The 228354-nt window shown below is 61.0% G+C and carries 216 protein-coding genes, 4 tRNA genes, 7 pseudogenes and 1 riboswitch (2 of these 228 only partly in view); of the genes and pseudogenes, 112 read left to right on the top strand and 115 right to left on the bottom strand.

The genetic code is table 11. The features are described from left to right. The 26 genes from RHE_RS08310 to RHE_RS08185 all read right to left on the bottom strand — a co-directional run. Positions 1-95, bottom strand: partial view of an ABC transporter ATP-binding protein gene (locus tag RHE_RS08310; RefSeq protein WP_011424942.1) — the beginning only. The gene continues 589 nt to the left of window position 1, outside the view; the window shows 95 of its 684 coding nt (coding positions 1-95); the start codon lies at positions 93-95; its stop codon lies beyond the left edge, outside the window. 14 nt (positions 96-109) lie between these two features. Beyond that, positions 110-1414, bottom strand: a complete 1305-nt coding sequence (locus RHE_RS08305; protein WP_042118244.1) for a lipoprotein-releasing ABC transporter permease subunit — start codon at positions 1412-1414, stop codon at positions 110-112. 15 nt (positions 1415-1429) lie between these two features. Next, on the bottom strand, positions 1430-2752 hold the full coding sequence (gene proS / locus RHE_RS08300; RefSeq protein ID WP_011424940.1) for a proline--tRNA ligase: 1323 nt from the start codon (positions 2750-2752) through the stop codon (positions 1430-1432). A 587-nt stretch (positions 2753-3339) separates the two neighbouring features. Then, a complete protein-coding gene (locus RHE_RS08295) occupies positions 3340-3615 on the bottom strand; it encodes a DUF1467 family protein (RefSeq protein WP_020921013.1) in 276 nt (91 codons plus the stop codon). A gap of 156 nt (positions 3616-3771) precedes the next feature. Then, entirely contained in the window at positions 3772-4176 is a 405-nt protein-coding gene (mce, locus tag RHE_RS08290; protein WP_011424938.1) for a methylmalonyl-CoA epimerase, read from the bottom strand. Positions 4177-4178: 2 nt separating this feature from the next. Next, positions 4179-5849 carry a ribonuclease J gene (locus tag RHE_RS08285; RefSeq protein ID WP_020921012.1) on the bottom strand — a complete coding sequence of 557 codons (1671 nt, stop codon included), beginning with the start codon at positions 5847-5849 and terminating at the stop codon, positions 4179-4181. A gap of 17 nt (positions 5850-5866) precedes the next feature. Next, a complete protein-coding gene (locus tag RHE_RS08280; RefSeq protein WP_011424936.1) occupies positions 5867-6631 on the bottom strand; it encodes a biotin--[acetyl-CoA-carboxylase] ligase in 765 nt (254 codons plus the stop codon). After that, the gene (gene nuoN, locus RHE_RS08275) at positions 6631-8076 is read right to left on the bottom strand and encodes an NADH-quinone oxidoreductase subunit NuoN (RefSeq protein ID WP_011424935.1); all 1446 of its coding nucleotides are present in this window, start codon (positions 8074-8076) and stop codon (positions 6631-6633) included. The genes RHE_RS08280 and nuoN overlap by 1 nt, the downstream gene beginning before the upstream one ends. An 18-nt stretch (positions 8077-8094) precedes the next feature. Next, a complete protein-coding gene (locus RHE_RS08270; protein ID WP_011424934.1) occupies positions 8095-9606 on the bottom strand; it encodes an NADH-quinone oxidoreductase subunit M in 1512 nt (503 codons plus the stop codon). Beyond that, complete coding sequence (gene nuoL, locus RHE_RS08265) at positions 9606-11606, bottom strand: NADH-quinone oxidoreductase subunit L (RefSeq protein ID WP_011424933.1); 2001 nt, start codon at positions 11604-11606, stop codon at positions 9606-9608. The genes RHE_RS08270 and nuoL overlap by 1 nt, the downstream gene beginning before the upstream one ends. Before the next feature lie 7 nt (positions 11607-11613). After that, the gene (gene nuoK / locus RHE_RS08260) at positions 11614-11922 is read right to left on the bottom strand and encodes an NADH-quinone oxidoreductase subunit NuoK (RefSeq protein ID WP_010066755.1); all 309 of its coding nucleotides are present in this window, start codon (positions 11920-11922) and stop codon (positions 11614-11616) included. Between the two features lie 23 nt (positions 11923-11945). Continuing rightward, positions 11946-12560, bottom strand: a complete 615-nt coding sequence (locus RHE_RS08255) for an NADH-quinone oxidoreductase subunit J (RefSeq protein WP_011424932.1) — start codon at positions 12558-12560, stop codon at positions 11946-11948. A 141-nt stretch (positions 12561-12701) separates the two neighbouring features. After that, on the bottom strand, positions 12702-13193 hold the full coding sequence (nuoI, locus tag RHE_RS08250; RefSeq protein WP_004680064.1) for an NADH-quinone oxidoreductase subunit NuoI: 492 nt from the start codon (positions 13191-13193) through the stop codon (positions 12702-12704). A gap of 40 nt (positions 13194-13233) precedes the next feature. Continuing rightward, positions 13234-14277 carry an NADH-quinone oxidoreductase subunit NuoH gene (gene nuoH, locus RHE_RS08245; protein ID WP_011424931.1) on the bottom strand — a complete coding sequence of 348 codons (1044 nt, stop codon included), beginning with the start codon at positions 14275-14277 and terminating at the stop codon, positions 13234-13236. A gap of 12 nt (positions 14278-14289) precedes the next feature. Continuing rightward, a complete protein-coding gene (nuoG, locus tag RHE_RS08240) occupies positions 14290-16371 on the bottom strand; it encodes an NADH-quinone oxidoreductase subunit NuoG (RefSeq protein ID WP_011424930.1) in 2082 nt (693 codons plus the stop codon). Positions 16372-16594: 223 nt separating this feature from the next. Beyond that, positions 16595-17296: a 5' DNA nuclease gene (locus RHE_RS08235; protein WP_011424929.1), complete on the bottom strand. Its 702-nt coding sequence runs from the start codon at positions 17294-17296 to the stop codon at positions 16595-16597. A 2-nt stretch (positions 17297-17298) separates the two neighbouring features. Beyond that, a complete protein-coding gene (nuoF, locus tag RHE_RS08230; RefSeq protein WP_011424928.1) occupies positions 17299-18603 on the bottom strand; it encodes an NADH-quinone oxidoreductase subunit NuoF in 1305 nt (434 codons plus the stop codon). 10 nt (positions 18604-18613) lie between these two features. Beyond that, complete coding sequence (locus RHE_RS08225) at positions 18614-19771, bottom strand: NADH-quinone oxidoreductase subunit E (protein WP_011424927.1); 1158 nt, start codon at positions 19769-19771, stop codon at positions 18614-18616. A gap of 16 nt (positions 19772-19787) precedes the next feature. Then, complete coding sequence (locus RHE_RS08220) at positions 19788-20060, bottom strand: hypothetical protein (protein ID WP_011424926.1); 273 nt, start codon at positions 20058-20060, stop codon at positions 19788-19790. Next, entirely contained in the window at positions 20060-21250 is a 1191-nt protein-coding gene (locus RHE_RS08215) for an NADH-quinone oxidoreductase subunit D (protein WP_011424925.1), read from the bottom strand. Before RHE_RS08215 ends, RHE_RS08220 begins: the two co-directional genes overlap by 1 nt. A 59-nt stretch (positions 21251-21309) precedes the next feature. After that, positions 21310-21696, bottom strand: a complete 387-nt coding sequence (locus RHE_RS08210) for a four helix bundle protein (protein WP_011424924.1) — start codon at positions 21694-21696, stop codon at positions 21310-21312. A gap of 46 nt (positions 21697-21742) precedes the next feature. Then, the gene (locus RHE_RS08205; protein ID WP_011424923.1) at positions 21743-22345 is read right to left on the bottom strand and encodes an NADH-quinone oxidoreductase subunit C; all 603 of its coding nucleotides are present in this window, start codon (positions 22343-22345) and stop codon (positions 21743-21745) included. A gap of 18 nt (positions 22346-22363) precedes the next feature. Beyond that, positions 22364-22948, bottom strand: coding sequence for a NuoB/complex I 20 kDa subunit family protein (locus RHE_RS08200; RefSeq protein WP_008521904.1), 585 nt, complete (start codon positions 22946-22948; stop codon positions 22364-22366). After that, complete coding sequence (locus RHE_RS08195; RefSeq protein WP_007626195.1) at positions 22939-23304, bottom strand: NADH-quinone oxidoreductase subunit A; 366 nt, start codon at positions 23302-23304, stop codon at positions 22939-22941. Before RHE_RS08195 ends, RHE_RS08200 begins: the two co-directional genes overlap by 10 nt. A 247-nt stretch (positions 23305-23551) precedes the next feature. Beyond that, a tRNA-Asp gene (locus tag RHE_RS08190) sits at positions 23552-23628 on the bottom strand. A gap of 51 nt (positions 23629-23679) precedes the next feature. Beyond that, positions 23680-23756 (bottom strand) — tRNA-Asp (locus RHE_RS08185). Positions 23757-24170: 414 nt separating this feature from the next. On the opposite strand from RHE_RS08185, the gene RHE_RS08180 reads away from it, so the two are divergent. Continuing rightward, a tRNA-Val gene (locus tag RHE_RS08180) sits at positions 24171-24246 on the top strand. Between the two features lie 283 nt (positions 24247-24529). Beyond that, the gene (locus tag RHE_RS34960; protein WP_041678617.1) at positions 24530-24742 is read left to right on the top strand and encodes a hypothetical protein; all 213 of its coding nucleotides are present in this window, start codon (positions 24530-24532) and stop codon (positions 24740-24742) included. Positions 24743-24799: 57 nt separating this feature from the next. Here the strand turns inward: RHE_RS34960 and RHE_RS08170 are convergent, their stop codons facing one another. Then, the gene (locus RHE_RS08170; protein WP_011424921.1) at positions 24800-25348 is read right to left on the bottom strand and encodes a glutathione peroxidase; all 549 of its coding nucleotides are present in this window, start codon (positions 25346-25348) and stop codon (positions 24800-24802) included. 128 nt (positions 25349-25476) lie between these two features. Continuing rightward, positions 25477-25839: a hypothetical protein gene (locus tag RHE_RS08165; RefSeq protein ID WP_011424920.1), complete on the bottom strand. Its 363-nt coding sequence runs from the start codon at positions 25837-25839 to the stop codon at positions 25477-25479. A gap of 165 nt (positions 25840-26004) precedes the next feature. Here RHE_RS08165 and RHE_RS08160 point away from each other — a divergent pair, with 165 nt between their 5' ends. Next, positions 26005-26610, top strand: coding sequence for a class I SAM-dependent methyltransferase (locus tag RHE_RS08160; RefSeq protein WP_010009373.1), 606 nt, complete (start codon positions 26005-26007; stop codon positions 26608-26610). Between the two features lie 5 nt (positions 26611-26615). On the opposite strand, the gene RHE_RS08155 is transcribed toward RHE_RS08160, so the two are convergent. Next, positions 26616-27017, bottom strand: coding sequence for a (R)-mandelonitrile lyase (locus tag RHE_RS08155; protein ID WP_020920998.1), 402 nt, complete (start codon positions 27015-27017; stop codon positions 26616-26618). Positions 27018-27162: 145 nt separating this feature from the next. Here RHE_RS08155 and RHE_RS08150 point away from each other — a divergent pair, with 145 nt between their 5' ends. Then, entirely contained in the window at positions 27163-28149 is a 987-nt protein-coding gene (locus RHE_RS08150) for an aldo/keto reductase (RefSeq protein WP_011424917.1), read from the top strand. 109 nt (positions 28150-28258) lie between these two features. Here RHE_RS08150 and RHE_RS08145 read toward each other — a convergent pair whose 3' ends face one another. From RHE_RS08145 to clpP, 6 genes and pseudogenes are all read right to left on the bottom strand, one after another. Continuing rightward, a complete protein-coding gene (locus RHE_RS08145; RefSeq protein WP_011424916.1) occupies positions 28259-30457 on the bottom strand; it encodes an esterase-like activity of phytase family protein in 2199 nt (732 codons plus the stop codon). Between the two features lie 93 nt (positions 30458-30550). Further along, positions 30551-31460: pseudogene (locus tag RHE_RS08140) on the bottom strand (DMT family transporter). Between the two features lie 82 nt (positions 31461-31542). After that, a riboswitch (FMN riboswitch) is annotated at positions 31543-31694 on the bottom strand. 117 nt (positions 31695-31811) lie between these two features. Continuing rightward, complete coding sequence (gene hupB, locus RHE_RS08130) at positions 31812-32087, bottom strand: DNA-binding protein HupB (RefSeq protein WP_003558438.1); 276 nt, start codon at positions 32085-32087, stop codon at positions 31812-31814. Between the two features lie 206 nt (positions 32088-32293). After that, the gene (gene lon, locus RHE_RS08125) at positions 32294-34711 is read right to left on the bottom strand and encodes an endopeptidase La (RefSeq protein ID WP_011424914.1); all 2418 of its coding nucleotides are present in this window, start codon (positions 34709-34711) and stop codon (positions 32294-32296) included. A 412-nt stretch (positions 34712-35123) separates the two neighbouring features. Further along, positions 35124-36401, bottom strand: coding sequence for an ATP-dependent Clp protease ATP-binding subunit ClpX (gene clpX / locus RHE_RS08120; protein WP_004680013.1), 1278 nt, complete (start codon positions 36399-36401; stop codon positions 35124-35126). Between the two features lie 300 nt (positions 36402-36701). Further along, entirely contained in the window at positions 36702-37331 is a 630-nt protein-coding gene (gene clpP, locus RHE_RS08115; protein ID WP_003573944.1) for an ATP-dependent Clp endopeptidase proteolytic subunit ClpP, read from the bottom strand. Between the two features lie 388 nt (positions 37332-37719). Here clpP and RHE_RS08110 point away from each other — a divergent pair, with 388 nt between their 5' ends. Together RHE_RS08110 and RHE_RS08105 are read left to right on the top strand one after the other, a co-directional pair. Continuing rightward, on the top strand, positions 37720-38973 hold the full coding sequence (locus tag RHE_RS08110) for a GGDEF domain-containing protein (RefSeq protein WP_041678859.1): 1254 nt from the start codon (positions 37720-37722) through the stop codon (positions 38971-38973). Between the two features lie 152 nt (positions 38974-39125). Then, positions 39126-40370 carry a cytochrome P450 gene (locus RHE_RS08105; protein WP_011424912.1) on the top strand — a complete coding sequence of 415 codons (1245 nt, stop codon included), beginning with the start codon at positions 39126-39128 and terminating at the stop codon, positions 40368-40370. 61 nt (positions 40371-40431) lie between these two features. Here RHE_RS08105 and RHE_RS08100 read toward each other — a convergent pair whose 3' ends face one another. The 7 genes from RHE_RS08100 to RHE_RS08070 all read right to left on the bottom strand — a co-directional run bounded on the left by RHE_RS08100 (position 40432) and on the right by RHE_RS08070 (position 45819). Then, positions 40432-42558 carry a bifunctional diguanylate cyclase/phosphodiesterase gene (locus RHE_RS08100; protein WP_011424911.1) on the bottom strand — a complete coding sequence of 709 codons (2127 nt, stop codon included), beginning with the start codon at positions 42556-42558 and terminating at the stop codon, positions 40432-40434. 217 nt (positions 42559-42775) lie between these two features. Further along, entirely contained in the window at positions 42776-43120 is a 345-nt protein-coding gene (locus RHE_RS08095) for a cupin domain-containing protein (RefSeq protein WP_042118237.1), read from the bottom strand. Between the two features lie 184 nt (positions 43121-43304). Further along, complete coding sequence (locus RHE_RS08090) at positions 43305-43616, bottom strand: DUF982 domain-containing protein (RefSeq protein WP_011424909.1); 312 nt, start codon at positions 43614-43616, stop codon at positions 43305-43307. 279 nt (positions 43617-43895) lie between these two features. Then, positions 43896-44273 carry a VOC family protein gene (locus tag RHE_RS08085; RefSeq protein ID WP_011424908.1) on the bottom strand — a complete coding sequence of 126 codons (378 nt, stop codon included), beginning with the start codon at positions 44271-44273 and terminating at the stop codon, positions 43896-43898. A gap of 92 nt (positions 44274-44365) precedes the next feature. Next, positions 44366-45037, bottom strand: a complete 672-nt coding sequence (locus RHE_RS08080; protein ID WP_244425782.1) for an AAA family ATPase — start codon at positions 45035-45037, stop codon at positions 44366-44368. A gap of 260 nt (positions 45038-45297) precedes the next feature. Further along, a complete protein-coding gene (locus RHE_RS08075) occupies positions 45298-45522 on the bottom strand; it encodes a hypothetical protein (RefSeq protein ID WP_042118231.1) in 225 nt (74 codons plus the stop codon). Positions 45523-45624: 102 nt separating this feature from the next. After that, positions 45625-45819 carry a hypothetical protein gene (locus RHE_RS08070; protein ID WP_011424906.1) on the bottom strand — a complete coding sequence of 65 codons (195 nt, stop codon included), beginning with the start codon at positions 45817-45819 and terminating at the stop codon, positions 45625-45627. A 633-nt stretch (positions 45820-46452) separates the two neighbouring features. Between RHE_RS08070 and RHE_RS08065 the strand changes: the two genes are divergently transcribed. Next, a complete protein-coding gene (locus RHE_RS08065; RefSeq protein WP_011424905.1) occupies positions 46453-46695 on the top strand; it encodes a BON domain-containing protein in 243 nt (80 codons plus the stop codon). Positions 46696-47477: 782 nt separating this feature from the next. On the opposite strand, the gene RHE_RS08055 is transcribed toward RHE_RS08065, so the two are convergent. Both RHE_RS08055 and RHE_RS08050 read right to left on the bottom strand, forming a co-directional pair. Continuing rightward, entirely contained in the window at positions 47478-48761 is a 1284-nt protein-coding gene (locus tag RHE_RS08055; RefSeq protein ID WP_011424904.1) for an O-acetylhomoserine aminocarboxypropyltransferase, read from the bottom strand. Positions 48762-48878: 117 nt separating this feature from the next. Further along, positions 48879-49307, bottom strand: a complete 429-nt coding sequence (locus RHE_RS08050) for a CoA-binding protein (protein ID WP_011424903.1) — start codon at positions 49305-49307, stop codon at positions 48879-48881. Between the two features lie 135 nt (positions 49308-49442). On the opposite strand from RHE_RS08050, the pseudogene RHE_RS08045 reads away from it, so the two are divergent. Together RHE_RS08045 and RHE_RS08040 are read left to right on the top strand one after the other, a co-directional pair. Beyond that, positions 49443-49740, top strand: a pseudogene (locus RHE_RS08045) (hypothetical protein). A 473-nt stretch (positions 49741-50213) separates the two neighbouring features. Further along, positions 50214-51050 carry an EamA family transporter gene (locus RHE_RS08040; protein WP_042119227.1) on the top strand — a complete coding sequence of 279 codons (837 nt, stop codon included), beginning with the start codon at positions 50214-50216 and terminating at the stop codon, positions 51048-51050. On the opposite strand, the gene RHE_RS08035 is transcribed toward RHE_RS08040, so the two are convergent. Further along, positions 51051-51878 (bottom strand): enoyl-CoA hydratase, encoded by an 828-nt coding sequence (locus RHE_RS08035; RefSeq protein WP_011424900.1) that lies wholly within the window; start codon positions 51876-51878, stop codon positions 51051-51053. Between the two features lie 81 nt (positions 51879-51959). Continuing rightward, complete coding sequence (locus RHE_RS08030) at positions 51960-52190, bottom strand: DUF1127 domain-containing protein (protein ID WP_020920981.1); 231 nt, start codon at positions 52188-52190, stop codon at positions 51960-51962. Positions 52191-52261: 71 nt separating this feature from the next. Here RHE_RS08030 and RHE_RS08025 point away from each other — a divergent pair, with 71 nt between their 5' ends. The 7 genes from RHE_RS08025 (at position 52262) to RHE_RS07995 (ending at position 58868) form a co-directional block, all read left to right on the top strand. Next, entirely contained in the window at positions 52262-53161 is a 900-nt protein-coding gene (locus RHE_RS08025; protein WP_011424899.1) for a LysR family transcriptional regulator, read from the top strand. A gap of 292 nt (positions 53162-53453) precedes the next feature. Continuing rightward, positions 53454-53918 (top strand): 50S ribosomal protein L13, encoded by a 465-nt coding sequence (rplM, locus tag RHE_RS08020; protein WP_011424898.1) that lies wholly within the window; start codon positions 53454-53456, stop codon positions 53916-53918. A gap of 2 nt (positions 53919-53920) precedes the next feature. After that, positions 53921-54388 (top strand): 30S ribosomal protein S9, encoded by a 468-nt coding sequence (gene rpsI / locus RHE_RS08015; RefSeq protein ID WP_011424897.1) that lies wholly within the window; start codon positions 53921-53923, stop codon positions 54386-54388. Between the two features lie 302 nt (positions 54389-54690). Next, positions 54691-55881, top strand: coding sequence for a CmlA/FloR family chloramphenicol efflux MFS transporter (gene cml, locus RHE_RS08010; RefSeq protein ID WP_011424896.1), 1191 nt, complete (start codon positions 54691-54693; stop codon positions 55879-55881). A gap of 234 nt (positions 55882-56115) precedes the next feature. Beyond that, positions 56116-57078: an agmatinase gene (gene speB, locus RHE_RS08005; protein WP_020920978.1), complete on the top strand. Its 963-nt coding sequence runs from the start codon at positions 56116-56118 to the stop codon at positions 57076-57078. A 61-nt stretch (positions 57079-57139) separates the two neighbouring features. After that, the gene (gene argC / locus RHE_RS08000) at positions 57140-58072 is read left to right on the top strand and encodes an N-acetyl-gamma-glutamyl-phosphate reductase (RefSeq protein WP_011424894.1); all 933 of its coding nucleotides are present in this window, start codon (positions 57140-57142) and stop codon (positions 58070-58072) included. Positions 58073-58076: 4 nt separating this feature from the next. Beyond that, positions 58077-58868 carry a sulfite exporter TauE/SafE family protein gene (locus RHE_RS07995; protein ID WP_011424893.1) on the top strand — a complete coding sequence of 264 codons (792 nt, stop codon included), beginning with the start codon at positions 58077-58079 and terminating at the stop codon, positions 58866-58868. 22 nt (positions 58869-58890) lie between these two features. On the opposite strand, the gene RHE_RS07990 is transcribed toward RHE_RS07995, so the two are convergent. After that, the gene (locus tag RHE_RS07990) at positions 58891-59994 is read right to left on the bottom strand and encodes a COX15/CtaA family protein (RefSeq protein ID WP_011424892.1); all 1104 of its coding nucleotides are present in this window, start codon (positions 59992-59994) and stop codon (positions 58891-58893) included. Between the two features lie 114 nt (positions 59995-60108). On the opposite strand from RHE_RS07990, the gene RHE_RS07985 reads away from it, so the two are divergent. Together RHE_RS07985 and RHE_RS07980 are read left to right on the top strand one after the other, a co-directional pair. Next, entirely contained in the window at positions 60109-60318 is a 210-nt protein-coding gene (locus RHE_RS07985; protein WP_011424891.1) for a DUF2842 domain-containing protein, read from the top strand. A 117-nt stretch (positions 60319-60435) separates the two neighbouring features. After that, positions 60436-61677, top strand: coding sequence for a GNAT family N-acetyltransferase (locus tag RHE_RS07980; RefSeq protein WP_042118226.1), 1242 nt, complete (start codon positions 60436-60438; stop codon positions 61675-61677). Positions 61678-61740: 63 nt separating this feature from the next. Here RHE_RS07980 and RHE_RS07975 read toward each other — a convergent pair whose 3' ends face one another. After that, positions 61741-63915, bottom strand: a complete 2175-nt coding sequence (locus RHE_RS07975) for a GumC family protein (RefSeq protein ID WP_011424889.1) — start codon at positions 63913-63915, stop codon at positions 61741-61743. A 189-nt stretch (positions 63916-64104) separates the two neighbouring features. Between RHE_RS07975 and RHE_RS07970 the strand changes: the two genes are divergently transcribed. The 4 genes from RHE_RS07970 to RHE_RS07955 are packed head-to-tail and all read left to right on the top strand — an operon-like array spanning position 64105 to position 68708. Continuing rightward, complete coding sequence (locus RHE_RS07970) at positions 64105-64680, top strand: polysaccharide biosynthesis/export family protein (RefSeq protein WP_010060356.1); 576 nt, start codon at positions 64105-64107, stop codon at positions 64678-64680. A gap of 3 nt (positions 64681-64683) precedes the next feature. Then, positions 64684-65859 carry a glycosyltransferase family 4 protein gene (locus RHE_RS07965; RefSeq protein ID WP_011424888.1) on the top strand — a complete coding sequence of 392 codons (1176 nt, stop codon included), beginning with the start codon at positions 64684-64686 and terminating at the stop codon, positions 65857-65859. Between the two features lie 45 nt (positions 65860-65904). Continuing rightward, entirely contained in the window at positions 65905-67467 is a 1563-nt protein-coding gene (locus RHE_RS07960; RefSeq protein WP_011424887.1) for an undecaprenyl-phosphate glucose phosphotransferase, read from the top strand. Further along, positions 67464-68708, top strand: coding sequence for an O-antigen ligase family protein (locus tag RHE_RS07955; protein ID WP_011424886.1), 1245 nt, complete (start codon positions 67464-67466; stop codon positions 68706-68708). Before RHE_RS07960 ends, RHE_RS07955 begins: the two co-directional genes overlap by 4 nt. Before the next feature lie 16 nt (positions 68709-68724). Here RHE_RS07955 and RHE_RS07950 read toward each other — a convergent pair whose 3' ends face one another. From RHE_RS07950 to RHE_RS07940, 3 genes are all read right to left on the bottom strand, one after another. Further along, positions 68725-69558, bottom strand: a complete 834-nt coding sequence (locus RHE_RS07950) for a carbohydrate ABC transporter permease (RefSeq protein WP_011424885.1) — start codon at positions 69556-69558, stop codon at positions 68725-68727. After that, positions 69558-70451 (bottom strand): carbohydrate ABC transporter permease, encoded by an 894-nt coding sequence (locus tag RHE_RS07945; protein WP_011424884.1) that lies wholly within the window; start codon positions 70449-70451, stop codon positions 69558-69560. Before RHE_RS07945 ends, RHE_RS07950 begins: the two co-directional genes overlap by 1 nt. Positions 70452-70576: 125 nt before the next feature. Further along, positions 70577-71914 (bottom strand): extracellular solute-binding protein, encoded by a 1338-nt coding sequence (locus tag RHE_RS07940; protein WP_011424883.1) that lies wholly within the window; start codon positions 71912-71914, stop codon positions 70577-70579. Positions 71915-72090: 176 nt separating this feature from the next. On the opposite strand from RHE_RS07940, the gene RHE_RS07935 reads away from it, so the two are divergent. Further along, positions 72091-72705, top strand: a complete 615-nt coding sequence (locus RHE_RS07935) for a GNAT family N-acetyltransferase (RefSeq protein ID WP_011424882.1) — start codon at positions 72091-72093, stop codon at positions 72703-72705. Between the two features lie 20 nt (positions 72706-72725). On the opposite strand, the gene RHE_RS07930 is transcribed toward RHE_RS07935, so the two are convergent. Next, positions 72726-74483 carry a glucosidase family protein gene (locus RHE_RS07930; protein ID WP_011424881.1) on the bottom strand — a complete coding sequence of 586 codons (1758 nt, stop codon included), beginning with the start codon at positions 74481-74483 and terminating at the stop codon, positions 72726-72728. Between the two features lie 359 nt (positions 74484-74842). Here RHE_RS07930 and RHE_RS07925 point away from each other — a divergent pair, with 359 nt between their 5' ends. Both RHE_RS07925 and RHE_RS07920 read left to right on the top strand, forming a co-directional pair. Further along, positions 74843-76024, top strand: a complete 1182-nt coding sequence (locus RHE_RS07925) for an ROK family transcriptional regulator (protein ID WP_011424880.1) — start codon at positions 74843-74845, stop codon at positions 76022-76024. Positions 76025-76094: 70 nt separating this feature from the next. Next, positions 76095-76388 (top strand): helix-turn-helix domain-containing protein, encoded by a 294-nt coding sequence (locus RHE_RS07920; protein ID WP_011424879.1) that lies wholly within the window; start codon positions 76095-76097, stop codon positions 76386-76388. 44 nt (positions 76389-76432) lie between these two features. Here RHE_RS07920 and RHE_RS07915 read toward each other — a convergent pair whose 3' ends face one another. Beyond that, positions 76433-76645 (bottom strand): hypothetical protein, encoded by a 213-nt coding sequence (locus RHE_RS07915; RefSeq protein ID WP_041678612.1) that lies wholly within the window; start codon positions 76643-76645, stop codon positions 76433-76435. A 188-nt stretch (positions 76646-76833) separates the two neighbouring features. On the opposite strand from RHE_RS07915, the pseudogene RHE_RS34955 reads away from it, so the two are divergent. Continuing rightward, positions 76834-76917: pseudogene (locus RHE_RS34955) on the top strand (DUF982 domain-containing protein); the annotation flags it as partial. A gap of 27 nt (positions 76918-76944) precedes the next feature. Here the strand turns inward: RHE_RS34955 and RHE_RS07910 are convergent. Further along, positions 76945-77162, bottom strand: a pseudogene (locus RHE_RS07910) (hypothetical protein). 563 nt (positions 77163-77725) lie between these two features. On the opposite strand from RHE_RS07910, the gene RHE_RS07900 reads away from it, so the two are divergent. Further along, positions 77726-78358, top strand: coding sequence for a class I SAM-dependent methyltransferase (locus RHE_RS07900; protein ID WP_011424877.1), 633 nt, complete (start codon positions 77726-77728; stop codon positions 78356-78358). A 921-nt stretch (positions 78359-79279) separates the two neighbouring features. On the opposite strand, the gene RHE_RS07895 is transcribed toward RHE_RS07900, so the two are convergent. The 9 genes and pseudogenes from RHE_RS07895 to bcsN (RHE_RS07850) form a co-directional block, all read right to left on the bottom strand. Further along, positions 79280-79356: transfer RNA gene (locus RHE_RS07895), tRNA-Pro, on the bottom strand. Positions 79357-79455: 99 nt separating this feature from the next. Then, complete coding sequence (locus RHE_RS07890) at positions 79456-80124, bottom strand: HAD family hydrolase (protein ID WP_011424875.1); 669 nt, start codon at positions 80122-80124, stop codon at positions 79456-79458. 77 nt (positions 80125-80201) lie between these two features. Continuing rightward, positions 80202-82553 (bottom strand): cellulose synthase, encoded by a 2352-nt coding sequence (locus RHE_RS07885; protein WP_042118219.1) that lies wholly within the window; start codon positions 82551-82553, stop codon positions 80202-80204. Next, positions 82550-83596, bottom strand: a complete 1047-nt coding sequence (locus tag RHE_RS07880; protein ID WP_011424873.1) for a glycosyl hydrolase family 8 — start codon at positions 83594-83596, stop codon at positions 82550-82552. The genes RHE_RS07885 and RHE_RS07880 overlap by 4 nt, the downstream gene beginning before the upstream one ends. Beyond that, entirely contained in the window at positions 83593-86025 is a 2433-nt protein-coding gene (locus tag RHE_RS07875) for a cellulose biosynthesis cyclic di-GMP-binding regulatory protein BcsB (protein WP_011424872.1), read from the bottom strand. The genes RHE_RS07880 and RHE_RS07875 overlap by 4 nt, the downstream gene beginning before the upstream one ends. Continuing rightward, the gene (gene bcsA, locus RHE_RS07870; RefSeq protein ID WP_020920965.1) at positions 86022-88214 is read right to left on the bottom strand and encodes a UDP-forming cellulose synthase catalytic subunit; all 2193 of its coding nucleotides are present in this window, start codon (positions 88212-88214) and stop codon (positions 86022-86024) included. Before bcsA ends, RHE_RS07875 begins: the two co-directional genes overlap by 4 nt. A 57-nt stretch (positions 88215-88271) precedes the next feature. After that, positions 88272-88694: pseudogene (gene bcsN, locus RHE_RS35060) on the bottom strand (cellulose biosynthesis protein BcsN); the annotation flags it as partial. A 6-nt stretch (positions 88695-88700) separates the two neighbouring features. Next, positions 88701-89649 (bottom strand): IS630-like element ISRel6 family transposase gene (locus tag RHE_RS32910; RefSeq protein ID WP_076612137.1). Its coding sequence is split into 2 segments (ribosomal slippage): positions 88701-89312 and positions 89314-89649, totalling 948 coding nucleotides; the frame shifts between segments, so codons are not numbered across the junction. 73 nt (positions 89650-89722) lie between these two features. After that, positions 89723-90301, bottom strand: a pseudogene (gene bcsN / locus RHE_RS07850) (cellulose biosynthesis protein BcsN); the annotation flags it as partial. Positions 90302-90619: 318 nt separating this feature from the next. Here bcsN (RHE_RS07850) and RHE_RS07845 point away from each other — a divergent pair. Further along, positions 90620-90934, top strand: coding sequence for a DUF1236 domain-containing protein (locus RHE_RS07845; protein WP_011424868.1), 315 nt, complete (start codon positions 90620-90622; stop codon positions 90932-90934). Positions 90935-90970: 36 nt separating this feature from the next. Here the strand turns inward: RHE_RS07845 and RHE_RS07840 are convergent, their stop codons facing one another. Continuing rightward, the gene (locus RHE_RS07840; RefSeq protein ID WP_011424867.1) at positions 90971-92617 is read right to left on the bottom strand and encodes an ATP-binding protein; all 1647 of its coding nucleotides are present in this window, start codon (positions 92615-92617) and stop codon (positions 90971-90973) included. A 271-nt stretch (positions 92618-92888) separates the two neighbouring features. Here RHE_RS07840 and RHE_RS07835 point away from each other — a divergent pair, with 271 nt between their 5' ends. Next, positions 92889-93236, top strand: coding sequence for a response regulator (locus tag RHE_RS07835; protein ID WP_011424866.1), 348 nt, complete (start codon positions 92889-92891; stop codon positions 93234-93236). A gap of 4 nt (positions 93237-93240) precedes the next feature. Here RHE_RS07835 and RHE_RS07830 read toward each other — a convergent pair whose 3' ends face one another. The 6 genes from RHE_RS07830 to RHE_RS07805 form a co-directional block, all read right to left on the bottom strand. Then, complete coding sequence (locus RHE_RS07830) at positions 93241-93783, bottom strand: MerR family transcriptional regulator (RefSeq protein ID WP_011424865.1); 543 nt, start codon at positions 93781-93783, stop codon at positions 93241-93243. Positions 93784-93933: 150 nt separating this feature from the next. Continuing rightward, positions 93934-94272 carry an integration host factor subunit alpha gene (locus RHE_RS07825; RefSeq protein WP_011424864.1) on the bottom strand — a complete coding sequence of 113 codons (339 nt, stop codon included), beginning with the start codon at positions 94270-94272 and terminating at the stop codon, positions 93934-93936. Between the two features lie 106 nt (positions 94273-94378). Next, complete coding sequence (locus RHE_RS07820; RefSeq protein ID WP_011424863.1) at positions 94379-95350, bottom strand: beta-ketoacyl-ACP synthase III; 972 nt, start codon at positions 95348-95350, stop codon at positions 94379-94381. A gap of 20 nt (positions 95351-95370) precedes the next feature. Further along, the gene (plsX, locus tag RHE_RS07815) at positions 95371-96417 is read right to left on the bottom strand and encodes a phosphate acyltransferase PlsX (RefSeq protein ID WP_020920961.1); all 1047 of its coding nucleotides are present in this window, start codon (positions 96415-96417) and stop codon (positions 95371-95373) included. A gap of 99 nt (positions 96418-96516) precedes the next feature. Further along, positions 96517-97071: a YceD family protein gene (locus RHE_RS07810; RefSeq protein WP_011424861.1), complete on the bottom strand. Its 555-nt coding sequence runs from the start codon at positions 97069-97071 to the stop codon at positions 96517-96519. Positions 97072-97082: 11 nt separating this feature from the next. Continuing rightward, the gene (locus tag RHE_RS07805; RefSeq protein ID WP_042119223.1) at positions 97083-97673 is read right to left on the bottom strand and encodes a ubiquinol-cytochrome C chaperone family protein; all 591 of its coding nucleotides are present in this window, start codon (positions 97671-97673) and stop codon (positions 97083-97085) included. A 187-nt stretch (positions 97674-97860) separates the two neighbouring features. Here RHE_RS07805 and RHE_RS07800 point away from each other — a divergent pair, with 187 nt between their 5' ends. Further along, positions 97861-98394, top strand: coding sequence for an outer membrane protein assembly factor BamE (locus RHE_RS07800; protein WP_020920958.1), 534 nt, complete (start codon positions 97861-97863; stop codon positions 98392-98394). 297 nt (positions 98395-98691) lie between these two features. Here the strand turns inward: RHE_RS07800 and RHE_RS07795 are convergent, their stop codons facing one another. From RHE_RS07795 to RHE_RS07785, 3 genes are all read right to left on the bottom strand, one after another. Then, positions 98692-100830: a sodium-translocating pyrophosphatase gene (locus tag RHE_RS07795; protein ID WP_011424858.1), complete on the bottom strand. Its 2139-nt coding sequence runs from the start codon at positions 100828-100830 to the stop codon at positions 98692-98694. A 196-nt stretch (positions 100831-101026) separates the two neighbouring features. Continuing rightward, positions 101027-101509, bottom strand: coding sequence for a transcription antitermination factor NusB (gene nusB / locus RHE_RS07790; protein ID WP_011424857.1), 483 nt, complete (start codon positions 101507-101509; stop codon positions 101027-101029). 3 nt (positions 101510-101512) lie between these two features. Continuing rightward, positions 101513-101968, bottom strand: coding sequence for a 6,7-dimethyl-8-ribityllumazine synthase (locus RHE_RS07785; RefSeq protein WP_011424856.1), 456 nt, complete (start codon positions 101966-101968; stop codon positions 101513-101515). A gap of 346 nt (positions 101969-102314) precedes the next feature. Between RHE_RS07785 and RHE_RS07780 the strand changes: the two genes are divergently transcribed. From RHE_RS07780 to RHE_RS33475, 8 genes are all read left to right on the top strand, one after another. Continuing rightward, on the top strand, positions 102315-102674 hold the full coding sequence (locus RHE_RS07780) for a hypothetical protein (RefSeq protein ID WP_011424855.1): 360 nt from the start codon (positions 102315-102317) through the stop codon (positions 102672-102674). Between the two features lie 177 nt (positions 102675-102851). Next, the gene (locus RHE_RS07770; RefSeq protein ID WP_011424854.1) at positions 102852-103355 is read left to right on the top strand and encodes a cupin domain-containing protein; all 504 of its coding nucleotides are present in this window, start codon (positions 102852-102854) and stop codon (positions 103353-103355) included. 24 nt (positions 103356-103379) lie between these two features. Next, the gene (locus RHE_RS07765) at positions 103380-103895 is read left to right on the top strand and encodes a GNAT family N-acetyltransferase (protein ID WP_011424853.1); all 516 of its coding nucleotides are present in this window, start codon (positions 103380-103382) and stop codon (positions 103893-103895) included. A gap of 292 nt (positions 103896-104187) precedes the next feature. Then, positions 104188-105084, top strand: a complete 897-nt coding sequence (locus tag RHE_RS07760; RefSeq protein ID WP_011424852.1) for a glycosyltransferase family 2 protein — start codon at positions 104188-104190, stop codon at positions 105082-105084. Between the two features lie 131 nt (positions 105085-105215). Continuing rightward, positions 105216-107564, top strand: a complete 2349-nt coding sequence (locus tag RHE_RS07755) for a glycosyltransferase (RefSeq protein ID WP_244425779.1) — start codon at positions 105216-105218, stop codon at positions 107562-107564. A gap of 164 nt (positions 107565-107728) precedes the next feature. After that, on the top strand, positions 107729-108922 hold the full coding sequence (locus RHE_RS07750; RefSeq protein ID WP_011424850.1) for an ATP-grasp domain-containing protein: 1194 nt from the start codon (positions 107729-107731) through the stop codon (positions 108920-108922). Beyond that, on the top strand, positions 108919-110133 hold the full coding sequence (locus RHE_RS07745; RefSeq protein ID WP_011424849.1) for a Gfo/Idh/MocA family protein: 1215 nt from the start codon (positions 108919-108921) through the stop codon (positions 110131-110133). The genes RHE_RS07750 and RHE_RS07745 overlap by 4 nt, the downstream gene beginning before the upstream one ends. Positions 110134-110169: 36 nt before the next feature. Further along, positions 110170-110331, top strand: a complete 162-nt coding sequence (locus RHE_RS33475) for a hypothetical protein (RefSeq protein ID WP_166486894.1) — start codon at positions 110170-110172, stop codon at positions 110329-110331. Positions 110332-110350: 19 nt separating this feature from the next. On the opposite strand, the gene RHE_RS07740 is transcribed toward RHE_RS33475, so the two are convergent. Beyond that, positions 110351-111460: a DegT/DnrJ/EryC1/StrS family aminotransferase gene (locus tag RHE_RS07740; protein WP_042118212.1), complete on the bottom strand. Its 1110-nt coding sequence runs from the start codon at positions 111458-111460 to the stop codon at positions 110351-110353. A gap of 186 nt (positions 111461-111646) precedes the next feature. On the opposite strand from RHE_RS07740, the gene RHE_RS07735 reads away from it, so the two are divergent. From RHE_RS07735 to rfbA, 5 genes are read left to right on the top strand one after another with little or no spacing between them, the layout of a single operon-like run. Further along, a complete protein-coding gene (locus tag RHE_RS07735) occupies positions 111647-113641 on the top strand; it encodes a CgeB family protein (protein ID WP_042118210.1) in 1995 nt (664 codons plus the stop codon). Further along, entirely contained in the window at positions 113631-114209 is a 579-nt protein-coding gene (gene rfbC / locus RHE_RS07730) for a dTDP-4-dehydrorhamnose 3,5-epimerase (RefSeq protein WP_011424846.1), read from the top strand. Before RHE_RS07735 ends, rfbC begins: the two co-directional genes overlap by 11 nt. A 6-nt stretch (positions 114210-114215) precedes the next feature. Next, on the top strand, positions 114216-115271 hold the full coding sequence (rfbB, locus tag RHE_RS07725; RefSeq protein WP_011424845.1) for a dTDP-glucose 4,6-dehydratase: 1056 nt from the start codon (positions 114216-114218) through the stop codon (positions 115269-115271). Between the two features lie 3 nt (positions 115272-115274). After that, the gene (rfbD, locus tag RHE_RS07720) at positions 115275-116162 is read left to right on the top strand and encodes a dTDP-4-dehydrorhamnose reductase (protein WP_011424844.1); all 888 of its coding nucleotides are present in this window, start codon (positions 115275-115277) and stop codon (positions 116160-116162) included. A 9-nt stretch (positions 116163-116171) separates the two neighbouring features. Further along, on the top strand, positions 116172-117041 hold the full coding sequence (gene rfbA / locus RHE_RS07715; RefSeq protein WP_011424843.1) for a glucose-1-phosphate thymidylyltransferase RfbA: 870 nt from the start codon (positions 116172-116174) through the stop codon (positions 117039-117041). Between the two features lie 118 nt (positions 117042-117159). Here the strand turns inward: rfbA and RHE_RS07710 are convergent, their stop codons facing one another. The 7 genes from RHE_RS07710 to RHE_RS07680 all read right to left on the bottom strand — a co-directional run bounded on the left by RHE_RS07710 (position 117160) and on the right by RHE_RS07680 (position 123904). Further along, positions 117160-117771: a riboflavin synthase gene (locus RHE_RS07710; RefSeq protein ID WP_011424842.1), complete on the bottom strand. Its 612-nt coding sequence runs from the start codon at positions 117769-117771 to the stop codon at positions 117160-117162. After that, complete coding sequence (ribD, locus tag RHE_RS07705; RefSeq protein ID WP_011424841.1) at positions 117771-119078, bottom strand: bifunctional diaminohydroxyphosphoribosylaminopyrimidine deaminase/5-amino-6-(5-phosphoribosylamino)uracil reductase RibD; 1308 nt, start codon at positions 119076-119078, stop codon at positions 117771-117773. The genes RHE_RS07710 and ribD overlap by 1 nt, the downstream gene beginning before the upstream one ends. 3 nt (positions 119079-119081) lie before the next feature. Further along, entirely contained in the window at positions 119082-119558 is a 477-nt protein-coding gene (gene nrdR, locus RHE_RS07700; RefSeq protein ID WP_003547190.1) for a transcriptional regulator NrdR, read from the bottom strand. A 9-nt stretch (positions 119559-119567) separates the two neighbouring features. Beyond that, positions 119568-120866 (bottom strand): serine hydroxymethyltransferase, encoded by a 1299-nt coding sequence (gene glyA, locus RHE_RS07695; RefSeq protein ID WP_011424840.1) that lies wholly within the window; start codon positions 120864-120866, stop codon positions 119568-119570. 218 nt (positions 120867-121084) lie between these two features. Then, positions 121085-122386, bottom strand: coding sequence for a L,D-transpeptidase family protein (locus RHE_RS07690; protein WP_011424839.1), 1302 nt, complete (start codon positions 122384-122386; stop codon positions 121085-121087). 435 nt (positions 122387-122821) lie between these two features. Then, positions 122822-123337 carry a transcriptional regulator LdtR gene (ldtR, locus tag RHE_RS07685; RefSeq protein ID WP_004673822.1) on the bottom strand — a complete coding sequence of 172 codons (516 nt, stop codon included), beginning with the start codon at positions 123335-123337 and terminating at the stop codon, positions 122822-122824. Positions 123338-123466: 129 nt separating this feature from the next. Then, entirely contained in the window at positions 123467-123904 is a 438-nt protein-coding gene (locus RHE_RS07680) for a DUF6163 family protein (RefSeq protein WP_041678856.1), read from the bottom strand. A 132-nt stretch (positions 123905-124036) separates the two neighbouring features. Between RHE_RS07680 and hemB the strand changes: the two genes are divergently transcribed. The 5 genes from hemB to RHE_RS34265 all read left to right on the top strand — a co-directional run bounded on the left by hemB (position 124037) and on the right by RHE_RS34265 (position 127617). After that, positions 124037-125050, top strand: coding sequence for a porphobilinogen synthase (gene hemB, locus RHE_RS07675; RefSeq protein WP_011424837.1), 1014 nt, complete (start codon positions 124037-124039; stop codon positions 125048-125050). Between the two features lie 74 nt (positions 125051-125124). Continuing rightward, entirely contained in the window at positions 125125-125583 is a 459-nt protein-coding gene (locus RHE_RS07670) for an RDD family protein (protein WP_011424836.1), read from the top strand. A 181-nt stretch (positions 125584-125764) separates the two neighbouring features. Further along, a complete protein-coding gene (locus tag RHE_RS07665; RefSeq protein WP_011424835.1) occupies positions 125765-126541 on the top strand; it encodes an arginyltransferase in 777 nt (258 codons plus the stop codon). After that, positions 126542-127429, top strand: coding sequence for a DMT family transporter (locus RHE_RS07660; RefSeq protein WP_042118206.1), 888 nt, complete (start codon positions 126542-126544; stop codon positions 127427-127429). It begins immediately after the preceding gene. Between the two features lie 50 nt (positions 127430-127479). Beyond that, positions 127480-127617, top strand: a complete 138-nt coding sequence (locus RHE_RS34265; protein ID WP_244425778.1) for a hypothetical protein — start codon at positions 127480-127482, stop codon at positions 127615-127617. A 101-nt stretch (positions 127618-127718) separates the two neighbouring features. On the opposite strand, the gene RHE_RS07650 is transcribed toward RHE_RS34265, so the two are convergent. Together RHE_RS07650 and parC are read right to left on the bottom strand one after the other, a co-directional pair. Further along, positions 127719-128177: an SRPBCC family protein gene (locus RHE_RS07650; RefSeq protein WP_020920940.1), complete on the bottom strand. Its 459-nt coding sequence runs from the start codon at positions 128175-128177 to the stop codon at positions 127719-127721. A 210-nt stretch (positions 128178-128387) separates the two neighbouring features. Continuing rightward, the gene (parC, locus tag RHE_RS07645; protein WP_011424832.1) at positions 128388-130643 is read right to left on the bottom strand and encodes a DNA topoisomerase IV subunit A; all 2256 of its coding nucleotides are present in this window, start codon (positions 130641-130643) and stop codon (positions 128388-128390) included. A 235-nt stretch (positions 130644-130878) separates the two neighbouring features. Here parC and RHE_RS07640 point away from each other — a divergent pair, with 235 nt between their 5' ends. Continuing rightward, the gene (locus RHE_RS07640; protein WP_011424831.1) at positions 130879-132066 is read left to right on the top strand and encodes a membrane protein; all 1188 of its coding nucleotides are present in this window, start codon (positions 130879-130881) and stop codon (positions 132064-132066) included. 141 nt (positions 132067-132207) lie between these two features. On the opposite strand, the gene aspS is transcribed toward RHE_RS07640, so the two are convergent. Next, positions 132208-133998 (bottom strand): aspartate--tRNA ligase, encoded by a 1791-nt coding sequence (gene aspS, locus RHE_RS07635; RefSeq protein ID WP_020920939.1) that lies wholly within the window; start codon positions 133996-133998, stop codon positions 132208-132210. A 255-nt stretch (positions 133999-134253) separates the two neighbouring features. Between aspS and RHE_RS07630 the strand changes: the two genes are divergently transcribed. The 4 genes from RHE_RS07630 to RHE_RS07615 all read left to right on the top strand — a co-directional run bounded on the left by RHE_RS07630 (position 134254) and on the right by RHE_RS07615 (position 139526). Beyond that, on the top strand, positions 134254-135645 hold the full coding sequence (locus RHE_RS07630; protein ID WP_011424829.1) for a multicopper oxidase family protein: 1392 nt from the start codon (positions 134254-134256) through the stop codon (positions 135643-135645). A gap of 129 nt (positions 135646-135774) precedes the next feature. Next, complete coding sequence (gene rnd, locus RHE_RS07625; RefSeq protein WP_011424828.1) at positions 135775-136920, top strand: ribonuclease D; 1146 nt, start codon at positions 135775-135777, stop codon at positions 136918-136920. 79 nt (positions 136921-136999) lie between these two features. Continuing rightward, on the top strand, positions 137000-138061 hold the full coding sequence (locus RHE_RS07620) for an adenylate/guanylate cyclase domain-containing protein (protein ID WP_011424827.1): 1062 nt from the start codon (positions 137000-137002) through the stop codon (positions 138059-138061). Between the two features lie 106 nt (positions 138062-138167). Then, positions 138168-139526, top strand: a complete 1359-nt coding sequence (locus tag RHE_RS07615; protein WP_011424826.1) for an esterase-like activity of phytase family protein — start codon at positions 138168-138170, stop codon at positions 139524-139526. Between the two features lie 251 nt (positions 139527-139777). Here the strand turns inward: RHE_RS07615 and ppx are convergent, their stop codons facing one another. From ppx to RHE_RS07595, 4 genes are all read right to left on the bottom strand, one after another. Then, complete coding sequence (gene ppx / locus RHE_RS07610; protein WP_011424825.1) at positions 139778-141298, bottom strand: exopolyphosphatase; 1521 nt, start codon at positions 141296-141298, stop codon at positions 139778-139780. Positions 141299-141309: 11 nt separating this feature from the next. Next, positions 141310-143514 (bottom strand): RNA degradosome polyphosphate kinase, encoded by a 2205-nt coding sequence (locus tag RHE_RS07605; protein WP_011424824.1) that lies wholly within the window; start codon positions 143512-143514, stop codon positions 141310-141312. A gap of 64 nt (positions 143515-143578) precedes the next feature. Beyond that, positions 143579-144292, bottom strand: a complete 714-nt coding sequence (gene hdaA, locus RHE_RS07600) for a DnaA regulatory inactivator HdaA (protein ID WP_011424823.1) — start codon at positions 144290-144292, stop codon at positions 143579-143581. Further along, entirely contained in the window at positions 144285-145409 is a 1125-nt protein-coding gene (locus RHE_RS07595; RefSeq protein WP_011424822.1) for an AI-2E family transporter, read from the bottom strand. The genes hdaA and RHE_RS07595 overlap by 8 nt, the downstream gene beginning before the upstream one ends. Before the next feature lie 243 nt (positions 145410-145652). Between RHE_RS07595 and purM the strand changes: the two genes are divergently transcribed. Next, on the top strand, positions 145653-146726 hold the full coding sequence (gene purM / locus RHE_RS07590; protein ID WP_011424821.1) for a phosphoribosylformylglycinamidine cyclo-ligase: 1074 nt from the start codon (positions 145653-145655) through the stop codon (positions 146724-146726). Further along, positions 146723-147394: a phosphoribosylglycinamide formyltransferase gene (gene purN, locus RHE_RS07585; RefSeq protein WP_011424820.1), complete on the top strand. Its 672-nt coding sequence runs from the start codon at positions 146723-146725 to the stop codon at positions 147392-147394. Before purM ends, purN begins: the two co-directional genes overlap by 4 nt. On the opposite strand, the gene RHE_RS07580 is transcribed toward purN, so the two are convergent. The 3 genes from RHE_RS07580 to RHE_RS07570 all read right to left on the bottom strand — a co-directional run bounded on the left by RHE_RS07580 (position 147391) and on the right by RHE_RS07570 (position 151496). Continuing rightward, positions 147391-148560: an alpha-D-ribose 1-methylphosphonate 5-triphosphate diphosphatase gene (locus RHE_RS07580; RefSeq protein ID WP_011424819.1), complete on the bottom strand. Its 1170-nt coding sequence runs from the start codon at positions 148558-148560 to the stop codon at positions 147391-147393. The genes purN and RHE_RS07580 overlap by 4 nt on opposite strands. Positions 148561-148704: 144 nt before the next feature. Beyond that, complete coding sequence (locus RHE_RS07575) at positions 148705-149295, bottom strand: NUDIX domain-containing protein (RefSeq protein WP_011424818.1); 591 nt, start codon at positions 149293-149295, stop codon at positions 148705-148707. Then, the gene (locus RHE_RS07570; RefSeq protein ID WP_042118203.1) at positions 149292-151496 is read right to left on the bottom strand and encodes a molybdopterin-containing oxidoreductase family protein; all 2205 of its coding nucleotides are present in this window, start codon (positions 151494-151496) and stop codon (positions 149292-149294) included. Before RHE_RS07570 ends, RHE_RS07575 begins: the two co-directional genes overlap by 4 nt. A gap of 16 nt (positions 151497-151512) precedes the next feature. Between RHE_RS07570 and RHE_RS07565 the strand changes: the two genes are divergently transcribed. Together RHE_RS07565 and RHE_RS07560 are read left to right on the top strand one after the other, a co-directional pair. Then, on the top strand, positions 151513-152382 hold the full coding sequence (locus RHE_RS07565; protein WP_011424816.1) for a 23S rRNA (adenine(2030)-N(6))-methyltransferase RlmJ: 870 nt from the start codon (positions 151513-151515) through the stop codon (positions 152380-152382). 56 nt (positions 152383-152438) lie between these two features. After that, the gene (locus RHE_RS07560; protein WP_011424815.1) at positions 152439-153035 is read left to right on the top strand and encodes a glutathione S-transferase; all 597 of its coding nucleotides are present in this window, start codon (positions 152439-152441) and stop codon (positions 153033-153035) included. Between the two features lie 83 nt (positions 153036-153118). Here RHE_RS07560 and RHE_RS07555 read toward each other — a convergent pair whose 3' ends face one another. Next, on the bottom strand, positions 153119-153754 hold the full coding sequence (locus tag RHE_RS07555; RefSeq protein ID WP_011424814.1) for an outer membrane protein: 636 nt from the start codon (positions 153752-153754) through the stop codon (positions 153119-153121). 364 nt (positions 153755-154118) lie between these two features. Between RHE_RS07555 and RHE_RS07550 the strand changes: the two genes are divergently transcribed. The 5 genes from RHE_RS07550 to RHE_RS07530 all read left to right on the top strand — a co-directional run bounded on the left by RHE_RS07550 (position 154119) and on the right by RHE_RS07530 (position 158647). Further along, positions 154119-154886, top strand: coding sequence for an SDR family oxidoreductase (locus RHE_RS07550; RefSeq protein ID WP_011424813.1), 768 nt, complete (start codon positions 154119-154121; stop codon positions 154884-154886). Continuing rightward, a complete protein-coding gene (gene uvrC / locus RHE_RS07545; protein WP_011424812.1) occupies positions 154883-156922 on the top strand; it encodes an excinuclease ABC subunit UvrC in 2040 nt (679 codons plus the stop codon). Before RHE_RS07550 ends, uvrC begins: the two co-directional genes overlap by 4 nt. Before the next feature lie 163 nt (positions 156923-157085). Then, positions 157086-157676, top strand: coding sequence for a CDP-diacylglycerol--glycerol-3-phosphate 3-phosphatidyltransferase (pgsA, locus tag RHE_RS07540; RefSeq protein WP_011424811.1), 591 nt, complete (start codon positions 157086-157088; stop codon positions 157674-157676). Continuing rightward, positions 157673-157927, top strand: a complete 255-nt coding sequence (moaD, locus tag RHE_RS07535) for a molybdopterin converting factor subunit 1 (RefSeq protein WP_011424810.1) — start codon at positions 157673-157675, stop codon at positions 157925-157927. The genes pgsA and moaD overlap by 4 nt, the downstream gene beginning before the upstream one ends. Positions 157928-158185: 258 nt before the next feature. Next, a complete protein-coding gene (locus RHE_RS07530) occupies positions 158186-158647 on the top strand; it encodes a molybdenum cofactor biosynthesis protein MoaE (protein ID WP_011424809.1) in 462 nt (153 codons plus the stop codon). A 1-nt stretch (position 158648) separates the two neighbouring features. Here RHE_RS07530 and RHE_RS07525 read toward each other — a convergent pair whose 3' ends face one another. Further along, positions 158649-159545, bottom strand: coding sequence for a branched-chain amino acid ABC transporter permease (locus RHE_RS07525; protein WP_011424808.1), 897 nt, complete (start codon positions 159543-159545; stop codon positions 158649-158651). A 64-nt stretch (positions 159546-159609) separates the two neighbouring features. Here RHE_RS07525 and RHE_RS07520 point away from each other — a divergent pair, with 64 nt between their 5' ends. Both RHE_RS07520 and RHE_RS07515 read left to right on the top strand, forming a co-directional pair. Next, positions 159610-160155 (top strand): CGNR zinc finger domain-containing protein, encoded by a 546-nt coding sequence (locus RHE_RS07520; RefSeq protein WP_011424807.1) that lies wholly within the window; start codon positions 159610-159612, stop codon positions 160153-160155. Then, the gene (locus RHE_RS07515; protein ID WP_011424806.1) at positions 160152-160655 is read left to right on the top strand and encodes a hypothetical protein; all 504 of its coding nucleotides are present in this window, start codon (positions 160152-160154) and stop codon (positions 160653-160655) included. The genes RHE_RS07520 and RHE_RS07515 overlap by 4 nt, the downstream gene beginning before the upstream one ends. A gap of 83 nt (positions 160656-160738) precedes the next feature. Here RHE_RS07515 and ndk read toward each other — a convergent pair whose 3' ends face one another. Together ndk and RHE_RS07505 are read right to left on the bottom strand one after the other, a co-directional pair. Then, positions 160739-161161 carry a nucleoside-diphosphate kinase gene (ndk, locus tag RHE_RS07510; protein ID WP_011424805.1) on the bottom strand — a complete coding sequence of 141 codons (423 nt, stop codon included), beginning with the start codon at positions 161159-161161 and terminating at the stop codon, positions 160739-160741. A gap of 81 nt (positions 161162-161242) precedes the next feature. Beyond that, complete coding sequence (locus RHE_RS07505) at positions 161243-161821, bottom strand: glutathione S-transferase family protein (RefSeq protein WP_086005017.1); 579 nt, start codon at positions 161819-161821, stop codon at positions 161243-161245. A gap of 175 nt (positions 161822-161996) precedes the next feature. Here RHE_RS07505 and RHE_RS07500 point away from each other — a divergent pair, with 175 nt between their 5' ends. The 13 genes and pseudogenes from RHE_RS07500 to RHE_RS07440 all read left to right on the top strand — a co-directional run bounded on the left by RHE_RS07500 (position 161997) and on the right by RHE_RS07440 (position 176542). Further along, complete coding sequence (locus RHE_RS07500; protein ID WP_011424803.1) at positions 161997-162506, top strand: DinB family protein; 510 nt, start codon at positions 161997-161999, stop codon at positions 162504-162506. A gap of 144 nt (positions 162507-162650) precedes the next feature. Further along, on the top strand, positions 162651-163697 hold the full coding sequence (locus RHE_RS07495) for a GGDEF domain-containing protein (protein ID WP_042118200.1): 1047 nt from the start codon (positions 162651-162653) through the stop codon (positions 163695-163697). A 120-nt stretch (positions 163698-163817) separates the two neighbouring features. After that, entirely contained in the window at positions 163818-165701 is a 1884-nt protein-coding gene (locus RHE_RS07490) for an ABC-F family ATP-binding cassette domain-containing protein (RefSeq protein ID WP_011424801.1), read from the top strand. Between the two features lie 129 nt (positions 165702-165830). Then, positions 165831-166675 (top strand): annotated as a pseudogene (locus RHE_RS07485) (polysaccharide deacetylase family protein). 159 nt (positions 166676-166834) lie between these two features. Further along, complete coding sequence (locus RHE_RS07480; protein WP_042118196.1) at positions 166835-167398, top strand: TetR/AcrR family transcriptional regulator; 564 nt, start codon at positions 166835-166837, stop codon at positions 167396-167398. A 107-nt stretch (positions 167399-167505) separates the two neighbouring features. Continuing rightward, complete coding sequence (locus RHE_RS07475) at positions 167506-168336, top strand: transporter substrate-binding domain-containing protein (protein ID WP_042118194.1); 831 nt, start codon at positions 167506-167508, stop codon at positions 168334-168336. A 24-nt stretch (positions 168337-168360) separates the two neighbouring features. Then, positions 168361-169107 carry an amino acid ABC transporter permease gene (locus tag RHE_RS07470; protein WP_011424797.1) on the top strand — a complete coding sequence of 249 codons (747 nt, stop codon included), beginning with the start codon at positions 168361-168363 and terminating at the stop codon, positions 169105-169107. Next, positions 169104-169895: an amino acid ABC transporter permease gene (locus RHE_RS07465; RefSeq protein ID WP_042118192.1), complete on the top strand. Its 792-nt coding sequence runs from the start codon at positions 169104-169106 to the stop codon at positions 169893-169895. The genes RHE_RS07470 and RHE_RS07465 overlap by 4 nt, the downstream gene beginning before the upstream one ends. Before the next feature lie 4 nt (positions 169896-169899). Continuing rightward, positions 169900-170697, top strand: a complete 798-nt coding sequence (locus RHE_RS07460) for an amino acid ABC transporter ATP-binding protein (RefSeq protein WP_011424795.1) — start codon at positions 169900-169902, stop codon at positions 170695-170697. Then, positions 170694-172052, top strand: a complete 1359-nt coding sequence (locus tag RHE_RS07455; protein WP_011424794.1) for an MmgE/PrpD family protein — start codon at positions 170694-170696, stop codon at positions 172050-172052. Before RHE_RS07460 ends, RHE_RS07455 begins: the two co-directional genes overlap by 4 nt. Positions 172053-172066: 14 nt before the next feature. Beyond that, positions 172067-173371 carry an LLM class flavin-dependent oxidoreductase gene (locus tag RHE_RS07450; RefSeq protein ID WP_011424793.1) on the top strand — a complete coding sequence of 435 codons (1305 nt, stop codon included), beginning with the start codon at positions 172067-172069 and terminating at the stop codon, positions 173369-173371. Between the two features lie 104 nt (positions 173372-173475). Continuing rightward, positions 173476-175518 carry a prolyl oligopeptidase family serine peptidase gene (locus tag RHE_RS07445; protein WP_011424792.1) on the top strand — a complete coding sequence of 681 codons (2043 nt, stop codon included), beginning with the start codon at positions 173476-173478 and terminating at the stop codon, positions 175516-175518. Between the two features lie 97 nt (positions 175519-175615). Beyond that, the gene (locus RHE_RS07440) at positions 175616-176542 is read left to right on the top strand and encodes a Gfo/Idh/MocA family protein (protein WP_011424791.1); all 927 of its coding nucleotides are present in this window, start codon (positions 175616-175618) and stop codon (positions 176540-176542) included. Between the two features lie 45 nt (positions 176543-176587). Here RHE_RS07440 and RHE_RS07435 read toward each other — a convergent pair whose 3' ends face one another. Both RHE_RS07435 and RHE_RS07430 read right to left on the bottom strand, forming a co-directional pair. Next, entirely contained in the window at positions 176588-177037 is a 450-nt protein-coding gene (locus tag RHE_RS07435) for a DNA polymerase III subunit chi (RefSeq protein WP_011424790.1), read from the bottom strand. Next, the gene (locus RHE_RS07430; RefSeq protein WP_011424789.1) at positions 177034-178527 is read right to left on the bottom strand and encodes a leucyl aminopeptidase; all 1494 of its coding nucleotides are present in this window, start codon (positions 178525-178527) and stop codon (positions 177034-177036) included. The genes RHE_RS07435 and RHE_RS07430 overlap by 4 nt, the downstream gene beginning before the upstream one ends. A gap of 143 nt (positions 178528-178670) precedes the next feature. On the opposite strand from RHE_RS07430, the gene lpxF reads away from it, so the two are divergent. The 7 genes from lpxF (at position 178671) to rsmA (ending at position 187131) form a co-directional block, all read left to right on the top strand. Then, positions 178671-179444 carry a lipid A 4'-phosphatase gene (gene lpxF, locus RHE_RS07425; RefSeq protein ID WP_011424788.1) on the top strand — a complete coding sequence of 258 codons (774 nt, stop codon included), beginning with the start codon at positions 178671-178673 and terminating at the stop codon, positions 179442-179444. 99 nt (positions 179445-179543) lie between these two features. Next, the gene (locus RHE_RS07420) at positions 179544-180725 is read left to right on the top strand and encodes an LptF/LptG family permease (protein ID WP_011424787.1); all 1182 of its coding nucleotides are present in this window, start codon (positions 179544-179546) and stop codon (positions 180723-180725) included. Beyond that, positions 180722-181810 (top strand): LPS export ABC transporter permease LptG, encoded by a 1089-nt coding sequence (gene lptG / locus RHE_RS07415; protein WP_011424786.1) that lies wholly within the window; start codon positions 180722-180724, stop codon positions 181808-181810. The genes RHE_RS07420 and lptG overlap by 4 nt, the downstream gene beginning before the upstream one ends. Further along, a complete protein-coding gene (locus tag RHE_RS07410) occupies positions 181810-184140 on the top strand; it encodes an LPS-assembly protein LptD (RefSeq protein WP_011424785.1) in 2331 nt (776 codons plus the stop codon). Before lptG ends, RHE_RS07410 begins: the two co-directional genes overlap by 1 nt. 184 nt (positions 184141-184324) lie before the next feature. Next, positions 184325-185269, top strand: coding sequence for a SurA N-terminal domain-containing protein (locus RHE_RS07405; RefSeq protein WP_011424784.1), 945 nt, complete (start codon positions 184325-184327; stop codon positions 185267-185269). Positions 185270-185275: 6 nt separating this feature from the next. Beyond that, positions 185276-186304, top strand: a complete 1029-nt coding sequence (pdxA, locus tag RHE_RS07400) for a 4-hydroxythreonine-4-phosphate dehydrogenase PdxA (RefSeq protein ID WP_011424783.1) — start codon at positions 185276-185278, stop codon at positions 186302-186304. Beyond that, positions 186304-187131, top strand: a complete 828-nt coding sequence (gene rsmA / locus RHE_RS07395) for a 16S rRNA (adenine(1518)-N(6)/adenine(1519)-N(6))-dimethyltransferase RsmA (protein WP_011424782.1) — start codon at positions 186304-186306, stop codon at positions 187129-187131. The genes pdxA and rsmA overlap by 1 nt, the downstream gene beginning before the upstream one ends. Here rsmA and gmk read toward each other — a convergent pair. The 7 genes from gmk to fabD form a co-directional block, all read right to left on the bottom strand. Next, positions 187128-187790 carry a guanylate kinase gene (gene gmk / locus RHE_RS07390; protein ID WP_011424781.1) on the bottom strand — a complete coding sequence of 221 codons (663 nt, stop codon included), beginning with the start codon at positions 187788-187790 and terminating at the stop codon, positions 187128-187130. The genes rsmA and gmk overlap by 4 nt on opposite strands. Positions 187791-187793: 3 nt before the next feature. Further along, entirely contained in the window at positions 187794-188681 is an 888-nt protein-coding gene (locus tag RHE_RS07385; RefSeq protein WP_011424780.1) for a YicC/YloC family endoribonuclease, read from the bottom strand. Positions 188682-188700: 19 nt separating this feature from the next. Then, positions 188701-189918, bottom strand: a complete 1218-nt coding sequence (gene mltG, locus RHE_RS07380) for an endolytic transglycosylase MltG (RefSeq protein ID WP_042119221.1) — start codon at positions 189916-189918, stop codon at positions 188701-188703. Positions 189919-190047: 129 nt separating this feature from the next. Then, entirely contained in the window at positions 190048-191310 is a 1263-nt protein-coding gene (gene fabF, locus RHE_RS07375; RefSeq protein ID WP_011424778.1) for a beta-ketoacyl-ACP synthase II, read from the bottom strand. Between the two features lie 93 nt (positions 191311-191403). Then, positions 191404-191640: an acyl carrier protein gene (locus RHE_RS07370; RefSeq protein ID WP_003547058.1), complete on the bottom strand. Its 237-nt coding sequence runs from the start codon at positions 191638-191640 to the stop codon at positions 191404-191406. Positions 191641-191926: 286 nt separating this feature from the next. Beyond that, positions 191927-192664: a 3-oxoacyl-[acyl-carrier-protein] reductase gene (fabG, locus tag RHE_RS07365; protein ID WP_011424777.1), complete on the bottom strand. Its 738-nt coding sequence runs from the start codon at positions 192662-192664 to the stop codon at positions 191927-191929. A gap of 29 nt (positions 192665-192693) precedes the next feature. Beyond that, positions 192694-193638 carry an ACP S-malonyltransferase gene (fabD, locus tag RHE_RS07360; protein ID WP_042119220.1) on the bottom strand — a complete coding sequence of 315 codons (945 nt, stop codon included), beginning with the start codon at positions 193636-193638 and terminating at the stop codon, positions 192694-192696. 210 nt (positions 193639-193848) lie between these two features. Between fabD and RHE_RS07355 the strand changes: the two genes are divergently transcribed. The 6 genes from RHE_RS07355 (at position 193849) to RHE_RS07330 (ending at position 199508) form a co-directional block, all read left to right on the top strand. Continuing rightward, entirely contained in the window at positions 193849-194892 is a 1044-nt protein-coding gene (locus RHE_RS07355) for an aldo/keto reductase (RefSeq protein WP_011424775.1), read from the top strand. Between the two features lie 303 nt (positions 194893-195195). Beyond that, the gene (gene rpsF, locus RHE_RS07350) at positions 195196-195654 is read left to right on the top strand and encodes a 30S ribosomal protein S6 (protein ID WP_011424774.1); all 459 of its coding nucleotides are present in this window, start codon (positions 195196-195198) and stop codon (positions 195652-195654) included. A 12-nt stretch (positions 195655-195666) separates the two neighbouring features. Continuing rightward, complete coding sequence (gene rpsR, locus RHE_RS07345) at positions 195667-195915, top strand: 30S ribosomal protein S18 (RefSeq protein WP_004680498.1); 249 nt, start codon at positions 195667-195669, stop codon at positions 195913-195915. Between the two features lie 156 nt (positions 195916-196071). Next, positions 196072-197058: a DUF2232 domain-containing protein gene (locus RHE_RS07340; protein ID WP_042118186.1), complete on the top strand. Its 987-nt coding sequence runs from the start codon at positions 196072-196074 to the stop codon at positions 197056-197058. A gap of 22 nt (positions 197059-197080) precedes the next feature. After that, positions 197081-197659 carry a 50S ribosomal protein L9 gene (gene rplI / locus RHE_RS07335; RefSeq protein WP_011424772.1) on the top strand — a complete coding sequence of 193 codons (579 nt, stop codon included), beginning with the start codon at positions 197081-197083 and terminating at the stop codon, positions 197657-197659. A gap of 352 nt (positions 197660-198011) precedes the next feature. Next, complete coding sequence (locus tag RHE_RS07330; RefSeq protein WP_011424771.1) at positions 198012-199508, top strand: replicative DNA helicase; 1497 nt, start codon at positions 198012-198014, stop codon at positions 199506-199508. Positions 199509-199532: 24 nt separating this feature from the next. On the opposite strand, the gene RHE_RS07325 is transcribed toward RHE_RS07330, so the two are convergent. From RHE_RS07325 to RHE_RS07315, 3 genes are all read right to left on the bottom strand, one after another. After that, positions 199533-199835: an AzlD family protein gene (locus RHE_RS07325; protein WP_011424770.1), complete on the bottom strand. Its 303-nt coding sequence runs from the start codon at positions 199833-199835 to the stop codon at positions 199533-199535. Beyond that, on the bottom strand, positions 199832-200551 hold the full coding sequence (locus RHE_RS07320) for an AzlC family ABC transporter permease (RefSeq protein ID WP_011424769.1): 720 nt from the start codon (positions 200549-200551) through the stop codon (positions 199832-199834). Before RHE_RS07320 ends, RHE_RS07325 begins: the two co-directional genes overlap by 4 nt. Positions 200552-200619: 68 nt before the next feature. Next, positions 200620-201441, bottom strand: coding sequence for an AraC family transcriptional regulator (locus RHE_RS07315; RefSeq protein ID WP_011424768.1), 822 nt, complete (start codon positions 201439-201441; stop codon positions 200620-200622). 187 nt (positions 201442-201628) lie between these two features. On the opposite strand from RHE_RS07315, the gene alr reads away from it, so the two are divergent. Beyond that, positions 201629-202792 carry an alanine racemase gene (alr, locus tag RHE_RS07310; protein ID WP_020920896.1) on the top strand — a complete coding sequence of 388 codons (1164 nt, stop codon included), beginning with the start codon at positions 201629-201631 and terminating at the stop codon, positions 202790-202792. Between the two features lie 9 nt (positions 202793-202801). Here alr and RHE_RS07305 read toward each other — a convergent pair whose 3' ends face one another. After that, positions 202802-203437, bottom strand: a complete 636-nt coding sequence (locus RHE_RS07305; protein ID WP_042119218.1) for a LysE family translocator — start codon at positions 203435-203437, stop codon at positions 202802-202804. A 166-nt stretch (positions 203438-203603) separates the two neighbouring features. On the opposite strand from RHE_RS07305, the gene radA reads away from it, so the two are divergent. The 4 genes from radA to RHE_RS07285 all read left to right on the top strand — a co-directional run bounded on the left by radA (position 203604) and on the right by RHE_RS07285 (position 208249). Continuing rightward, on the top strand, positions 203604-205004 hold the full coding sequence (gene radA, locus RHE_RS07300) for a DNA repair protein RadA (protein WP_011424765.1): 1401 nt from the start codon (positions 203604-203606) through the stop codon (positions 205002-205004). 90 nt (positions 205005-205094) lie between these two features. Further along, the gene (locus RHE_RS07295) at positions 205095-205712 is read left to right on the top strand and encodes a CvpA family protein (RefSeq protein WP_011424764.1); all 618 of its coding nucleotides are present in this window, start codon (positions 205095-205097) and stop codon (positions 205710-205712) included. Between the two features lie 227 nt (positions 205713-205939). Beyond that, entirely contained in the window at positions 205940-207430 is a 1491-nt protein-coding gene (gene purF, locus RHE_RS07290) for an amidophosphoribosyltransferase (RefSeq protein ID WP_011424763.1), read from the top strand. A 78-nt stretch (positions 207431-207508) separates the two neighbouring features. Next, on the top strand, positions 207509-208249 hold the full coding sequence (locus RHE_RS07285) for an SDR family NAD(P)-dependent oxidoreductase (RefSeq protein ID WP_011424762.1): 741 nt from the start codon (positions 207509-207511) through the stop codon (positions 208247-208249). Between the two features lie 9 nt (positions 208250-208258). Here RHE_RS07285 and RHE_RS07280 read toward each other — a convergent pair whose 3' ends face one another. After that, positions 208259-209008, bottom strand: a complete 750-nt coding sequence (locus RHE_RS07280; RefSeq protein ID WP_011424761.1) for a glycoside hydrolase family 25 protein — start codon at positions 209006-209008, stop codon at positions 208259-208261. A 322-nt stretch (positions 209009-209330) separates the two neighbouring features. On the opposite strand from RHE_RS07280, the gene cysS reads away from it, so the two are divergent. From cysS to rarD, 8 genes are all read left to right on the top strand, one after another. Further along, positions 209331-210707 carry a cysteine--tRNA ligase gene (gene cysS / locus RHE_RS07275; RefSeq protein ID WP_011424760.1) on the top strand — a complete coding sequence of 459 codons (1377 nt, stop codon included), beginning with the start codon at positions 209331-209333 and terminating at the stop codon, positions 210705-210707. Between the two features lie 247 nt (positions 210708-210954). After that, positions 210955-211323 (top strand): endonuclease domain-containing protein, encoded by a 369-nt coding sequence (locus RHE_RS07270; protein WP_020920892.1) that lies wholly within the window; start codon positions 210955-210957, stop codon positions 211321-211323. Beyond that, complete coding sequence (locus RHE_RS07265) at positions 211320-211799, top strand: GFA family protein (protein WP_011424758.1); 480 nt, start codon at positions 211320-211322, stop codon at positions 211797-211799. The genes RHE_RS07270 and RHE_RS07265 overlap by 4 nt, the downstream gene beginning before the upstream one ends. Further along, on the top strand, positions 211796-212290 hold the full coding sequence (locus RHE_RS07260) for a GFA family protein (RefSeq protein WP_041678605.1): 495 nt from the start codon (positions 211796-211798) through the stop codon (positions 212288-212290). The genes RHE_RS07265 and RHE_RS07260 overlap by 4 nt, the downstream gene beginning before the upstream one ends. Then, positions 212280-212756, top strand: coding sequence for a GFA family protein (locus tag RHE_RS07255; protein WP_011424756.1), 477 nt, complete (start codon positions 212280-212282; stop codon positions 212754-212756). The genes RHE_RS07260 and RHE_RS07255 overlap by 11 nt, the downstream gene beginning before the upstream one ends. Next, positions 212753-213715 carry a prolyl aminopeptidase gene (gene pip, locus RHE_RS07250; protein ID WP_011424755.1) on the top strand — a complete coding sequence of 321 codons (963 nt, stop codon included), beginning with the start codon at positions 212753-212755 and terminating at the stop codon, positions 213713-213715. Before RHE_RS07255 ends, pip begins: the two co-directional genes overlap by 4 nt. Positions 213716-213891: 176 nt before the next feature. After that, the gene (gene cimA, locus RHE_RS07245; RefSeq protein ID WP_011424754.1) at positions 213892-215505 is read left to right on the top strand and encodes a citramalate synthase; all 1614 of its coding nucleotides are present in this window, start codon (positions 213892-213894) and stop codon (positions 215503-215505) included. Between the two features lie 207 nt (positions 215506-215712). Then, entirely contained in the window at positions 215713-216627 is a 915-nt protein-coding gene (rarD, locus tag RHE_RS07240) for an EamA family transporter RarD (protein ID WP_011424753.1), read from the top strand. 15 nt (positions 216628-216642) lie between these two features. Here the strand turns inward: rarD and RHE_RS07235 are convergent, their stop codons facing one another. Next, positions 216643-217266: an LOG family protein gene (locus RHE_RS07235; RefSeq protein ID WP_011424752.1), complete on the bottom strand. Its 624-nt coding sequence runs from the start codon at positions 217264-217266 to the stop codon at positions 216643-216645. Positions 217267-217420: 154 nt separating this feature from the next. Between RHE_RS07235 and RHE_RS07230 the strand changes: the two genes are divergently transcribed. Further along, the gene (locus RHE_RS07230; RefSeq protein WP_042118181.1) at positions 217421-219475 is read left to right on the top strand and encodes a LysM peptidoglycan-binding domain-containing protein; all 2055 of its coding nucleotides are present in this window, start codon (positions 217421-217423) and stop codon (positions 219473-219475) included. 209 nt (positions 219476-219684) lie between these two features. Continuing rightward, positions 219685-221562, top strand: coding sequence for an ABCB family ABC transporter ATP-binding protein/permease (locus tag RHE_RS07225; RefSeq protein WP_011424750.1), 1878 nt, complete (start codon positions 219685-219687; stop codon positions 221560-221562). 226 nt (positions 221563-221788) lie between these two features. Here RHE_RS07225 and RHE_RS07220 read toward each other — a convergent pair whose 3' ends face one another. Genes RHE_RS07220 through RHE_RS07210 form a run of 3 tightly spaced genes read right to left on the bottom strand, consistent with a single transcriptional unit; the run spans position 221789 to position 223113 of the window. Beyond that, positions 221789-222397 carry an ATP-dependent Clp protease proteolytic subunit gene (locus tag RHE_RS07220; RefSeq protein ID WP_011424749.1) on the bottom strand — a complete coding sequence of 203 codons (609 nt, stop codon included), beginning with the start codon at positions 222395-222397 and terminating at the stop codon, positions 221789-221791. 45 nt (positions 222398-222442) lie between these two features. Beyond that, positions 222443-222802 carry an SRPBCC family protein gene (locus tag RHE_RS07215; protein WP_011424748.1) on the bottom strand — a complete coding sequence of 120 codons (360 nt, stop codon included), beginning with the start codon at positions 222800-222802 and terminating at the stop codon, positions 222443-222445. Next, positions 222799-223113 (bottom strand): ArsR/SmtB family transcription factor, encoded by a 315-nt coding sequence (locus tag RHE_RS07210; protein WP_011424747.1) that lies wholly within the window; start codon positions 223111-223113, stop codon positions 222799-222801. The genes RHE_RS07215 and RHE_RS07210 overlap by 4 nt, the downstream gene beginning before the upstream one ends. Positions 223114-223484: 371 nt before the next feature. Here RHE_RS07210 and RHE_RS07205 point away from each other — a divergent pair, with 371 nt between their 5' ends. The 3 genes from RHE_RS07205 (at position 223485) to RHE_RS33470 (ending at position 225513) form a co-directional block, all read left to right on the top strand. Beyond that, on the top strand, positions 223485-224183 hold the full coding sequence (locus RHE_RS07205) for a phosphatidylserine decarboxylase (RefSeq protein WP_011424746.1): 699 nt from the start codon (positions 223485-223487) through the stop codon (positions 224181-224183). A gap of 55 nt (positions 224184-224238) precedes the next feature. Further along, complete coding sequence (pssA, locus tag RHE_RS07200; protein ID WP_011424745.1) at positions 224239-225084, top strand: CDP-diacylglycerol--serine O-phosphatidyltransferase; 846 nt, start codon at positions 224239-224241, stop codon at positions 225082-225084. 282 nt (positions 225085-225366) lie between these two features. Continuing rightward, on the top strand, positions 225367-225513 hold the full coding sequence (locus tag RHE_RS33470; RefSeq protein ID WP_020920886.1) for a hypothetical protein: 147 nt from the start codon (positions 225367-225369) through the stop codon (positions 225511-225513). A gap of 152 nt (positions 225514-225665) precedes the next feature. Here RHE_RS33470 and RHE_RS07195 read toward each other — a convergent pair whose 3' ends face one another. Together RHE_RS07195 and RHE_RS07190 are read right to left on the bottom strand one after the other, a co-directional pair. Beyond that, on the bottom strand, positions 225666-226430 hold the full coding sequence (locus RHE_RS07195; protein ID WP_042118178.1) for an SOS response-associated peptidase: 765 nt from the start codon (positions 226428-226430) through the stop codon (positions 225666-225668). A 65-nt stretch (positions 226431-226495) separates the two neighbouring features. Continuing rightward, entirely contained in the window at positions 226496-226816 is a 321-nt protein-coding gene (locus tag RHE_RS07190) for a YnfA family protein (RefSeq protein ID WP_041678603.1), read from the bottom strand. 183 nt (positions 226817-226999) lie between these two features. Between RHE_RS07190 and RHE_RS07185 the strand changes: the two genes are divergently transcribed. The 4 genes from RHE_RS07185 to RHE_RS07170 all read left to right on the top strand — a co-directional run. Next, the gene (locus tag RHE_RS07185; protein ID WP_041678853.1) at positions 227000-227416 is read left to right on the top strand and encodes an NUDIX hydrolase; all 417 of its coding nucleotides are present in this window, start codon (positions 227000-227002) and stop codon (positions 227414-227416) included. A 58-nt stretch (positions 227417-227474) separates the two neighbouring features. Next, positions 227475-227891: a TIGR02301 family protein gene (locus RHE_RS07180; protein WP_011424741.1), complete on the top strand. Its 417-nt coding sequence runs from the start codon at positions 227475-227477 to the stop codon at positions 227889-227891. Between the two features lie 103 nt (positions 227892-227994). Then, positions 227995-228252, top strand: coding sequence for a hypothetical protein (locus RHE_RS07175; protein ID WP_020920882.1), 258 nt, complete (start codon positions 227995-227997; stop codon positions 228250-228252). Positions 228253-228268: 16 nt separating this feature from the next. Continuing rightward, positions 228269-228354 carry the start of a hypothetical protein gene (locus tag RHE_RS07170; protein ID WP_042118176.1) on the top strand. Its footprint extends 670 nt past the window's final position, so only the first 86 of its 756 coding nucleotides appear in the window; its start codon is at positions 228269-228271; its stop codon lies off the right edge, out of view.

Here is a 228354-nt window from a genome sequence, read left to right as displayed (position 1 = left end):
GAAAAATCTGCTCCCTTCAAGATCGTGAGCAGCGTATCACCCTGCCCGTAATGGCGCTCGACGCCGGTAAGCTTGAGGACGACGTTGCGATTCATGAATGGGGCATTCCTTATTCGTAGCGCAGGGCCTGCACCGGATCGAGCCTGGAGGCGCGCCATGCCGGGAAGATGGTGGCGATGAAGGAGAGGCTGAGCGCCATGACGACCACCGAGATCGTTTCGCTGATATCCATCTCGGCCGGCAGCTGGCTGAGGAAATAGACCTGGGGATTGAAAATCACGGTGCCGGAGATCCAAGAGAAGAACTGGCGGATGGATTCGATGTTGACGCAGACGACGACGCCGAGCAGCACGCCCGCAAGCGTGCCGACGATGCCGATCGCCGCTCCGGTCATGAAGAAGATGCGCATGATCGCACCGGCGCTGGCGCCCATGGTACGTAGGATGGCGATATCGCTGCCCTTGTCCTTCACCAGCATGATGAGGCCGGAGATGATGTTGAGGGCCGCGACAAGCACGATCAGCGTCAGGATCATGAACATGACGTTGCGCTCGACCTGGAGTGCGGAGAAGAAGGTCTGGTTGCGCTGGCGCCAGTCAGTCAGGTTGATCTGGCGGCCGGCCGCCTCTTCCACCTTCGGCCTCAGCGCGTCGATATCATCGGGATGATCGACGAAGAGCTCGATCGACTGCACCAGCCCGGCGGCATTGAAGTAGAGCTGCGCTTCCTCGAGCGGCATGAAGATGATCGACGAGTCATATTCCGACATGCCGATCTCGAACAGGCCGGAGATCTTGTAGGATTTGACTCGCGGATTGACGCCCATCGGTGTGATGTCGCCTTCCGGCGAGGTCAGGGTGATGAGGTCGCCGACGCGCAGACCCAACTGATCGGCCATGCGGGTGCCGATCAGCACGCCCTCGCCCGAGGCATAGCCCACCATGTCGCCGGATTTGATGTTGTCGGAGATTGTCTTGAGTTTGGTCAGGTCTTCGGCGCGGGCGCCGCGCACCAAAGCACCGGTGCTGCCGCCAGCCTGGGCCGAGGCAAGCACCTGGCCTTCCACCAAGGGCAGCGCCATCCTAACGCCCGGCACCGCCGCGAGTTTGGCGGTCAGTTCGGGATAATCGGTAAAGGGGCCGTCGACCGGCTGCACGATCATATGACCGTTGATGCCGAGGATGCGCGAGACGAGTTCGGTGCGAAAGCCGTTCATGACGGCCATGACGATGATCAGCGTCGCAACGCCCAGCATGATGCCGACGAAGGAGAAGCCGGCGATCACCGAAATGAAGGCCTCCTTGCGGCGGGCGCGCAAATAACGCCACGCCACGAGGCGCTCAAAGGTGGAAAATGGCTTGCCAGCCGGACCTAAGCCGGATTTTGAACTCCGGTCCACTGCTGCCTCTGCCATTTCGCCTCCGTTTCCTTAAGCCACGAACCTGTTGATCGCCGCTTCGATGGTCATCGTTTCACGGGCGCCGGTCTTGCGGTCCTTCACTTCGACCTCGCCGTTCGCGACCGCGCGCGGGCCGGCGATGATCTGGACAGGTACGCCGATCAGGTCGGCGGTGGCGAACTTCGTGCCGGCCCGGTCGTCGGTATCGTCGTAGAGCACATCCTTGCCGGCCTTTTTCAGCGCGGCATAGATCAGCTCACACGTATCGTCGCAGGCCTGATCGCCCACCTTCATGTTGATGACGACGACATCGAAGGGTGCGACCGATGCCGGCCAGATGATTCCGTTGTCATCATGCGAGGCTTCGATGATGGCGGGAACAAGGCGTGTCGGGCCGATACCGTAGGAACCCATGTGAACGAAGTGTTCCTTACCATCAGGCCCCTGCACTTTCGCGCCCATCGGCTCGGAATATTTCGTGCCAAAATAGAAGATGTGGCCGACCTCGATGCCGCGCGCCGAAAGGCGGTCGCCTTCGGGAACGGCGTTGAAGGCCGCCTCGTCGTGCATTTCCGAGGTCGCCGCATAGAGCGAGGTCCATTTGTCGAAGATCGCCTTCAGGCCTTCGACGCTGTCGAAATCGGTGTTTTCGCCGGGAATATCGAAACCAACGAAGTCCTTATGGCAGAAGACCTCGGATTCGCCGGTATCGGCGAGAATGATGAATTCATGGCTCAGATTGCCGCCGATCGGGCCGGTATCGGCACGCATCGGGATGGCGCGCAGGCCGAGCCGCTCGAAGGTTCTGAGATAGGCGGCGAACATCTTGTTGTAGGAATGCTCGGCCCCTTCGCGCGTCAGATCGAAGGAATAAGCGTCCTTCATCATGAACTCGCGCGAGCGCATGGTGCCGAAGCGCGGGCGGATCTCGTCACGGAACTTCAGCTGGATGTGATAGAGGTTAAGCGGCAGGTCCTTGTAGGACTTGACGGACGAACGGAAAATATCCGTCACCATCTCCTCGTTGGTGGGGCCGTAGAGCATCGGCCGGTCCTGACGGTCCTTGATGCGCAGCATCTCCTTGCCGTAGGCATCGTAGCGGCCGCTTTCCTGCCAGAGCTCTGCCGATTGCAGGGTCGGCATGGACAGCTCGATGGCGCCGGCTCGGTTCTGCTCCTCGCGGATAATGGCGTTGACCTTGTCGAGCACACGCTTGCCGAGCGGCAACCAGGAATAGATGCCCTGAGACTGCTGGCGGATCATGCCGGCGCGCAGCATTAACCGGTGGGAGACGATTTCCGCCTCCTTGGGGTTTTCCTTAAGGATGGGCATGAAGTAGCGAGACAGACGCATGGCGATTCCGAAGCAGTTGAGATCCCGCAGGCGAGCGGAATCGAAGATACATTGTGAATGTGGGAGCGTTCATAGCCGCTTCGCGGCGGGAAGGAAACCCGCAACTGCCGTCGGCCGCCTCGCGGACACGCATGTTCGCACGCGCAAAATGAAAGGGCGTGAAAAAGCGCGTATTTATAAGGACTTGAACGAAAATCTTGTCAACAGAAAAATTTTGCTGGTGTGTAGCAAAAATGCAAAAAAAGCTAATGACAAAGCCCAATGTTTGGGCTAGTTTTAGCTCACAAAACAGGCAAGGAAGTTAATTCTTGCCATTTCGCGGTCAAGTCTTGGGAGGATCAGATCTTAGGCGCGCTCGTCGCAGCCCCGGCAACGGTTACAGATCACGCGATACTTAAAACAAGGCTTTTAGCCTTGTTTTTTTTTGGTTTTTCGCCTTCTCCTCCCCTTCAAACTCCAGACCGCTTCCGTAAGGTGAGGCCCTCATTCCGTAAGGCGAGCTCTCTGACGCGCCAGCATGACGCCAATATGCGAACTGGATTTCATGATAATATTTGCATATGCTCAAAGTTTGAGCAAAAGCTATTTCAATAGAAGCTAGGCCCGAGTTGTGGAAGGGCGTCAAAGCCCCAGCCGAAATAAGTGTCGCAGACATACCAGATGCCATAGATCAGCGCCGAGATCAGCGTCGTCAGCGAAAAGACGAAGGCGGCACGAAAGCGGGTGGGTGCGCTTGGCACGGTGCCGAGCACGATATCGTCGTCTTCCGCCTGCGTGCGCAGGCCGATCGGTAGAACGGCGAACAGCGTCATCCACCAGATGATGAAGTAGACGGCGAATCCCTGAAGGAAGGTCTGGAGCATTATCTTTCCCGGTCGTGTCTTGCCGACAGAACGCGTGAAGCGCAGTGCCGCTTGGAGCTGGCGCACTTATACGGCGGAATAGCGTGCAACTCAAAGCGAAGAAACATTTCGCCGTCTTCGGGTCACTCTGCCGCAGCGAAAACGCGTCCGATTTCTCTAGGCCTGTTCGAGTTCGATCAGCGTACCGAAGAAATCCTTGGGGTGCAGAAAGATCACCGGCTTGCCATGCGCGCCGGTCTTCGGCTGGCCGTCGCCAAGGACCCGCGCGCCGGCGACGACCAGTCGGTCACGGGCGAGGATGATATCGTCCACCTCGTAACAGATATGATGCATGCCGCCGGACGGGTTCTTTTCGAGGAAGGCTGCGATCGGCGAGTCCTGCCCCAGCGGCTGCAGCAATTCGACCTTGGTGTTCGGCAATTCGACGAAGACGACGGTGACGCCGTGTTCCGGCAGAGGCTGCGGCTGCGACACGGCAGCGCCCAGCGTGTCGCGATAAGCGGCCGTCGCCGCTGCGAGATCGGGAACGGCGATGGCGATATGGTTCACTCGGCCGAGCATGGTCAGACCTTGGTGACGAAAGCGGTGACAACGGGCTTTTTGCCCCATGCGTGATTTGCCGCCGCGCGGATGGCACGGCGCACGGCCTCCTGCAGCATGTCGATATCCTTGCGGCGGGCGCGCGGAATGCTTTCGATGGCGCTGATCGCCGCATCGTAGAGCGTATCCTCCATCTCCTCGCCTTCGTCATCATAAACCGGCAGGCCGATGGAGACGAGATCGGGATCGCCGAGGATGTCATACCGCGCGTCGAGCACGACGTTGACCGCGACATGGCCGACATAGGAGAGTTTCTTGCGCTCGCCGATACCCATTTCGTCGAAGTCGCCGATCAGCAGGCCGTCCTTGTAGATGCGGCCATGCGGCGCTTCGCCTATCACCTCGACCGGACCTGGCGCCAGCCGCAGGATATCGCCGTTGCGCACCCGCGGCACGATTGCGATGCCAGACTGCTCGGCCAACTCCTTATGCGCCGTCAGATGCGTCGCCTCGCCATGCACCGGCACGACGATTTTCGGCCGGGTCCACTCATACATCCTCTGCAACTCGTTGCGGCGCGGATGGCCGGAAACGTGGACGAGCGCCTCGGTATCGGTGATGATATGCACGCCCTGCTCGACGAGGCCGTTCTTGATATCCTGGATCGCCTTCTCGTTGCCGGGAATGGCGCGCGAGGAAAAGACAACGATATCGCCTGCCGCAAAGGCCACGTTGCGCATCTCGTCGCGGGAGAGCTTGGCAAGGGCGGCCCGCGCCTCACCCTGGCTGCCGGTCAGGATGACCACGACCTTGTCGCGCGGGATATAACCGTACTCCTCTTCGGAAATGAAAGGTTTGACCCCTTCCATCAGGCCGATATCACTAGCGACATCGACGACGCGCTTCAGCGAGCTGCCGAGCAACAGCACTTCGCGGCCGGCCGCCTCGGCAGCCTCGGCGACGGTGCGGATACGCCCGACATTCGACGAGAAGGTGGTAATCGCTACCCGGCCCTCGGCATCCTCGATGATCTTGCGGAGGCTTTCCGACACATCCTTCTCGGAGGGCGAAACACCGTCGCGCAGGGCGTTGGTGGAATCGCACATCAGCGCCAGCACGCCCTCGTCACCAAGCTGGCGGAATCGTGTCTCATCGGTCAGAGGCCCGAGCGAAGGCTCGTGGTCGATCTTCCAGTCACCGGTATGGATGACGTTGCCGGCTGGCGTGCGGATCATCAGCGACATCGGCTCGGGAATCGAATGGTTGACGGCCACACCTTCGATGCTGAAGGGGCCGACATTGATCGTATCGCCTGCCTTGAACGGCGTCACCGGCACTTCGCCGATCGTCGCCTTCTCGAAGTTGCGTTTGGCTTCAAGCAAGCCCGATGTAAAGGCCGAGGCGAAAACCGGAACGTTGAGGCCCGGCCAGAGGTCGGCGAGTGCGCCGTAGTGGTCTTCATGGGCATGGGTGATGATGATCGCCTTGAGGTTCTTGCGCTCGCTGGCGAGGAAGCGGATATCGGGCAGCACGAGATCAACGCCCGGCAGGTCGGGGCCGGGAAAGGTGACCCCGCAATCGACCATGATCCACTGGCGATGCTCGGGCGGGCCGTAGCCATAGAGAGCGAGATTCATGCCGATCTCGCCAACGCCGCCCAGAGGCAGGAATACCAACTCGTCCTGTTTCGCCATAATTTTCGTTTTTTCCGCTATCCAAAAAACACATCACCGGCGGCAATGGGCACAATCCTGCCAGCGCCGGTATCGAGCATCAACAAGCCATTATCATCAATTCCGGCGAATTGGCCGGAAATCGATCGGTCCGGTAAATTCACCGTGATCTTTTCGCCGATGCCACAGGCGATGGTGCGCCAGCGCGCCGTGATCTCGGCAATGCCGCGGCCCTGGTCCCATTGATCGAGCACATCCGCCATCGCCGCGAAGAGATGGGCGAAGAGCTCGTCCGGCGAAGCCGCGCTTGCATGCTGACGCAGACAGGTGACGGGATAGAGCGGATTATCAGGCATGACCGAGACATTGATGCCGATGCCGACGATCAGCGCGTAGCGGCCGTCCGGCAATTGCTCGCCCTCGACGAGGATGCCGCAGGTCTTTTTCCGGCCGATGAGAATATCGTTCGGCCATTTGACCTCGAGCGGTTCGGCGCCCGGCGGCAGCACCTGGCGGATCGTCTGGTGCACGGCGACGGCAACCGCAAGCGGCAGCGAGCCGAGGCGCTCCATCGGCGCCGGGTCGATCAACAGAAGAGACGCGTAGAGATTGCCGCGTTCGGACACCCAGAGGCGGCCGCGGCGGCCGCGGCCGCCGGTCTGCCTCTCGGCCGTCACCCAGAGATTTCCGGGATCGCCCGCCCGCGCCCGGGCGAGGCATTCGCTGTTGGTGGATGATGTTTCCGACAGCGCCTCGTGCCTGAAATCGCCGAGCGATATCCGGCGCCGTCTGTCGGAAACCATCAGAAGAGCGTCGCGGCGGCAAGCTCTGCCGCGCCACCGATCGGGCCGCCGATCAGCACATAGGCGGTGACGAAGAGACCGGAGAGACCGAAGACCAGCCGTAGGGCGCTGGAGACACGGGCGAATTCGCCGGTCGCTTCATCGAACCACATCAGCTTGATGACGCGCAGATAATAATAGGCGCCGACGACCGAGGCGAGAACGCCGATGATGGCAAGCGCATAGAGCTTGGCTTCGATCGCGGCAACGAAGACGAAATACTTGGCGAAGAAACCGGCGAGCGGCGGAATGCCGGCGAGCGAGAACATCAGCGCCGTTAGTACCACGGCCATGAACGGGTTGGTCGCGGAAAGGCCGGCGAGATCATTGACGTCTTCGACAACGGTTCCATCCTTGCGGCGCATCGACATGATGATCGCGAAGGTGCCGAGCGTCATGATCATGTAAATGACCATGTAAAGCATGACGCCGGAAACACCGGTCTGGTTGCCGGCGGCAAGGCCGACCAGAGCATAGCCCATGTGGCCGATCGAGGAATAGGCCATCAGTCGCTTGATATTCTTCTGGCCGATCGCGGCAAAGGAGCCGAGCAGCATCGAGGCGATCGAGATGAAGACGACGACCTGCTGCCAATCGGCCAGAACCGGCTGGAAGGCGGTGATGACGATGCGGGTCAACATTGCCATGGCGGCAACCTTGGGGGCTGCGGCAAAGAAGGCGGTGACCGGCGTCGGCGCGCCTTCATAAACATCAGGCGTCCACATGTGGAAGGGAACGGCCGAGATCTTGAAGGCGATGCCGGCGAGGATGAAGACCAGGCCGAAGATGAGGCCGAGCGAGCGTGCACCTTCAACCGAAAGCGCCTGGGCGATTTCGGTGAAATGGGTATGGCCGGTGAAGCCGTAGACCAGCGACATGCCGTAGAGCAGCATGCCGGAGGACAGCGCGCCGAGGACGAAATATTTGAGGCCGGCTTCGGTCGACTTCAGGCTGTCGCGGTTGATCGCGGCGACGACATAAAGCGCCAGCGACTGCAGTTCCAGCGCGAGATAGAGAGAGATCAGGTCGTTGGCCGAGATCATCAGCAGAATGCCGAGGGTCGCCAGCACCAGCAGAACCGGGAACTCGAACTTGTCGAGCTGATTTTCGCGGGCATGCCCCATGGTCATGAACAGGGCGACCAGCGAACCGATGAGCGCCACCAGCTTCATGAAGCGGGAGAAGCCGTCGGCCATGTAGACGCCGCCGAAGGCGAGGCCTTCCGCCGGCACGAAGAGCAGCCACAGGCCGGATGCGAGCAGCAGGACGATGGCGAGGCCCGTGACGACAAGGCCCGACCGCTCGCCTGAGAAGACGCCGACCATCAACAGGACCAGGGCGCCGACCGCGAGGATGAGCTCCGGCGCGGAAAGATGCAGACTGAGGAGAATTGTTTCAGCGGTCATGTCCGATAAGTCCCGTCATCATTTCATAGACAGCGCAACGTTCTGCGCTGCGTGCACGGCGGCCGTGTAGTTGTTGACCAGCAGATCCACCGAGGCGGCCGTCGCATCGAAGACCGGAGCCGGATAAACGCCGAAGAAGATGGTCAGCGCAACCAGCGGATAGAGGATCAGCTGTTCGCGTCTGGAAAGGTCGAGCAGCGCCTTCAGCTTTTCCTTCTCCAGCGCGCCGAAGATCACCCGGCGGTAGAGCCAGAGCGCATAGGCGGCCGAGAGAATGACACCGGTGGCGGCAAAGAGCGCGACCCAGGTGTTGACCCGGAAGACGCCGATCAGAGTCAGGAATTCGCCGATGAAGCCAGACGTGCCGGGAAGCCCGACATTGGCCATGGTGAAGACCATCATCGCCACGGCATATTTCGGCATGTTGTTGACGAGGCCGCCATAGGCGTTGATCTCGCGGGTATGGGTACGGTCGTAGACGACGCCGACGCAGAGGAAGAGCGCGCCGGAGACGATGCCGTGCGAGAGCATCTGGAAGATCGAACCCTGGACGCCCTGCATGTTGGCGGCAAAGATGCCCATGGTAACGTAGCCCATATGCGCCACGGAGGAATAGGCGATCAGCTTCTTGATGTCATCCTGCATCATCGCCACCAGCGAGGTGTAGATGATGGCGATAACCGACATAGCGAAGACGAGCGGCGCGAAATAGTCGGAGGCGACCGGGAACATGCCGAGCGAGAAGCGGATGAGACCGTAGCCGCCGAGCTTCAGGAGCACGCCTGCCAGGATCACCGAGCCTGCCGTCGGCGCCTGAACGTGGGCGTCCGGAAGCCAGGTGTGGACCGGCCACATCGGCATCTTCACCGCGAAGGAGGCGAAGAAGGCAAGCCAGAGCCATGTCTGCAGCGCCGGCGGGAACTTGTAGGCGAGCAGCGCGGTGATATCGGTCGTGCCGGCCTGCCAGTACATCGCCATGATGGCGAGCAGCATCAGCACCGAGCCCAGCAGCGTATAGAGGAAGAACTTGTAACTCGCATAGACACGATCTCTTCCGCCCCAGACGCCGATGATCAGGAACATCGGGATGAGGCCTGCCTCGAAGAAGACGTAGAAGAGCACGATATCGAGCGAGACGAAGACGCCGACCATCATCGTTTCCAGGATGAGGAAGGCGATCATGTATTCCTTCAGGCGCTTCTCGATCGAGAGCCAGCTCGCCAGCACGCAGAAGGGCATGAGGAAGGTCGACAGGATGACGAACAGCATGGAGATGCCGTCGACGCCGACGTGGTAGCCGATGCCGGTGCCAAGCCAATCATGCTTTTCGAGCATCTGGAAGCCGGGATTGGCATTGTCGAAGCCGATCCAGATGAAGAGAGAGACGACGAAGGTGAAGACGGTGGTGATCAGCGAGATCCACAGCACGTTCCTCCGACCGCTTTCGCTGTCGCCATTCATCAAGAGCAGGAGCACCACGCCGACGAGCGGCAGGAAGGTGACCGTTGAAAGAATAGGCCAATCGGTCATCAGAAGGAACTCCCGAGCATCATCCAGGTAACGAGCGCCGCAATGCCGAGCAGCATGGCGAAGGCATAGTGATAGAGGTAACCGGTCTGCAGGCGGACGACGCGGTCGGTGACGGCGACGACGCGAGCCGCCACGCCGTTGGGGCCATAGGTATCGATGACGCCGACGTCACCCTTCTTCCACAGGAAGCGGCCGAGGGCGCGCGCCGTGCGGACGAACAGGAAGTCATAGAGTTCGTCGAAATACCACTTGTTGAGCAGGAAATGGTAGAGCACCCGGTGCTGCTTGGCGAGGACGCGCGGCGTCTGCGGCGAGCGGATATACATGTACCAGGCAATGACGAAGCCGATCAGCATTGCGATGAAGGGGCTCAAGCCAACCAGCGCCGGAACATGGTGGAACTCTTCGACGAGTTCATTCTCGGCGCCGGTGAAGAGCGCGCCCTTCCAGAACTCGGCGTATTCCTCGCCGTAGAACCGACCTTCGAAGAAGTAGCCGGCAAGCACCGCGCCGAGGGCAAGGAGATAGAGTGGCACCAGCATGACCTGCGGCGATTCATGCACATGGTGCATGACCTCATGCGAAGCGCGTGGCTTGCCGAAGAAGGTCATGAAGATCAGGCGCCAGGAATAGAAGCTCGTAAAGAGCGCGGCGATGACCAGCAGCGAGAAGGCAAAGCCTGCGACCGGCGAGTGCGATGCATAAGTCGCCTCAATGATCACGTCCTTGGAGAAGAAGCCGGCAAGGCCGAACGGCGTGAAGGGAATGCCGACACCGGTAATCGCCAGCGTGCCGATGATCATCAGGCCGCCTGTAACTTTAATATGCGGCCAAAGCCCGCCCATGTAGCGCATATCCTGCTCGCCATCGACGGCATGGATGACCGAGCCGGCGCAGAGGAAGAGCAGCGCCTTGAAGAAGGCGTGCGTGAAGAGATGGAAGATCGCTGCGCCATAGGCCCCTACCCCCAGCGCCACGAACATGTAGCCGAGCTGCGAGCAGGTGGAATAGGCGATGACGCGCTTGATGTCGTTCTGCACCAGGCCGACGGTTGCCGCGAAGAAAGCGGTGATCGCGCCGATCACGGTGACAACGGTCAGGGCGTCCGGCGACAATTCGAAGAGCGGCGACATGCGGGCGACGAGAAAGACGCCGGCGGTGACCATGGTGGCGGCATGGATGAGGGCCGAAACCGGGGTCGGGCCTTCCATGGCGTCCGGCAGCCAGGTGTGCAGCAGGAACTGGGCCGACTTGCCCATCGCGCCCATGAACAGCAACAGGCAGATGCCGGTCAGCGCATGCGCCTTGTCGAGCTGCATGCCGAACAGGTTGAGGATCACTTCGCTCGCCTCGCCGCCGCCTTCATGCGGGGCGAAATTCGATGCATTGGCGAAGATCGTATCGAGGTTGATCGAGCCGAACAGCACGAAGACGCCGGCTATGCCGAGCACGAAACCGAAGTCGCCGACGCGGTTGACGATGAAAGCCTTCATCGCCGCGGCCGTCGCCGAAGGCTTCTTGAACCAGAAGCCGATCAGTAGATAGGAGGCGAGACCGACGCCTTCCCAGCCGAAGAACATCTGGGCTAGGTTATCGGCCGTCACCAGCATCAGCATGGCGAAGGTGAAGAGCGACAGATAGGCAAAGAAGCGCGGGCGATGCGGATCGGTATGCATGTAGCCGATCGAATAGATATGCACCAGCGTCGAGACCGTGTTGACGACGATCAGCATGACTGAGGTGAGCGTATCCACGCGCAGCGACCAGGAGACGTCGATGCCGCCGGACTGGATCCAGCGCAGCACCTCGACCTTGATCGGCCCGCCTTCAAGATGGCCCATGCCGACGTTGAAGAAGACGATCCAGGAGAGGATGCCGGCGACGATCATCAGGCCGCTGGTGACATATTCCGAAGCCTTGGCGCCGATGGCGCGGCCGAAAAGGCCGGCGACGATCGCGCCGATCAAGGGAAGAAAGACAATAGCCTTATAGAGGAACATGAGCCACTCAGCCCTTCATCATATTGACGTCTTCGACCGCGATCGAGCCGCGGTTGCGGTAGAAGACAACGAGAATTGCAAGACCGATCGCCGCTTCGGCAGCCGCGACCGTCAGAATGAACAGCGCGAAGACCTGACCGACAATGTCGTTCAGGAAGTGAGAGAAGGCGACCATGTTGATGTTGACCGCAAGCAGGATCAGTTCGACCGACATCAGGATGACGATGACGTTCTTCCGGTTGAGGAAGATGCCGAAGACGCCGAGCGTGAAGAGGATGGCGCTGACCGTCAGGTAATGGGAAAGTCCGATGACCATGTTCTTTGTTCCTTGACCTGCCTTTAGACGCCCTGCCCGGGCTTGACCGACACCACCTCGACGGCGGTGGCGGGCGTGCGGGCAACCTGCCTTGAGATATTCTGCCGCTTGATGTTGGTGCGATGCCTCAGCGTCAGCACGATCGCGCCGATCATGGCGACCAGCAGCACCAAGCCGGCAATCTGGAAGAAATAGACGTAGTTGGTGTAAAGCACGTCGCCGAGAGCGGCCGTATTCGTACGCTCGCTGAGCGCCGGGATTGGCATGGCGACGGACTTGGCGATATCAGGCGAGATGACGCTGCCGCCGATCACGACGATCAGTTCGGCCGCCAGGATGATCCCGATCAATCCACCGATCGGCGCATATTCGAGAACGCCTGCCCTCAATTCGGTGAAGTCGATATCGAGCATCATCACCACGAAAAGGAAGAGGACGGCGACGGCGCCGACATAGACGACGAGCAGGATCATCGCCAGGAACTCGGCGCCAAGCAGCAGGAACAGACCGGCCGCGTTGAAGAACACCAGGATCAGAAACAGAACCGAGTGAACCGGGTTCTTCGCCCAGATGACCATGAACGCCGACGCCACTGCGACAAAGGCGAAAAGGTAGAAAAATAGAGCCTGCAGACCCATGTTGGTGCCTTTTTCATCTTCCCCCGGGCAGCCGGGAGTTTTCCCTGCCCGATGGAGCTTCGCGGCACTCGCCGGCAAAGCTCCTGTGCATATTGACCGCGACAGGAGCGAGCAGCTCCATCGCGGCATTTCAGATCTCAATCAGCGGTACGGCGAGTCGATCGCGATGTTGCGGGCGATTTCACGCTCCCACCGGTCTCCGTTATCGAGAAGGCGCGCCTTGTCGAAATAGAGCTCTTCGCGAGTTTCCGTGGCAAATTCGAAATTCGGACCCTCGACGATCGCGTCGACCGGGCAGGCTTCCTGGCAGAAGCCGCAATAGATGCACTTCACCATATCGATGTCATAGCGCACCGTGCGGCGTGTGCCGTCGTTGCGGCGCGGACCAGCCTCGATGGTGATCGCCTGGGCAGGACAGATCGCCTCGCAGAGCTTGCAGGCGATGCAGCGTTCCTCGCCATTCGGATAACGGCGCAGCGCATGTTCGCCGCGGAAGCGCGGGGAGACCGGACCCTTTTCGAAGGGGTAGTTGATCGTCGCCTTCTGGCGAAAGAAATAGCGCATCGACAGAAAGAACGCGCCGAAGAATTCTTTGAGGAACAGCGAGTTGATGGAGCTGGACAAGCTTGCCATCTTCAACCTCCAATTTTGCCGGAAACGAGAGCTGAGATCATTACGCCCATCCCATCAGTTTCAGCACGAATGCAACGATGATGACCATGGCGAGCGACAGCGGCAGGAAGACCTTCCAGCCGAGGCGCATGAGCTGGTCGTAGCGGTAGCGTGGGACGAAGGCCTTGACCATCGCGAACATGAAAAACACCAGGCAAGCCTTCAGGGTGAACCAGATGATGCCGGGAACCCAGTTGAGTATCCAGATATCGACCGGAGGAAGCCAGCCGCCGAGGAAGAGGATCGTGGTCAGCGCGCACATCAGGCAGACGGCCGCATATTCGCCGAGCATGAACATCATGTATGGCGAGGAGCCGTATTCGACCATGAAGCCGGCAACCAGTTCCGATTCGGCCTCCGGAAGGTCGAAGGGCGGACGGTTGGTCTCGGCCAGCGCCGAAATGAAGAAGACGATGAACATCGGGAAAAGCGACAGCCAGTGCCAGTCGAGGAACGACGCCGGCAGGCCGAGCACGGTTCCGAGGCCGGTATGCTGCGCATTGACGATATCGGTCAAGTTCAGCGAACCGACGCAGAGAAGCACGGTGACGATGACGAAGCCGATCGAGACTTCGTAGGACACCATCTGTGCTGCCGAGCGCAGCGCGCCGAGGAATGGATATTTCGAGTTCGAAGCCCAGCCGCCCATGATGATGCCGTAGACTTCGAGCGAGGAGATCGCAAAGATATAGAGGATGCCGACATTGATGTTGGCGATCACCCAGCCGTCGGCGAGCGGCACCACCGCCCAGGTCGACAGCGCCAGAAGCACGGTCACCAGCGGAGCGAGCAGGAACACCGCCTTGTTGGCGCCGGCCGGAATGATCGGCTCCTTGAAGACAAACTTCAGAAGGTCGGCGAAGGACTGGAACAGGCCGAAGGGACCGACGACGTTCGGACCGCGGCGCAGCTGCACGGCCGCCCAGATCTTGCGGTCGGCAAGCAGCACGTAAGCGATGAAGACGAGCAGGCAGACGAGAAGCAGCAGTGACTGCCCGATCATAATGATCGCCGGCAAGACATAGGTCGAAAAGAAAGAATCCATGGTCCCCTGCCCTTACTCTGCCGCGACTTTGAAGTTGTTGCGGGCCAATGCCGAGCACTCGGCCATGACAGCCGAGGCGCGCGCGATCGGGTTCGTCAAATAGAAGTCTTTGACCGGCGACGCAAACCCTGACTTGTTCATCTTGCCGGCTTTTTTCGCAACTGCGGCAATTTGGGCGCTATCGGTTTCGGCGATCTCGTCGATGGCGGCGAAATGCGGGAAAGCGGCATAGAGCCGGCCACGCAATTCACTCAGCGAATCGAAGGGAAGCTTCTTGCCGAGCACGTCGGAAAGGGCACGAATGATTGCCCAGTCCTCGCGGGCATCGCCCGGTGCAAAGCCTGCGCGGCTGCCCATCTGGACGCGGCCTTCGGTGTTGACCCAGGTGCCGGACTTTTCGGTATAGGCGGCGGCCGGCAGGATGACGTCGGCATGATGCGCGCCGTTATCGCCATGCGAACCGATATAGACAGTCAGCCCCGCCTTCTTCGCCGTGAAGTCGAGTTCATCGGCGCCGAGCAGGAAAAGCACGTCCATCGACGTCAGCATCTCGGCGGCATTGGCGCCCTTGGCACCGGGCACGAAACCGAGATCGAGGCCGCCGACGCGCGAGGCGGCGGTGTGAAGAACGGCGAAGCCGTTCCAGCCTTCGACAACAGCGCCGACCGAACCGGCGAGCTTGGCGGCACTGGCGAGAACGCCGGCGCCATCGCTGCGCGACAGCGCGCCCTGGCCAATGATGATCATCGGCTTGGCGGCGTTCTTCAGGACATCAGCGAAGGCGTGAGTGCCGTCGACCAGATCCTTCAGCGTGTCGGGACCGCCACCGAGATAGTCATAGCTGTAGCGCAGTTCGCCCGGCTCGCCGATGACGCCGATCGGGAACTTGCCGCGGCGCCAGCGCTTGCGGATGCGGGCATTCAGGATTGCCGCCTCGAAGCGCGGATTGGCGCCGATGATCAGCAGCGCGTCGGCTTGATCGATGCCTGCGATGGTCGGGTTGAAGAGGTAGCTTGCGCGGCCGAGCGACGGATCGAGTGCCGCCCCATCCTGGCGACAGTCGAGATTGGCCGATCCGAGCGACTTCACCAGTTCGGAAAGCGCATACATTTCCTCGACGGACGCGAGATCGCCGGCGATCGCGCCGATCTTGTCGCCCGAGGTGGAGCCGACGGCAGCCTTGATCGCGCCGAAGGCCTCGGCCCAGCTCGCCGGCTGCAGGCGGCCGTCGCGGCGGACATAGGGCCGGTCGAGGCGCTGGGTCTTCAGACCGTCCCAGATGAAGCGGCTCTTGTCGGAGATCCACTCTTCGTTGATCGCCTCATTGACGCGCGGCAGGATGCGCATGACTTCGCGGCCGCGGGTGTCGACGCGGATCGCCGAACCGACGGCATCCATGACGTCGATCGATTCAGTCTTGTTCAGCTCCCAGGGGCGCGCGGTGAAGGCGAAGGGCTTGGAGGTGAGCGCGCCGACCGGGCAAAGGTCGACGACGTTGCCCTGCAGTTCGGAGGTCATCGCCTGTTCGAGATAGGTGGTGATCTCAGCATCCTCGCCGCGGCCGATCAGACCGAGTTCGGAAATGCCGGCGACTTCGGTGGTGAAGCGGACGCAACGCGTGCAATGGATGCAGCGGTTCATTACCGTCTTGACGAGCGGGCCAATATACTTGTCCTCGACGGCGCGTTTGTCTTCCTGATAGCGCGAGGTGTCGATGCCGAAGGCCATCGCCTGGTCCTGCAGGTCGCATTCGCCACCCTGGTCGCAGATCGGGCAATCGAGCGGATGGTTGATCAGCAGGAATTCCATTACGCCTTCGCGGGCCTTCTTGACCATTGGCGTGTTGGTGAAGACCTCGGGCAGTTCGCCGTTCGGGCCGCCGCGGATGTCGCGAACGCTCATGGCGCAGGAAGCCTGCGGCTTCGGAGGGCCGCCCTTCACTTCGACAAGGCACATGCGGCAATTGCCGGCAACCGACAGACGCTCATGGAAGCAGAAGCGCGGAACCTCGGCCCCGGCATCTTCGCACGCCTGCAATAGCGTGAAATGATCCGGAACTTCGATCTCGTTGCCGTCAATCTTCAGTTTTGCCATCGTCGCTCAGTCCTGTTTCCCGTTTGCCTGATGACGGCAAACAAACTCGTTTTTGCAACATTCTCTTTGCCGAGCCGGATCTTTCGTCCTGCCGGCAGCCGATGTCGCCCAAATTTTCTGTCGCGCGTTCCAGACCCGGAACCCGCACCGGCATCTGCAGCGTGAGGCCCCGCCCGTCCGCCGATCTGCCCATGTTTCCGGCCGGTTTGCACGGCCGGACAGTTCATTTCCTTCTGCGACCCCGCCCGGCGAGAACCTTCGCCTGTCCGATCCAGTCATCGCGGGCGATGCGGCCGTTGAAACCGAGATCGGCGTCGAGCCGGGCGATGTCCTCGTCGGTCCAGGCGGCAATCTCGGCAAAGCTGCGAACGCCCCTTGCATTCAGCACCTGCTCCAGCTTCGGGCCGATGCCGGCGATCAGCTTGAGATCGTCGGCCTTTGCAGCCCGCGCAACCGGCTTTGCCTTCGCGACCGACCTTGCCTTGCTGGCCGGCTGCGGTTCGCTTGCCGGGATTGGCGCGCTCGCCGGTTTAACCACGGTCAGTCTCGGCCCTGCCTTCTTCTCGAGCTCGGATTTGTCGGCCGCGGGCTTGGTGAAAACCTTGACGGCCGGACGGATATTTTCCGGCCGTATTTCGACATCGGGCATCGGCTCGTCCGGCGGCGTGTCGTCGAGGGCGGCGGCAAGCTTGCCGGTCGTTTCCAGCGCGCTCTGGAAGGCCCCGAAAAAGGCGCCCGCCATCTGCGTCGAGAAACCGAAGCCGATCGCCGTTGCTGCGGCAAAGGCTGCGGCGGGATGCGCCATCAGCGGATGCACAGGCATCGCCCGTGCGTTTTCCAGCATCTCGGCGGCAAGACGGCCGAAGCCGGCCGCGATATCGGCGGTCTCTTCCTTCTTCCCACTTTTCGATGCCTTGTCCGTCATGATTATTCAGCCGCCTCCAGAACCGCGCCGTGGTCGAGCGCGCTTGCCGTATACTGGTCGATGCGCTTTTCGATCTCGGGGCGGAAGTTACGGATCAGACCCTGCACCGGCCATGCGGCGGCGTCGCCGAGCGCACAGATGGTGTGGCCTTCGATCTGCTTGGTCACCTGGAACAGCATGTCGATTTCGCGCTTCTGGGCATTGCCCTTGGCCATGCGTTCCATCAACCGCCACATCCAGCCCGTGCCCTCGCGGCAGGGCGTGCACTGGCCGCAGCTCTCATGCTTGAAGAAGGCGGAGATGCGGGCGATCGCCTTGATGACGTCGGTGGACTTGTCCATGACGATCGCGGCGGCCGTGCCAAAGGAAGAGCCGACGCCGCGCAGGCCGTCGAAATCCATCGGGCAGTCGATAATGTCCTTGGCCGGAACGATCGGGCAGGATGCGCCGCCCGGAATGACGGCGAGCAGATTGTCCCAGCCGCCGCGGATGCCGCCGGCATGGCGGTCGACCAGTTCGCGGAAGGTGATGCCCATTTCCTCTTCGACCGTGCACGGCCTGTTGACGTGGCCGGAGAGCATGAACAGCTTGGTGCCGACATTGTTCGGGCGGCCGATGGACGAGAACCAGCCGGCGCCGCGACGCAGGATCGTCGGCGCAACAGCGATCGATTCAACGTTATTGACCGTCGTCGGGCAGCCGTATAGGCCCATATTGGCCGGGAATGGCGGCTTCAGGCGCGGCTGGCCCTTCTTGCCTTCGAGGCTTTCGAGCAGCGCGGTCTCTTCGCCGCAGATATAGGCGCCGGCGCCGTGATGGACGAAGATGTCCATGTCCCAGCCGAGCTTGTTGTTCTTGCCGAGCAGACCATAGTCATAACATTCGTCGATTGCCGCCTGCAGCGCTTCGCGCTCGCGAATATACTCGCCGCGCACATAGATGTAGGCCGTATTGGCGCCCATGGCGAAACTGGCGACGACGCAGCCTTCGATCAGCGTATGCGGATCGTGGCGCATGATGTCGCGGTCCTTGCAGGTGCCGGGCTCGGACTCGTCGGCATTGACGACGAGGTAGTGCGGGCGGCCGTCGCTTTCCTTCGGCATGAAGGACCATTTGAGGCCGGTGGGGAAGCCGGCGCCGCCGCGGCCGCGAAGGCCCGACGCCTTCATCTCATTGATGATCCAGTCGCGGCCCTTTTCGAGGATCTGCTTGGTGCCGTCCCAGTGGCCGCGGCTCATCGCGCCCTTCAGAGACTTGTCCTTGAGGCCGTAGATGTTGGTAAAGATGCGGTCTTTATCTTGTAACATGCTTCACCTCTTACCGCGGCTTCTTGCCGAAGACCTTGATATATTCCGCTTCGCCGCCCTTGGCGAGCGCCTTGGCCTGCTTGACCCAGTCGTCGCGCTCAATGCGGCCGCGGAAGTTCAGGTAGCCGTCGACCCATTCGCGTTCGGCCTTCTTCCAGCTCGCGACCTGCGCGAAGGTGAAGATGCCGATTTCGTTCAGCGTCGCCTCGATCTTCGGGCCGACGCCGGAGATCATCTTCAGATCATCCGGCGCGGCGGGCTTTTCGATGCCGGACGGGCGATTCTTGTCCGTCAGGCTGGGCTTCGCCGCCGCGGCTTCGGCCTTGACGGCCGGGGCCGACTCGGCAGCCGCGGTGCCGGAAACCGGCTGTTCCTGAGCTGCCTTGGCGTTCTTCGCCGCAGCCTTCGGCGCCGTTGCCGGCGTCTTCAGGGCCGCATTGGTCTCGGCATCGGTGCTCTTCGGGCGGGCGGCCTCGGAGGGCGGAACCGGAGCGGCGTCAACCGGAGCCGATAGGCTTTCGGCATCAGCCTTCTTGGCGCGTGTCCTTGCCTTCGGCTCTTCCGTCGTCAGCGAGGTCGGGCCGCCTTCCGGTGCGGAGAATATCCGATCGATCTGGGTGCCCGGCTTGATGCTCGCGCCATTGCCGGCGGCGAAGGTATCGATGATCTCTTCGAGACGGGCGGGCGTCAGATCCTCATAGGTGTCCTTGCCGATCATCACCATCGGGGCGTTGACGCAAGCGCCAAGACATTCGACCTCTTCCCAGGAGAGCGTGCCTTCGGCATTGCGCTCGAAAGGATGGGAATGGATCTTGCTCTTGCAGACCGACATCAGCGCTTCCGAGCCGCGCAGCATGCAGGGTGTGGTGCCGCAGACCTGGACATGGGCGCGCGTGCCGACAGGATGCAGCTGGAACTGCGTATAGAAGGTCGCGACTTCGAGCACTCTGATATAGGCCATGTCAAGCATGTCGGCGATCTTTTCGATCGCCGCGCGCGTGACCCAGCCGTCCTGTTCCTGCGCCCGCATCAGCAGCGGAATGACCGCCGACTGCTGGCGGCCGGCGGGGTATTTCTGGATCGTCTTGTCCGCCCAGACCGCGTTTTCATCGCTGAAAGCGAATGCGGCAGGCTGAAATTGATCTTCGGCTAATCGACGAACGGACATTCTTCCTCACGCCTTGTCAGTTTAGGGTTCCACACCGCGAAGCGGTCAAAGACTGCATTTCGCAGGCATAGGCAGACTGGTCTTTCTGCATAAATACGACGAATTTGCTGCCGTTCGGAACGGCGGCCTTGATCTGATAGCCCTTGGACAAAAGCTCGCCCATGGACGCTTGCGCCGCCGGCGGCGTCACTTCCTTATGGCCCAACGGCGTGCCGAGGGTGTCGGCCTCCTGGGCCGAAACCCCGGATGCCGCAAGAAGAATTGCGACGGCCAGCGGCAGAAGCTGCATCAGCGGTCCACCTCGCCGAAGACGATATCGAGTGAGCCAAGCACAGCTGCGACGTCGGCAAGCTGGTGGCCGCGGCACATGAAGTCCATTGCCTGCAGATGGGCGTAACCCGGAGCGCGGATCTTGCAGCGATACGGCTTGTTCGAGCCATCGGAGACAAGATAGACGCCGAACTCGCCCTTCGGCGCCTCGACGGCGGTATAAACCTCGCCGGCAGGCACGTGGTAGCCTTCGGTGTAGAGCTTGAAATGGTGGATCAGCGCTTCCATCGAGCGCTTCATCTCACCTCGCTTCGGCGGCACGACCTTGCCGTCGATCGACGAGAAAGGACCGGTCCTGGCATCCGAGAGCAGGCGATTGACACACTGCTTCATGATGCGCACCGATTGGCGCATCTCGATCATGCGGATCAGGTAACGGTCGTAATTGTCACCGTTCTTGCCGATCGGGATGTCGAATTCGAGATCGGAATAACATTCGTAAGGCTGGGCGCGACGCAGGTCCCAGGCCGCGCCCGAACCGCGCACCATGACGCCGGAGAAGCCCCAGGCCCAGCAATCTTCCAGAGAGACGACGCCGATATCGACGTTGCGCTGCTTGAAGATACGGTTGCCGGTCAAAAGATCGTCGATGTCATCGAGCGCCTTCAGGAAGGGATCGCACCAGTCGCCGATGTCCTGCACAAGCTTTTCCGGCAGATCCTGGTGGACGCCGCCCGGACGGAAATAGGCGGCATGCATGCGCGAGCCGCTGGCGCGTTCATAGAACACCATCAGCTTTTCACGCTCTTCGAAGCCCCAGAGCGGCGGCGTCAGCGCACCGACGTCCATGGCCTGCGTCGTGACGTTCAAGAGATGCGAGAGGATGCGGCCGATCTCCGAATAGAGCACGCGGATCAGCTGGCCGCGGATCGGGATCTGGATGCCGAGCAGTTTTTCGACGGCCAGCGCGTAGGCATGCTCCTGGTTCATCGGCGCGACATAATCGAGGCGATCGAAATAGGGCACCGCCTGAAGATAGGTCTTGGTTTCGATCAGCTTCTCGGTGCCGCGGTGCAGGAGGCCGATATGCGGATCGACCCGCTCCACAATTTCGCCGTCAAGCTCCAGGACAAGACGAAGAACGCCATGCGCCGCCGGATGCTGCGGTCCGAAATTGATGTTGAAGTTGCGGACGTTATGTTCGGTCATTTGCAAGCGCTCCGCTATTGCAGGCATTAGCCAGTGGGCAATAGGCAATAGTGTCGTTTTCAGTTCTCACGTTCGTTCTGTCCATCCTGCAGGCGGCGAATGAGCGACCGCAGCATCTTTGCTACCTCGGTGATCAAGGAATGCGCCAACTGGGTCTGCGACACCGTGGTCATTCCGACTCGCGCCGAAAGTATCAGATGCGTTTCCAACTCCTTCAGGGACCCTTGAGCAATTTTCAAATGGTGCACATACGCACCTGTTGCCTCGCGTCCGTAACCTTCCGCTATGTTTGCCGCGATGGACGCCGCTGAACGTCTTACCTGGGAGGTGAGGCCATAAATTTCCTCTTTCGGAAATTCTTTGGTCAGGCCGTAACATTCAACCGCAAGATCCATTGAGCGCTGCCACACCGTAAGATCCTGATAGGAATTAATCGCCGTTGCCATTCTCCCTTATCACTACTGCCTGCTGGCTTCTGCCTAATCCCTAAAACTACTGCTTCGCCTTCTCATCGCCGGGCAGCACGTATTCGGTGCCTTCCCAGGGCGACATAAAATCGAAGTTGCGGAATTCCTGCTTCAGTTCGACCGGCTCGTACACGACACGTTTGGCCGCGTCGTCGTAGCGGACCTCGACGAAACCGGTCGTCGGAAAGTCCTTGCGCAGCGGGTGGCCTTCGAAGCCGTAGTCGGTCAGGATGCGGCGCAGGTCCGGGTGGCCGGTGAAGAGTACGCCGTACATGTCCCAGGTTTCGCGCTCGAACCAGTCGGCGCCTGGATAAACGGCGCAGGCGGAGGGAACCGGCGTATCCTCGTCCGTTGCGACCTTGACGCGGATGCGCAGGTTCTTCTTCGGCGACAGCAGGTGATAGACGACGTCGAAACGCAGCTCGCGCTGTGGCCAGTCGACACCGCAAATATCGATCATGTTGACGAAACCGCATTTGGCGTCGTCGCGCAGGAAGGTCAAAAGCGCGATCAGGTTTTCACCCGTCGCCGTCAGCGTCAGCTCGCCATACTTCAGCTGCGATGCGGCGATCAGGTTGCCGCGCGCTTCGCCAAGGTAAGACGCAAGCTCAGTCAGGGCTTCACTCATATGCCTTGTCCTTAACCCTTAGCGTTCGATCGTGCCGGTGCGCCGGATCTTCTTCTGCAGCAGAAGCACGCCGTAGAGCAGCGCCTCTGCCGTGGGGGGACAGCCCGGCACGTAGATGTCGATCGGCACGACGCGGTCGCAGCCGCGCACCACGGAATAGGAATAGTGGTAGTAGCCGCCTCCATTGGCGCAGGAGCCCATCGAGATGACATAACGCGGCTCAGGCATCTGGTCGTAAACCTTGCGCAGGGCGGGCGCCATCTTGTTGGTCAGCGTGCCGGCGACGATCATCACATCGGACTGGCGCGGTGAGGCGCGCGGCGCAAAACCGAAGCGCTCGACGTCGTAACGCGGCATCGACAGCTGCATCATTTCGACAGCGCAGCAGGCAAGACCGAAGGTCATCCACATCAGCGAGCCGGTGCGCGCCCAGTTGATCAGCTCGTCGGTCGAGGTGACGAGGAAACCCTTGTCGGCGAGCTCGTTGTTGATCTCGCCGAAGAATGCGTCATTGCTGCCGATCGGCTTGCCGGTCGAGGGATCGATGATCCCCTTCGGCTGCTGGGCGACGAGCGGCTGATTGCTCACAGGGGTCACTCCCATTCCAGGGCTCCCTTTTTCCATTCATAGATAAAGCCGATGGTCAGCACGAAGAGGAAGACCATCATGGACCAGAAGCCGAACCAGCCGATGGCGCCGAAGGAAACGGCCCAAGGGAAGAGGAAGGCGACCTCGAGGTCGAAGATGATGAAGAGGATCGACACGAGATAGAAGCGGATGTCGAACTTCATGCGGGCGTCGTCGAAGGCGTTGAAACCGCATTCGTAAGCCGAGAGCTTTTCCGAATCGGGCGCTTTGAAAGCCACGGCGAACGGCGCAATGAGCAGCGCCAGGCCGATGACAAGCGCAATGGCGATAAAGATAGCGATCGGAATATAGGAACTGAGCAGTTCAGTCATCATGTTCATCCTTGCTTGCCGGAGGCGCCAGGCGGCGCATTTGGGCAATTGCCCGGCAAGCGAACGTGCGTTGCAACAAGCCGTGGTTAGCGCAGCCGAAGCCCCGGCGCAAGACTTTTACAGAGGCAATTCGACGCGTCGCGCGCGGACATTATCAAGCAGATGCAACGATGTCGCGACAAATCCGCAGAAGTCGATTCAAGCTGCATGCCTGACCCCTGGAAACTGCATGGCTTTCGGAAGAGAATGGCGCGAGTGACGGGGCTCGAACCCGCGACCTCCGGCGTGACAGGCCGGCACTCTAACCGACTGAGCTACACCCGCGCATAGTGGACGGAAGAACCGGACGGCGGCGATCTGACGCCTGCTTTGAAATGGCGCGAGTGACGGGGCTCGAACCCGCGACCTCCGGCGTGACAGGCCGGCACTCTAACCGACTGAGCTACACCCGCACTTCATTTCAAGCAATCCGGATGCCTTCGCACCCTCACCAAAACGGCTGCCCGTTTCGATGAGCGGCTAACTACGGGGTTCGCCTTTTAGTGTCAAGCAGGTTTGGAGACAAAACCATGACAGTCGTTGAATTGTTTCGGCAACGACCATGCGGCGAGAATGAAAAGCCGGTGATTCCGTTTCCCGGAGGCTGCACCGACGCCCGATGGAAGCCGGCGGCACGGCCAAACCGTACAGGCAGGCGCTCTTCCCCTCCCCTTTATCCACAGCCTGGCCGCCCGGATCGACATTGCAAGGCGCCAGAGCGCCGCCAAAAAAATCAAAAAATCTTCACAAACACTCTTGCGGTTTTGCCGCGATCCGCATAGATCACGGCCACCAACGCAGCAGGCCGATACGGCTTCGCCAGCGATGGGCGATTAGCTCAGTTGGTAGAGCGCCTCGTTTACACCGAGGATGTCGGGAGTTCGAGTCTCTCATCGCCCACCATTTCTTCCTTTCAAGCGTTAAATACCAAAGTAATGCCACGGGCTCACAGACCGAGGCCCGGCCCTTTTCCATCACGATATTCAAGGCGGCATTCGTCATATGCCCGCTTAGCAAGGCGCCACCCCGGCAGCTGCCGTCTAAAGCCGTCACTCCATCAAAACGGAGTACTCTTGCCGCCAAACCACCTCCTATTAGGCGAATGGATGCGGGCCGGCCAAAGTGGGAGTATTCGTCGCCGGAAAGTCTCCGCGCTTGAAGGTCTCCCATGCCTGGAGGGTGTGCCATGAGGACTCTCAGCTCCGCATTGACGCTGTGCATCGCGATTGCCGTTGGGGCGCCGAGCGCCACATATGTCAGTCTGCCCGGATACGCATTCAAGACGAATCCGAACTGTCAGCGCCACGAACCAAAGACCAAATTCGACAGAAGATGCGACTGGCCGAGATTGGGCTTCAAGGACTTTACGCCGCCGCTGGTGACCGTGCTTGGGATCTGAGCCCAAGCAGCGTCTTTGCATATCATCGCGACCGGACGCGCCGGCAGTGGGAGGTGTTCATCCCTTCGCCAGTTCTCTGTCCACCGCTGAAACCAGCCGCGGATCATCCGCCGTCACATCAGGTGCGAATCGGGCGACGATTTCGCCGTCGCGGCCGATCAGGAACTTTTCGAAGTTCCAGAGGATGTCGTCCTCGTCGCCGCCTGATATGCCGTGGGCTTTCAGGCGTTCGCGCATCGGGCCGTCGCCGGTGGTCGTCACGCCCGATTTGGTCAGTTGCCGGTAGAGCGGGTGCTGGGCCTCGCCCTTGACCGAAATCTTCGAGAAGATCGGGAAGGTAACGTCGTAGGTGGAAGTGCAGAAATCGAGGATCTCGGCATCGGTGCCGGGTTCCTGGCCCTTGAAGTCGTTGGCGGGGAAAGCGGCGATGACGAAGCCGCGCTCGCGCTTTTCCCCATAGAGCTTTTCAAGCCCCTCATATTGCGGCGTGAGCCCGCATTTCGAGGCGACGTTGACGATCAGAAGCACCCTGCCCTTGTATTCGTTCAGCGTGGTTGGTCGACCATCCACCGTCTTGACCGGAATATCCAGCACATTGCCCGTCATAGGAACCTCCAATTGGCAAGGATCGTTCCGGGAGCTTAGCGATATCGCCGCCATTGTCATCAGGGTGAAGGATCAACCTCGACGTCAGTATCCCCGGCGTCGCCGTTTGGCGACACCGGGAAAGCCCGTCAGGCGGGCGAGGTTTCCCTTACGTCATCGAGCAGGAAATGCACGACGAGGTAATCCGTCTTGTAGTGGCGACCGCTGTCCGAGACGGATTCGACGCTGCCGCCATCTTTGGGATGCCAGCGATGATAATGGGGGTTGGTGGTGATGAGCGTGATGGCCTTGCCAGCGAAAGGTCCCTCGCCCAAGCGGAAGCGCATCTCGGCGAGTGGCCAGATTCGCTCGTAATCTTCCATGGCGATGCGCGCCTTCAGCGCTTTCCGGTGCAGCGGCTCGCCGGCGCCGGGCTCGGCGGACGATTCCAGCATCACTTCTTCAGCACCGGCAATGATGGCATTGAACTCTTCGGGCCACATCCGTCTCATGAAGTCGCTCCTCCCAGGGCTCTTTCGTCAGTTCGACAGGCGAAACTTAACGTTTTGTCTGAAAGAAGCAAATTCTTGTCATGCCGTTGTCATCCGCGTCGGCTGCTCCTACGTTCCCCTCGAACCGCATCAGGGCCGTCAGCCGCCCCAATCCCGAGATCAGAAATGAAGACACGTGAAGAAAGGCAGGCGCTCAGGGCCAGCATGCCGCGCACGCCGCTCAGCGCCCACCACATGGAAAATGCCCGGCTGCTGCCGGATCGCGGCGAGCTGCTCTACCGGATCCCGAACGGCGGGATCGGCGTCGAAGTGGGAGCAGCCTTCGGCGAATATACGGCGGAGATTCTGGAAAAGAACCGCCCGGCGCAGCTCTACCTCATCGATCCCTGGTCAATGGACCGCTACAGCTCCGGCCTCGATTCTATCCACACGCAGTTCGCGGCCGAGATCGCAGCCGGGCGGCTGCATCTGATGCAGGGCACCTCGCTCGAAAAGCTGGCCGAGTTCGAGGACGATTTTCTCGACTGGGCCTACATCGATACCGACCATTCCTTCGAGCTCACCTGGCAGGAGCTCCTGCTCTGCGAAAAGAAGGTGAAGCGGACGGGGCGCATTGCCGGTCACGATTTCTGCACCGGCAATACGGTCAAGCCGATCGTCTATGGGGTCGTCGAGGCGGTTACGAAATTCTGCAAGGATTATGGCTGGCAATTCGAATTCCTGACGGTCGAATCGCACGCGCATTTTTCCTATTGCCTGAAGCGGCTCTGATCCGCTCACGCCTTGCCGGCATATTGTTCGTCACTGACATGCTCCATCCAGTCGACATGGCTGCCGTCCAACGCTTCATGAATGGCGATATGGGTCATCGCCGTGTCCGGGGCAGCACCATGCCAATGTTTCTCGCCAGGCTCGAACCAGACGGTGTCGCCGGCGCGGATTTCGCGGATTTCCTCGCCCCAGCTCTGGGCAAGGCCCTTGCCCGAGGTGACGATCAGCGTCTGGCCGAGCGGATGCGTATGCCACGCCGTGCGGGCACCCGGTTCGAAGGTGACGGAGGTCGCCCGCACCCGGGCGGGCGACGGCGGCTCGATCAGCGGGTCCTGGCGGACGGCGCCGGTAAAATAATCGGCCGGCGGTTTCATTGAGGGGCGGGAGCCGGCGGGTTTGATCTCCATGATCGTTCCTTTTCTATTCCATTGCGGTTGAAGCTTTGTAACCTGACGATATTTCATCGAGACGACCGATCAAGGCCGGATCGCTAATTGCCGCATAGCCGCCCGGCTGGTAGGCCAATATCTTTCATCACCTGGAGAATTTCTCATGAAACACCATGCTTTCGGTCGCATGCCCTTCACCGTCACCAATGTCGGCTTCGGCGCCTGGCAGATCGGCGGCTCCTGGGGCGATATCAGCGAAGCGGACGGGCGGGCGGCGCTGAATGCCGCGCTCGATGCCGGCATGACGTTCATCGACACGGCGGATGTTTACGGCGACGGCCGCTCGGAAAAGATCATTGCCGATGTCCTGAAGACGCGCGGCGGCGAGCGTCCGATGGTCGCAACCAAGGCAGGCCGCCGCCTCAACCCACATGTCGCGGAAGGCTATACCAAGGCCAATCTCGACGGCTTCATCGACCGCAGCCTCAGAAACCTCGCTGTCGAGAGTCTTGATCTCGTGCAGTTGCACTGCCCGCCGCGCGAGGTGCTTTACCAGCCTGAGGTCTTCGAAGGTCTCGAGGCGCTGCAGAGCGCTGGCAAGATCAAGGGTTACGGCGTCAGCGTCGAAAAGGTCGAGGACGGGCTGAAGGCGATCGAATATCCAGGCGTCGTCAGCATTCAGATCATCTACAACATCTTTCGCCAGCGCCCCGACCATCTGTTCTTCCAAGAGGCGCGGCGCAGGAACGTGGCGATCATCGCCCGCGTGCCGTTGGCAAGTGGTCTTCTCTCCGGCAAGATCAGCCGCGAGACGCAGTTTGCCAGCGACGATCATCGCAATTTCAACCGCCACGGCGAAGCCTTCGATGTCGGCGAGACCTTTGCCGGCGTACCTTTCGAGGTCGGGCTGCAGGCGGTCGAGGAAGTGCGCAAGCTGGTGCCGGCCGGCGCCACCATGGCCGCCTTCGCGCTGCGCTGGATCCTGATGAGCGATGCGGTCACCGTCGTCATCCCAGGCGCCCGCAATGCCGAACAGGCGAGAGCCAATGCGGCCGCCGCCGATCTCGCACCGCTCTCGGCCGATGTCATGGCGGCGACGCGTGTGATCTACGAGCGGCTGATCGCGCCGCATGTGCATCAGCGCTGGTAGGGCTTACCCCCAACCCCTGTCCACAAGGGGTCCCTTGTGGGCAGGGGTCTTCTAACAACGGAGGCCGGGCTTTCACCCGGCCTCTTCATTATGTGCCGTCTATCCTGACTCAGTTCGTGGCACTCAGCTCGACCGGGAAGAACAAGGTCTCGCCGGAAGAGTCGCTCACACCGTCATTGTCGGTGACGGCGTAAGGCTTGCCCGAGGCATCGAAGGTGAAGCCCTCGAGCTTGTCGAGCACATAGCCGTTGGTCGCCGTCTTCAGTTCGCCGAGGAAGTCGTGCGCTTCGGTCTTCTTGACGACCGGCAGTTCGCCCCCGAGCTTGGCGGGCTTCAATTCCGAAATCGCCACCTTGTAGAGCTTCTTCAACTTGGCGGCGTCGCCGACCAGGTTGTCGCGCTCGATGATGTAGACGCTGTCGCCGTGGGCCGAGATCTCAGACAAACCAACCCAGCCGCTTTCCGTCTTGTCGAGCGGATAGCGCACCGCGCCCCATTCCTTCTTCTTCGGATTGTAGGAGACGAGCTTGACGAAGCCCTTCTCGTCATCGCCCCACTCGCGCTGAACGGCCATCCACAGCGTGGCATCATCGCCGGTGCCGATAATGGTGACGCCTTCGAAGCCAAAGCGGATTTCGTTGGCGGTAAGCTCCTTCGGCAGGGCAATCTCGGCCCTGATGTCGCCCTTAGCATTAACGTTGTAGAGGGCGTGCGGGACGAGGCGTTCGCTATAGCCTTCCGAGGCGAGCCAGAAGGAGCCGTCGGCGGCCGCTGCGATGCCTTCAATGTCGAGCTTCTGGGCGGGGGCGCCGTCACGCTTGACGACCAACCTGTCGGTAATGACGGCCGGCTTCTTGGTTGCGTCGATCGTATAGATCGTCGGCTGCGAGCCCAGAACGCTGTCGCTGACGGCGTAGAGCATGCCCGGTTTGCCGGGCACGGCGGCAAGACCCGAAAGCGCTGCGAAACCGATCGGATTGCCGTCCTTCTCGGCCGAGACGATCTGCGGATAGGCTTTTTCGCCTTCCGAACGTTCGTAGATCATCACATGCGAGCGCACCCCGCCGTCCTTGCCGAGATCGAGTTCATTTGCGGTCGCAAAGAGATTGCGTGCAGGGATGGCGACCCCGCCCTCCGGCGAAATGCCCGACGGCAGAAGCTGCACAAGTTCGGGATCGGCGCCGGTGTCCTTATAGACGCCGACGACCGAAGCGCGCTCTGCGAGCAGGAAGAAATATTGGTCATCGCCGAACTTGGCGGCTTCAAGGCCTTCCGGCTCGACGCCCTTCGATTCCGAACGGCTTTCCGGATAGTGGCCGATATGGGCGACGGCGCGTTCGAAGGATGCGCCCGATTCGTAGAGAAGCTTGCCCGTCTTGTCGAAGATGGTGAAGCCGCGCGACCCACCGTGGTAATCGCCTTCATTGGCGACGACGAGGCGGTTGTCGTCCAGCCACTTCACGGCATCAGGCTCGCGCAGCACCCCCTTGGATTCGCCGGTGAATTTCAGGGCGCCGTCCCGCTTGGTGTCGATGCCGGTGAGATCGACGCTGCCGGCGGAGAAATGCGTCTTCACCTCAGCCGTATTGGCGTCGATGATGACGATCTCGTTGTTTTCCTGCAGCGTCAGGGCAATCTCGTTCAGCCCGTTGAAGGCGACGAATTCCGGCTCCGGATCCTCGGGGACAACGCCGGCGAGATCGGTCAGCGTCACGTGCTTGATGCTGCCGCAATCGACTGCGCCGTTCTTGACCCGGAAAACGACGAGGTCGCCGGCCGGCATCTGCGGGATATTGCCGTCATTGACGTCTTCGTCGCGCTCGTCTTCGATCGCGATGGTGCCGAGCGTCTTGTCCTTGTTGAGGGCGATGGAATCCGGCTGGCCGCCGAGATCGCAGGTGTTCTCGATCTTTTTCGTCGCTACGTCGACGATTGCGAGGCGGCCGGAGGGCCTGGCCTTGCTTTCGGAGGTATTGACGGCAACCAGCGCCTTACCGGCGCTCGAGGTGACCGATGTTGGCTCGCCATCCATCATCAGCGCGCCGCCGGATTTTGGGGCCTTGGCGTCGGTGATGTCGATGAAGCCGATCGCACCGAGCGGGCTGTCGCTATAGATCAGGGTGTTGCCGTCGTCGGTCGCGGTGATGATTTCTGCGGATGTCTGCGACAGCTTGTCCTTGTCACCAGGCAGGTTCTCAGCGACCGGGAAAGAGGCGATGCGGTTGAAAACCGGCTCGGCCGCAGCCGGGACGGCGACGGATGCGAGAAGCACGGCAGCGAGTGCTGCCTTGCGGGATGAAATTGTCATGAAACCCCCAATGTCGAACGATCGAACAGAGGGGTTTTGCGGGACTGCCATGACAGAGACATGACAGCCCGCAAGATTATCAGAGGGTCGGCGTCAGGCCGCCTGTTTTTCCCGACGCATCTCATTCCTCATGAGGAAGAGCGACGCGGAAAGAATGAGTGCAGCGCCGAACCACAGATAGCCGGCAGGCGCATAACCAAAGAACAGCCAGCCGGCGAGCACGTTGAGCGGTAGCTTCAGATCATCGAACGGCTGGACATAGGCGGCGTCGGCGCTGGCATAGGCTAGGGTTCAGCAGATATTGCGCCACGACCGTCAGGAGGCCTGCCAGAAAGAAGAGCGCGAGGGCCGCGCCTGTCGGCACGGCGAAGCCCGCCACAAGCGCCAGACCGCCGTTGATCGGCGTCAGCAGCACCAACAGCCAGACGGTGATGGTCTCTGGCCTCTCGATACCGGTCAGGCTCTTGGTGACAAGCGAGGAGGAACCCCAGAGCAGCGCCGAGAGCACTGGCAGAAGCGCCGCCCAGGTGAAGCTGTCCGACCATGGCTGGAGGATGATCATCGCGCCGGCAAAGCCGACACCCGTCGCTGCCCAGCGGGCCGGGCCGACGCGCTCACCGAGGAACAGGCGGGCGCCGAGAATGATGAAGAAGGGTGAGGTCATGACCAGCGCGATCGCTTGCCAGATCGGCACTGAGGCAAGACCGGAAACCCAGGCCTCGACACCAAGCGCGGCAAAGACGACGCGCACGACGTGCCGCCAGGGATAGTCCGTACGCATAGCCGCAAGGCCTGATTTGCGCAGAAAGGGCAAGGAGAAGAGGAGGGCGAAGGCATATTGCCAGAAGGCTGCTGAGGCTGGCGGAAAGGCGAGCTTCATGGTCAGCCATTGGGTGACGATGTTGAGCAGCGAGAAGGCGACACCTCCAAGCACCATGAAAACGGCGCCGGCAATGGCGCGAGATTGCGAGACTGCAAGGGAATTCTGATTCATGTCTTCCATCCAGAACAGGGACCAACATAAATCAGGACGCATGAGGCGACGGCGCGCAGACGCCGGCAGTCCCCTGCCCGCTCGCGGCCATGCTCATTCTCTTTCATCCGGACTATACCGTCGGCTCCGGAATCGCACCGGATCTGCTGACCCCTCTCCGGGCGAAGCTTGAGAAGGCGCTCGCGGGCTCGGGCCGCAGCCCTTACCGCCGGTGGGGACTTTCACCCCGCCCTGAGAACAGCATCGTTCGTAAAACAATGCGCAGCATGCAGCAAGGGCAAAACAAAAAGGGGTCCGGCAGTGCCGAACCCCTCGAAATCCTGCTCAGCCGTTCTCGTTTACGGCCGGCGGACGATCAAATCAGCCGTTGACGGCGTCCTTCAGGCCCTTGCCGGGCGTGAACTTCGGCACGTTGCGAGCCGGGATATCGACTTCAGCGCCGGTCGACGGGTTACGGCCCTTCGTTGCAGCGCGATGAGAAACGGTGAAGCTGCCGAAACCAGCGAGGCGGATGTCGCCCTTGTTCTTGAGTTCGGCCTGGACAACGTCGAAAACCGCGTCAACAGCGGAAGCCGCGTCAGACTTCGTCAGTCCTGCCTTTTCGGCCACTGCGGACACGAGTTCATTCTTGTTCATGTTTCCACCCCTTTCTAAATGGTATGAAACGACTCAAATCTAAGCTAGGCGCAGAATAGGTTTCATCAGGCCCGCCGGGAACCCAAAAGCCCTGCAAATCAAGGAAAAGCAAGCGTCTCCATGACGTTTTCACAAAAAAGGCTGGCGTTTCCGCCAGCCTTTTCGCGTCTTTTGCGCCAAATGGGCATAAATGTGGCAAATGCCACTCAATGCGCTATGGCCGCGCCCGTGTCATCAAGGCCTTCGACCGAGGTAATGACGGGCGTTTCCACCGTGCCATCCCACTCGATCGGCTCCGGCCGGCGGATCAGAGCGTGCTTGATCACCTCGCCCATACGGGAGACCGGGATGATCTCCATGCTGTTCTTCACGTTGTCCGGAATCTCCGCCAGATCCTTGGCGTTCTCCTCCGGAATCAGCACCTTCTTGATGCCGCCGCGAAGCGCTGCGAGCAGTTTTTCCTTGAGACCACCGATCGGCAGCACACGGCCGCGAAGGGTGATTTCACCGGTCATGGCCACATGCTTGTTCACCGGGATGCCGGTCATGATCGAGACGATGGCGGTTGCCATGGCGACACCGGCCGACGGGCCATCCTTCGGCGTCGCCCCTTCCGGCACGTGCACGTGGATGTCGTTCTTTTCAAACATCGGCGGTTCGATGCCGAAATCGACAGCGCGCGAGCGGACATAGGAGGCCGCCGCCGAGATCGATTCCTTCATGACGTCCTTCAGATTGCCGGTAACGGTCATGCGGCCCTTGCCCGGCATCATCACGCCTTCGATGGTCAGCAGCTCGCCGCCGACTTCCGTCCAGGCAAGACCGGTGACGACGCCGACCTGATCCTCGCCCTCGGCTTCGCCATGGCGGAAGCGCGGGACGCCGAGGTAGTCGGCGATGTTGGCGGCCGTCACGTGAACGGACTTCGTCTTGCCCTTGATGATCTCGGTCACCGCCTTACGGGCGAGCTTCATCAATTCGCGTTCGAAGCTGCGGACACCGGCTTCACGGGTGTACTGCTGGCTGATCGCCATCAGGGCGTCGTCGCTGACCGAGAATTCTTCCGGCTGCAACGCATGTTCCTTGATGGCCTTCGGCAGCAGGTGCCGCTTGGCGATCTCGCGCTTCTCGTCCTCGGTGTAGCCGGCGATACGGATGATCTCCATGCGGTCCATCAGCGGTGCAGGGATGTTCAGCGTATTCGCGGTCGTGATGAACATCACGTCCGACAGGTCGTATTCGACTTCCAGGTAGTGGTCCATGAAGGTCGAGTTCTGCGCCGGATCGAGCACTTCGAGCAGGGCCGAAGACGGATCGCCGCGGAAGTCCATGCCCATCTTGTCGATTTCGTCGAGCAGGAAGAGCGGGTTGGACTTCTTCGCCTTCTTCATCGACTGGATGACCTTGCCGGGCATCGAGCCGATATAGGTGCGGCGGTGACCGCGGATTTCGGCCTCGTCGCGAACGCCGCCGAGCGCCATGCGGACATACTCACGGCCGGTCGCCTTGGCGATCGACTGGGCGAGCGAGGTCTTGCCGACGCCGGGAGGGCCGACGAGGCAGAGGATCGGTCCCTTGATCTTGGTGGCGCGGGCCTGCACGGCGAGATATTCGACAATGCGCTCCTTGACCTTGTCGAGACCGAAGTGATCGGCTTCGAGGATCTTCTCGGCATTGTTGAGATCGGCCTTGATCTTCGACTTCTTGCCCCACGGGATGCCGAGCAGCCAGTCCAGATAATTGCGCACGACGGTGGCTTCGGCCGACATCGGGCTCATCTGGCGCAGCTTCTTCAGCTCCGCATCAGCCTTTTCACGGGCCTCCTTGGACAGCTTGGTCTTGGAGATGCGCTCTTCCAGTTCGCTCATCTCGTCACGGCCTTCCTCGCCGTCACCGAGCTCCTTCTGGATCGCCTTCATCTGCTCATTGAGATAATATTCGCGCTGGGTCTTCTCCATCTGGCGCTTGACCCGCGAGCGGATGCGCTTTTCGACCTGCAGGACCGAGATCTCGCCTTCCATGAAGCCGAGAGCTTTTTCGAGACGCTGCTTGACGCTCGTCGTCTCCAGCATCTCCTGCTTCTCGGTGATCTTGATGGACAGATGCGAGGCGACCGTATCGGCGAGCTTGGAATAGTCGTCGATCTGGCTGGCGGCGCCGACCACTTCGGGCGAAATCTTTTTGTTGAGCTTCACATAGCTTTCGAATTCGGAAACGACCGAGCGCGACAAGGCTTCCAGTTCGACCGGATCGTCATGCGGCTCTTCGAGCACATGGCCGAGCGCCTCATAAAAATCCTCACGGCTCGTGTAGGTGTCGATCTCGGCACGGGCGCGGCCTTCGACCAGAACCTTGACGGTGCCATCAGGAAGCTTCAGCAGCTGCAGCACGTTTGCCACGGTACCGACATTGTGGATCGCCGAAGGGTCCGGATCATCGTCGCTGGCGTTGATCTGCGTCACCAGCATGATCTGCTTGTCCGAGCCCATGACCTCTTCAAGCGCACGGATCGACTTTTCCCGTCCGACAAACAGCGGCACGATCATGTGCGGGAAAACCACGATGTCACGCAAAGGCAGAACAGGGTAGGCAGTGCTGCTCGCTACAGACGTTTTCTTCGTCATTTTATGTCCTTTCCATCGTCCCGTTGCCGGGCTCTCTGCACGGCCGCTTGGGATCGGCCGGCTCTCACTTGGCCCTACAAGTGGAGGTTCTAACTACGCTTTTCAAGCCACGCTAACGCCCGCGTCCCTCGGATGTGACAGCTTTGTTACAACGGAACGTCAACACTATGAAGCCCGTGGCTGGACCGGCGCTTACCAATTCCGGCCAGGCTCATTACAACGCCAGCAACAGGCTTACGAGATCATCCCATCATTGCCAAGCATTACCCCTGCGCAACATCGGCAAAGGCATTTTTGGTCCCACCGGCAAAATACTAACAGCGCCTCACATGATTTTTCAAATAGAAAGGGGCCTGCCGATGGCAAGCCCCCAAAATAATGGTGCGAAAGTGCAAGGTCACGCCGAACAAGGTCACGCCGAAGCGTTGGCCTTTTCTTCCTGGCGGTCGGCATAGATATAAAGCGGACGGGCCGAACCGCGCACCACTTCCTCGGAGATGACGACCTCGCGCACGCCTTCCAGCGTCGGCAATTCGAACATCGTGTCGAGCAGGATCTTCTCCATGATCGAGCGAAGGCCGCGGGCGCCGGTCTTGCGGACGATCGCCTTGCGGGCGATTTCGCGCAACGCATCCTCGTGGAAGGTCAGTTCCACATCCTCCATCTCGAACAAGCGCTGATACTGCTTGATCAGCGCGTTCTTCGGCTCGGACAGGATCTGGATCAGCGCATCCTCATCGAGATCCTCGAGTGTCGCCAGAACCGGCAGACGGCCAATGAATTCGGGGATTAGACCGAACTTGACCAGATCTTCCGGCTCGAGTTCCCGCAGGACTTCGCCGACGCGGCGGTCGTCCTGGGCCTTGACGGTGGCGCCGAAACCGATCGAGGTCTTCTCGCCGCGGGCGGAGATGATCTTGTCGAGGCCAGCGAAAGCGCCGCCGCAGATGAACAGGATATTCGTCGTGTCGACCTGCAGGAATTCCTGCTGCGGGTGCTTGCGACCGCCCTGCGGCGGGACGGAAGCGACCGTGCCTTCCATGATCTTCAGGAGCGCCTGCTGCACGCCCTCGCCCGAGACGTCGCGGGTGATCGACGGATTGTCGGACTTGCGCGAAATCTTGTCGACTTCGTCGATGTAGACGATGCCGCGCTGGGCGCGCTCGACGTTGTAGTCGGCGGCCTGCAAGAGCTTCAGGATGATGTTTTCGACGTCCTCGCCGACATAACCGGCTTCCGTCAGCGTCGTCGCATCGGCCATGGTGAAGGGAACGTCGATGATGCGGGCGAGCGTCTGGGCAAGATAGGTCTTGCCGCAGCCGGTCGGGCCGACGAGCATGATGTTCGACTTCGCCAGTTCGACTTCGCCGTTCTTGGAGGCGTGCGCCAGGCGCTTGTAATGGTTGTGAACGGCGACCGACAGGATCTTCTTCGCCTGACGCTGGCCGATGACATATTCGTCGAGGACCTTGATGATGTCCTGGGGCGTCGGCACGCCGTCGCGGGACTTGACCATCGAGGACTTGTTTTCCTCGCGGATGATGTCCATGCACAATTCGACGCATTCATCGCAAATGAAGACGGTCGGTCCGGCAATCAGTTTCCGGACTTCGTGCTGGCTCTTTCCGCAGAACGAACAATAGAGGGTATTCTTGCTGTCGCCGCCGTTGCTGCCGCTGACCTTGCTCATATCACTTTCCTTCCAGCACGCCGCATTTCAAGGCGAAATCGCGGTCCACTCTATCAGCTCCTGGCGGCACTCCGTTTCCGGAGCCTTTGCCGAGAAGGGCTTCAGGGGCTACGAACCGGTCCCAATCAACCATGTCCAGGTTCCGGCGGCAACGAATCCCCTTCGAATGCCAAATGCTATGTCATAAAAATTCAACATAGCATTAAAGTTACTATTAGCGTCTTCGCCGCCAGATGAAAGCCTTGTTCGATCACAAATGAGATAGAACTGTGGCGGCGAAAACACCATCCCAATTAATTACTAGGCCTGCTCGCCTTCCATCTCGAGGCGCGACGTCAGAACCTTGTCGATCACGCCCCAGCCCTGGGCCTCGTCAGCATCCATGAAATGGTCACGATCGAGGGTCTTTTCAACTTCCTCATAGGTGCGGCCGGTATGCTTGACATAGACCTCGTTCAGGCGGCGCTTCATCTTGAGGATATCGCGGGCGTGGCGCTCGATGTCGGAAGCCTGGCCCTGGAAGCCGCCCGAGGGCTGGTGCACCATGATGCGGGAATTCGGCGTGGCAAAGCGCATGTCCTTGTGGCCGGCGGCCAGCAGCAGAGAACCCATGGAGGCGGCCTGGCCGATGCAGAGCGTCGAAACCGCCGGCTTGATGAACTGCATCGTATCGTAGATAGCCATGCCGGCGGTGACGACGCCACCGGGAGAATTGATGTAGAGGGCGATTTCCTTCTTCGGGTTTTCGGCCTCGAGGAAGAGAAGCTGGGCGCAGACGAGCGTCGCCATGTGATCCTCGACGGCGCCGGTCAGGAAGATGATGCGTTCCTTCAACAGGCGGGAATAGATGTCGTAGGAGCGTTCACCGCGGTTGGTCTGTTCCACGACCATCGGCACGAGGGCCATTGCGGTATCAACTGGGTTTCTCATGTGCGTCCTTTGTCAACGTCATGCCGGCCGACGCCGGGAATCAAAGAAAATGTCTTATCCCTACATAGAGTGTCCCTGCCCTCCTCTTCAAGACACGCATGAGGATAACGTTAAGAAGGCGGGTCAGGCGGCCGTTCGCAGCCTCTTTCTCGCAAACGCCTGCTGACCGCGAGCCCTCGACACCGTCTCCCCCGGCTTTTCTCCATGACAGGATGAAGGAAAGCTTACTCCATTCGGCACTGCTCACACACGTTTACCCAACGGAAAGCCTATCGCCAGATACGAGCCAAAAATCATGCCGCAGTGCAACGACATTAAGGAAGTGGCGAACTTCCTCAGCAAGGATGCGAGCACTAACAGACAGGTCGACGGGCAAGGGGTTGCTGCCGTGTTCAATATTGCTACAGGTCTCGCCATCTGGTGTTCGGAGGCCATGACGCTCGCTCTGGTGCTTTTCGTCGCCTGGCGCCACAATATCAGGAACGAAGCCTATCTTTATTGGGGCCTCGGCTTCTTTCTGACCGCCGTCGGGTTTGCGATGATTGCTCTAAGCGGCCAGGTGCCCAGCCTGCTGTCCATCGAAATTGGCAATGCCATTGCGCTGCTCGGCCAGAGCGCCTGGGTTGCGGGGTTTCTCGCGCTCGATCGCAAGAAGATCGAATGGTGGGCGCTGCTGCCGCCGGCAGTCTGGCTCGCCGGCGTCTTCCTGCCCTGGGTCAACACCGACTATTCCAACCGTGTGGTGCTTTACAATCTCGCTTCGGCGACCGGTGCGACGGCGCTGGCGCTGGCGGTTGCCGCCGGCGACATGCGCCGCGAGCGCACCCGCGTCAAACTGATGGGCGTATTCGTCATCCAGGGCTGCTTGTGCTTCGGTTCGGCGTTTACCATGGCGCTGACGCTGCCGAACGATATCGAGGCAACCAACCTCGGCGGCGCCTCCGCCATGGCAAGCGCCTTCCTGCTGACCATCGCCTTCGCCTTCACCTGCCGGCTGATCATGGAGCGCTCCGAACGCCATCTGCGGACGATGACGCTGACCGATTCTCTGACCGGCGTCCTCAACCGCCGCGGCCTGCTCGGCTACTTCGACGCCATCCAGGAGAGAGCCCATAACGAACAGCGCAAGGTCGCGGTGATCCTTTTCGATCTCGACCATTTCAAGCGCGTCAACGACCGCTTCGGCCACCAGTCGGGCGACGCCGTGCTCACTGCCTTCGCCCGCATGGCCCGCCAATATATTCCACACCACATCTTCGGCCGCATGGGCGGTGAGGAATTCGCCGCCTTCGCCGCGGTCGCCGACCAGACGGAAGCCGAGGCGATCGCCGAAGCGATCCGCACCGAATTCTGCCGTCTGCCGATCAGCACCGGCGAAGCGATCGTTCCGGCTACTGTCAGCATCGGCATCGCGCTCTCCTCCTCGATCGAAGCCAATATCGACAAGCTGATCTCGGCCGCCGACCGGGCGCTCTATGCGGCCAAGGCCGCCGGCCGCAACTGCACGGTCACATTCGGCGAAGCCGAGGCGGCAGCCCCGGCACCGGCCGCGCCGAGCACCACCGCCGGTGAACTCGTGCCGACAGTGGATGACCAGATCGAAGCCTTGCGGCGCATGGGTACGCTGTCGCGCGCCGGCTAGCATAAGCTTCGAAAATCGGAAATCGATCCGGGTTACGGGCAAATTCTAATGCGATGAAGCCCGATCGGACGAGCGGCCGCTTGGACGTGCGTTCCAGGACATCCCTGCCCTCACATCTTTTCGAAGCCCGGCAAATCCGCTAAGCCTCGGCCATGATGATACCGCCCTTTCTCTCGATCGACCGCGCCAGCCGCCATGTCTCGCTGGACGCCCGCAATCCTGATTTCTACGGCAATCCGAACGCCGTCTATGCCGCACTTCACGCCCATTGCCCGACCTTCTATTGGACGGAGCAGAAGCAGTGGTTCTTCACCGGCTACGACCACGTGAACGCACTGCTGCGCGACCGCCGCTTCGGCCGGCAGATCCTGCATATCGCCAGACGCGAGGAACTCGGCCTGGCCGAGCCGATGCCGCATCTTGAAAGTTTCGACCTCTCGGAACGCTATTCCCTGCTCGAACTCGAACCGCCGGAGCACACGCGGCTGCGCACGCTCGTCAACCGCGCCTTCGTCTCGCGTCATGTCGAGAAAATGAAGCCGGAGCTTGCCGAACTCGCCAATCGCTTGATCGACGGTTTCGCCGATAAGCGCGAGGTCGAGCTGCTCTCGGCCTTTGCCGACATCATCCCGGTGACGATGATCGCCCGCATGATCGGCATTCCGGAGGAGATGGGGCCGCAGCTGCTCGCCTGGTCGCATGCCTATGTCCGCATGTACATGTTCGGCCGCACGCGCGAGCAGGAAGACGAGGCCGAGCGGGCCGCGAAGGAATTTTCCGACTATGTCAGGACTGTGATCGCGGAGCGCCGCAACGCGCCGCGCGACGACCTGCTCACCCACATGATCCATACCGAGCACAAGGGCCAGTATCTGACCGAGGAGGAGCTGATCTCGACGACGATCGTGCTGCTTAATGCCGGGCACGAGGCAACCGTACACCAGATCGGCAATTCCGTGCGCACTATCCTCGACAGCGGCTCGGATCCGGCCGTGCTCTTCCGGGACGAGGCCACGACGGAGCGCACCGTCGAGGAAACTCTGCGCATCTGCGCGCCGGTTCATATCTTCCAGCGCTGGGCGCTGGAGCCTGCCGAAATCGACGGGGTCTCCTTCAAACGCGGCGACAAGGTCAGCCTCATCCTCGCCGCCGCCAATGTCGATCCGGCGAAATTCACTGATCCCCTCACCTTCCGGCCCGATCGCAACGAGGCTCCAAACCTCTCCTTCGGCGCCGGCATCCATTTCTGCATCGGGGCCCCACTGGCGCGGCTGGAGCTTAACGTCGTCCTTCCGATCCTGTTCGAACGGCTTGCCGGCCTCAGTCTGGCGAAGACGCCCGTCGTCAAGGACGTCTATCATTTCCACGGGCTCGACCGCCTAGATCTCCTGTGGTGATCGGCACGGAACGCCAGATCGGCCGAGGTTCCGCGCAGTCTGCCGCCGCGATCTCGCGGCATTACGCTGCCTGTTCTTGAAGCTTGCTGGAGATGTCGTCCGCCGACATGGGCTTTCCGATCAAATAGCCTTGCAACTGGTCACAGCCAGCCTCCCGCAAGATCGCCGCCTGACGGATATTCTCGATGCCCTCCGCTGTGACGGGAATCTGCAGGGCGGTCGCCAAAGAGATGGTCGCCTTCAGAACATCGGCGCCATTCGTGGCCTGGTCGAGAGCGGAGACCAGCGAGCGGTCGATCTTCATTCGATCAAAGCCGAACTGCCGCAATGCGCCGATGCTTGCATAGCCGCAGCCGAAGTCGTCGAGCGCGAATTTGATACCGACCTTTTTGAGGTGATCTATCGACCGGCGGGCCTGATCCGGATTCGTCATGAGGACGCCTTCGGTGATTTCCAAGGTCAGCCGCCTCGGATCGAAATCGCGTTTCTGCAGGAGGGAGATCACGTCGGCGGCAAATTCAGGATTACAGAGCTGGACCGGCGAGACGTTGACGGACAGGGCCATACCGGGCCAATTTCTGGCATGCTCGATCGATGTTTTCAGCATATGACTGCCGAGCGCATCGATGAGGCCGCATCTTTCGGCAAGCGGTATGAAAATCTCCGGACTGATATTTCCTGTCGCAGTGCGCCAGCGGGCCAGCGCTTCAAGACCGGTGACAACGCCCGTCGTCGCAGAAACGAGAGGCTGGAAAACAGCTTCGATCGCACCATTGCTGATCGCACTCTTCAACAGAGATTCCAGTTCGGCGATCCTTTGGCGCTCCCGATCCAGCTCGGGGTCATATTCGATCGCCCGGCCTTTCCCATTTTCCTTGGCGCGGTAGAGGGCCATATCAGCCCTGCGCAAAAGCTCCAGAGGCTCGATGTCTGCGTCACGCGCAGCAGCGCCGATGCTCGCACCAACCTCGATCGTTCGTCCGTCGATTTTGAAGGGTCCGGCAAACAGAGCCAGAATCGTCTCTTCTATTTCCTGACGCGCGGCAATTCCGACCTGGACCAGAGCGAACTCGTCGCCCCCCAACCGGGCCACGGCAACGACTTCGCGGTGGCAGGCGATCAGCGCGTTCGAGACGATCCGGATCAGATCATCCCCGACCGCGTGCCCCCAGGCGTCATTGACGGCCTTGAACCCATCAAGATCGACCAGGTAGAGCCGAGGCGGCGCACCTTCCGAGCCTTCCAACTCTTCCAGCATGGCGAGAAGCCCATGCCTGTTCAACAGGCCGCTTAGACTATCGTGATTTGCTTCGAAAATCGCTGCCTGCGCCAGGTGACGCAGACGCCGCGCCTCGGATGCGCCCACCAGCAGAACGCCGGCCAAGAATAGCACCAGGATGATGGTAGCGGCCGCAACAAAAGGATAGACCTGTTGGAACACAGCGCTTCCCGGCGCTTTGCTCGGCCAGACGAGATGGCCGATGACGCCACCCTTCATATCAGTGATCGGTGTGTTCAGCACGCCCGGCTCGGGCGCGGCGGCAAGGCGCAAGCCCTCGAGTTCGTGTTCGTTCGAAAGCGTGCTAAGAACGTCCGAGTTGAATGCCTTGTAGAAGCTCAGCACGCTGAGCTTCGGAAGCTCGCCTTTTTTCTCGAAAGGCTGGATTGGCTGTGATGCGATGAGAGCGATGCCGGTTTCCGTCTTGATGAAATTGACCACCGGCGCCTGTGGGAAATCGATGGCCGTATTGATCTGCCGGTAGAAGGCTTCGCCGAAAAAGGCGCTTGGCTGGAAGGGCTCGCCTTTGGAATAGGCGGAGACGATCGACGAACGGTCGGGACCGGTCACGATGGCGCCGTCGTAGAGCGCATAATCCTCGCTGGTTTTACCCCAGTTCTCATAAGCCCAATCCGCAGCGCCGGGAGATGCGATCGCCTTATAGGCATCATCCCATACGGCGTTATCAGTCGTTGTCGCGCTCAGGCGAGCCATAAAGGCCGCGATCGCCGCGCGGGCGGCGCGGCTGGCTCTGGCGTCATCGATTTCGTTCGCCGACCGCGTCATCGTGGCGACGACATGCGCCACGAGGCCGGTCAGGACGAGCGCGACGACAATGAAGAAAACGGTTGTCGCAATGATGGAAGACGTTTGGGTTCGAACGTGCCTACCCGCAAGATTCGACGACATGCCAATCCCGAAAAGATGAATTTCAAGGCCATGTCTATAGTGACGGCAGGAGACATCATGTCCGCAATGCGCTGCAGATAAGGTCTAGCATTTGACGATGTAGGTTCCATTAATGGGAAAGATCAAATGCCTTCTATCCGCGAAAGAGAAGCGGTTGTTTCGGGGTAAACGGATCATAATCGCCGCAAACCGGGACAGACCGCCATCGCGCAGCCGTTCAGACCCTGATCACATAGTCCTTGCGAGTCGTTTCAACGACTTCCCAGGTTCCCTTGAAGCCAGGCCTCAAGATCATCCGGTCGCCGGCCTTGAGATGAACCGGCTCACCACCGTCCTCCGTGACGATCGAATGGCCAGACAGCAAGCTGAAGTATTCCCACTCCTCATAAAAGATCCGCCACTTGCCGGGTGTCGCCTCCCAGATGCCGGAATAGAGGCCGCCTTCGGCTTCCTCCAGATTCCAGGTGCGAAAATGTGGATCGCCGGAGATGATCCGAGCGGGCTCGGGGGCGCTGAACTCGGGTGCGACGCCACCGAGGTTGAAGGTGATAAAATTCATCATGGACCTCTTCGACATCAGTGTCCTTCGCGGCGAAGTTCTGCGCGCGATTGTTTGAAATCTTTACAATCTATCTCTCGTCCGCACAGGACATTAACCGCGCTTAAAAACTTCAGGAGCCCCGTCTCCACCTTGACACCGCGTCCGGCGCAACGCCGTGTTGACGAGGAGCCCGTTGGAATAGGGGCTATGCTGGCGCGCCTGAGCGCAGGTCCGGTCGCCGCTCTACCACGCGCTGCTGAACGACCGTTAGAGCAGCGATACCCGCTTCGTCGGCAGCACGCAAAAGCGCCTCGCGGAATCGTTCCGGGTCAATTTTCCCGCTAATTGCATCGACGCAGGCCTTTACGGCAGAGACATATTCCTCGCCGTCGTCGGAAGGCCAGTCGTTAATCAGGAGATGCGCCGCATCGCCGAGCGTCCGGACGATCTTGCGCGTTGCCGGACCGCGCAAGGCAAGCGCGACCGGCGTGAATGCCGATGATGTATTCCAGCACATTGTCCCCGAACCCTCAAGGCATGATTACTGCAATCCTAACTGCGCAACATACGCTTGTTTCCTGAAATTTGGAATTGAAAACCGAGCGATAAAAACCGCTCCAACGCGAAGTAGCGGAAACTAAAGAAAGGGCTCAAGGACCTCATCCGAGCCCTCTGAGCTACGGCGACATGTGTCGCGCTGATGACAAGGGCAGCAACTGACCGAATGTGCAACCGGTGGCCGCGGCGGAGCCACAGCGTGTTTGACACGAAGCCCATTGCCGCCATGATGGACCGGTCAGTTCGTATGGGTGTTGGTCACTCTGACATAGTAGCCGTCGGGATCGACAAGGCGAAAGTCGCGCAGTCCCCAAGGCTGCATGGCGAGGGCGGAAAGTGGCCAGCCGCTCTCTTCCGCCTTGCGATAGGCATCCTCGACATCAGCGACCTTCAGGACGATCTCGACGCCGAGGCCGATCCTGTTGCCGATTTCGCCGCCTAATGGATGATCGCTCGAAAGGGCGCTTTGCGAATTGATCGCGATGACGGCGTCGCCGTTTCTCAACATCGTATATTCCGTGCTCGCCGAGCCCTCGACTTCAAAGCCTAGGACTCGCTGATAGAAATCAATCGATGTCTGAGGCGTTTGGACAAACAACTCCAAAGTCAGGTTCAACTGGGCCTCCCTCTACGCGAATTCTATGCTTTTTACCAGAAGAAGCGGACGAACGCCGCACTGGAGGCCAGGCTTCAACTGCCTGGTCGGGATCAAACAGGCTGCCGCCGCAATTCGCGAAGGACTCGTTCAATTCCCTGTTCCAGCGTCAAGTTCGATGTGTCGAGAATTTTGCATTCGTATGCCGCTGCTTCATGCCGTAAGAAGGCGGCCCAGTTCATCATATCCGGATTTGCCAACTCAGGCTGGCCTCGATCAATCGACAGGCGCCTGGCTCTGGTGTCGTCGTCGCAATCGATCAGGATACAGGAATGCAAACCGATCCCGGCACGTTCGGCAGCTTCGGCCAGAAAGGAAAAGCGCGCCTGGCCCTCAAACAGGACGCTGCGCCCCTTTGTCAGGAGCGGCGACAGTCGAGCCATCCATCCGAAAATGGCCGCTCTCTGCCATCCTTCGACAGAGCCGAATTGATGAACCATCTCCTGGACGGGCGGAACGCCGATGCGGTCTTTGTAAAAGACGTCGATCTCTTGCCCATGCAGCCGCTCAACAGCTTCGGCAATTGTCGTTTTCCCGACCCCAGATGCACCGGTGAGAATGACGAAAGGCATGATTGCTCCATCCACCGCGGCCAGCAAAAGGTGGCGGCGGTCGTATTCCAAAGGTCGTCGGGCCGACATTACGACGTCCGCCCCGAAGGTTGGCGAGGGCCGCCTCTTCAACGGGCGCGGCACTTCAAAGGCGAGACGCCTTAGATCGTTCATCGAGCGCGCCGGCGTCTTAGGTCGCAAGGCTATTGCGCGAACTCTCGGACTACCGCGGCACCATCGTCACGTGAGCAGGCGCTGGAGGCCAGCTACTTCATAAGGGACTATGCCCAGATCGCCTCGGTCAAGAACTGAGGCGACCGCCGAAATACGAACAAGGCACGTGACCTATCTATTGCCTATTAGACTTTGTTGCTGGCCTCGTATCGGATTTCGAGTGCGCTGAGATTCGAGATGTTCCCATTGCCTCGGATCGATTAATGGAGGGCTGCGGGCGCCGGTGTGATCAGGGGGAACCGCGCGATTAATATGCTGGTGAGTTCCTCCTGGGTGCGATGGCCGCGATTGAAAAGGTCGATTGCCGCGCTGCAGATTATTTCCGATGTCTTGTCGTCCGGTTTGGCCTTGTAGTGCCTAAACCAAGATTGAACGGACAGCGAGAGCACGGCCCATTCTGTTTCTTGGACGCTCGTGATCAACATTCCTCATCTCCTCACAAGTTGAAACGCGGCAGCTTTGCAGGGTTCCACAAGTGACCCTGCAATCCCAGTTGTGCCGTGACGTTGAAGAATATCTCCTGCCATTCAGTGCGAGATGATCGCACGACCGCTGGAGGCCAGATGCTCTGTAATGGCGCGTCGGATTTCAGTAACCGTGTCGAAGAGCCTGTTGTCCAAGTCGATGACATTGAAGCGGACAGCGATGAATTTGAGGCGGTTTTCCACGGGGACCGCGATCCCGACTTCCTGACCATTGAATACGACAGCTTGCTTTTGCATAACAAACCTCGGGCGCGCCACACGGGAGCACCATCTTAGAAAAGTGGAACAAAGGGTTTAGGACGCGTCAGATTGCCGTCGTAGGCGGCATCGGATCGAGACGAGATCACGCATTCGCTGCACCATCGCGAAGAAATGAAGTCGGATAAACAAAGTCATGATCCTCCCTCAAGCGAGGTCAGACGATCGCTGAGCATCGCCGACAAAGGCCGGCATTTCGAAACTTCTCTGTAAAAAACGTAGTCGAGAAATTTCGAGTAAGCAACTGATTTTTGTGTTTATTTAGCGTTTTAAATCGTATGATAATTACCGCAGGTGCGAAGTAATAAATGATGTACGTTCATCCATCCTATCGTCGAGGCCCGCTTGCGGGACCGACGTAGCGACAGGGCCGTTATTGGGCAGGTATTTCGGAGGCCCTACACGAACGATAGCGCGTGTAGCGCCAACGCTTGTGTGGGTAACCGGCACTACAGGGGCGGTGTTCCGCTCCTGCGCTGCCCTTCCAGAAGCTGTCGGGACCTACCTTCATGATGACCGTACGCCTTCCGGCCATGGCTTCTCGGACCTAAGTCCCATCGCGAACCAAATTATCTGTTCGCTGTTTCCTTCATATCACGAAGGAGGACTGCCATGAGCTTTGAGCCTGAAAGCCTATCCTACGATCAGCTTGCGAGCGTGCAGGCGGCGGTGTCAGCGGAACCAGACCTGGAAAGCTCGTCCATCTCTGTAAGCATGATCGGCAGAAGCCTCCTGTTGGAGGGCTATGTGGCCGGCTACGGTGATCGGGAGAAGGCGACGGCGATCGCCGCTTTGATCGCGGGTCCGGAGAACGTGCATGATAGGATGCAGGACCGGGAAGAGATAAACGGGTAACACGTCACCTCAGGCGGGAACTTTCCAACCGGTATTGTGGCCACCGCCAGTTCCGGAACAATTGGCTCGGCGGGCACGAAGCAAGTGGGTTATTTCAAATAAAAAAAGAGTGCAACGGCACCCAATACCACGTTACTGTCCATATCCTATCGGGAAGCGGCCTTGCGGATCGATCCCGAAAGCGAAGTTCTGAGCTGCTTTGCGTTCCGTTGCTGGATGCGGTGGACATCGTTGCCCGGCCGCAGGTCCGCGCGCTCCTCGCGTCGCTTGCACGCAGCGATGACTGGGGCGTCGACGTTGGAACCAGCGCTGTACGGCTGCTGAGGAACCGTCGGTGAGTTATCTCATAAATGCTGCCACTCGGTGGGTAATTCGCGCCAGCACCGCTTCAAGTCAATTGAAAGTCAAGAATGCTGCCCGAGAAAGTGGGCTCACGAAATTTGTGATGCCCTTCTACTACCCTCCTACTGTTGACAACAAAGGGCGGGCTTCACGCGGCCCGATGAGCAGCGCAGTCGACGCGTCAAAAGCCCCAAGACGCCGTCAGCCTCGAGGCGACGACTCAGCCTGACTCCGACACGACATCTCTTGTTCGAAGGGTGCCTTATTACCTCGCCGTCGAACTGCGCCGCGATCAGCTTGACGAGTTTCGATCCGACCCCGTCGCCAGGGTCGCCTGCCCCGTTGTCTTCCACTGCAATAATGATGTCTGCTCCTTCCATGGCCGGCGTAATCTCAATTCACAGGCGGACGTAGGTGTCAGAGGTATGTGACGAACTACACTAGGTCTTGGAAAGTGCCTGTTCGAGATCGGCGATGATGTCCTTGACGTCCTCGATGCCGATGGAAAGGCGCACCACGTCGGGTCCGGCACCGGCGGCGATCTTCTGCTCGTCATTCAGCTGCCGGTGCGTCGTCGAGGCCGGATGAATGACGAGCGAGCGCGTGTCGCCGATATTGGCAAGATGGGAGAAGAGCTCAAGTCCTTCGACCAGCGTCTTGCCAGCCTCATAACCGCCCCGGACTCCGAAGGTGAAGACGGAGCCTGCGCCCTTCGGCGAATAACGCTGCTGCAGGGCATGGTTCGGATCGTCTTCGAGGCCGGCATAATTCACCCAGGCGATCTTGCTGTGCGCCTTCAGCCACCGAGCGACGGCGATGGCATTGTCGCTGTGGCGCTGCATCCTGAGCGGCAGGGTCTCGATGCCGGTGAGGATCAGGAAGGCATTGAAGGGCGAAATCGCCGGGCCGAGGTCGCGCAGGCCAAGGACGCGGGCGGCGATCGCAAAGGCGAAATTGCCGAAAGTCGCGTGCAGAACCATGCCGTTATATTCCGGTCGCGGGCTCGACAGCATCGGGTAATTGCCTGACTTCGACCAGTCGAAGGTGCCGCCGTCGACGATAAGGCCGCCCATCGAATTGCCGTGACCGCCGAGAAATTTCGTCAGCGAGTGCACGACGATATCGGCGCCGTGCTCGAGCGGACGGATGAGATAGGGTGTTGCCATCGTATTGTCGACGATCAGCGGCAGGCCGTGGCGATGCGCGACGTCGGCAATGGCAGCGATATCGACGAAAGTGCCGCCCGGGTTGGCAAGGCTTTCGATAAAGATGCCGCGGGTCTTGTCGTCGATCTGGCTTTCGAAGCTCTCCGGATCGGCGGAATCGGCCCAGCGCACCTGCCAGCCGAAATTCTCGAAGGCATGGCCGAACTGATTGATCGAGCCGCCATAGAGCTTGCGGGCGGCGATGAAATTTTCGCCCGAGCGCATGATGGTGTGGAAGACGATCATCTGCGCCGCGTGGCCGGAGGCGACGGCAAGGGCCGCCGTACCGCCCTCGAGCGCGGCTACGCGCTCCTCGAGCACGGCCTGGGTCGGGTTCATGATGCGGGTGTAAATATTACCGAAGGCCTGCAGGCCGAAGAGGGCGGCGGCATGATCGGAATCGTTGAAGACGAAAGCGGTCGTCTGGTAGATCGGCGTCACCCGCGCGCCGGACACGGGGTCGGGCTGCGCGCCAGCATGGATCGCCAAGGTATTGAATCCCGGATCATTCTTGGCCATGTTGCCCTCCCGTTGTTGCTAACGGACGGGATCATAACCACTTGACGACGAAAGTTAATCGCGATCCGTTTCAACCCACAGGCATTCGGTGGAAAATCCGCCTCAGAGTAGCCCTGCTCAGGCAATGAGACGAGGATATTCGATGGCCGGGCAGCGGTTCATCACCACTTGAATGCCGGCAGCCTCGGCCTTCGCCGCCGCGGCATCGTCGCGGACGCCAAGCTGAGCCCAGATGACCTTCGGCAACGGCCTCAGCGCCAACGCTTCCCCCACAACACCATCGAGGTATTCGGCGGCGCGAAAGACATCGACCATATCGATCGGCACCGGAACGTCGGCAAGACGGGCGTAGACGGTGCGGCCCTGGATCTGTTTGCCCGCCTGCCCCGGATTGACGGGTATGACCTCATAGCCGCGCGACAGCAGATAGCCCATGACACCGTTGCTCGGCCGGGCCGGATTGGGCGAGGCACCGGTCAGCGCGATGGTCTTTACCGACTGCAGGATTCCGGCGAGATAATCATCCGTGTAGGCGTCGTGATCCATTTCCGTTTCTCCATTCCGGCAGCGCCTTTGAGCCTGCCTGCATTTTTTGCATTTCGGCAAACCGGACGTGTTTTGCGTATATAAGAAGTTGAATGGCCCTGAGGATGATTCAATGAGAAAAATTGCTCTGCCCTCATGCTTGTGCTCGCCGCATCACCGGCCGCGGCGATCTCGCGCTACAATCCGCTCTTCATGAGCTGCGCCGGCGTGCGGGCGGCCATCCACAATCAGGGTGCCGTGATCTTCCGCTACCAATCTCCCCGCGGGCTGCCGCTTTATGATCGCTACGTGCGCAACAGCAATGATTGTGAGGCGACCGATTATGCGGAGTGGACCCGTTCCGACAAAGGACGATACACGCTGCCCGGTTCTGAACTGCCAAAGCCTGGACAACCTTGACGGGATGCTCTTCGTTCCGCATCATCAGCTCTGACCTCCCCGCTGCCGCAACCCCTGCAGGCGCCGATCGCCTTCAGCGCTTGCAAACAGGCTTCCAGTTCAATCGCGCGCTGCGATTTCTCTGAGAATATACAATCTGAAGCTTCTTTTTTCGCATATATCAAAGTTATAGAAGAATATCTGTATTTCAGCAGCATAGAAAGATCCGCCATGGAATTCCCTCAGCTGTTTTCTCCTTCCATTCCCCATAAGGTCACCATATGTTCTCTCGTCCATTAGAAACATCTCATAGTTGAGAAGATCGCGTGGATTGAACGCATATCGCGCGCACGTAAAAATTGTCGTCAAACCCCGCCATTGTTTGCATATTGAAAGGATGATATTGGAACCGAGAACGCATCCGCGACTGCGGCATTGCATTTTCGTGCAAATATCAGTTGTCTTTCCAGAATTCTGCCCCGCCTGGGCGAGGCGCTTCGCCTTCTTCCGCAGCACCGGATTTATCCCTTGCCTCTCGACGTCATCCTGCTCGTTCTGTTCGGTGCGCTGCTGCATGCGACATGGAACGCGATCGTTAAAGCGGGAAGCGATAAATCCCTGGATGCGGCTTTGATTTCGGCCGGCGGCGCAGTGTCCGCGTTGCCGTTTCTGGCATTTCTGCCGTTGCCGCAAAGCGCGGCATGGCCGTTCATCGGCGCCTCGGCCATCCTGCAGTTCGCCTATTTTCAGCTGGTTGCCGCCGCCTACCGAGCCGGTGATATCGGGCTCGTCTATCCGCTGATGCGTGGTTGCGCGCCGCTACTGGTCGCCGCGACAAGCGGCGTCGTCCTGCGCGAACATCTTTCCGGCGCCGCTCTTGCCGGCATAATAACGATTTCAGCCGGCGTCCTGACGCTCGCCCTGGAGGCTCGGCGCAGCAGCGGCCATGCGGTCGCCTTCTCCATTGCCAATGCTTTCGTCATCGCCAGCTACACTTATGTCGACGGCATCGGCGCGCGTCTTTCAGGCAATGCGGTTTCCTATACGTTGTGGATGTCGCTGCTGCCGCCGATACTGCTGTTTGCCTGGGCGTCGTCGCAGCGCGGCAGCTTAACGGTGCTGCATCACGTTCGCCGAAACTGGTGGCGCGGCCTGATCGGCGGCGCGGGATCGATTGCATCCTATGGACTGGCACTTTGGGCGATGACAAAGGCGCCGGTGGCAACCGTTGCCGCACTGCGGGAAACTTCGATCCTCTTTGCGCTGGTGCTCTCGGTTGCCATATTCAAGGAAAAGGCCGGCATCTGGCGTTACGTCGCCGGCGTCGTCATCGCGATCGGCGTGCTGGTTCTGAAACTCGCCTGATCATTCGCCCTTCCATTCCGACTTGCGCTTGCCGAGAAAGGCGCCGATCCCTTCCTGCGCGTCCCGCGTCAGCATGTTTTCAACCATCACCCTGGAGGCATAATCATAGGCCGCCTCCACCGGCAGTTCGAGCTGCCGATAAAACGCTTCCTTGCCAATTTTCAGGGTCAGCGGCGATTTGCCGGCAATCACCGCCGCATATTTGGAAACGACCTGCGCCAGATACTGCTTCGGCACGATGCGGTTGACGAGGCCGAAATCCTTGGCGGTCGAGGCATCAATCGTCTCGCCGGTCAAGAGCATCTCCATAGCCTGCTTGCGATGCGCGGCACGGGAAACGGCCACCATCGGCGTCGAACAGAACAGGCCGATATTGACGCCCGGCGTACAGAACGTCGAAGTGTCGGTGCAGATCGCCAGATCGCAGGAGGCGACGAGTTGACAGCCCGCAGCCGTTGCAAGCCCATCGACCTCGGCAATGACAGGCTTTGGCACATGCGCGATCTTCAGCATCAAATCGGCGCAGAGCCGGAAGCTTTTCCCGAAAAAAGCGGCGCCCTGATCTTCGTCGACGCGATGGGCCGTGAGTTCCTTGAGATCATGGCCCGCGGAAAAGACGAGGCCGGTCGAGGCGATGACGACGACGCGCACATCCAAATCCGCCTCCGCCCTTTCGAGCTCAGCCATCAGCGCTTCGAGAAGCGCGATCGAAAGCACATTGGCCGGCGGGTCGTTAAGCACGAGCCGCAGCACGCCGTCGCGCAACGAGCGGAGCAACAATCCATCCGTCCTGTCCGCTTCCTTTCGGAAGGATACGATTTCGGCCATGATGCTGCTCCTGCGCTCGATCTCCACATAGCCGTTCTGCCACAAGGCGCCGCCAATTTCGAGCAGGATCCGCCGTCGCGGTCAAAACCAGAACCATGATTTCGATCTCTCCGCCTTCGCCTGTGCAGGGGTCAGACCGATATCGCGAAGCTCGTCATCGGTGAGTTCCGACAGTTTGCGGCGACTGCGACGCTTTTCGAGCCGGCATTCGATGGCCGCCAGCAGCCGCCTGCCCCAACGCGCCGTCTCACGACGTTTCAGCCGAAGGGCGCTGAGCGGTATTTCTAAGATTTCGTCGGATTCCACGCTCATCTTTTCATCCTTTCCTATGGACAAAAGATGCGCTGGAAGGAGCAGCGAAAGAAGCTTATGGATATTATCATATGCATAAGGATTTCTTTGGCATGCTCCTCAATCTCGATCAGCTCGCAACCTTCATCAATGTCGCCGACCTCGGGAGCTTTACGGCTGCGGCCGACAAGGAAGGCGTGACGCAGCCGGCCGTCAGCCTGCAGATCAAGGGGCTCGAACAGCGGCTCGGCGTCAGGCTGATCGAGCGCGTCGGACGGCGGGCGCAACCGACGGCTGCGGGCATCGACCTGCTTTCGCATGCAAGGCGTCTGCTTCAGCAGGCAGCCGCGTCGGAAGAAGCGATGATGCCCCACAGGGATGGCGCCAGCGGCCGTGTCCGCATCGGCAGCGGCGGCACGGCATCGATCCATCTGCTTCCCCGCGCCATCGCCGCCGCCCGGAAGTCCATGCCTGGCCTCGAAATCACCGTCTCGATCGGCAATGCCGACGATATTCTGCGCGATCTGGAAGCCAATCGTCTCGACATCGCCGTTGTGGCCCTGCCGGCATCGGGACGGAACTTCGAGATCGAACCCTTCTACGAGGAGGAATTGCTGGCTGTCGCCCCTCCGGGTAGCCCTGTGCCCAAGGGTGGGCCGGACGCCGCCTTCATGCGCGACAGGACGCTGCTGCTTTATGAGGGCGGCAATACGAGGCGGGCAATCGACGCGTGGCTGGCCGCCCCGAATACCAGGATCCGACCGGCGATGGAGTTCGGCAGTATCGAGGCGATCAAGGAACTGGTGGCCGTCGGACTCGGCTGGTCCATCCTGCCGGGTCTGGCGGTGAGGCGCGACCGCGCAGGTCTCCTGACGACATCGTCGCTGCAGCCGAAGCTGACACGCCGCCTCGGCATGGTTCTTCGTCGAGACAAGCATCTGACACGCGGCCTTCGGGAAATGATAAAATGCCTGCGTGCCTTTGAGGATTAGCGACGGTTTTCGATCGCCGGCGGGCAACGCTACAATGTTAAATAGGGCAAATATTCAGCTTAATCGTGAGGTATCTCAACACCACACATCTAACCGACTGTTTTCATTTGCCTTTTTTTCCAACGGTCGCGAAAGCCGATATTGACCCTGTGTCACATTGCCTTTATACACCGCGCCAGAACGCAGCCTGTCCGGGCTGCTTTCTTTTTGGCAGGTTCGCGCTTGCCAATCCAAGCAACAAGAAACGCCCTTAAAGCCCTCGGCCCAAGGGTCCTAAAAGAGAGTATTCACTATGGCAACCTTCTCACAGAAGCCTGCAGAGGTGGAGAAGAAGTGGGTGATCATCGACGCCGAAGGGCTGGTCGTTGGCCGTCTCGCTTCCATCATCGCTATGCGCCTGCGCGGCAAGCACAAGGCAACATTCACGCCCCACGTTGACGACGGCGATAACGTCATCGTCATCAATGCCGACAAGGTGGTTTTCACCGGCAAGAAGTATTCCGACAAGGTCTACTACTGGCACACCGGTTATGCCGGCGGCATCAAGGAGCGCACCGCACGCCAGATCATCGAAGGCCGCTTCCCCGAGCGCGTCCTCGAAAAGGCTGTCGAACGCATGGTTCCGCGCGGCCCGCTCGGCCGTCGCCAGATGAAGAACCTTCGCGTTTACGCCGGTCCCAACCATCCCCATGAAGCCCAACAGCCGGTCGCCCTCGACGTTGCCGCGCTCAACAAAAAGAACGTAAGGAGCGCCTGATCATGGCTGACCTCTCCTCTCTGAAGGATCTCGGCACGTCTTCCGAAGCTGCCGCTCCGGCCCACGTCCGCAAGGTCGATTCGCTCGGTCGTTCCTACGCGACCGGCAAGCGTAAGGACGCCGTCGCCCGCGTTTGGGTCAAGGCCGGCTCCGGCAAGATCATCGTCAACGGCAAGGACTTCACGGCTTACTTCGCCCGCCCCGTCCTGCAGATGATCCTCCGCCAGCCGATTGTCGCAGCTGCCCGTGACGGCCAGTTCGACATCATCGCAACCGTTGCCGGCGGCGGTCTTTCCGGCCAGGCCGGCGCTGTTCGCCACGGCCTGTCCAAGGCGTTGACCTACTTCGAACCGGGCCTGCGCTCGGTGCTGAAGAAGGGCGGCTTCCTCACCCGCGACAGCCGCGTCGTCGAACGCAAGAAGTACGGCAAGGCAAAGGCCCGCCGCTCGTTCCAGTTCTCCAAGCGCTAATCGTTTCGGACAGACGGAATTACGAAGGCCGGGGAAACCCGGCCTTTCTGTTGGGGCGTTTGATGAATCCCGGCATCGCCTCGCCGCCATTGCCGCACTCCGGTTCTGCTGGTGGAAATCCGACAAAGGGTTTCGCGAACGAGCGGTGCCGCAATCAAGGTCGCATCATGGGAACAACCAAGTCCGCGGACAACTAAGCCGCAACAACTTTGCGCTGTTGTTGCGGCATCTGTCCCAGCAAATCCGATACTGATGAAAGACAGATCGCCGCCGAATGAAAATCATTTGAGCGGATCTTACCCATGTCTTATCCGAAAATTCCGTCGTGGAATTATTCCGTGCCGGCAAGCTTGTTGCTGATGGCTCCTTTCGACATCCTGGCGTCGCTTGCCATGGACATCTATCTACCGGTCGTGCCGACGATGCCCCAGGCGCTCGGCACCTCGCCTGAGGTCATCCAGTTGACCCTCAGCCTCTACATGCTTGTGCTCGGCGTCGGCCAGATTGTCTTTGGTCCGATCTCCGATATCGTCGGGCGGCGGCCCGTGCTGCTCGGCGGGGCGGCACTCTTTGCCCTTGCGTCCTTTCTGCTTGCCGGGGCCTCATCCGCACTCCTCTTCGTGGCCTTGCGATTGTTGCAGGCGATCGGCGCCTCAGCGGCTCTTGTCGCCACCTTCGCAACAGTGCGCGACGTCTACGCCGAACGGCCGGAGAGCAGCGTCATCTATAGCCTGCTCGGTTCCCTGCTATCGCTTGTGCCTGCGTTCGGGCCGGTCGTCGGCGCGGTGATTGCCGACCACTATGGGTGGCGAGCCATCTTTCTCATCATCGGCCTGCTGTCGATCGTCGCCATTCTCAATGCCGCCATGCGGTGGCATGAAACCCGCCCCGCTACGGCGACGACAGCCATCGCCATACGCCCGATCCTCGCGAGCTTGCCCTTCTGGATCTATACGACCGGTTTCAGCGCGGCGATGGGAGCCTTCTTCGTCTTCTTCTCGACCGCACCCCGTATCCTGATCGATCGGGCCGGCTTTTCCGGCATCACCTTCAGCTTCATCTTTGCCTCGGTGGCCTTGGTGATGATCGTGACGGCGCGCTTTGCCAAGTGCTTCGTCACACGCTGGGGCATTGCAGGCAGCCTCGGAAGGGGCATGGCGATACTGCTTGTCGGCGCGGTAATGCTTGCAACGGGAGAGATGTTTCTGCGGGCACCCCTTATCGGCCTCATCCTACCGATGTGGATCATCGCGATCGGCATTGTCCTTGCGACCGCCGTCATGGCCAATGGTGCGCTTGCTGCTTTTGGCAATACCGCGGGAACAGCCGTGGCGCTCTACTTCTGTGTCGAAAGCCTGCTGGTCGGTGTTGCAGGCACATTGTTCGTGGTTCTGCTCGACGGGAACACGGCATGGCCGCTCGCGGCCTATACCGGCGCGGCAGCGCTGATAACGCTGGCCGGATTGCGCCAGCTGGCGCGGAAGACCGTCTGAGGAATTGCCACGGAATGCCGGCAGCTTAAAACGCAGAGCTGCCGTCAAGCGAGGGATCGCTTGAAATCTCGGCGCACCTCGCCTACCCCTTACCTGCCCCGAAAGGAAACATCAGTTGCTTTCGGGTCAGGATCAGGCAGACGCCATCAGGCGGTTTGGTCGTGACCGGTGGCCAGTCGATATAAGGTCGACATCGAACGCGACCACGCCAGCGCTGATAGAGAAGGAGCCCCCTTGGCGAACAAGACCATTGATCATGCCTTCACGGCGACCACTCTCACTTCGGCCGCCAGCGATCCCACCTTCGCCGGCGCGCTGTCCTTCATGCGCCGCCGCTTCACCAAAGAACTTGCGGGCGTCGATGTCGCCGTCTGGGGCATCCCGTTCGACGCCGCCACATCGAACAGACCGGGCACGCGCTTCGGCCCGCAGGCGATCCGGCGCGCCTCAGCGATATTCGACAATGATGCACAATATCCCTTCAACCGCGACCTGTTCGCCGACATGGCGGTGATCGACTATGGCGATTGCCTGCTCGACTACGGCAATCACCAGGACACACCTGGCGCCATCGAACGCCAAGCCAACGCGATCCTCGACAGCGGCGCCTTTCTGCTGACGCTCGGCGGCGACCACTACGTCACATGGCCGCTGCTGAAAGCCCATGCGGCAAAACACGGGCCTCTCGCACTCGTGCAGTTCGACGCTCACCAGGACACCTGGTTCGACGAAGAGCGGCGTATCGACCACGGCTCCTTCGTGGCGCGGGCCGTGCGCGAGGGCATCGTCGATCCTGACCGCTCGATCCAGATCGGCATCCGCACCCATGCGCCGGAGGATTGCGGCATCAATATTCTCTATGGTCACCAGGTCGAAGACATGAATGCCGGCGACATCGCCTCGGCGATCATCTCTCATACGCGCGGCGCTCCCGCCTATCTCACATTCGATATCGATTGCCTGGATCCCGCCTTTGCCCCGGGCACCGGCACGCCGGTTGCAGGCGGACCGTCGAGCGCCAAGATCCTCTCGGTGCTGCAGCGTCTGCACCAACTCGATATCCGCGGCGCCGACGTGGTCGAAGTGTCGCCGCCTTACGACCATGCCGATGTCACCGCCATTGCCGGGGCAACGGTAGCAATGTATATGCTGGGCCTTCGTGCCGAGCGACGCGCCATTGCGGTGTCACAAGGCTGATTTATCATCGTTCAAATCGAATCCGGAAATCCTCAGAACCGATTGAAAGCGCAGGTCTAACATGGCACCGAAAATCTTCATCGATGGCGAACACGGCACAACGGGTCTGCAGATCCGCACGCGCATGGCCGGCCGCCGCGATGTCGAGCTTCTGTCCATTCCCGAGGCCGAGCGGCGCAATGCCGCCATGCGCGAAGACATGCTGAACAGCGCCGACATCGCCATGCTCTGCCTGCCCGACGACGCGTCGAAGGAAGCGGTTCAGATGGTCTCGGCCAATAATAACGTCCGCGTTATCGACACGTCGACGGCCTTTCGCGTCAATCCCGGCTGGGCCTACGGCTTTGCCGAAATGGACAAAGAGCAGGCCGAGAAAATCGCTTCCGCCCGCTTCGTCTCGAACCCGGGCTGCTATCCCACGGGCGCTATCGGCCTCATCCGGCCGCTTCGCGCCGCCGGAATTCTGCCGGATGGCTATCCGGTGACGGTCAACGCAGTCTCCGGTTATTCCGGCGGCGGCAAGCAGATGATCGCGCAGATGGAAAACCCGGATCATCCGGATGCGATCACCGCGCCGCATTTCCTTTATGGCCTGCCGCTCACTCACAAACATGTGCCCGAAATGACCGTGCACGGCCTGCTCGACCGCGCACCGATCTTCTCGCCGTCGGTCGGCAAGTTCGCGCAGGGCATGATCGTGCAGGTGCCGCTGCATCTCGACGATCTCGCCGAGGGTACGACGATGGAAAGCATCCATGCCGCACTCGTCGCGCATTATGCCGGACAGGAAATCGTCACCGTCGTGCCGCTTTCCGACAGCAAGGCGCTTGCCCGCGTCAATGCCGTCGAACTCGAAGGCAAGGACACGATGAAGCTCTTCGTCTTCGGCACGCCGGGCGGTTCCCAGGTCAATCTGGTGGCGCTGCTCGACAATCTCGGCAAGGGCGCCTCGGGTGCGGCCGTGCAGAACATGGACCTGATGCTCGCCTCCTGACGCCATGACGCTGGATGCGCTTGTCTCCGACGGGCAGGCTTGGTTTGCCGCCGCCCTGCCCGATCACGGCATCTATGCGCTGATGGCTTTTGCCTTCATCGCCGGGCTTGCCCGCGGCTTTTCCGGTTTCGGCGCAGCGTTGATCTTCGTCCCGCTCGGCGGCGCCATCGTCGGGCCGAAGCTGGTCTCGCCGATCCTGCTCGTCATCGACGGCATCGCCACGCTGGGGATGATCCCACCCGCCTGGCGCGACGCTAACCGGTCCGAAGTCTTCGTCATGGCGGCCGGTGCGGTACTCGGCGTCCCGGCCGGCACGGCGCTACTGGCGCTGCTCGACCCGACGCTATTGCGCTGGAGCATCACGATCATCGCCATCTCTCTGCTCGCGCTTCTCGTATCGGGATGGCGCTACCACGGCGCGCCGTCAGCACCGCTCAGCAGCGGCGTCGGCCTGATCGCCGGACTCTTCAGCGGCGCCGCGCAACTCGGCGGACCGCCTGTCGTAGCCTACTGGCTCGGCGGCAAGACGGACTTCGCGCGTGTCAGAGCGAATGTCGTGCTTTATTTTTCGATCTCGTCGGTGTTCAGCGCCATCAGCTATTATATCGGCGAGCTGTTCGTGCCCGCCGTCTTCGCCCTCACCGTCGTTATCCTGCCGAGTTATGCGCTGGGTCTCTATGGCGGTTCGAAACTGTTCGGGCTTGCCGAGGAACGGACCTTCCGCATCGCCTGCTACGTGCTGATCGCGGCGGCTGCCATCATCGGCATGCCGCTGCTCGACGGCGTGCTCCGTTAGAACGAATGAAGGCCTCCCGCTTTCAATCGCGTTCTGCGATCATCGTCTCGTGCGGGTATTCACCGTAAAAGCCGCGCCAGTTGGCGACGGCGAAACCGAATACAACAAGCGCGCCGGCCTGATGCAGCAGGCCCCAGTGAAGCGGCACCTGCATCAGCAGCGTGGCAACGCCGATCGCCGCCTGAACGGTCACCAGCGCGAAAAGCAGGACGGCGCGACGGGCATGGGTGGTCCAAGGGGCGGTGCGAAGGGCGATGACCATGTTGATCAGCACCAGTGCGAAGAGCGTATAGGCGCCGATGCGGTGGATGAACTGCACGGTTTTCGGATTCTCGAAGGCATTGATCCAGAAGGGCTGCTGGATCAGCAGATCCGAGGGAATGACGGCGCCATCCATCAGCGGCCAGGTATTGTAGGAAAAACCGGCGTCTAGTCCCGCCACCAAAGCGCCGAGATAGATCTGGAACAGCGCGAAAACAGCGATGGCGGCAGCGAGGCCGCGCGAGCTGCGTGCCGGCGCCGGATCGTTGGAGTGCGGCGACAGCCCGCGCATGATCCACATGCAGCCGGCAAAGATCAGGCAGGCCATGACGAGATGCGTCGCCAGCCGGTACTGACTGACGTCGGTGCGAACGGAAAGGCCTGAGGACACCATCCACCAGCCGATGAAGCCCTGCAGGGCGCCGAGCGCCAGGATGCCGACGAGCGGCCAGCGCAGGCGTTTCTCGATCCGACCCGTCAGCCAGAAATAGAGGAGCGGCAGCGCGAAGATCACGCCGATGCCGCGGGCGATCAGCCGGTGCGCCCATTCCCACCAGAAAATGCTCTTGAACTCGTCGACGGTCATCGAACTGTTCAATTGCTGAAATTCGGGAATGCGCTGGTAGAGGCGGAATTCCTCGTCCCATTCCGCTGCCGACAGCGGCGGAATGACGCCATGGATCGGCTTCCATTCGGTGATCGACAGGCCGGAATTGGTCAGCCGCGTGGCGCCTCCGACGAGCACGAGGCAGAAGAGCGCCAGAAGCACGAAGCCGAGCCACAGCCGCAAGGCGCGGCGATTGCGGTTCTGCTTGTGCACTTCGCTCAGGATCGCCTGTTCCGTGGTGAGGTTCGCGACGGCCATGATGTCTCCTTCTATCCGGCAGTTGATTTGCCCCACCGGCTCATGCAAAACAAGCCCCGAAGCTTTGCGGCATGCCGTCGCGCCGCTCCGCGCTACCCATATAAGAGATAAACGATGCCCGTCCGCCTCCGCAAATTCATCGGCACGATCCTTATCATCGTGCTTGTGCTCGTTTATGCGCTGGTGGCGAACACGATCGCGGTGGCGACGCTCGGCAACGCCCCCTGGTGGGAGCAACTGCTCTACTTCCTGCTGACCGGCCTGCTTTGGGTATTGCCGGCAATGGTGATCATCAAGTGGATGGCCGGACCGCGGCGGCAGTAGCCATTAACGGCCGAATAACCGTGATCGGCGGAAAACGTCGCTGAGGAGCGGCGGTTAAACCAAATATACGTCCTGCATACCTACCTTCCCGTTCAACATTTTGACCGGAGAGTTCCCGTGCAGACGCAAAAGCTCGACGTTGATGAACAGCCGTCAGACGATGGCGCGCTGGCCGATATGGCGATTTCACGCCTACGCCAGGTGAGCATGAAACTTGCCATGGCGAAAATCGACATCTCGGTTTTCGACGCGATGCGGCCATTGGAGGATGATTGGCGGGCTATGGAGACCGATGATCTCCATTCGCTTCATCAGAGCTATGATTGGTGCGCTGCCTGGGTCAATGCCTTTCAGCGGCCGCTGGCGATCCTCAAGGGCACCTATGCCGGGGAGACGGCCTTCATTCTGCCGATCGAGATCGTCAGATCCCGCGGATTGACCGTCGCAAAGTTCATCGCTGCCGATCACAGCAATATCAATACCGGTCTGTTCTCCGGCAGTTTTGCCGAAAGCGGCGGCAGCATCGACGCGGAGAAGTTCGCGGCGCAGCTTCGGCAGGCGTTAAAGGGCCATGCCGATCTGCTGCTGCTGCAAAACGTCCCGCTGGAATGGCGCGGGCGACAGACCCCGCTCACCGGACTGCCGATGGTGCAGAACCAGAACGACGCCTATCAATTGCCGTTCCTCTCCAATTTCGAGGAGACGCTGAAGCAGCTCAACGCCAAGAGCCGGCGTAAGAAATTCCGCGTTCAATCGAGACGTCTGGAAGCGGCCGGTGGCGTCGAACACACCATCCCGGAAACATCGGAAGAACAGCACCACCTGCTCGATATCTTCTTCCGCCTGAAGAGTATCCGCTTCGCGAGCCTTGGCCTTCGCGACGTCTTCGCCGATCCGGAAACGCAAGCCTTCCTGCACGGCCTCATCGACAAGCGGGATGATACAAGACAGTATTTAGGCTTACAGATGCATGCGCTGCGGCTGAAGGGCGAGAACAAGGACCGGATCGCCGCGATCTCCGGCATTTCGCGCAAGGGCGATCACGTCATCTGCCAGTTCGGAGCGATTGATGAAGATCTTGTGCCCGATACCAGCCCCGGCGAATTCCTCTATTGGCAAACCATTTCGGGACTGCACGGCAAAGGCGTCGCGGTGTTCGACTTTGGCCTCGGCGATCAGACCTACAAACGATCCTGGGCGCCGGTCGAGACCGCTCATTACGACGTGGTGCTGCCGGTTTCGCCGTTTGGCCTCGCCGCCGGCGCGGCACACCGGATCGTTACCCGGGGCAAGGCGCATATAAAGGCGCGCCCGAAGCTCTATAAATTCGCCCAGAACATCCGCGCACGGATCGGCTGAGCTTTCTTTGTCTTGCGCATGTCATTCTTCGCAAAACCGCTGCACACTTTTGCGCGACATGCTTCAGGCGGCCTGGCCGAGCACCTGCTCGGCCCCTTCGCCGCCCGACATCAGCACCACGCGCTCATAGCCTGCAGCCTGGAATTCCGTCATCAAGGTCACAAAGATGGTCTCCTCAATCTCCGGAAGGGAGAGGATGATCTCGACATCACGGCTGCGCGTCAGCCGCGAGACGCCGGCGACGTCGGCCGCACCGCATTCGACCACCACGAGATCGTAGGCGGCGGCGAGCGCATCGAGCAGCAGCGACAGCCGGTCGACACCGCGCATGGCGCGTCGCACGTCGCTCTGGCCCTGCGGGATCAGATGAGCATCGGAAAGACGATCGCTATGGATCGTGTCGCCGAAGGCGGCCTCGCCGCACAGCAGATCGGTGATGCCAGCCGCGACCTGGCTCTCGGCCATCAGTTCTGTGGGATAGCCGGAGCCGGTCATATCAATCAGAATGACGCGACAGCCGGCATTGGCGAGCATGCGCGTCAACGCAACCGTCACCGCCGAACCGTTGTCACCGGTTGGAGATATGGCGATTGCCAGCGATGCGCGGCTGCCCGTCAGGTAGTCAGCAACGGAGGCAATGGAAAATTCATTGTCGTCCTCCGGCGTCTCTTCGGCAGCCGCCGTTTCTTCGATCACGTCCTTTCCGTCATTCTCCGTGACACCGGCGAGCATGCTCGGCTGGACGGGCCTTCTGACGGCAGCGACGACCGAGGCGGCCTGCGGCACATTCTTGTCTTCGGCGACCGTTTCAGCCTCGACCGTGTCACGGGACCCATCGACAGGACGAAGCGCCCGGCCGCTGAAGAGTTCAGCGAGCATGGTGACGATGGCGCTCAGAATCAGCGTCGCGACGGTCGCGACGACGACGATCGGCACTACCTTCGGGAAATAGGGATCGACCGGCTCGATGGCCCGGGAAACAATACGGGCGTCCGCCGGGCTGGAATTGCTGTCGGCGCGCGAGGCCGCTTCGCGATAGCGAACCAGATAGGTTTCGAGCAGCTGGCGCTGGGCGTTCGCCTCGCGCTCCAGCGCGTTGAGGCCAACCTCGTCTTCGCCGGCACGGGCGCTGTTGGCCTGTACCGCGTCCTTTTGGCGCTCGAGTTCGCTCGCGCGGAGGTCGGCAACCTTCGCCTCGTTTTCGATACTTGCCAGGATCTTCTGCGTCTCCTGGCGGATTTGGCCACGAATATCGGAGAGCTGGGCGCGCAGGCTCTTCAGCCGGGGATGACTGTTGAGAAGACTGGTCTGCAGATCTGATATTTGTGACTGCAGGCCCGATTCCGTCGCCTTCAGCCGCTGGATCGCCTGGGAGGACATGATGTCAGGCAGCGTATCGGAAGCTTCGCCCGATGACAGCGCATTGCGCACCGCCTGCGCCCTCGCCTCGGCATTGGCCTTGTCGCCCCGCACGCGGGTGAGTTCTGCGGAGATGTCATTAAGCTGCTGGGCGGGAAATGTGGTCGTGCCGTTCGTTTGCAGCAGACCGTGGTTGGTGCGATACTCGGCAACCTTCTTCTCGGCCTCACTGACCTTCTGCCGCAGGTTTTCGATCTCCGGCTCAAGCCAGCGCGTCGCTTCCGAATTGGAGGCAAGCTTGGCACCGCTCTGGGTGGAAAGGTAGACATTCGCCATAGCGTTCGGGATGGCGGCTGCGAGCTTCGGATCCTTCGACGTGAAATTGATGCCGATGACGCGCGAACCCGGCACCTGATAGACCTGCAACCGCTCGACGAAAGCGTCGATCACCCGTTCTTCCGGCGGGTTCTCCATCGGGTTCTTCTTCAGATGCAGCTTCACCAGGATGCTGCTCATCGCCGACCCGTTGGCCGCATCGTCGAATTCCGGCAGATTGTAGAGCTTCAGGTCGTTGATCACCTTCTTGAGGAGATCGGCCGATTGCAGGAGCTGCACCTGGCTGGCGATATTCAGCTCGTCCATCAGCGGCCCGGCGCCGGCTTCGTTCGCCTGCTGGGTGTTGGCGAAGGCTGGCGCGCGGGGTTCGATGAGGATGCGTGTTTCGCTGCGATATTGCGGCGAGATGATCTTGGCGCCGGCAAAAGCGACGCCCGCCGCCACGAGCGTGATTGTCAAAATCCTGAGCCGGCGCGCCCAGACGGCGCGAGCCAGCTGGCCGAGGTCGATGTCCACATCCTGATCACGCACTACGCTGGACATGCTCTTACTCCACAACAAACGTGCCGCAAGCGTAAACGACCATGGTAACTCAACGGTTAATGGTAAGTTTGCGAAGAAATGAGTGGGATCAGCAAAGAACGCCGGAAATTGTCGGCCGTCTTTTACCGGGCATTAACCCTAACGGATCGATAACGATCTCACCGAGTTCATTTCTGTGAGCACCAGCGGATGTCTGTCGCCCCGCCCAAAATCCTTTTGGCCCTGAGCCTTGCAGCCATGACGGCAGCATTGGGCGGCTGCACGACGTACAAACCCGCGCCGAAAGCCTTCAACGAGGCGACCATCCAGCCCTATACGCTTGATAGCGGCGACCGGCTGCGCATCACCGTCTTTGACCAGCAGAGCCTGACCAATACCTACACGGTCGATCAGGCCGGCTATATCGCCTTCCCCCTCATCGGCCAGGTCCCTGCCCGCGGCCGAACCCTGCAGCAACTTTCAGGGCAGATCGCCCAGAAACTGCAGCAGGGCTATCTTCGCGATCCCGATGTCACCATCGACGTCGACCGCTACCGCTCGATCTTCATCATGGGCGAAGTCGGCCAGCCCGGCCAATATGCCTATGTTCCGGGCATGACCGTGCAGAACGCCATCGCAGTTGCCGGCGGGTTCACCAGCCGCGCCAACCAGAGCATGGTGGATGTCACCCGCAAGATAAACGGACAGGTCCTGACCGGCCGCATCAACATATCCGGCCCGATCATCGCCGGCGACACGATCTACGTTCGCGAACGGCTCTTCTAAGCAATGGCAAGAGAGAGGCCGCTCCGCATTCTTCACTGCTTCAGATCGCCGGTCGGCGGAATTTTCCGCCATGTCCGCGACCTGGTCGAGGAACACAGCAAGGCCGGTCATCACATCGGCATTCTCTGCGACAGCTCGACCGGCGGCGAGCACGAGGACAGATTGTTCGACGATATCCGCCCATATTTGTCGCTCGGCCTGACGCGCGTGCCGATCCGCCGCTCGGTCAGCCCGTCCGATATCGCGACAATGTGGGATACGTACAAGAAGATCAAAAGTTTGCGGCCGGACGTGCTGCACGGGCACGGCGCCAAGGGCGGCGTGCTCGCGCGACTTGCCGGCTCAGCCCTGCGGGTGAACAGGTATCGCGTAGCCCGCCTCTATACCGCGCATGGAGGAAGCCTGCATTATTCGCGCTCTTCATTCACAGGACAGTTCGTCCTCAGGATGGAGCGCCTGCAGGAATATTTCACCGATGCGCTGGTCTTCATCTGCGAATACGAGCGCGACACCTATGCCCGCAAGGTAGGCAAGCCGCGGACGAAGACGAAACTGATCTATAACGGCATCGGAGAGCGTGAATTCGAGCCGATCCACACCCGGTCGGATGCCGTGCATTTCATCTATGTCGGGATGCTTCGGGACCTTAAGGGTCCCGATCTGTTTGTCGATGCCTTCGCCAAGACCGAGCGGCTGCTCGGCAGGCCGCTTTCAGCGTTGATGATCGGCGACGGACCTGACCGCGACCGCTACCGCGAGATGATGATCGAACGCGGCCTCGGCAAACGGATCGGCATGCTGCCGGCAATGCGTATCCACGAAGCCTTTGCCATGGCGCAAAATCTCGTCGTCCCCTCTCGCGCCGAAGCAATGCCCTATATCGTGCTCGAAGGGCTGGGGGCCGGCAAGACGATCATCGCCAGCCGTGTCGGCGGCATTCCTGAGGTGCTCGGCAAGGACAGTCCGGCTCTTGTAGAGCCCGGCAATTCCGACGATCTCGCCCGCGTCATGGCGGAAGCGCTCAGCACGCCCGGCTGGCACGCCAGAACAATGCCGTCGCATGCGGCAGTAAAGGCCGTGTTTTCCTCGACCGTGATGGCGCGGGATGTGCTGAAGTTGTACCATGAACTCGTCGATCCCGCCGCCGGTGCAATGTCCGGCGGCGTAAATATTTCTTAGGGGCTTTCTGGTATTTCGCTTGCTGACAACGAGCGACAAAACCCCATGAACAAGCCGGAAAAAAGCGATCCGTTCGACGTAGAAGCGCTGCGCAAGCAGGTCTCCGACATCGAGGCGCGACGCAATTCAAGTCGGGAGCAGGCCTCCGAGCCGACCGAAATCAATGCCTATGCCCGGCAGATCGCCGAACAGTTCCGCGAGGGCACTCGTTCGCCTGCCATTATTATCGGCCAATTGCGGCTCCTGGAATTCCTGGCGCTCTTTTCGATTGCCCTGATAGTCCACTACTTCTGGCCGGGCGACGGCAGCGATCCTCTGCTGCTGCGGGCGGGCATGGCAGCGATCGCTTCGGCCTCGACCGTGATCGCCCTGCAGCTTGCCGACACCTACACCATTCCTGCGCTCCGGGCGAAGCTAAGGCTGATGCCCCGCATTATCGCCTCTTGGACGATCGCGCTTGTCCTCACCATCGGCCTGATCGCGCTCCTTCGTGGCACCACATGGGCGATGGTCGATGCCTATGTCCCGTGGTTCGCCGCCGGCGTGCTCTTTCTCTCGGCCGAGCGTTTCCTTGTCGCCTACGGCATCCGCAACTGGGCGCGCAACGGCATCATGGAGCGGCGCGCCGTCATCGTCGGCGGCGGCGAACCGGCCAAGGAGCTGATCCGCATCCTCGAACAGCAGGCCGACAACGACATCCGCATCTGCGGCATTTTCGACGACCGCGGCGAGAAACGCTCACCGATCATGGTCGCCGGTTACCCGAAGCTCGGCACCGTGGCGGAACTCGTCGAATTCGTGCGGCTGACGCGCATCGACATGCTGATCATCGCCCTGCCGCTTTCGGCTGAGGCGCGTATATTCGATCTCCTGAAGAAGCTCTGGGTCCTGCCGGTCGATATCCGACTTGCGGCGCACGCCAACCGGCTGCGCTTCCGGCCACGCGCCTATTCGCATGTCGGCGCTGTACCGATGCTCGACATTTTCAAGATGCCGATCCGCGACTGGGATTCCGTCGCCAAACGCGGCTTCGACATCTTTTTCACACTGATCGCGCTTGCGCTGCTCTGGCCGCTGATGGCCGCAACTGCGATCGCCATCAAGGCGACCTCGGAAGGTCCTGTCTTCTTCATGCAGAAGCGTCACGGCTTCAACAACGAAGTCATCAACGTCTTCAAGTTCCGCTCGATGTACACCAACATGGCCGACCCCTCAGGCAAGGCCGCGGTGACCAAGGGCGATCCGCGCGTCACCCCTGTCGGAAGGTTCATCCGCAAGACCTCACTCGACGAGCTGCCGCAGCTTTTCAACGTGCTGCGGGGAGAGCTCTCGCTGGTCGGTCCGCGTCCGCATGCGGTTCTTGCCCAGGCGCGCGACCGCGCCTTTGCGGATGTCGTCGAAGGTTATTTCGCCCGCCACCGTGTCAAGCCGGGTGTGACCGGCTGGGCGCAGATCAACGGCTGGCGCGGCGAAGTCGACAATGACGAGAAGATCAAGTTCCGCACGGCCTACGACCTTTATTATATCGAGAACTGGTCGCTCTGGTTCGATCTCAAAATCCTGTTCCTGACGCCGATCCGGCTGCTCAACACGGAAAATGCCTATTGAGCGCGATCGAGGCGACATATTCGCGTGTCGCCCAGCCGCAGCGAGCGGCGCTGCGGCTGATCGGTTCGGCCTTCGTCGCCTTCGGCGTTTTCCTCTCCGGCTTCGTGATCGATGAGCCGGCCCCTTACGAACTCTGGATGGCGGGGCTGATCGGCCTCTGGTTCATCCTAGGTCTCAGGATTTCGCGCAGCGTCGCGCCGTTGCTTGCCCTGCTGCTCACTTTCAATATCGGCGGCATGCTGTCGCTGACACAGATGAAGGATCTTGCGACGGCACCGATGTATATCGCTGTCTCGACCTTCCTGGCGCTGACCGCGGTTTTCTACGGGGCGATCATCGAGGAGAGCCATAAGCGGCTGCCCCTGATCTTCAACGCCTGGACCCTGGCTGCCGTCGTCACGTCGGCGCTTGGCGTGCTCGGCTATTTCCACGCCTTTCCCGGCTCGGAAGTGTTCACTCTTTATGACCGCGCCAAAGGCGCATTCCAGGATCCGAACGTCTTCGGCCCCTTCCTGGTGCCGCCGTCGCTCCATCTCATCCACGGCATTCTGGTCGGCGATCTGAAGAAATCGCCGTTGAAGGCAGCCGCCCTTCTCGTGATTGCCCTCGGCATCTTCCTCTCCTTTTCCCGAGCCGCCTGGGGTCTCTTTGCGCTCGGCGTGGTGCTCCTGATTTTCATCATGCTGCTGAAGGAGCGCAGCGGTGCCTTCCGCTTGCGAGTGCTGATCCTGTCACTGGCGGCGATCATCATGCTGGTCGCATCGCTGCTCGTGGCGCTGCAGATTCCGAAGGTCGCAGAGTTGTTTTCGACACGGGCCCAGCTCGTGCAGCAGTATGACGGCGAACATCTCGGCCGCTTCGAGCGCCACAGGATCGGTTTCACCATGATGATGGAGCGACCGCTCGGCATCGGTCCGCTCGTGTTCGGCACGATGTTTCCCGAGGACGAGCATAACATCTGGCTGAAGTCGCTCACCTCCTATGGCTGGCTCGGCTTCGTCAGCTATGTCGGAATGCTCCTCTCGACGCTCATCCTGGGGTTCCGGAACCTGCTCCACGACCGGCCCTGGCAACCCTTCCTGATGATTGCCTGGATCTCCGTTCTCGGTCACGCGGCAATCGGCAATGTCATCGACATCGACCACTGGCGCCATGTCTATCTGCTCTTCGGCACAATCTGGGGCTGCGCGGCGCTGGAAGCGCGCCACAGGCGCGGCCGAATTCCCAAAGGAACGGCGTAGTCGCCTGATGGTCGGGCTATTTCGTCGCGCCTGCCGTCAAGCCGGCGATGAACCGCCGCTGGAAAACGAGATAGGTCAGGATGAGCGGGGCAATGACAATGACCGCACCGGCGGTCAGAACCGGCGTGTTGACGGTATAGCGCCCCTGGAAAAACAGCATGCCGAGGGGCAGCGTCCGATAGGCATCGTCGTTGACCAGAATGAAGGGGATCAGAAACTCATTCCAGGTCCAGATGAACAGGAACAACGCCAGCGTCGACATCGCCGGCACCATCAGCGGAACGACGATCTTGCGAAGGATGTAGAAGCGTCCGGCCCCGTCGAGAACGGCCGCTTCCAGAATTTCTTCCGGCAATTGCTGCATCGCGCTGGCAAGAAAGATCGTCGAGAATGGTATCGACATCGCGATCTGCGGCACGATGACGGCCGCATAGGTGTTGATCAACCCAAGATACCGCATTTCGTAATAAAGCGGGATGATGAAGGCCTCCGCCGGCACCATCATGCCGAGCGTCAGGATCGCGAACAGGGTGCGCCTAAGCGGAAAGGACAAATAAGCGAAGGCAAAACCCGTCAGCAGGCCCAGAAAGACGCTCGCCGCAACGACGGGAATGACAACGATGATCGAATTCCAGAAGTAGATGTTGAAATGCCCGGCGTTCCAGGCATCGAGGTAATTTTCGAAATGCGGATATGCCGGCAGCGCGAAGGCGCCCTGCAGAACGTCGGCCTTGCTCTTGATCGAGGTCAGCAGCAGAAGCAGGAACGGCGTAATCGTTACGAATGCAAGAAGCCAGAGGACAAGGCGAAGGAAGAGCGGGGCGGCGGGAATGTTAGACTTTCGGCTCATCAAGCCATTCCTTTACTTTTTGAGCCCACCAGCCGGTGAATTGCAAAATTGATGACGAATGTCAGCAGCGCGCCGACAATGGCAATGGCAGCCGCCGCGCCGAACCGATTGAGCTCGAAACCGAGCTGGTACATGTAGATATTCGGCACGAGCGTGGCGTTGGCGGGCCCGCCGCGGGTCATTGTGAAGATCAGGTCGAAGCTTTTGATCGACGCGATGACCGTCAGCAGCAAAACCACCCTGATTTCCGGCATGAGAAGCGGCAGCGTTATCCAGAAAAACGTCTTTCGCGCAGAAGCGCCATCGACCTTCGCAGCATCAAAGAGCGAGGGGTCGATGCGCTGAATTCCCGTGAGGAAGATCACCATGCAAAAACCAAAGAAATACCAGGTGGCAACGATCCCGACTGCGGGAAGCACGAAGTTGAAATCTCCCAGCCAAGGGAGTGCGAACATGCCCAAGCCCACTGCTCTCAGAAACTGGTTGAACGGACCGAATGCAGGATTGTAGAGCCATGCCCAGATGATGCCCAATACGGCAGTCGGCATGATGTACGGCAGGAACAGGAATGTCCGCAGAGCGAGTTGTTCCCGTTGCTTCAGATTCCAGACGCAGGCGGCAAGGCCTATGCCAAGCCCGAGCGGCAGGACGCAGTAGAAAATCATCAGCTCGGCATTGTTGCGCAAGGCGATGTAAAAACGATCATCGGAAAAAAGATCGACGTAATTGCCGAGGCCAACCCACTTGGGCACAGTCAAGCCGTCCCAACTGGTCAGGCTCAACCCCAAAGCCGCGACAATCGGCCCGAAGACAAAGGCCGCGTAAAGCAGCAATCCAGGCAATAGATAGATCCAGTTGGTATGTTCGGAGCCATCAAGTGGGGATCGCTTCATTCCGGTACTCCATGAAGCCAAAGCTATCGTCGTCGTGCAGCAAGCGTGAGATCGCGGCGCTGGTTTCTTAAGGTGATGTCGACGAGACGCAGGCCGCGGACGGTCGCGGCCTGCGTCCGCGTCATTTATTTCTGACCCTTCAGGTAAGCCTGATAATCCTTGTCCATGGCGTCGACAAAGGCTTCAGGCGTGATCTTGCCGGACAGGAGAAGCGGCGTGTTATCGTCGATCGTCTTCAGCATCGTCGGGCTCGACCAATCGGGATAGTGGCCGAGAGCGTCGTTGGCGTTAAGCGTCTTCCACATCTCGATACCGGCGCTCAGCAGCGGCGTGAGCTTTGGCTTCGCATCCGCCGCAAGCGACGTTGCCGGAAGATAGCTGGCATTGGCCCAGGCTTCGGCAGCTTTTTCCGACACCATGTAGTCGATATATTCACCGGCCAGGTCCTGCGTTTTCTGGTCTTTGGCCAAGCTCGTTATCGCCCAGGCAAGGTCCACGCCTCCGACGCTCAGCGGCTTGGTAATGCCTTTCGGGGCAGGAATGGCCATGAAGCCGATATCCTGGTTGTGCTGCATATCACCGAAATACCAGGTTCCCGAGATCAGGAAGGCGCCCTGGCCTGATATGAAAAGCTGGACGGCGTCGTCACCCGAAATGCCCTCGAAACCGGGATAGAAATAGCCGCCCTGCGCCCACTTCTGCACCAGTTTTGCGGATTCGATGTTGCCCTTGGTGTTCCAGGAGCCGCCCCTGCCGTAGATCAGATCGTCAAGCTCGGCGCGATTGCCCGCGTCGATATGGGCTTGATCGATGGCGCCGATCATGTGCAGGGCCAGATGCTGCTTTGCGCTGCCCATCATGAAGGGCGCCACCCCTTTTTCCTTCAGCTTGTCGAGATCGGCCAGAAGCTCCTCGAAGGTCTTCGGCAGCGCTATGCCGGCGTCATCGAGGATTTTCTTGTTGTAATAGAGGCCGACGATCTCGGCGAGGCCCGAGATGCCGTAGGTCTTGCCGACCCCGAATTTTGGCCCATCCCAGCGATCTCGCGCCAGCACAGAATCGGACTGGCGCTTATCCCAGCTGTATTTCTTGATGTAGTCGTCAACCGGCAGAAGCAGTCCTTCCTTGACCATTGCGCCCATATCGCCGGCGCCCTGGTTGACCTTCGTGACGACCGGGCCGTTCCCTGCCGAAACCGCAAGCTTCAGCGTCAACTTCATGTCATCGAAGGTGCGGGCTGTCCGCTTGATCGTCACGCCGGGATGCGCAGCCTCGAACTCTTTGTTCAGCTGCTCTATGACCGCACTCTGACCTTCGTATGTCTGGTCATCCCAAACGGCCAGATCGTCAGCCCGGGCGGCTGCCGAAAGGCCAAAATTCATAAGCGCTGCGCCAGCAAGCGCGACGGCCGTTTTCATTTGAAATGCCGGCAGTATGTTGATCGATTTCAAGCTTCTTTTCATCTGCTCCACCTCACTTGGTTTATTCTCCACTCCCCGTTCGAGCCTTGCGCCAGGCGCCGCCGAACGTTTTCTTCCCCCAGAGCTTTGCCTGATGGGCGAATCTGAGGTAATCGTCAGTGCATCAGCTCCTCTCGCGACCCAAAACGACAATGCGCCACGCAGGAGGTGGCACAGTGATGGACACCAGCTGCTTCATCCGTCCCGCGATTGAAGCGGATATCGAAGCTTTTTTTGAAATCTGCCTGAAAACCGCGAATGGCGGTCACGATGCCAGCGCTCTCTATAGTGACCCGCGTCTGCCCGGCTACATCTGGTCGGTGCCATATCTCAAGTTCGCCAAGGATTTTGCTTTTGTTCTCGTCCAGAACGACCGTCCGGTCGGCTATGTCGTGGGCGCACCCGACACCAGCCGGTTCGATCAGGACCTGGCGGCAAGCTGGTGGCCGTCCGTGCGCCGAGAGATCGCCGGACTGGCGCCGACCCGTCCGCGCGACGCCGACGTCTTGGACCGAATCCAAAATCCGCGCAGCGGGACGGTTTGGCTTCAGCACCAGTACCCGGCGCATCTGCACATCAACATCCTCCCCGGGCTTCAGGCAAGCGGCTGGGGACGAAAGATGATCAGCACCGAGCTGCAGGCACTTCGAAATCATGGGGTAACGGCCGTGCATCTCGGGGTCGACCCTGCAAACGAGCGCGCCAAGGGCTTCTACCGTCACCTTGGCTTTTCCGAATTCGAACGCGATGGCGCCGTCGCCTTTGCTATGCGGATCGATCAGGGATCCCGCTGAAACCGCCGGCGTCAAACAGCTCATGACATCGGCTCCGAATTTGCAGCGTCAAGCCCATATTTCAAAGCGACGGCCGCCGGCATGGCGCTCCAGCCCTGAAGCAGGGAGCCGCGTCCATAGGGCGGCGAGAAATATTCCACCGCGCCGATCCAGCCATTGTCGAGGCAGGTTTCCCACCAGCGGGTCAGCGCGTAGCGGGCGCCTCCAAGTCCGCGGCGAAGGCGTTCTTCGGCATAGGCGCCGTCCCAATAAGGCCAGTCCGAGCCGTTATGGTAGCGGTAGGGAAAAGCGGTCTTGGATCGCAAATCGCTTTGCCGCTTGAATGGTGGATAGGCGCACATCACACCCCAACTGCCATAGGGCTGTTCCTGATTGTTGCGCGTTTCCAGTCTGGTTTCAAACGCTCTCAGGAGGCCGATAGCCTTCTCTTCTGAGATAGCACTAAATCGCGATAGGGTCAGGCTGTCGAGAGCCAGATGATCCTCGACAAAAGAGCCAGGCGTTCCGTAGTCGAGATATCCTCCCGTTGCCGGCACGAAGAGCTTCGCTTCGATTTCCTGGCGAGCCAGAATTGCGGTCTTGCGCGCATGTTCGGCAAGGGTCGGATCGTGCCCCTCACCCAGTCTCGCCACCGCATCCATCGCGCCGACGAAGAGGCCCAAATCGTAGGAGACAAAGCCGTCACGGAAGACATTGTCGGCCCAATCCCGGTCGTTGCGCGGCTTCAGCGGCAGAACGCTGTCGGGACCGGCCAGACTTAGGTAGCGATCCATGATCGCTCTCACTGTCGGCCAATGAAGCTGCACCTCGGACGCGTCTTTCGTAGCGCCGAAATAGTCATCCAGAAAAAGAATGAAGAAAAGCGGGCTGTCGAAGTGGTCGCTCCACCAATCCTGCGGACGGTTGTGATACTCCGGAACTGCTCTTTTGTGGCTTTTGGGATTGGCCTTGCAGTCGGCGACGAAGCGCTGCCAGGCATCCGATTGCGCCGGTCCCGTCAGGATAACGCCGCTCGGGGCCTCTCCGTCGGGCTGTATTCCCTTGGCGAGCAGTCGGATCTCGTCGCGCACCGCCTCCGGTGCAAGCGTCAACAGCGGCTGCATCGTCCAATAGCCGTCGCGGTAATAGGTCCGCGCCGGAGCGCTATAGGCCTGCCCGGCGGCAAGGCCGGCGAAGGCGCCATTTTCGTCGCGCCTTACGCTGGAAAGGGCCGCATGTATCCCTTGGCTGACCATGCTGCGCATCAGCGGGTCGGCGTCGGGCATCATGTCGCAACGCGCCACATATTCCGCGGCTTCGGTGATAATGGCTTCACTGGTGAGATCAAGCGCTCTCTCGGCCTCGTCTCTCGAGGCGCCACCGGCAATCCGCAGATCGGAATCTCGAGCTTCCACGATAAGGACGCCCCAGCTCATTTCGAAAATCTGCCGATGACCGCCGCGGGACGCCTTCGCTTTCGCGCCTCGCCCATCCGGCTCGTGCCACCAGGCGCAACGGCGCGCCGGATAGACACCCTGCAGGATCACTCCGCTGATCAGCATCACCGGCAGCGACTGCCCGACAAAAACGCCGCCCTGTTTCGAGACGAGCCTATTCGGAGCGTAGCTATAGGGGCCGGTGATCGGAGAAAACCGCACACGCCCCAGGCTGCCGGCACCCCAGAGGGCAAGATCGGCATATCCGTCCGGATGAACATCCGCCTGAAGGCGTGGCGCCATTACAGGCAGCAGGACGCCGGCGTCGGCTGAAAGCTGTCCGTCCGTCGAGGCCTTGATCATAGACAGGTTCCCAACACCCGCGTTGAGAAACCCGAAGAATACGAGACGAAGAAACAGCTGAACCAGCCTGAGCCGATTCCTCTTTGGGCGATCTTGGCGCATCCACGCCGACCCAGACAATATGTACGGTGCATACTTGTCCTCGACCCTCTTTCAATCGCGCATTTGACTACGCTTTGATCCCAGCCTACAGGCGGCTCCTCTTTTGTCAATGACATAGACAAATTGTCGGCTTCCGTGTACTGAACTCGGCTATGGAGATGGGGATTGAGGACAAAATCCATCATTTCGCGACGGTTGAGAACCGCACCGACCTAACATTAGGGATACACCTCGAACTAATTGGAACGAGCAGCCCGATGGCAATGACGTCGTCTATCGTGCAGACTCCCATAGCACGAAAAATCTCGACCAACGCGGTGATCCGGACCGTGTTAGCCAAGGGGAAGATCTCGCGCGCCGATATTGCCAAGCTGACCGGCTTGTCGAAACAGACGATTTCCGATGTCGTGCGAGATCTTGAGGATGATGGGTGGCTGAAACCTGTCGGGCAGACCGATGGTCGTCCCGGCCGGAATGCGATCATCTATGAAATCAACGCAAGCGCGGGTCTGGCTGTCTCCATCGATCTCGGGGGCACTAAGATCGCTGCGGCTATCTGCGACCTGTTAGGTAACGTCGTTGTGGAAACCGAAGTGCCCACTGACCCGCGCGGTGGACCGCATCTCGTCAATCAGTTCAGCGACCTGATCACTCAACTCGCGCTTGCGGCGGGGACGACGGCCGACAAGCTGCATCTCGTCGTTCTCGGCAGCCCCGGCGTCCTCGATCCGGCTACCGGACATATCAACGTCGCGCCGAACATTCCCGGCGTGGACGCAATGGATCTGCGGCAAGCGTTCAGCGACAAGATGGGCATACCGGTGATCATCGAAAATGACGTCAACCTTGCCGCGCAAGGGGAGAGATGGCGAGGACATGGCGTCGAAGTCGGCAACTTTGCTTTCGTGGCGCTTGGGACGGGGATCGGCATGGGTATCATCGCCAATGGCGCGCTGTTGCGCGGCGCACGTGGCGCGGCTGGCGAAATCGCCTATCTTCCACTCGGCGGCGATGCTTTTGATCCCGGCGGCTTTACGCTGGGAACCTTTGAGAGCGCGGTCGGCAGCGTCGCGATGCTGCGCCGCTATGCCGGTTTCGGCGGGAGCAGCGCCTCAACCGTGGCCGACCTCTTCGCTGCGTTCAATGCAGGCGAAACGAGCGCCATCGCCGCAATCGAAGAGACGGCGAGGCTGGTGGCTATCGCTATTGCCGCCATCGGAGCAACTCTCGACCCGGAACTGGTGATCACCGGCGGCAGCATCGGCGCAAGGCCGGAACTCGTAAATGCCATCCGCGCTTTTCTGCCGCGTTGCACCCCCTACCCACCGCGCATCGAGATCAGCCGCTTCGGCAACCGCGCCGCTCTCATGGGAGGCATGGGGATCGCCGTCGAGCGAATGCATGACGATCTGTTCGGCGTAAAATTGCGGGACGCTTGAAGATTGCAGCAGGTCGCGTTCAGCCGCTGCGCCACTTGCGAAGCGCGGCAAATGCGCTAGATTTTGCATCATGATAACAGCAACGCAGATACGCGGCGCGCGCGCCATGATCGGAATGAGCATCGAAGAGCTCGCCGCCGCAAGCGGCCTGCCGGTCGAGATCGTCACGGCGTTGGAAAAGGGCGAGTTTGAGGGCGAGCCGCATGCGTTGTTCGACCTGCGCAGCACGCTCGAGGCGCACGGCATCATCTTCCTTTCGAGCGGAAATCAGGATGAAGGCGGCCCCGGCATCCGGTTGCGGGCACGCACATCGACCGATGACGGCATCCGGCCGGAAAACCTCAATGCCGCCAATGACGATTGACCAGAACCTTTCGCGGTCCCATCCTTTATTGCGGGAACCGCGTGTCAGAGATAGGTCTTGGCAAGGGCGGCGAGTTTGCCGCCGTCTCTCACGCCCTGTCTGTAAAGCTGAATGATAACCGCACCGATCCTTTCGGCTTCCGGCGCCGTTCTCACCAGGCCGCGTTCGTCGCAGACCTTGTCGAGCACTTGCGAAAGCAGATCGAGATCTTCCGAAAAGAGCGGTAAATCATGCGGATGAATTGATGACCGTAACATCACGCCGCACTTCCCTCCGAGGGCAAACGCCGTCACGCTTGCATCGCCGTGCGCCCTCCCGCAACCGGCAATTACGGTATTATGCGCGAGGGTCAGAACTTTAGCAACTGCGCAAATTCCTGCGGAACGATATTTCATGCCGTGTGTTACCGGGGCGTTAGCAGCGGGAATGGCGAGTCTAAACATCGAGTGAAAAACGCTTTCCCTCCCCGGTCCGGGCCCATTCTCCGGCCAGCAGCCTGATCGTTTCCGACGCCTGGGACCCCGTCGAAAGTAGCCAAATCGGAGCGACAAGGCGCTTAGCTGCTGCGGCCGCCAGCGGCCATGATCTGTGGGGGGAGGAACCCTTCCGTGATCACCTTGGCGGTAATCTCGATCACCGCTCCTCGGCAAGCTCGGCAAGCGTGAGGGCGACCTCACCTTCCGGCCAGCCGGCTTTGACCGCCTCGTCCGACAGAGCCCGGAATGCGCCAGCCAGGGCCTCTCTGCAAGTTTGATTCTGGTTCATATCCGGCATGTGCTCGCACTAGGCTCTCTGTGACGTGGATAATGTTAATCTACAACATCTTCATGAAAATGCGAATAAGTTCGAGATTCTTTCAGGCCAAAGCAGATTCACTCGTCCTAAAATTCTGTATATCCCAAATACAAAGACAATTTATTATCTATCATTCGATTGGAATCCTAAAATGCCGTGGAATAACTATTTACAACGTCGCTATTTAAGGCGGTATCTTGCCGCGAAATTTACTTTAAATAGACAACTCCCAAGCCGAACGGAGGCCGCTTTTATTCCATTGGAATGCGACGGGGTTCGATCCGTTTTCAGCACCTTCGTCAGCGCCCTGTCAATCGCTTCGCGCTGTTCTCCGGCCCGAGCATCACGATCAATCGCATCGTGATGAAGAGGGCGTTAAGAATGCCGATCGACCGAGCTCCGGCGATGGACCGGGCGCGGCAGTCGATTCCCGCCGGCGCGAACGCTTCCCCGTTAATCACCTTAATACCACAATGGCACCACACTGACGTCAAACTCCGCCGTACCATTGCGTGCGGGCTCACTTTATTTCAGGAGGTGCAATGTCTATCCAACTGGACGCGGCTACCTATGTCCACGCCAAGCCGGCCACCGCTCATTCCTATATCTTGCCGGCTGTTGTCGATGTTCTTGAAAACAGCTTCCAGGAGGCAAATGAAACCGCGGTCTTCGACCTCGGTTGCGGCACCGGCGGGGCTGCCTCCGTGCTTGCGGAGAAAGGCTACGATGTCGTCGGCGTCGATCCGTCGGAGGACGGCATCGCGAAAGCGAAAGCGGTCCATCCCGATCTCCCGCTGGAAATCGGTTCCGGCTACGACGATCTTTCCAGCCGCTATGGGACCTTCGATGCGGTGATCAGCCTCGAGGTGGTGGAACATGTTTATGATCCCAAGGCCTTCACGGCGACCATGTACGACTTGGTAAAGCCCGGCGGCATTGCCGTTGTATCGACGCCTTTTCACGGCTACTGGAAAAACTTGGCGCTTGCCGTGAGCGGCAAGATGGATGACCATTTCATGCCGTTGAAGAGCCATGGGCACATCAAATTCTGGTCTCCCGGAACGCTCAGCACGCTTCTGCATGAAACAGGCTTCGAAGACGTCGACTTCGAATATGTCGGGAGGATTCCGCTCCTCGCCAAATCGATGATCGCAATCGCTCAAAAACCGAACTGAACCGCACTCTTCGCCGCGACCCAACGCGAGAGCTCGCTTGTTCGTGACCTGAGTCTGCAATTGGCGCAGATCCGAGCAAACCGTCCCCATTGAGGACGTGTGCGGAACTCGGGACATGATTCTTTCGCTGTTGTCGCGGCCCTGTGATGGGGCGAGGTGGACTTTTCGCAGGAACTACCCATATCTGCTCTATCGTCAGCAACCGAATTCGTAGGCGCTGACGGCTGAAGGTTACTATGTGCCTCCGCCTGCCAATGCGGTGTGCACCTATGGGCAAGCCCACTTTCGAAAATGCAGTGTCACGATCCCGTTCTCTACTTGAGCGGTCATACGAGCTGCTGAAGTCAACCGATCATCTCGTCCGCAAGGAGAGCACCTTCCCTGAGCTGTCTGAGAGCGGCGGCGCCGATCCCGCGTCAAAGCAAGGTGACACGAACTCTTCCGAAAAGTGAAAGGGGTAGTCCGATGCCGGCGCGGAGCCACGCGCCGCCGGGGTGATCCCGCGCAGCCACAGATTTCCATAAGCGAGATGCCATCGCGCATCGAACCGCTTTTGGCGCCCACGCCGGCGGCAATGGCCTCTGAGGTGAAATGAGAAGGCGGCCGCCTTGCTGTTCAGATTGAACCATGAAGGTGCCATCCCCGCCGCGGCCGCCCAGCGACTTCTGCAACATGCCAAAGCGGACCGGCCGTGCTCGTTGAGTACGACAGCGTCGTCGTCGAAAATGTCTGTAGCGAGGGTTAGCACCTTGACGGCCGCCTCAATCACGGGAAGCGCTGCTTCAAGTCGCGTTGGGTGCGCCAGGATGCGCACACAAAGCGAAGATCTTGCTCAAGATTGTTCCACGACTTTTCGGAGCATTTTGCCCGACGCCATCATCGGCTCATCGCTTAATATGACTGGGATTTCAAGGGGATAAATGGTCGGGGCGACTGGACTCGAACCAGCGACCCCTTGACCCCCAGTCAAGTGCGCTACCGGGCTGCGCTACGCCCCGACCTGCCGAAACGGCTTGCTTCGTTTAGTTTTTCGGCGCGCGCAATGCAAGCAGAAAAAACCTGCATCCGGCAAAAAGCAAGCAGTTCGCTTGTGACGGTCAGATCGCAGCGACCGTCAACCGACCTTCGGCGGTCTGGCAAGGCTGCCACGCCCGATAATTGGCAATCGAAAAATGCGGGGTTTCGAAAGGCGTGGCGTGGGTCTCGGTGATGACGGTGACGGCGGCTCCGGCGGCCTCGCCGGCAAGAATGCCGGCAACGGCATCCTCGAAGACCAGGCAGTTCGCGGGATCGACTCCGAGGCGGCTTGCACCGAGCAGATAACCCTCGGGACTGGGCTTACCGGCCACGACCTCCCGACCGCTGACCATCACCTTCGGCATCGGAATGCCGGCTGCAGCAATGCGGCGCCTGGCGAGTTCGATCGGCGCCGAGGTGACGATCGCCCATCTGCCGTCGGGGATAGCGTTGAGGAAGCGGATGGCATCGGGGATTTCGATGATGCCGGAGACGTCCTCCATCTCCTCGGCCAGCAGCAGATCCGCCTCGTACGCCGGATCGACACCCGGCAAGCCGAGGCCGCGGATCACGTCGGAGGCACGGATTCCGTGGATCGTTTTCAGGAAAACCTCAGGCTCAAAACCATGGCGTCTTGCCCATTTGCTCCAGACGCGCTCGACGACGGCAATGGAATTCAGCAGCGTTCCGTCCATGTCGAAGAGGAAGGCGTCATAGGATCTGTCGAGGACGTCGTGGTGACCGGGCACGGATGTTTCCTTGCGAGCACGAAGCAGTCGGGGTCTCTCCTGCAGGCGAGTAGCCGAGAGCGGCGACGGCGTCAACGTCAGTCGTTGACGTCCGGATGCGTGACGTTGCGAACATCAGCCAGACCACGTGCGGCGTCGCGATTGCCGGTCGCGGCGGCGGCTTCGAAAATCCGCATCGCGTCATCGTACATCTTCAGATTGAGATAGCAGTAGCCGCGCAGAACCATCAGATCGATGCGCTCCTGCTGCAGCTGGGCGCGCTGATCGAGATATATGAGGGTTTCACGGTAACGCCCCGCGTCGAAGGCCGACAAGGCGCGATCGGCGAGGATCGCCACCTGCAGTTCGGCAGCGCGCTGGCGGCTCTGCGGTGCCTTGGTTGCCGCAACGGCGGCATTGCTGGAAAGACCGGCGCGCAGATAGGCGAGGCTCTGACCATAGGCTGCGTCTTCGCGGATCTTGCGGACCGGACTCTGCAACGCCGTCTCGAACGCCGAGACCGCCTCCATTGGCCGGTTGATATCCATCAGGCACCAGCCGCGCGACAGCGCCTCGCCCGGCCCGAGGCGTCCCGCGTCGATGGTCGTCGAGCAGTCCCGCGCCTGGCGCGGACCGCGCTCGACAGTCACCGTCTGCATCGCCGGCCTTGCGGCCCGGATGGCGACTTCCGGTTCCGGCTGCCGCGCAGTCGGCGGCTCGGCCGGAATCGGCGCCGTTGAAGCGGCCGGACGCTGCGGCGGCTCTACCGGCTGCTGCGGCGCGCGCGGCGCCTTTGCGGACTCGGCGCTCGATGCCGGCAAGGAAGTGTCCTGAAGATCGGCGATTCGCGCCGACCGACCGGCCCAGCCGCGCTGGAGATCGAGGACGCCCTTGCGGTCGTTCAGCTGCTCACGCGTGACGGCAAGGCCATAGGCGGACGGTTCGTCATCCGGTTTCCAGGCAAGCGCGGTTTCGAACCAACGCGCGGCGGTCTGGAACTGGTTGAGAGAGCGGGCATACCAGCCGAACTGCTGCGCCGTCGGCACATATCTCCGGGCGATGACTTCGGCTGCGATCCGATGAAGCACGTCCTCGGTCAGATCGGCCGGCGGTTGCAGCGCCATCAAATTGGCGGTGGCGGCAAGATAGGTCGCGCTCGCATCATCGGAATCGGCGCGCCAACGGAACATCACGTCCTCGGCTTCCTGAGGCGCCTTGCGGGCGATTAGCGCCAGCGCCAAACCCTGCGAGGCGGCCGCCGTATCCTCCCTGTCGCGGGCGCTACGAAACCACTTTTCGGCATCGGCAGGATTGTTGCGGCGAAGCTGGTGCCAGCCGAGCAGCAGCGCATCGGACGCCAACCCCTCGCTTTCGGCAAGCTTTTCGAGGTGAGAGATATAGTTCGGCGCGATGGCGAGCTTCGGATCGTCATTGCTTTCAGCGACGAAGCGTCGGGCGAGATTGTCGCGGATTGCGTCGAATTCCCTTTTGCCGTCGACAGCGGGCTTTTCCAGTGCCAGCAGCGCCTGCATCGGCTGGTAGTCAAGCAGCGTCGAAGCTTTTTCGACCGTCGCCTGCCGTTCGGCAGCGTCAGTGCAGTTCTTCAGGATATAGGCATAAGCATCCTGCCCGCGCTGCGCCCTCTCCGTCCGGATGAAGGCCTCAGCGACACGCCAGAGCACGTCGACCTCGCTGCAGGTGAGCAGGCTCGGGGTCGCGGCGGCGATATCGACCACGGTCGCATATTGCTTGAGGTCCGAAGCGTTGATGAGGCGGGAGCGGGCCTCGGCGACACCAAGCCGCTCAAGCAGATCGGCCGGCGGCTGCCACCCGGCGTCGGCGACCTGACGGTCGGCGATCGCTTTGCGCAGCTCCGCATAGCGGCTGTCGGAATAGAGCTTCCACATGGCCTCGAGCTGCTTGTCGCCATTTTGCGGCACGGCGAGTGGATCGGCCGGCGGAACCCAGTTCGGATAAAGCGCCTGTAGGCGGGAGATTTCGGCCTGCAGGCGCACTTTGTCGCCGCGACTCGCAAAATAGCGAAGCGCGCTTTCATCGACGGCAGGCGCGGGCGCGGCGGCCGTTGGAGGCGCCGGTGGGTCGGACACGATCGGCGGTGCGACCGGGGCCGGCTCTGCAGCTGTCTGAGGCGCGTCGGGTTGCGGTGTTGCCGGCTGCTCTGCAGCGGCATTCGGCACACCGCTGGACGGTGCCGGTGGCGGCGACGAAGTGATCGCTTCGATCTTGTCGGCGGCGGTCTCGGCATCGAATTCGGAATTGCCGGCCGGAGCGTCGTCCGGCTTGATGCGGCCCATCATCAGCAGCTCCGGCGCTCGCCTGGCTGCAGAGCCAAGCCCGAAATTTTGCTGCAGGGCGCCACGATCCTTCAGCCCGGTGATGAGGGTCGCCACCACGACTGCCGCTGAAATCGCCACGAGAGAAGATTTCACAGACACTCCGGATGCTTCTCCCCGATATAGGCCAGCCCCAGCAGTTGAAGCGTGGACGGATAATAGAGTGTGGGCGCGAATTGCAGAGCCGAGACCGGCAGCCTGGTCCCGTCGACTACACAGGCCACAACATCATTAACAATTTTATAACCCGGGTCCAGCAACACGGTCTTCGGCCGCCCTGTGGTCAGATCGATCGTGGCCGGGACGCCATTCTGCGACATCCCCGTTCGCAGGCGGTTCAACAGCGCCTTGTCCGTGATGCCGCCGCGCGCGAGATAGAGCGGGATGCGTAGGGCGTTATAGGCAAACTCGGCGTCGAAACCCTCTGCCGGTCGCGGTGCGCCACTGAGGCTGACCCATTCGGCAGGAAGCTTGCGCGGACCGAACTGCATGGTCTTCAACAGCGCCACGCCATCGTCCGACAGCTCTTTCCACGCATCGGAGGGAGCAAGTGCTGCCATGACAGGCATTGCCTCGTAAATCCAGTAGGAAGGATTGACGACAGGACCGTCGTCACGATCGGCGGCGCCAAAACCTTCGCTGCCCGGCATCAGCAGCGTCCGGCCCGCCGAGCGGACGACAGCTTCGGCAAGCAGCGCCTGCGCCATGCGAGAGGCGGCGAGGATATAGTCGTTGCGCTTCCATGCAGTACCGGCAAGCGCCAGGGCATAGGCGATCAGCATGTCGCCATCCGAGGCATTATTGGTGTCGGTCACGTGCGGCTTGATGTTGGGATCCCATTTCCAGACGGCCAGGCCATCGTCGCGCAACAGCAACTCGGTGCGGGTAAAATACCAGATCTGCTCGAAATCCGCGGGGCTTGCCGAGAGATAGGCGAGCAGCATGCCATAGCCCTGCCCTTCGCTATGACTGATATTGCCGTTGCCATTATCGACGATCCGGCCGCTCGCATCGAGAAACTTCGCCTTGTAGGCGGACCACGCATCGGCATTGATCATCGCCTGCTGTGCGGCGGCGGACGGGCTTGCGGGGGCGAACGCAGCCGTCGCCGCAAGCAGAAGCACGCACCACCACCTCATTTGGACCGACCCAGCGTTTTGAGCATGCGCGAGGTAGCGACGCCGATCAGCAGCACAAAGACGACGAGCAGCGAAGCATAGGAGAGGATATTCGTCGACAACCAGTTGGCGGCGATCAAGCGGTAGTTGGCGATCGACCGAGGCGTGGACGGGACGAAATCGAAGCGGGTGACGGGCACCGTATCGATCTTGCCCGTCTTGCTCGAATAGGTGGTGATATGGCCGGAGATCTGCGGCCAGTTCAGCTGACCGGTCAGCACCTCGAGCCCTTCGCGCAGATCCTTCGCCGAGGGTGCCGCCACCACGGTCCACGAACCCTCTCCTAAGGGGCTGGAGCCCTGCGCAATCATGAGCGTGTCGGCGTTGGACGGGGTGAAGACCTTCTCGGCGCCGGGGATGAACTGCAGCGAACTGCGGGTGATATCGAAATTGCGCCCCAGCCATTCACGGAAGGCGGTGATGCGGCTTCGCAAGATACCGCCGCTCACCTTGGAATCCCACTCCTCGAAGGCCGTGCCGGTATCGATGACGCCTGGCTGCGTGTCGACCACCGGACGCCACGAGGCTTGGCTCGCCGTCGAGATGTTGGCCTGCGTCAGCGCGGTTGCCGGCATCTGCGAAATCGAGCCGATGAAGATGGCGTCCCGATCGCCGATCGTATTCGGCGAAGCGACGGTTTCGACGGCGATCGGATGGCCTGCCTTCACCGCCATCTGACCGAGCAGCGTAGCCGCGGCCGAAAGCGTATCGGCATCGACGCGATCGATGAACAGCGGCGTCGGTTCCGTCGCCCGGCCATAGGGATAGGCCGTGCCGGAAATGGCGGCCAGGTTCGGACGCTGCCCGACGCGGGCAAAATCCGGAATGTGCACTTCCGAGGTATCGAACAGGGCAAAACGGGGATTGGCACCGGCGGTAGCACCCGGAGCGCAAGCGGCATCGTCTTTCGTCATCAGGATCGTTTCGATCCCAATCGTATTGAGGCCGGGTTTGAAGTGGCGCATCGTCACGCGGATCGGCAGGTGACGGAGAATGCCGCCGGTGGTCGAGGTAAGCGGTACGGTGGAGGCGATGTTGTCGTTGACGTAGATATCGATATGGCTGCCGGGCAGCACATTGTCGGTATAGGCGGCATCGAGCAGCACCTTCGCCTCGCCGTAGGCATTGGCATAAAAGTCGGCCGGCACGGCGACATTGAAGCTGGCGCGGAACCGCCGGCCGGAAAATTCCGTGGTCTTCACGCCGAGTTGCGAGAGGGCGATGCTGGTCTCGGAAAAGACCAGCGGCGCGTTTGGCGCGCTCCACCGCTCGGTGGTCAGCGTATCGCGGCGGACGTCCGCGGACCTGTCCGTCGGCGAAACGATAGTATCGATCGCCGAGGAGACTGCTTGCCAGGAGGGGCCGCTGATCAAAAGCACCGGCGAGCCACTGCGCGGATCGGTCACGAAAGCAGCGAGGGGCGCGCTTTCGGCACCGGGCGGCAGGCCGGGAAAGAACGGCCGCAGCTCAGCGGCTGTCCCGACGAGCACCCCGAGCTTGCCGGGACCGGCGGTCGGAAGGGAAGCGGTGCTGAAGGCAAATATCTGGTTCGGCATGCTGCTCAGCACCGACAGACCCTGTGCCAGCCGCAACAATGGCTTGGTCGTCCCTGGCTGCTCCAACGCCGGGACGACGATATCGAACTCCGTCCTGCCGGCGCCATCGACGCCGATGGCGCGGATCGCGTCGGCACTCGAAAGCTCCGCGGCATTCCCGCCGGCAAAGCTCAGATAGGTTCCGGCCGGATCGATATTCGACCATAATTCATAGGTGGACTGGATGCTGCAATCGGTGCGATGGCGCTGCTCTGCCTGGAAGGTCACAAGATTGGCGCCCGGCTGTAACAGGCCGGAGGGAACTTCGAATGTAACGGCGGAAGAGCCGTCCGCCGAGCTGACCCGCTGCTGACCGATCGGACGATTGTTGAGATAGACGGTCAGCGCGGAGGCTTCCGGCGCGACGACGATCGAATTCTGATAGGCGAAGGTGAAACTTGCCTTGGCGGCCGCCTGCTCGGGCGTCAGATAGACAGACCATGACCGGCGGTCATATTCGCCGCTGAGACTGAATTTCGAAAAGGGTACAAGATAGCGCCTGAAATCGCGGTGGCGCGGCTGCGAAGCGGCATTCGCCGCCGCGCCGGGCTGAGATGCCGGCGCCCCTGGCTGCGGCAGGACAGCGATCGGCGCAGGAACGGGCGCAGGTGTTACGGAAATGGGCGGTGTGACAGGTACCGGCGCCGTCGCTGTGGGTGGAGCGGGCGGCGTCAATCTCGGGGCAGTAGACGCGCCGGGCGGCCGCTCGCCGGACATGTCGAAGGGCGCCGTCTGCGCCTGGGTGACAGCGGGGGCATGCAACAGGAGAAGCGCGGCGGCGAGGATCTTTCTCATCCGGCATTGACCTTTGCCGCCTGCTGCTGCGCCTCCCGCTCCGGCCGCATGCTGCGAAAGAGGTAAACCAGGCCGCGGCTGGTCTGATACAGCGACAGGCCCAGAAACCAGATGGTGCCGCGGATGAGGCCCGGATTGCGGCGGCGCGCTTCCTGGAACTGGGTCCACTGATCGGAATTGGCAAACATCAGATCGGCGATCAGGCGATGATCAAGCGCGCTTTTCGGCACGTACTGGCAGCCGACATTGCTGATATCGCCTGATGGCTCGATGTTGCGGACGATGAGCGGCAGGGTTTCCAGATCTGCGCCGCTATAGGGCCGGAAGCGCATCTCGCCGGGGGCGCCGACGAGCAGCTCATCGAGATGCTTGTTGAAGATATGCAGCCTTGCGCCATGGACGGAGACGTCCTCGATCGAGGCCGCATACCACTTGCCGTTGGCGTAGAACTCGCAGCGCCGGTTGACGCGGACACGGCGGGACAAAGCGCGCTCGCCACGTTCCGACACGACGCCAAGTGCGCAGCCAGCCATGATCAGATTGATGATGTTCCACCCGCCGACGACAAGTGTGACGTCGGCCTTATAGGGCTCGGCATAAATCCTGTAGAAGGTGATGACGAGCGCGATGATCTGCACCGCAAAGATCACAAAGAAGGGACGGCTGATCTCCGACAGGCGGCTGACGGCGATCGATTCGTCCTTGGCAGTGACCTTGAAGGTTGGCTTCCTCGGATTGAGCATGACCGAGACGACGGCCGGCAGTAGATGCACCGTCTGGACATATTCGTATAGCTCGGAAATCCAGGGCCAGCGGAAGGATCCGTAGAGATAGTTCTGCATCATCAGATTCACGAGCATGTAGGCAAACGTATAAGCCAGGAATTCGCCGCCGGAGGCCGTGAAGATTTCGAGGTCGAAGAACAGGTAGAAGAGCGGCGCGAACAGGAAGATCGTGCGCGGGAACGGGAAGAGCCAGAAAAGCGTGGATGACATGTAGCACAGGCGCTGCGGGATCGACAGGCCGCGCTTCAGAAGCGGGAAACGGAAGCGCAGGATCTGCATCATGCCCTGCGCCCAGCGGCTGCGCTGGCCGATGAAGCTTGCAAAGGTGGCCGGCTGCAGCCCGGCGATCAGCGGCTTGTCGACATAGATGCTGTTCCAGCCGCTGCCATGGAGGGCCAGCGCCGTCTCGCAATCCTCGGTAATGCTGATGCCGGAAAAGCCGTTCTGCGATTCAAGCGCCTTGCGGCTCAAGACTGCGGCCGAGCCGCAGAAGAAAGCGGCGTTCCATTTGTCGAGGCCGCGCTGAATGATGCCGTAGAACATCTCATTCTCGCTCGGCATTTTTTCGAAAGTGCGCAGATTGCGTTCGAGCGGATCGGGATTGATGAAGAAATGCGGGGTCTGAACGAGAAAGAGCTTCGGGTCGTCTTCGAAGTAGCCGACCGTCTCGAGCAGGAAATCACGAGCCGGCGCGTGGTCCGCGTCGAAGACGGCAATGAGTTCGCCGGTCGAATGTTTCATGCCGTTGTTGAGATTGCCGGCCTTGGCATGCTCGTTGCGGTCGCGCGTGAGATAGGTAACGTCAAGATCCTGGCAGAGCTGCTTCAGCTCGATATGGCGGGCCGCCGCCGCCTGGGCCTCGAGCAACTTGCCGGAATTGCGCTTCTGCAGGGTGCCGCCGTCGTCGAGCAGCCAGACATGCAGCTTGTCGGCCGGATAGTCCATCGCCTTGGCGGCAGCCAGCGTGTTTCCGAGAAGGCCGGCATCCTCGTTATAGGAGGGCACGAACACATCGACATGGGGCAAACGCCCGGGATTGGCGGCACGCGACGGACGCGGCGGGAGCGGTGTGGCGACGATGAACAGGCTGAGCGCCAGCATCGCGACGCTGTACATTTCGGCAAGGTAGAGCAGCAGGCCTGGAATGAAATTCTCAGGCTGATTCAGCGGCGGCAGGGTATTGGTGGTGCGCCAATAGACGTAGCGCAACACGATTGACGTTCCGAAGGCCAGCGCCACGAGGCGCCACGTCCCCTCGCCTTTCAGGATCTTGATCAGCGCCATCACCGTGACGACCGTGATGCTGGTGATGAGCTGGGTCTGCAGATTAACCGGCAGAGTGATCAGCACGATCATGCAGAGCGAAACAACGGCCCATATGAAGACACTGCGGGCTTTGCGCATCGACGTTCCTTCGAAATTGCGCCGGGGCACGGCACCGTCAGTTACCCCGGGCATACACTATCTCCGGCAGACGGCCGTCATTGCCGCGTCGCCTATGCAGTCCGGCGAGGGCACCGTGACGCCGATTGCTCTTGCCGATTGTTCCAACGGCGCGGCGGCCGGATCCGGCGCAGCACTCGTCTGTGGCGCCTCGCTCGGGAGCGGCACGCGCGGACCGATCGGCGTCGGCAAGGGCGCGGCGCCCTGCGCCGGTTGCTGGCTTGGGGCGCTGCCGACCGGAGCTGTCCGCGTCAGGCGGACTACGGCAGGCGCCGGCTCATAGCCGATCGGCATCGGGCCGGCGCGATATCCGCCCTCATCGGGATAGATCGGTTCACCGGTACGACCGAGCGCCGCGCTGGGCGGGGGCGGGTTGCCGTACGGATTCCAGGTCGGGCCGTCGAAGGTGCCGGTGATGGTATAGCCGTAGACGATGCCTAGAGCCTTTCATGTTTTGACGGAAGCGTAGCCAGCATTTGAGAAGTAGTTGGCGCATTCCTCTGGCTTGATAGTGTCGGCGAGTATGCCCAGATAGCGCCAGGTTTCCTCGATGGTTCGCTTTTGGGCCTGGCGCATCCAGTGCTTGATCTTGGCGAAGGCCTGCTCGATCGGGTTAAGGTCGGGGGAATATTTCGGCAGGAACCAGAGCCTGGCGCCGACGGCCCTGATGGCATCGCGGATGGCCTTGGCTTTGTGAGAGCCGAGATTATCGAGGATGACGATGTCGCCAGGTTTGAGGGTCGGGATCAACTGCTGGCGGACATAGGCGTGAAAGCATTCGCCATTGATGGGACCGTCGAAGACGCAGGGTGCAGTGAGCTTGTCGCAGCGTAGGGCGCCGAGGAAGGTGAGGGTGCGCCAGCGGCCATGCGGGGCAAAGCCGCGTAATCTTTTGCCCCTCGGCCCCCAGCCGCGTAACGGCGCCATGTTGGTGCGGATCCAGGTCTCGTCAATAAAGACGAGCCGCTTCGGATCGAAGCGGTCTTGCCAGGCTTTCCAGCGAGCTCTGCGGCGGGCAATGTCGGCGCGGCCCTGCTCAAGGGCGAACAGCGTTTTTTTTAAAGCTCAAGCCCTCGCGGCGCATGAATTGCCAGATGGCATTGTGGGAGACGCTCACACCGCGGGCGGCTAACTCATCCTTCAGCCGATGTAGCGTCAGATGTGATGTCTGCTCGATCTGCTCGACAATGAAGGCGCGGTGCGGCTCCAGCACACGTCGGCGATGGCCGCCCATCTTACCGGGCGACACACTACCGGTGGCCCGATAACGCTGCGACCACTTCACCACGGATGAGATAGCTATGTTGAACCGCTCCGCCACCACCCGGCAGCTCTGACCGTCCACAACCGCTGCAATGACTCGCTCGCGAAGATCATTCGAATAGGGTCGCGTCATGGATGCTGGCCTCCATTCCAGCATCCATCATGAATCACAAATCTGCTGATTTGGGAATCCCGCACCGATTCCGATAAGAAATGATCCGCTCTAGCAGTTGGCGCTCAGTGGCGCGGGCATCGCACAGGCGCAGGCGCAGCTGGATCATGCCGAAATTGCGCGCCTGCGTATTGGCGGCCGCGCTCGAGCGAATCTGCTGCCAGGCATAGATGCAGGCATCACCGGTGCGGCTGCGGCCGGAGGCATAGCCGAATGGACCATAAGCGTTCTGGAGGAAAGTCGCCGACGTCGCCATCAGCACGCCGGGGGCCGCGCGGGCCACCTCGCGGGCAATAGCGCTCTCGTTGACCATGTTGAAGGCGGCATTGCCCGTTCCGGGATTGGACCCGGACGCGCCGAGAAACTGGATCTTCAGAAAATTCTGGCCCGGCACCGAGGAGGAGGTAAACAGCGAGACTGTCTGCTCGACGCCGTTGCCGCGCTTGCGCTCGACGACGCTGACGATGGAAGGGCCGCCGGGAGGTGGCAGGACCAGCGCCTTTTCAGGCGCCACGGTCTCCGGTCCGGAAGGCTGTCGCACACCGCCTGTCGACGTGCAGCCGGCCATCAAACCCGCCACTGCCACCAGCGATATCGTCTTCCGCAAGCGCATATTTCGAGCCGCCGCAATCGTCTTTCCAGATGTCCATCCGCGAACCGAAACGCGACGAACCTTCGAATCAACGACCGCCCGGTCGTCCACGTGACATAAACCGCCGACATGGTTAACGAAGAGTAAAGAGCCCGACCCTGATGCCACCGGACGACTCGCTCTGAATGTGATTCGGACAGCTCAACCGTATGGTGCGGAAATTGGCTTAGCAACAAACAATCCGCTCCCCGCCTCTGCCACGACGGCCAGGCGGTTGCGGAACTATGCCGTATGGCCGGCGTTGCCTTGATGTCTTGAGTTCACAAAGGAGATCATCCCATGCGCAAGATCATGCTGGCTACGGCCGCCATGCTGACCATCTGCTCGGCCGCCTTCGCACAGAGCACGGTCGTTGTCACCGATCCCGCACCAACCGGTTCTGTCGTCCTGCCCGGCGAGGTGCGCACCTATGTCATGGAGCAAAACACGCCATCCGTCGTCTATGACGGCGAAATCACGGTCGGCGCGACGCTGCCGGATACTGTTGAAGTCCATACCGTGCCCAATGTCGACGGCTATGCCTACACCGTCGTCAACGAGCGGCGCGTGATCGTCGAGCCGAAGACGCACCGCGTGATCCAGGTTCTCGAATAAGGGATTGGGGTTGGAGACGCACAGTCCTGCACGACTTCACGTCGCCTCATCTCCGGCGCTCACCGGCACGTTCAAGAGTTCACGGATCTTATGAGCCAGTTGCTCCAAGCTGAATGGCTTGGCGAGCAGCGAGACGCCATGGTCGAGCACGCCATTGTGGACGATGGCATTGCGCGTGTAACCCGTGGTGTAAAGAATCCGGATCGCCGGCCATTTTTCTTGAACGGCATCAGCAAGCTGACGTCCGCTCATCTGCGGCATAACGATATCGGTGAAGATCAGATCGACGTCGGGGTTCTCCTCCAAAAGAAGAAGCGCCTCCACGCCGCTTGCCGCCTGCAACACGCTGTAACCGAGTTCGTGGAGGCTTTCGGCGGTCATGGTGCGGACGTGTTCATCGTCCTCCACGACGAGGATCGTATCGTTGACGCTTCCCTGAGGAATCGGCTGGGCGCCGGCAGCGGCCAGCCGGGCGTCGGCCTTGCCGACATGACGCGGCAAATAGATCTTCACCGTCGTTCCCCGATCGATCTCCGAATAGATCTTGATGTGGCCACCGCTCTGCTTGATGTAGCCGTAGACTTGGCTAAGCCCGAGACCGGTTCCCTTGCCGGGTCCTTTGGTTGTGTAAAACGGGTCGAAGGCGCGGTCGATCACATCGGTCGACATGCCGATCCCGGTGTCGGTGATGCTGATCATCACATACTGGCCCGCCTCGACCTCCGAATGCATGCGCGAATATCGCTCGTCAAGTTCGGTATTGGCGGTCTCGATCGTCAGATGACCGCCGCCGGGCATGGCGTCGCGCGCATTGACGGCAAGGTTCAGCATGGCGTTTTCGAGTTGGCTGAGATCGGCGAAAGTCGGCCAGAGGCCACCGGCAAGCACGGTTTCGATTCGGATATGTTCGCCGAGCGTGCGCCGCAGCAACTCCGACATGCCGCCGACCAGCTTGTTGACGTCAATCACCTCCGGGGCCAGCGGCTGCTGACGAGAGAAAGCGAGAAGACGTGCGGTCAATACCGCGGCCCGCTGGGCTCCGTCTCTGGCATTCTGAAGGGAGTTCAGCAGGCGAGGATCCTCGTGTCCGGTCATCCGCCGCTGAGCGAGATCGAGATTGCCGATGATGATCGCCAGCATGTTGTTGAAATCATGGGCGACGCCGCCAGTGAGCTGGCCGATCGTCTCCATCTTCTGCAGTTGGCGCACCTGCGCCTGGGCGGCGGCATTCTCTTCCATCTCATGCCTGAGTTCGGCAGTGCGCTGCACCACCGTTTCTTCAAGGCGCGCGTTGAAGCTGTTGAGTTCGCTGCGGAGACGGCTCTGCCTGCCATGGGCGACAATAATCGTCTCCATCAGGCCGATGATGATCGCCGCATTGATGAGAAAGGTCGCAAGACCGATCCATTGGCCGGCGCTCACCGGCCAGAAGGCATCGTGTGGCTCGACGAAAAACTGCTGGACGAGGAAACCGGCGAGCATGGCCGCCACGAGGCCCGGCCCGGCGCCGCCCATGAAACTTGCGAGCAAGATCGCCGGAAGGAAGCTCAAGAAGGGAAACCCGGAGAGATAATCACTGGCGGCAAGTCTTAGAAGAAAGGTCAAGCCGACGAAGGCAACGGCCAGCGGATAGGTATAGCCCGGCCTGTGACGCAGCCAATCCGTGGCACTCAACAAATCCATTCCACTCCCCTTCTCGGCCGTCGCGGAAACGGCACCTCAGCTTTTGCACATCGAATTTCGCCGGGCAATATGCTGTTTCCAAAGCGCGGCGCGATCTTTCAGATTCGCTTGCCGTGTCTTAGGCTTTTATGCATACACCTATTGACGTCTCAAAACGGCGGCACTGTTTTGAGCGACAAGTTTTACCACCGCTGCGCGTGGCGTCTTGACGAGCTTCGCAAGCGGTCCACATAAATCTTCGTGCCCGGTAGGGGAATGGGTGGACGGGATCATGAAAGACATATTCATCGTCGAGGACGATGCGCTGATCGCCATGTTGCTCGAGGACATGCTCAGCGATCTCGGCTATCGGGTTTGTGCGAGCGCGCCGGATCTGGAACGGGCGCTCGCAACCGCCAGGGACGCGGAGTTCGACGCTGCAATTCTCGACGTCTCCCTCGCCGGCCGGAGCTCGCTGCCGGTCGCGAAGCTGCTCGACGAACGCGGCAAGCCCTATCTCTATGCAACGGGATATGGCAGCGCCCCGGAAGGCAGCAGCCCCAGCGCGCTCCCGGTGCTGCGAAAGCCGTTCCAGCTCAGCGAACTCGAACAGGCGATGAAGCAGCTTTGCGAAACCTGAATAATCAGCGCACCTGATCGAGCAGACGCTTGCATTCCAGGAGGTCGTAGAGGGCCTCCTGAAGCAACGCCCTGTCTTCCTTGCCAACGCTCGATTTGCCGATCGAGACTTCCGGCTGCTCGTCGTCGCCGGCGACGAAATTGAAGAACCGGCGGGTGATCGGCGGCTTGGCGCGGCCGACAATCTGATCCTCCTCCGCCATGCCGACACGCGGTTCCCCGGCGCCCGCCTCCTGCGCGCCCGAGGCAAGCGCCTCGACGCTGGCGAGATCGCCGTGGCCGACCGAGATGACGAACTTGTTGCCGTTGGTCTTCAGAAGCTTCTGCACGCCCTTGATCGTATAGCCGTGATCATAGAGCAAATGCCGGATGCCCTTGAGGAGGTCGACGTCCTCCGGACGGTAGTAACGACGGCCACCGCCGCGCTTCATCGGCTTTATCTGGGGAAACCGTGTCTCCCAAAAGCGCAGCACATGCTGCGGCAGATCAAGATCGTCTGCGACTTCGCTGATGGTGCGAAAGGCATCGGGGCTCTTGTCCAACGTCATATACTACGCAACCTCGCAGGCTCAATCCAACGGCGACTCACCATATTTCAAAGGTTTGGCCCCGACAATTCAAGTCGTGTGTCGGCGTTGCACACAGGGGATGGACAGCGCGAGAGAAAAAAGGCGTTTCGCGGAAGGCAAAGCCCGATTTCAGGGCGTCGGGTTCTGCGGCTTCAGCTTGACCTTGCGGGTGACATGCGCCTTGAGGATGCGGGTCTTCAGCACGTTCGAGGCTTTGAAGGTCATCACCCGGCGCGGAGAGATCGGAACCTCCTCGCCGGTCTTCGGATTGCGGCCGATCCGCTCGTTCTTGTCGCGAACCTGGAAGGTCGCGAAGGAGGAAAGCTTGACGGTTTCGCCACGCACAATGGCGTTGCAGATTTCGTCGATGACGGTTTCCACAAGTTCAGCGGATTCGGTCCGGGAAAGACCAACCTTGCGGAAAACGGATTCCGCCAGGTCTGCTCGCGTCACTGTTTTTCCGGTCATGGTTTCCCCGCCCATTACAAAATATTTTTTGAAAGCGAACGAAGAGTATTTGTCTTGCGCCTCATGGTCAAGCTCTTGTTCGCCGCCAGTTTTTTAGGATTCGTGCTTACCAGCGCAGCAGAACGGCGCCCCAGGTGAAGCCGCCGCCCATCGCTTCGAGCATCACGAGGTCACCCTTCTTGATGCGGCCGTCGCCGGCAGCGGTCGCAAGCGCGAGCGGGATCGAGGCGGCCGAGGTATTGCCGTGCAGGTCGACGGTGACGACGACCTTGTCCGCATCGATGTTCAGCTTCTTCGCCGAACCGTCGATGATGCGTCGATTGGCCTGGTGCGGCACCAGCCAGTCGAGGTCTTCCGCGGTTGTCCCGGTCGAATCGAAAGCGGCCTGAATGACATCGGTGATCATGCCGACGGCATATTTGAAGACTTCGCGGCCTTCCATGCGCAGCTTGCCGACGCTGCCCGTCGTCGACGGTCCGCCATCAACATATAGCTTATCCTTGTGCGAACCATCGGAGCGCAGATGCGCGGTCAGCACGCCGCGATCGGCAGAGGTCCCCTCACCTTCTGCCGCCTCGAGCACGATCGCGCCGGCGCCATCGCCGAAAAGCACGCAGGTGGTGCGGTCGTTCCAATCGAGAATGCGCGAAAAAGTCTCGGCACCGATGACGAGAACGCGCTTTGCAAGGCCACCGCGGATATAGGCGTCGGCGGTCGTGACCGCATAGACGAAGCCGGTGCAGACGGCCTGGACGTCGAAGGCAAAACCGTGGCTCATGCCGAGACGGTTCTGGATGTTGACCGACGTTGCCGGAAAGGTGTTGTCCGGCGTCGAGGTGGCACAGATGATAAGATCGATATCGGCGGGCATCAGGCCGCCATTGGCAAGCGCCGCACGCGCGGCCGCCTCGCCAAGCGAGGCTGTCGTCTCGTCGTCGCCTGCTACGTGACGCTGGCGGATGCCGGTGCGCTGGACGATCCATTCGTCCGACGTATCGACGATGGCCTCCATATCACGATTGGTCATCACGCGCTTCGGAAGTGCGGCTCCGAATCCGCGAACCACTGAACGGATCATATTCGATTGAACCCCATAGCTCATGCCGCTTCCGGGCCTATGGGAGGCAGCCGCTTGGCATGATATTTCTTAAGATCGTTTTCTATTTTCTGATTGAGGCCGTTCTTAGCCATATCGTAGCCGACCTCGATTGCCGCAGCGATGCCTTCGGCATTGGCACCGCCATGACTCTTGATGACGATGCCGTTCAGCCCGAGAAACACGCCGCCATTGACCTTGCTCGGGTCGAGCTTCTCACGAAGCATATCGAAGGCGCTCTTGGCGAAGAGATAACCGATACGGGCGAGCAGGGTGCGCGACATGGCGGCACGCAGATATTCGGCGATCTGCTTGGCGGTGCCTTCAGCGGTCTTGAGCGCGATATTGCCGGAGAAGCCTTCGGTGACGACGACGTCGACCGTGCCCTTGCCGAGATCGTTACCCTCGACGAAGCCGGAATATTCGAGCGAATCGATATTCGCCTCGCGCAACAGCCGGCCGGCCTCCTTGACCTCTTCCTGGCCCTTCACCTCTTCGACACCAACGTTCAGAAGGCCGATCGTCGGGCGTTCGATCTCGAACAACGCGCGCGCCATCGCGCCGCCCATCAGGGCAAAATCCATCAGTTGCTGCGCATCGGCGCCGATCGTCGCACCGACATCGAGCACGATGCTCTCGCCCTTCAGCGTCGGCCAGATCGCCGCGATCGCCGGGCGCTCGATATTGGCCATCGTGCGAAGACAGAACTTCGCCATCGCCATCAGTGCGCCGGTATTGCCAGCCGAGACGGCGACATCGGCATCGCCGGTCTTCACCGCCTCGATCGAGCGCCACATGGTGGAGACATAGCGGCCGCGGCGCAGCGCCTGGCTCGGTTTCTCTTCCATGCTGACAGCAAGCTCACAGTCGTGAAAGACTGATTTTTCCTTGAGTTTCGGGAATTTGGCGAGAAAGGGATCGCACTGTTCCTTAAGACCGTAGAAAACGAAGGAAATATCCGGATGGCGGTCCAGCGCCTTGGCGGCGCCGGGGATGACAACCTGGGGACCAAAGTCGCCACCCATGAGGTCGAGAGATATTCTGATCACGCGTCCCTGATCCTTCTCTTCGCCGAGGGGCGAAATTTCGGCCAAAATACCGGTTTTGGCGTCGCATACAACTGAATTATGTCAAATGCCAGAGGTGCTTCAGTCCTTTTTCCAGTCCTTGAGGACCGCAAATGCGGAGGGCTTTTTGTCGTTTTCGCCGCTATCCTCGATATGGCCCTTGAACTCGATACCCTCCTTGCGGGGATAGGGATCGATGGCGAGAGCGGCGAATTCGGCAACCACCTCGCCGGCATCGACCGTGTCGCCGACAAAGGTCTCGGGCAGATCGGGACCATCGGGGTCGAGCAGCATCTCGCCGGCGTCGTTGCCGGGCTGGCGGGCAAGCTTGGACCCCTCAGGCACAAAAATCTGCTCGAAACTCTCGTCGATGACGGCCTCGACCGGTTCCAGCGTCACGACGCAGGACTGAACGATCTTCGCGTGTACGCGGCCCTTGACGCGCACGCCGTCGCGTTTCCAGCGGGCGATCTGCAGATCGGCTCTGAGATCTCCGACGGAGACCACGCTCCAGGTCTCGGCAAGCGCCTTCAATTCGCTGGCATCGGCCTCGATATGAACCTCGACGGGATTGGCCGAGATGTGGCCGACCTTGACGTGGTAGGAGAAGGGAACATCGTCCCGATCGTTCTTCATCGTTTCCTCCTTCAGGCGACCGGCGGCAGCGTTGCCGAACCGCTAGCGATCAGCTCTTCCGGAACGGCGGATAGATGAGATTCTGCGGCCATCATCCAGCTGGCCAAGCCGGACATATCGGCCGGTGTCGCTGTTTCCGGGTAGATATTGCGCGTTAATGCAAGAGCCAGCGCTTCGGCATCGCCGGCGTCCATCGCCTTCGAATAGGTTTCGAGCCGGCCGTAAAACATGCCGGCGAGCTTCTTCATGCGTTTCGGCACGCTGTTGTCGCCGATGCCGAGCTCGCGGATCGAATAGTCGATGTCCTGGAAGAATGCGTCGACGATCTCCTGGGCGATCTCCTGGCCGCTGACGGCCGAGGCGCGTGTGCGGCGAAAAAACAGAATCATCGCGATCGACAGCATTTCGAAGCGGCCCATGACCGTATCCGGTACATTGAGCCGCTCGTAGAGATCGGGCATGCGCGCGGCTGCCGTCAGCGCCGCATATTGCCTGTCGACGATCGCCTGATTGTTGTTTTTCTTGCGGAAGAGCCCGAGGATCATTGTTTTTTCCGGAAATGCCTCATTCTTCACGCCGGCTGGCGTCCGGCCTTGTTGCATGATTTCGAAAGCTGGTTTACCGAAGCAGGCGCGAATTGCAATGCCGTTCGTGGCCAGCTTTGGGACGACGCCTTCGAGGCGCCAGCGAAGCGAATTCGGGAACCTCGACCCGGAATGGCCACAATGGTTTTGCAGGAGGAAAGCGTGCAAGGCCCAAAATGGCTGCTATCGACACCCAAGGGAGTAGATGTCGTTGAAGAAACGGTATTTCAAGTCTGACATGAAATTCTTCAGCAGCGCGGCCATTGCCTTCATAATCGCCTCTACATCAGTTCTTTCAGGGTGCCAGACCGGCACCGTGCTCAACGGCGGCTATGTCGTCGATCAGCAGTCGCTCAATCTCGTTCCGGAAGGTTCCAGCCGAGAACAGGTCCTGCTTTCGCTCGGCACGCCATCGACGACGGCGACCTTTGACGGTGAGGTCTTCTATTATATTTCGCAGCGGCGCACGCGCGCCGTCGCATTCCAGAAGCTGAAGGTCGTCGACCAGAGCGTTCTGGCCATCTATTTCGACAAGGACGGCGTCGTCACCCGCCGCGCCAACTACACACTGCAGGACGGCAAGGTCTTCGATACGATCTCGCGCGTCACGCCGACCGGCGGCAAGGAACTCACCTTCCTGCAGCAGATGCTCTCCGGCGGCAGCGCAGCAAGTGCTGCCCGCAGCCTGTTCGGCGGCGGCGCCGGCGGCACGCCGCAAAATCCGAGTAGCCTGCGCTGATTGGACATGCATTCAACGAAAAACCCGCCGGAGCGACCCGGCGGGTTTTTTGTTGATAAACCTCGTTTTTTACCCGGTATCCCGCCAAGGAGGTTGCCGACACCGGCCCATCATCCGCCTGCCGGCACCGACCGGGGCCACGGGTCTCGACCCGTCATTCGGACCCCCGTAAACGGGGTGAAGGGCGATAGTCGTACTCTTTCCGTCCCTTACCAACGTCTCGCATGGCACGTCCCCTCTCCCCGTTCTTACGGGGAGAGGGTTAGGGTGAGCGGCTGCCAGCCGCTGTTGCAGCCATCAACCGGCGAGGACTGCGAGCAGCAGCAGCGCGACGATGTTGGTGATCTTGATCGCCGGGTTGACGGCGGGGCCGGCGGTATCCTTGTAGGGATCGCCGACGGTATCGCCGGTAACGGAGGCCTTGTGCGCATCCGAACCCTTCATGTGACGCACGCCGTCCTTGTCGACGAAACCGTCTTCGAAGCTCTTCTTGGCATTGTCCCAGGCGCCGCCGCCCGAGGTCATCGAGATGGCGACGAAGAGGCCGTTGATGATGACGCCGAGCAGCGATGCACCAAGCGCGGCAAAAGCCGATGCCTTGGAGCCGGAGATCAGAAGCACGCCGAAATAGACGACGACAGGGGCGAGCACCGGCAATAGCGACGGCACGATCATCTCACGGATAGCGGCCTTGGTCAAAAGGTCGACGGCTTTGCCGTAATCCGGCTTTTCCGTGCCCTGCATGATGCCCGGCTTCATCTTGAACTGACGGCGCACCTCTTCGACGATCGAGCCGGCGGCGCGGCCGACGGCGGTCATGGCGATGCCGCCGAAGAGATAGGGGATCAGGCCCCCGAACAGCAGACCGGCGACGACATAGGGGTTCGACAGCTCGAAGGAGATTTCGCCGATATTGGCGAAATAGGGATATTGGTCGCCGTGGGCGGCAAAATACCTGAGATCGTTGGCGTAGGCGGCAAAGAGCACCAAGGCGCCGAGACCGGCCGAGCCGATGGCGTAACCCTTGGTCACCGCTTTGGTGGTGTTGCCGACGGCGTCGAGCGCATCGGTCGACTTGCGCACCTCGGGCGGCAGATGCGACATTTCGGCGATGCCGCCTGCATTGTCGGTGACCGGGCCGAAGGCATCAAGCGCAACAATCATGCCTGCAAGGCCGAGCATTGCGGTGACGGCGATGCCGGTGCCGAAGAGGCCGCCGAGCTGATAGGTTGCGAGAATACCGCCGACGATGACGATGGCCGGGAGGGCGGTCGATTCCAGCGAGACCGCAAGGCCTTGGATGACGTTGGTGCCGTGACCCGTCACCGAAGACTGGGCGATCGAAACGACGGGGCGTTTGCCGGTGCCGGTGTAATATTCGGTGATGACGACGATCAGCGCGGTGACGACGAGGCCGACAAGGCCGCAGACGAAGAGGTTGGTGCCGGTCACGTCAGCACCGGCGACGGTGCCGAGCGAGCCCCAGCCGACGGTCAGCGAGGTGGCGGCGCCAAGGCCGACAATCGACAGCAGGCCTGTAACGATCAGGCCCTTGTAGAGAGCGCCCATGATCGAGCCATTCGAGCCGAGCTTGACGAAGAAGGTGCCGATGATCGAGGTGATGATGCAGGCGCCGCAGATCGCCAGCGGATAGATCATCGCCGACTGGAGGATCGGCGCGCCGGCAAAGAAGATCGCCGCGAGCACCATGGTGGCGACGACGGAGACCGCGTAGGTCTCGAAGAGGTCGGCGGCCATACCGGCGCAGTCGCCGACATTGTCGCCGACGTTATCGGCAATCGTTGCGGGGTTGCGCGGATCGTCCTCGGGAATGCCGGCTTCCACCTTGCCGACCAGGTCGCCGCCGACATCGGCGCCCTTGGTGAAGATGCCGCCGCCGAGACGGGCGAAGATCGAGATCAGCGAAGCGCCGAAGCCGAGCGCCACCAGCGCATCGATGACTTCGCGCGAGCCGCTCTCATGGCCGAGCCCGACGGTCAAAATGGTATAGTAGATGGAGACGCCGAGCAGCGCGAGGCCCGCCACCAGCATGCCGGTGATCGCACCCGACTTGAAGGCGATGTCGAGGCCGGCGGAGAGGCTGGCGGACGCGGCCTGAGCGGTGCGCACATTGGCGCGGACGGAGACGTGCATGCCGATGAAGCCGGCAGCGCCGGAAAGGACCGCGCCGATCAGGAAACCGATGGCGGCCGTGGCGGAAAGAAGCAGCCAGGCGGCGATGAAGACAACGACGCCGACGAGGGCAATGGTGCGATACTGGCGCGTCAGATAGGCCTGGGCGCCTTCGCGGATATAACCCGCGATCTCCTGCATCCGGCTGTTGCCCTGATCGGCGGCAAGCACCGACCGGGTTGCCCAGGCGGCATAGACCACCGAGAGCAGACCGCATGCAATTACGCCTAAAAGAATGGTCATTTCGCTCTTTCCTCCCATAGGCCGGAGTTCACTCCTCCTCCGGCAGATACGCCGCCGACTCGCCTTCCTCTCCACAGAATGCACAGCTAAGCGGTGCGGAGATTGCGTGGTCGATCACGTGGCGTCAAGCCCGCAAAGGCCGAAAACCATTGCGGTACGAAGAAAGACGTAGGGAGATAGTTGGGTGGCTAAAGAGTTACTTCTTCGCCTCGCCGCGGACCTGCTTGGCGATGCGGTCGAGCACGGCATTGACGAGCTTCGGCTCGTCGTCATCGAAAAAGGCTCGAGCGATCTCGACATATTCGGTGACGATGACCGCCACCGGGACATCCTTGCGATCGAGAAGCTCGAAAACGCCGGCGCGCAGGATGGCGCGCACCGTGCTATCGAGGCGCGACAGGGCCCAATCATCCTGCAGCGCCACGGCAATCAAGGGATCGAGACGAACCTGATCACGCACGACGCCGGAGACGATGGAACGGAACCAGCCGGCATCGGCCTTCAGATAGGTGGCGCCGTCGATTTCCTGGCCAAGACGGTGCGCCTCGTATTCGGCGACGATTTCCAGAACGCCGGTGCCGCCGACATCCATCTGATAAAGTGCCTGAACGGCCGCCAGGCGCGCAGCGCCCCGTTGGTTTGCAGTCTTGACCGGCCGTTCCGTCTTGTCGTCGTTCATTCGTTATGCACCCAGTTTCTGCTTCAGCGCGATCATCGTCAGAGCTGCGCGAGCGGCAAATCCGCCCTTGTCCTTGTCCGAGCGGCGCGCGCGCGCCCAGGCCTGTTCGTCATTTTCCACGGTCAGAATGCCGTTACCGATGGCAAGCGACTCGCTGACCGCAAGATCCATCAAAGCGCGCGAGGATTCGTTCGATACGATATCGAAGTGATAGGTCTCGCCGCGAATGACCATGCCGAGGGCGACATAGCCATCATAATGCGTTCCGCCATTGTCGTCCCCATCGAGCGCCATGGCAATCGCTGCCGGAATTTCCAACGCGCCGGGAACGGTGACGACCTCATAGGTGGCACCGGCCTGCTCGAGCGCAAAGGTCGCGCCTTCGAGCAGCGCGTCGGCCATGTCGTCATAGAAGCGGGCCTCGACGATCAAAATATGGGGAGCGGTCTCTCTCGACATTGTTTACCTTCGGTTGGCGGAACTTTCTCCACTCGACAGCCCGCGGTCAAAACATGCCTTCATCAGAATGGCAAGCACTTTCGGCCGGTGCCGCAAAAGCGAAAGAGGAAATATCGACAAGGGGATAGCCGCACCATCCCTGCCGAGCCGGCCAAGCTCTTGAATTGCCGTTTGCCGGAAGCGCGGAAAACGGCAATTCGAAGGCCGTTTTCATGAAGAATTTTTAATGCTTTTTCAGTGGCTTAACCTATTGAATGGCGAAAACGGCAACGCCAATTCCTTGTCGTGACGCAGACGATCCCCTGCAACGACAGCCGACCGTCAAAGCAGATGAAAGGATAATATCATGAACCGCGTTGTCACAATCACCCTCGGCGCAGCCCTCTCCTCCCTCGCATTTGCCGGCGTCAGCCGGGCCGAGAGCTTCGGAATGAACTCCGCCCAGGGCATCGAGCAGACGCTCAGGACCTTCCGGGGCAATGACTTCAATGTCGAGCAGGTCCGCAACTGGCACAATCTCGACGACGAGACGACAGGTCCGCGCTCGGCCCCGGAACGCTCCGGCCAGGCGATACGCGGCATCCAGGCCTCGATCGATGCCAACAGATCGCTTGCACACCGTCTGAACAAAGAGGGCGTCGATGTCCGCAACATCGTCAACGCCGAACAGGCGGCGGACGGAAGCGTGACCTTCTACGTCCGCTGAGGTCACGACCTGTTGCAAGCAACAGAGCGTCCGGCGCGTCCATCCGAAGCGCGGCGCTCGAAAGCATGGGCGGCGTTCTCCTCTCCGCCCATGCCGAGGATTTTCCCGGTCGGCGCGCGACCGCCATTGAATTTTCCGGCAAGATGATAGCTTCTTTTCCTGCAACAGGAGGACATCATGGCGGCGGAATCGAAAGCGGTCATCAATATTGCTGATCTCAAGCTCGACCACTGGAAACAGGGCGAGTTCTACCAAGGCGCCGACGTCTCGTTCGGTGCGCTGCTCGGCCTGTCGGGCCTCGGCGTCAGCTACAATGAGGTGCCATCCGGCAAATCGAGCTGCCCCTTCCACAATCACCACGTCGAAGACGAGCTGTTCTACGTGATCGCAGGCACCGGCGAATACCGCTTCGGCAGCGAGCGCCATCCAGTCCAGGCGGGTGACGTGCTCGGCGCACCGGCGGGCGGGCCGGAAACGGCGCATCAGCTCATCAATACCGGCATAGCCACGCTCGTCTATCTCGGCATTTCGACGATGGCGAAGACCGAGATCGTCGAATATCCCGATTCCGGAAAGTTCCTTGCCAAGACCAACAGGGATGCGACAGAAACCGGGCGCTTCCGCCATATCGGAAGGACCGAAGGCGATCTCGACTATTGGGACGGCGAGCCCGGCGCCTGACCGCGATTTCCACAAGGCCTCATCGTGATCGATATACCCACCCTAAAAACGGAGCGGCTGACGCTTCGTCCTCACCGCCTCGACGATTTCGAGGCGCATGCGGCGCTGTGGGCAAACGAGGAGGTCGTTCGCTTCATCACCGGTACGCCGTCGACGCGCGAGCAGAGCTGGAGCCGCATGCTGCGCATCGCCGGCATGTGGCACCATATGGGTTTCGGTTTTCTGGCGATCGTGGAAAGAGAAAGCGGCAGGTTCATCGGCGAAGCTGGTTTCCTCGAAGCCCGGCGCGATATGGAACCGTCGATCGAGGGAACGATGGAGATCGGCTGGGCGCTGATGCCCGCAGCCCACGGCCGCGGTTATGCCACAGAGGCGCTGACGGCTATGATCGGCTGGGCGGAAGCGCATTTTCCGGGAAAGCCGATGAGCTGCATCATCAGTCCCGAGAACCACGCCTCGCTGCGGGTCGCAGCCAAACTCGGCTTCCGCGAGACCACGCGCACGCAGTACAACGGCGAGGTCATTCAGTTTTCGCGTTAGGGAATTCCGCCAAGCGGGTAACGCAGCGCAGAGCGTCCACCGCACAGGCCTGATGCTCGCGGAACGCGGAGTTGCGAATGCCCGAGGGTGTGCCACCTTTCTCCCAGCAATCATTTGTCTATCGGGCGAGAGCCGCGGCGTCTTTTGCCGATTTTTCTGCCTCTTCTGCGTAAGCCTCGCGTAACGCCCGAGTTCTATGGTCATGGGAAGCTGTCTGCTTCGGTCCTTCGGGGAGGCGATCACCGCTCTCGCCGGCTGAGGCTGGAGAGAAGCGTTTCAAGGGGAGAAACATTTGCCGCGCGTGTCGATCTGTATACCGGCCTACAAGCCTGATTTCTTTGAACTCGCCCTGAAGAGCGCAATCGCGCAAAGCTATACGGATGTCGAGATCATCGTCTCGGACGATTGCCCGACGGACGCCATCGAGGCAGTCTGTTCACGGTACTCCAGCCTCATTACTTATAGCCGCAATCCCCATCCCGGCGAATACACCAATATCATGAGGCTCGCCGGTCTCGCTGAGGGCGAATACATCAAATTTCTGTTCGATGACGACGTGCTTAGCCCTTTCTGCGTGCAGTTTCTTCTCGAAGCGCTGGAGGCGACGCGCGGCAGAGGGACGAAACTTGCCTTTTCGCCGCGGCATGTGATCGACGAGGGGAACAATTTCATCAACCTGATCAACCATTTCCAAGTCGATCGGGGTTTGAAGATCATAGAAGGCCGCGATTTCATCCGCTTGACAGCGATGCATCACCTCAACCTTATCGGCGAATATTCGAGCGTGATGTTGCGTAAGGCGGACTGCTTTGACGGAAATGGCGAGTTCCGCCTTTTCAGGCCCGAAAACGGCGTCTTCCGTGGCCTTCTCGATCTTTCAGGCTGGATAGAACTCGCCAAAGAAGGCGCATTCGTCGCCCATCCGCACCCGCTTTCCTATTTCCGGCAGCATTCCAATTCCAAATCAAACCACACCACGAACCCGATCTTCATCTACGCCATCATCTTCTACGAAGACATTCTGAACTATGCGCACGCCAACGGATTCCTCAGCCCGCAGGATTTGCCGGTCTCCTATCGCAATCTGATCAATGTCTACCAGTACTGGCGCGCCGCCTTTCCGGAACTCGATGCGAGGATCGCTCGCCTGAGTGCGATGCTTGACGATGCGGGGCGATGGAGCGCGTAGCGGTTTGGTCAACCTCGGCGAGCTTCGCTGTACCCGCACGTTTCGCACAATTCTGACGATTTAATTGATGGTCGACATGGCGCGATCATGCAGACAGAGGGTTTCAAATGATGCAGTTGATGGATGCTCCAATGGCGGGTTTCGGGGGACGCGGGCAGATCGTGCAGGCGTCTTTTTCTGTCATCGTCCCCGCCTACAACGCCTCAAACGTCATCGGGCGATGCCTGCAGAGCCTTTTAAATCAGCAGGGGCAGGCGGCATTTGAAATTATTGTCATCGACGATTGCTCGGCAGACGACACGATCGCTAAAGCCGAGGAGATAGCTCATGGGCACAATAACGTCAGCGTCGTGCGCCTTGACAGCAACGGCGGCCCGGGCATCGCCAGGAATGCAGGGGTGCTCAGAGCAAAAGGCGAATGGATTTGCTTCGTGGATGCCGACGACGTCGTGGAGAACAACTTTCTGGAGATGCTTCAGGCATCCGTCGAAGACCTCACGGATATACTCGCGTTCAACTCCAGCCTTTATGATGCAGAAACCGGAAATAGCCTGAAAGCCAGCATCCGCGAGGATCTCGCCCGGGTCGCGGGCGCTGACAGGCTGGCGGACTATCTTCAGGACCGCGTTGATCGATCAGTCATCTTCCATCTGTTCCGCCGCCGTTTCCTCCTCGACAACAACATCATGTTCCGCGGCGGCCTTCACGAGGACGTCGATTATATGTTTCACGCGCTGATGCGCGCGCGTTCGGTCAAGAGTCTCGACAAGCAGATCTACCGCAAGCTCGACACACAGGGCTCAATCGTCAATTCGCTCAGCACCCGTCATGTCGACGGCTTCTTCGATGCACTCGATGCCATGCATGCGCTCGTGGCGGACACGCCGATGTGGCCTGACCTGAAAAATCCTTTCCTGACAGGCATCATTAACGTGACCGCGTCTCGCCTGCTCAGGCTGCTGCCCGGCAAGGTGGTCAAGCTCGAGGATGCCGGCAAGATCCTCTCCACGCTTCACGGCCGCGTCGTGCGCTCAATGAAGCTTGCCGAGATCGCCTATCCCCTGCCGGTTCCGCCATCCGGCTTCCGCACCAAATACCGGATCACCTTCGATGCCTTTATGAACGGCATGGAAAAAGGCGATACGACCGAAGATATGCTGAAAGTCTTCGCGGAGATCGCGCCGAAGCTCTGGAGTTGCTACGACCTTCATCATTCCATTCTGCTCGGACCTGGCGAGGTGCGCACCTGCTGCAAGCGCTTCACCTATGAAGGCGTGCTGAAAGGCGATGTGGTTCTTTTTGGCGGTAACGGCAAGGATTTTGAGTTCACCTACAGCGATATCAAGCAGGCAAAGGATGCCCTGTTCCTCGAGATCAACCGAGACAACTCAGATGAATGCCGAGGTTGTCCCTTCTTGAAATTCGAGGATTGGGGCCGGCCGCTCAATCAGGGCGTCAAATATCTTTCCTTCGAGCATCACTCGCTTTGCAACATGCGCTGCACCTATTGCAGCGAGACGTATTTTGGCGGCAAGAAGCCCGCTTATGATGCGGGTGCCTTTATTGACACATTAAAAGATGCGAAGGCCCTCGAGAACATGGAATACATCGTCTGGGGCGGCGGCGAACCGACAGTCGAGCCGCGCTTCGACGAGCTTCTCAGCAAGCTGGCTGAGGGCATTTCCAATGTTAAGCAGCGCGTTATCACCAACGCGACGATGTATTCGCAGACCCTTGCGGACCTTCTCAGAAAGGACCAAGCCCATATCGTTACCAGCATCGACGCCGGAAACAGCAAGAGTTTCAATGAAATCCGCAAGTACAAACATTTCGAGCGGGTATTCGAAAACCTCCGCCGCTATGCTGCCTGCTCTTCGCGCAATGTCGTCATAAAATATATCCTCTTGCCGGAAAACAGCTCCTCGGACGAACTCCGGCAATATGCCGACCTGATCGTCGAGAATGGCCTGACCGATTGCAACTTCCAAATCAGCTGCGATTTCAAAACGGATCGCGTGACCGATGACCAGTTAGTCGCCATCGTAGAACTTCACCATCTGCTGAGAGTTCGCGGCGCGCGCCTAATTTTCCTTGACGATCTCGTTTGGCAGCGGATTTTGACGGTTACGCCGGATACCCTGGAATTGCTGAAATCCAAGCTGGAACCTTCGATGCTGGAGACGGCATTCGAGCCGGCCTATCCTGGGGGCGTTGTGGTTTGGGGGATCGGCGGACAGGCTCAGATCATTCGCCGCAAGTCGCAGTTCTTCAAAACGAGCAAGATCGCTTATTTCATAGATCCGCGCCCCGAAATGATCGGCCAGAGGCTCGGCGGCATTGAAGTTCGCACTCCGCATTCGGCCCTGTCGGATGACCTGCCGATCATGATCGGCGCCGTGCAAAGCGCGCCGGAAATCTATGATCAGATTGAGGCCCTCGGCATAAGCCCTCAACGCATTCTGCAGAAGGTCATCCTGTAGCGCTGAACTCTGATCGAAGCGATGGGAAGTCCACCGCCTCGATCGGCAAGCCTCGGGTAACGCCCGCCTATGATTTTGATCACCGCATCCGTTTTCGAGTCTTTGAACACCGGAAACGGACGGAAGAGATGCGCAACGCGCCTAACTGCTCAGGAGGATGTGGAATGGATTTGAAAATGACCAAGAGAGCATTGCTGGTCGGCAGCAACTTCAGCGCAGTTCCCCTTCTATTCGCCTTGAAAAGGCGCGGCCTGCATATTTCCGTGTGCGGAAATCGGCCGGATGAGCCCTGCCACGCGCATGCGGATCAGTCGCATTTCATCGACTACAGCGATCCGACCGTGCTGCTCTCCCTCGTCGAGAACGGCGCTTTCGATTTCATCGTGCCGACCGGCAACGACGTCGCCTATATGTCGACCACCTTCGTCGCCGAAAAGCTCGGATTCCCGCGCTTCGATTCGATGGAAACTGCGACCATCATTCACACGAAGCAGGCGTTCCGCAATTTCACCGAGCAGTACAATATCCCTGCCCCACGTTCGGTGCGCCTGCATGGCGACTCGCCAGTCGAGACCGGCGCACTGCGCTATCCGCTGCTTGTGAAGCCAAGCGACAGTTTCGGCGGTCGTGGCGTCACGAAGGTTTTCGACAGGACAGAACTTACCGACGCCGTCGCCGACGCCCGCCGAAACTCGCGGGCGGCGGAGATCGTTATCGAGGAATTCATAGAAGGCAGCCTGCACAGCCATTCCGCCTTCATCAAGGATCAGGAAATCGTCTTCGACGTCTTCGTCGACGAATATTGCACAGTCTACCCATACCAGGTCGATTCATCGAATCATCCGTCGCGGCTTTCCGAAACTGTCCGTTCGAAGACGCGGGCCATTATGGCGCGCGTGGTCAAGCTGCTCGGATTGCAGGACGGCCTCATCCATACGCAGTTCCTGTCTCATGACGACGATGTCTGGATTGTCGAGTGTATGCGGCGCTGCCCGGGCGATCTCTACGGCTCGCTTGTCGATCAGTCTCTCGGCATCGATTATGCCGACCTCGTCGTCACGCTGCTGCTGGGCGAGGAATTTGCAGTCGAACCGCGCTTCGATCCACCGCTGTTCTTCGGGCGCCACACCATCACCTCCGACACGCCCTCGACGCCGTTTTCCTTCTCGCACGCCATTCCATCATCGGATGTCCGCATCGCGCAGCTCAAGATCACCGGCAAGCCGATGAATTCGGCACCGTTCGACAAGCTCGCCATCCTCTACGCCCGCTTCGAGACGCGAGACGAGATGCTGAAGGTGGCACCGAATTTCAAGACCTTCATTTCGCTCCAAACGATGCAAGGAGACCTCGCATGAGCCGATCAAGCCAAGGAGTACCGGACAAGCTGCGCCTCGCCTTTCTGGGCGGCGCCGTCAATTCTGCTGTAGGTCGCGCTCATCGCGATGCAATCGAGCTTGATCAGAAATTCGATCTTGTCGCCGGCTGCTTCAGCCGCCATGAGGAGATCAATCGCGAGACAGCGGAACAGTACCGCATTTTGCCGGAGCGCTGCCATAGCGACTTCGGTACCTTGCTATCGAAAGAAGCCGGCAACATCGATGCTCTCGTCGTGCTTACGCCGACGCAGCAGCATACGGATCAGGTTGTCGCCGCACTCGAGGCGGGTATTCCGGTGATCTCGGAAAAAGCTCTTGCCGGTTCGAGCGCCGAGACCCGCATTATCGACGATGCGCGCAGTAACGGGACCTTTTTGGCTGTAACCTACAATTACACGGGGTACCCCATGCTCCGTGAAATCCGCGGCATGGTCGAGCATGGTGTTTTCGGCGAATTGCAGCAGATCCATATTGAGATGCCGCAGGAGAGCTTCCTCCGTTTCCGCCGCGACGGGACGCCGATGACGCCACAGGATTGGCGCTTGCGCGACGGTCTCGTGCCGACGGTTTCGCTCGATCTCGGCGTTCATGTGCACTCGTTGCTTCATTTTCTTACCCAGCGGGAGCCGGAAGAAGTCTGCGCGACCAGCCAGAGTTTCGGCAACTTTCCGCAGGTGCTCGACAATGTGCAGGCGCTCGTGCGTTGCGCCGGTGGCCTGCATTGCAGCATGTGGTACGGCAAGACAGCGCTCGGGCAACGCAACGGCCTGCGTGTGCGGCTCTATGGCTCCAAGGCATCAATCGAATGGCTGCAGGAAACCCCCGAAATTGCCCATTTCTACGACCGCAACGGTCGCAAGCAGATCCTCGATCGCGCCAGCCCGGACATCATGATCGCCAACGCTAGCCGCTATGAGCGGTTCAAGGCGGGTCATCCTTCGGGCTTCATCGAAGCCTTCGCGAACTATTATGCCGACCTTGCGGACGCCCTGTTGCAACGCAAGACCAATAGCGCACCCTTGCCCCATCCGTATGTGCTCGGGCTCGATGAGGCGGAAGAAGGACTACGGCTGCTGGAAGCGATCGAATGCTCGCGGCTTGAAAAGCGCTGGATCGAGATTGAACCGCGAGGCGTACGGCGCCCGGTGATAGAGCGGCTCGAAATCCAAGCTCCGCAACTGGCACTCTAATCTGTCCTCTACAAGATAAAGAGAGCGGCGTGATCGATGGCCACGCCGCTTTCTTGTGAGCAGCCGGTGCTGCATGCGCAGTTTCGCAATTTCTTGTCTGGCAGGCCGAGCCTTTCCAAATCTGCTGAAAAGGGAGGCCGCCTGGCCTATTGGCGAGATGTCGCACCGCAGCTCGTTTCTATCTGCGGTGCGATATGACATCTGGAATATCGTGTTTTTAAACCGACTCGATCAGCCCACAGACCTTGTCGACGATCTCCATCTCCATGTCCGGATAGATGGGAAGGCAGAGCACCTGGAGTGCTGCTTCGCTTGCGACCGGCAGGTTCGACGGCTGGGCGGAAGGCAGGCTGCGATACATCGAGAAGCTTGAAATCAGCGGATAGAAATAGCGGCGCGGATGAATGCCGTTTTCCTTCAGTAACTCATAGAGCCCATCGCGTGAAATGGGATAGCCAGGGCGGACGAGGATCGGGAAATAAGAGAAGTTCGAGACGGTCTCGCCGGATCGGTCCAGGCATTCTATGCCCGCTACGCCGCGGAGCCGCTCGCGGTACGCAGTATCGATGAGCTCACGCCTTTCGAGTGCAAACTTGATGTATTTCAGCTGCAACAGGCCGAGAGCAGCGTTGAATTCGCTCATCTTGCCGTTCGTGCCTGGTGCCACCACGGTCACTTCATCGACGTAGCCGAAATTCTTCAGCTGGTCGATGCGGGTCTTCGTCTTGACATCAGGGCAGATGATGGCCCCGCCTTCGAATGTGTTGAAAACTTTCGTCGCATGGAAGCTCAGGATGGAAAGGTCGCCGTGATTGAGAACGCTTCCCCTTTCGTCCTCCACGCCGAAGGCATGGGCGGCATCATAGATGACCTTGAGATTGTAGAGATCGGCGATCTTCTGGATCGCATCGACGTCGCAAGGGTGGCCGTAGCAATGCACCGGCATGATCGCCGTCGTCTGCTGCGTGATCGCCGCCTCGATCTTCGCTGGATCGAGATTGAGCGTCACCGGATCGATGTCGACGAAGACGGGCTTTAAGCCGTTCCAGAGAAGCGAATGCGAAGTTGCCACGAAGGAATAAGGCGTGGTGATGACTTCGCCCGTGACGCGGAGCGCCTGAAGCGCCGTCAGCAGCGCAACGGTGGCGTTTGAAAAGAGGCTGATGTGCTTCACGCCGAGATGGTTGCAGAGCTCCTGCTCCAGTTGCTCGTGGAATGGCCCGCCATTGGTCAGGATGCGATTGTTCCAGATCGCTTCCAGCGAAGGAATGAATTCTTCAAGCGGCGGCAGGCTGGGCTTCGTTACATAGATCTTTTCGTTTTTCATGACGCCGTCCAGAGTTGGGCCCGATTTCGGAATTGAGCCTGGAACGAACATCCCGGCTTAACCTGTTGCGAAGCTGACCAGCGAAATTCCTGCCAACAGTGTGGCGCAAGCTTCACGTCCAATAGTCGACACCCATACGAATGCCGTAAATTACGAAGACGGCAGCCATTCGCGAAGGACGATACCTTGACGATCAATCAGCCCATTTCTTCTTTGCCGGCCGGTCTTCCTGATCTGGCGCTTCTCACGGAAAAAGCTGCCGGCACGGGATCTGTCATTATCTATCAGCCTTATCTCGATCCTTCGCAGCGCAGCCAGATCGACGCGGCGGCCATGCCGCTCGACATCTCGTTCAATACGCAGGCCACGACCCGCGAATATGAACTCTTCCTCACCCTGTATCAGCATCACGAGGCGATCGGCCTCGGCGACGACGTATTCTGGGGGCTGCTCTCCAGCAAATTCGAGATGAAGTCGGTGACGAGCTTCCCGTCCTTTGTCACGGAGGCGGAAAAGGCCAGGGCAGAAGGTGCGGACGCCTATCTTTACAATCCCCTGATCGGCCACGCGGCGATCTACAGCAACGTTTGGGAACATTCGCTGCTTGGCGGTCATCCCGGTATGGACCCGATTTTCCTGCACATCCAGGACCTCGGCTATCCGATTGCGCCGCCGCAGGACAAGACTGCCTTCGCGTTCTGCAATTATTTCTGCGGAAACCGGAAATTCTGGTCCGGGTATTTCGCCTTTTGCGAACGCATTCTCGAATCGCTGGAACACCAAGCGCGCGCCGGCACGCCGGCGGGTACTGCCTATGCCGGTACGGCTCACTATTCGCGCGATGCCAACGCGAAAATGCGCCCCTTTGTGATCGAGCGCCTGCTCGGGCTTTATGTCCAGCAGGCTGCCGCCTCCGGATTGAAAATCGCCGCCTTCGTACCGGCCCTTGCCGATTTCGAATGGAAATTCGGTATCCGCCTCGGCCGTCTGCTGCATGGCCTCTTCGCCGCCAAGGAAGCCTTTCTGAAGAGCCGTGACGAGGCTCTCCTGACCTCGTGGCAGGAAGGCCGCCAGCCGCTCATCAAGCAGCCGCATCTGATCTGGATGGCCGATGATCCGCCCGGCTGGATGTCGCGCGGTCAGTTCATCGGCGGCCGCGAACTGATGCGCGCCTATGCTCCGCAGGCCTCAGGCGCCTCCCCGACGCCGCAACAGCCGGTGCGGACGGAACGGCCCGCTATATCAGCCGCGCCGAAAATCGAGCAGCCGCTCCGCAATCCGCTGCAGCCCTTCGCCGGCGGATGGCAGGCACACAAGGACCGTCATTGCATCTGGATCGTGACGCCTGAAAACTACAATCACAGCCACGCCTTCGACGAAGTCGCGCTCGGCCTGCAAGGCGCCTTCGAGGAACTCGGCGGCTCGGCACCGATCGTTCGCGACATGAACGCATTCGCCGGCCGTGCGCCGATCATCTACGGCGGCAATCTTCTCCCCGCCGAAATCGTCGGCCATCTGCCGAAGGACAGCCTCATCATCAACCTCGAGCAGGTGTCGGAGGAAAGCAGCTGGATCAATTCGCGCTATACGTCGATTCTGAGGGCGATGCCGGTGCTCGACTACAGCCCGCGCAACCGGGAAAACCTTGCCGCCAAGGGCATCGATCACGCCGGTGTGCTCGAAATCGGCTACAGTGGTTGCCTGAGCCAGATCCAGCACAACCCCGTCAAGGATATCGACGTCCTCTTCTACGGATCGATGAACGAACGTCGCCACCATATCCTGAAGTCGCTCAAGGACGGCGGGCTGAAGGTCGCGCACCTCTTCAACATCTACGGTGCGGAACGCGATGCGGCTATTGCCCGCGCCAAGATCGTCATAAACATCCATCATTATGCGAGCGGCGTCTTCGAGATCGTGCGTATTTCCTATCTGCTCGCCAATCGGGTTTGCGTACTGACGGAGGGCGATATCCGCGATCCAGACCTCCAGCCCTTCATCGGCGGCTTGGCAATTGAGCGCTATGACGACATGATCGAGCGCTGCTACAAGCTGATCGCGGATGCAGACGAGCGCGATGCCATTGCCGCGACAGGCCTTGCGGCCATGCGGAGCCGCTCGCAGGCGGACATGCTGATGAACGTCATGAAGGCCGCAGAAAAGGTAAGTCATGCACATTGAGACCGCGGCCCTCGAAGGCATTGTTGCAATCACGCCGCCACGGTTCGGCGATCATCGCGGCTACTTCTCCGAGGTCTTCAAGGATGCCTGGTTCCGGGAAAATGTGGCCGACGTCACGTTCATCCAGGACAATGAATCGCTTTCGGCGCAGGCCGGAACCGTCCGGGGGCTGCATTTCCAGATACCGCCCCTCGCACAGGGCAAGCTGGTGCGCTGCCTTGCCGGCCGGATCATGGATGTCGTCGTCGACATCCGCGTGGGATCACCGAGCTACGGCAAATGGCTCTCTCAGGAGCTTTCGCCGGAGACCGGCAAACAGCTCTGGATACCGGCCGGTTTCGCACATGGATTCGTAACGATCGAGCCGAACAGCGTCATCAGCTATAAGGTAACTGCTCCCTACAGCCCACAGCATGAGCGGGGCATCGCTTGGAATGATCCGGCGATCGGCATTGGCTGGCCCTTCGATGAGAGAGACATGGTGTCATCCGACAAGGACAAGACGCTGCCGCGGCTTGCCGATCTGCCAAGTCATTTTTCCTATTCAGCACAGCAACCCCAGGATTGATCCACGATGCGCATACTGGTAACGGGCGGAGCGGGCTTCATTGGATCAGCATTGGTGCGCCATCTGGTCAGCGAGATCGGCGCCGAGGTGCTGAATGTCGACGCGCTGACCTATGCCGGCAACCCGGCCTCGCTGAAATCCGTCGAATCGGCGCCGAACTATCAATTTCTGCACGCCGACATCTGCGACCGCGCCAGAATGCTGGAGGCATTCGCGTCGTTCCGCCCTGAGATCGTCATGCATCTGGCGGCCGAGAGTCATGTCGACCGCTCAATCTCGAGCGCGGCCGATTTCATTCAGACCAATATCGTCGGCACATTCAGCCTGCTGGATGCCGCACGGTACTATTGGGATGGGCTTGACGCTCGCGACAAGAGTTCCTTTCGCTTTCTGCATGTCTCGACGGACGAGGTCTACGGCTCGCTCGGCGACGAGGGTCTCTTCGAGGAGACGACGCCTTACGATCCATCCTCGCCCTACTCCGCCTCCAAGGCGGCAAGCGATCATCTGGCGATCGCCTGGCACCGGACCTACGGCCTGCCCGTCGTCGTCTCCAATTGCTCCAACAACTACGGCCCGTTCCATTTTCCGGAAAAACTCATTCCGCTGATGATTCTGAACGCGCTGGAGGGGAAGCCTCTTCCGGTTTACGGCAATGGCGCCAATGTTCGCGACTGGCTCTATGTCGAAGACCACGCCCGCGCGCTCTTCACGATCGCATCCAGAGGGCGCCCCGGCGAGAAATACAATGTCGGCGGCCGCAATGAGCGCAGGAACATCGACGTCGTTCATCGCATCTGCGCTATTCTCGACGGCGTCTACAGTGACAAGGCACCGCATGCGCGTCTGATCACCAAAGTCACCGACCGCCCCGGACACGACGCACGCTACGCGATCGATGCCTCGAAACTCGAAAGCGAACTCGGCTGGAAGGCGCAAGAGACCTTCGAAACCGGCATCGAGAAGACCGTGCACTGGTACTTGGAAAACGAATGGTGGTGGAGGCCGCTGCGCGAAAATGTCTACTCCGGCGAACGCCTCGGCGTTTTCAAGGGACAGTAAGCGATGCGCATTGCGGTTACCGGGAAACAGGGCCAGGTCGTCCAGTCGCTGCTCAGACGCGGCGCCGAAACGGGCCTCGATATCAGCGCGGTCGGTCGTCCGGAAATGGACCTTTCGGATCCTGCAAGCGTCGCGGCTGCCTTCTCAGCCCTGCGCGCGGATGTGATCGTTTCGGCCGCCGCCTATACGGCGGTCGACAAGGCCGAGAGCGAAGCCGAGCTGGCTTTTTCCGTCAATGCGGCAGGGGCCGGTGCGGTTGCCGAGGCTGCCGCGCGGATCGGCGTCCCTGTCATCCACCTTTCGACTGACTACGTCTTCAGCGGCGACAAGGCCTCCGCCTATTGCGAAGAGGATGCGACGGGCCCGATCTCCGTCTACGGGCGTTCGAAGCTCGCAGGCGAGAAGGCCGTCGCGGCAGCGAACCCGAACCACGTCATCTTGCGCACCGCCTGGGTCTATTCGCCCTTTGGCAACAATTTCCTGAAAACCATGCTGCGGCTTGCCGAGACGCGCGATCATCTTCGCGTCGTCGCCGATCAGACAGGATGCCCGACCTCGGCACTCGACATCGCCGACGCGATTCTTGCGATCGCGACCCGTATCATTACGGACCCTGAGCCATCGCTCCGCGGCACCTTTCACCTGACCGGCAGCGGCGAAGCAAGCTGGGCGGATTTCGCCGAAGAGATATTCGCGGAGCTTCTCAAATCCGGCGGCAGAAGCGTCGGCGTCGAGCGCATACCGACGGCGGACTATCCGACACCGGCGAAACGTCCCGCCAATTCACGCCTCAACGGCGACAAGCTGGCCAGAACATATGGAATTCGGCTCCCGGAATGGAAACAGTCCATGACGATCGTCATGCAAGACCTTGTGAACAAGGGGCTTTAAGGAGAAAGCATGAAGGGCATTATTCTCGCCGGCGGCACGGGCACGCGTCTGCATCCAATCACGCAAGCCGTCTCGAAACAGTTGATGCCGGTCTACGACAAACCGATGATCTACTATCCGCTGACGACACTCATGCTCGCCGGGATCAGGGAACTGCTGATCATCACTACGCCTCACGACGTCGAAGCCTTCAAGCGCCTTCTCGGCGACGGCTCGCAATGGGGAATTTCGCTGACCTATGCCGTACAGCCGAGCCCGGACGGCCTCGCCCAGGCCTTTATTATCGGCGCCGACTTCGTGCACGGCGACAGCTCGGCACTCGTTCTCGGCGACAACATCTTCTACGGGCACGGACTGCCGGAAATCATGAAATCCGGCACGAGTCGTCGCGAAGGCGCAACAGTATTCGCCTACCACGTCACCGATCCGGAACGCTATGGTGTTGTCGGCTTCGACGAAAAAATGAATGCACTGTCGATCGAGGAGAAGCCGAAGGAGCCAAAATCGAACTGGGCGGTGACCGGCCTCTATTTCTACGACCAGCAGGTGGTCGATATCGCCGCCAACCTGAAGCCGTCACCGCGCGGTGAATTGGAAATCACCGATGTCAACCGCACCTATCTCGAGCGCGGCCAGCTTTTCGTGGAGTTGATGGGCCGGGGCTATGCCTGGCTCGACACCGGCACGCCTGATAGTCTGCACGATGCCGCGGGTTTCGTCAGCACGCTGGAGAAACGCCAAGGCTTCAAGATCGCCTGTCCCGAAGAAGTCGCCTGGCGCATGGGTTACATCTCACAGGCCGAACTCGCCAAGCTCGCGGCGGAGCTCGGCAAGAGTGCCTACGGCCAATATCTGAGGAAGCTGTCCCCGGATTGGTGAACGATCTGGCCGGCGCCGCGTCACAGTCGGCAGTTGGATGCCTCAGGCGCGCAGGTGATGTTCCGCGCCCGGCATGCCAGTCGTACCGCAACACTGGAAAGCAGTACAGGTTTCTGATTCAGGCGCTCGGGAATTCCGCCAGCCTGGCGGCGTAACGCGCCATGGTGTCGACTTCGAAATTGACGAAATCGCCGGCCTTGCGCTCCCCCCAGGTGGTGACGTCGAGCGTGTGACGGATGAGCAGGACGTCGAAATCGGTGCCGTCGACCGCATTGACGGTCAGCGAAGTGCCGTCGAGTGCGATCGACCCCTTGGGGGCGACGAATTTCGCCAGATGCTCAGGTGCGCGCAGGCGATAACGGGTGGCATCGCCCTCCGATGACACCGAGAGGATTTCCGCCTTGCCGTCGACGTGGCCGGAAACGATGTGGCCGCCGAGTTCATCCCCGATCTTCAACGACCGTTCCAGATTGATACGGCTGCCTTCCCGCCAGGTGCCGATCGTCGTCAGCCGCAACGCCTCTTCCCAGGCCTCGACCTCGAACCAGCGCCCATTGCTGCCTTCGGCCGGAAGGCCCGTCACAGTGAGACAGATGCCGGAATGGGAGATCGAGGCGCCCATATCGATGGTCGCCGGGTCGTAGGCGGTCGCGACGCGGAGCTTGATGCCTTCCTTCAACGACGAAACGGATTCGATCGTACCGATATCAGTAACAATTCCGGTGAACATCAATTCTCTCTTTCATATTCGTCCAGGCGATCGACGCCGAACAACTGCGTGCCCATATGGGTAAAACCGGATGGTATGTCGGTTGCCTGCACCGGGGATTCAATACCACCCTCGCCGATGACGACGGGCGCCTGGTAAAGTTGGATGCGGTCAAGGAGACCGGCTTCGAGGAAAAGCTTCGCCGTCTTGGCGCCGCCCTCGATCAGAAGCGAGGAAATGCCGCGCGTTGCTAGAGCCGGCAGCAGGACTTCCGGATGATAGGGATTGCAATAGACGATCTCGACACCGGCGGCTTCGAGCGCGACGCGGCGAGCGTCTGCGTCGGTTGCGTCAACGGACGAGGCGCCCCCCTCTGCCCTGCCGGGCATCTCCCCCACAGGTGGGGAGATTGGCTGGGAGGTAGCTCCCTGCCCTACATCTTCCGTAGCGAACGGCGACCCGCTGCCTTGAAAATTCGGATCGCGCCTCTTGCCGATCTCCCCCCTTGCGGGTGAGATGCCCGGCAGGACAGAGGGGGGTGACCCTTCCTCTGACCCTAACGGCGAAATCTCTTCACTCGCAACCAAGATGACCGGCACGTCCCGCGCTGTCGCAACCAGCTTGCTGGTCAGTGGCAGTGACAGCAACGGATCGAGCACGATGCGGATCGGCGATTGCGCCTCCAGGCCCGGCGTGCGCACCGTCAGCAGCGGGTCGTCCGATATTGCAGTGCCGATACCGACCAGGATGGCATCGGTTTCGGCCCGCAGCGTCTGAACCTCAGCGCGCGCCTCCGGCCCTGTTATCGCCACTTGGCCCTCCCCTTGGCGGCCGATCATGCCATCGGCGGAAACGGCAAGTTTGAGAGTCACATAGGGGCGGTTCTTCGTCTGGCGGGTGAGATAGGCGGCGAGCGAACGCCGGCCTTCCGCCTCCAGCACACCGGCGTCCACCGCGATGCCGGCTTCGCGCAGCATGGAAATGCCGCGGCCCGAGACACGCGGATCAGGATCGGTGACGCTGATGACGACTCGAGCGACGCCACAGGCGATCAGCGCTTCGGCGCAGGGCGGCGTCTTGCCATGATGCGAGCAGGGTTCGAGCGTGACATAGGCGGTGGCGCCGCGGGCAAGATCGCCAGCTTCGGCAAGCGCCTGCGGCTCGGCATGCGGGCGACCGCCAAGCGCGGTCACGGCTTGGCCAACGACGACGCCGTCCTTGACGATTACGCAGCCGACGGAGGGGTTGGTGGCGGTACGGCCGAGATGCCGGCGCGACAGGCGGATCGCCGCCGCCATGAAACCTTCGTCATCCGGCGTGACGCTCATGGCTCATCTGTCCAGCGGGTCGCGAGCGATTTTGGCGTTGATTTCGGAAATGACCTTCTCGAAATCCTCGGCAAGCGAGAAATCCCGATAGACCGAAGCGTAGCGCACGAAGCCGACATCGTCGAGGCTCTTCATCGCTTCGAGCACCTGTAGACCGATCTGCTCAGAGGAAATCTCGGTTTCGCCGGAGCTCTCGAGCCGGCGGACGATGCCGGAAACGGCGCGTTCGATGCGGTCACGCTCGACCGGACGCTTGCGCAGCGCCACCTCGAAGGAGCGCACCAGCTTGTCGCGATCGAAAGGCACCTTGCGGCCGGTCTTCTTGATCACCATGAGCTCGCGCAGCTGCACGCGCTCGAAGGTGGTGAAGCGGCCGCCGCAATCCGGACAGATACGCCGCCGGCGGATGGACGTATTGTCCTCCGCCGGGCGCGAATCCTTGACCTGAGTATCTTCCGAACCGCAATAGGGGCAGCGCATCGCTACTCCTTATCCCATGTAGTCATACATTGGGAAGCGGTCTGTGAGGTTGACCACCTTGCCGCGCACGGCGGCTTCAACGGCGGCGTTGCCGTCATCGGAATTGGCGACCTTGAGGCCGTCGAGAACCTCGACGATCAAATTGCCGATCTCGCGGAATTCGGCTTCCTTGAAACCACGCGTCGTGCCGGCCGGTGCACCCAAGCGCACGCCGGAGGTGACGAAGGGCTTTTCCGGATCGAAGGGAATGCCGTTCTTATTGCAGGTGATGTAGGCGCGGCCGAGAGCGGCCTCGGCACGCTTGCCGGTGGCGTTCTTCTTGCGCAGGTCGACAAGCATCAGATGGTTGTCGGTGCCGCCGGAAACGACATCGAGGCCGCCTGCGATCAGCGTTTCGGCAAGCGCCCGGGCGTTCTTGACGATCTGGGCTGCATATTCCTTGAATTCCGGCTGCAGCGCCTCACCGAAGGCAACCGCCTTGGCGGCAATGATGTGCATCAGCGGACCACCCTGCAGACCCGGGAAGACGGCCGAATTGAACTTCTTGGCCAGATCCTCCTCGTTGGTGAGGATGACACCACCGCGCGGGCCGCGCAGCGACTTGTGGGTCGTCGTCGTCGCGACATGGCAGTGCGGGAACGGTGACGGATGCTGGCCGCCGGCGACAAGACCGGCGATGTGGGCCATGTCGACCATCAGATAAGCGCCGACCGAGTCGGCGATCTCGCGGAAGCGCTTCCAGTCCCAGATGCGGGAATAGGCTGTGCCGCCGGCGATGATCACCTTCGGCTTGTGCTCTTCGGCCTTGCGGGCGACTTCATCCATGTCGAGCAGGTTGTCGCCTTCGCGCACGCCGTAGGAAACGACGTTGAACCACTTGCCGGACATGTTGACCGGCGAACCATGCGTGAGGTGGCCGCCCGAATTCAGGTCGAGACCCATGAAGGTGTCGCCGGGTTGCAGCAGCGCCAGGAACACGGCCTGGTTCATCTGCGAGCCGGAATTCGGCTGAACGTTGGCGAAATTAACGCCGAACAGCTTCTTGGCACGCTCGATCGCCAGTTCCTCGGCGATATCGACGAACTGGCAGCCGCCGTAATAGCGCTTGCCGGGGTAACCCTCGGCATATTTGTTGGTCATGATGGAGCCCTGGGCTTCCAGCACGGCGCGGGAGACGATGTTCTCGGAAGCGATCAGTTCGATCTCGTGCCGTTGGCGACCGAGTTCCTTTCCGATCGCGCCGAAGATTTCCGGATCGACGTCCGCAAGCGAGCGATTGAAGAAGGATTCGGTGGAAGCATTGGTCATGGGCGGGCTCCTCAACTGGAATGCGCTGAGGTATTAGCCTTCCGCTGTGGCAAGGGCAATACGAAGAACGACATTTGCTGAGCAAAGCGCGCGCTCCAGCCATTTTGCGACAGCGCGGCGCCGAAGAATGATGGCGACGGGACAGAGCGCCTCCGTCAACATAAAAAAAAACCGCGCCGGGAGGGCGCGGTTCGAGGGTGCGATGCAGAGGTCGCCGCTTATTGCACCGGCTGTTCCATGCCAGCCGTGGTATCGAGCGCCAATTCGGCATTGCCGTCCATCTGATAGATGTCGTCGCGGAACTGGACGATGCCGTCGGGCATGCCCCAGGCGGAGATGTAGACGAAGTAGACCGGAACTTCGGTGGCGAGCTTGATCGGCGTGTTGACGCCGCTTGCGATCACCTGCTCCATCTGCTGGCGGCTCCAGCCCGGCGTCTCGCGCAACAGCCAAGTCGACAGGTCGCGCACGTTCTGAACGCGGACGCAGCCCGACGATTCGAAACGCATAAGCTTGTTGAACAGGCCCTGCTGCGGCGTGTCGTGCATGTACTCGCCGTTTTTGTTGTAGAAGTTGATCTTCGTCGACGCCATGGCGTTGATCTTGCCCGGGTCCTGGCGGAACTGCAGGTTCGGCGCCTCGCCGTTCCAATCGATAGTCTCCGGAGAAACCTCATTTCCCTTGCCGTCGATCAGGCGGATCGCATTCTTTTCGAGATAGGTCGGATCCTTGCGCATCAGCGGCATGATGTCCTTTTCGACGATCGAGCGCGGCGCGGTCCAGTAGGGATTGAGGATGACTTCGTAGATCTTCGAATTGACGAGATGCGTCGGGCGGCTCAGACGGCCGACGACCGCGGTATGGCGCGTCGCAACGCTGCCGTCTTCCACAGCCTCGACATAGGCGGCCGGAATGTTGACCATCAGGTGGCGGCGGCCGAGATCTTCCGGGAAAGTCTGCAGGCGAACCAGATTGGTGTTCAACTGCTGCAGACGGACATCGGCCGGAATGTTCATCGCCTTCAGCGTGAATTCGCCGAGAACGCCGTCGGACGGCAGGCCGTGACGCGCCTGGAAGCGCTTGACTGCGCCGTCGACATAGGAATCGAAGGCATTCGACATGCCTGCCTCGCGCGGCAGGTCGCCGGTGATCGCAAGGCGCTGGCGCAGCACCTGAACGGCGGGAGAGGAAACGCCGAGCTGCAGGCGCTGATCACCGGGATTGACTTCAGGCCAGCCGCCGGCGGCCGCAATCTGCTGATACTGCATGATCGCCTGCTGGGCACTCGCGACCGATTGGGGACCAAGGATCGGCGTGTTGGAAACGACAGCGGTCGCCGTGCGCGAAGCCGCCTTCGCATCGAACTGGTCGTCCCAGTTGCCGCGGCGCGGTGCGTTGATCAGCGTATCGAGCGCCGACTGCGCCAATGCCGGCGCGGCCATCGCGCCGGCGCCAATCGTTGCCGCGGACGCAAGGAAAGCGCGGCGCGAGAGAGCTTCATTTCCGTTTTTCTTCGACATAGTCCCAACCACTGAATGCCGCTATGAAGGAAGCGCGGCGCTTTGCGATATCACTGCGCCGTAACGCAGATCCCTATCCATTCGTTCTCCCGGCACATCGGAAAACTCCGCCCGCCGCATCACAAGATTGCGATGCGAAAGCCAGAACGTTCCTGGTTCATTGAAAGCGCCGGTTGTTAAACATTCCGCTGCCACACCAATATGGCCAATTCGTGTTTTCAGGCCGAGGGCAACTGCCGATGGCCGGGTTCATCACGCAACGAACCATATGACGGGTAAATCGTGCCGGTTAATAACGGCTAAAAAACGGCTTGGATACCGGCCCTTACGCTTGGCCGCCATGCGTTGCAAAGATGCCACGGAGCGCAAACGGCACAACCGGACGCGCAGGGAACGCATCCGGTTTTCTTCAACCCTGAAAGGAGGTGGAGGGTCTTAGAGACGATACATGATCGAGTCGTTCCAGAAGCGGTCGAGGCGCTGGAGCAGCTTGTTCATCTGGGTGAACTCGTCGGTGCCGATGCCGCCGACCTTGTCGATCGAGGCGATGTGGCGTTCGTAGAGCTTGGCGACCGTTTCGGCGATGTCCTGGCCGGTTTCGGTCAGGCTGATGCGGACCGAGCGGCGGTCGATGCGGGAGCGCTGGTGGTTGATGAAGCCGAGGTCGACCAGCTTCTTGACATTGTAGGAAACGTTAGAGCCGAGATAGTAGCCACGGGAGCGCAGCTCGCCGGCGGTCAGCTCCGAATTGCCGATGTTGAAAAGGAGCAGCGCCTGGATGGCGTTGACGTCGCTGCGACCCTGACGGTCGAACTCGTCCTTGATGACGTCGAGAAGACGGCGATGAAGACGTTCGACAAGATGAAGGGATTCCATGTAAAGATCACGGATGCCCTGATCCTGCTGGTCACGGAAGTTGGATACCGCCTGCGGCTTGATTTTCGTGTTCATATTGACTGCCTCACTGTTTGTTTGGCGGTGTCGTTTTCTTCCCGCCTTGAGTGAGACCCTATCGAATACATATAAAATTCGACTTAAACCGCAGGCTTAATGGAGCCTTACCGGAAACTCCACGTTGTCTCAGGGTAAATCAACACTTACCTGGCGGCGGTGCCGGCGCTTTTCCAGCCAGAGCAACAGGCGGAAAATGCAGTAGACCGCGGCGACCATGAGATGCAGCAGGATGATCAGTTTGTTGGGCCCGAAAATGTCAGGCAGCAGGCCATACATCAGGATCTGCCCGCCTGCTGCCAGCACCCAAATAACCGGTCCCCAGGAAACGGTGAGCCAGAGGCCGAGGGAGGCGACGGGGAAAAGCACGGCAAGGCTGGTGCTCGCCACCTTCCACGGCAGGCTCAACAGATCGAAGCGGCCGGCACCGACCAGCGAATAGCCGACGAGCATCGCCCAGTATTGCAGGCCGAACCAGAAGCAGGATACGGCAACCAGCCTCAGGAAGAGAATGAAGAGAAGATCCGCCAGTGTGCGTCTCGGGATCGTCGGGCTATCGGGTTCCATGGCGCAGACATCGGTTCGGGGTTGCATTGTCATAAGGGTGGTTTTCCGCCGCGGCCAATCGTCCGGTTTGGATTTTCCGGGCGCCATGATAATGAGCGCTCCGATAAATGGAATGGGCCAGGGATAGATATCATGCAGGATAAGACGCATCTCGTCGACGACATCACCGGCCATCGCCGCATGCGGCGCAATCGCAAGGCAGACTGGACGCGACGCCTTGTACAGGAGAACCGGCTGACGGTCGATGACCTGATCTGGCCGATCTTCATCGTGCCGGGCTCCGGTATCATCGATCCGATCCCGGCCATGCCCGGCGTCAACCGCATGAGCATCGACAAGGCCGTCGAGGCCGCGCGCGAAGCGGCGGGCTTCGGCATTCCGGCGCTGGCGACCTTTCCCAATATCGAGATGGAGTTGCGCGACGAGACGGGTTCGAACAGCCTCGAGGCCAATAATCTGATCAACCAGGCCACGGCGGCGATCAAGAAGGCGGTGCCCAATATCGGCGTCATCACCGACGTCGCGCTCGATCCCTTCACCAGCCATGGCCATGACGGAATCTTGAGAGACGGCGAGATCGTCAACGACGAGACGGTCGATCAGGTGGCGCGCGCCGCCGTGATGCAGGCCGATGCCGGCGCCGACATCATCGCCCCATCGGAGATGATGGACGGGCGCATTGGCGCCATCCGTATGGCGCTCGATGCGGCCGGCCACCAGAGTGTCGGCATCATGAGCTATGCGACGAAATTCGCTTCGGCCTTTTATGGCCCATATCGGGAGGCGATCTCGACCGGCGGGCTGCTGAAAGGCGACAAGAAGACTTATTATATCGACCCTGCCAACGGCACAGAAGCGATCCGCGACGCCGCCCTCGACGTCGAGGAAGGCGCCGACATGCTGATGGTCAAGCCTGGCCTGCCCTATCTCGACATCTGCTGGCGGATGAAGGAGGCCTTCGGCCTGCCGACCTTCGCCTACCAAGTGTCCGGTGAGTATACGCAGATCAAGGCCGCAGCGATGAACGGCTGGATCGACGGCGAGCGGGCGATGCTCGAAACGCTGCTGTCGTTCAAGCGGGCGGGATGCGACGGCATCCTCACCTATTTCGCGATCGAGGTGGCGAAAATTCTCGCAAAGAGGTGATTTCGGGGCGAATGATTGTATTTCGCCCCGCCGACACCATATCAGCGGCGTCGCTTTTGCGAGAGGAGATTGAGATGAGCTACAACCCCAATCCGCTTTATGCCGCACCGGAGGACTGGCGCGCCTATAGCGGCGTGTTGAGCCGCCGTGTCTTTGCCTTCATCCTCGATTACCTCATCGTGGCGCTGCTGTGCATTCCCGCGGCGATCGTTCTGTTCTTCCTGTCGATCGTCACGCTCGGCCTCGGCTTCTTCCTCTACCCTGCCCTCTTCGTCATCGTAGCGGGCCTTTACTTCGGTCTGACCGTCGGTGGGTCGAGCCAGGCTTCGCTCGGCATGCGGGCAATGGGTATAGCGATCGTGCGCGTCGACGGACGGCCGATGGATTTTCTGACGGCGATCGTGCATCTGGCGCTGTTCTGGATCCTCAACTCGGTGCTGACGCCGCTCATCCTGCTTGCCGGCCTGTTCATCGAGCGTAGCCGCCTCATCCACGACCTCCTGGTCGGCACAGTGACGGTACGCACGGCCTGAGACGCTGGCGGCGGAGGCGAAAAAAGTCTCCGCCTTCCCTGTACCGGGGATGACGACGCTCCATATCCAAAATTAGAAGACCGAAATGAAGGGCGAAGATCACCGCGCTGTTGACGTTTTCTATTCTTAGGTCATGCTGTCAGAAAACGGCACTGTCTCGACAAGGAAACTTCCGCGACAAATGAATACGCAGACGACGCCATCCCCGCAGTTTTATCTGACGGCTCCGGCTGCGTGTCCGTATCTGCCGCATGAGATGGAGCGGAAGGTCTTCACTCATCTGGTCGGCCCGCGGGCCGCCGAGATGAACGACATCCTCACCCAGGGCGGCTTCCGCCGCTCGCAGAACATCGCCTACCGTCCAGCGTGCGAATCCTGTCGCGCCTGCGTTTCCGTGCGGATTCTCGCCCAGGAATTCGAACCGACGAAATCGATGAAACGGGTGCTTGCCGCCAATTCCGACGTCATCGCCACCGAATTCGCAGCCCAGCCGTCCAGCGAGCAATATTCACTCTTCCGGCGCTATCTCGATTTCCGCCACCAGCAGGGCGGCATGTCCGACATGACCGTGCTCGATTATGCGATCATGGTGGAAGACACGCATGTGAACACGCGAATCATCGAATATCGTCGGCGTGAGGAAGGCTCCGGGCTGGAGGAGCGGCCGAAGGGCGAACTGCTTGCCGCCGCGCTGACCGACACGATGAGCGACGGGCTGTCGATGGTCTATTCCTATTTCAATCCGGCGCTCGAGCGGCGTTCGCTCGGCACTTTCATGATTCTCGACCATGTCAGGCGCACAAAAGCGCTCGGGCTGCCGCATGTCTACCTTGGCTATTGGGTTCAGGGATCACGGAAAATGGATTATAAGACGCGTTTCCAGCCGCAGGAGCATCTGACCCCGCGCGGCTGGGAACGTTTCGACCCCTCCTCCATGCCCGAAAGCACCCACGACTGAATGTTCCCCACCGCTCTTTCCGATCATCGGAAGGGTCTGCTGCTGACGGCGATCGGCGGGCTGGCGCTTTCCATGGATATCCCGCTCGTCCGTCTTGGCGACGGTGACATCTGGTCGATTCTCGGAATGCGGAGCGTGGCAACGGTTCTCGCCACACTCGTCATCCTGGGAGCAATGCGCCTTGTTTCAGGCACGTGGCCGGTGCTTGTTCCGGGCCGACCCGGTCTGCTCGCCGGTATGCTGTACGGCCTCTCTTCCCTCACTTTCGTGCTGGCCGTCTTCAATACGGCCACAGCCAATGTCGTCTTCATCGTCGCCTTCAACCCGATGTTCGGGGCTCTTCTTTCCTGGATTTTCCTTAAGGAGAAGCCCCCGGCCGCAACGCTGATCTCAATGCTGTTCATGATCCTTGGCGTTGGATTGATCGTGAGCGGAGGACTTTCCAGCGGCCATGTTTTTGGCGACGCCATGGCGCTTCTCAGCGCGCTTATTCTTGCCGCAGCCATCACCGTCGGACGGGCCTCGCGCCGGCAAATGGGCTTCGTGCCGCTGCTTGCGGCCGTCCTGCCGGCCGCGCTCGGTCTCGCGCAAGCTCTGCCCTCAGGGGTTTCCGTCGCTCATCCCGGTTGGATCCTCTTCAACGGCGCCGTCATGATGCCGGTCGCCTTCTGGTGCCTTGCGACTGGGCCGCGTTATCTTTCCGCGCCTGAAGTCGGCATGTTCTATCTGCTGGAAACGGTGCTCGCGCCGATCTGGGTCTGGCTGATCTTTGCCGAAACGCCGGCGACGATGACACTCGTCGGCGGCGGCATCCTGACGGCAACGATCGCCGTGCATTCCCTCTGGATGGCCCGACGCAAGAGCGTCAGGCAAGTCTCTTTGATGTGACGTTGTCGCCTGCTCGACGCAGGCACCTTGGATCCGCCCGCGGCCGGCCGATGCATAAGGCCAATTACGGTTGCGACCATGTCGTCGGCTCGACGCCGCATAGCTTTGGCCTTGTCCGCGACGGCAACAAAAGCATCGAGATCGTCGCCGCCGGTGTATTCCTGCTCGAAAAATGGCTACGAGATTGAGACCACCGACGCCGATCTCTAGGCTTTCATCCTCGCCGTCGCCGCCGACGAGATGGAGGAAGAAGGCGCGCCCCGCGTCCTGCGGGATTCCAGCGTGCCGCTCAACCGGTAGCCTTCAACTGCTGCTGTTCCAGTTCCCGGCCGAGCGCTTTGACGACATGCGCCCAGCCTTGCCGTGTTTTCTCCTCGTGTGCGGCCCATTCGGCGCACATTTCGTGGGTCAATGTCAGGCGGCTGCCGCCGCCGAGAGGCTCGATGTCGATTTCGACGCGATCGCAATTGTGATCGTGATCCTCGACAGAAAAGCTGAAGACCATGCGTCGCGGGCGCTTCAATTCCAGGAAGACGCCCTGGTGAAAAGCATCGCCGGTCGGACGGCGGTCGACGACGAAGAAACGGCCCCCGACGCGCGGATCGATGTCGGCACGGATGACATGACCATCATCGGTCGCAAACAGGAAACGGCGGGCAATTTCGGGGTTGAGCCAGGCGTCGTAAACGACAGCGGGCGGCGCCTTGTAGGTGTGGCTAACATGCAATTTGATGGTGCTGGCGGGCATCGATTTTCCTCCGGTAGGGGCACGTGCGCCTTCCCGAAGCGCAACGAGCCACAGCCGTTCCGTCCGCCCACGCAACCGGCCTTCTCTTCTTTTTGTTAACAGGAATGAGATAGAGACGTTGCCGCGCCCGCCAAGAGCCGAGCGCAGAATTTATTTCCGCCTGAAATAATGAGTTACCACCCCGCACCTCATCAGGTGAGCAGTATGAACTCAGCCAGCGAATTTGCCGCTGCGCGGAAAACCCTTTGGCACGGTGCGGCCAGCGCTGGCGCGATCGCCCAGCCATTCGGCGAGCTCGTCCTTGTTCTTCGTGAAGGTGCGGCCGGCGCTGTCTTCCCAGAAGAGGCCGTCCGATATCGCGAAGCAGCGGACGTCGGAAATGCCACCATCCTTGTAGCGCTGCAGACGCACGCCCTTGCCGCGCGACATTTCCGGCACCTGCGCGAGCGGAAATACCAGCAGCTTGCGGTTTTCGCCGACGACGGCGACATGGTCGCCGCTAACGGGCACCAGCAGTTGCGTTTCCTCCGGCAGCGCGACATTCATGATCTGCTTGCCTTTGCGCGTATTGGCAACCAGCTCCGCCTCTGGAACGACGAAGCCGTTGCCCGCCGTCGAGACGATCAGCTGCTTGCGGGTGGGATCGTGGACAAAGGCGGTCAGCACCGCCTGATCGTTGTCCATGTCGACCATAATGCGCAATGGTTCGCCGTGGCCGCGACCGCCCGGCAGCTTATCGCCACCGAGTGTGAAGGCCTTGCCGCCAGTCGTGACGATCAGGATCTTGTCCGTCGTCTGCGCCGGGAAGGCCACTTTCAAGCCGTCCCCTTCCTTGAAGGTCAGCGTCGCCGTCTCGGAGATGTGGCCCTTCAGGGCGCGGATCCAGCCCTTTTCTGATATGACGACAGTGATCGGTTCCTTCTCGATCATCGCCTGCTGGATCGCCTCTTCATCGGCCTCAGGCGCTTCGGCGAACTGGGTGCGGCGGCGGCCGACCTCGGTCGCTTTAGCGAATTTCTTCTTCACTTCACCGATTTCCCAGGCGACCGTCTGCCACTGCTTGTCGTCGGAGGCAAGCAGCGCCTCGATCTCGCTCTTTTCCTTGGTGAGTTCGTCGAACTCCTTGCGGATCTCGAATTCTTCCAGCTTGCGCAAGGCGCGCAGCCGCATGTTGAGGATCGCTTCGACCTGGTTATCAGTCAGGTCCCATCGCGCCATCATCACGGGCTTCGGCTCGTCTTCCTCGCGGATGATCCGGATCACCTCATCGATGTTGAGGTAAGCGATCAGAAGACCGCCGAGGATTTCGAGACGCTTGTCGATTGCCGCCAAACGGAAGCGTGACCGGCGCTGCAAGACCTCGCGACGGTGGTCCAGCCACTCCTTCAGCACCTCGTTCAGCGCCATGACCTTGGGAATGCGCCCCATGGACAGGACGTTCATGTTGAGCGGGAAGCGGCTTTCGAGCTCCGTCAGCTTGAACATCGATTCCATCAGAATCGTCGGATCGACGCTGCGGGACTTCGGCACCAGGACGATGCGGATATCCTCGGCCGATTCGTCGCGAATGTCTTCTAGCAGCGGCAGCTTGCGGGCGATCAGCAGCTCGGCGATCTTCTCGATCAGCCGTGATTTCTGCACCTGGAAGGGAATTTCGGTGATGATGATCTGGTAGCCGCCGCGGCCCAGATCCTCCGTCTGCCATTTCGCCCGCACGCGGAAGCCGCCGCGGCCGGTGCGGTAGCTCTCGATGATGCTGTCGCGGCTGTCGATAATGATTCCGCCGGTCGGGAAATCCGGACCGGGAATGAATTCGACGAGCTTTTCGACGGTCGCATCGGGATGCTTGATCAGATGCAGGGCCGCGTCGCAAAGCTCATGGGCATTATGAGACGGGATCGAGGTCGCCATGCCGACGGCGATGCCGGAGGAGCCATTGGCAAGCAGGTTCGGGAAGGCGCCGGGGAGGACGACCGGCTCGGAATTCGATTCATCATAGGTATCGCGGAAATCAACGGCATCCTGGTCGATGCCTTCGAGCAGCAGCTCGGAAACCGCTGTCATCTTCGACTCGGTGTAACGCATGGCGGCGGGGCTGTCGCCATCGATATTGCCGAAATTGCCCTGGCCGTTGACCAACGTGTAGCGCTGCGAGAAATCCTGGGCGAGACGGGCAAGCGCGTCGTAGATCGACTGGTCGCCATGCGGGTGGTAGTTACCCATCACCTCGCCGACGATTTTGGCGCATTTTCTGAAGGCTGAAGTCGGCCTCAGACCCATCTCGTTCATCGCGTAGACGATGCGGCGATGGACAGGCTTCAGCCCATCGCGCACGTCGGGCAAGGCGCGGTGCATGATGGTCGACAGTGCATAGGCGAGGTAACGCTGCTCGAGCGCCGCCTTCAGGTCGACCGGCTGGATGTTGTCGTCGTCTCCGCCGGAAGGCGGCAAAATCTCTTGTCCCATGGGCCTTGACTAGCTCAGAAGTGGCCGGCGGGCAAGGAATCCGGCCTATTGCAGCTGTGGATGAAGTCTTGGGACCGACATCAAAGGATGAGACAAACGTTCCGCCGCAATTTGGACTTCGTTTGCCGTTCCCTTCAACAGAAATTTAGAGGTCCGCAAATATAAAGCGGCCCCAATCCGTAGTAGCGTAACTGCAGATTTCCAAACCGCCACACGCCACCAGAGGAATCACCCTATGAACATTTATCGGACAACGCGGCTGATGCTGTCGGGCGCAGCCTTTTTCTCGCTCGCCGGCTCGGCCTTCGCCCTCGACGGCAACGATCTGCTGAAGAAGCTCAATGCCGCCTATGCCGCACAAGGCGGAACGATTTCGGCTGACGGCATCGATATCAACGGCACGACGGTGACCTTGAAGAATGTCAGCGTCAAACCGACCGGCGGCGAAAGCCTGCCTATCGGCGAAGTCACCCTTTCCGGTGTCGAGGAAGATGAGGACGGCGGTTACTATATCGAAGAAGCGGCCTTCCCCGACATCAACAAGACCGAAGATGGCGTCACTGTGACGGCGCAGCAGCTGACGCTTGGCGGCATTTCGATCCCGTCAACGCCTGGCGGCGACTCGCTCGATACGATGATGCTCTACGAAACAGCCCATACCGGCCCGCTGAAGGTGGTCAAGGATGGCACGGAAGTCTTCTCCGTGCTCGAAAGCGACATGAATCTGACATTGCGCGAAGACGAATCCGGCTTCGATTTCGACGGCGCTTTCAAGAGCATGAAGGCCGATCTCAGCAAGGCCGAGGATGCGCAGAGCAAGGACGCAATCGAGAAGCTCGCCCTGCAGCACGTCCAGGGCGACATCACCATGAAGGGCGCCTGGGAACTTGCGCCCGGCACAATCGACATTTCGGAATTCGCCTTCGACTTCACCAACATCGGCAAGCTGAACCTTGGCTTCAAGATTTCGGGCTACACGATGGCCTTCATGAAGTCGATGCAGGACGCGATGAAGGAATCGGAAGCCAATCCGAACAAGGAACAGTCGCAGCAGGCGCTCGGCCTCGCCATGCTCGGCCTGATGCAGCAGCTGTCCTTCGAGGGCGCAAAAGTGCGCTTCGAAGATGCCTCGATCACCAAGCGCGCGCTCGACTATGCCGGCTCGCAGCAGAACATGTCCGGCAAGCAGATGGCGGATTCGCTGAAGGCGATGACGCCGATCATGCTGGCACAGCTCAATATCCCGGAGCTGCAGAATGCCGTTTCGGCCGCCGTCAACACCTTCCTCGACGACCCGAAGAGCCTGACGGTCAGCGCCGCCCCTGAAAAGCCGGTGCCGTTCCCGACCATCGTCGGTGCAGCCATGGGCGCTCCGAACACGCTGCCGCAGGTGCTCGGCGTTAAGGTTTCAGCTAACGACTGATCGCCTGGCTTCCTTCATGAGAGCAGGCTCGGCAGTTCCGCTGCCGAGCCTTTCTATTTCAGGCATATGCAGGCGTCGGCACAAATGAAAAACCCGGCGATTGCGGTCGCCGGGCTTTCTCATTCGAAAAACGAACCGAACTCAGTCCTTCTTGACCGGCGGGATCGGCCGGATCGCCAGCTCGCGCAACTGCGTCAGCGTTGCCGGGCTCGGTGCGCCCATCAGCAAGTCCTGAGCCTGCTGGTTCATCGGGAAGAGCGAGATTTCGCGCAGGTTCTTCGCGCCGACGAGCAGCATGATGATGCGGTCGATACCAAAGGCAGCGCCGCCGTGCGGGGGCGCGCCATACTGAAAGGCTCGGTAGAGGCCGCCGAAGCGATCCTCGACGTCCTGCTGGCTGAGGCCGACCTTCTCGAAGGCGGCAACCATGGTTTCCGGCGACTGGTTGCGGATCGAACCCGAGGCGATTTCGAAGCCATTGCAGACGGCGTCATACTGGAAGGCCTTGATCGTCAAAGGATCCTGGTTCTGCAGCGCGTCGAGGCCACCCTGCGGCATCGAGAACGGGTTGTGGGCGAAATCGACCTTCTTCTCCTCGTCGTTCCATTCGAAGAAGGGGAAATCGACGATCCAGCAGAGTTCGAAGCGATCGCGGTCTACGAGGTTCAGTTCTTCGCCGGCCTTGGTGCGGGCCTCACCGGCAAACTTGTAGAACTTTTCCGGCTCGCCGGCGACGAAGAAGCAGGCGTCGCCGTCATCGAGGCCGAGCTGAGTGCGGATCGCATCGGTGCGCTCCTCGCCGATGTTCTTTGCAAGCGGTCCGGCGCCTTCGAGCTTATCGCCTTCCTTGCGCCAGAAGATGTAGCCGAGTCCAGGCTGGCCCTGGCTCTGCGCCCAGGCGTTCATGCGGTCGCAGAAAGCGCGCGAGCCGCCTGTCTTGGCCGGAATCGCCCAGACCTGGACCTTCGGGTTGGAGGCGATCATGCCGGCGAAGACCTTGAAGCCGGAACCGGCGAAATGCTCGGTCACCGCTTCCATGACGATCGGGTTGCGCAGATCCGGCTTGTCGGAGCCGTATTTGCGGATCGCCTCGTCATAGGGGATGCGCGGCCATTCCTTGGTGACTGGCTTGCCTTCGGCGAACTCCTCGAACACCTTGGTCATCAGCGGACCCATGGTGTTCCAGACGTCTTCCTGTGTGACGAAGCTCATTTCGAGATCGAGCTGGTAGAATTCACCCGGCAGGCGATCGGCGCGTGGGTCTTCGTCACGGAAGCATGGCGCGATCTGGAAATAGCGGTCGAAACCTGCGACCATCAGCAGCTGCTTGTACTGCTGCGGCGCCTGCGGCAGAGCGTAAAAAGTGCCGGGATGAATCCGGCTCGGCACGAGGAAGTCGCGCGCGCCTTCCGGCGAGGAGGCCGTCAGGATCGGCGTGGTATACTCGGTGAAGCCCGCGCTACCCATTTCACGGCGCATGGCCGAAATAACCTGGGTGCGCTTGACAATGTTCTTGTGCAGGGTTTCGCGGCGAAGATCGAGGAAGCGATACTTGAGGCGAACGTCTTCAGGATATTCAGGCTCGCCGAAAACCGGCAGCGGCAATTCCTTGGCAGCAGAGAGCACCTCGATTTCCTGCGCGTAGAGCTCGATTTCGCCGGTCGCCATCGTCTTGTTGACGGTGTCTTCGGTGCGGGCCTTGACGAGGCCGTCGATGCGGATGACCCATTCGCCGCGCACGGTTTCGGCCATCTTGAAGGCGGGGCTATCCGGGTCAGCGACAACCTGGGTGATGCCGTAATGGTCGCGAAGGTCGATGAAGAGAACGCCGCCATGGTCGCGAACGCGATGGACCCAGCCGGCGATGCGGACGGTCGAGCCAACATCCGTCTTGCGGAGGGCGGCGCATGTGTGGCTGCGGTAGCGATGCATGATCTCAAATCCTGGCATGTGGCTGAAGACGGCAGCAGGGGTTCGAAGACCCTCCCGCGCCGACAAGAAAATCGGGCGGAAAAGCGCATGGACGCTCCGATTTGTCAAGACTTGGCGCGCCGCGCCCCTGGGTTTGGCATGCGTTTATGGCGAGGCTGCGACCCGCAGGCTGCGGCAGTTTGGCCGCGTTTCCCGTATTGATGAAGACGAAGCTCAACTTTAAAAGGATCGGCAGCCTCATCCTGGAGCCTCCGCATGCCTCTGCTGACCCGCCGCAACCTTCTGAAGGCATCCGCCATCGCGGGCGCCTATGGCGCCGGCATCGCCGTTGCGGGCAAATTCGGGCTTGCCGAGGCGGCGCCGGAACCGCAGCTGCTGACGGCTGTGAAAACCGAGGCCTTGCTGACCGAGGCGGGTCCGACCAGGGATGTCGTCAGCTGGGGCCATGGCGGCATGCCGCCGGTTCTGAGGATGAAGAAAGGGCGGCCCTACGCGGCACGGCTGAACAACCAGCTGGACGAGCCGACCACGATCCACTGGCACGGGCTTCGCATCGACAACCGCATGGATGGCGTGCCCTTCGTGACGCAACCCTATATCTATACCGGCGACAGCTTCGATTATGCCTTCACGCCGCCCGATGCCGGCACCTTCTGGTATCACCCGCATTGCAACACGCTGATGCAGATGGGACACGGCATGACCGGCATGCTCGTCGTCGAGGACCCGGCCGATCCGGAATTCGATGCGGAGGTGCTGCTGAACCTGCGCGACTGGCGGCTTGGCGGAGACGGGCAGTTCATCGCCCCCTTCCGGCCGCGCGATGCCGCCAAGAGCGGCACCTACGGCACGGTGCGCACCGCCAACTGGCATCAGGAGCCGCAATATGACGCGCCGGCCGGCGGGCTGGCGCGGCTGCGCATCGCCAATACCGATGTGACGCGCATCTTCTCGCTGACAATGGCAGGCGCCGATGCGACCGTCATCGCCATCGACGGCAATCCGGTGCCGAAACGCTTTCCCCTTGACTTGCTGCAGATCGGGCCGGGACAGCGGCTCGACCTTGCCGTGCGCATGCCGGAAGGCGAAGGCGCCGTCGCTACACTGGAAGATATCCGCGGCACGACGCCGAAGACGATCGCCAGCCTGCGCGCCGTTGGACAGTCGTTGAAACGCAATATCGGCGATCTCGGCCCGCTTGCCGAAAACCCCGTTGCCAAGGCCGATCTTTCCGCTGCCGAACAGATCCCGCTGGTGTTGAGTGCGACCGCGGAAAATGCCGCCGTCGAGAGTATCTGCGGCACGCTCGGCTACAGTTTCTGGGCGATTAACAAAGTGCCGTGGCCGGGCGACACCCCCGATCCGACGGCGCCGCTGGCGGAACTGAAGCTCGGCAAGAGCTATGTCTTCAATCTGGAGAACACCACGCCACACGCTCATCCGATCCATCTGCACGGCATGAGCTTTACGGTGATCTCCTCCTCGACGCGGCAGGTGATGCCGCTGGTGTCCGATACCTACCTCGTCCAGCCCGACGAGAAGGTGCAACTGGCCCTCGTCGCCGACAATCCCGGCGACTGGGTGCTGCATTGCCATATTATCGAACATCAGAAGACAGGGATGACCAGCTATATCAGGGTGACCTGAGGCGCTCCCTGCCCCAGTTTGGACGTAATTCTTAGCCAGCAATGCGCGAAGCTTATGCTGTTGTATTGACATATCGAAGCGAAAGGAGAAGGAAGGTTCAACCGACCTTTTCCTTGCGAATGAATTGATATGATCGAAACCACCGCCGATTTGGCGGCCGCCTGCAAAGAGCTGGCCAAGTCCGACTTCATTACCATTGACACCGAATTCCTGCGTGAGACGACCTTCTGGCCGGAGCTCTGCCTGATCCAGATGGCAAGCCCAACAATGGAGGTTCTCGTCGATCCGCTGGCCAAGGGCATCGACCTAGCCCCCTTCTTCGAACTGATGGCCGACACCAAGGTGCTGAAGGTCTTTCATGCGGCGCGCCAGGACATCGAAATCATCTTCAATCGCGGCAATCTCATTCCGCATCCGATCTTCGACACGCAGGTCGCCGCCATGGTCTGCGGTTTCGGCGACAGCGTCTCCTATGATCAGCTGGTCAGCCGCATCAAGAACGTCCATATCGACAAGTCGTCGCGCTTCACCGACTGGAGTCGCCGGCCGCTCTCCGAAAAGCAGCTGGAATATGCGCTGGCCGACGTCACCCACCTGCGCGACGTCTATCTGTCGCTGAGTTCACAGCTCGACCGCGAAGGCCGCACATCGTGGCTGCGCGAGGAAATGGACATTCTCGAAGCGCGTGAAACCTACGACATGCATCCCGATGACGCCTGGCAGCGTCTGAAGATGCGCCTGCGCAAGCCGCAGGAGCTGGCGGTCCTGAAATATGTCGCCGCCTGGCGTGAGCGTGAGGCGCGGGCCCGCAATGTGCCGCGATCGCGGGTCTTGAAGGACGATGCGATCTATGAGGTCGCCCAGCAGCAGCCTAGGGATTCCGAAGCGCTCGGCCGCTTGCGCACCATTCCGAAGGGTTGGGAGCGCTCGGCCGCCGGAACAGCGGTCGTCGAAGCGGTCAATGCGGCGCTCGCCCTTCCAAAAGCCGAGATGCCGCATGTGCCTCGTCAGACGCAGGCCCCGGAGGGCGCAGCTGCCGCCGTAGAACTCTTGAAGGTGCTGCTGAAGCTGATCTCGGAAAAACATGGCGTGGCGCCGAAGGTGATCGCCAACAGCGAGGATCTCGATAAGATTGCCGCCGATGGCGAGAAGGCCGATGTCGCCGCCCTGCACGGCTGGCGGCGCGATCTTTTCGGCGAGCCGGCGCTGCAGCTGATCCAGGGTCAGATCGGCCTGCGTTTCGCCGGCCGAAAGGTTGAAACCGTCAGCCTCTGAAACCAGATCGAATTCGCTTGACGCCTTTTTCCCAGCTGAAACAATGGCCCGGGAGAAATCGCGACAGCGAAGGGACGGCATGCGGGAAATATCTCCAACCCAGAACTGGATCTTGATCGTGATCGTCCTCGCGGCGAGCGGCGTCGTTTACGATTCGATGTTCTACTCCGACCAGACGCCGGTCATCGGGGCGATCTTCGCGCTGTTCATCGGCATGCCGATCATCGCCTTCGAGCGCAAGGTGCTGTTCCGCGGGCTCTACCGGCGCATCCAGAAGCTGCCGACCTTCATCTTCATCATCACCGAACTGGTAATTTACGAAATCCTGATGAGCATCGGCTTTGCCTGCGCCGGGCTGCTGCTCCGGGCGATCGGCGTGCTGAAGCCGTCGTCGCTCCTCGATCTCGTCATCATGCCCTTCGAGGTGTTCCTCTATGCGCTTGCCGTCTGCTCGGCGTTGATCTTCATCCTGCGCGTGCGGGAGCTGCTCGGCCGCGAAGTATTCGTCAGCATGCTCATCAGCCGCTATCGCAATCCGGTTAGGGAAGAACGCGTCTTCCTGTTCATCGATCTCGTCGATTCGACAGCTTTTGCCGAAAAGCATGGCGACCTCCGGGCGCAGCAGCTGCTGAGCTCGCTGTTTGCGACCTTCGCCGAGCCGGTCCGGCGCCACAAGGGCATGATCAACGACTATGTCGGCGATGCGGCGATCATTACCTGGCCGCTTGCGCGCGGCGTCAAAGATGCGCGCTGCGTGCGCTGCATCTTCGACATCCTTGCCGATATCGACGCCAATGCCGCCGGCTGGCGGAAAAATTACGGACAGGTGCCGAAGCTTCGCGCCGCCCTTCACGGCGGCGAGATCATCACCGCGGAAGTGGGCGTCGACCACCACAAGATCAGCTATTTCGGCGATACGGTGAATACGACCGCCCGGTTGGAGACGCTCTGCCGCAGTCTGAACCGACAGGTGCTGATCTCCGCGGAGCTTGCCCGGCGCATGACCTTTCCCGACGACATTTCCTGCGACGATCTCGGTATCCATGCCGTCAAGGGACGCGGCCAGGCGCTCGGCGTCATGGCGCTTTCCTCACGCGCGGTGACCGTGCTGAACACGCCCGCAGTCGTTCTGCACGGCTGAGCGACGCTCTTACCACCCCGTCACCAAAGCTTCACCCAACCGTCAATTCGCTGACACGGAAGCCCTGCTAAGCGGAAGCCATTCGCATCCGTTCTATGGGGATATTATGAAGAACGTCCTTTTTGCTTCCGTATCGCTTTTCATTCTGATTGCCGGCCCCGTTTCGGCCGATCAGCAGCAATTCCCGGCCAAGCTCGCCGCCCAGGCGATCCTGCCTGCCAACACTATGGTTGCGGCTCCGGCCGACGCCCCCGACTTCCTCAAGCATTCCGGCAAGTTCACGACGCCGGACCGCAAGCGCACGGAAGCGCTGGGCACCGTCCCCGGGAAGGACGGCGCTCGCGTGACCGACCTGAAGCTCCCTTTCGTCGGCCAGCCGATCCAGGGTTTCTCGGGCATCAAGACGATGGCCGACGGCACCTTCTGGACGCTCTCGGACAACGGCTTCGGTTCGAAAGCCAACTCTTCCGACTCCATGCTGTTCCTGCATCAGATGAGGTTCGACTGGACTGCCAACAAGGCTGAGGTCGTCAAGAACCTCTTTCTCTCCGATCCGAACAAGATCGCCCCCTTCCCGATCGTGCTCGAAGGCACAGAAAAGCGTTACCTTACCGGTGCCGACTTCGACATCGAGTCGATCCAGCCTGTTGCCGACGGCTTCTGGCTCGGCGACGAGTTCGGGCCCTATCTCCTCAAGGTCGATATCGAAGGCCACCTCACCGATGTCATCCCGACGACGCTTGACGGCAAGCCGGTGCTTTCGCCCGACAACCCGCTGATCCAGTTGCCGGGCAATCCCGCGGCGAAGATGCCGGTCTTCAACCTGAAGCGCTCCGGCGGCTTCGAAGGTCTTGCCATGTCGAAGGACGGCTCCAAGCTCTATGGCCTGCTCGAAGGCGCCATCTACGGGGATAACGGCACGATGGAAACAGCCGACGGCCACACCGCCATCCGCATCATCGAATTCGACGTCGCCGCCAAGAAGTGGACCGGCCGCAGCTGGCTCTATCCATTCGAGGACAAGGGCGTGTCGATCGGTGACTTCAACATGCTCGACGACACCACCGCTCTCGTCATCGAGCGGGACAGCGGCGCCGGCACCAAGGACAAGGCCTGCGCCGATCCTAAGCAGCCGAAGCCGGATTGCTTCGAGGCGCCTGCCGAGCTGAAGCGTGTCTACAAGATCGAATTCAACGATGCCAATGCCGGCAAGGCTGTCCGCAAGATCGGCTATATCGACCTCCTCAACATCCAGGATCCCGACAACAAGAAGAAGGCTGGAGCCAAGGACGGGGTCTACGACATGCCGTTCGTGACGATCGAAAACGTCGATCGTGTCGACGCCACGCACATCATCATCGGCAACGACAATAATCTCCCCTTCTCCGCCGGCCGCGCCGTCGACAAGGCCGACAATAACGAGTTCAGCCTGCTTGAGGTTGGCGAGTTTTTGAACGCGAAGTAATTTTGAGTTTTGAAACAGAATAGGAAGGGCGGTGCGCGAGCGCCGCCTTTTTTTGGATGCTCGTCCACCTCATTCCAGTGCTCGTCACAGGAATTCAGTGCGCCCAAGTCGTTGGGCGCGGGAGACGCTTTCAAAAGCAAGTGAGTCATTCACCGCGCGGACGCGCGGTGGCTGGATTGCTGACGAGCATAGGAATGAGGAAGGGCGGAGGGACGGCACGACTAAAAGAGCCCGCCAAAAGTATGCCAGCCCTACTCGAACCGGAACGCCAGCCGCTTGTTCGTCAGCCTCGACAGTTGCTGCAGGCGGCCGTCCAGGCGTTCGCCGGCGAAATCGCGATATTCCGGTGGCACGACGAATTCGAGGTCGAAGTCTGGGTTCGAGGATCGGCGGAAGGTCAGGTTCTTGACGATGCCGGGCATGGAGGCCGAGAAGAGATAGACGACACGCAGCATGCCGCCGAGCAGTTTGGCGCGGTCGATGAACTGAGGGGTCGCGATCTGCGCCAGCGGACCGGTGGCGCCGTCATCATGCAGGCCCTCGAAACGATAATAATTGGTGAGCGCGATGAAGGCGCGGCCGGGATGGCTGATGCCGACGAAAGAGGAGTGGGCGATGACGTTCAGCGCCTGCAGACCACGATAGTCGGGATGGGCGCGCCAGCTGATATCGGCAAGCAGACAGGCGGCCTGACGATAGCGGCTTTCCTCTTCGGTTTCCTGGACGCCGAACAAGGGCATCATCCGACCAGTCCATTCCGCCAGTTCGCGGGCATGCTCGGGCGAACGGGCACGCAGAATCGCCAATTCACCGGCAGCCGCCAGCAGCGGATCGAGGCGGCGCTCACCTTCCGACAGCAGCGAATAGAGATAGCCCTCGCGCACGCCCTGTGCCGAGAAGGAAATCACCGACGGCTTCATGACGCTCAAGACTTCCTTCATGGCGATGGCGCCGAAAGGCAGCAGCGAACGGCGATGCTTGGAGACCGCCTGAAGGGCCGGCTCCTTGGAATCGCGCGCGGTGGCCACCTGATCGAGGAACAACATCATCGCTTCGAGCGATACCTCATAGCCCTGCATCATATGCAGCGGATAATTGGTAATCTCCATGTGCAGCTTGGCGATGTTTCGCCAGGTGCCGCCGACGGCATAGAAGGTGCGCCCCTCGCCTTTCGCTAGGAGCTTTGCCGTCTTCACCTGCTTGCGGGCAAAGGTGCGTGCCTTGGAGAGCGAACCGCCGGCATATTCCGACAAGCGCAAACCGCCGAGCGGCAGGGTGATGCCCTTGCCGACTTCCTTGCCCTTGATGTCGATCAGTTCAAGGGAACCGCCGCCGAGGTCGCCGGCAATGCCGTCAGGATTGAAGAAGCCGCTGATGATGCCGAGCGAGGCGAAGCGAGCCTCCTCCTCACCTGAAAGCACCCGGACGTGGCGCTGCAGGATCGTCTCCGCCTGATGGATGAAGTCGGGACCGTTGCTCGCCTCGCGGGCGGCGGCCGTCGCCAGCACATACATGGTGGCGGCCCGCGCCTGATCGGATAGGGCCTTGAAACGGTGCAGCGCCGCCAGAGCCCGGGCGACGCTCTCTTCATCCATCTTGCCGGTGACGGCTATGCCTTTGCCGAGGCCGCAGAGGACCTTTTCGTTAAAGAGGATCGTAGGCGAACGGGACAGGCCTTCGTAGACGACAAGACGAATGGAATTCGATCCGATGTCGACGACGGAGACCGGGGCGATCCCTGGAAGGCGCCCCTGGGCTTCAGATTCAACCATATGGTCCAGTTTTACTTGTTGTTGCGGCCTTCAAGCAGGCCGGCGATCAGTTTCGGCGCGCTTGATTTCAGAGCTTCACCACGGCCTGACAGGCTCGGATTGGTCATGAAATACTGCTGCGCATTGAACGGCTCCTCGCCCCTGCGCACTTCCATGCGCCGCGACGTACCGTCGGGCAATATCTCGTAGCTTTGTTGATTGTCAATCACGTTGCCAAGCATAATCTGTGACAAGACCTGCTCATGAACAGTCGGATTCGTCAGCGGAACCATGGTCTCGACGCGGCGGTCGAGATTTCTCGGCATCATGTCGGCAGAACCGATGTAGACCAGCGCCTTATCCGACGGCAGGCCATGGCCGTTGCCGAAGCAGAAGATGCGGCTGTGTTCGAGGAAGCGGCCGACGATCGACTTGACGCGGATCTTCTCCGAGAGACCGGGCACCTGCGGACGCAGGCAGCAGATGCCGCGCACAACGAGATCGATCTCCACGCCGGCATGGCTGGCGCGATAGAGCGCATCGATGATGTCGGGGTCGACAAGCGAGTTCATCTTCATCCAGATCGCCGCCGGCGCGCCGTTCCTGGCATGCTGAATCTCTTCCTCGATGTGACGCAGGATACGCGAGCGCAACGTATAGGGCGAGACGGCGAGCTGCATGCCCTCTTCAGGTTCGCCATAGCCGGTGATAAAGTTGAAGATGTTCGCCATGTCGTGGGCGATGACGGGATTGCAGGTGAAATAGGAGAGATCCGTATAGATCTTGGCGGTGATCGGGTGGTAGTTGCCGGTTCCCAAGTGACAATAGGTCCTGAGCTTCCCTTCTTCGCGGCGAACGACCATTGACATCTTGGCGTGGGTCTTGAGCTCGATGAAACCGAATACGACCTGCACGCCGGCGCGCTCGAGATCGCGCGCCCAGCGGATATTCGCCTCTTCGTCGAAGCGGGCCTTGAGCTCCACCAGCGCCGTCACCGACTTGCCGGCTTCAGCGGCGTCGATCAATGCACGCACGATCGGGCTGTCGTTCGAGGTGCGGTAAAGCGTCTGCTTTATCGCCAGAACGTCAGGATCGCGAGCAGCCTGGAGAAGGAACTGGACCACCACGTCGAAGGATTCGTAGGGGTGATGGACGACCATGTCCTTCTCGCGGATGGCGGCGAAGCAATCGCCGGCATGTTCGCGGACGCGCTCGGGAAATCGCGCATTGTAGGGCTGAAACCTGAGATCGTCGCGCGGCGCCTTGGTGATCTCCGACAGAGTGTTCAGTGCCAGGAGCCCCGGCAGAACGGCGACGCGATTGTCGGGGATGCTCAGTGCTTGCACGACGAACTGACGTAGCGAGGCCGGCATTTCCGAATCGGTCTCGATGCGGATGACCTTGCCGCGGCGGCGCCGCTTCAGTGCCGTTTCGAAAAAGCGCACGAGATCCTCGGCCTCTTCCTCGACTTCGATATCACTGTCGCGGATGACGCGGAACGTACCGGAACCCTGCACCTCGTAGCCCGGATAGAGACGGTGGATGAAGATGTTGGCGACATCTTCCAGCGTGATGTAGCGGATTGTGTTCGCGTCATCCGGCAGGCGGACGAAGCGGTCGAGCGCCGGCGGCAGGCGCAGCAGCGCCGTCATCGGTTCGCGGCCATTCTTGCTGACGAGCTGCAGCCCGATCGAAAAACCGAGATTGGGAATGAAGGGGAACGGATGGGCCGGATCGATGGACAGCGGCGTCAGCACCGGGAAGATCGCCTGTTCGAATTCGGCGGCGAGCCATTGGCGGTCTGCATCGCTCAAGGCGCCCGGGCGCACGATCAGAATGTCTTCCTTGGCGAGGTACTGCTGCAGCACGGCGAGCGAAGCCTGCTGCTCCATCTGCAGATGGTCGATCTCCTGCAGGATCGAATCGAGTTGTTCGGCCGGTGTCTTGCCGTCTGGGCTGCGGATGGCGATGTTCTGGCGCACCTGGCCCTCGAGGCCGGCGACACGCACCATGAAGAACTCGTCGAGGTTGGCTGCCGAAATCGACAGGAAGCGGACGCGCTCGAGCAGCGGATGTTCGGTATTCAGCGTCTCTTCCAGGACACGGCGGTTGAACTGCAGCCAGGAGAATTCGCGGTTGATGAAGCGCTCGGGGCTTGCCAGCAACTCTTCCAGCGGGGGCGCGTTGTCGTTGGTTTCCGGAGTAAGTTCCTGATGTTCTGCGACTGCGCTGTCCATGGTCCGCTTACCCCGTTTCAATCGCGACGGCAATTATATCAGTTTCACGACGGAACTGTGACAGTCAATCGGCCGGTTCCGAATTTCCCAATTCATTCAATACTTCGGCAGCAAGAGCTCGGGTGATTTTCGTGCCCCGCGACAGGGCCAGTCGGTCGAGCCTTTCCACGATCGTCTGGGCCGCGTTTAGCGACCGCTCCATCCGGTTGACGATATAGAGCACGAGTTTGTCATCTATATAAAGCTGCCGGTCGGCGAAGAGCTTGACGATCACCTGCGACAGCAAGACCTCGTCGGGTTCGCCGATCTCGACGACGGTCGCAGCTTTCAGACGCGAGCGCAGATCGGGCAGCAAAACCGGCCAGGAGATCGGCCAGAGACGGCTTGTTATCAACAGGCTGGTGGCGTTTTCGCGCACGCTGTTGATGACGTGGAAAAGCGCATTGTCGTCGAAGCCGAGGCGGTCGGCATCTTCGAACAGCACCGGACCGGCAGCGGCAGCGACAGCCGCGTCCGAACCGAGTCCGGGATGAATGCTGACGGCGCCGCTCAACTCCTGCCAGATGCGGGCGAGATGCGATTTCCCCGAACCGACCGGGCCGGCGAGCACGACCACCGGCGACGGCCATGCCGGCCAGGCGTCGACGATCGACACGGCGGCGGCGAGCCGCTCCGAAATCAGAAGATCGTCGCGGCCGCTTGCGGCATCGTGCGAAAAGGCCAATGGCAGCTGCTCTCCGGCCTTGCGCTTCGGATCAGCGTTCTTCACGTCACTCATTGGGAACTGATTTCGTCTTCTGAGCGCGGGCGCTCGGCGACGCGCCAAAATAAAGATCGCTCTGAAGGTAGCGCGAAAGCGCGAAGCGGACAAGGACACCGACGGCGGCGGCAGCCGGCACGGCGACCAGAAGACCGACGAAGCCGAAGAGCGCGCCAAAAGCAAACAGCGCAAACATCAGCCAGACCGGATGCAGACCGACGCTGGAGCCGACGAGCTTCGGCTGTAGGATATTGCCTTCGAGGAACTGGCCGCTGAAGAAGACGACCAGCACCAGGCCGATCCAGGGATAATCCGGCCAGAACTGCACGATCGCCACGCCGACGGCGAGAACGAGGCCGACAAGCGAGCCGACATAGGGAATGAAGCTGATCATACCGGCGAAGAGGCCGATCAGCAGGCCGAAGTTCAGCCCGACTAGGGAAAGGCCGGCGGCATAATAAATGCCGAGAATGAGGCAGAGCGAGCCCTGGCCGCGGATGAAGCCGGCGATTGCCTGATCGATCTCGCTGGCGATCTGGCGAACATCATTCACGTAATCGCGCGGAATCCATTGATCGACCTTGGCGACCATGCGATCCCAATCGAGCAGGATATAGAAAGCGACGACGGGGGTGACGACGAGCAGCGAGATGACGTCGACGATCGCCTTGCCGGAATTCCAGATCTGCGCGAAGAGCCCGGTCAGAAAGCCCATGCCTTCGGAGAGGATGCCGGAGAAATTATCCTTGATCGTGCCGACCTGGCTCCTGATCCACTGCGGCAGCAGCGAATGCTGCGACTGGGCGATGAATTTCTGCAGCTGGCTGATATAACTCGGCAGGCGCTCGGCGAAATCGTTGAACTGGCTGATCAGCACGGGAATGAGGATCATCAGCGCCAGCGCAAAGACGATGACAAAGGCGATCAGAATGCCGACCGTCGCCATCATGCGGCTGAGGCCCAGGCGCTCCAGCCGGTCGGCGACGGGATCGAGGAAATAGGCGATCGCCATGCCGGCGATGAATGGCAGGAGGATCGAGCTGAAGACATAGAGAAAGGCGATGAAGAAGACGAGCACGGCCAGCCAGAAGAAGATCTGGCGTTTCAGACTGTTGCCGCTGACATGCTGTGGCATTGCTTCCCCGTTTCGCTCGCCGCCGCCGAACGCCGCCTCTTGTCCGACGCGGCCATTCAGCACATAGGATGCAGGCGCAAAGATGGTCAACCCTGTCATGCCAAATCCCGGAAAGGCCGGTTAAAGACACGGGAAATTGGGGGCTTTTCCCATGCAGCGCTTGCATAAATGCCCCTGTCATGCAATTGCGACCGGCAGATGACGCGGCGCGTCCGCCGCCTGAAATAGCCATCGGAGACCAGCATGAGCCAGTCTGGAAAAAACGGCCTGACCTATAGCGATGCGGGCGTCGACATCGATAACGGCAACCTCCTGGTCGAGAAGATCAAACCGGCGGTGCGCTCGACGCGCCGTCCGGGCGCCGACGGCGAGATCGGCGGCTTCGGCGGGCTCTTCGATCTCAAGGCGGCGGGCTTTACCGATCCGGTCCTCGTCGCCGCCAATGACGGCGTCGGCACCAAGCTGAAGATCGCGATCGACGCCGATTACCACGACACCGTCGGCATCGATCTCGTCGCCATGTGCGTCAACGACCTCGTGGTCCAGGGCGCGGAGCCGCTGTTCTTCCTCGATTATTTCGCGACAGGCAAGCTCGTTCCCGATCAGGGTGCGGCGATTGTCGGCGGCATTGCCGCCGGCTGCCGCGAGGCTGGCTGCGCTCTGATCGGCGGGGAGACCGCCGAAATGCCCGGCATGTATTCCTCCGGCGACTATGATCTTGCCGGCTTTGCCGTCGGCGCCGCCGAACGCGGCAAGCTGCTCCCCTCCGGCGACATTGCCGAAGGCGACGTCATTCTCGGTCTCGCCTCCTCCGGCGTCCATTCCAACGGCTTCTCGCTCGTCCGCAAGATCGTGGAACTGTCCGGCCTCGGCTGGGACGCGCCGGCGCCGTTTGCCGAAGGCAAGAAGCTCGGCGAAGCGCTGCTGGAGCCGACCCGCATCTATGTGAAGCCGCTGCTGAAGGCGATCCGCGAAACCGGTGCGCTGAAGGCGCTTGCCCATATCACCGGCGGCGGCTTCCCGGAGAATATTCCGCGCGTCCTGCCGGAGCATCTGGCGGCCGAGATCGACCTTGGCGCCGTCAAGGTTCCGCCGGTCTTCTCGTGGCTCGCCCGGACGGGCGGCGTCGAAGCCAAGGAAATGCTGCGCACCTTCAACTGCGGCATCGGCATGATCGTCGTCGTGGCCGAGGAGAATGTCGCCGCGGTATCCAAGGCGCTCGAAGCCGAAGGCGAAAAGGTCGTCACGCTCGGCCGCATGATTGCTCGCGCTGAGGGCGCTGCCGGCACGGTCTACAAGGGTACGCTTGCCATATGAGCACGCCGCGCAAACGCGTCGTCGTCTTCATATCGGGTGGCGGCTCCAACATGATGGCGCTGGTCGCGGCGGCGAAGGCGGCCGATTATCCGGCCGAGATCGTCGGCGTGATCTCCGACAAGGCGGAGGCCGGCGGGCTTGCCAAGGCAGCGGCCGAGGGCATCTCCACCTTCGCCTTTCCCCGCAAGGATTATGCCAGTAAGGACGCGCATGAGGCGGCGATCTTTTCGGCGCTCGACGAGCTTTCCCCCGACATTCTTTGCCTGGCCGGCTATATGCGGCTGCTGACGCCGACCTTCATTCAGCGTTATGAAGGCCGGATGCTCAACATCCACCCTTCCCTGCTGCCGCTTTTCCCCGGCCTCCACACCCATCAGCGCGCCATTGACGCCGGCATGCGCATCGCCGGCTGCACCGTGCATTTCGTCACCGAAGGCATGGACGAGGGACCGACGATCGGCCAGGCGGCCGTGCCCATTCTCTCCGGTGACACGGCCGAAAGCCTGGCCGCGCGGGTGCTGACCGTCGAACACCAGATCTACCCGCAGGCGCTGCGGCTCTTTGCCGAAGGCCGCGTGACGATGGAGGACGGCAAGGCGATCGGCGCCGAGGCTTCGGCGGCTACCCCCAAGGCCCAGCTCATCTCGCTGATCGGCGACCTCGCTTAGGCCGCCAACGCCCGCAGCGGATGCAGCGTACCGTCGCTGTAGACGAAGCGGCCGGCGCGGAAGGTGGCGCGGATGCGGTTAACGTCGCCCCGCTCGACGATGACCAGATCGGCGCGCTGGCCGATGGCGATTTCGCCGCGATCGGAGAGGCCTGCGGAGCGGGCGGCGTTGCCGGTCGCCATAGCGACGGCGGCCGGCAGGCCGCCTTCCACCGCGTCGGCGAGCTTGAAGATGCCGGGTACGAAGGCGGCCGGGTGATAATCGGCGGCGATAACGCTGAGCAGGCCGGCCTTTGCGGCATCGAGCGCGCTGAGATTGCCCGACATCGACTGGCCGCGCAGGGCGTTCGGTGCGCCCATCAGCGTCCAGAGACCGCGGCGACGCGCCTCTTCGGCGGCGGGTGCCGTCACCGGAAACTCGCTGATGGTGACGCCGAGATCGTGCATTTCGGCGACTTTTTCGATACTGTCGTCGTCATGCGAGGCCAGCGAGAGCTTGTGCTTCAGCGACAGCGCGACGATCTCCCTCAGCTTGGCCTCAATGTCTGGATTGCTGCGCATGGCGATGCGCTTGGCGACGATCTCGGCGGCCATGTCCTCGGAGATGGCGCGGCGCTCGGAAATGCTGAGGATGTAGCTTTGCAGGTTGTTGTACTGGCCTTGGCCGGGCGTATGGTCGGTCAGCGAAACCATGTCGATCTGATCGGCATTGAGCAGGCGCTCGAGCGCAGGCGTGGCGCCAACATTGGTGATTTCATAGCGGGCGTGAACACGGTGGTCGATCAGAAGATTGTTACGCAGGCGGTTGATGCCCTCGATCACCGTCGACGTCGTCTCCAGCGAGCGGACGTGGCCATAGACGCTTTCGGTGGCGAAGGAGACCGCGGCAAAGGCTGTCGTCACACCGGCGGCGGCAAGTTTCTTGTCGAGTTCGTGAATGCCGAAATCGATCGGCATCGTCGCATTCGGCCGCGGCGCGATCTCACGCTCGATCATATCGCCGTGCAGATCGACGAAACCGGGCATCAGCAGCCGCCCGCCGCCATCGATGGCGGCGCCGGCGACCGGCTCCGGCCGGATTTCGGCGATGGCGCCATCCTCAACCCGCACGGAACCTTCACTCACCACCTCGTTCGGGAGAACGAGGGTGAAATTGCTGAGCCACATGGGCTTTCTCCTGACCGCATCGATGATTTCAGACCGCAGCGGATAGAACCGCTTCGTGACAAACGTATGAATTTCCGAACGATAACCGCGATAGCGAAACCGTCTCGAGTCCAACCCAGCGGGTCGCTCGAGACCGCTCATCCGCTATCGCAGTTTATTCCTGTTCAACAGAGCCCATTGCAGCAGCATGATCGTCTTGGCGTCGAAGATCTCGCCGTTTTCGATCATTTGGGCGGCCTCATCGAGCGGGACTTCGAGAACCTCGATATCCTCGTGCTCCTCGTCCAGGCCGCCGCCTTCCGCCATGCGGTCGGTTATGTCGACGAGCGAAACGAAGAAGTGGACGACTTCGGTGATGGCGCCGGGCGACGGGTAGCATTTGAAGAGGAAACGCGCGTCGCGCAGGTGGTAACCAGTTTCTTCCATCGCCTCGCGGCGGATGGCCTGTTCGGGATGATCGTCATCGACCAGGCCGGCCGGCACCTCGATCATCCAGGCGGGATCGCCATTCAGATGCACGGCAAGGCGAAACTGGCGGACAAGAACGACGAGCTCGCGTTTGGGGTCATAAAGCAGGATGCAGGCGGCGGGCGTGCGGTGATAGACCTCCCGCTTCAACTGCTGGGTCGCCCCCTTGCGATCGATGTAATCGAGCAGGTAGCTGCTCAACCGTGTCCAGCCATTCGACAGCGTTTGCTCGCTGACGATTTTCATGCGTGATTTCGGCTGCGTCATGCTGTGTCCCTGCAAAGCCAGACTTTGTTGTCGTGCACGGCCGCTCCGCCATAGGGCGCGACGGGGTCGGCGCCGGTCAGGACGTTGATGCCCTCGCCATCAACATGCGCCTTGTTCGGCCAGGGGCCCTCGGCAATCAGCACGCCCGGCTTGACCTCGGTGGTGATGCGGGCATGGATGCGCAGATCGCCGCGGCCGTTGCCGATGCGGACGAGATCGCCATGGGAAATGCCGTTGGCTTCGGCGTCGGCGGGATTGATCATCACTTCGGGGCGGCCCTCTTTCTGGCGGGAGGTCTTCGTCTCGGAGAAACTCGAATTCAGGAAGTTGCGGGCGGGCGATGTGGCGAGACGGAAGGGATGCTCGGGGTCGGCGACCTCGATGACATCGACCTGATCCGGAAAGACAGGAAGCTCGGCATGCGGCCCGAGCGCGCCGATCGCCGCTGGCGGCTTGTTCGGCGCCGGCTGATTGATCCAGTCCGGCCGGAAGTGGAACTTGCCGTCCGGATGGGCAAAACCGTTCAGGAAATGCGCCTCCTCGAAAGCCGGCTGGCGATCGAACCATTTGTGTTCGAGGAAGTGATCGTAATCCGGCAGATCGCTCGATTTCAGGATGCGGTCGACCATTTCGCGGGCGGTGAAGCCGAAGCCGGGGCGATCGGCGACGCCGAGGCGTTTTGCCAGTTCCTCGATGACAAAGAGATTGGTGCGCACGGTCGGCGGCGGATCGACCAGCTTCGGCCCGAGCAGAATATGATTCTGGCCGCCGGCCCGGTAGATGTCGTCATGCTCGACGAACATCGTCGCGGGAATGACGATATCGGCGATCTCGGCCGTCTCGGTCATGAACTGCTCATGCACGGCGACGAACAGGTCGTCGCGGGCAAAGCCGCGTCTGACCAGGCGCTGCTCGGGAGCGATGTTGGCCGGATTGGTATTCTGGATCAGCATCGCCGTCACCGGGCCGCGGTGGCGCAAGGCCACCGGATCGCCTGTGAGCACTCTGCCGATCTGCGACTGGTCGAGCATGCGGATATCGGCATCCTTCATCGACCGGCCGGTCAGTTCCGCATTGTTCATGCGGAAGATATCGCTGTTCGAATGGAAGGCGCCGCCGCCCTCATATTGCCAGGAGCCGAGCACGGTGGCGATCGAGGCGGCCGCATGCATGGCGACCGCGCCGTTGCGCTGGCGAGTGAAACCGTAGCCGAGGCGGAAGAAGGTCTTCTTCGTCGTGCCGACGAGGCGGGCAAAGGCCTCGATCTCCTCGGCGGACAGGCCGGTGATGGCAGCGGCCCATTGGGGCGTCTTCGTTTTCAGATGCGCTTCGAGACCGGCGGGATCGTCGGCATATCTAGCCATATAGTCCCGGTCGGCATAGCCGTCGCGGAAGGCGATATGCATGACAGCGCAGGCGAGCGCGGCATCGGTGCCCGGCTTGACGATCAAGGCCATGTCGGCCTGCTTCATCGTCGGATTGTCGTAAATGTCGATGACGACGATCTTGGCGCCGCGCTCTTTGCGCGACTTGATCGCGTGGGTCATGACGTTGACCTGCGTCGAGACCGCATTGGTACCCCAGATGACGACGCAATCGGTGCGGCCCATCTCGCGCGGATCAGGCCCGCGCAGCACGCCGGTCGCCATGGTGAAGCCGGTCCAGGCCGGGTTAGTACAGATCGACGAGAAAAAGCCCGAATAGCGCTTGGCGTGACGCAGGCGGTCGATTGAATCGCGCTGCACCCAGCCCATGGTGCCGGCATAGAAATAGGGCCAGACCGCCTCGCTACCGTCCCTCTCCTCGGCCTTCACGAAGGCTTCGGCAATTTCATCCAGCGCATCGTCCCAGGAAATCTGCCGCCACTGCCCTGCCCCCTTGGCGCCGGCGCGGCGCAAGGGGTGCATCAGCCGGTCGGGATGATAGAGCCGCTCGGCATAACGGGCGACCTTGGCGCAGATGACGCCCGAGGTGTAGGAGTGGTCGCCGGCGCCGCGCACGCGGCCGATGCGGCCGTCCTCCGATATCTCAACCTCCAGCGCGCAGGTAGAGGGACAGTCGTGCGGACAGGCCGTGTGGCCGATACTGCTGTCCAGCTTCGGGGATTTGGCGTCGATGGGGGTCGCAATGTTCATGGCATTTGTATATGCCAAGGCCTGCATGGCCAAAAGCCAGAAAAACTCCCCATGATACGAATTCATACGGACATCAGCGAAAATGAACTACCGCCATATTTACCACGCGGGCAATTTTGCCGATGTGCTGAAACATGCCGTGCTGGCGCGGCTGATCCGTTACATGCAGAAAAAGGATGGCGGCTTCCGCGTGCTCGACACGCATGCCGGCATCGGCCTCTATGACCTCTCCTCCGAGGAAGCGCAGAAAACCGGCGAGTGGCAGGCCGGCATCGGCAAATTGATGGAGGCCGAACTCGGGCCTCAGGTCTCCGAACTGCTGGAGCCCTACCTCTCGGCGATTCGCGAACTCAATCCCGAGGGAGGCATCCGTTTTTACCCGGGATCGCCGAAACTTGCGCGCATGCTGTTCCGACCGCAGGACCGGCTGTCGGCGATGGAGCTGCATCCCGAAGACTATGCCCGGTTGCACCGGCTGTTCGAGGGCGACCACCATGCCCGCATCACCGAACTCGATGGCTGGCTGGCGCTCGGTGCGCATCTGCCGCCGAAGGAAAAGCGCGGCATCGTCCTCGTCGATCCGCCCTTCGAGGAAGAGAACGAATATCAGCGCCTGACCAAGGGGCTGGAAAAGGCCCATCGGCGCTTTCCCAGCGGCACCTATTGCCTTTGGTACCCGCTGAAGAAGGGCGCGCCGATCAAGGAATTCCACGAGGCTCTGCAAGCGCTCGACATCCCGAAGATGCTTTGCGCCGAACTCACCGTGCGCAGCGATCGCGGCATGACCGGACTGACCGGCTCCGGCCTCGTCGTCGTCAATCCGCCTTTCACATTAAAGGATGAGTTGCACCAGATGCTCCCGGCGCTGAAGGACCACCTGGCGCAGGACCGCTTCGCCTCGCACCGCGCCTTCTGGCTGCGCGGCGAGAACAAGACGGCCAAGGGCGATTGACCCTACAACCGGCTTCGGGGATAGTCCGCGCCATCCACAATCTCGTCAGGTGTCCCATGAAGCTCCTCTGTTCGCCCGCATCACCCTATTCCAGCAAGGTGCGGATGGCCGCGCATTTCCTGGGTATCGAGTTGAACGCCATCCGAGTCGACACCAATACCGGGCCGGCGATCCTGGTGGACAACAATCCGCTCGGCAAAATTCCGACGCTTCTGACGGATGACGGGGCGTCGATCTTCGACAGCGTGGCAATCATGCATTATTTCGACCGCCTGACGAAGGGCGGGCTCTATCCTTCCAAAAACGGCAAACGCGCGGATGCAGAAGTGCTTGAAGCGCTGTGCGACGGCGTTTGCGACTGCCTGCTCACGATCGTCTACGAGCGGCGCTTCCGCGACGAGGAAAAGGTCCATCAGCCCTGGATCGACCGGCAATGGAAGAAGGTGACGGCCGGGCTTGCCCATCTCAGCGCCAAGCCCCCGAAACTCGGAAAGAGACTCAATGGCGGACATTTTGCACTCGCCGCCATGCTCGACTATCTCGACCTGCGCTTCAAAGACCAGTGGGAAGCCGATCATGCACCGTTGATCGACTGGCTGGCGCAATTCGAAAAGAAATTCCCGGCTCATAGCGAGCTCAAGGCCAGCGCCTGATCCGGCAGCAAATTTACGAAGGATCGCGCCAACAAAAAAGCCGGGCGACATGCCCGGCTTCCTCGTATTTCTGTTCAGTCGGCTTAGAACTTCACGCCGATACCGAGCTTGACGCTGTTCTCGTCGTAACCGCGCGAGAAGCTGCCGGAGTCGAGGTCATAGTCCTTGCTCTGGTAGTCGGTGTAGCGATATTCGAGGCGCGTCGTGATGTTGTTGGTCACGAAGGCTTCGACACCGGCGCCGACCGTATAGCCATAGTTCGTCTTGCTTTCGTCCGAGGTGCCGTCGGAAACCTTGACATTGCCGAGGGCAAGACCAGCCGTACCGTAGAGCAGGAAGGGGTTCATGTCGTAGCCGACGCGGCCGCGGACGGAGCCGTTCCAGCCATACTTGTTCTTGACGCCGCCCGAGGAGACGTCATCGCCGCTGTAGCCGAGATCGGATTCAACGCCGTAAACGATCTGGCCTGCTTGCCAGTTGTAACCGGTGAAGACCTGGCCGCCGAAACCGTAGGTGTGGCGATCGGAACCGAAGTCACCCATGTTGTAAGTGCCGGCGCCGCCGAGATAGAAGCCTTCCCAGTTGCCGGCCGGCTTGACCGGGGCGTCCTGGGCAACCGGTGCTTCCGGAACCTGGTCGACGGCATCAGCCGCCTGAGCTGCCGAAACGCCCGCGATTGCAAAAGCAGAGGCCATGAGGCCAGCAATGAGTACACGCATACTTTTCTCCTTTCAGTCCCGCGCCGCTTTCATCTGTCTATCAACGAAGCATTGGCGGGGAAATTGCCAGATGTCCCTTCCGGATCGAGACTGAAATTGGAACTGAAATGCGGATTTGAAAGAGCCAAATTGTGATATCATTGTGGCTGCCGCGTGGCGGAAATTCGATGTTGCTTGAGAGCAACATAGGATTCATTAACCATACCGAATGGTTAAACTTAAAATACTTATTTTAAGAAATCAAATTATTAAATAATACATAGAATATCCCAGCTATGGATGCAACCGTGGCCGCCTATTTATATAATCTCCGCCCGCCCTTATATAGGTTGCACACAGACTCGCGGGACCAGAAGGCAAGATTTTGAACCACAAAAGACTTCGCTCAGCCTTGATAACAGGGGCTGCCAAGAGAATAGGCCGGGCAATCGCCGAAGACCTTGCTGCAAATGGCTTTTCCGTCGCGATCCACGCCAACGGCTCCCTCGGCGAAGCCGAAGAGCTGGCGGCGGAATTGCGGCGAAAGGGACAAAGAGCGGTCGCGTTGCAGGCCGACCTTACCGATATCGGCGAAACGGCTGAGCTGATCGCCAAGGCGTCGGAAGCGCTCGGGCCGCTCGATCTGCTCGTCAACAATGCGTCGGTTTTCCAGCATGATTCCGCGCGCAGTTTTAACGCCGCCATATGGGCGCTGCACTTCGACCTGCACGTGCGTGCGCCCTCGATCCTCGCGGCGACCTTCGCGCAGCAGCTGTCTGCCGAGGCGGCGGGGCTCATTGTCAACATTATCGACCAGCGGGTCTGGGCACTGAGACCCAGCTTCTATTCCTACACGCTCTCCAAGTCCGCGCTGTGGACGGCGACACAGACGCTTGCCCAGGCTTTGGCGCCGCGCATCCGCGTCAATGCAATCGGCCCCGGCCCGTCAATGCCGAGCGAGCGGCAGTCGCTGGAGGACTTCCAAGCGCAGGTCTCAGCCCTTATCCTGCAGCGAGGGCCGGCACTGGAGGAATTCGGACAAGCGATTCGGTTCCTTTACGATACGCCCTCGATCACCGGCCAGATGATTGCCCTCGACGGCGGCCAGCACCTTGCCTGGCAGACGCCCGATGTGGCGGAGATTAAGGAATGAACGGACGAAAGCTGCCGGATGGCGGCGTTCTCTACGACGATACGGATGAGAGCGAAGACGAAATCGAGGTGGAAGGCGATGTTTCAGCCGCCCCTCTGGCGGTGGCGGTCGACTGGAATGCGGGCAGCCTCAACGAGACCGGGCTTGTCGGCGCGGAACTGATCGGCGAATTCGTCAAGCGGCTGCCGAACAGCCCCGGCGTCTACCGCATGCTCAACGCCGAGGGCGATGTGCTTTACGTCGGCAAGGCGCGCAGCCTGAAGAAGCGTGTCGGCAATTACGCCGTTGGCCGCGTGCATTCCAATCGCATTGCCCAGATGGTGCGCCAGACGGCGAACATGGAATTCGTGACGACACGCACGGAAACCGAGGCGCTGCTTCTGGAAGCGAATCTGATCAAGCGCTTGCGGCCGCGCTTTAACGTGCTGCTGCGCGACGACAAGTCGTTTCCCTATATCCTCATCACGGGGGATCACCGCGCGCCTGCCATTTTCAAGCATCGCGGCGCAAGGGCGCGGAAGGGCGACTATTTCGGGCCTTTCGCTTCAGCCGGCGCGGTCGGGCGGACGATCAACTCGCTGCAGCGCGCCTTCCTGATCCGCACCTGCACCGACAGCGTCTTCGAAACGCGCACGCGGCCCTGCCTGCTCTACCAGATCAAGCGCTGTTCCGGACCCTGCACGCACGAGGTCAGCGACGAGGGTTACGCCGAGCTGGTGCAGGAGGCGAAAGATTTCCTGTCCGGCAAGAGCCAGAAGGTGAAGTCGCACATGGCCGAAGCCATGAACCAGGCGGCCGAGGATCTCGATTTCGAACGGGCGGCGATCTATCGTGATCGGCTGGCAGCACTCTCGCATGTGCAGAGCCACCAGGGCATCAACCCGGCCGGTGTCGACGAGGCTGACGTTTTCGCCATCCACCATGAAGGCGGCGTATCCTGCATCCAGGTATTCTTCTTCCGCACCGGCCAGAACTGGGGCAACCGAGCTTATTTCCCGAAGGCCGACCCGCAACTATCAAGCGCCGAAGTTCTGAATGCCTTCCTCGCGCAATTCTACGACGACAAGCCGGTGCCGAAACAGATCATGCTGTCGGAGACGGCCGAGGAACTGGAGCTGCTCGCTGCAGCGCTCAGCGAAAAGGCTGGCCACAAGGTTTCAATCCTGGTGCCGCGGCGCGGCGAAAAGCGCGATCTCGTCGATCATGTCGTCGGCAATGCACGCGAGGCGCATGGGCGAAAGCTTGCCGAGACGGCGTCGCAGTCACGGCTGCTCGAAGGCTTCAAGGAAACCTTCGGGCTTGCCTATGCGCCGCAGCGCATCGAGATCTACGACAACTCGCATATCATGGGCACCAATGCCGTCGGCGGCATGGTGGTGGCGGGGCCGGAAGGCTTCGTGAAGAACCAGTACCGCAAGTTCAATATCAAATCGACCGACATCACTCCCGGCGACGACTTCGGGATGATGAAGGAGGTGATGACGCGGCGGTTCTCGCGGCTGATCAAGGAGGAAGGCATTCCCGACCGGACGGCACAGGCAGCCGCCGCCGACGCGGCCGACATGCCCTTCCCGGCCTGGCCCGATGTGATCCTGATCGACGGCGGCCAGGGGCAGATGACGGCGGTACGCGCCATCCTCGCCGAGCTCGGCATCACCGACAGCGTCACGGCGATCGGCATCGCCAAGGGTGTCGACCGCGATGCCGGACGCGAGCGCTTCTTTGCGCCGGGACGCGAGAGTTTCACATTGCCGCCGCGCGATCCGGTGCTCTATTTCATCCAGCGCATGCGCGACGAGGCGCACCGGTTCGCGATCGGCTCGCACCGGGTGCGGCGCAAGAAGGAGATGGTCAAGAACCCGCTCGACGAGATCGGCGGCATCGGCCCGTCACGCAAACGCGCGCTGCTCCAGCACTTCGGCACGGCGAAGGCGGTTTCTCGCGCCGCCCTTTCCGACCTGATGGCGGTGGAAGGTATTTCGGAGGCCGTGGCAAAGCAGGTCTATAACCATTTCCACGAGGACGCCGCGAAATAACCGCCGGCCGTCGCAAATTCCACGCAAAGGCAGTGAAAAGACAGAAAGAATGTTGACGGTCTGCGGCCAAAGCCGTCATCTACCGCATCGGCCCGAAAATCGGAATCGATTTTCGTAAAGACGCGCGGCGCTGCAGCGGCGCATCAATTCAGAGAAACGATCCATGGCATCGCGTGCGTACAGCCTTCCCAACCTTTTGACTTACGGCCGCATCCTCGCCGTGCCGCTGATCGTTCTTTGCTTCTTCGTCGAGGGCAGGCTGTCGATCAGCAATACGGCGCGCTGGGTGGCGCTGTGGATCTTCATCATCGCCTCGATCACCGATTTCCTCGACGGCTATCTCGCGCGCATCTGGAACCAGACGTCGAACATCGGCCGGATGCTCGATCCGATCGCCGACAAGCTGCTCGTCGCCTCGATCCTCCTCCTGGTCGCGGCCGACCAGACCATCGCCGGCTGGTCGATCTGGGCGGCAATCATCATTCTCTGCCGTGAGATCCTGGTTTCCGGCCTGCGCGAATATCTGGCGGCGCTGAAGGTCAGCGTGCCGGTGACACGGATCGCCAAATGGAAGACGACGCTGCAGCTCGTCGCCATCGCCTTCCTCCTTGCCGGCCCGGCCGGCGACGAGATTTTCCCTTATACAACGCAGACCGGCATCGCGCTCTTGTGGATCGCGGCACTGCTGACCATCTATACCGGCTACGACTATTTCCGTGCCGGGCTGAAACATATCGTGGATGATGAGGAATGACGCGGCTTGTCTATTTCGCCTGGGTGCGCGAGCGCATCGGCAAGGGTGAGGAGGAGATCGAGCTGCCCTCCTCCGTCGTCACCGTCGCCGATCTTCTGAATCATTTGAAGACGCTGGGCGAGGAATATGAAGCCGCACTTCAATATCCCGAAGTGATCCGCGTGGCGCTGGACATGGAACATGTCGAGCATGATGAGCCGATATCGGGAGCGAAGGAGATCGGCATATTTCCGCCGATGACAGGGGGGTGATGCGGTGACGGCCGTGCCAGATCGCCCCCCTCTGCCCTGCCGGGCATCTCCCCCGCAGGTGGGGAGATCAGCTGGGAGTGCCGGCTCGCCCAAACAACCAACGTTTCAGCCCGGCGGAACGGTAAGGGGTCAGGAAGGTGGTGCCACTTGTGATCTCCCCACCTGTGGCGGAGATGGCCGGCAGGCCAGAGGGGGGCTTCCACGGCACAGCGTTTCCGCATTCTTTGCAGTTACATCAAAGCAGCGGAGGATTTCGCTGTGACCATCAAGCCCACCATCCGCGTCCAGCACGAGGATTTCGGCCTTCAGGCCGAGGTAGACCTGCTCTCCAAAGGCAAACCCGACGTCGGCGCCGTCGTCACCTTCTCCGGCCTATGCCGCGATGACGGCGGCGCGCTGATGGCGCTCGAACTCGAACACTACCCCGGCATGGCCGAAGCAGAGATGACCCGCATCGGCGATCTCGCCATTGCCCGTTTCGGGCTGCTCGGGCTGACCGCCATCCATCGCTACGGCAAGATCTCCGTGGGTGAGAATATCGTCCTTGTCATCGCCGCCGCGCCGCACCGCCAGGCGGCGTTCGATGGCGCCAACTTCGTCATGGATTTCCTGAAGACCGCGGCCCCTTTCTGGAAGAGGGAGCACGGCAAGGATGGCGCCGCCGGCGACTGGGTCGCGGCGAAAGACGCCGACGACGCCGCACGCGATAAATGGCAATAAGCTAAAGAACCACGCGCTCTCTGCGGCTCATGACCAGCAATAGGACCAGCAGCGAGAAGATCACCAGATCCCGCCAGACGAAAGCGCCATAGGCGCCCCACATGGTTTCGACGACGGCAAGCCCGGCAGCGCCGCCCGCCGAACGCAGCGGATCGGAATAGCCGCCCACCGCAGCGATCAGCAACACCTTGAGCCCGAACATCAGACCGGCGCCGAAATCCATCGAACCGTAATAGAAGGTAGCGAGAATGCCACAGAGTGTAGCGACGAGGGCGGCTGCCGCATAGGCGACGAGGTAGACAAGGTTGGCGCTGGTGCCGCAGAGCTCGGCGGCCAGCGGATCGTCGGTGACGGCGCGCCACAGACGGCCCAAGGCGGTGCGCCTGAGGATCAGCGCACCGATTGCGACGATGGCGCACATCAGCGCCGTGTCGATCAGCTGGATATAGGTGAGCGTCACTTTGAACGGACCGTCACTCCAGAATACGACGACGTCGTTCAGGAACGGCGGCAGCCAGATCGCCCTTGTATCGGCTGCAAGGCGGGCGGTTTCCATCAACACGATCATGATGCCGAGGGCGGCAACGATCACGGTATTTGGCGATTTGCTGGCGAGCGGCAGCATGATTGAGCGGCCTATCCAGATGCCCGCGGCCAGGGAATAGACAAGCGCAGCGCAGGCGCCGATGGCAAGGGCGGCCGGCAGCACCAGCCAGAACCTGATATAGGCGAGTTCGGTAAAAAGCAGCAGGATCTGGCCGGAGAAGGCGAAGAGCGCCCCATAGGTGATGTCGGCCCGCTTGGTCACGCCGAAGGCAACGGCATAACCGAAGGCGAGCGCGGCATAGAGGGCGGCAAGCGGCACCGCATTCGCCAGCTGCTGCAGAAGATAGGCCATTCCGGAGACTCCGCGTCTGGAAATTATAACTGGTAAAACCTATTTCGCCAGTTATAATTTCGCCATGAGCTTTTCCTGGACTCCTCACCGGTTCGCCGGCGGCGCACTGGCGCTCGATGTCGCCAACAGCGTCGTTCTGCGCCATGACGCGGCGCGGCGGATCGACCGCTTCGCGAGCCGTGAGCAGATGCGGAACTTCCCGCGCGCCGCCGCCGAATTCTGCGCCGAACGGGCCTTATTCGGCGAGATCGCGGCGGTGGCGCCGCAAGACGAACTCGACTTCATCGCGCTGCGCGAGGCGATCGACCGCTATTTCCGCAAGCGTATACTGGATGGCGGCGACGACCAATTGTTAGCCGGATTGCTGGAGGCGCTAGCGAAGATCTTGCGCCAGGAAAGCCCGGCAAGCTTGGCGGCGGCGACCGCCCATTCGGTGCTCAGGCTGATCGCCATGCCGGATCCCGAGCGCATGAAGATCTGCGGCAATTGCGGCTGGCTGTTCATCGACCGCAGCAAGAACAAGAGCCGAGCCTGGTGCGACATGGCGATCTGCGGCAACCGCGCCAAGGCGAACCGGCACTACCGCCGCAAGAAGGAGGAAATCCCATGAGGAAACATCTGATGGTCACGGCGGCGGCAATGGGCCTCCTGCTGTCTGCCTGCCAGCGCGAGGCGGAAAATCTGGTCGAAGTGACCGGCCACCTCTTCGTCTTCAACTATCGGGTGGCGAGCGCCACCTATCTGCTGACGCTGAAGAAGACCGGTCCCATTCCCGACGGCTCGGTCATCATCGCCGAATTCGAAAATCCTCAGGGCGGCGCGCCGCTGGTGCTGAACCGGAAAATCTACCCGATCGACGACAAGATCGCGCTGCAGAGCGAAAACCTGCACTGCGTGCGCAAGGACCGTCCCTATTCCGTCAGCATCCGGCTGGTCGACAAGGACGGCAAGGTGCTGCAGGAATTGAAGACGCAGTTCCGCTCCGACCTCGACCAGACCGTGCTGCCGAGCAAGCCGCTGGTCGTTGGCGCGCTTTATGACAAGAACCCCGAGGTGTTCAAGCCCGACGGCAGCGTCGACTTCTCGAATACCGACAAATGCCCGGCATAGAACCGGAATAGAAAAAGCCGGAGCGAGGCCCCGGCTTTCGAGAGTCAATTCAAAGCATCGCCAGCCAATGCCGAAGCGTGGCCTCAGCCGACGATTTCGGTGTCGGAGAACCAGTACTTGATTTCCTGGGCAGCCGTTTCCGGAGCGTCCGAGCCGTGAACCGAATTTTCGCCGATCGACAGCGCGTGAACCTTGCGGATGGTGCCTTCAGCAGCGTTTGCCGGGTTGGTCGCGCCCATGATCTCGCGGTTCTTGAGGATGGCGCCTTCGCCTTCCAGAACCTGGACAACGGTCGGGCCGGAGGTCATGCCTTCGACGAGTTCGCCGAAGAAGGGACGATCCTTGTGAACGGCATAGAAGCCCTCGGCTTCGCGGCGGCTCATCCAGACGCGCTTGGAGGCGACGACGCGCAGGCCGGCATCTTCGAGCATCTTGGTGATGGCGCCCGTCAGGTTGCGCTTGGTTGCGTCCGGCTTGATCATCGAGAAGGTGCGTTCAATCGCCATAGTCGAATCCTCTGTTTTCTCGGGAAAAGTGGGCGGTCTTTACCCGCCCCAACGCCCGAAAACAAGAGGTCGACGGCAATTTCACGCCGCTGTCACAGTCCGGCCGCGGCTTTCATGGAGATCCAGGCAGCGCTCGAACCAGGCGATCACGGGATCGTCGGCGGCCAGCATGGCTAGACCCGCGCAGACACGCAGCCACTGCAGCGCGCCAAAGACGATATAGTCGGCAAAGAGCGGCGTCTCACCGCCGATGAAAGGCTGGAACTTCAGCATATGCCTGAGCGGCTCCAGCTTGGCGCCGAAGGCGGCTTTCTCCGCCTCGCTGCCGGCGGCAATGACGTCAAACGACTTGCCGAGACGAGCTTCGCGGCTTTGACGGAAATAGGCCTTATCTCCCTCGTCGAGGATTGCATGGATGTCGAGAAGCGCGATCCGCATGATTGCCGGATGGACGATCATCTGCGAATAGCCCTCCACCATGCGCGACAGCGCCTTGCCGCCCTCGCCGTTGAAGAGCGACGGCCTCTCCGGATAGGCCTCCTCCAGATAGAGAGCGATGGCGAAACTATCGGGGATCAGCCGGCCGTCGTCGTCGAGGACGGGCAAGGTCGGCGAGACACCGCCGCCGATTTCGCGGATGCGGACGTAGGTTGTCGGAATCTCTTCGAAATCGAGCCCCTAGAGGGCTCTGGTCATGGACAGTCCTTTCGAGATCGCAACTCCCTGCATTCGACGACAGAACGCGCCTGCGATCAAATCAGGAAATTTCATGGCGTCATCACTGCGATTTCTGCGGAAGCAAGCTAGATTGCCCTTCCCAAGACAGGAGGAGCGCATGCTTAGGCAATACAGAATGTTCGCCGCCTATAATCGCTGGGCCAATGCCCAGGTCTATGCGGCGGCGGCCGAACTCAGCGATCCGGAATTCCGCAGCGACCGCGGCGCCTTCTTCGGCTCGCTGCATCGAACCCTCAACCATCTGCTCGTTGCCGACCGAATATGGATGAAGCGCTTCACCGGCACGGGCGAGGCGCCGACGAGCCTCGATGCCGTGCTCTTCGAGGCGTTCGATGCGCTTGTCGCTGCGCGCAAGGCAGAGGACGAGCGGATCATCGCCTGGACGGGCACGCTGGACGAAACAAGCCTTGCTGCCAACTTCACCTACTCGCCGGTGAGCCAACCGATCCTGATGACCCAGCCGCTATGGACCGCGCTCTCGCATCTCTTCAACCACCAGACCCACCATCGCGGCCAGTGCCACATGACGCTGACGGCGCTCGGCAAGCCGAGCCTCGGGCTCGACCTCATCTATTTCTTGCGCAGCGAGGGCCGCGAGTGGATGTGAGCGTCTCCGCATCAACAGGGCATTAACCGCCTTTACCGGTTGCGCCGGGATTTCAGCGCTTCGCTCCCAGAGATTCAGCCTCTTTTAAAAGCTCGCGGTCATAGCGGTATGAAGGGAAAAGGCCGGGGGACGCGAGGGATCGTCATGCAGAATGCAAGCGCAAACGCATTGGTGCCGCGCGAGGCGCGCCCGGGGCCCATCGCGGACATCCAGAAGATCGCCCAGCACATGGCGCGTCTCAATGTCGCCGGGCTGCCGCGCAATTACGAACTCTTCCATGAGGCGATCCTCGGGCTCAACGCAGGCCTCGCACAGGATATCGCTGCGCTCGGGCCTCAGCCGCAACAGGCGATGCTTGACGAGCTCGGGCTGAAATACCGCCTCGTCGGCCATTGCGGGCTGGCGGGCGAGACGTCGCGGAACGAGGCGAGCCGGTTGCTGCGCGAGGTGGCGGAGAAGCTTGCCGAAGGGCTGCGGCACCGGGACGCCTTCGCGCGCGCCTGCGACACGATCCTGAAATCCGTTTCCAGTCATGAAGACCAGAGCCTTGCCGCCTTCATCGGCGAGCTCGACTACCTCTCGGCCTCGCTGACGAGCGTGCTGTCGGCGGAGACGGAAATCGGCGCCAGGCTGGCGGATGACATCAAGAGGCTGGAAACGATCGAGCGCGGCATTTCGGCGATGCAGCTGGCCGCCGTCGCCGACAGGATCACCGGACTTCCCAATCGCCTCGCGCTCAACCGCGTGATGGCCGACCTCTATGAGCGCGAAGAGGGTGCCGCCGGCAGCGCGCTCGTCATGGTCGATATCGACAATTTCACCGATCTTAATGAGAGATATGGCACGCCGGCAGGCAACAAGCTCTTGAAGAAGATCGGCGACCTTTTCCAAAAGTCGGTCAAGAAGAACGACTTCGTCGCCCGCACCGAGGCGGACGAATTTGCCTTGCTGTTTTCCAATGTCGGCATGCAGGATGCGATGGCGATTGCCGAGCGCCTGCGCGCCTCCGTCGAAGACAATCTGGTCTTTGCGACCTCAGACAGGGGCGATAGCGGCAGGCTGACCATCTCGGTCGGCGTAGCGCTCAGCGCGGACGCGTCGACACCGGGACAGCTGCAGGCCAATGCCCGCGTTGCCCTTCTCGCCGCGCAATCGAACCCGCGCCAGCCGGTGCAGGCTTTCGGCCACTGAGACGCGGTGCGGACAAGTGAACTTGCCGCGCGGACAAGTGAATTTGCCGCGACGGACAAGTAAACGTGCCGTGGGATGAGTGCTCTTGCCTTGGCGGGCGCTTTCGGCCAAAACGCGGCCATGATCACGCTCACTGAAATTTCCGCCCGCATAGCCGGGCGCCTGCTTCTCGACAATGCCAGCCTGTCGCTGCCTTCGGGCACCAAGGCCGGCCTCGTCGGCCGCAACGGCGCCGGCAAGTCCACGCTGTTTCGCGTCATTACCGGCGACCTCGGCTCGGAGACCGGATCGGTGTCGATTCCGAAGGCGACGCGCATCGGCCAGGTGGCCCAGGAAGCGCCGGGAACCGAGCAGCCCCTGATCGAGATCGTGCTTGCCGCCGACAAGGAGCGTGCGGCGCTGCTTGCCGAAGCGGAAACGGCAAGCGATCCGCACCGCATCGCCGAAATCCAGATGCGCCTCGTCGATATCGATGCGCATTCGGCCGAGGCGCGCGCCGCGAGCATTCTCGCCGGCCTCGGCTTCGACAGGGACGCGCAAGCCCGGCCCGCCTCCTCCTTCTCGGGCGGCTGGCGCATGCGCGTGGCGCTTGCGGCCGTGCTGTTTGCCGAGCCGGACCTGCTGCTGCTCGACGAACCGACCAACTATCTCGACCTCGAAGGCACGATGTGGCTGGAGGATTATATCCGCCGCTATCCCCATACGGTCATCATCATCAGCCACGACCGCGACCTCTTGAACAATGCGGTCAATTCAATCGTCCATCTCGACCAGAGAAAGCTCACCTTCTACCGCGGCAATTACGACCAGTTCGAGCGGCAGAAAGCGGAAGCCGACGAACTGCAGACGAAGGCCAAGGCCAAGAACGAGGCGGCGCGCAAACATCTGCAGAGCTTCATCGACCGTTTCAAGGCCAAGGCCTCCAAGGCGCGGCAGGCGCAGTCGCGCGTCAAGGCGCTCGAGCGCATGGGAACGGTCGCGGCTGTCATCGAAGACCACGTACAGCCGATCACCTTTCCCGAGCCCGAGAAGCAGCCGGCCTCGCCGATCGTCGCGGTTCAGGGCGGCGCCGTCGGCTACCAACCGGGCAAGCCGATCCTGAAGAACCTCAATCTGCGCATCGACAATGACGATCGCATCGCCCTTCTGGGTTCGAACGGCAACGGCAAATCGACCTTCGCGAAATTCATCTCCGGCAGGCTTGCCCCGGAAAGTGGCGAAGTGAAGCTTGCGCCCTCCCTGAAGATCGGCTTTTTCGCGCAGCACCAGCTTGACGACCTCATCCCGGAGCAGTCGGCGGTGGAGCATGTGCGGCGGCTGATGCCTGGCGACCCGGAGGCCAAGGTGCGTGCCCGCGTCGCCCAGATGGGACTGGCGACCGAGAAGATGGCGACCGCCGCCAAGGATCTTTCCGGCGGTGAAAAGGCTCGCCTGCTGATGGGGCTCGCCGCCTTCCATGCGCCGAACCTGCTCATCCTCGACGAGCCGACCAACCATCTCGACATTGACAGCCGCCGCGCGCTGATCGAGGCGCTCAACGATTACGAAGGCGCCGTCATCCTGATCTCGCATGATCGTCACCTCATCGAGGCGACGGTCGACCGGCTCTGGCTGGTCAACGGCGGTACGGTCACCGCCTTCGAAGGCGACATGGATGAGTATCGCGACCTGATCGTCGCCTCCGGCAAGAAAAAAGAAGAAAAGCCGCAGCCGGCCGCCGATGCGACATCCAAGGCCGATCAACGCAAGCTCAATGCGGAAAAGCGCGCTTCGCTGACGCCGCTGAAGAAAAAGATCAACGAAATCGAATCTTTGACGGCGAAGCTGGAGAAACAGATTCAGGCGCTTGACGCGGAACTTGCAGATCCTGTTCTCTATGAGAAGACGCCTGCCAAAGCCGCCGAAAAGGCAAAGCAGCGCGGTGAGGCCGCGGCAAAACTCGCAGCCGCCGAGGAAGACTGGCTGATGCTGTCGTCACAATATGAAGAAGTGATGGCAGGATAGCCACAGTGGCTTGAGGAAACCGCGGCAACGTGCCGCGTTTCGGCACAATTCCGGCCGCTCTCAACCGATCATTAACCATAATTCGAAAGGTTGTCTCAACATTCGTTACTGATTTGTTGAGCCCTTTCAATGCACCGATTTTTACTCCTCGCCTGCATCGCCCTTACGGCCACCCTCTCCGCCTGCAGCACGACCAAACAACCCCCCGATGCATCGATCAAAACCTCTTCGGTGATTGCGCCCGAGGGGCGGAAGCTGGCCTATTCCGGCGACGATGCGGCTGCGCCGCGCATGAGCGGCTGGCACCATCTGGCCGGGCGGACGCTTGAGGTCTCGTCGATCGCTGATCTCAAGCTGCAGAACAAGGAAGTGATCCTGAGCTTCGACGACGGCCCGATCCCCGGCCGGACCGACAAGGTGCTTGCCATCCTCGACCAGTTCGGCGTCAAGGGCGCCTTCATGATGGTCGGCGAAATGGCCGAAATGCATCCGGCGCTCGCCCGCAAGGTCGCCGAGGACGGCAACACGATCGGCAGTCACACCTATGACCACGCCGACCTGACTTCGCTTGATTTCGACGCGGCGATGGCCGAGGTGGTCAAGGGCGAATTGGCGGTGACCAAGGCGACGGGAACGGACGTCTCCTTCTTCCGCTTCCCCTACCTTGCCGAGAGCCACAGGCTGCGCGCCGCGATCGCCATGCGTGATCTGGTGGTCATGGATGTCGATATCGACAGCAAGGACTATTTCGCCATCACGCCGGCCTCCGTGACGCAGCGGACGATGGACCTGCTGCACAGGCGCGGCCACGGCATCATCCTGATGCATGACATCCACAAACGCACGGCAACGATGCTGCCGACCCTGCTCTCGGAACTCGAGGCCGAAGGCTACAAGGTGGTGACGCTGAAATTCAAGAAGACGCAGGCGCCGAACAATCTCGTCGCCTCGGCCGATTCGTGACGACGCGTTAGACGAGAGGCCAATCAACGGCGTCTCGCGCGGAGGATTTTTTCAAAGCTCGCATGAATTTGAAAAAAGAAAATCTACAAAAACGATCGTGATAGTGATCTTTTCGAGAAAGAACGTTCCTTCTCTCTCACCGGTCACCGATGCCTTTCAAAACTGCCCAAATGTCGACCCGCGGAAGAATAGTCGAGGCACTCAGCGACCTTTTCTACCGGCGTGGCACCTATCTGGTCGGCATCGATGAAATCGTCCGGGAGCTAAGGATTGCCCGCGCCACTCTCTACCGTCATTTCGACGGCAAAGAGGGGCTCATCGTCACCTATCTCAGCCACCGCCATGCCTTGGTCAGTGATCAGTTGGAGAAGCTGGTCGCCGGCAAAGGCGGTGCGGCGGCCATTTTTGCGATCTTCGACAGCCTGGCCGACAAGACGCGCAGCGAAAACTTCCGGGGCTGCGCCTTCCTCATTGCGGTGACCGAAAACCCCGGCACGGCAGCGATCCAAGACGTGGCGCGCACGCATAAGGTCTTTCTTCGCGCCCTCTTCGGCCGGCTTGTCCCGCAAGGCCCGGCTCACGACGAGATCAGCGAGCAATTGCTGGTCGTCTACGAAGGCGTGCTTGCCGCATCGGTCCTGCGACCGGAAGCGAGGCCGGCGGAGATTGCCCGAAAGGCGGTCGCGGCTCTTCTTCAGGCCGGCGGTTTCGACGCATCCGGAGACGAGGCATGAGCGAGATCATACCCGAAGCGCCCACCTCATCGCCGACTTCGATGTCGTCCGGACTTCTCTTTTCCATCCCTTTTTTTCCTTCCTTCGTTTCGTAATGGAGCTCAAACATGTCACATAAAATTCTGCCAAAGGCGCTTTTCGCCATGTCGATTTCGCTGCTGGCGGCAACGCAGGCATTCGCGGATGCCACGCTTGATCGCATTAAAGCCCGCGGCGCCCTCACCGTCGGCGTCATCCTGTCCGGCGCGCCGTTCGGCTATATCGATCCGACATCGCAAACGCAGAAAGGATACAATCTCGATATCGCCAAAGCGCTGGCCGACGATCTCGGCGTCAAACTCGAAACGGTCACCGTAACGCCGCCGAACCGGGTGCAATTTCTGCAGCAGGGCAAGGTCGATATTCTGATTGCCAACATGCAATACACCGAAGATCGCGCCAAAGTGCTCGACTGGGTGCCAACGCCATACGACCGCAGCGGCGGCGCTGCCGTCGGGCGCAAGGACAGCGGCCTGAAGGACTGGGCAGATCTCAAGGGAAAGCCGGTCTGCGTTTCGCAGGGGTCGAACTACACCCAGCCGCTGATCGAAAAATACGGCGCCGAGGTAAAGGGCCTGCCAAGCCAGCCGGAGTCCCTGCTGGCGCTGCAGGGCGGCAATTGCGTGGTTGCGGTACATGTCGGCGCAACCCTTGGCCTGCTGCTGCGGGATCGCCCCGAGGACTGGGAGGACTACGCCATTCTCTTTCCGACGGAACTGATCCCTTCGGATTCCGTCATCTGGGTTCGCAAAGGCGAAAAGGAAACGGCCGAGGCACTCGATAAGACGATCCGCCAGCTTCATACGTCGGGAAAGCTGCTGGAGTTTGCCAAGGCGAACAGGCTCAGCAACACCGAATATCTCGAGCAGGAGCGCAAGACCCTGTCAGCCAGCAAATAAGACGGGTCGCACTGGTAGATCGACATGTGGAATAACGGCATAACCGGCCTGTTCGTCGAACTGACGAACAGGCTTGGCCTGAACTACGAGTTTCTGGCAACGGGCTACGAGGCTGAGATATGGCGTGACGGTTTCATAACCACGCTCTATCTGATCGCCTTGCTGATCCCGGTCAGCCTGATTGCCGGACTGCTGTTTGCCGCCTGCCTGACATCGGGCAGGCTCTGGCTCTCGGCACCGGTGCGCGCCTTCGTGGAAATCACCCGAAACACGCCGACGCTGGTGCAACTGATGTTCAGCTTCCTCGTTCTCAATTCCTTCGTGTCGAACCTGGTTGGCGGCGCGCAGAACAATCCGCTGACGCCGTTCTTCTGGGTCGTGGCGATGGTCGGGCTGCACATCGCCGCCTTGCATGCCGAGGCGATCCGCGCCGGCATCGAAGCGGTTCCGGCTTCGACCGTGGAGGCGGCGCGCGGCATCGGCTTCAGCAAGCTGCAGATCCTTCGTTACGTCGAAATTCCCCTGGCATTCCGGGCATCGCTGCCGGCGATCGTCAACAACCTCATCAACCTCGTGAAACTGACGACGGTGGGCAATGCGATTGCAGTCAGCGAGATCACCTATGCCTCTATCATGGTGTGGACGCAGCGCGACAATGTGGTGTCATTGATGATCGTCATCCTGCTGTTCTTCAGTCTCATCAATCTCGTCGTCGCCCGCGTCGGCCTGTGGGTAGAGCGCAAGCTCGCCGTTCCGGGATATGGCCTATGACGACGGTGGCGCTTTCCGAGCCGCGTAAGAGCGGCCACCTGCTGCGCAATATCGGCTTCGCAGCACTCCCTGCCCTCATTCTCCTCTGGTCGCTGGCCGATCTCACCCTCGGGCGCGAACTGGTGGAGTGGCTTCCCTATCTCGCCTCCGGCTTCCTGATGAACGTCGTCATCAGCCTCAGTGCGATGACATTGGGAACGGTGGTCGGAACCATATTCGGCATTCTTCAACTGATGCCCTACAGGCCGGTGCGCTACCCGGTCGTCGCCTATGTGCAGGCCTTCCGCAATGCGCCGCATCTCGTGCTGATTTTCGCCACGACTTACATCTTTCCCTTCGAGATCGTCGTGTTCGGCAACTATCTGCCCTTCCCGGACTGGCTGAAAGCGGTGATCGGGCTTGCCATACCGGCCAGCGCCTATGTGGCCGAGATTACGCGTGGCGCCATTCTTTCGATCCCGACCACTCAATGGGAAGCGGCAAAGGGACTGGGGTTTTCCCGCAGCCAGGCGCTGCGCTGGATCATTCTGCCGCAATGCCTGCGGCGCTCACTGCCGCCATGGATGAACATATTGGCGTCCATCACCATGGGCACGTCGCTTGCCTCGCTGGTCGGCGTGCATGAATTATTGCATGCGGCAACCGATGCCAGCACGGCCGTGCGTCGGCTCGATTTCACGATCATCGCCTACATCGTGGTGATGGCCGCCTTTTTCACGCTTTGCTACCCGATCGCTCGCCTGACCCGACGCCTCGAGCAGCACTTCAACGCGGGCTCCAGGATTTGAGACGATGAACATGAAAACCGACGACGCGATCGTAAGACTGGAAGACGTACACCTTTCCTTCGGCCAGACCGAGGTGCTGAGGGGCATTGACCTGACCGTCGACAGGGGCAATGCGGTTTCCATTATCGGCCCATCCGGCTCCGGAAAGTCGACGATCCTGCGCTGCATCAACGCATTGGTGACGCCGCAGCGCGGCCGCATCACGGTCGGCGGCACCCGCGTCGACCAGTTGGCCACGGAAAGCGAGCGCATTGCGCTGCGCAAGCGTGTCGGCATCGTCTTTCAGCAATATAATCTTTTTCCTCACCTGACGGTGCTGGACAATATCGTCCTGGCTCCGACCCGCATCCTCGGTGTCGCGCAGGGCGAGGCAGAAAAACTCGCGCGCGAACTGCTCGAAAAGGTACGGCTCTCCGAAAAAGCAGGCGCCTATCCCGGCCAGCTTTCCGGCGGCCAGCAGCAGCGCGTCGCGATTGCCCGCGCGCTGGCGATGAGGCCGGAACTGGTGCTGTTCGACGAAGTGACCTCGGCGCTCGATCCGGAGACGGTGGGCGAGGTGCTGGCGGTGATCCGTGACCTCATCCGCGACGGCATGACCAGCATCCTCGTGACGCATGAAATGCGCTTCGCCGAAGAGATCAGCGATACAGTCGTCTTCACGGAAAACGGGCGGATCGTCGCCCAAGGCTCCCCCGACGAGATATTCCATACGTTCGACAACCCCCGCATCCGTCAATTCGTCGGCGGCCTTTCCGGCGGACGCGGAACGGTTCGCAGCGAAGCTGTCCGGGAACTGTCATGACCAGACCGCCGGCTCCACTGACCTCGGCATTCGCCGAAGCGATCGTCTCATCGGATCCGCTGACGGATTCCGCAGCGATCGACGTTGCCCGTCTGGCGATCATCGATTTCCTCGCCTGCGCGATTGCCGGCGCCCGAGACGACACGACTGGCCTGCTGGCCGAGGCGGTCGGCGCCAATCTGCCAGGTGACGCGATCCTGATTGGATGTGCGCGCCGAACCGATCCGCTGGCGGCGTCAATCGTCAACGGCTATGCCGGCCATGTGCTCGATTATGACGACGTGCATGCAAGCGTGCGTGGCCACCCGACAGCGGTGATCGTTCCAGCTCTGCTGGCGCTCGCTGCCGAGCGCAGTTTTTCCGCGGAGGCGCTGGTCGCCTCCTATATCGTCGGGCTCGAAGCCATGGCGCGCTTGGGATTGTCGCTCGGCTCGAAGCACTACGAGACGGGTTTTCATGCCACGGCAACGCTTGGCACCTTAGGCGCGGCAGCCGCAATTGCCCATCTGACGCGCGCCTCGGTGGACGAGACCGCTGTCGCACTGGGCCTTGCGGCAACGCAATCGTCGGGCCTGCGGCTGCAGTTCGGCAATGACGCCAAACCTTATCACGCCGGCATGGCGGCCCGATCCGGGCTCCTGTCGGCGCGTTTGGCGGCGGCCGGTTTTGGCGGCGCGTCCGATTTCCTCGACAACCCCGTCGGCTTCCATTCGGTCTTTGCCTTCGGAGCGGAACGCCTGTCCGCCTTGACCGAGAACTGGGGCTCGCCCTGGCAGATCGTCGCGCCAGGGCTGACGCTGAAGGCCTATCCCTGTTGCACAGCCAGCCATCCGGTCGCGTCTCTCGGCATCGATCTCAACCGGGAAGGCCTGCGCGCAGAGGCAATCGCGCGCATCACCTTTACCTATCCGCCCGGTGCCGACGCAGCCTTGGTGGTGAGCGAGCCCACCAACGGGATCGAGGCGCGCTTCAGCCCGGAATACGTGTTCGCGGCGGCCCTGATCGACGGCGCCCTGCGGCTCGATCATTTTGACGGGCAGCCGGTCGCGCCACGGCTGATCGCGCTCGCCAAGCGCGCCGGCCGCCGCCATGACGAGGCCGCGCCGCGCATGTCGAGCGACCCACAGACCCGCTTCGTGATCGTCGATATCGCGCTTGCCGACGGCAGTACGATACAGCGCCGTTTCGACGGCCTGCCGGGGCTGACCGATCCGACGGAAAAATTTCGTGACGCGACCGGTCGCCATCCGGCCTTCGCCGACATCCCCTCACTCGTCCGGACCATGCACAGCGCCGCCGACCTTCGAAAACTCCTGGCGCTGCTCAATCAAGATGCCGCCCAAAACCTCGTTTGACGAAAGATTTTGCCATGACCCGAAAGAGAGAAATCCATCTGGGCCTGTTCCTGCAAGGGGCCGGCCACCACGTATCCGGCTGGCGTCATCCTCACGCCGAGGCGGGCAGCGAGAATTTCGACTTGCTGAGACGCGTGTCCGCGATGGCCGAGGCGGCGAAGTTCGATATGGTCTTCCTGGCCGACGGACTGACCAGCGGCGCCGATGCGCATCCATCGACAATCGCACGCTTCGAACCGCTGACGCTGCTTTCGGCGCTGGCCGTGGTGACCGACAAGATCGGGCTGGCGGCAACGGCGTCGACGACCTACGGAGAGCCTTACCACACCGCCCGCGCCTTCGCCTCGATCGACCACCTGAGCCACGGCCGCGCCGCCTGGAATATCGTCACGACCTCCTATGCCCGCACGGCGAACAATTTCTCCAAGGCCCATCCTGAGCATGACGAGCGGTATGCCGTGGCCGAGGAATTCGTCGACGTCGTGCGCGGGCTTTGGGACAGCTGGGACGACGACGCCTTCGTCAAAGACAAGCAGAGCGGCGTCTATGCCGACCCGGCCAAGCTCCGAATTCTCGACCATAAGGGCAAGTATTTCTCCGTAAAGGGACCGCTGAATATTCCGCGCTCACCGCAGGGCCACCCGATCCTAATCCAGGCCGGCTCGTCCGGGCCGGGCCAGGATCTTGCCGCCCGCACCGCCGACGTGGTGTTTACCGCGCAGCAGACCCTCGAAGAGGCGCAGGCTTTTTACAGAAGCCTGAAGGAGCGCGTCGCTCGTTTCGGGCGCCAGCCGGACGACGTCGCCGTCATGCCGGGCTTCCTGCCGGTGATCGGCCGCACGACCAAGGAAGCCGCGGACAAGCTTGCAGAACTCGACAGGTGGACGGATATCAAAAGCGCCATGCCGCTTCTGGAAGAACGCATCGGCCACAGCCTTGCCGAATACGATCTCGACGGCCCGCTGCCGGATCTGCCGATCTCCGATCAGTTGCGCAGCCGCGCCGAACTGCTGACGGCGCTGGCAAGGCGCGAGGATCTGACGATCCGGCAGCTGGCGCTGCGCGTTGCTGCCGGCCGCGGCCATCATATCGTCCTTGGCACGCCGGTCGAAATCGCGGACCGGATGCAGCGATGGTTCGACAGCCGCGCCGCCGACGGCTTCAACGTCATGCCGCCGTTTTTTCCCGGAGGCCTGGAAGACTTCACGCAGCTGGTCGTGCCGATCCTGCAGGAACGCGGTCTGTTCCGCAGGGAATATGGCGGCTCGATGCTTCGCGAACATCTCGGCCTTACGCGGCCGGCAGCAATTTCGCCCTAACTCTACGAAATATTGGCTCCTGGACAAATCAAAGTGCTACAGCGTCTTTCGGCGTCTTAAAGGACGCCGTCACTTCACCATCAACAGGAGCCGGCCGGTCGAACATGAACCTTCATCTCGAAACGGACGAAGACCCACGCACGCGCCAGTTCGTCACCGAGCGCAACGCGCTCTCCGATGCGGCGCTGAGAACACCGGAATTCGCCAGGGATCGCGACGCGATCAAAGCGCTGATTGAGCGGCAGGACAGGCTGATCGTACCGATGCGCCGCGGCGGCTGGCTGTTCGATTTCCGCCAGTCCAAGGACAACCCGCTCGGCGTGTGGCTGCGTCTGCCGGCCGATCAGACTCCGTCGCCGGAAGCCGATTGGGAGGTGGTCTTCGATCTCGACGCCTTCTGCCTCGGCGAAGGCAAACGCTGGACTTGGCGCGGCGCCGTCACCTGCCCATGGGAGCCGACGCGGGTGTTGCTCACGCTTTCGGACGGTGGCTCAGACCTGGTCCGGCTGCTCGAATTCGACGCGGAGAACAAGCAGATCGTGACGGGCGGCTTCGACACGCCTGCGGCGCGATCCCATGCCACTTGGCTGAGCCGTGACGAGATCTGCTATTTCGGCTCCATCGACCGCTTTTCGGCAACCCGTTCGGGGTGGCCGCGCATTGGGCGGCGATTGAAGCGCGGGCAGCGGCCGGGAGATGCCGCCATCCTCTACGAAGCCGCCGACGAGGACGTCTATGGCTTCAATCTCGTTATCGACCCTGCCCTCTCTGGCGGATCGGCCGATGCCGGCTTGATCGACATTTTCGTCGCCGTCCATGAGATCGGCGTGGCCAGCGCTTATCTGGTATCGAATGACGGCACGAAGCGGCGGATCGATCTGCCTGAAGAGGCCGATTTTCAGTTCAATCGCGATCATTGTCTTTGGCGGGCAAAGACCGATGAGCGCGTTCCCACCGGCAGCCTCGTCCTGCAACGCTTCGGCTCGACTTTGGGAACGAGGCTGCTTGGGCCGGAGCGGATCCTGTTTCAGCCTGGCGAAGGCCAATCCGTTTCGCAGATGATGCTGTTGCGTGAATGGTGCGTATTCATCGTCTCCGACCGGCTGCGCCCGCGTCTGATGGTGCTCGGCCTGACGAAGCCCGATGCCGAACAGCGGGAAATCATGCTGCCGGCGGATATGCAGACGGCTTATTTCAGGCCGCTCTATGCGGATCTGCATCTTGGCGACGACACGCTCTACATTGTCGGTCAGGGTTTCCTGCAGCCGCCCACCTGCTATCGCCTCGAACTCTCCGATCGCAGCAGAGAGCCCGAGCCGGTCTTCGCCGCCGCGGCGCCGAGCTATTTCGATGCCACCGGCATGTCATCCGAACTGCTGGAGGCGATTTCCGAAGACGGAACGAGGGTTGCCTACCGTCTGGTCCTGCCGCGACAGTGGACCAGGGGCGCGCTGCCGGTGCTGATCTACGGCTATGGCGGCTTCGACGTTGCACTGTCGCCGAATTATTCCGGGGTGACCGGTCGCTGGCTTGAGCAAGGCGGCGCCTATGTGCAGGCTTATATCCGCGGCGGCGGTGAATTCGGGCCCGACTGGTATCGCAGCGCCAAACGGCAGGGGCGAGACCGGGCATTTGCCGATTTCGTCGCCATCGCCCGCGATCTCGTCGCCCGCGGCTACACCGTGCCCGCGCGGATCGCCTGCCAGGGCGGCAGCAATGGCGGCCTGCTGACCGGCGTGATGCTGACGCGCTATCCGCACGATTTCGGCGCGATCTGGTGCCAGGTGCCGGTGCTCGACATGACACGCTTCCACCTGTTCAGCGCAGGACAGGCCTGGATGGACGAATATGGCGATCCGGAGGTCCCGGTGGATCGGGACTTCATGCTCGGTTATTCGCCGCTTCACAATGTCAGGCCGGCAAGCGAGATCGCCTATCCGCCGATCTATATCGAAAGCTCAACCAATGACGATCGCGTGCATCCCTCGCATGCGCGCCGCTTTGCCGCCCGGCTGGAGGAGGAAGGACATAAGCCGCTCTTCCATGAATTCGGCCTGGGCGGACATGGCGGCGACGGCAATTCCGAAGAGCGCGCCGCCCGCGCGGCGATGGGTTACAGCTTCCTTCGCCAGACCATCATGAGGTAGGGTGCAGTAGAATGGAGGAGGAGAGCTTGTCGGCGCTCCTCTTTCTGCTACAAGAAGCGCAATAAATCATACTTTTCACAGGTTCGAGCGAAACACCATGTCTCCTATCAATCTCGCCATCGTCGGCGTCGGCAAGATCGTCCGCGACCAGCACCTCCCCTCCATCGCCAAGAACGCCAATTTCAAGCTCGTCGCCACGGCAAGCCGTCACGGCACGGTCGAAGGCGTCAACAGCTACACCACGATCGAGGCGATGCTCGACGCAGAGCCTTCGATCGACGCCGTTTCGCTCTGCATGCCGCCGCAATACCGCTACGAGGCCGCTTACAAGGCGCTCGTCGCCGGCAAGCATGTCTTCCTGGAAAAGCCGCCGGGCGCGACGCTGAGCGAAGTGGCCGACCTCGAGGCGCTGGCGAACAAGCAGGGCGCGTCGCTTTTTGCCAGCTGGCATTCGCGTTATGCGCCGGCCGTCGAAGCCGCCAAGGCGTTTCTTGCCTCGACGACGATCAAAAGCGTGCATGTGATCTGGAAGGAGGATGTCCGTCACTGGCATCCTAACCAGGATTGGATCTGGCAGGCCGGCGGCCTCGGCGTTTTCGATCCCGGCATCAATGCGTTGTCGATCGTCACCCATATCCTGCCGCGGCCGGTCTTCATCACCGGGGCTGTGCTGGAATTCCCGGAAAATCGTGATGCGCCGATCGCCGCCGACATTCACTTCCGCGATGCAGACGGCCTGCCCGTTCATGCCGAATTCGACTGGCGCCAGACCGGCAAGCAGAGCTGGGACATCGTCGCGGAAACGGCAGCCGGCCAAATGGTCCTCTCCGAGGGCGGCGCCAAGCTTTCCATCGATGGTAGGCTGACATTCGCCGAACCGGAACAGGAATATCCTTCGCTCTATCGCCGCTTCGCTGAGATCATCAAGGCAGGTAAATCGGATGTCGATGTCGCCCCTCTGCGCCACGTCGCCGACGCCTTCATGCTCGGCAAGCGGAAATTCGTCGAGGCCTTCCACGACTGAGTCATTTGGGGTCCTTGCCGGTCGCCTCCGACGGCAAGGACTCGCTCAAGCCTTCTTTTCCCACCGCCCTTCCGGCGTCTGCTGCCAATAGGTGAGGTTATGCCCCTCGCCTCTCAGCTTCTTCCATTGGGCGCGGGCAGCTTCCAACTGCTCCTGATCGTGGCCGTCGAACATGAAGACGACGCGCTCATAGGCATCGGCCGGCGGCGGCTCGGCGCCGTCGACGATGAAACGCACCGTCGCCGCATTGGCGTTGTCCGACGTGACCGTCAAAAGCACCGGCTGGTTTTCAGCGAAATCAGCTGTATCGGTACCATGCGGCAGGAAACTCTCCTCGCGAAAGGTCCAGAGATGCGCATCGAGTGCATCGCGCCGCGCAGCCTCGCTCGTCTGGACGACGACGCGCCAGCCGCGCTCGATGCTTTTGTCGAGGAGCGGCGGAAGCGCGTCTTCCAGCCTGGTTTCGGTCAGATGATAGAAGAGAATGTCGGTCATCGGGATTCACAATTGGCGCGAACGAGCTCGTCGAGCAGGCGCACGCCGAAACCGGAACCCCAGGACTGGTTGATCTCATCCTGCGGCGATCCCATCGCCGTACCGGCAATGTCGAGGTGCGCCCAGGGCGTGTCCTGCACGAAACGCTTGAGGAAATGCGCCGCCGTGATCGAACCGGCCTGGCGGCCGCCGGTGTTCTTCATGTCGGCGAATTTGCTGTCGATCAGCTTGTCATAGTCCTTGCCGAGCGGCATGCGCCAGAGTTTCTCGTTGGTCGAAAGGCCGGCTGCCGTCAACTGGGCGGAAAGCTGGTCATCATTGGAGAACAGGCCGGCGTGCACATTGCCGAGCGCCACGACGATTGCGCCGGTCAGGGTGGCCAGATTGATCATGAACTGCGGCTTGAAGCGATCACTGCAATACCAGAGAGCATCGCAGAGCACGAGGCGGCCTTCGGCATCGGTGTTGATCACCTCGATCGTCTGGCCGGACATTGAGGTGACGATGTCGCCCGGACGCTGGGCGTTGCCATCGGGCATGTTCTCGACCAGGCCGATGATGCCGACGGCGTTGACGGCGGCCTTGCGGGCGGCGAGCACGTGCATCAGGCCGGTCACGGCGGCGGCACCGCCCATATCCCCCTTCATATCCTCCATGCCGGCGGCCGGTTTGATCGAAATGCCGCCGGTGTCGAAGACGACGCCCTTGCCGACGAAGGCGACGGGACGGTCCTTGGCTTTACCGCCCTTCCACTGCATGACCGCCAGACGCGGCGGGCGCACGGAGCCCTGCGCGACGCCAAGCAGCGCGCCCATGCCGAGACGGCGCATCTCCTTCTCGGTCAGAATTTCCACCTCGACGCCGAGATTTTCCAGTTCCTTTGCCCTGGCGGCGAACTCAACGGGTCCCAGCGCGTTCGGCGGTTCATTGACGAGGTCACGGGCGAGATTGACGCCGCCGGCGATCGCTTCGGATTCGGAAAATGCCTTCCGGGCGCCGGTCGCATCGGCGGTGACGATCGTCACCTTGACGGATTTTGCCGACTTCTCCTCGTCATCATTCTTCTTTGTTTTATAGGCATCGAAGCTATAGGCGCGCAGCAGCATGCCGAGCGCGAAATCGGCAGCGGCGCGTGCGTCCGTCTCGAGGCCGGGCACGTCGATGAAGATGGCGACCTTGTCGGTATTCTTGACTTTCGACGCCGCGGCGCCGCCGGCTTTCAGCCAGTCGTGAGCGGTAAGTTCGCCGACCTTGCCAATTCCGACGACGACGATGCGCTCGACGGGCGCTCCTTCCGGAGCGACAATATCAAGCGTGGCCATTGATTTAGCGGAGAATCGAGCGATCTTGGCAGCCTTGGCGATGACGCCTGCCGGATCGGCCGTTTCGGCGCCTGCGGCGCTGTCGGCCTCCGCAGTTTTCAACAGAATCGCGAGTCCGCCATTGAGCTTAACCGACTTCGAGAATGAAATTTCGAACTTTGCTGACATGTCTTCTCCGCTGGGATTCTTGAAATCCGTCCCTGGCGGATAATTTCGCGTTTGGCGGGTCTGTCAATGGCTCGCGACACTTGGTATGGTCGCGCGCGGCCGTCCAGGCTCTCATGTTTTCGTCAGTTTCGTAGATATTCGCGTTGACCGCTTTTTCCAAACATCGATGGCGGGGCCCGGTGATCCGCCGGCCCAAAACGACTTTCGGTGCATTCCTGCTGCTGTTCTGGACGTGGTGGGCACTGCTTGCCGTCTTCCGCGCCTTCCCCGGAATAGACATCTATTTTTCCCAGCTTTTTTTTCTGGGCACCGATTGTGATGCGACCGCCGCTGCCGGAAGCATCTGCGGCGGTTTTCCCTATCGCGACTCGGGCAATTTCGACCTGCTGCGCACCATCTTCTTCCGCCTCCCCTATGTCGTGGCGATCGTGATGGCGTGGAAACTCATCGAATGTTACCAGCAGCACGGCGCGACCTTCAACGCCGAGCGGGCGCGCAAGCTCAAAGTTGGCCTCGGAGCGCTGCTGATCGGGCCGGTGCTGCTCGTCAATGTCATCCTGAAGGAACATTGGGGCCGGCCGCGGCCGGTGCAGACGGATATTTTCGGCGGCGCGCTGCATTTCGTCGAGGCGGGTTCGCTTGCCGGCAAATGCGTGTCGAATTGTTCCTTCGTCTCTGGCGAGGCGGCGAGCGCCGGCTGGCTGTTCTGCCTGTTGCTCTTCGTTCCGAAATCGCTGCGCTATGCGCTGGTGCCGCCCGTTGCCGCGATCTCAATCCTGACGCCGGCCATGCGGCTGTCCTTTGGCGCGCACTATCTCTCCGACGTCACGCTCGGATGGCTCTCCTCGCTTGTGGTCTTCGCAGCGCTGCTGGCGTTAACTGAGTCGCAACAGCACCAAAAAAATTCTGAAATTTGAATGAATTTTTGACACCTGCTTGTCGCAAAAGCGCGACAAAGAGCGTAGAGGGATTCTCCTGCAAGCCGTTTGGGCGTGCAGGTGCTTTCAAGGGCCGGCATGAAACTACTCGAGACATACATATTGCGGCGCGTCGGCCAGATGTTTCTCGTGGCGCTCCTGCCGGTGCTGGCGATCATTTGGACGACACAGGTCCTGCAGCGCATCAATCTCGTCACCGACAGCGGCCAGTCGATCGGTTCGTTCGCCAAGCTGGCGACGATGATCCTGCCGTCGATCATTCCCGTGGTGCTGCCCTTCGCCCTCGTCATCGCCATCACCCAGACGCTGACGACGATGAACAACGATTCCGAGCTGACCGTCATCGACGCGGCGGGGGCACGGCGCACCATTCTGGTCCGGCCGATCCTGCTGCTTGCCGCCGTCATCAGCGTCTTTTCCTTTTTCGTCGACAACATCGTCGAGCCACGGGCAAAGACGGTGGCGCGTCAGATGATCGCCGAAACCTACGCCGATCTCCTTTCGTCGGTGATCGAGGAAAAGACCTTCCGCAAGCTCGACGAGGGTCTCTATGTGCAGATCTCGCAGCGCCTGGCGGGCCGGATGCTGAAGGGCCTGTTCGTCGCCGACGAGCGGGACCCGGCCTACGAGCTCATCTATTACGCCAAGGAGGGCGCCGTCGACGACACCGGCACGACGCTGATCATGCACGACGGCGAGGTGCATCGCAAAACGCCCGACGGCAACGTCTCGGTCATCAATTTCGATTCCTATTCCTTCGACCTCTCCGACATGACGGAGAGCCGCGGTCAGGCGACGCTGAAAGCCAGCGACCGTGACCTGTGGTTCCTGTTCAATCCGGATCCGAACGACAAGGACTATACGATCCGCCCGCAGAGCTACCGCGCCGAACTGCATCGACGGCTGACGGACTGGATCCTTCCTGTTGTGTTTGCCCTGTTCTCGCTGGCGATCGCCGGCGACGCCCGCTCGCACCGCGAAGCGCGGCTGCATCCGATGGTGAGCGCCCTCGGCTATGCTTTCGCACTACGGTGGGCTGCCTTCTACGCGGCAAACCAGATCGACACCGATCCGGAATATATCGCGGTTCTCTACGCTCTCCCGATCGTCAGCAGCATCGTCTCGATCATCTTCCTCGGCTTGCACAAGCGATTGGTCATGCCTTCGTTCGTCTGGGACCGGATATCGGTTTCCTGGAGACGCATGCAGGAAAGACTGCTTACCGCGACCAGCAGGTCCGGCGGGGGCGCGGCCCAATGATGTTCGGGACATTGTCGCGTTATTTCTTTCGCCGCTACCTGGCGACGACGGGCTGGTTTCTGATCGGCGCGTCGGCGATCGCCTTTCTTCTTGATTTCAGCGAGACTGCGGGACGTATGTCCGGCCTGCCCGGCTACACGATCGGGGGCGGCATCGTAATGACCGCCGTACGGCTGCCCCTCATCCTGCAGCAGACAATCCCCTTCGTTGCGCTCTTCGTCGGCATGACGGTGCTGATCGGGCTCAATCGCAAATATGAGCTCGTCGTCACCCGCGCAGCCGGCATTTCGGTCTGGCAGTTCATGTTTCCCTTCATCGCCGGCTCATTGGTGCTCGGCGTATTGACGACGACGGCGCTTAACCCGCTTGCCGCCTGGGGACAGCGCCAGGCGCTGCTGGTCGAGTCCGACTGGCGCGGCGAAAACGCGGTTCTGCGCAAGGCGCCACAGATTCCGTGGCTGCGCCAGATCAGCGGCCGCGACGATGTCATCATCGGCGCCCAGACGGTCCAGGAGAACGGCACCAAGCTGATCGACGCCGTGTTGATCCATTTCGATTCAAGCGGTCGAGTCATTCTGAGACAGGATGCCGCCACGGCTAAGTTGGAAGATGGTTACTGGCAGCTTAACGGTGTCGTCGAGCGCAAGCCTGGCGAAATCCCGTTGCGCAAAGCTTCGGTCCAACTTCGCACCAATCTGAAACAGGATTTCGTCCAGGAGCGGCTGACAGCGCCGGAAACGATTGGTTTCTTTGACCTTTCCAATCGCATTGCGGCGGCCAAGTCCTTCGGCATCTCGACCAAGGCCTTGGAGACGCAATTCAACTCTCTGTTGTCTCAGCCATTGCTGCTGGTGGCCATGACTCTCATTGCTGCAACAGTGTCCCTAAAATTTAGCCGGTTCAACCAATCCCGCTCCGTGATTCTGGGTGGAATCCTGTCAGGCTTCATGCTTTATGTCATCACCGTGCTTGTAAAAGCATTCGGAAGCAGTGGAGTCGTGCCTCCCTTCGTGGCGACCTGGATACCGGTTGTTGTCGCGCTGGCCTTGGGCGCGACTATTTTGCTTCATCAGGAGGACGGCTAGTGGCGGTAGGCGACCGCAAGTATTTTAGTAAACAATCGGTTGCCCTGCTTGTCGGTGCGGCTCTATGTTCCTATTTCGGCAGCGTCCCGGCCTCCCACGGCCAGGCCAGCGCGCCTGAGCAAAATATTCAGAACAAGATTCCCGAAAGCGCCAAATTGCTGCTTTCGGCCAATGAACTCGTCTATAATCGTGACGCCGACCTCGTCTCGGCGGTCGGCGGCGTGCAGATCAACTATGGCGGCTACAAAATGGTCGCGCAGAAGGTCGAGTACAATCAGAAGACCGGCCGGATGATGGCGATGGGCAATGTCGAGCTCGTCAGCCCGGACGGCAACCGCATCTATGCCGACAACCTTGACGTGACCGACAATTTTGCCGACGGGTTCCTGAACTCGCTGCGCGTCGAAACCTCCGACAATACGCGTATCGTCGCCGAAAGCGGCGAGCGTGTCGGCGGCACCAAGATGATTCTCAATAAGGGCGTCTACACCGCCTGCCTTCCCTGCGCCGAAGACCCGAAACGTGCACCCTTCTGGCAGGTCAAGGCCAAACGCGTGATCCAGAACGGCGAGACCCACACGATCCGTCTGGAGCGAGCCCGCTTCGAGTTGCTCGGCTACCCGATTGCCTTCGTGCCGTTCATCGAAGTTCCCGACAATACGGTGAAGCGCAAGTCCGGCTTCCTGTTCCCGACGATGAGCCTGTCGCAAAATCTCGGCTTCGGTCTTTCCATTCCTTATTATTACGTGATCTCGCCGAGTATGGATGCGACGGTCACCACAACCGGCTATACGGCCCAGGGCTTCCTCGTTGAAGGCGAATTCCGTCAGCGCTTCGAGAACGGCACGCATATCCTGCGCGTCGCCGGTATCGACCAGGCAAAACCCGGCAATTTCAGCTCGGGCACCAGCGATGCCGAAGCCGAGCAGCGCGGCATGGTGGCGTCAAAGGCGGAGTTCCGCATCAATCCGCGCTGGACGTTCGGCTGGGACGTCATGGTGCAGAGCGACAATAATTTCTCGAAAACCTATAAACTCCGCGGCTTGAGCGGCACCGATCGCACGAACCAGATCTACCTGACGGGGCTTGGGAAACGGAATTATTTCGACATGCGGGCGTTTTATTTCGACGTCCAGGATGCCGATCGGACGAACACGGCCGAAAAGCAGCAGGCCATCGTCTATCCCGCGCTTGATTACCACTATGTCGCGCCTCAGCCGCTTGCAGGCGGCGAACTTTCCGCGGACGTCAACCTGACGAATATTTCGCGCACACACGACGACTTCTATACCGTCGACGGATTCGACCGCTTCCGCGGCCTGAAGGGCCAGACTTCGCGTCTGACGGCCGAACTTCAATGGAAACGCACCTACGTCACGCCGACCGGCTTGGTGATCACCCCGCTTCTGGCCGCGCGCGGCGATGCTTTCGCGCTGAACATGAACGACCCGACCGGTTACGCGGGCAATTATCTTGACGACGAATCCGCCACCCGCTCGATGCTCACCGCCGGGCTGGAGATGCGGTACCCGATCCTGATGACGACTGATAACAGCACGCATATTCTGGAGCCGATCGTCCAGATCTATGCGCGCCCCGACGAGCAGCTTGCCGGCCGGCTGCCAAACGAGGATGCACAAAGTTTTGTCTTCGATGCCACCTCGCTCTTCGACCGCGATAAGTTCTCTGGTTACGACCGCGTCGAGGGCGGCACCCGCGCCAATGTCGGGTTCCAGTATACCGGGACGTTCGACAGCGGTTACAAGCTGCACGGCATTTTCGGCCAGTCATATCAGCTCGCCGGCCAGAACTCGTTCGCGACCGATGACCTCGTCAATGTCGGCGCGGATTCGGGCCTCGAAACAGACCGCTCCGATTATGTCGGCCTCGGCGGCGTCGAAACACCCTACGGTGTTTCCGTTGCGGCCTCCTACCGGCTCGACGAGAAAGATTTCGAGTTTCGCCGTGGCGACCTGACGACAGGCTACCAGAACGACACCTTCCAGACGCAGGTGACCTACACCCATCTCAGCGCTCAGCCCGCCTATGGCTTCGCCGAGGACAATGACGAGATCCAGACCAGCAGCAAGGTCAAGTTCAAGGACTACTGGTCGATCTTCGGCGGCATCGCATGGGATCTGAACAACGATGTGATCAGCCGCCGGACACTCGGCCTTTCCTATGAGGACGAATGCACGATCTTCACGATCGCCTACACGGATAGCAGGGATTCCGACGACGAGTCGGCAAGCGACTGGACGATCGGCGCGCGACTGACGTTCCGCACGCTCGGCGACATCAAAATCGGCTCCGACACTCTCTCCAACTAGCGGGCGGACGGCGTAAACATGGCCTCAAGTCATTCTTTCGCCGTAAGCCTGTGCAGGACATTGCCGCCAGTCGATATCCGAGGCATAGGAGTTTCGCGCCGCGATGGAAGCGATTTCCGCGTGTCTCGCACTGTGGTAAGGACGCCGCGATCAACGGCTCGCGGCGCTATTGGGAGGTCAACAGATGATTGACGCGAAAAAAGCCATAACCGCCTTTCTCGCCGGCGCAGCGATTGCCTTGCTGACGGGCCTTGCCGGCCCGGCGCTTGCAGCAAGCGGAGTCCAGGCCGTGGTGAACGGCACAGCCATCACCAGCGGCGATGTCGCCAAGCGTCAGGCCTTCCTGCGCCTGCAGCATACCAAGGCCGACGCCAAGACCGCTACGGAGCAATTGATCGACGAGACGCTCAAGCGCCAGGAGGTCGCCCGCGTCCATATGTCGGTTTCGCAGCAGGATGTCGATGCGTCTTTCGCGCGCTTTTCGGCCGGCAACAAACTTTCCGTCGAACAGATGTCGCAGATCCTCGATCGCGCCGGCGTTGGCGTCGATCATTTCAAAGGCTTCATTGCTGTGCAGATGAGCTGGCCGCGCGTCGTCAATGCGCGCTACGGCTCGACCTCGCGGCTGTCGAACTATGATCTCGTCTCGCGCATGATGCAGAACAACAAGCAAAAGCCGGTGACGACGGAATATATGCTGCAGCAGATCATCTTCGTCATTCCCGAGGCCAAGCGTGGCGCCATCACCGGCAAGCGCAAGGGCGAGGCCGAGGCATCGCGCTCGAAATTCCCCGGCTGCGATCAGGCAAAGACCTTTGCCGCAACGATGCGCGATGTTTCCGTGCGCGATCTCGGCCGCATGCTCGCTCCGGAGATCCCGCCGGACTGGAAGTCTCTGGTCGAGCAGGCCAAGGGCAACACGACAGGCACCCGCGTCACCGAGAAGGGCGTCGAATATCTGGCAATCTGCAGCCAGCGCCAGGTCTCCGACGACCAGGCGGCCGAAATGGTCTTCCGCCAGGAGGATCTCGACAAGTCCAAGGCCGGCAAGAATGGCCCGCCGGAAAACGAAAACAGCAAGAAATACCTGGACGAACTGCGCAAGAAGGCGCAGATCGCCTATCGCTGACCGACGATGGCGATACCCTTTTCACGACCGCTTGCGCTGAGCCAGGGCGATCCCGCCGGCATCGGACCGGATATCACCCTGATGGCATGGCTGCGGCGGCGTGAACTCGGGCTTCCGCCTTTTTTCCTGATCGGCGATCGGGATGTCCTGACCCTGCGGGCCCGCCAGCTCAATCTGGCGGTTTCCATTCGTGAGATCGACACGGTCGGCAAGGCCACCGGCATATTTGCCGATGCGCTGCCTGTCATGAGCGTCCCGGCCGGCATTGAGGTAGTGGCCGGCGAGCCGCATGTGGCAACGGCGAAGGGCACGATCGCGGCAATCGAGAAAGCAGTCTCGCTTGTCATCGGCGGCGAGGCACTCGCGGTTGTCACCAATCCGATCGCCAAGGCCGTGCTCTACGAGGCGGGTTTCCGGTTTCCCGGCCATACCGAATTTCTCGCCGATCTTGCCGCCAGGGCGACCGGCAGGCTGGTGACGCCGGTCATGATGTTGTCGGGACCGAAACTCAGGGCCATTCCCGTTACCATCCACATTCCTGTCCGCGACGTGCCACAAGCGCTGACCGGCGACCTGATCGTCGAAACCTGCCGGATCGCCGATGCGGATCTCAGGCAGCGCTTTGGAATCGACGCGCCACGGCTTGCCCTCGCCGGCCTCAACCCGCATGCGGGTGAAGGCGGAGCGATCGGCACGGAGGATGAGGACATCATCCGCCCGTCGATCGAGCAGCTGCGTGACGAGGGTATCGATGCGATCGGCCCCCTGCCCGCCGATACGATGTTCCATGACGAGGCGCGGGCGCGATATGATGTCGCCATCTGCATGTATCACGATCAGGCGCTGATCCCCGCCAAGGCTCTCGGTTTCGACGACAGCGTCAACGTCACGCTCGGACTTCCCTTCGTGCGAACCTCGCCGGATCACGGCACCGCTTTCGGCATCGCCGGCAAGGGACTGGCGCGTGAGCAGAGCCTGGTTGCAGCACTGAAGCTTGCCGCCCAGCTCGGCCGCACTTGGGAAAGCCGCCGCTGATGGCAGCACTCGATGGCCTGCCGCCGCTTCGCGACGTCATTCAGCGTCACGGCCTCGATGCGCGCAAGGCGCTCGGGCAGAACTTCCTGCTCGACCTCAACCTCACGCAGAAGGTCGCCCGCACCGCAGGCGCTCTTGAAGAGACCACCGTTTTCGAGGTCGGCCCCGGCCCCGGTGGGCTGACCCGCGCGATTCTGGCGCTCGGCGCCAAGAAGGTCATTGCCGTCGAGCGGGACGCGCGCTGCCTGCCTGCGCTTGCCGAGATCGCCGATCACTATCCCGGCCGCCTGGAGGTCATCGAAGGCGATGCGCTGAAGACGGATTTCGAAGCATTGGCGCCGGAAGGCCCCGTCAAGATTATCGCCAACCTGCCTTATAATGTCGGCACGCAGTTGCTGGTCAACTGGCTGCTGCCGAAAGCCTGGCCGCCATTTTGGCAGTCACTGACGCTGATGTTTCAGAAGGAAGTCGGCGAGCGTATCGTCGCGGGCGAGGATGACGACCATTACGGCCGTCTCGGCGTGCTCTGCGGCTGGCGGACGGACGCACGCATGGCCTTCGACGTGCCGCCGCAGGCATTTACGCCGCCGCCGAAGGTGACCTCAACGGTCGTGCACTTGCTTCCTCGTGAAAACCCCGTTCAGTGCGCCGTCGCCAATTTGGAGAAGGTCACGCAAGCCGCCTTCGGCCAGCGTCGCAAGATGCTGCGTCAAAGCTTGAAACCGCTCGGCGGCGAAAGCCTTCTCGTCAAGGCGGGGATCGATCCGGCGCGTCGGGCAGAGACCTTGTCCGTCGAGGAATTCTGCCTTCTCGCGAACAATCTTTAGAGCGACGGCGTCTCCTCCAGCAGCTCTCGGACGAAATCGAACATGCCGTGGCGGCGGTCGCGGCGCAGGCGTTCGGCCTTGACGATCGACTGGACGGCGTCGAAGGCGGTGTTGAGATCGTCATTGACGATGACATAATCATATTCGCGCCAGTGGGCGATCTCGGCGCGGCTGTTGGCCAGTCGCGTCTGAATCACCTCCTCGGAATCCTCGGCACGGCGGTGCAGACGCGACTGGAGCTCCGTCATGGTCGGCGGCAGCACGAAGATCGAGACGACGTCGGCCGACATCTTCTCCTGCAACTGCTGGGCGCCCTGCCAGTCGATATCGAAGAGCATATCGCGGCCTTCGGCCATGGCCTGCTCGACCGGCTCGCGCGGCGTGCCGTAGAAATTGCCATGCACTTCGGCCCATTCGAGCAGCGCGTCGCTGTCACGCAGCCGCTCGAACTCGCGCACGCTCTTGAAGTGGTAATGCACGCCCTCGACCTCGCTCGGGCGGCGCGGGCGCGTGGTGACGCTGACGGAAAGGCCGATATGCTTGTCGGTCTCCAGCAGCGTGCGCGCGATGGTGGATTTGCCGGCGCCAGACGGCGACGAAATGACAAGCATCAGACCGCGGCGGGCGATCTGCACGGGCGAGGATTTCGCCGGTTTCATGTCCTACTCCAAATTCTGGACCTGCTCGCGGAACTGGTCGATCACGACTTTCAACTCGATGCCGGCGGCCGTAACCGCCGAGGCATTCGACTTGGAGCAGATGGTATTCGATTCGCGGTTAAATTCCTGTGCAAGGAAGTCCAGCCGGCGCCCGGCAGGCCCGCCTTTCACCAGGAGATCGCGCGCGGCGGCGACATGCGCCTTCAGGCGGTCGATTTCCTCGCGCAGATCCGCCTTGGTCGCCAACAGCGCGGCTTCGGCATGCAACCGGTCGCGGTCGAACGCGGCCATGCCGTCCATCAGCAAGGCGACCTGCGCCACGAGCCGGGAGGCGATCTCCTGCGGCGAGCGCGAAGGATCCATCTCGATCGTCCGTGTCAGGCCCTCGATCGTTGCGACGTGATCGAGAAGAATGCGGGAGAGCGCCGCCCCTTCCTGTTCGCGCATCGCCCGGAGATCGGCAAGCGCGGCCATGAGTCCGGCGGCAATATCGGCATCCCGGGCAGCCAGCGCCTCCTCAGCGTCCTCGCCCTCACGGAACTCCACGATGCCGCGCACCAGAAGCAGCGTGTCGAGCTTCAGCGGCGCCGGATCGATCACGCCCGCCAATTGCTCGCGCATGGCAAGCACGGCGGCAAGCGCTTCCCTGTTCAGCACCGCCTCGAAACGGTTCTCGTCAGCGGTGACCGAAAGCGAAGCCTGCAGGTTGCCGCGGCTGAAGCTTTCGCCGGCAAGGCGGCGGACCTCCGCCTCCATGCGTTCGAGGCCGGGCGGCAGGCGCAGGCGCAGGTCGAAACCCTTGCCGTTGACCGAGCGCAGCTCCCATGCCCAACGCCAGCGGCCGCTTGTTCCCTCGCGCCGCGCAAAACCAGTCATGGACTGCAAAGCCATGCGAGCCTCCCGAAAACTGTCAGTTGATCTTCTTTTTCTTCGGCGGCACGACAGTCGCACCACTATCGCCCGGCTGCTCTTCCGGCTGGCCGTCGACTGCGATGTTCGGGTCCGAGCCCTTGTCGGCCTCGAGCTTGCGCCAGCGCTTGACATTGGCATTGTGCTCCTCGAGCGTAGCGGCAAAAACGTGGCCGCCGGTGCCGTCGGCGACGAAATAGAGATCCTGGGTTTTCCAAGGGTTGGCAACGGCTTCCAGCGCATCCTTGCCAGGATTGGCGATCGGTGTCGGCGGCAGGCCCTTGATGACATAGGTATTGTAAGGCGTGTCCCGTTTCAGATCCGACTGGTAGATCGGCCGGTCCGCCGGTTTTCCCTCGCCACCGAAGAGCCCGTAGATGATCGTCGGATCGGACTGCAGGCGCATGCCCTTGCCAAGCCGGTTCAAGAACACGGAAGCGACATGGGCGCGTTCGTCGGGAATGCCGGTCTCCTTTTCGACGATCGAAGCGAGCGTCACAAATTCCTCTTTGGATCGCAGCGGCAGCGAGGAATCGCGCTTATCCCAGATCTGGTCGACCAGCTTCTGCTGTGCGGCCGCCATCTGTTCGATGATTTCCGAGCGCTTGGTGCCGCGCGAGAATTTGTAGGTGTCCGGACGCAGGCTGCCTTCGGCCGGCAGTGCGGCCGGCAAGTCGCCTTCCAGCACCGGATCCTGCAGCATGCGGTCGAACATCTGGCGGACCGTCAGGCCTTCCGGAAAGGACACCGAATAGAGGATGGACTTGCCCGATTTCAGCAGTTCCATGATATCGCTCATGGAGGCTCTCGCCTTGATCTCATATTCGCCGGCCTTCAGGCTCTCGCCGGCGGCAAGATGCGTCGCGGTGAGATAACGGAAGATACGGGCATCGGAGATTATCGCGTTGCGCTCGAGGTTCGAGGCGATTTCGGCGAGACCCGCGCCGTTGCGGACGATGAAATTAGTGTTGGTCTGCAGCGGGCCTGGGCTCTGATAAGTCGAGGTCGCGTAATAGAAGCCGATGACGGCAAGGACGCAGACCAGCACCGTCATCGTCATGATGAAGTTCAGGAAAAGGACGATCTGGCTGCGAGCGTTCCTGGAGCGTTTCGGCGGCTCCGGAACACGTTCCGGACGCAGGGCTTCGCTCGGCGACTTCGGGATGATCGGTCCCTTCTGCGCCTGGCTGTCGTTGCTCTGGTTCGTCGTATCGCTCACCGGCAATCCTCTAAAACTTGGCCCTCATTCCGCTATTTCGCGAAGCAATGCGGCAAAAACAGGTTCCGCCACAGTTCAACGAAGCCGCTGCCGATCGTTCAACTCCAGCACGCTGCTCCGGCGGGCCTCTTACTGCGCGTAACGGCGCAGCACGAGCGATGCGTTCGTGCCGCCGAACCCGAACGAATTGGACAGAGCCACGTCGATTTCTCGCTCACGAGCCTTGTGCGGAACAAGATCGATCGCCGTCTCGCGTTCGGGATTGTCAAGATTGAGCGTCGGCGGCGCGATATTGTCACGGATGGCAAGTGTCGCGAAGATCGCCTCGATCGCGCCGGCAGCACCGAGAAGGTGTCCGGTCGCCGACTTGGTCGAGGACATCGAGATCTTCGACGCCGCGTTGCCGACCAGGCGCTCGACTGCCCCGAGTTCGATCGTGTCGGCCATGGTCGAAGTACCATGAGCGTTGATGTAGTCGATGTCGGCCGGTGTCAGCCCGGCGCGCTTCAGCGCCATCGCCATGCAGCGGCCGGCACCCTCGCCGTCTTCGGATGGCGCGGTAATGTGATAGGCGTCGCCCGACAGGCCGTAGCCGACGATCTCGGCGTAGATCTTGGCGCCGCGGGCCTTCGCATGCTCCAGCTCTTCGAGCACGACGATGCCGGCGCCCTCGCCCATGACGAAGCCGTCACGGTCGCGGTCATAAGGGCGCGAAGCCTTCTGCGGATCGTCGTTGTGCTGGGTCGACAGCGCCTTGCAGGCGGCAAAGCCTGCCAGCGAAATACGGCTGACGGGAGATTCCGTGCCGCCGGCGACCATGACGTCGGCGTCACCAAGCGCGATCAGCCGCGCGGCATCGCCGATCGCATGCGCGCCCGTCGAGCAGGCGGTGACGACCGAATGATTGGGTCCGCGCAGTTTATGGCGGATCGAGACCTGGCCAGAGACGAGATTGATCAGGCGGCCGGGGATGAAGAAGGGGGAGATACGGCGCGGACCCTTGTCGCGCAGGGTGTAACCTGCCTCGACGATGCCTTCGATGCCGCCGATGCCCGAGCCGATCAGCACGCCGGTGGAGATTTGATCCTCATCGCTCTCGGGATGCCAGCCGGCGTCGGCAAGCGCCATGTCGGCCGCGGCCATGCCATAGATGATGAAGGGATCGACCTTGCGCTGCTCCTTCGGCTCCATCCATTGGTCGGCGCTGAAGGTGCCGTCAGTGCCGTCACCGAGCGGGATACGGCAGGCAATCTTGGCGGGAAGGTCGTCGACCTCGAATTCGGTGACGAGGCGGGCGCCGTTCTGGCCGGCGAGCAGCCGCGACCACGTCACCTCAGTTCCGCATCCCAAGGGTGATACCATGCCGGTACCAGTGATGACGACACGTCTCATCGCGTGCTTTCCCCCGCCTCTTATGTTCTATGGAGAAATAGGCCGAAAAGAAAAGGGCGGACTCCAGGCCCGCCCTTTCTCAAATATATAGGATCAGGCCTGGGCCTTCTCAATGAACTTCACTGCATCGCCGACCGTCAGGATCGAGTCAGCTGCGTCGTCGGGGATTTCAACGCCGAATTCTTCTTCGAAAGCCATGACAAGTTCGACCGTGTCGAGCGAGTCAGCGCCCAGATCGTCGATAAAGCTGGCGCTCTCGACGACCTTGTCGGCATCGACGCCAAGATGATCAATAACAATTTTCTTTACGCGTTCTGCGATATCGCTCATGTCGGTTTCCTCGACCTTATGTCCTGATCGGAATGCCGTTGCGGCACCCCTACCCTGTTTCAGCCTGCGATGTTTTCAGACATCCTCGGCAAACTCGTTTACCCGGCTTCAGAGATTTCCGAGGCTTGCGAAAAGCCCGCCGGTCCGTCTGCTTTCTCGGGACGACTGTTCACAGTCATGGCCCGCTTAACATGGTTTAAGTCTGCCGCAAAGCCAGAAAATCAACGCTTCGTGATTGCTCAACATGCTATTGGCGGAATTATCCCCATGCCGACGGTTTGTCCTTTCAGATCATCGCCATGCCGCCGTTTACGTGCAGCGTCTGGCCGGTCATGTAGGCAGCCTCGGAGGACGCAAGATAGGCAACCGCCGAGGCGACTTCGCCGCCCGTCCCCATCCGCTTCATCGGGATAGCCCCCATGATCGCTTCCTTCTGCTTGTCATTCAGCTTGCCGGTCATCGCGCTTTCGATGAAGCCGGGGGCGACGCAGTTGACGGTCACATTGCGGGTGGCGATTTCCTGCGCCAAGGACTTGGTGAAGCCGATCATGCCGGCCTTGGAGGCGCAATAGTTGGCCTGGCCCGGATTGCCGGTGACGCCGACGACGGAGGTGATGTTGATGATACGGCCATAGCGGCGGCGCATCATCGGATGCGTCAACTCGCGCGTCAGGCGGAAGGTCGCCGTCAGATTGACCTCGAGGACCGCATCCCAGTCTTCGTCGCTCATGCGCACGAACAGGCCGTCCTTGGTGATGCCGGCATTGTTGACGAGGATATCGACACCCTCGAGATCGGCCTCGGCCTTCTGGCCGAGCGCCTTCACCTCGTCACGGTCCGACAAGTTGGCCGGGAAGATCTTGACGCGCTCGCCGAGCTCGGCCGCCAGCGCTTCCAGCTTCTCGACGCGGGTGCCGTGCAGGCCGACGATGGCGCCCTGCTGATGAAGGAGACGGGCGATTTCCTCGCCGATGCCGCCCGATGCGCCGGTGACGAGAGCCTTGCGGCCGGAGAGATCGAACATGGAACGTTCCTTATATCTGGAGATATCAATCAGGCCATCAGGGCGGCGACAGCCGCGTCGATGTCCGCCGGGCCGCCGACGGAGATGCCGTTGACTGTTTTGTCGATGCGACGGGCAAGGCCGGTCAGCACCTTGCCGGAACCGAGTTCATAAAGCGTCGTCACGCCATTGCCGGCGAACCATTCCACCGTCTCGCGCCAACGAACCTGGCCGGTCACCTGCTCGACCAGGAGGCTGGCGATCTCGTCGGCGCCGGACACCGGGGCGGCGCGGACATTGGCGATCAGGGGCACGACGGGATCGGACTTGGCGACCGTCGCCAGCGCCGCGCGCATGGCCTCGGCCGCAGGTGCCATCAGCTTGGAATGAAAGGGAGCCGAGACCGGCAGCAGGATGGCGCGCTTGGCGCCCCTGTCGGTTGCGAGGCCGGCGGCCTTTTCGACAGCAGCCTTCTCCCCCGAAATGACGATCTGGCCGCCGCCATTGTCGTTGGCGATCTGGCAGGCGCCGGTGGCGGCAGCCTCTTCGCAGACGGCGACGACGTCGGCATGTTCAAGGCCGATGATCGCGGCCATGGCGCCGACGCCGACGGGAACGGCCGCCTGCATGGCATTGCCGCGAATACGCAGCAGCCGCGCAGTATCGGCGAGGGAAAAGGTGCCGGCGGCACAAAGGGCGGAATACTCGCCGAGCGAGTGACCGGCGACGTAGGCGACCTTGGACTTCAGGTCCAGCCCCTTCGCCTGGAGAACGCGGATGACGGCGATCGAAACCGCCATCAGCGCCGGCTGGGCGTTCGCAGTCAGGGTCAGGGTGTCCTCGGGACCGTTGAACATAACGTCCGAAAGTTTTTCACCGAGCGCCTCGTCGACTTCTTCTAAAACCGCGCGGGCTTCCGCAAAATTCTCGGCCAGATCCTTGCCCATGCCGACGGCCTGGCTGCCCTGGCCGGGAAAAGTAAAAGCAATGGTCATGCTCATGTCCCTGATTGCGCCCCTCGAGGCTGTTTTGCCTCCAATTGACATTCTTTCCGGCAGAGTCAAGTGGCGGCGGCTTCTGCGCAAAGCCTTTCGCACCGCTGCAAAAGCCCGGTTTTTGCTCTTGCGCTCCGCCAAATCCGGCCTAGATTTGCCCGGTCCTTCCCCAAGGCTTTCATCCTCCAGATCGCTCTCAAGGTTTTCTCCATGAAGTACAAGTCACTCGGCCGTACAGACATTTCCGTTTCAGAAATCTGCCTTGGCACCATGACCTGGGGCTCGCAGAACAGCGAAACCGACGCGCATGCGCAGATGGATTACGCCGTCGAAAAGGGCGTCAATTTCTTCGATACCGCCGAGCTCTACCCGACAACGCCGGTTTCGCCCGAAACGCAGGGCTGGACCGAAGACTATATCGGCAGCTGGTTCGAAAAGTCCGGCAAGCGAAGCGAGATCGTGCTCGCCACCAAGGTCGCCGGCCGCGGCCGCGATTATCTGCGCGGCGGTGAAGGAGCGGATGCGAGGAATATCCGCCTGGCGCTCGAGGCCAGCCTGAAACGGCTGAAGACGGATTATGTCGACCTCTATCAGGTGCATTGGCCGAACCGCGGCCATTTTCATTTCCGCCAAAACTGGAGCTACAACCCCTTCAACCAAGATCGCGACAAGGCCGTCGCCAACATGCTCGATATCCTGGAGACGCTCGGCGCGCTGGTGAAGGAAGGCAAGATCCGCGCGATCGGCCTTTCCAACGAAACCACCTGGGGTATCCAGAAATATCTGACGCTCTCCGAACAGAAGAACCTGCCGCGGGTCGCCAGCGTTCAGAACGAATACAACCTGCTCTACCGCCACTTCGACCTCGATCTCGCCGAGCTCTCGCATTACGAAGATGTCGGGCTGCTTGCCTATTCACCGCTCGCCGGTGGCATCCTGACCGGCAAATATGTCGGTGGTCTGAGACCGAAAGGTTCGCGCGCGTCGATCAATCCCGATATCGGCGGCCGGCTCCAGCCACTGCAGGAGCCGGCGACCAAGGCCTATCTGACCCTCGCGACCCGATACGGTCTCGACCCGGCGGCCATGGCGCTCGCCTTCTGCCTGTCGAGACCCTTCATGACCTCGGTCATCATCGGCGCAACCTCGATGGAGCAGTTGAAAACCGATCTCGGCGCAGCCGAGCTGACGCTTTCGGACGAGGTGCTGGCGGAGATTGCCAAGGTGCACCGGCAGTATCCGCTGACGCTCTGATGACCGGTCCGGCGCTGCCGATTGGTCTGCGTCGGGCTCGAATGCCGGATTGGGGTTGCCTTTCCTCGAAAAATCCGTATAAGCGCGCCTGTTCGTTAACCCGGTCTTCTGGCTGGTGGCTGAACGGAGGGCCGGTTTCCTATTGGAAATCGTTCGGAACGGAAGCGTTCCAGCCTCCCGTGTCTCCGCTCTCGACCGTCTCGGAAACGCTTTTCTTGCCTGGGTTCGCCCAATCAGGAGCAGTCGTTGAGGCTTAGCCGCCGAAAATCGGGTTGAACCAAACGCAAGAAAGGCAAAGCTGTCATGGCTCTTTATGAACATGTATTCCTTGCCCGACAGGATATTTCCGCTCAGCAGGTCGATGCCCTCGTAGAACAGTACAAGGGTGTGATCGAAGCTAACGGCGGCAAGGTCGGGCGCATCGAGAACTGGGGACTCAAGTCCCTCACCTATCGCATCAAGAAGAACCGCAAGGCGCACTACGCCCTGATGGACATCGATGCACCGCCGGCTGCGATCCAGGAAATGGAACGTCAGATGCGCATCAGCGAAGACGTTCTTCGCTACATGACCATCGCCGTCGAAAAGCATGAGGAAGGCCCGTCTGCCATGCTGCAGAAGCGCGACCGCGACGACCGCGGCCCGCGTGAAGGCGGCGACCGTGGCCCGCGCCGCGAATTCGGTGACCGTCCGCCGCGCCGTGACGGCGACTTCCAGCGTGGCCCGCGTCCGGACCGCGCTCCCCGCGAAGACCGTGCATAAGGAGATATAAGAATGTCTGAAGCTTCCTCCGCACCGGTCCGCCGTCCGTTCCATCGCCGCCGCAAGACCTGCCCGTTCTCCGGCGCAAACGCACCGCGGATCGACTACAAGGACGTTCGCCTGCTGCAGCGCTACATTTCCGAGCGCGGCAAGATCGTTCCGTCCCGCATCACGGCCGTTTCCCAGAAGAAGCAGCGCGAACTCGCCCAGGCGATCAAGCGCGCCCGTTTCCTCGGCCTGCTGCCCTACGTCGTCGCTTAATCGGCCGACGCAATCAGATTTGAGGGAAGGCATTCGTGCCTTCCCTTCTCCCTTTCGCGATGGGCGCGGATCGGAATTCTTAAAACCCATGTTGAGACGTTTCTGAATTCGATTCAGCAACAGCCTCTAACTGCTTGATGAAGCAGGACAGCGACCTTGAAACGACCGGATCTTAAAACGCTGCTGATCGGCGCACTCGCCGGATTGACCGCCGCCCTGCTGGTGCTGGGCGCGAGCATGCAGCCGTCGTTTTTCAGCGCGCTCCTCTATACGGCCTCGGCGCTGCCGATCCTGATCGTCGGACTCGGCTGGGGCAATGCCGCCGCGATTTCGGCCGTCGTCACGGGAGCGGCGCTCGGTGCGGTCCTCATCTCCCCGTCTTTCGCGCTCATCATGACGCTAGTGACGCTGCTGCCGGCCGGCTGGCTCAGCCATCTTGCCAATCTCGCGCGTCCCGCCTCCGAACTCGGCGGCCCCGACCATCTGCTTGCCTGGTATCCGCTCTCTGATATCCTGCTGCATCTGTGCGGGCTGGTGACGCTTGCCGTCATCGTCATCGGCGTGATGATCGGCTATGGGCCTGAGATCACCGACCCGATCGTCGATCTGCTGATCACCTCGGTCAAGCAGCAGCAGCCGGAATTCATGCCCGATCCGGCGGCAACCGCGCAGACCAAATCGCTGATCCTGCTGATGCTGCCGGCCGTGCAGGGCGGCATGTGGGTCAGCATGCTGTTTGCCGCCTATTATTTCGCCGTGCGCATCGTCGCCGCATCCGGCCGGGGCCTTCGGCCGCGCGAGGATATTCCCTCATCGCTGCGGATGAACCGCAATTCGATCTTCATCTTCCTGGCCGGGCTTGCTGCCTGCTTCTTCGGCGGCGTTCCGGCGCTCGTCGGCGCGACCGTGATTGGCACCTTCGGCGCCGGTTTCATGCTCTCCGGCTTCGCCTCGCTGCATTTCCGCACACGTGGAAAGGACTGGCGCATACCGGCCCTCATCCTCTGCTACCTGGCTTCGATACTCATGCTGCTGCCAGCTCTCCTTATCCTCGTCCTGGGTCTCAGCGATACGCGCAAAGCGATCGCGCTCACCCCGGCGAAAGATGCCGATACCTCCAAACAATCCGACACGAAAATCTGAGACACAAGAAAGGAACAAGAAAATGGAAGTCATCCTTCTCGAACGCATCTCCAAGCTCGGCCAGATGGGCGAAACCGTAAAGGTTCGCGACGGCTTTGCCCGCAACTACCTGCTGCCGCTCGGCAAGGCACTGCGCGCCAACGCCGCCAACAAGGCCCGCTTCGAATCCGAGCGCGCGACGCTCGAGGCCCGCAACCTCGAGCGCAAGTCGGAAGCCCAGAAGGTCGCCGACGTTCTCGACGGCAAGTCCTTCATCGTCGTGCGTTCGGCCGGCGAAACCGGCCAGCTCTACGGCTCGGTCGCTGCCCGTGACGTCGTCGAGGTTCTCGCCGCCGAAGGCTTCAACATCGGCCGCAACCAGGTTCACCTGAACACGCCGATCAAGGCGATCGGCCTGCACAAGGTCGAGCTGCAGCTGCATGCCGAAGTCGAAATCAACATCGAACTGAACGTTGCCCGTTCTGCCGAAGAGGCCGAGCGCCAGGCCAAGGGCGAAGAACTCACCTCGGTCGACGCGATCTACGGCGTCGACGAAGACGCGCTGCGTCCGGAAGATTTCTTCGATCCGGAAGCAGACGGCCTCGACGAAAACGAAGCATAATTTCGCCGGAACAAAACCGCGAGAGGGAAAGCCCGGCCGCCGTGCCGGGCTTTTTTGTTTTCTGTGCGCGCTTTTTTGGCGGGGGATTTCCGGATGTTTTTGCTGCGTGGCCGATGTCATCGCGCTAACATACCCTTCTCCGGAACGGATGAGCTGAGTCGGCTCCGTACCGTGTCCTGCGGGTGACACTGCCAGTATTTCGCATTTGTGGCGCCCGGGACTGTGGAGAAGTCGAACAATGGGCACAGCGTTCAGGATTTAGGCGAGACGGGCCCCGCTCCTTTCGCAGCCCCTTGATTTTCTCCATCCGGAATTGCAAATCCGGAGTTGGAAAAAGACAGAACGGATGATGATGAACGACGCCGCTCGAAAGATTGCAGCCGTTGCTCCGTCGGAGCAGCATTACCGCGAAGCACCCAACAATATCGAAGCCGAGCAGGCGCTTCTCGGCGCCATCCTGATGAACAACGACGCCTATTACCGGGTGTCGGACTTCCTCAAGCCGATCCATCTCTACGAACCGCTGCACCGGAAGATCTTCGAGGTCGCCGGCGACATCATCCGCATGGGCAAGATCGCCAATCCGGTGACGATCAAGACCTTCCTGAAAGCCGACGAGAAAGTCGGCGACATGACGGTTTCGCAATATCTGGCAAGCCTCGTCAGCAACGCGGTCACGGTCATCAACGCCGAGGATTACGGCCGGGCGATCTATGATCTCGCGCTGCGCCGGGCGCTGATCACCATCGGGGAGGATGTCGTCAACATCGCCTATGACGCGCCGCTCGATATGCCGCCGCAGTCGCAAATCGAGGATACCGAACGCCGGCTGTTCGAGCTCGCCGAAAATGGCCGTTACGATGGCGGCTTCCAGTCTTTCAACGACGCCGTGGCGCTGGCGATCGACATGGCGGCCGTCGCCAAGGAGCGCGACGGCGGCCTTTCCGGCATTTCCACCGGCATCCATTCGCTTGATGCCAAGATGGGCGGCCTGCAGCGTTCGGACTTGATCATCCTCGCCGGACGCCCCGGCATGGGCAAGACCTCGCTTGCGACCAACATCGCCTACAACATCGCCGCCGCCTATGAGGGCGAGGTGCAGCCGGACGGCAGCATGAAGGCAAAGAACGGCGGCGTCGTCGGCTTCTACTCGCTCGAAATGTCGTCCGAACAGCTCGCCACCCGTATCATCTCCGAGCAGACGGAAGTCTCCTCCTCGAAGATCCGGCGCGGCGACATCAACGATGCCGATTTCGAAAAGCTCGTCGCCTGCTCGATGATGATGCAGAAGGTGCCGCTCTATATCGACCAGACCGGCGGCATCTCCATCGCCCAGCTTTCGGCGAGGGCGCGCCGCCTCAAGCGCCAGCGTGGCCTCGACGTGCTCGTGGTCGACTACGTGCAGCTGATGACCGGCTCCGGCAAATCAAGCGACAATCGCGTCCAGGAAATCACCCAGATCACCACCGGCCTCAAGGCGCTCGGCAAGGAGCTCAACGTTCCGATCATCGCGCTGTCGCAGCTCTCGCGTCAGGTCGAAAGCCGCGACGACAAGCGCCCGCAGCTCTCCGACCTCCGTGAATCCGGTTCGATCGAGCAGGATGCCGACGTCGTGCTCTTCGTGTTCCGCGAGGAATATTACGTCAAGAATCAGGAGCCGCGCGATCCTCACGATCCGAAATATCCGGAGTGGGAAGCACTGTTCGACAAGGTGAAGGGCACCGCCGACGTCATCATCGCCAAGCAACGTCACGGACCGACAGGCACGGTGAAGCTCGCCTTCCAGGCGGAATTCACCCGCTTCGCCGATCTCGCAGATCCTTCCTTCATACAGTATGAGGAACATTGACGCAGTACCCGCGCGTCAATTCCTTTAGAGCCCGGCTGCCCGCAACAGCGCGACCGTTGCGACGCCAACCACGACGCTTGCAAGCATCGGCAGGCGGCGTGCGGCAATTGCCGTTGCCGCGCAGGCCAGGGTCTCCGCCCAGCCGGTCGCAAAGGCGGTCGGGGCGATGACGGCCATCAGCACGGCAGGCGGAATGGCTTCGATCGCCGTTCTCCGGCGCTCATCGATCTCGATATGCCGGATCAGGACGAGACCGCTGACGCGGGTAAATACCGTTGCAGCAGCCATCGTGAGGATGGCGATAAGGGTGTTGAGGTCGAGCGTCATACCGCCTGCTCCCGCGCCCTGCCCTGCCAGAGGGCCATTGACAGCCCGGCCAGCGCACCAGCGGCGATATACCAGACCCCCGGCACGAAATGGTGGACTGCAACGGAAGCGGCACCGCTTGCGGCAAGCACGGCGCCGGTTTCCGGCCCCTTCCAGAAGCCCATGACGAGCGCGACGAAGACAGCCGGAAAGGCGAAGTCGAGGCCGATGACGGCAGGATTGCCGAGAAAGGCGCCGAGCAGTGCGCCTGTCAGCGAAGAGCCGACCCAGGTGAGGTAGAAGGGCGTGACGATGCCGGCATACCAGGCGGGTGTCAGCCTTGTGCTGCCGGCCCGGAATTCCGCCATGGCCCAGAGCTCATCGGCGAGGAAGAGCATGGCGATATAACGTTTGACGCCGGGGAAAGACTGCATCTTCGTGCCGATCGACGCGCTCATCAGCACGTGGCGGATATTGACCAGCAGGGCTGCGAAGCCGACGCCGATCCAGCTTGCCGGATGCGTCCAGATGTCCATCGCCACGAATTGCGAACCGCCTGCGAAAACAAGTGCGCTCATCAGTGTCGTTTCCAGCGGCGAAAGGCCCTTGGCAGCGGCGACCGCGCCGAAGACAAGGCCGATCGGCAAAACGGCGACGACAAGCGGAAAGATGGTGCGCATACCGGCGATAAATTCGCCAAGACGAAATTTGCCGGATGGCCGGCTGTGCTGCAGCATGGCAACCTCCTGATCAACATCGCGGAGGGTTAGCCCAGCCCACCCATGGCTGTATTGAACGAAAGTGATCAGCCCAGGCGGAATTGGCCGGGGGTCACGCCAGTGCGCGCCTTGAAATGGCGGGTGAAATGCGCCTGATCGGCAAAACCACATTCGAGCGCGATATCGGCCGGCATGTGCCCCTGCCGCAGCAGCCGGCGGGCCACCTGCACGCGCCGGTCCGTCAGGAAGGCATGTGGCGTGATGTGATATTCCTTGCGGAAAGCCCGGATGAGGTGAGCGCGGCTCAATCCCGCTACCCCGGCCAATTCCTCAAGGCCGACATCGAGGTCGAAGTTCTCGATCAGGTATTCGCGGGCGCGGGCGACCGCGCTTCGTTCCCGCGTATCGACAGGAACGACGATGGCGCTGCCGTGACGCGCGAAGATCGCCGCCAGCACCGAGAACATGCCTTCATCGGACTCCAGCGCGCCGGCACCGTTTTCGAGCGTGCGATGGGCGGCGTGAAAGGCATTGGCGAGCTCAGGATCGCGCGGAAGCCCGCTGGAGAAAGACGGTGTCGCATGGAAGGCCTTGCCGGTGACATCCTCCAGAATGTCGATGAACAGCTTCATGTCGGGATAGATCATGCGGTAACGGTAGCCCTCGCCGCCCGGAGCACCGTCATGGATGACGCCGGGATCTATCAGATAGAGATCGCCCGGGCCGGTTTCCTCCCGCCTGCCGCTGAGGGTGGCGATCTGGGTGCCGCTTTCTATCGCGCCGATGCTGAATGTATCGTGCGCGTGCGGTGCGTATTCATGCGTCAGGAAGGTGGCGCTCAGGCATTCCATGTCGCGGAAGCGGCTATCCCGCCAGAAGCGGGCGGATTCCACTTCCGCGAGCGGCATGGCTTCCGCCGCCTCTTTCTGCGATACGTTCTGCATCCGGAAAAATTAGCGTGAAAACCTGCATCCGTCTTGAACAAAAGTGACCGTACGACAGGCAAAGGTGATATGTGACCGCCTGCGCTTTTCCTTGGCCACAATCCTCTCTAGACTGGGCGGGGCGGCTCCTTCCATTTCTTCACGGCGATTCATGACAGATTTTCCTATCCCCTCCGAAGACGATGAGCTTTTCAATTCCGCAGGACTGCGGCTGACCGTCGACCTGAGTGCGCTCACGGAGAACTGGCGCGACATGGCGCGCCGCTCTGGTGCAGCGCGCGCCGCAGCCGTCGTCAAGGCGGACGCCTACGGCATGGGCATCGAGGATGCCGGCGAAGCGCTCTACCTCGCAGGCGCCCGGGATTTCTTCGTCGCGACCGTCGATGAGGGCGTCACCCTTCGCCTCTATGCGCCCGAGGCGCGCATCTTCGTGCTCTCGGGCATATGGCCGGGCACGGAAAGGCGGTTCTTCGACAATGATCTGGTGCCGGTGATTTCCTCCGACGAGCAGTTCGCCTTCTGGATGGCGGTGCTTGCCGATTATGGCGATTATCCCTGCGCGCTGCATGTCGATACCGGCTTCAATCGGCTGGGGCTGCACATCGACGACGCCATCGCCCTTGCCGACGACGTCTCGCGGCCGGCAAGCTTCGCGCCGGTGCTGGTCATGAGCCATCTCGCCTGCGGCGACGATCCCAGCCACCTTATGAACCGGCAACAGCTCGAATCATTCCGCAAGGTTACGGCCGCCTATGAAGGTATCGATTCAAGTCTAGCCGCCTCGGCCGGCATCTTTCTCGGCGAGGATTATCATTTCGACCTGACCCGTCCCGGCATCGCGCTTTACGGCGGCGAAGCGGTCTGCGGCGTGACAAATCCGATGCGGCCAGTGGCAACGACGGAAGCGCGCATCATTCAGGTGCGCACCGTCAAGGCCGGCGAGACGGTCAGTTACGGGCGGGCGCTGCAGCTTCACCGCGACAGCCGGCTGGCGATCGTCTCGGCGGGTTATGCTGACGGCTATATGCGCAGCCAATCGAGCGGCGGCGTGCCGCTGCGTCAGGCCGTGCCGCAAGGCGGGCAAGGCTTCATCGCCGGACACAAAGTGCCAGTCGCCGGCCGGATCACCATGGACCTGACTATTTTCGACGTCACCGATCTGCCGGAAAACGCCGTGCGCGCCGGCGACTATGTCGAGCTGTTCGGAAAGAACATGGCGCTTGATGACGTCGCGCGAGCGGCGGGGACGATCGGATACGAGATCCTGACCAGCATGGGGCTGCGCCACGAGCGGCGCTATGTCGCCGAAGAATAAAGCTGGCCCTCAACGGCTGCTTAGCGCAAGGCGGACGCCGAGAGCCAGGAAAAGCGCGCCCAGGCCGCGATCGAGCCACAGTCCGATTTTTTCATTGTGCCTTAGTGCGTCCGCAAGGCGCCCGCCGAGAAGGACGAGCGGCGGTTCGATGAAGGCCGCGACGACGATGATGAAGCCGCCATGCAGCATGAGCTGCGCCCATGCGGGCCCTGCCCCCTCTGCGACGAATTGCGGCAGGAAGGCCAGGAAGAATATCGCCACTTTCGGATTGAGGAGCGAAACCAGAATTCCCTGGCGGTAGATGCTTGCGATCGGCAATTCTTCACCGGCCGCCTTGATCAGGCCGCTGCCACCACGGGTGCGCAAAGCCTGGATGCCCAGCCAGACGAGATAGGCGGCGCCCAGCCATTTGACGCTTGAGAAAGCGAAGGCAGAGGCGGCAAGCACGGCGGAAAGGCCCAATGCCGCCATCAGCACATGCAGACAGGCGCCTGACCAGACGCCGAACAATGCCGAAAAACCTGCGCGTTTCCCGCCTCTCATCGTGTGGCCGAGGATGAAAGCGATGTCGGGGCCGGGCGACAGGTTGAGCAAAACCGCCGCCGATAGAAATGCGAGCCAGTGCGCAAGCGAATAGTCGAACATCTTCCACCGTAGCTGATGATCAGAGGTGAAAAGCATAGGCACGGCGAAGGCTGATGGGGAAATCATTAGTTTTGATCCGTCGCGATAGCCATTATCTCAAGCACGACAATGATTCGATGAAGCCCGCGAATGCTTCATTGTGGAACGCGACTGAAAGAAACATTTGATGGCGAAGGCCAAGACACAATTCATCTGCCAGAATTGCGGCGCGGTTCATAACCGCTGGGCCGGCAAATGCGACAATTGCGGCGAGTGGAACACCATCGTCGAGGAGGACCCGATGGGCGGCATCGGCGCCGGTCCCGGCAAGACGCCGAAGAAGGGCCGGCCGGTGACGCTGACGGCGCTCTCCGGCGAAATCGAGGAAGCGCCGCGTATCCATACCGCCATGTCGGAGCTCGACCGGGCGCTCGGCGGCGGTTTCGTGCGCGGCTCGGCTGTACTGATCGGCGGCGATCCCGGCATTGGCAAATCGACGCTGCTGATGCAGGCGGCGGCCGCCCTTGCGCGGCGCAGCCACAAGATCATCTATGTCTCCGGCGAGGAGGCGGTGGCGCAGGTCCGGCTGCGGGCGCAACGTCTTGCCGCAGCCGATACCGACGTGATGCTGGCGGCCGAAACCAATGTCGAGGATATTCTGGCGACGCTCGCCGAGGGCAAACGGCCCGATCTCGTCATCATCGATTCGATCCAGACGCTGTGGAGTGAGCTTGCCGAATCCGCGCCGGGAACGGTGACGCAGGTGCGCACCGGCGTGCAGGCGATGATCCGCTTCGCCAAGCAGACGGGAGCGGCGATGGTGCTCGTCGGGCATGTTACCAAGGACGGGCAGATCGCCGGCCCGCGCGTCGTCGAACACATGGTCGATGCCGTGCTCTATTTCGAGGGCGATCGCGGCCATCACTACCGCATCCTGCGCACGGTCAAGAACCGCTTCGGCCCGACCGACGAGATCGGCGTCTTCGAAATGTCGGACAGAGGACTGCGCGAGGTCGCCAACCCCTCCGAGCTCTTCCTCGGCGAGCGCAACGAAAAATCACCTGGAGCTGCGGTCTTTGCCGGCATGGAAGGGACGCGGCCCGTGCTCGTCGAGGTGCAGGCGCTGGTGGCGCCGACCTCGCTCGGCACGCCGCGGCGCGCCGTGGTCGGCTGGGATTCGGCTCGGCTGTCGATGATCCTGGCGGTTCTGGAAGCCCATTGTGGCGTCCGGCTCGGCCAGCACGACGTCTATCTCAACGTCGCCGGCGGCTACCGCATTTCCGAGCCGGCGGCCGATCTCGCCGTCGCTTCGGCGCTGGTTTCCTCGCTCGCCGGTATTGCCCTTCCCGCCGATTGCGTCTATTTCGGCGAAGTCAGCCTGTCGGGCGCCATCCGGCCGGTTGCGCACACCGCCCAGCGCCTCAAGGAAGCCGAGAAGCTGGGCTTTTCCGCAGCGCTGCTTCCTTCCGCCTCCGCCGAGCTGCCGAAGGGTTCCGGCGGGCGATGGAGCGAGGTCGAGAGCCTGCCGGATCTGGTGGCGCGCATCGCCGGATCGAAGGGGGCGCTGCGTGTGGAAGACGAGGTTTGATCCTTTCATTGCCGGGAACGGTGATGATATAGGAGGCACACGATAAGGCGCGACACGGCCGCCGAGCGGCAGTCCTGGAGTTGAATTTACATGCCCATTACGATTTTCGACGGTATTGTCATCGGCGTCGTGCTCTTCTCCGCCGTGCTGGCGATGGTCCGCGGCTTTTCGCGGGAAATCCTCTCGATCGCGAGCTGGGGCGGTTCGGCCGCCGCCGCCTACTATCTCTATCCCTACCTGCTGCCCTATGCGAAAAAATATACCGACGACGACCGCATCGCGATCGCCGGTTCGGCAGCCGTCGTCTTCCTGATCGCGCTCATCGTCATCTCCTTCATCACCATGAAGATCGCCGATTTCATCATCGACAGCCGCATCGGTGCTCTCGACCGCACCCTCGGCTTCCTGTTCGGCGCGGCGCGCGGCCTGCTGCTGATGGTCGTTGCCGTCGCCTTCTGGAACTGGCTCGTCGATGTCGACCACCGCCCAGCCTGGGTCAACGAGGCCAAGTCGAAGCCCTTCCTGGATTCGATGGTGGTGAAGCTGAAGGCCGTCCTGCCGGAGCAATTTGCCCAGATGATACAGGCGAGCTTCCGTGATAAGATGCAGTCGCCGGCGCAGGGCAGCGAAGGCGCCACGCCGCCGACCACCGATCAGGCTCCGGCGGAAGACGCGCCTGCAGGCGGCACACAGCAGCCGGCGAATTGACACAGTGTTCAAGAGCTTGACCCGCCGTCCGGCAATTGCCATTTGAGCGGGACGTGAAATAAAGGTCCGGCCGGGCATCAGCTCCGCCGGACCTCAGCCGTTTCAGAGCCGGCGAGCGGGCTTTGACAGCGGATGTCGTTCAGCATGACTATCGGAAAGCTGCCAGGTTTCCGATATATGATACTGGAAATGCCGATCCATTCTTGTGAGAGCAGAGGCCCGCAGAAATGAACCAGTCCCATTCCTTCCCGACCGACGATCCGCTCGACGGAGATACGCTGCATGAGGAATGCGGCGTTTTCGGAATCCTGGGACATCCCGATGCCGCGGCTCTCACGGCTCTCGGCCTGCACGCCCTGCAGCATCGTGGGCAGGAAGCGGCCGGCATTGTCTCCTTCGACGGCAAACGCTTCTACCAGGAGCGCCATATGGGTCTGGTCGGCGACCACTATACCAATCCGATGACGCTCGCCCGCCTGCCCGGCAGCATCTCAATCGGCCATACTCGCTATTCGACGACCGGCGAAGTGGCGATGCGCAACGTGCAGCCGCTGTTTGCCGAGTTGGAGGAAGGCGGCATCGCCATTGCCCATAACGGCAATTTCACCAATGGCCTGACGCTGCGCCGCCAGATCATCGCAACCGGCGCCATCTGTCAGTCGACCTCCGATACCGAAGTCGTGCTGCATCTCATCGCCCGCTCGCGCCACGCTTCCACGTCCGACCGGTTCATCGACGCCATCCGCCAGATGGAAGGCGGCTATTCGATGCTCGCCATGACCCGCACCAAGCTGATTGCCGCGCGCGATCCCACCGGCATCCGCCCGCTTGTCATGGGCGAACTCGACGGCAAGCCGATCTTCTGCTCCGAAACCTGTGCGCTCGACATCATTGGCGCCAAATTCATCCGCGACGTGGAAAACGGCGAGGTCATCATCTGCGAAATCCAGCCCGACGGCTCGATCAGCATCGATGCCCGCAAGCCCAGCAAGCCACAGCCGGAGCGTCTCTGCCTGTTCGAATATGTCTATTTCGCCCGTCCGGATTCGGTCGTCGGCGGCCGCAACGTTTATACGACGCGCAAGAACATGGGCATGAACCTCGCCAAGGAATCGCCTGTCGATGCCGATGTCGTCGTGCCGGTGCCGGATGGCGGCACGCCTGCGGCTCTGGGCTATGCGCAGGAAAGCGGCATCCCCTTCGAATACGGAATCATCCGCAACCATTATGTCGGACGCACCTTTATCGAGCCGACGCAGCAGATCCGCGCCTTCGGCGTCAAGCTGAAGCATTCCGCCAACCGGGCGATGATCGAAGGCAAGCGCGTGGTGCTGGTCGACGATTCCATCGTGCGCGGCACGACGTCGCTGAAGATCGTGCAGATGATCCGCGAGGCTGGTGCGCGCGAAGTCCATATCCGTGTCGCAAGCCCGATGATCTTCTTCCCGGATTTCTACGGGATCGATACGCCCGACGCCGACAAACTGCTCGCCAATCAATATGCCGACGTCGAAGCCATGGCCAAATATATCGGCGCGGATTCGCTTGCCTTCCTGTCGATCAACGGACTTTACCGCGCCGTCGGCGGCGAGGACCGCAATCCGGCCCGCCCGCAGTTCACCGACCACTACTTCACCGGCGACTATCCAACCCGCCTGCTCGACAAGAACGGCGAGTCGATGGGCAACAAGCTTTCGATGCTTGCCAGCAACGGCTGAGCCGCTGCCGCTTTGACTTTCGTTCCCGAGGGGCCTATTGCGCCCCTCACCTTCGCAAGCAATTCCGGAACCGGACAGATGAACATCAATCTTGAGGGCAGGATCGCACTCGTCACCGGTGCGTCGCGCGGCATCGGCTACTTCACGGCCCTGGAACTTGCCAAAGCCGGCGCCCATGTGATCGCCTGCGCACGCACGGTCGGCGGGCTCGAGGATCTCGACGATGCGATCAAAGCCGTCGGCGGCAGCGCGACCCTCGTGCCCTTCGACCTTGCCGATATGAACGCGATCGACGCGCTCGGTGGCTCGATCTTCGAGCGCTGGGGCAAGCTCGATATCCTCGTCGCCAATGCCGGTGTGCTCGGCGTCATCTCACCAATCGGCCACATCGAGGCGAAGGTATTCGAAAAGGTGATCACCATCAACGTCACCGCGACATGGCGGCTGATCCGCTCGGTCGACCCGCTGCTCGCCCGCTCGGACGCCGGCCGCGCCGTCATCCTGTCGTCAGGGGCCGCGCATAAGTGCCGCCCCTTCTGGAGCGCCTATTCCGCCTCAAAAGCGGCCGTCGAGGCGCTCGCCCGCACATGGGCCGGCGAAACCCAATCGACGCCGCTGCGCATCACCAGCGTCGATCCCGGCGCAACGCGCACGGCCATGCGGGCGCAGGCCGTGCCGGGCGAAGACCCGCTGACGCTACCCCACCCTTCCGAGGTCGCCAAGGCGATCCTGCCGCTGCTCGGCCCCGGCGTGACCGAAACGGGTAAATTGTTCATCGTCCGCGAGAACAAGCTCGCCGATTACCGGCTGCCGGAATAGGCCGGCGCCTCAATTGGCAGCAACGGCTGGAAACAAATGGGTAAAACCCGTTTCCGATGGGCAGAGCGCATTGAGATCCACCGCCCCCTGAATGCCGTCGACTGTGCCGTTATCGGCAAATTGCCAGATCGACCAACGGCTGCAGGCATCCTGCGTCGGCTCGTTGAATACGCTGCGCAGCCAAAGGTAATGCTCGGGGAAGCGGGCCTTGTTGCCTTTCAGATATTGGTCGAAGAATTCCTGTGTGACGTAAAAGATCGGCTTTTCCGGAAAGGTGCCTTTCAGCTCGGTGACGAAGGCATTCACTTCCCTCGCCATTTCCTCGACCGTCAGGACCTTGTTGCAATTGCCGACAAACTCCAGATCAACGGCGACCGGCAGCGTTCCGGGCGTCTTCGGTACCGTCGCCAGGACATTCTGCGCCTGATCCCTGCCCGGGCGGCAGAATGTGAAGAAATGATAGGCGCCCCTGACCAGCCCGGCATCTCCGGCACGCTGCCAGTTCTCGGCAAACTTTGAATCCCTGTGATCGCCGCCTTCGGTCGCCTTCACGATTGCAAAACGCACGTTCGGCTGGGCGGCTACCGTCTTCCAATCGATGTCGCCCTGGTGATGGCTGACATCGATGCCTTGTATAGGATAGCGCGACAAGGGCGGATTGTTGAAGCGAAGCATGCCGAAATCATATGCGAAATATGCGGCGGATGCGACCAACAGAATTGCAGCCGCTCCGATCGTCCACCGAACAACGCTCCCCACTCATTCCTCCCGTATTTTCAACATGTTCCGAACCGGCTATACGCGATTTGCGCCACGAAAATGGCAGACGAGCCTCAGGGGACGCAGCGCACCGGATAGGTCGCTCCAGTTGTCGCCGCTCCTACCTCGCCCCCTCTTGACCAAACGTCATTCCCGCGCCATAAAACGCGGCATGAAAACGGTTATCTGCATTATCTGCGGAAAGATTATTCGCTAGCGCACGCGCTGGCCTGGCCGTTTTCGTCTCCCAAATAGTCAAGATGCGAAACGCCCCGGCCTGCCGGTCGCGATATTTTTCTGATCGTGCATTTGGGAGAGTGAAATGGGCCGCACGCCGGAACTGAAGCTGTACAACACGCTGACGCGGGAGAAATCGGCCTTCAAGCCGATCGATGCCGAGAATGTCCGCATGTATGTCTGCGGCCCGACCGTCTATGATTTCGCCCATATCGGTAATGCGCGGCCGGTCATCGTCTTCGACGTGCTGTTCCGGCTGCTGCGCCATGTCTATGGCGAAGATCACGTGACCTACGCCCGCAACATCACCGACGTCGACGACAAGATTAATGCGCGGGCGCTGAGAGATCATCCCGGCCTGCCGCTGAATGAAGCGATCCGCGCGGTCACCGAAAAGACCGAGACGCAGTTTCACGCCGATGTCGCCGAGCTCGGCTGCCTAGAGCCGAGTGTCGAGCCGCGCGCCACCGACAATATCGCAGAGATGATCCAGATCATCGAGAAGCTGATCGGCAATGGGCATGCCTATGTGGCGGCAGGCGAAGTGCTGTTCGACACCAAATCCATGGCCGATTACGGTGAGCTTTCGAAGCGACCGCTCGACGAGCAGCAGGCCGGCGCCCGCGTCGCCGTCGATGCACACAAGAAGAACCCCGGCGATTTCGTGCTCTGGAAACTGTCGAGCCATAACGAGCCCGGCTGGGAGAGCCCCTGGGGCCGCGGCCGGCCCGGCTGGCATATCGAATGCTCCGCGATGAGCAGGCGCTATCTCGGCGATATCTTCGACATTCACGGCGGCGGGCTGGACCTGATCTTCCCGCATCATGAAAACGAAATCGCCCAGTCTCGCTGCGCGCACGGGACCGAGGTGATGGCGAATGTCTGGATGCACAACGGCTTCGTGCAGGTCGAGGGCCGCAAGATGTCGAAGTCCGAGGGCAATTTCGTCACCATCCACGATCTGCTGCACACGGAAACTTTCGGCGGCCGCAAATGGCCGGGCGAGGTGCTGCGCCTTGCCATGCTGATGACGCATTACCGCGAGCCGATCGATTTCTCGATCAAGCGGCTGGAGGAAGCCGAACGGCTGCTCGCCAAATGGCCGACGGCGGAAGCCGGCGATGCGGCGCCCGACGAGAGCGTGCTGAACGCGCTGGCCGACGACCTCAATACGGTCGCCGCCGTGCAAGCGCTGCATGCGCTGGCGCAACCCGGCAACGATGCCGTCTTCGCCGCAAGTGCGGTGCTCCTCGGCGTGCTGCCGAAGAAAGTCGAAATCGACGAAGCCTTCGCAGCGGCGGTCGATGCACTGGTCGCCATGCGTCTTGAAGTGTTGAAGGCGAAAAATTTCGTCGAGGCCGACAGGATTCGCGACGAGCTGGGGGCAAAGGGCATCCAGCTTAAGGACGGCAAAGATCCGGAAACCGGCGAACGAGTGACGACGTGGGAGGTCAAGCGGTAGGATGGGTTGGGCGGCTAGATATACCCCCCTCTGCCCTGCCGGGCATCTCCCCCACAAGGAGGGAGATCGGCAAGACGCGCCCGCTTGCCAAGATATCGACCGCGCACCACGTGGCTTCGGCCAACTGAGGCGTTTGATCAGGGTGAGCGGCCGCTCCTATCCGATCTCCCCCCTTGTGGGGGAGATGCCCGGCAGGGCAGAGGGGGGTGCCGCCGCAGCCCCGTCACGTCATCGCGAGAGGCAAGCCATGCCGCATGCACCAGTTCCGCCCCAACGGCGGGCGAACGCTCGGCGCATGCGCAAAGCTCTGACCGAGGCTGAGCTGAAACTCTGGAACGAGCTTCGCGCCCATCGCCTGATGGGCCTCAGCTTCCGTCGACAGATGCCGATCGCCGGTTATATCGTTGATTTCGCATGCCCTAGCCGTCGCCTTATCGTAGAGATAGACGGCTCGCAGCACGCCCTCGCCCCGAACGTCCCCTACGATCCTATCAGGACCCAACGTCTTCAGGCGGACGGCTGGACCGTTCTGCGCTTCTGGAACGATGATATCCTGCGGGATATCGACAACGTGTGCAGCCATATCATCCGCATCATCGGAAAGGACCTGCCATGACCGAGACCTATACCGGCGGATGCCAGTGCGGCGCGATCCGTTTCCGCGTCAGCGGCGAGCTCAAGGATTCGTCGATCTGTCATTGCCGCATGTGCCAGAAGGCGTTTGGGGCCTACTATGCGCCGCTGGTCTCGGTGCGCGGCGCCGATTTCGAGTGGACGCGCGGAGAGCGAAAAAAGTTCCGCTCCTCCAATTTTGTCGAGCGTGGTTTCTGCGGAGATTGCGGCACGCCACTGACCTACGAGGCTCCGGATGGAATGGCGATTGCCGCCGGCGCCTTCGACGATCCCTCGCAACTGCCGCCGAGTATCCAGTGGGGCGTGGAAGGCAAGATCGGCTTCGTCGATCATCTGCATGAACTGCCCGGAGAGCGAACCGAAGCCGATTTGACGGCAGGCTCCTTCCTACATGAACTCGTTTCCTATCAGCATCCAGATCATGATACGTCCGTCTGGCCACCGGAGGATCGCGCTTGAGCGTAGTGACGGAACAGACCGGCGGATGCCAGTGCGGGATGGTTCGTTATCGGGTGCGCGGCGAACTCGGCTATCCCCATATCTGCCACTGCCGCATGTGCCAGAAGGCGGCCGGCAATTATTTCCTGCCGCTCGCCGCGGCCAAGCGCGAGCATTTCGAGCTGACGCGCGGCGAACCGAAGTGGTTCCGCTCCTCTGATCTCGTTCGGCGCGGCTTCTGCGGCGATTGCGGCACGCCGCTGTTCTACCATATTCCGGAAGCCGACTTCATCAACATCGCGCTCGGCTCGCTTGATGATCCTGGTGCGGTCAAACCCGTGATGCAATCGAACACCGGGCGCAAGATGTCCTGGTTCCACGCACTCGACGGCCTGCCGGTGGAAGCAGAGCCTGAAACGCCCGACCGCGAGGACGCGATCGCGGCAAGCAACCATCAGCACCCGGATCACGACACTTCCCAATGGCCACTCGGAGAAACACATGACGGATAAGATCAGAACAGGCGGATGCCAATGCGGCGCCGTGCGCTTCCGCATATCAGGCCAGTTGGGGCGGCCGTCGATCTGCCATTGCCGCATGTGCCAGAAGCAGTTCGGCGGCTTCTTCTCCGCACTGGTCACAGCACCGGAGGAAGGGACGGAATGGACGCGCGGCGAGCCGAGCTACTTTCAATCGTCGGTCAATATCGACCGCGGCTTCTGCAGCAATTGCGGCACGCCGATGACCTACCGGCATCCTGGGGGCCTGGAGCTTGCGATCGGCACCTTCGACGACCGCAGCGATCTCGCGCCGCAGATCCAGGTCAATTATGACGCCCGCCTGCCATGGGTCGAGACGATCTTCGAGGCACCCGTGCATCAGGATCCGGATTTCTACGCCCGACAGGAGGCGATCATCTCCTTTCAGCATCCCGACCACGACACCCAAGCCTGGCCTGCGAAAGGCGTGAAAATATGACCGAGATACTGCGCACGCTCTATCCCGAAATCGAAGCCTATGCCTCCGGCCATCTCGATGTCGGCGACGGCCATGTGATCTACTGGGAACGGTCGGGAACGCCCGGCGCCAAACCCGCTGTCTTCCTGCATGGCGGCCCCGGCGGCGGCATTTCGCCTGCCCACCGCCGGCTTTTTGATCCTGCTCTCTACGACGTCATGCTGTTCGACCAGCGCGGCTGCGGCAAGTCGACACCGCATGCGGAACTCAATGCCAACACCACCTGGCACCTCGTCGCCGATATCGAGCGGCTGCGCCAAATGGCCGGCGTCGACAGATGGCAGGTATTTGGCGGCTCCTGGGGCTCGACGCTGGCGCTCGCCTATGCAGAGACCCATCCGGAGCGCGTATCCGAGCTCATCCTGCGCGGCATCTATACGCTGACCAAGGCGGAGCTCGACTGGTATTATCAGTTCGGCGTGTCGGAAATGTTCCCGGACAAGTGGGAGCGTTTCGTCGCTCCCATTCCCCCGGAAGAGCGGCATGAGATGATGCATGCCTATCATCGCCGCCTTACGCACGCGGACAGGAATGTGCGCCTTCAAGCCGCGCAGGCCTGGAGCATCTGGGAAGGCGAAACGATCACGCTGCTGCCGGAGCCGTCGACCAGCGGCAAGTTTGAAGAGCCGGAATTCGCCTACGCCTTCGCCCGCATCGAGAACCACTTCTTCGTCAATGCCGGCTGGATGGACGAGGGACAGCTGATCCGGGATGCCGGCAAGCTCAGGGATATTCCCGGCGTGATCGTACATGGTCGCTACGACATGCCCTGCCCCGCCAAATATGCCTGGCTGCTGCACAAGGCCTGGCCGAAGGCGGAGTTCCACCTGATCGAAGGTGCGGGCCATGCCTATTCGGAGCCGGGGATTCTCGATCGGCTGATCCGGGCGACGGATAAGTTTGCCGGGAAGCCGGACTGATCATTTGGGCAGCCCTTCACCCTAGCCCTCTCGCCGCTCGCGGGGAGAGGGGACGTGCCCCGCGATACGGTGCGGCATTCGCCTTCTCCCCGTCAGAACGGGGGAGAAGGTGACGGCAGCCGGATGAGGCGCAGCATCGGCAGTGCAACAACACCCGCCTGTCGGGAGGAAACGACATGAAAGAACGCATCTATCTCTTCGACACCACGCTCCGGGACGGCCAGCAGACGCCCGGCATTGACTTTTCGGTCGAGGACAAGATCGCGATCGCCGCCATGCTGGATGAGTTCGGCCTCGATTATGTCGAGGGCGGATATCCCGGCGCCAATCCGACGGACACCGCCTTTTTCGGCGAGAGGCGCACCAGCCGGGCCACCTTCGTCGCCTTCGGCATGACGAAGCGGGCGGGCGTTTCGGTCTCCAACGATCCAGGCATTGCCGGGCTGCTGCAGGCCAAAAGCGACGCGATCTGTTTCGTCGCCAAGAGCTGGGACTATCACGTCGCTGTCGCCCTCGGCTGCACCAACGAGGAAAACCTCGAATGCATCGCCGAAAGCGTCAAGGCGGCGGTCGGCGCAGGCAAGGAGGCGATCGTCGACTGCGAACATTTCTTCGACGGCTTCAAGGCCAATCCGGCCTATGCGATCGCCTGCGCGAAAACGGCCTATGAAAGCGGCGCCCGCTGGGTCGTGCTCTGCGACACCAATGGCGGCACGCAGCCGCCGGAGGTCCGCGCCATCGTCGAGGCGGTGATCGCCGCCGGCGTGCCCGGCCGCTGTCTCGGCATCCACGCACATAACGACACCGGCCAGGCGGTCGCTAATTCTCTGGCAGCGGTCGAGGCGGGCGTCCGGCAAATCCAGGGCACCTTGAACGGTATCGGCGAGCGCTGCGGCAACGCCAATCTCGTCACGCTGATCCCGACCCTGGCGCTGAAGAGCGCCTACAATACACGTTTCGAAACGGCGATCGATGAGGAGCGGCTGCTCAACCTCACCCGGCTCTCGCATGCTTTCGACGAACTGCTCAACCGCTCACCTGACCACCAGATGCCCTATGTCGGCGCGTCCGCCTTCGCCACCAAGGCCGGCATCCACGCATCGGCGCTGCTGAAGGATCCGAAGACCTATGAACATGTGCCGCCGGAAAGTGTGGGCAATTTCCGTAAGGTCATGGTCTCCGACCAGGGCGGCAAGGCGAACTTCATCAATGCGCTGAAGCGGCGAGGTATCACCGTCGCCAAGGACGATCCGAAGCTCGACCTCCTGATATCGATCGTCAAGGAACGTGAATCCATCGGTTATGCCTATGAGGGCGCCGATGCGAGCTTCGAGCTCCTGGCGCATCGCACACTCGGCACCATCCCGGAATTCTTCACCATAGAAGGCTTCCGGGTGATGATCGAGCGCCGCTTCGACAGTCTCGGCCGCGTGAAAATCGTCTCGGAAGCGGTGGTCAAGATCACCATCGACGGACAGACGCTGATGTCGGTTGCCGATGCCGAAGGTCCGGTCAACGCGCTCGACCTGGCGCTGCGCAAGGATTTCGGCAAGTACCAGCACGAGATCGACGATCTGGTGCTCGCCGATTTCAAGGTGCGCATCCTCAATGGCGGCACGGAGGCGATCACCCGCGTGCTGATCGAATCCACCGACAGCGACGGCGTGCGCTGGTGGACGGTCGGCGTCTCGGAGAACATCATCGACGCTTCTTTCCAGGCGCTGATGGATTCCGTCATCTACAAGCTGATGAAGAACCGGCAGCTGGCGGGCAAGATCGCGGCGGAATAAATCTGTTCCGCCCGTTCGGCGGCGTTGCCGGCGCCACTTTTGCCGGTCTTCCGGCCGCTCGGTCCGGCGCCGGACGGCCGCTCGTGTTCGCCATCGCCCTGGTCTTTGCTTCAAATCCTCTCAGCCTTCATTCAACGAAATGAATTGGCCTATTCACGGCGCTTAAGCTAGGCCGGATCAGAAGAAGAACAAAGATGGAAACACCCGATGTCGACCGATGCATCCGTTCCGTTGATCAAGAACGAAGATAGTCCGCGTGGTTTCGCCTTCGCGCTGACAGCCTATCTGCTCTGGGGCTTCCTGCCCTTCTACATGAAGGCGGTCGCACATATTCCGCCGGCGGAAGTCATCGCCCACCGCATCGTCTGGTCGCTGCCGCTGGCGGGGATCGTGTTGGTCCTGCTCGGGCGCACAGCGGATATCCGCGCGGCACTGCGCTCGCCGCGCATGCTGGCGATGGGGGCACTGACGGCGTCGCTGATCACCGTCAACTGGGGCACGTATGTCTGGGCGATCGGCGCCGGCCATTCGCTTGATGCAGCACTTGGCTATTTCATCAATCCGCTGTTCAGCATCTTCCTCGGCGCGGTGCTGCTCAAGGAGAAGCTGCAGCCGCTGCAGATCGCGGCGATCGCGCTCGCGGCCCTTGCCGTCGCCATTCTCGCACTGGACAGCGGCGGCATTCCATGGGTGGCGCTGACGCTGGCAGTCAGCTGGGGTTTTTATGCTTTGCTGCGCAAGACGCTGCCACTCGGGCCGAACCAGGGCTTCTTCCTCGAGGTTCTTATTCTGAGCGGGCCGGCCGTCGTCTACATTCTCTATCTCGAATACGGCAGCGGCGCGGGCCATTTCTACCGTACCGGCCTTGCCGATACGATCTTGCTGCTCGGCTGCGGTGTCGTCACCGCCGTGCCGCTGATGATCTATGCCAATGGCGCCAAGCTCCTGAAGCTGTCGACGATCGGCATCATGCAGTATATCGCGCCGACGATGATCTTCCTGATCGCCGTCTTCGCCTTTCAAGAGCCGCTCGGCACGGCGCGCATGATCGCGTTCCCGCTGATCTGGGCTGGGCTGTTCCTCTATAGCTGGTCGATGCTGAAGGGAAGCCGCGGGCGCTAAAGGCGCCCGCCCGACCTACATCTTCGAAATTACCTCGTCCTCGCCACCGCGATCGGCGGCGAGTTGGGCGGCCTGGGCCATGATCGCGGGAATGATGCCGGCGACGTCGTCGACGACGAGCGGCTGCACCCGATGGGCGGTGTGCAGAAAACCTTCTTCGGTCATATGCCGCATCAGCTCCATCATCGGATCCCAGAAACCGTTGATATTGGCAAAGACCATCGGCTTTTCATGACGGCCGAGCTGCGCCCATGTCATGATCTCGACGATCTCCTCCAGCGTGCCGATGCCGCCAGGCAACGCGACGAAAGCATCGGAACGCTCGAACATCGTATGTTTGCGCGCGTGCATGTCAGGGGTTACAATGAGTTCGTTGAGCTGACCGAGCGAATGGCGAGTCGCTTCCATATCGATCAGGAATTCCGGGATGATGCCCGTGACCTGACCGCCGCCTGAAAGCACACCGCTCGCAACCGCGCCCATGATGCCTTTGGTACCTCCGCCATAGACGAGGCGCAGGCCGTATTCGGCGATCTCTCTTCCGAGAGCACGCCCGGCCGCCATGTGGGAATGATCGCGTCCCGGCCTTGAGCCGCAGTAAACGCAGATGGATCGAATCGATACAGATTGTTCGGTCATAGGGCAAAACAACTATTCCATTTCAATGCAGTCAAGAAAATTGACTGAAAAGACGCGTGCCCGGCTTGCCGAATTGCTTTGAATGCTTGTGAAAAGCATCGGAAATCGCTAGCAATTTCGGTTACTACGGCAAATTGCCGCCTTGGGAGACATAATGATGAAGAACCGTGCCGGCTTGCTGGCCCTTGCAGTGCTCGTAATCGCAATCCTACTGATGGTATTTGTCGTCATGCCGCGCATCGGCGGTGATGCATCCAAAGTCGGCGACGCCATCAACCAGGCAGGCACGGAGCTCAAGAACACGGTTAACGAAGCGGCAAAGACATCACGCTCTGCCGTGGCCGACTCGGCTGCGGTCGCCGATCAGGTCAGACGCCTTTCGGCCGACGCCGGCGTGGCGCTCGGCGAGATCAAGACGCTGTTTGCCGACGGCAAAGGCCCGGCCGTCGATGTCTTCTCCGCCGCCAAGACCAAGGCCGTCAATGCGCTCACCGCACTTGTCGGCTTCACCGTCCCCGAGGGCATCGATCCCGCAACACAAGCCATTGCCGCCAAGGCTAAGGAAGGCGGCGCCAAGGCGCTCGCCATCGTGCAGTCGCTGCCGGAAAACATGGCGGATGCGCCTGGCGCGATTGCCAAGGCCGAAGCCGCTCTGACCGGCGCGCCCGAGCCAGCCTCTGCCGCGACCACGGCAGCCGCGAATGCCGGCCCGAAACTTCCTGCCTTCGACGTCCTGCGGGTCGAGCCTGATGGATCGACCGTCATCGCCGGCTCCGCCGAGCCGAACGGCAAGCTCGAAGTGCTCGACGGCGAAAAGGTGGTTACGACGGCCGATGTCGGCCCGAGCGGCGATTTCGCCGCCGTTCTCGACGATCCGCTTCCGGCCGGGGACCACCAGCTCGCGCTCAAGGTGACGGGCAAGGATGGCAAGGTCGCGCTTTCCGAAGAAGTCGCCACCGTTTCCGTGCCGAAGGACGGCAATGCCGCCAACCTGCTCGCCATGGTCTCCAAGCCCGGTGCAGCGAGCCGCATCATCACGGCGCCGAAGGGCGAAACCGAGGTCGCCGACGCATCCAATCCGATGGCGACGCCTGCCGGCAAGCCGGCAACCGCCGAAACCGCGGCTGCTCCCGCTGCGGCCGACGCTCCTGCGACAGCTGCACCGACCGGCGAACTGGCGCTGCAGACCCCCGGCCTGCCGGACGCCTCCGCCGGCGGCACGGATGCGGCGCCGGCCGTTCCCGGTGCTGCCGGAACCGACAAGACGATTGCGCCCGATGTGATGGTCAATGCCGTCGAGATCGAGGGTAACAAGATCTTCATCGCCGGGACGGCGCGCGCCAATGCCAAGGTGCTTGGTTATGCCGACGATAGCCTTGTCGGCCAGGATATTGCCGGCCCCGACGGCCATTTCGTCATCGACGGCGTTGCGGCCCTCTCGGTCGGCGACCATAAGATCCGCGTCGACGTCGTCGATCCCACGGGCAAGGTAATTGTGCGCGCCGCAGTGAACTTCAATCGCCCGGCGGGCGACCAGGTGCGGGTTGCCGCTCAAGTCGGCCCCGCCGATGCAAATGGCGCTTCCTCGATGGTGCCGCTCGACGAAGGTGAGCTCGGCAAGCTCAAGGCCGAAGCCGGCAAGGCGTTCGGTCTGCTGAAGGGGCTGTTTGCCGATGGCAAGCTGCCCGGCGCCGAACAGCTGGCGGCGGCGCGCTCGGCAACGGAATTCGCTCTGCGCTCGGTCGCAGACTTCCGCCCGTCGGCAGACGCGTCCGACAGCTTCAAGCAGGCCTCCGGCTCCTCCTCGCAGACCGCCGCCAAGGCGCTGAAAGTGCTGCAGGATCTGCCGAAGGACGCGAAATCCGTCGGCGCCGGCCTCGACGGGCTGGGTGCGATCATCGGCGAACTGACCGATGCGCCCGCACCTGGTGCAAACGACGCCGCCGGCGATCAGCCGAAGACGATCGAACAGGCGCCGCTGACGGCAAACAATGCGGCGGTCATCATCCGCCGCGGCGACACGCTGTGGCAGATCTCGCGCCGGACCTATGGCCTCGGCGTGCGCTATACGACAATCTACATCGCCAACGAGGACAAAATCGTCGACCCGGATCGCATCCGTCCCGGCCAGATTTTCGGCCTGCCGAAGGACGCACTACCGAATGCCGAGGAGCTGCACCGCAAGCGGCTCTCCAAGCAGCACCTTTGAAAGGGCGGCGTCTGGGTAACGCCACCTGATGAAGCCGGGCGGGAGAAACGCCCGGCTTCGCTTTTCCTCAAGTCCGCGCGTGTTGCATTCGTCGGTCCGACACCTTATCTGGCGGTGGCGGTTCGGGATTTGGGCAAGCGCTTCAGGCGCGTCCCTGCCCCCACGCCTTGCCGGACATCGAATCAAATCATCCGGACTGGAGACACGGCATGGCAAACGGCAAGACAGTCTCGGAATCACACCTGCTGCGGACACTTTTCAACCTATGGCCCTATATGTGGCCGGCAGGGCGAACCGACCTCAAGATGCGTGTCATCTGGGCCTCGGTCTTTCTGCTGGTCTCCAAGTTCGTCCTGCTGCTCGTCCCCTATTTCTTCAAGTGGTCCACCGATGCGCTCAACGGCAGGATGGACCTTGCCGGCGCAGTGCCACCGCTCCTTGCCGGCGCCATCGCCCTTGTCATCGCCTATAACGTCACCCGGCTGATCCAGCTCGGGCTCAACCAGCTGCGCGACGCGCTCTTTGCCAGCGTCGGGCAACACGCGGTGCGCCAGCTTGCCTATAAGACCTTCGTGCATATGCACGAGCTGTCGCTGCGCTTCCATCTGGAGCGCAAGACCGGCGGGCTGTCGCGCATCATCGAGCGCGGCACCAAGGGCATCGAGACGATCGTGCGTTTCACGATCCTTAATTCCGTTCCGACCGTCATCGAATTCTTGCTGACGGCGGTGATATTCTGGTGGGGCTACGGCTTCTCCTATCTGGCCGTCACCGGCTTTACCGTCTGGGCTTATATCTGGTTCACGATCCGCGCTTCCGACTGGCGCATCGCCATCCGCCGGTCGATGAACGACAGCGACACCGACGCCAACACCAAGGCGATCGACTCCCTGCTCAATTTCGAAACCGTCAAATATTTCGGCAATGAGGAGATGGAGGCCAAACGCTTCGACAAATCGATGGAGCGCTACGAGAAGGCGGCGACCGATGTCTGGACGTCGCTCGGCTGGCTGAATTTTGGCCAGGGCGTCATTTTCGGCATCGGCACGACCATCATGCTGGTGCTGTCGGCGCTGGCGGTGCAACGCGGCGAGCAGACCGTCGGCGATTTCGTCTTCGTCAATTCGATGCTGCTGCAGCTTTCCGTGCCGCTCAACTTCATCGGTTTCGTCTACCGCGAAATCCGCCAGGGTCTGACCGACATCGAGCAGATGTTCGACCTCTTGGAGGTGAAAGCCGAGGTCAAGGACGCGCCCGATGCGGCAGAGCTCGGGATCGGCAAAGGTGCGATCTCCTTCAAGGACGTGCACTTCGCCTACGATCCGGCCCGCCCGATCCTGAAGGGGATTTCCTTCGATGTGCCGGCCGGCAAGACGGTCGCCGTCGTGGGGCCGTCGGGTGCCGGCAAGTCGACGCTATCGCGGCTGCTCTACCGTTTCTACGATATCCAGAGCGGCGCCATCACCATCGACGGGCAGGATATCCGCACGGTGACGCAGAAGAGCCTGCGCTCTCTCATCGGCATGGTGCCCCAGGACACCGTGCTCTTCAACGACACAGTCGCCTACAATATCCGCTACGGCCGCACCTCGGCCAGCGACGACGAGATTTATGCCGCCGCCGAAGTGGCGCAGATCGCGCATTTCATCGAAATGCTCCCCGAAGGGTTCGAGACCAAGGTCGGCGAGCGCGGCCTCAAGCTTTCGGGCGGCGAGAAGCAGCGGGTGGCGATCGCCCGCACCGTCCTCAAGGCGCCGCCGATCCTGATCCTCGACGAGGCGACATCGGCGCTCGACACGACGACGGAACGGGAAATCCAGACGGCGCTTGACGTTGTTTCGAAGAACCGCACGACGCTGGTCATCGCCCACCGGCTTTCGACCGTCATCGGCGCCGACGAGATCATCGTGCTCAAAAGCGGCGAGATCGCCGAGCGCGGAACGCATGCCGCCCTTCTCGAACGGAACGGCCTCTATGCCTCGATGTGGAACCGTCAGCGCGAGGCGACACAGGCGGAGGAACACCTGAAGCAGGTGCGCGAGAGCGACGAGATGGGCGTAATCACGCGGCTTGCCCCGGCAAACTGAAGCGGGAGGCGGTGGTGTTACCCGGTCACTAGCGTAAATGTGGAATCGTCGGAGCGATCAGTATCCCCCTCTAAGGCCGGTCATCGAGGCTATTGCATGAGCCGGAGATCTTTGAACCACGATGGCATATGCGCCAGACGCGGCCACTATGGCTGCCGCCCCTATTCTGTGACATCGCAGAAGTTGAGAAAACAAGTGTCGCTCTAATGGGATTTTGCGGCAAGGCTCATAGGCTGCTCGTGTCTTCGCGAACCTTCAGAATACGCTCTATAAGACCCCATTCAAGCGCTTCCTCCGCCGTCATGAAGCGGTCGCGATCCATCCCGCGCTCGAAGTCTTCGTAAGAACGTCCGCAATGCTCCGCGTAGAGCCGCGTCATGCGTTGCTTGGTCTTTAGAATTTCCTCGGCATGAATCAGCATGTCGGAAGCCTGCCCTTGAAAGCCACCGGAGGGCTGGTGAATGAGGATACTGGCATTGGGCAATGCGGCTCTTTCGCCGGGTTCACCTGCCATCAGCAGGAACGATCCCATCGAACGGGCCGTCCCCATGCAAAGTGTATGAACCGGCGCACGGATGAAGCGCATGGTGTCGTACATGGCCAGGCCGCTGGTCACGGCGCCGCCCGGCGAATTGATATAGAGGTTGATGGGCTTTTCGGGGTCCGCTTCCAGGAACAGCAGTTGCGCGCAGACGAGGGCCGAAACGGTATCGTTCACCTCGCCATTGAGGAAGATAATCCGCTCGCGCAGAAGCCGGGAGTAGATATCAAAGGATCGCTCCCCCCGGCTGGACTGTTCTATGACCATAGGGACGAGTTGCATCGCTTCGCGCATCGGCGACCTCCTGACTTTCAGAATTTTCGCGGGAGGCTCGCCGCGTCAGGCGGCGAGCATGAGGAGCGGGCTGTTGCTGTTCGCCGGCGTTCTTGCCTTTCCATGGAATCTTGTGTCCGCCAGTTCGTGGACGATCCGAAGGCAGGTGCCGCCAGTGGCATTCGGGGTGACCGTGAACGTCACGGTGCTTTCAAGGAAAGGCGGGTTATCGTCACGCAACTTGTAGCGAACTTCCTGGCCGGGGGTGACGGTGATCGCATCGGGGTCAGCCAATGCCTCCTTCGGCAACCATCTTTCCCGAAGTTCGGGAATGGTGACAGCACGCCAGACCTTTTGCGGCGGATCGCCCAAGTCAAACTCCAGTTCGACGCCGCTATCCTGCTCCTTGGTCTTCCCTTCGTTCATTGATCCATGTCCTTCAGCAAGACTTTGAGTGCTGCGATACGCTCCGGCCAATAGGCGCGGTATTTTGCGAGCCACTGGGCGATGAGAGCCAATCCATCGGGATCGACTTCGTAATTCACGAAACGCCCCTGTCGTTCTTCCCTCACGAGCTTTGCCCTGCGCAGAACTGCGAGGTGTTGCGACATCGCCGGCTGGCTTATCTCCATGCCCTCGCGCAAGGCACTAGCGTTCATGCTGCCTGCCGCCAGCTTCTCAAAGATCGCACGGCGGGTCGGGTCTGCCAAAGCCCGGAAAAAATCATTCTCGATCATGCGAACACATAAGCACGTACTTATGCGATTCGCAAGCTATTTGGAGGCGGCTTTCTGTTGCGGCGGAAATCCTGGGTTCAACGACTGACTTCAGCCATCAAAAAATGAGAGGAACTCCTGTCGCAAAACCCGTTTGCGAGCGACCGAATTTTGCGATCGTCTGATGTCGCATCGGGCCGGGGGCGGTCAAAAGCTACAAAGTTGGATCATAAAACCTTAGCGATTCCACATTTACGTTAGTCGCTCGGTAGCGTTACCGGCTTTTGTTGTTCAGAACCACGACCGCGGAACCAGGCCCAGGGTCGTAGCATTGCTCAGGAGCTGGTTTTTCGCTAACCAGCAAAGAACCAAACGCAAGGAGACCGGCAGCCATGAGCCTGTTCAACACGGTTCGCAACACGATCGTGCCCGTGCACAAGGAGGGTTACCCCTTCGTCGCCGCCTTCTTTGTCGCCTCGCTGGTGCTGGGCTGGATCTTCAAGCCGCTCTTCTGGATCGGCATGATCTTCACGCTGTGGTGCGCCTATTTCTTCCGTGATCCCGAGCGCGTGACCCCGCAGGACGACGATCTCGTGATCTCTCCCGCCGACGGCAAGGTCTCGGCGATCCAGATGGTGACCCCGCCGGCAGAGCTCGACCTCGGCTCCGAGCCGATGCTGCGCATCTCGGTCTTCATGAACGTCTTCAACTGCCATGTGAATAGAGCGCCGATGCGCGGGCGCATCGTGAGCATCAACTACCGCTCCGGCAGCTTCGTCAACGCCGAACTCGACAAGGCGAGCGAGGACAACGAGCGCAACGGACTGGTGATCGAAACGCGGCACGGCCAGATCGGCGTCGTGCAGATCGCCGGCCTCGTGGCGCGGCGTATCCTTTGCTGGGCAAACACCAACGAGCCGTTGGACGCCGGTGAACGTTTCGGACTGATCCGTTTCGGCTCGCGGCTCGACGTGTTCCTGCCCGCCGGTGCGGCACCCCGCGTCTCGCTCGGCCAGACGGCGATTGCCGGGGAAACGGTCATCGCCGAATTCGCCTCGGCCAAGGGTCCGGTCATCAGCCGCCACAGCTAAGGCGCGGAACCTCGCGCCTTTGCCGGAATTGCTCTAGGAACGATTGGAACGCGACATGGAAACACCCTTTCCGCCTTTCGAGCCAAACGGGCCGGATGATTCCGCCCGAGGCCCGCGCCTGCGCGAGATTCCGTTCCGTCTCGTCTTTCCGAATCTCATCACCATTCTTGCGATCTGCGCCGGGTTGACGGGCATCCGGCTCGCTTTCGAGAACCGTTACGAGCTCGCCGTCGCGATGGTGCTGCTCGCCGCCTTCCTCGACGGCATCGACGGGCGCGTGGCGCGGCTGATGAAGGCGACTTCGAAGTTCGGCGCACAGATGGATTCGCTTGCCGATATCGTCAATTTCGGCGTCGCGCCGGCGCTTGTCGTTTACGTTTTTGCCCTCGATCAGGCTCGTTCGCTCGGCTGGATCGCCGCCTTGATCTATGCGATCGCCGCCGGGCTTCGCCTTGCTCGCTTCAATGTCATGGCCGAGCGCGAAAACAAGGCGAGCTGGCAATCGGAATATTTCGTCGGAGTGCCCGCGCCGGCCGGCGCCATGCTGGTGCTGCTGCCGGTCTATCTCGGCTTCCTCGGCCTGGCGACGGACCGCACCTTCGCCTATCTCTCTTCGGTCTATACCGTCGCCATTGCCTTCCTGCTGATCAGCCGGCTGCCGGTCTGGTCGGGCAAATCGGAAGGCAACCGTTTGCGGCGCGATCTGGTGCTGCCGATGATGCTCGGCGTCGTGCTCTATGTGGCTCTTCTGATGAGCTACACCTGGGAGGTGATGGTCTTTACCGTTGCCGCCTATCTCGTATCGCTCCCCTTCGGTGCGCGGAAGTGGCAGCGGAAATATGGGACCCTGACGATCGAAGAACCCGGCGTCGGAGATGACGATATCGGCCGGCACATCTGACCTGCGCGCGCTTCCAGATTCCCCTGGCCCGGAATTGCTTCTCTCCCCGTTGTCACCTGTTCCCGGATATAGGCCCACGCGTTTTCCCGGGGAAAAGGCTTTGCGTTTTTTTGTGGAACCGCTCCCTTCAGTAAGTATTAACCAACGTAGGCTTCAGTTAAGCCTCGCGAATTATGGTGGGCGTTCACAAATCCTGATAGGCGACGCCGCCGTTTTGTCGCTATTTCTGACGAAAAGCGAAAATACAAAATTCCCAGGGAAGCAACACGCAAGGAGAGTATCGTGACTTCGAAGAAGAGCAGTACCGGCGACCAACAGGCGGCCAAGCCAGACCTCGCCGCCAACTATCGCCCGGTCGGCTTGAAGGCCGTTGCCGCGGCATCGCTAATGGCAAAGAACAAGCCGGACAGTGTCAAGAAATCCGCTTGAAGCGCCGAGCTTCCGAACCGCGGTCATCCGCGCCTCACGTTCCGGTTTCCGGCATGGCGCCATCCCAAGACTGCGGCATGGCTCTTGTGACATGCCTCCGGCATCGTGGGTGAGCCGAACGGGCCGCCGTGCCGGAAGCGGCGATCCCGTTTTCAGAAAAAGCTGAGTTGGCCGTGATTCGGCCTTTGTTTCGCGGAAGCCTCGAGCGGTCTTTCGATGACGACCGGCTCCTGCAGGTCCGGTCCCATATTAGCAACCTTATTGACCTTGTCGGAAACTGGTATGGCCTCGAAGAAATCGCCCTGAGCAGGCTGCATCAGGGCGACCACCTCGCGCGGTTCCTGCGTCTTGCAATCGAGCCAGCGAGAGAAGTCCTCCGGCTTTATGACGACAGGCATGCGATCGTGGATCGCGGAGATGCCCGCATTGGCTGACGTTGTCAGGATCGCACCAGTGTCGACCTCCGAACCGTCGGCCGAAGCCCATGTCTCCATCAGTCCGGCGAAGGCGACGACCCCGCCCTGGCGCGGCCTGATCCAATAGGCTTGCGGCTTGCCGCCGCTCTCCCTTGACGGGCGATGCCATTCGTAAAAACCTGAGGCCGGAATAAGCACGCGTCGATGACGCATCGCCGCCCGAAACGAGGCCTTGCCGATCGCGGTCTCGGCGCGTGCGTTGATCAGCAGCGGGAAATCCTTCGGGTTCTTGACCCAGCCCGGCGTGAAGCCCCAGCGCACGAGTACGGCGCGCCGGTCGGGCAGATTGCTGCCCCTCTCCCTGCCCTCGCCTGCGATGACGACGAGGATCGGCTGCGTCGGGGCGATGTTGTAGCGGGCCGGAAAATCGTCGAGATCGAGACCGGAGAAGAAGTTGCGCAGGTCGGCGCTGGAACTTGTCAGGGCGAAACGTCCACACATCGGCCTGTCTTTGCACCCGGCCCGAGTCCGGTCAAGGCGCACTGCATGCTTGTGCATGACGTGTTTCAGGCTCGCGGCGCAAAAAGGATGACGCTCGCGCCGGCAAGGCAGATCAGCCCACCGCCGATATCATAACGATCGGGCACGCGGCCTTCGATCAGCCACAGCCAGGAGAGCGAGGCAAGAATGTAGATGCCGCCATAGGCTGCGAAGGTTCGACCGGCGGCATCGCTCGGCACCAGCGTCAGAAGCCAGGCGAAAAGCGCGAGCGAGATCATGCCCGGCGCCAACCACCAGGCGGGCTTTTCGAGCTTCAGCCACGCCCAGAAGGCGAAACAGCCGGCAATCTCGAAAACGGCGGCAAAGGCGTAGATGATATAGGTCACGCAAAGCCCTTTCGAAAATCTGGAATCTTTGTCGCACACATGTCGTCATCGCGGGAACCGCTGCACCGCCTCTCGGGCCTTGTCTTCCGAGCCCGCCCACACGAAATTGCGGAAGCCGTGAAGCGGCGGGATGCAACAATCGGTCTATGCGATAGAATCGATCGTCACAACGAGGGCAGCCTTATGATCTCAACCGCCAAACTGGCCTCCTCCGCCATTCTCGAACGCGACGGGCGATTCCTTCTGGTGTTGCGACGCAATCCGCCCTCTGCCGACATGTATGCCTTTCCCGGCGGCCGCGCAGAGCCGGGCGAAACGCCGGAGCAGACGGCGCTGCGGGAGTTCCGCGAGGAAACCGGCATCTCGGCGCATAATCCGCGGCTGTTTTCGACCTATGACCTGAAGACGCATGGTCCGGATGGCAGCATCAGGAGCCATTTCTTCCTGTCGGTCTTTTGCGTCGACGCCGACCGGGAAATGGTGGCGGAAGCCGCCGACGATGCGGCGGCGCTTGGCTGGTATACGGTGGAGGAGATCCGGCGGCTGCCTGTGCCGCAAAGCGTGCTCGAATGCGCGGAACGGCTGGCGAGCGGCGAATAGAAGTGGAAACTTTCAGGCGCGCCTTGTTGCCGTCACGCTCAACGTATCAACTGGCAGCATGATTCCCGCTCGACGCGTTGTCCTGTCCCTGCTCGTGCTTGCCGGCCCCGCCATGGCTCAGGGCAAGAATTCGGCGCCTGTGCAGGAGGAGATTGCGCCGCCGATCGCGACCGTGCCCTATGACGACAAGCTGGCGCGGCTCGCCGAAGTGCTGGGTTCGGTGCATTATCTGAGAACGCTTTGCAAAGCGCCGGGCGGGGATGAGTGGCGGGAAGGCATGAAGCAGCTGCTCGATTCGGAGACCGGCAACGAACCGCAGCGCAAGGAAAGGCTGACCGCCGCCTTCAATCGCGGCTACCGGGCCTTCGCTTCCGTCTATACGGATTGCACCGCGGCGGCCATCGTGGCAGAAGAGCGCTACCGTAACGAAGGTGCAACACTCGCCACAGAAATTACCTCGCGCTTTGGAAATTGACGTTTAATTAACCTGTTTTCGCATGCGGGCGTGTCGTTTTGGGAAAAGGCTGTTAGTGTTATTAACGGTGCAGTAAGACATGAGAAGTTCTGAGGAAAAAACAATGGAAGCAAGCCTCAACGACATCGACGACATGATCGTCCACGAAAAGATGCAGGCGGCTCTGGAGTACCAGAACGAGGCTTGGGCCGACGGCATGGCCGACGGGATCGAACCAGAGATCATCGCTGATGCCGCAATCGCGCATGCCCTGCGCGAAACCATCCGATTGCACGGGGAAAACAGCGCCGAAGCTCTGCTCGATTCGCTGCGCGACCGTATGCTTGCCGGCGAATTCTCCGCCAACCGCACCCTGCAATAATCATTCAGAGAGTTCGATGCGCATCGGTAAAGAGAAAGTTTCGCGAATTCGGCTCGCGCCGGTGCTGCTTGCGTTCAGCCTTGCCACCGGCAACGTCCTCCT

The sequence above is a fragment of the Rhizobium etli CFN 42 genome (assembly GCF_000092045.1).
In the GTDB taxonomy this organism is placed as follows: Bacteria; Pseudomonadota; Alphaproteobacteria; order Rhizobiales; family Rhizobiaceae; genus Rhizobium; species Rhizobium etli.
Note: the sequence above shows the minus strand (reverse complement) of the source record. Positions and strands in the feature narration are given on the sequence as shown.

Coding starts and splice junctions, on each gene's coding strand:
- RHE_RS08305 (WP_042118244.1), bottom strand. CDS start 1,414: ATGGCAGAGGCAGCAGTGGACCGGAGTTCAAAATCCGGCTTAGGTCCG.
- proS (WP_011424940.1), bottom strand. CDS start 2,752: ATGCGTCTGTCTCGCTACTTCATGCCCATCCTTAAGGAAAACCCCAAG.
- RHE_RS08295 (WP_020921013.1), bottom strand. CDS start 3,615: ATGCTCCAGACCTTCCTTCAGGGATTCGCCGTCTACTTCATCATCTGG.
- mce (WP_011424938.1), bottom strand. CDS start 4,176: ATGCTCGGCCGAGTGAACCATATCGCCATCGCCGTTCCCGATCTCGCA.
- RHE_RS08285 (WP_020921012.1), bottom strand. CDS start 5,849: ATGGCGAAACAGGACGAGTTGGTATTCCTGCCTCTGGGCGGCGTTGGC.
- RHE_RS08280 (WP_011424936.1), bottom strand. CDS start 6,631: ATGGTTTCCGACAGACGGCGCCGGATATCGCTCGGCGATTTCAGGCAC.
- nuoN (WP_011424935.1), bottom strand. CDS start 8,076: ATGACCGCTGAAACAATTCTCCTCAGTCTGCATCTTTCCGCGCCGGAG.
- RHE_RS08270 (WP_011424934.1), bottom strand. CDS start 9,606: ATGACCGATTGGCCTATTCTTTCAACGGTCACCTTCCTGCCGCTCGTC.
- nuoL (WP_011424933.1), bottom strand. CDS start 11,606: ATGTTCCTCTATAAGGCTATTGTCTTTCTTCCCTTGATCGGCGCGATC.
- nuoK (WP_010066755.1), bottom strand. CDS start 11,922: ATGGTCATCGGACTTTCCCATTACCTGACGGTCAGCGCCATCCTCTTC.
- RHE_RS08255 (WP_011424932.1), bottom strand. CDS start 12,560: ATGGGTCTGCAGGCTCTATTTTTCTACCTTTTCGCCTTTGTCGCAGTG.
- nuoI (WP_004680064.1), bottom strand. CDS start 13,193: ATGGCAAGCTTGTCCAGCTCCATCAACTCGCTGTTCCTCAAAGAATTC.
- nuoH (WP_011424931.1), bottom strand. CDS start 14,277: ATGGATTCTTTCTTTTCGACCTATGTCTTGCCGGCGATCATTATGATC.
- nuoG (WP_011424930.1), bottom strand. CDS start 16,371: ATGGCAAAACTGAAGATTGACGGCAACGAGATCGAAGTTCCGGATCAT.
- RHE_RS08235 (WP_011424929.1), bottom strand. CDS start 17,296: ATGACGGACAAGGCATCGAAAAGTGGGAAGAAGGAAGAGACCGCCGAT.
- nuoF (WP_011424928.1), bottom strand. CDS start 18,603: ATGTTACAAGATAAAGACCGCATCTTTACCAACATCTACGGCCTCAAG.
- RHE_RS08225 (WP_011424927.1), bottom strand. CDS start 19,771: ATGTCCGTTCGTCGATTAGCCGAAGATCAATTTCAGCCTGCCGCATTC.
- RHE_RS08220 (WP_011424926.1), bottom strand. CDS start 20,060: ATGCAGCTTCTGCCGCTGGCCGTCGCAATTCTTCTTGCGGCATCCGGG.
- RHE_RS08215 (WP_011424925.1), bottom strand. CDS start 21,250: ATGACCGAACATAACGTCCGCAACTTCAACATCAATTTCGGACCGCAG.
- RHE_RS08210 (WP_011424924.1), bottom strand. CDS start 21,696: ATGGCAACGGCGATTAATTCCTATCAGGATCTTACGGTGTGGCAGCGC.
- RHE_RS08205 (WP_011424923.1), bottom strand. CDS start 22,345: ATGAGTGAAGCCCTGACTGAGCTTGCGTCTTACCTTGGCGAAGCGCGC.
- RHE_RS08200 (WP_008521904.1), bottom strand. CDS start 22,948: ATGGGAGTGACCCCTGTGAGCAATCAGCCGCTCGTCGCCCAGCAGCCG.
- RHE_RS08195 (WP_007626195.1), bottom strand. CDS start 23,304: ATGACTGAACTGCTCAGTTCCTATATTCCGATCGCTATCTTTATCGCC.
- RHE_RS34960 (WP_041678617.1), top strand. CDS start 24,530: ATGAGGACTCTCAGCTCCGCATTGACGCTGTGCATCGCGATTGCCGTT.
- RHE_RS08170 (WP_011424921.1), bottom strand. CDS start 25,348: ATGACGGGCAATGTGCTGGATATTCCGGTCAAGACGGTGGATGGTCGA.
- RHE_RS08165 (WP_011424920.1), bottom strand. CDS start 25,839: ATGAGACGGATGTGGCCCGAAGAGTTCAATGCCATCATTGCCGGTGCT.
- RHE_RS08160 (WP_010009373.1), top strand. CDS start 26,005: ATGAAGACACGTGAAGAAAGGCAGGCGCTCAGGGCCAGCATGCCGCGC.
- RHE_RS08155 (WP_020920998.1), bottom strand. CDS start 27,017: ATGGAGATCAAACCCGCCGGCTCCCGCCCCTCAATGAAACCGCCGGCC.
- RHE_RS08150 (WP_011424917.1), top strand. CDS start 27,163: ATGAAACACCATGCTTTCGGTCGCATGCCCTTCACCGTCACCAATGTC.
- RHE_RS08145 (WP_011424916.1), bottom strand. CDS start 30,457: ATGACAATTTCATCCCGCAAGGCAGCACTCGCTGCCGTGCTTCTCGCA.
- hupB (WP_003558438.1), bottom strand. CDS start 32,087: ATGAACAAGAATGAACTCGTGTCCGCAGTGGCCGAAAAGGCAGGACTG.
- lon (WP_011424914.1), bottom strand. CDS start 34,711: ATGACGAAGAAAACGTCTGTAGCGAGCAGCACTGCCTACCCTGTTCTG.
- clpX (WP_004680013.1), bottom strand. CDS start 36,401: ATGAGCAAGGTCAGCGGCAGCAACGGCGGCGACAGCAAGAATACCCTC.
- clpP (WP_003573944.1), bottom strand. CDS start 37,331: ATGAGAAACCCAGTTGATACCGCAATGGCCCTCGTGCCGATGGTCGTG.
- RHE_RS08105 (WP_011424912.1), top strand. CDS start 39,126: ATGATGATACCGCCCTTTCTCTCGATCGACCGCGCCAGCCGCCATGTC.
- RHE_RS08100 (WP_011424911.1), bottom strand. CDS start 42,558: ATGTCGTCGAATCTTGCGGGTAGGCACGTTCGAACCCAAACGTCTTCC.
- RHE_RS08095 (WP_042118237.1), bottom strand. CDS start 43,120: ATGATGAATTTTATCACCTTCAACCTCGGTGGCGTCGCACCCGAGTTC.
- RHE_RS08090 (WP_011424909.1), bottom strand. CDS start 43,616: ATGTGCTGGAATACATCATCGGCATTCACGCCGGTCGCGCTTGCCTTG.
- RHE_RS08080 (WP_244425782.1), bottom strand. CDS start 45,037: ATGAACGATCTAAGGCGTCTCGCCTTTGAAGTGCCGCGCCCGTTGAAG.
- RHE_RS08075 (WP_042118231.1), bottom strand. CDS start 45,522: ATGTTGATCACGAGCGTCCAAGAAACAGAATGGGCCGTGCTCTCGCTG.
- RHE_RS08070 (WP_011424906.1), bottom strand. CDS start 45,819: ATGCAAAAGCAAGCTGTCGTATTCAATGGTCAGGAAGTCGGGATCGCG.
- RHE_RS08065 (WP_011424905.1), top strand. CDS start 46,453: ATGAGCTTTGAGCCTGAAAGCCTATCCTACGATCAGCTTGCGAGCGTG.
- RHE_RS08055 (WP_011424904.1), bottom strand. CDS start 48,761: ATGGCCAAGAATGATCCGGGATTCAATACCTTGGCGATCCATGCTGGC.
- RHE_RS08050 (WP_011424903.1), bottom strand. CDS start 49,307: ATGGATCACGACGCCTACACGGATGATTATCTCGCCGGAATCCTGCAG.
- RHE_RS08035 (WP_011424900.1), bottom strand. CDS start 51,878: ATGGCCGAAATCGTATCCTTCCGAAAGGAAGCGGACAGGACGGATGGA.
- RHE_RS08030 (WP_020920981.1), bottom strand. CDS start 52,190: ATGAGCGTGGAATCCGACGAAATCTTAGAAATACCGCTCAGCGCCCTT.
- RHE_RS08025 (WP_011424899.1), top strand. CDS start 52,262: ATGCATAAGGATTTCTTTGGCATGCTCCTCAATCTCGATCAGCTCGCA.
- rplM (WP_011424898.1), top strand. CDS start 53,454: ATGGCAACCTTCTCACAGAAGCCTGCAGAGGTGGAGAAGAAGTGGGTG.
- rpsI (WP_011424897.1), top strand. CDS start 53,921: ATGGCTGACCTCTCCTCTCTGAAGGATCTCGGCACGTCTTCCGAAGCT.
- cml (WP_011424896.1), top strand. CDS start 54,691: ATGTCTTATCCGAAAATTCCGTCGTGGAATTATTCCGTGCCGGCAAGC.
- argC (WP_011424894.1), top strand. CDS start 57,140: ATGGCACCGAAAATCTTCATCGATGGCGAACACGGCACAACGGGTCTG.
- RHE_RS07995 (WP_011424893.1), top strand. CDS start 58,077: ATGACGCTGGATGCGCTTGTCTCCGACGGGCAGGCTTGGTTTGCCGCC.
- RHE_RS07990 (WP_011424892.1), bottom strand. CDS start 59,994: ATGGCCGTCGCGAACCTCACCACGGAACAGGCGATCCTGAGCGAAGTG.
- RHE_RS07985 (WP_011424891.1), top strand. CDS start 60,109: ATGCCCGTCCGCCTCCGCAAATTCATCGGCACGATCCTTATCATCGTG.
- RHE_RS07975 (WP_011424889.1), bottom strand. CDS start 63,915: ATGTCCAGCGTAGTGCGTGATCAGGATGTGGACATCGACCTCGGCCAG.
- RHE_RS07970 (WP_010060356.1), top strand. CDS start 64,105: ATGTCTGTCGCCCCGCCCAAAATCCTTTTGGCCCTGAGCCTTGCAGCC.
- RHE_RS07965 (WP_011424888.1), top strand. CDS start 64,684: ATGGCAAGAGAGAGGCCGCTCCGCATTCTTCACTGCTTCAGATCGCCG.
- RHE_RS07960 (WP_011424887.1), top strand. CDS start 65,905: ATGAACAAGCCGGAAAAAAGCGATCCGTTCGACGTAGAAGCGCTGCGC.
- RHE_RS07950 (WP_011424885.1), bottom strand. CDS start 69,558: ATGAGCCGAAAGTCTAACATTCCCGCCGCCCCGCTCTTCCTTCGCCTT.
- RHE_RS07945 (WP_011424884.1), bottom strand. CDS start 70,451: ATGAAGCGATCCCCACTTGATGGCTCCGAACATACCAACTGGATCTAT.
- RHE_RS07940 (WP_011424883.1), bottom strand. CDS start 71,914: ATGAAAAGAAGCTTGAAATCGATCAACATACTGCCGGCATTTCAAATG.
- RHE_RS07935 (WP_011424882.1), top strand. CDS start 72,091: ATGGACACCAGCTGCTTCATCCGTCCCGCGATTGAAGCGGATATCGAA.
- RHE_RS07930 (WP_011424881.1), bottom strand. CDS start 74,483: ATGATCAAGGCCTCGACGGACGGACAGCTTTCAGCCGACGCCGGCGTC.
- RHE_RS07925 (WP_011424880.1), top strand. CDS start 74,843: ATGGCAATGACGTCGTCTATCGTGCAGACTCCCATAGCACGAAAAATC.
- RHE_RS07920 (WP_011424879.1), top strand. CDS start 76,095: ATGATAACAGCAACGCAGATACGCGGCGCGCGCGCCATGATCGGAATG.
- RHE_RS07915 (WP_041678612.1), bottom strand. CDS start 76,645: ATGTTACGGTCATCAATTCATCCGCATGATTTACCGCTCTTTTCGGAA.
- RHE_RS07900 (WP_011424877.1), top strand. CDS start 77,726: ATGTCTATCCAACTGGACGCGGCTACCTATGTCCACGCCAAGCCGGCC.
- RHE_RS07880 (WP_011424873.1), bottom strand. CDS start 83,596: ATGAGGTGGTGGTGCGTGCTTCTGCTTGCGGCGACGGCTGCGTTCGCC.
- RHE_RS07875 (WP_011424872.1), bottom strand. CDS start 86,025: ATGAGAAAGATCCTCGCCGCCGCGCTTCTCCTGTTGCATGCCCCCGCT.
- bcsA (WP_020920965.1), bottom strand. CDS start 88,214: ATGCGCAAAGCCCGCAGTGTCTTCATATGGGCCGTTGTTTCGCTCTGC.
- RHE_RS07845 (WP_011424868.1), top strand. CDS start 90,620: ATGCGCAAGATCATGCTGGCTACGGCCGCCATGCTGACCATCTGCTCG.
- RHE_RS07840 (WP_011424867.1), bottom strand. CDS start 92,617: ATGGATTTGTTGAGTGCCACGGATTGGCTGCGTCACAGGCCGGGCTAT.
- RHE_RS07835 (WP_011424866.1), top strand. CDS start 92,889: ATGAAAGACATATTCATCGTCGAGGACGATGCGCTGATCGCCATGTTG.
- RHE_RS07830 (WP_011424865.1), bottom strand. CDS start 93,783: ATGACGTTGGACAAGAGCCCCGATGCCTTTCGCACCATCAGCGAAGTC.
- RHE_RS07825 (WP_011424864.1), bottom strand. CDS start 94,272: ATGACCGGAAAAACAGTGACGCGAGCAGACCTGGCGGAATCCGTTTTC.
- RHE_RS07820 (WP_011424863.1), bottom strand. CDS start 95,350: ATGATCCGTTCAGTGGTTCGCGGATTCGGAGCCGCACTTCCGAAGCGC.
- RHE_RS07810 (WP_011424861.1), bottom strand. CDS start 97,071: ATGAAGAACGATCGGGACGATGTTCCCTTCTCCTACCACGTCAAGGTC.
- RHE_RS07805 (WP_042119223.1), bottom strand. CDS start 97,673: ATGCAACAAGGCCGGACGCCAGCCGGCGTGAAGAATGAGGCATTTCCG.
- RHE_RS07800 (WP_020920958.1), top strand. CDS start 97,861: ATGTCGTTGAAGAAACGGTATTTCAAGTCTGACATGAAATTCTTCAGC.
- RHE_RS07795 (WP_011424858.1), bottom strand. CDS start 100,830: ATGACCATTCTTTTAGGCGTAATTGCATGCGGTCTGCTCTCGGTGGTC.
- nusB (WP_011424857.1), bottom strand. CDS start 101,509: ATGAACGACGACAAGACGGAACGGCCGGTCAAGACTGCAAACCAACGG.
- RHE_RS07785 (WP_011424856.1), bottom strand. CDS start 101,968: ATGTCGAGAGAGACCGCTCCCCATATTTTGATCGTCGAGGCCCGCTTC.
- RHE_RS07780 (WP_011424855.1), top strand. CDS start 102,315: ATGAACCGCGTTGTCACAATCACCCTCGGCGCAGCCCTCTCCTCCCTC.
- RHE_RS07770 (WP_011424854.1), top strand. CDS start 102,852: ATGGCGGCGGAATCGAAAGCGGTCATCAATATTGCTGATCTCAAGCTC.
- RHE_RS07755 (WP_244425779.1), top strand. CDS start 105,216: ATGGCGGGTTTCGGGGGACGCGGGCAGATCGTGCAGGCGTCTTTTTCT.
- RHE_RS07750 (WP_011424850.1), top strand. CDS start 107,729: ATGGATTTGAAAATGACCAAGAGAGCATTGCTGGTCGGCAGCAACTTC.
- RHE_RS07745 (WP_011424849.1), top strand. CDS start 108,919: ATGAGCCGATCAAGCCAAGGAGTACCGGACAAGCTGCGCCTCGCCTTT.
- RHE_RS33475 (WP_166486894.1), top strand. CDS start 110,170: ATGGCCACGCCGCTTTCTTGTGAGCAGCCGGTGCTGCATGCGCAGTTT.
- RHE_RS07740 (WP_042118212.1), bottom strand. CDS start 111,460: ATGAAAAACGAAAAGATCTATGTAACGAAGCCCAGCCTGCCGCCGCTT.
- rfbC (WP_011424846.1), top strand. CDS start 113,631: ATGCACATTGAGACCGCGGCCCTCGAAGGCATTGTTGCAATCACGCCG.
- rfbB (WP_011424845.1), top strand. CDS start 114,216: ATGCGCATACTGGTAACGGGCGGAGCGGGCTTCATTGGATCAGCATTG.
- rfbD (WP_011424844.1), top strand. CDS start 115,275: ATGCGCATTGCGGTTACCGGGAAACAGGGCCAGGTCGTCCAGTCGCTG.
- rfbA (WP_011424843.1), top strand. CDS start 116,172: ATGAAGGGCATTATTCTCGCCGGCGGCACGGGCACGCGTCTGCATCCA.
- RHE_RS07710 (WP_011424842.1), bottom strand. CDS start 117,771: ATGTTCACCGGAATTGTTACTGATATCGGTACGATCGAATCCGTTTCG.
- ribD (WP_011424841.1), bottom strand. CDS start 119,078: ATGAGCGTCACGCCGGATGACGAAGGTTTCATGGCGGCGGCGATCCGC.
- nrdR (WP_003547190.1), bottom strand. CDS start 119,558: ATGCGCTGCCCCTATTGCGGTTCGGAAGATACTCAGGTCAAGGATTCG.
- glyA (WP_011424840.1), bottom strand. CDS start 120,866: ATGACCAATGCTTCCACCGAATCCTTCTTCAATCGCTCGCTTGCGGAC.
- RHE_RS07690 (WP_011424839.1), bottom strand. CDS start 122,386: ATGTCGAAGAAAAACGGAAATGAAGCTCTCTCGCGCCGCGCTTTCCTT.
- ldtR (WP_004673822.1), bottom strand. CDS start 123,337: ATGAACACGAAAATCAAGCCGCAGGCGGTATCCAACTTCCGTGACCAG.
- RHE_RS07680 (WP_041678856.1), bottom strand. CDS start 123,904: ATGGAACCCGATAGCCCGACGATCCCGAGACGCACACTGGCGGATCTT.
- hemB (WP_011424837.1), top strand. CDS start 124,037: ATGCAGGATAAGACGCATCTCGTCGACGACATCACCGGCCATCGCCGC.
- RHE_RS07670 (WP_011424836.1), top strand. CDS start 125,125: ATGAGCTACAACCCCAATCCGCTTTATGCCGCACCGGAGGACTGGCGC.
- RHE_RS07665 (WP_011424835.1), top strand. CDS start 125,765: ATGAATACGCAGACGACGCCATCCCCGCAGTTTTATCTGACGGCTCCG.
- RHE_RS07660 (WP_042118206.1), top strand. CDS start 126,542: ATGTTCCCCACCGCTCTTTCCGATCATCGGAAGGGTCTGCTGCTGACG.
- RHE_RS34265 (WP_244425778.1), top strand. CDS start 127,480: ATGCATAAGGCCAATTACGGTTGCGACCATGTCGTCGGCTCGACGCCG.
- RHE_RS07650 (WP_020920940.1), bottom strand. CDS start 128,177: ATGCCCGCCAGCACCATCAAATTGCATGTTAGCCACACCTACAAGGCG.
- parC (WP_011424832.1), bottom strand. CDS start 130,643: ATGGGACAAGAGATTTTGCCGCCTTCCGGCGGAGACGACGACAACATC.
- RHE_RS07640 (WP_011424831.1), top strand. CDS start 130,879: ATGAACATTTATCGGACAACGCGGCTGATGCTGTCGGGCGCAGCCTTT.
- aspS (WP_020920939.1), bottom strand. CDS start 133,998: ATGCATCGCTACCGCAGCCACACATGCGCCGCCCTCCGCAAGACGGAT.
- RHE_RS07630 (WP_011424829.1), top strand. CDS start 134,254: ATGCCTCTGCTGACCCGCCGCAACCTTCTGAAGGCATCCGCCATCGCG.
- rnd (WP_011424828.1), top strand. CDS start 135,775: ATGATCGAAACCACCGCCGATTTGGCGGCCGCCTGCAAAGAGCTGGCC.
- RHE_RS07620 (WP_011424827.1), top strand. CDS start 137,000: ATGCGGGAAATATCTCCAACCCAGAACTGGATCTTGATCGTGATCGTC.
- RHE_RS07615 (WP_011424826.1), top strand. CDS start 138,168: ATGAAGAACGTCCTTTTTGCTTCCGTATCGCTTTTCATTCTGATTGCC.
- ppx (WP_011424825.1), bottom strand. CDS start 141,298: ATGGTTGAATCTGAAGCCCAGGGGCGCCTTCCAGGGATCGCCCCGGTC.
- RHE_RS07605 (WP_011424824.1), bottom strand. CDS start 143,514: ATGGACAGCGCAGTCGCAGAACATCAGGAACTTACTCCGGAAACCAAC.
- hdaA (WP_011424823.1), bottom strand. CDS start 144,292: ATGAGTGACGTGAAGAACGCTGATCCGAAGCGCAAGGCCGGAGAGCAG.
- RHE_RS07595 (WP_011424822.1), bottom strand. CDS start 145,409: ATGCCACAGCATGTCAGCGGCAACAGTCTGAAACGCCAGATCTTCTTC.
- purM (WP_011424821.1), top strand. CDS start 145,653: ATGAGCCAGTCTGGAAAAAACGGCCTGACCTATAGCGATGCGGGCGTC.
- purN (WP_011424820.1), top strand. CDS start 146,723: ATGAGCACGCCGCGCAAACGCGTCGTCGTCTTCATATCGGGTGGCGGC.
- RHE_RS07580 (WP_011424819.1), bottom strand. CDS start 148,560: ATGTGGCTCAGCAATTTCACCCTCGTTCTCCCGAACGAGGTGGTGAGT.
- RHE_RS07575 (WP_011424818.1), bottom strand. CDS start 149,295: ATGACGCAGCCGAAATCACGCATGAAAATCGTCAGCGAGCAAACGCTG.
- RHE_RS07570 (WP_042118203.1), bottom strand. CDS start 151,496: ATGAATTCGTATCATGGGGAGTTTTTCTGGCTTTTGGCCATGCAGGCC.
- RHE_RS07565 (WP_011424816.1), top strand. CDS start 151,513: ATGAACTACCGCCATATTTACCACGCGGGCAATTTTGCCGATGTGCTG.
- RHE_RS07560 (WP_011424815.1), top strand. CDS start 152,439: ATGAAGCTCCTCTGTTCGCCCGCATCACCCTATTCCAGCAAGGTGCGG.
- RHE_RS07555 (WP_011424814.1), bottom strand. CDS start 153,754: ATGCGTGTACTCATTGCTGGCCTCATGGCCTCTGCTTTTGCAATCGCG.
- uvrC (WP_011424812.1), top strand. CDS start 154,883: ATGAACGGACGAAAGCTGCCGGATGGCGGCGTTCTCTACGACGATACG.
- pgsA (WP_011424811.1), top strand. CDS start 157,086: ATGGCATCGCGTGCGTACAGCCTTCCCAACCTTTTGACTTACGGCCGC.
- moaD (WP_011424810.1), top strand. CDS start 157,673: ATGACGCGGCTTGTCTATTTCGCCTGGGTGCGCGAGCGCATCGGCAAG.
- RHE_RS07525 (WP_011424808.1), bottom strand. CDS start 159,545: ATGGCCTATCTTCTGCAGCAGCTGGCGAATGCGGTGCCGCTTGCCGCC.
- RHE_RS07520 (WP_011424807.1), top strand. CDS start 159,610: ATGAGCTTTTCCTGGACTCCTCACCGGTTCGCCGGCGGCGCACTGGCG.
- RHE_RS07515 (WP_011424806.1), top strand. CDS start 160,152: ATGAGGAAACATCTGATGGTCACGGCGGCGGCAATGGGCCTCCTGCTG.
- ndk (WP_011424805.1), bottom strand. CDS start 161,161: ATGGCGATTGAACGCACCTTCTCGATGATCAAGCCGGACGCAACCAAG.
- RHE_RS07500 (WP_011424803.1), top strand. CDS start 161,997: ATGCTTAGGCAATACAGAATGTTCGCCGCCTATAATCGCTGGGCCAAT.
- RHE_RS07495 (WP_042118200.1), top strand. CDS start 162,651: ATGCAGAATGCAAGCGCAAACGCATTGGTGCCGCGCGAGGCGCGCCCG.
- RHE_RS07490 (WP_011424801.1), top strand. CDS start 163,818: ATGATCACGCTCACTGAAATTTCCGCCCGCATAGCCGGGCGCCTGCTT.
- RHE_RS07480 (WP_042118196.1), top strand. CDS start 166,835: ATGTCGACCCGCGGAAGAATAGTCGAGGCACTCAGCGACCTTTTCTAC.
- RHE_RS07475 (WP_042118194.1), top strand. CDS start 167,506: ATGTCACATAAAATTCTGCCAAAGGCGCTTTTCGCCATGTCGATTTCG.
- RHE_RS07470 (WP_011424797.1), top strand. CDS start 168,361: ATGTGGAATAACGGCATAACCGGCCTGTTCGTCGAACTGACGAACAGG.
- RHE_RS07465 (WP_042118192.1), top strand. CDS start 169,104: ATGACGACGGTGGCGCTTTCCGAGCCGCGTAAGAGCGGCCACCTGCTG.
- RHE_RS07460 (WP_011424795.1), top strand. CDS start 169,900: ATGAACATGAAAACCGACGACGCGATCGTAAGACTGGAAGACGTACAC.
- RHE_RS07455 (WP_011424794.1), top strand. CDS start 170,694: ATGACCAGACCGCCGGCTCCACTGACCTCGGCATTCGCCGAAGCGATC.
- RHE_RS07450 (WP_011424793.1), top strand. CDS start 172,067: ATGACCCGAAAGAGAGAAATCCATCTGGGCCTGTTCCTGCAAGGGGCC.
- RHE_RS07445 (WP_011424792.1), top strand. CDS start 173,476: ATGAACCTTCATCTCGAAACGGACGAAGACCCACGCACGCGCCAGTTC.
- RHE_RS07440 (WP_011424791.1), top strand. CDS start 175,616: ATGTCTCCTATCAATCTCGCCATCGTCGGCGTCGGCAAGATCGTCCGC.
- RHE_RS07435 (WP_011424790.1), bottom strand. CDS start 177,037: ATGACCGACATTCTCTTCTATCATCTGACCGAAACCAGGCTGGAAGAC.
- RHE_RS07430 (WP_011424789.1), bottom strand. CDS start 178,527: ATGTCAGCAAAGTTCGAAATTTCATTCTCGAAGTCGGTTAAGCTCAAT.
- RHE_RS07420 (WP_011424787.1), top strand. CDS start 179,544: ATGAAACTACTCGAGACATACATATTGCGGCGCGTCGGCCAGATGTTT.
- lptG (WP_011424786.1), top strand. CDS start 180,722: ATGATGTTCGGGACATTGTCGCGTTATTTCTTTCGCCGCTACCTGGCG.
- RHE_RS07405 (WP_011424784.1), top strand. CDS start 184,325: ATGATTGACGCGAAAAAAGCCATAACCGCCTTTCTCGCCGGCGCAGCG.
- pdxA (WP_011424783.1), top strand. CDS start 185,276: ATGGCGATACCCTTTTCACGACCGCTTGCGCTGAGCCAGGGCGATCCC.
- rsmA (WP_011424782.1), top strand. CDS start 186,304: ATGGCAGCACTCGATGGCCTGCCGCCGCTTCGCGACGTCATTCAGCGT.
- gmk (WP_011424781.1), bottom strand. CDS start 187,790: ATGAAACCGGCGAAATCCTCGCCCGTGCAGATCGCCCGCCGCGGTCTG.
- RHE_RS07385 (WP_011424780.1), bottom strand. CDS start 188,681: ATGGCTTTGCAGTCCATGACTGGTTTTGCGCGGCGCGAGGGAACAAGC.
- fabF (WP_011424778.1), bottom strand. CDS start 191,310: ATGAGACGTGTCGTCATCACTGGTACCGGCATGGTATCACCCTTGGGA.
- RHE_RS07370 (WP_003547058.1), bottom strand. CDS start 191,640: ATGAGCGATATCGCAGAACGCGTAAAGAAAATTGTTATTGATCATCTT.
- fabG (WP_011424777.1), bottom strand. CDS start 192,664: ATGTTCGATCTCTCCGGCCGCAAGGCTCTCGTCACCGGCGCATCGGGC.
- fabD (WP_042119220.1), bottom strand. CDS start 193,638: ATGACCATTGCTTTTACTTTTCCCGGCCAGGGCAGCCAGGCCGTCGGC.
- RHE_RS07355 (WP_011424775.1), top strand. CDS start 193,849: ATGAAGTACAAGTCACTCGGCCGTACAGACATTTCCGTTTCAGAAATC.
- rpsF (WP_011424774.1), top strand. CDS start 195,196: ATGGCTCTTTATGAACATGTATTCCTTGCCCGACAGGATATTTCCGCT.
- rpsR (WP_004680498.1), top strand. CDS start 195,667: ATGTCTGAAGCTTCCTCCGCACCGGTCCGCCGTCCGTTCCATCGCCGC.
- rplI (WP_011424772.1), top strand. CDS start 197,081: ATGGAAGTCATCCTTCTCGAACGCATCTCCAAGCTCGGCCAGATGGGC.
- RHE_RS07330 (WP_011424771.1), top strand. CDS start 198,012: ATGAACGACGCCGCTCGAAAGATTGCAGCCGTTGCTCCGTCGGAGCAG.
- RHE_RS07325 (WP_011424770.1), bottom strand. CDS start 199,835: ATGACGCTCGACCTCAACACCCTTATCGCCATCCTCACGATGGCTGCT.
- RHE_RS07320 (WP_011424769.1), bottom strand. CDS start 200,551: ATGCTGCAGCACAGCCGGCCATCCGGCAAATTTCGTCTTGGCGAATTT.
- RHE_RS07315 (WP_011424768.1), bottom strand. CDS start 201,441: ATGCCGCTCGCGGAAGTGGAATCCGCCCGCTTCTGGCGGGATAGCCGC.
- alr (WP_020920896.1), top strand. CDS start 201,629: ATGACAGATTTTCCTATCCCCTCCGAAGACGATGAGCTTTTCAATTCC.
- RHE_RS07305 (WP_042119218.1), bottom strand. CDS start 203,437: ATGTTCGACTATTCGCTTGCGCACTGGCTCGCATTTCTATCGGCGGCG.
- radA (WP_011424765.1), top strand. CDS start 203,604: ATGGCGAAGGCCAAGACACAATTCATCTGCCAGAATTGCGGCGCGGTT.
- RHE_RS07295 (WP_011424764.1), top strand. CDS start 205,095: ATGCCCATTACGATTTTCGACGGTATTGTCATCGGCGTCGTGCTCTTC.
- purF (WP_011424763.1), top strand. CDS start 205,940: ATGAACCAGTCCCATTCCTTCCCGACCGACGATCCGCTCGACGGAGAT.
- RHE_RS07285 (WP_011424762.1), top strand. CDS start 207,509: ATGAACATCAATCTTGAGGGCAGGATCGCACTCGTCACCGGTGCGTCG.
- cysS (WP_011424760.1), top strand. CDS start 209,331: ATGGGCCGCACGCCGGAACTGAAGCTGTACAACACGCTGACGCGGGAG.
- RHE_RS07270 (WP_020920892.1), top strand. CDS start 210,955: ATGCCGCATGCACCAGTTCCGCCCCAACGGCGGGCGAACGCTCGGCGC.
- RHE_RS07265 (WP_011424758.1), top strand. CDS start 211,320: ATGACCGAGACCTATACCGGCGGATGCCAGTGCGGCGCGATCCGTTTC.
- RHE_RS07255 (WP_011424756.1), top strand. CDS start 212,280: ATGACGGATAAGATCAGAACAGGCGGATGCCAATGCGGCGCCGTGCGC.
- pip (WP_011424755.1), top strand. CDS start 212,753: ATGACCGAGATACTGCGCACGCTCTATCCCGAAATCGAAGCCTATGCC.
- cimA (WP_011424754.1), top strand. CDS start 213,892: ATGAAAGAACGCATCTATCTCTTCGACACCACGCTCCGGGACGGCCAG.
- rarD (WP_011424753.1), top strand. CDS start 215,713: ATGTCGACCGATGCATCCGTTCCGTTGATCAAGAACGAAGATAGTCCG.
- RHE_RS07235 (WP_011424752.1), bottom strand. CDS start 217,266: ATGACCGAACAATCTGTATCGATTCGATCCATCTGCGTTTACTGCGGC.
- RHE_RS07230 (WP_042118181.1), top strand. CDS start 217,421: ATGATGAAGAACCGTGCCGGCTTGCTGGCCCTTGCAGTGCTCGTAATC.
- RHE_RS07225 (WP_011424750.1), top strand. CDS start 219,685: ATGGCAAACGGCAAGACAGTCTCGGAATCACACCTGCTGCGGACACTT.
- RHE_RS07220 (WP_011424749.1), bottom strand. CDS start 222,397: ATGCGCGAAGCGATGCAACTCGTCCCTATGGTCATAGAACAGTCCAGC.
- RHE_RS07215 (WP_011424748.1), bottom strand. CDS start 222,802: ATGAACGAAGGGAAGACCAAGGAGCAGGATAGCGGCGTCGAACTGGAG.
- RHE_RS07210 (WP_011424747.1), bottom strand. CDS start 223,113: ATGATCGAGAATGATTTTTTCCGGGCTTTGGCAGACCCGACCCGCCGT.
- RHE_RS07205 (WP_011424746.1), top strand. CDS start 223,485: ATGAGCCTGTTCAACACGGTTCGCAACACGATCGTGCCCGTGCACAAG.
- pssA (WP_011424745.1), top strand. CDS start 224,239: ATGGAAACACCCTTTCCGCCTTTCGAGCCAAACGGGCCGGATGATTCC.
- RHE_RS07195 (WP_042118178.1), bottom strand. CDS start 226,430: ATGTGTGGACGTTTCGCCCTGACAAGTTCCAGCGCCGACCTGCGCAAC.
- RHE_RS07185 (WP_041678853.1), top strand. CDS start 227,000: ATGATCTCAACCGCCAAACTGGCCTCCTCCGCCATTCTCGAACGCGAC.
- RHE_RS07180 (WP_011424741.1), top strand. CDS start 227,475: ATGATTCCCGCTCGACGCGTTGTCCTGTCCCTGCTCGTGCTTGCCGGC.
- RHE_RS07175 (WP_020920882.1), top strand. CDS start 227,995: ATGGAAGCAAGCCTCAACGACATCGACGACATGATCGTCCACGAAAAG.